This is a genomic window from Mesorhizobium wenxiniae, from assembly GCF_002284535.1.
In the GTDB taxonomy this organism is placed as follows: domain Bacteria; phylum Pseudomonadota; class Alphaproteobacteria; order Rhizobiales; family Rhizobiaceae; genus Mesorhizobium; species Mesorhizobium wenxiniae.
Genome location: NZ_NPKH01000014.1, coordinates 54,767 through 272,396, shown reverse-complemented (window position 1 = coordinate 272,396; position 217,630 = coordinate 54,767). Strand labels below are relative to the sequence as shown.

At 62.1% G+C, this 217,630-nt stretch carries 234 protein-coding genes, 2 tRNA genes, 4 pseudogenes and 1 riboswitch (2 of these 241 cut by a window edge); of the genes and pseudogenes, 121 read left to right on the top strand and 119 right to left on the bottom strand.

Annotated features, from left to right (window positions below):
• The 4 genes from ispG to CIT31_RS06610 all read left to right on the top strand — a co-directional run.
• Nucleotides 1-426, top strand: partial view of a flavodoxin-dependent (E)-4-hydroxy-3-methylbut-2-enyl-diphosphate synthase gene (gene ispG / locus CIT31_RS06625; protein WP_095518110.1) — the final stretch only. The gene continues 828 nt to the left of window position 1, outside the view; 426 of the gene's 1,254 nt are visible here — the last part of the coding sequence; its start codon lies off the left edge, out of view; it ends in the stop codon at nt 424-426.
• A 4-nt stretch (nt 427-430) separates the two neighbouring features.
• Nucleotides 431-1,303: a lytic transglycosylase domain-containing protein gene (locus CIT31_RS06620; protein ID WP_095517945.1), complete on the top strand. Its 873-nt coding sequence runs from the start codon at nt 431-433 to the stop codon at nt 1,301-1,303.
• An 84-nt stretch (nt 1,304-1,387) separates the two neighbouring features.
• Nucleotides 1,388-2,125 (top strand): class I SAM-dependent methyltransferase, encoded by a 738-nt coding sequence (locus tag CIT31_RS06615; RefSeq protein WP_095517944.1) that lies wholly within the window; start codon nt 1,388-1,390, stop codon nt 2,123-2,125.
• Nucleotides 2,126-2,404: 279 nt separating this feature from the next.
• Complete coding sequence (locus tag CIT31_RS06610) at nt 2,405-3,313, top strand: LysR family transcriptional regulator (RefSeq protein WP_095517943.1); 909 nt, start codon at nt 2,405-2,407, stop codon at nt 3,311-3,313.
• A gap of 25 nt (nt 3,314-3,338) precedes the next feature.
• On the opposite strand, the gene CIT31_RS06605 is transcribed toward CIT31_RS06610, so the two are convergent.
• Nucleotides 3,339-4,256 carry a polyprenyl synthetase family protein gene (locus CIT31_RS06605; protein WP_095517942.1) on the bottom strand — a complete coding sequence of 306 codons (918 nt, stop codon included), beginning with the start codon at nt 4,254-4,256 and terminating at the stop codon, nt 3,339-3,341.
• Between the two features lie 79 nt (nt 4,257-4,335).
• Between CIT31_RS06605 and CIT31_RS06600 the strand changes: the two genes are divergently transcribed.
• The 3 genes from CIT31_RS06600 (at nt 4,336) to CIT31_RS06590 (ending at nt 6,047) form a co-directional block, all read left to right on the top strand.
• Nucleotides 4,336-5,106, top strand: a complete 771-nt coding sequence (locus CIT31_RS06600) for a biosynthetic peptidoglycan transglycosylase (RefSeq protein WP_095517941.1) — start codon at nt 4,336-4,338, stop codon at nt 5,104-5,106.
• 138 nt (nt 5,107-5,244) lie between these two features.
• Nucleotides 5,245-5,427, top strand: a complete 183-nt coding sequence (gene rpmF / locus CIT31_RS06595) for a 50S ribosomal protein L32 (protein ID WP_029348751.1) — start codon at nt 5,245-5,247, stop codon at nt 5,425-5,427.
• Between the two features lie 218 nt (nt 5,428-5,645).
• Nucleotides 5,646-6,047: a hypothetical protein gene (locus CIT31_RS06590; protein WP_095517940.1), complete on the top strand. Its 402-nt coding sequence runs from the start codon at nt 5,646-5,648 to the stop codon at nt 6,045-6,047.
• Between the two features lie 233 nt (nt 6,048-6,280).
• Here CIT31_RS06590 and CIT31_RS06585 read toward each other — a convergent pair whose 3' ends face one another.
• Both CIT31_RS06585 and CIT31_RS06580 read right to left on the bottom strand, forming a co-directional pair.
• Nucleotides 6,281-6,514, bottom strand: a complete 234-nt coding sequence (locus CIT31_RS06585; RefSeq protein ID WP_029348749.1) for a hypothetical protein — start codon at nt 6,512-6,514, stop codon at nt 6,281-6,283.
• Nucleotides 6,515-6,591: 77 nt separating this feature from the next.
• Nucleotides 6,592-7,119, bottom strand: a complete 528-nt coding sequence (locus tag CIT31_RS06580) for a winged helix-turn-helix transcriptional regulator (protein ID WP_095517939.1) — start codon at nt 7,117-7,119, stop codon at nt 6,592-6,594.
• Nucleotides 7,120-7,215: 96 nt separating this feature from the next.
• Between CIT31_RS06580 and CIT31_RS06575 the strand changes: the two genes are divergently transcribed.
• The 5 genes from CIT31_RS06575 to CIT31_RS06555 all read left to right on the top strand — a co-directional run bounded on the left by CIT31_RS06575 (nt 7,216) and on the right by CIT31_RS06555 (nt 10,161).
• Nucleotides 7,216-8,097, top strand: coding sequence for an alpha/beta fold hydrolase (locus tag CIT31_RS06575; RefSeq protein WP_095517938.1), 882 nt, complete (start codon nt 7,216-7,218; stop codon nt 8,095-8,097).
• Nucleotides 8,098-8,257: 160 nt separating this feature from the next.
• On the top strand, nt 8,258-8,602 hold the full coding sequence (locus CIT31_RS06570; RefSeq protein WP_095517937.1) for an ArsR/SmtB family transcription factor: 345 nt from the start codon (nt 8,258-8,260) through the stop codon (nt 8,600-8,602).
• A gap of 10 nt (nt 8,603-8,612) precedes the next feature.
• On the top strand, nt 8,613-9,068 hold the full coding sequence (locus CIT31_RS06565; protein ID WP_095517936.1) for an SRPBCC family protein: 456 nt from the start codon (nt 8,613-8,615) through the stop codon (nt 9,066-9,068).
• 43 nt (nt 9,069-9,111) lie between these two features.
• Nucleotides 9,112-9,720 carry a glutathione S-transferase family protein gene (locus tag CIT31_RS06560; protein WP_095517935.1) on the top strand — a complete coding sequence of 203 codons (609 nt, stop codon included), beginning with the start codon at nt 9,112-9,114 and terminating at the stop codon, nt 9,718-9,720.
• Between the two features lie 72 nt (nt 9,721-9,792).
• Nucleotides 9,793-10,161, top strand: a complete 369-nt coding sequence (locus CIT31_RS06555; RefSeq protein ID WP_065011313.1) for a nuclear transport factor 2 family protein — start codon at nt 9,793-9,795, stop codon at nt 10,159-10,161.
• A 143-nt stretch (nt 10,162-10,304) separates the two neighbouring features.
• Here CIT31_RS06555 and CIT31_RS06550 read toward each other — a convergent pair whose 3' ends face one another.
• The 3 genes from CIT31_RS06550 to CIT31_RS06540 all read right to left on the bottom strand — a co-directional run bounded on the left by CIT31_RS06550 (nt 10,305) and on the right by CIT31_RS06540 (nt 12,142).
• Nucleotides 10,305-10,592 (bottom strand): ArsR/SmtB family transcription factor, encoded by a 288-nt coding sequence (locus CIT31_RS06550; RefSeq protein WP_065011314.1) that lies wholly within the window; start codon nt 10,590-10,592, stop codon nt 10,305-10,307.
• 31 nt (nt 10,593-10,623) lie between these two features.
• Nucleotides 10,624-11,871, bottom strand: a complete 1,248-nt coding sequence (locus tag CIT31_RS06545) for an MFS transporter (RefSeq protein WP_095517934.1) — start codon at nt 11,869-11,871, stop codon at nt 10,624-10,626.
• A gap of 76 nt (nt 11,872-11,947) precedes the next feature.
• Nucleotides 11,948-12,142, bottom strand: coding sequence for a DUF1192 domain-containing protein (locus tag CIT31_RS06540; RefSeq protein ID WP_095517933.1), 195 nt, complete (start codon nt 12,140-12,142; stop codon nt 11,948-11,950).
• A 188-nt stretch (nt 12,143-12,330) separates the two neighbouring features.
• Here CIT31_RS06540 and CIT31_RS06535 point away from each other — a divergent pair, with 188 nt between their 5' ends.
• The 3 genes from CIT31_RS06535 (at nt 12,331) to CIT31_RS06525 (ending at nt 14,737) form a co-directional block, all read left to right on the top strand.
• On the top strand, nt 12,331-13,344 hold the full coding sequence (locus CIT31_RS06535) for an NAD(P)H-quinone oxidoreductase (protein ID WP_095518109.1): 1,014 nt from the start codon (nt 12,331-12,333) through the stop codon (nt 13,342-13,344).
• A gap of 134 nt (nt 13,345-13,478) precedes the next feature.
• Nucleotides 13,479-13,619, top strand: a complete 141-nt coding sequence (locus tag CIT31_RS06530) for a DUF1127 domain-containing protein (RefSeq protein WP_095517932.1) — start codon at nt 13,479-13,481, stop codon at nt 13,617-13,619.
• Nucleotides 13,620-14,041: 422 nt separating this feature from the next.
• Nucleotides 14,042-14,737 (top strand): DUF1013 domain-containing protein, encoded by a 696-nt coding sequence (locus CIT31_RS06525; protein ID WP_095517931.1) that lies wholly within the window; start codon nt 14,042-14,044, stop codon nt 14,735-14,737.
• Nucleotides 14,738-14,913: 176 nt separating this feature from the next.
• On the opposite strand, the gene CIT31_RS06520 is transcribed toward CIT31_RS06525, so the two are convergent.
• The 5 genes from CIT31_RS06520 to CIT31_RS06500 all read right to left on the bottom strand — a co-directional run bounded on the left by CIT31_RS06520 (nt 14,914) and on the right by CIT31_RS06500 (nt 17,400).
• Entirely contained in the window at nt 14,914-15,633 is a 720-nt protein-coding gene (locus CIT31_RS06520) for a helix-turn-helix transcriptional regulator (protein ID WP_008873880.1), read from the bottom strand.
• 73 nt (nt 15,634-15,706) lie between these two features.
• Entirely contained in the window at nt 15,707-16,117 is a 411-nt protein-coding gene (locus tag CIT31_RS06515; protein WP_029348738.1) for a hypothetical protein, read from the bottom strand.
• Between the two features lie 7 nt (nt 16,118-16,124).
• A complete protein-coding gene (locus CIT31_RS06510) occupies nt 16,125-16,490 on the bottom strand; it encodes a VOC family protein (RefSeq protein ID WP_095517930.1) in 366 nt (121 codons plus the stop codon).
• Nucleotides 16,491-16,543: 53 nt separating this feature from the next.
• Nucleotides 16,544-17,146 (bottom strand): DJ-1/PfpI family protein, encoded by a 603-nt coding sequence (locus CIT31_RS06505; RefSeq protein WP_095517929.1) that lies wholly within the window; start codon nt 17,144-17,146, stop codon nt 16,544-16,546.
• An 86-nt stretch (nt 17,147-17,232) separates the two neighbouring features.
• Nucleotides 17,233-17,400 (bottom strand): hypothetical protein, encoded by a 168-nt coding sequence (locus tag CIT31_RS06500; protein ID WP_082982284.1) that lies wholly within the window; start codon nt 17,398-17,400, stop codon nt 17,233-17,235.
• A gap of 269 nt (nt 17,401-17,669) precedes the next feature.
• Between CIT31_RS06500 and CIT31_RS06495 the strand changes: the two genes are divergently transcribed.
• Together CIT31_RS06495 and CIT31_RS06490 are read left to right on the top strand one after the other, a co-directional pair.
• A complete protein-coding gene (locus tag CIT31_RS06495; RefSeq protein WP_095517928.1) occupies nt 17,670-18,623 on the top strand; it encodes a ring-cleaving dioxygenase in 954 nt (317 codons plus the stop codon).
• Between the two features lie 178 nt (nt 18,624-18,801).
• The gene (locus CIT31_RS06490; protein WP_095517927.1) at nt 18,802-18,963 is read left to right on the top strand and encodes a hypothetical protein; all 162 of its coding nucleotides are present in this window, start codon (nt 18,802-18,804) and stop codon (nt 18,961-18,963) included.
• Between the two features lie 14 nt (nt 18,964-18,977).
• Here the strand turns inward: CIT31_RS06490 and CIT31_RS06485 are convergent, their stop codons facing one another.
• From CIT31_RS06485 to tkt, 7 genes are all read right to left on the bottom strand, one after another.
• Nucleotides 18,978-19,709: an SGNH/GDSL hydrolase family protein gene (locus CIT31_RS06485; protein WP_095517926.1), complete on the bottom strand. Its 732-nt coding sequence runs from the start codon at nt 19,707-19,709 to the stop codon at nt 18,978-18,980.
• Between the two features lie 98 nt (nt 19,710-19,807).
• Nucleotides 19,808-20,548 carry a DUF899 domain-containing protein gene (locus CIT31_RS06480; protein ID WP_029348733.1) on the bottom strand — a complete coding sequence of 247 codons (741 nt, stop codon included), beginning with the start codon at nt 20,546-20,548 and terminating at the stop codon, nt 19,808-19,810.
• Nucleotides 20,549-20,677: 129 nt separating this feature from the next.
• Nucleotides 20,678-21,703 carry a class I fructose-bisphosphate aldolase gene (locus CIT31_RS06475; RefSeq protein WP_095517925.1) on the bottom strand — a complete coding sequence of 342 codons (1,026 nt, stop codon included), beginning with the start codon at nt 21,701-21,703 and terminating at the stop codon, nt 20,678-20,680.
• Nucleotides 21,704-21,841: 138 nt separating this feature from the next.
• Entirely contained in the window at nt 21,842-23,038 is a 1,197-nt protein-coding gene (locus CIT31_RS06470) for a phosphoglycerate kinase (protein ID WP_095517924.1), read from the bottom strand.
• A 109-nt stretch (nt 23,039-23,147) separates the two neighbouring features.
• The gene (locus CIT31_RS06465; RefSeq protein ID WP_095517923.1) at nt 23,148-25,037 is read right to left on the bottom strand and encodes a potassium/proton antiporter; all 1,890 of its coding nucleotides are present in this window, start codon (nt 25,035-25,037) and stop codon (nt 23,148-23,150) included.
• A 253-nt stretch (nt 25,038-25,290) separates the two neighbouring features.
• Entirely contained in the window at nt 25,291-26,301 is a 1,011-nt protein-coding gene (gene gap, locus CIT31_RS06460) for a type I glyceraldehyde-3-phosphate dehydrogenase (protein WP_095517922.1), read from the bottom strand.
• A 154-nt stretch (nt 26,302-26,455) separates the two neighbouring features.
• Nucleotides 26,456-28,447, bottom strand: coding sequence for a transketolase (tkt, locus tag CIT31_RS06455; RefSeq protein ID WP_095517921.1), 1,992 nt, complete (start codon nt 28,445-28,447; stop codon nt 26,456-26,458).
• A gap of 304 nt (nt 28,448-28,751) precedes the next feature.
• Here tkt and CIT31_RS06450 point away from each other — a divergent pair, with 304 nt between their 5' ends.
• The 4 genes from CIT31_RS06450 (at nt 28,752) to CIT31_RS06435 (ending at nt 31,259) form a co-directional block, all read left to right on the top strand.
• Nucleotides 28,752-29,024: a DUF4164 domain-containing protein gene (locus CIT31_RS06450; protein WP_023797069.1), complete on the top strand. Its 273-nt coding sequence runs from the start codon at nt 28,752-28,754 to the stop codon at nt 29,022-29,024.
• A 19-nt stretch (nt 29,025-29,043) separates the two neighbouring features.
• Nucleotides 29,044-29,409 carry a cell division protein ZapA gene (locus CIT31_RS06445; protein ID WP_023797070.1) on the top strand — a complete coding sequence of 122 codons (366 nt, stop codon included), beginning with the start codon at nt 29,044-29,046 and terminating at the stop codon, nt 29,407-29,409.
• 167 nt (nt 29,410-29,576) lie between these two features.
• On the top strand, nt 29,577-30,236 hold the full coding sequence (locus CIT31_RS06440; RefSeq protein WP_065007495.1) for a peroxiredoxin: 660 nt from the start codon (nt 29,577-29,579) through the stop codon (nt 30,234-30,236).
• Nucleotides 30,237-30,386: 150 nt separating this feature from the next.
• On the top strand, nt 30,387-31,259 hold the full coding sequence (locus CIT31_RS06435) for an MBL fold metallo-hydrolase (RefSeq protein WP_095517920.1): 873 nt from the start codon (nt 30,387-30,389) through the stop codon (nt 31,257-31,259).
• A 211-nt stretch (nt 31,260-31,470) separates the two neighbouring features.
• Here CIT31_RS06435 and CIT31_RS06430 read toward each other — a convergent pair whose 3' ends face one another.
• Nucleotides 31,471-31,995: a hypothetical protein gene (locus CIT31_RS06430; RefSeq protein ID WP_245316130.1), complete on the bottom strand. Its 525-nt coding sequence runs from the start codon at nt 31,993-31,995 to the stop codon at nt 31,471-31,473.
• Nucleotides 31,996-32,190: 195 nt separating this feature from the next.
• Here CIT31_RS06430 and CIT31_RS34970 point away from each other — a divergent pair.
• Nucleotides 32,191-32,268: pseudogene (locus tag CIT31_RS34970) on the top strand (DUF2274 domain-containing protein); the annotation flags it as partial.
• A gap of 119 nt (nt 32,269-32,387) precedes the next feature.
• On the opposite strand, the gene rpoH reads toward CIT31_RS34970, so the two are convergent.
• A complete protein-coding gene (gene rpoH / locus CIT31_RS06425; RefSeq protein ID WP_029348727.1) occupies nt 32,388-33,299 on the bottom strand; it encodes an RNA polymerase sigma factor RpoH in 912 nt (303 codons plus the stop codon).
• A 206-nt stretch (nt 33,300-33,505) separates the two neighbouring features.
• The gene (locus CIT31_RS06420; RefSeq protein WP_095518107.1) at nt 33,506-34,591 is read right to left on the bottom strand and encodes an RluA family pseudouridine synthase; all 1,086 of its coding nucleotides are present in this window, start codon (nt 34,589-34,591) and stop codon (nt 33,506-33,508) included.
• 25 nt (nt 34,592-34,616) lie between these two features.
• On the opposite strand from CIT31_RS06420, the gene CIT31_RS06415 reads away from it, so the two are divergent.
• From CIT31_RS06415 to CIT31_RS06400, 4 genes and pseudogenes are all read left to right on the top strand, one after another.
• The gene (locus CIT31_RS06415) at nt 34,617-34,994 is read left to right on the top strand and encodes a fimbrial protein (RefSeq protein ID WP_095517919.1); all 378 of its coding nucleotides are present in this window, start codon (nt 34,617-34,619) and stop codon (nt 34,992-34,994) included.
• Nucleotides 34,991-35,397: pseudogene (locus tag CIT31_RS06410) on the top strand (VOC family protein). The gene CIT31_RS06415 and the pseudogene CIT31_RS06410 overlap by 4 nt, the downstream one beginning before the upstream one ends.
• A gap of 90 nt (nt 35,398-35,487) precedes the next feature.
• Nucleotides 35,488-35,562 (top strand) — tRNA-Glu (locus CIT31_RS06405).
• Nucleotides 35,563-35,685: 123 nt separating this feature from the next.
• Nucleotides 35,686-36,177: a hypothetical protein gene (locus tag CIT31_RS06400; protein WP_095517918.1), complete on the top strand. Its 492-nt coding sequence runs from the start codon at nt 35,686-35,688 to the stop codon at nt 36,175-36,177.
• A 325-nt stretch (nt 36,178-36,502) separates the two neighbouring features.
• Here the strand turns inward: CIT31_RS06400 and CIT31_RS06395 are convergent, their stop codons facing one another.
• The gene (locus CIT31_RS06395; protein WP_095517917.1) at nt 36,503-36,991 is read right to left on the bottom strand and encodes a hypothetical protein; all 489 of its coding nucleotides are present in this window, start codon (nt 36,989-36,991) and stop codon (nt 36,503-36,505) included.
• Nucleotides 36,988-37,521, bottom strand: coding sequence for a hypothetical protein (locus CIT31_RS06390; protein ID WP_095517916.1), 534 nt, complete (start codon nt 37,519-37,521; stop codon nt 36,988-36,990). The genes CIT31_RS06395 and CIT31_RS06390 overlap by 4 nt, the downstream gene beginning before the upstream one ends.
• Nucleotides 37,522-37,603: 82 nt before the next feature.
• Between CIT31_RS06390 and CIT31_RS35690 the strand changes: the two genes are divergently transcribed.
• The 3 genes from CIT31_RS35690 (at nt 37,604) to CIT31_RS06370 (ending at nt 39,211) form a co-directional block, all read left to right on the top strand.
• On the top strand, nt 37,604-37,867 hold the full coding sequence (locus CIT31_RS35690) for a helix-turn-helix domain-containing protein (protein WP_095517915.1): 264 nt from the start codon (nt 37,604-37,606) through the stop codon (nt 37,865-37,867).
• Nucleotides 37,868-37,935: 68 nt separating this feature from the next.
• Entirely contained in the window at nt 37,936-38,133 is a 198-nt protein-coding gene (locus tag CIT31_RS06380) for a hypothetical protein (RefSeq protein ID WP_095517914.1), read from the top strand.
• A gap of 850 nt (nt 38,134-38,983) precedes the next feature.
• Complete coding sequence (locus tag CIT31_RS06370) at nt 38,984-39,211, top strand: hypothetical protein (protein WP_095517912.1); 228 nt, start codon at nt 38,984-38,986, stop codon at nt 39,209-39,211.
• 57 nt (nt 39,212-39,268) lie between these two features.
• Here the strand turns inward: CIT31_RS06370 and CIT31_RS06365 are convergent, their stop codons facing one another.
• Genes CIT31_RS06365 through CIT31_RS36270 form a run of 3 tightly spaced genes read right to left on the bottom strand, consistent with a single transcriptional unit; the run spans nt 39,269 to nt 40,351 of the window.
• The gene (locus tag CIT31_RS06365) at nt 39,269-39,484 is read right to left on the bottom strand and encodes a DUF768 domain-containing protein (RefSeq protein WP_095517911.1); all 216 of its coding nucleotides are present in this window, start codon (nt 39,482-39,484) and stop codon (nt 39,269-39,271) included.
• Nucleotides 39,485-39,509: 25 nt separating this feature from the next.
• Entirely contained in the window at nt 39,510-39,884 is a 375-nt protein-coding gene (locus CIT31_RS36275; protein WP_483425959.1) for a hypothetical protein, read from the bottom strand.
• Nucleotides 39,885-39,907: 23 nt separating this feature from the next.
• On the bottom strand, nt 39,908-40,351 hold the full coding sequence (locus tag CIT31_RS36270; RefSeq protein ID WP_483425958.1) for an ATP-dependent DNA ligase: 444 nt from the start codon (nt 40,349-40,351) through the stop codon (nt 39,908-39,910).
• A gap of 324 nt (nt 40,352-40,675) precedes the next feature.
• Here CIT31_RS36270 and CIT31_RS06355 point away from each other — a divergent pair, with 324 nt between their 5' ends.
• Both CIT31_RS06355 and CIT31_RS06345 read left to right on the top strand, forming a co-directional pair.
• On the top strand, nt 40,676-40,990 hold the full coding sequence (locus CIT31_RS06355; RefSeq protein ID WP_095517910.1) for a GYD domain-containing protein: 315 nt from the start codon (nt 40,676-40,678) through the stop codon (nt 40,988-40,990).
• A gap of 1,123 nt (nt 40,991-42,113) precedes the next feature.
• Complete coding sequence (locus CIT31_RS06345; RefSeq protein ID WP_095517908.1) at nt 42,114-43,022, top strand: PspA/IM30 family protein; 909 nt, start codon at nt 42,114-42,116, stop codon at nt 43,020-43,022.
• Nucleotides 43,023-43,106: 84 nt separating this feature from the next.
• Here CIT31_RS06345 and CIT31_RS06340 read toward each other — a convergent pair whose 3' ends face one another.
• The 4 genes from CIT31_RS06340 to CIT31_RS34955 all read right to left on the bottom strand — a co-directional run bounded on the left by CIT31_RS06340 (nt 43,107) and on the right by CIT31_RS34955 (nt 45,604).
• Nucleotides 43,107-44,018 (bottom strand): YihY/virulence factor BrkB family protein, encoded by a 912-nt coding sequence (locus CIT31_RS06340; protein ID WP_095517907.1) that lies wholly within the window; start codon nt 44,016-44,018, stop codon nt 43,107-43,109.
• Between the two features lie 760 nt (nt 44,019-44,778).
• On the bottom strand, nt 44,779-45,252 hold the full coding sequence (locus CIT31_RS06335) for a hypothetical protein (RefSeq protein WP_095517906.1): 474 nt from the start codon (nt 45,250-45,252) through the stop codon (nt 44,779-44,781).
• A gap of 11 nt (nt 45,253-45,263) precedes the next feature.
• The gene (locus CIT31_RS34115) at nt 45,264-45,434 is read right to left on the bottom strand and encodes a hypothetical protein (RefSeq protein WP_165778367.1); all 171 of its coding nucleotides are present in this window, start codon (nt 45,432-45,434) and stop codon (nt 45,264-45,266) included.
• On the bottom strand, nt 45,431-45,604 hold the full coding sequence (locus tag CIT31_RS34955) for a hypothetical protein (RefSeq protein WP_245316129.1): 174 nt from the start codon (nt 45,602-45,604) through the stop codon (nt 45,431-45,433). The genes CIT31_RS34115 and CIT31_RS34955 overlap by 4 nt, the downstream gene beginning before the upstream one ends.
• A gap of 718 nt (nt 45,605-46,322) precedes the next feature.
• Here CIT31_RS34955 and CIT31_RS06320 point away from each other — a divergent pair.
• Both CIT31_RS06320 and CIT31_RS06315 read left to right on the top strand, forming a co-directional pair.
• Complete coding sequence (locus tag CIT31_RS06320; protein ID WP_095517904.1) at nt 46,323-46,904, top strand: VOC family protein; 582 nt, start codon at nt 46,323-46,325, stop codon at nt 46,902-46,904.
• Between the two features lie 27 nt (nt 46,905-46,931).
• Nucleotides 46,932-47,822: a glutathione S-transferase family protein gene (locus tag CIT31_RS06315; protein WP_095517903.1), complete on the top strand. Its 891-nt coding sequence runs from the start codon at nt 46,932-46,934 to the stop codon at nt 47,820-47,822.
• A 149-nt stretch (nt 47,823-47,971) separates the two neighbouring features.
• Here the strand turns inward: CIT31_RS06315 and CIT31_RS06310 are convergent, their stop codons facing one another.
• From CIT31_RS06310 to CIT31_RS06300, 3 genes are all read right to left on the bottom strand, one after another.
• Nucleotides 47,972-48,856: a hypothetical protein gene (locus CIT31_RS06310; RefSeq protein ID WP_245316128.1), complete on the bottom strand. Its 885-nt coding sequence runs from the start codon at nt 48,854-48,856 to the stop codon at nt 47,972-47,974.
• Between the two features lie 403 nt (nt 48,857-49,259).
• Nucleotides 49,260-49,496 (bottom strand): hypothetical protein, encoded by a 237-nt coding sequence (locus CIT31_RS34950; protein ID WP_095517901.1) that lies wholly within the window; start codon nt 49,494-49,496, stop codon nt 49,260-49,262.
• A 336-nt stretch (nt 49,497-49,832) separates the two neighbouring features.
• Nucleotides 49,833-50,195, bottom strand: a complete 363-nt coding sequence (locus CIT31_RS06300) for a hypothetical protein (RefSeq protein WP_245316127.1) — start codon at nt 50,193-50,195, stop codon at nt 49,833-49,835.
• A gap of 748 nt (nt 50,196-50,943) precedes the next feature.
• Here CIT31_RS06300 and CIT31_RS06295 point away from each other — a divergent pair.
• From CIT31_RS06295 to phoB, 6 genes are all read left to right on the top strand, one after another.
• Nucleotides 50,944-51,948, top strand: a complete 1,005-nt coding sequence (locus CIT31_RS06295; protein ID WP_095517899.1) for a PstS family phosphate ABC transporter substrate-binding protein — start codon at nt 50,944-50,946, stop codon at nt 51,946-51,948.
• Nucleotides 51,949-52,068: 120 nt separating this feature from the next.
• Nucleotides 52,069-53,457, top strand: a complete 1,389-nt coding sequence (pstC, locus tag CIT31_RS06290; RefSeq protein ID WP_095517898.1) for a phosphate ABC transporter permease subunit PstC — start codon at nt 52,069-52,071, stop codon at nt 53,455-53,457.
• On the top strand, nt 53,450-55,063 hold the full coding sequence (pstA, locus tag CIT31_RS06285; protein WP_095517897.1) for a phosphate ABC transporter permease PstA: 1,614 nt from the start codon (nt 53,450-53,452) through the stop codon (nt 55,061-55,063). Before pstC ends, pstA begins: the two co-directional genes overlap by 8 nt.
• Nucleotides 55,064-55,075: 12 nt before the next feature.
• A complete protein-coding gene (gene pstB, locus CIT31_RS06280) occupies nt 55,076-55,891 on the top strand; it encodes a phosphate ABC transporter ATP-binding protein PstB (protein ID WP_029348716.1) in 816 nt (271 codons plus the stop codon).
• 38 nt (nt 55,892-55,929) lie between these two features.
• Nucleotides 55,930-56,637: a phosphate signaling complex protein PhoU gene (gene phoU, locus CIT31_RS06275; protein ID WP_029348715.1), complete on the top strand. Its 708-nt coding sequence runs from the start codon at nt 55,930-55,932 to the stop codon at nt 56,635-56,637.
• Nucleotides 56,638-56,653: 16 nt separating this feature from the next.
• Nucleotides 56,654-57,343: a phosphate regulon transcriptional regulator PhoB gene (gene phoB, locus CIT31_RS06270; protein ID WP_031254097.1), complete on the top strand. Its 690-nt coding sequence runs from the start codon at nt 56,654-56,656 to the stop codon at nt 57,341-57,343.
• A gap of 174 nt (nt 57,344-57,517) precedes the next feature.
• Here phoB and CIT31_RS06265 read toward each other — a convergent pair whose 3' ends face one another.
• Entirely contained in the window at nt 57,518-58,765 is a 1,248-nt protein-coding gene (locus CIT31_RS06265) for an ROK family protein (protein ID WP_095517896.1), read from the bottom strand.
• Between the two features lie 260 nt (nt 58,766-59,025).
• On the opposite strand from CIT31_RS06265, the gene xylF reads away from it, so the two are divergent.
• The 4 genes from xylF (at nt 59,026) to CIT31_RS06245 (ending at nt 64,158) form a co-directional block, all read left to right on the top strand.
• Nucleotides 59,026-60,066 (top strand): D-xylose ABC transporter substrate-binding protein, encoded by a 1,041-nt coding sequence (gene xylF, locus CIT31_RS06260; protein WP_095517895.1) that lies wholly within the window; start codon nt 59,026-59,028, stop codon nt 60,064-60,066.
• 142 nt (nt 60,067-60,208) lie between these two features.
• Nucleotides 60,209-61,540, top strand: coding sequence for a sugar ABC transporter permease (locus CIT31_RS06255; RefSeq protein ID WP_095517894.1), 1,332 nt, complete (start codon nt 60,209-60,211; stop codon nt 61,538-61,540).
• Nucleotides 61,541-61,613: 73 nt separating this feature from the next.
• Entirely contained in the window at nt 61,614-62,408 is a 795-nt protein-coding gene (locus CIT31_RS06250; protein WP_095517893.1) for an ATP-binding cassette domain-containing protein, read from the top strand.
• 124 nt (nt 62,409-62,532) lie between these two features.
• Entirely contained in the window at nt 62,533-64,158 is a 1,626-nt protein-coding gene (locus CIT31_RS06245) for a CHASE domain-containing protein (RefSeq protein ID WP_095518106.1), read from the top strand.
• A 96-nt stretch (nt 64,159-64,254) separates the two neighbouring features.
• Here the strand turns inward: CIT31_RS06245 and CIT31_RS06240 are convergent, their stop codons facing one another.
• From CIT31_RS06240 to CIT31_RS06215, 6 genes are all read right to left on the bottom strand, one after another.
• Nucleotides 64,255-64,497 carry a YMGG-like glycine zipper-containing protein gene (locus CIT31_RS06240; protein WP_065007456.1) on the bottom strand — a complete coding sequence of 81 codons (243 nt, stop codon included), beginning with the start codon at nt 64,495-64,497 and terminating at the stop codon, nt 64,255-64,257.
• A 79-nt stretch (nt 64,498-64,576) separates the two neighbouring features.
• Nucleotides 64,577-64,903, bottom strand: coding sequence for a hypothetical protein (locus tag CIT31_RS06235; RefSeq protein ID WP_095518105.1), 327 nt, complete (start codon nt 64,901-64,903; stop codon nt 64,577-64,579).
• Between the two features lie 131 nt (nt 64,904-65,034).
• Nucleotides 65,035-65,217: a hypothetical protein gene (locus tag CIT31_RS06230; RefSeq protein ID WP_095517892.1), complete on the bottom strand. Its 183-nt coding sequence runs from the start codon at nt 65,215-65,217 to the stop codon at nt 65,035-65,037.
• Nucleotides 65,218-65,370: 153 nt separating this feature from the next.
• Nucleotides 65,371-66,405, bottom strand: a complete 1,035-nt coding sequence (locus tag CIT31_RS06225; protein ID WP_095517891.1) for a sensor histidine kinase — start codon at nt 66,403-66,405, stop codon at nt 65,371-65,373.
• A 147-nt stretch (nt 66,406-66,552) separates the two neighbouring features.
• Complete coding sequence (locus CIT31_RS06220; RefSeq protein ID WP_023797107.1) at nt 66,553-66,720, bottom strand: DUF1328 domain-containing protein; 168 nt, start codon at nt 66,718-66,720, stop codon at nt 66,553-66,555.
• A gap of 233 nt (nt 66,721-66,953) precedes the next feature.
• A complete protein-coding gene (locus CIT31_RS06215) occupies nt 66,954-67,748 on the bottom strand; it encodes a response regulator (protein WP_065007451.1) in 795 nt (264 codons plus the stop codon).
• 235 nt (nt 67,749-67,983) lie between these two features.
• On the opposite strand from CIT31_RS06215, the gene CIT31_RS06210 reads away from it, so the two are divergent.
• Both CIT31_RS06210 and CIT31_RS06205 read left to right on the top strand, forming a co-directional pair.
• Complete coding sequence (locus CIT31_RS06210; RefSeq protein ID WP_029348708.1) at nt 67,984-68,178, top strand: NepR family anti-sigma factor; 195 nt, start codon at nt 67,984-67,986, stop codon at nt 68,176-68,178.
• A gap of 3 nt (nt 68,179-68,181) precedes the next feature.
• Nucleotides 68,182-68,733: an RNA polymerase sigma factor gene (locus tag CIT31_RS06205; protein WP_029348707.1), complete on the top strand. Its 552-nt coding sequence runs from the start codon at nt 68,182-68,184 to the stop codon at nt 68,731-68,733.
• Between the two features lie 53 nt (nt 68,734-68,786).
• Here CIT31_RS06205 and CIT31_RS06200 read toward each other — a convergent pair whose 3' ends face one another.
• Nucleotides 68,787-69,107 carry a response regulator gene (locus CIT31_RS06200; RefSeq protein ID WP_065007520.1) on the bottom strand — a complete coding sequence of 107 codons (321 nt, stop codon included), beginning with the start codon at nt 69,105-69,107 and terminating at the stop codon, nt 68,787-68,789.
• Between the two features lie 249 nt (nt 69,108-69,356).
• Between CIT31_RS06200 and CIT31_RS06195 the strand changes: the two genes are divergently transcribed.
• The 3 genes from CIT31_RS06195 to CIT31_RS06185 all read left to right on the top strand — a co-directional run bounded on the left by CIT31_RS06195 (nt 69,357) and on the right by CIT31_RS06185 (nt 71,047).
• Nucleotides 69,357-70,118, top strand: coding sequence for a Crp/Fnr family transcriptional regulator (locus CIT31_RS06195; protein WP_095517890.1), 762 nt, complete (start codon nt 69,357-69,359; stop codon nt 70,116-70,118).
• Between the two features lie 125 nt (nt 70,119-70,243).
• Nucleotides 70,244-70,570, top strand: a complete 327-nt coding sequence (locus tag CIT31_RS06190) for an ElaB/YgaM/YqjD family protein (protein WP_095517889.1) — start codon at nt 70,244-70,246, stop codon at nt 70,568-70,570.
• A 12-nt stretch (nt 70,571-70,582) separates the two neighbouring features.
• Nucleotides 70,583-71,047: a hypothetical protein gene (locus tag CIT31_RS06185; protein WP_095517888.1), complete on the top strand. Its 465-nt coding sequence runs from the start codon at nt 70,583-70,585 to the stop codon at nt 71,045-71,047.
• Between the two features lie 96 nt (nt 71,048-71,143).
• On the opposite strand, the gene CIT31_RS06180 is transcribed toward CIT31_RS06185, so the two are convergent.
• Nucleotides 71,144-72,664: a sensor histidine kinase gene (locus tag CIT31_RS06180; protein WP_245316126.1), complete on the bottom strand. Its 1,521-nt coding sequence runs from the start codon at nt 72,662-72,664 to the stop codon at nt 71,144-71,146.
• Between the two features lie 169 nt (nt 72,665-72,833).
• Between CIT31_RS06180 and CIT31_RS06175 the strand changes: the two genes are divergently transcribed.
• Complete coding sequence (locus tag CIT31_RS06175; RefSeq protein WP_095517886.1) at nt 72,834-73,034, top strand: hypothetical protein; 201 nt, start codon at nt 72,834-72,836, stop codon at nt 73,032-73,034.
• Nucleotides 73,035-73,063: 29 nt separating this feature from the next.
• On the opposite strand, the gene CIT31_RS06170 is transcribed toward CIT31_RS06175, so the two are convergent.
• Nucleotides 73,064-73,984, bottom strand: coding sequence for a diacylglycerol/lipid kinase family protein (locus CIT31_RS06170; protein ID WP_095518104.1), 921 nt, complete (start codon nt 73,982-73,984; stop codon nt 73,064-73,066).
• 283 nt (nt 73,985-74,267) lie between these two features.
• Here CIT31_RS06170 and CIT31_RS06165 point away from each other — a divergent pair, with 283 nt between their 5' ends.
• Complete coding sequence (locus tag CIT31_RS06165) at nt 74,268-75,845, top strand: PRC-barrel domain-containing protein (protein ID WP_095517885.1); 1,578 nt, start codon at nt 74,268-74,270, stop codon at nt 75,843-75,845.
• 51 nt (nt 75,846-75,896) lie between these two features.
• On the opposite strand, the gene CIT31_RS06160 is transcribed toward CIT31_RS06165, so the two are convergent.
• On the bottom strand, nt 75,897-77,474 hold the full coding sequence (locus tag CIT31_RS06160) for an alkaline phosphatase family protein (RefSeq protein ID WP_095518103.1): 1,578 nt from the start codon (nt 77,472-77,474) through the stop codon (nt 75,897-75,899).
• Nucleotides 77,475-77,691: 217 nt separating this feature from the next.
• On the opposite strand from CIT31_RS06160, the gene CIT31_RS06155 reads away from it, so the two are divergent.
• From CIT31_RS06155 to CIT31_RS06130, 6 genes are all read left to right on the top strand, one after another.
• Complete coding sequence (locus tag CIT31_RS06155) at nt 77,692-78,624, top strand: VOC family protein (protein ID WP_095517884.1); 933 nt, start codon at nt 77,692-77,694, stop codon at nt 78,622-78,624.
• A gap of 10 nt (nt 78,625-78,634) precedes the next feature.
• Nucleotides 78,635-79,258 carry an alpha/beta hydrolase gene (locus CIT31_RS06150; protein WP_095517883.1) on the top strand — a complete coding sequence of 208 codons (624 nt, stop codon included), beginning with the start codon at nt 78,635-78,637 and terminating at the stop codon, nt 79,256-79,258.
• Nucleotides 79,259-79,261: 3 nt separating this feature from the next.
• Nucleotides 79,262-79,561 (top strand): GNAT family N-acetyltransferase, encoded by a 300-nt coding sequence (locus tag CIT31_RS06145; protein ID WP_095517882.1) that lies wholly within the window; start codon nt 79,262-79,264, stop codon nt 79,559-79,561.
• A gap of 184 nt (nt 79,562-79,745) precedes the next feature.
• Nucleotides 79,746-80,804: a dipeptidase gene (locus CIT31_RS06140; protein WP_095517881.1), complete on the top strand. Its 1,059-nt coding sequence runs from the start codon at nt 79,746-79,748 to the stop codon at nt 80,802-80,804.
• Between the two features lie 140 nt (nt 80,805-80,944).
• A complete protein-coding gene (locus tag CIT31_RS06135) occupies nt 80,945-82,231 on the top strand; it encodes a flavin monoamine oxidase family protein (protein ID WP_095517880.1) in 1,287 nt (428 codons plus the stop codon).
• A 156-nt stretch (nt 82,232-82,387) separates the two neighbouring features.
• Nucleotides 82,388-82,795 (top strand): hypothetical protein, encoded by a 408-nt coding sequence (locus CIT31_RS06130; RefSeq protein WP_095517879.1) that lies wholly within the window; start codon nt 82,388-82,390, stop codon nt 82,793-82,795.
• A 133-nt stretch (nt 82,796-82,928) separates the two neighbouring features.
• Here CIT31_RS06130 and CIT31_RS06125 read toward each other — a convergent pair whose 3' ends face one another.
• Nucleotides 82,929-85,016: a PAS domain S-box protein gene (locus CIT31_RS06125; protein WP_165778365.1), complete on the bottom strand. Its 2,088-nt coding sequence runs from the start codon at nt 85,014-85,016 to the stop codon at nt 82,929-82,931.
• Between the two features lie 57 nt (nt 85,017-85,073).
• Nucleotides 85,074-85,853, bottom strand: coding sequence for a response regulator (locus CIT31_RS06120; RefSeq protein WP_189522455.1), 780 nt, complete (start codon nt 85,851-85,853; stop codon nt 85,074-85,076).
• A gap of 46 nt (nt 85,854-85,899) precedes the next feature.
• On the opposite strand from CIT31_RS06120, the gene CIT31_RS06115 reads away from it, so the two are divergent.
• Nucleotides 85,900-86,586: a response regulator transcription factor gene (locus CIT31_RS06115; RefSeq protein WP_065007437.1), complete on the top strand. Its 687-nt coding sequence runs from the start codon at nt 85,900-85,902 to the stop codon at nt 86,584-86,586.
• A 39-nt stretch (nt 86,587-86,625) separates the two neighbouring features.
• On the opposite strand, the gene CIT31_RS06110 is transcribed toward CIT31_RS06115, so the two are convergent.
• Nucleotides 86,626-86,793 carry a hypothetical protein gene (locus tag CIT31_RS06110; RefSeq protein ID WP_084831313.1) on the bottom strand — a complete coding sequence of 56 codons (168 nt, stop codon included), beginning with the start codon at nt 86,791-86,793 and terminating at the stop codon, nt 86,626-86,628.
• A gap of 107 nt (nt 86,794-86,900) precedes the next feature.
• Nucleotides 86,901-87,302 carry a hypothetical protein gene (locus CIT31_RS06105; RefSeq protein WP_245316125.1) on the bottom strand — a complete coding sequence of 134 codons (402 nt, stop codon included), beginning with the start codon at nt 87,300-87,302 and terminating at the stop codon, nt 86,901-86,903.
• 303 nt (nt 87,303-87,605) lie between these two features.
• On the opposite strand from CIT31_RS06105, the gene CIT31_RS06100 reads away from it, so the two are divergent.
• On the top strand, nt 87,606-88,079 hold the full coding sequence (locus CIT31_RS06100; protein ID WP_095517878.1) for a L,D-transpeptidase: 474 nt from the start codon (nt 87,606-87,608) through the stop codon (nt 88,077-88,079).
• Between the two features lie 87 nt (nt 88,080-88,166).
• Here CIT31_RS06100 and CIT31_RS06095 read toward each other — a convergent pair whose 3' ends face one another.
• Together CIT31_RS06095 and CIT31_RS06090 are read right to left on the bottom strand one after the other, a co-directional pair.
• Nucleotides 88,167-91,250, bottom strand: a complete 3,084-nt coding sequence (locus CIT31_RS06095; RefSeq protein WP_095517877.1) for an efflux RND transporter permease subunit — start codon at nt 91,248-91,250, stop codon at nt 88,167-88,169.
• Nucleotides 91,247-92,503 (bottom strand): efflux RND transporter periplasmic adaptor subunit, encoded by a 1,257-nt coding sequence (locus tag CIT31_RS06090; RefSeq protein WP_425350570.1) that lies wholly within the window; start codon nt 92,501-92,503, stop codon nt 91,247-91,249. The genes CIT31_RS06095 and CIT31_RS06090 overlap by 4 nt, the downstream gene beginning before the upstream one ends.
• A gap of 151 nt (nt 92,504-92,654) precedes the next feature.
• On the opposite strand from CIT31_RS06090, the gene CIT31_RS06085 reads away from it, so the two are divergent.
• Entirely contained in the window at nt 92,655-93,191 is a 537-nt protein-coding gene (locus tag CIT31_RS06085) for a TetR/AcrR family transcriptional regulator (protein ID WP_095517876.1), read from the top strand.
• A 233-nt stretch (nt 93,192-93,424) separates the two neighbouring features.
• Here the strand turns inward: CIT31_RS06085 and CIT31_RS06080 are convergent, their stop codons facing one another.
• Nucleotides 93,425-93,622, bottom strand: a complete 198-nt coding sequence (locus CIT31_RS06080) for a hypothetical protein (protein WP_095517875.1) — start codon at nt 93,620-93,622, stop codon at nt 93,425-93,427.
• Here CIT31_RS06080 and CIT31_RS06075 point away from each other — a divergent pair.
• Complete coding sequence (locus CIT31_RS06075) at nt 93,613-93,903, top strand: hypothetical protein (RefSeq protein ID WP_095517874.1); 291 nt, start codon at nt 93,613-93,615, stop codon at nt 93,901-93,903. The two genes, CIT31_RS06080 and CIT31_RS06075, sit on opposite strands and share 10 nt — an antisense overlap.
• 10 nt (nt 93,904-93,913) lie before the next feature.
• On the opposite strand, the gene CIT31_RS06070 is transcribed toward CIT31_RS06075, so the two are convergent.
• The 4 genes from CIT31_RS06070 to CIT31_RS06055 are packed head-to-tail and all read right to left on the bottom strand — an operon-like array spanning nt 93,914 to nt 97,795.
• Nucleotides 93,914-94,999: a Gfo/Idh/MocA family protein gene (locus CIT31_RS06070; protein ID WP_095517873.1), complete on the bottom strand. Its 1,086-nt coding sequence runs from the start codon at nt 94,997-94,999 to the stop codon at nt 93,914-93,916.
• Nucleotides 95,000-95,046: 47 nt separating this feature from the next.
• Nucleotides 95,047-95,811, bottom strand: coding sequence for an ATP-binding cassette domain-containing protein (locus tag CIT31_RS06065; RefSeq protein WP_095517872.1), 765 nt, complete (start codon nt 95,809-95,811; stop codon nt 95,047-95,049).
• Nucleotides 95,808-96,809 carry an ABC transporter permease gene (locus CIT31_RS06060; RefSeq protein ID WP_095517871.1) on the bottom strand — a complete coding sequence of 334 codons (1,002 nt, stop codon included), beginning with the start codon at nt 96,807-96,809 and terminating at the stop codon, nt 95,808-95,810. The genes CIT31_RS06065 and CIT31_RS06060 overlap by 4 nt, the downstream gene beginning before the upstream one ends.
• Nucleotides 96,806-97,795 carry a sugar ABC transporter substrate-binding protein gene (locus CIT31_RS06055; RefSeq protein ID WP_095517870.1) on the bottom strand — a complete coding sequence of 330 codons (990 nt, stop codon included), beginning with the start codon at nt 97,793-97,795 and terminating at the stop codon, nt 96,806-96,808. Before CIT31_RS06055 ends, CIT31_RS06060 begins: the two co-directional genes overlap by 4 nt.
• Nucleotides 97,796-97,852: 57 nt before the next feature.
• Here CIT31_RS06055 and CIT31_RS33760 point away from each other — a divergent pair, with 57 nt between their 5' ends.
• Nucleotides 97,853-98,164 carry a hypothetical protein gene (locus tag CIT31_RS33760; RefSeq protein WP_133116118.1) on the top strand — a complete coding sequence of 104 codons (312 nt, stop codon included), beginning with the start codon at nt 97,853-97,855 and terminating at the stop codon, nt 98,162-98,164.
• A 9-nt stretch (nt 98,165-98,173) separates the two neighbouring features.
• On the opposite strand, the pseudogene CIT31_RS06050 reads toward CIT31_RS33760, so the two are convergent.
• From CIT31_RS06050 to CIT31_RS06005, 10 genes and pseudogenes are all read right to left on the bottom strand, one after another.
• Nucleotides 98,174-99,264 (bottom strand): annotated as a pseudogene (locus tag CIT31_RS06050) (ABC transporter ATP-binding protein).
• Complete coding sequence (locus tag CIT31_RS06045) at nt 99,257-100,294, bottom strand: ROK family protein (protein ID WP_095517869.1); 1,038 nt, start codon at nt 100,292-100,294, stop codon at nt 99,257-99,259. The pseudogene CIT31_RS06050 and the gene CIT31_RS06045 overlap by 8 nt, the downstream one beginning before the upstream one ends.
• Nucleotides 100,291-101,016 carry a ribulose-phosphate 3-epimerase gene (locus CIT31_RS06040; protein WP_095517868.1) on the bottom strand — a complete coding sequence of 242 codons (726 nt, stop codon included), beginning with the start codon at nt 101,014-101,016 and terminating at the stop codon, nt 100,291-100,293. Before CIT31_RS06040 ends, CIT31_RS06045 begins: the two co-directional genes overlap by 4 nt.
• A complete protein-coding gene (locus tag CIT31_RS06035; protein ID WP_095517867.1) occupies nt 101,013-101,846 on the bottom strand; it encodes an alpha/beta fold hydrolase in 834 nt (277 codons plus the stop codon). Before CIT31_RS06035 ends, CIT31_RS06040 begins: the two co-directional genes overlap by 4 nt.
• The gene (locus CIT31_RS06030; protein ID WP_095517866.1) at nt 101,846-102,664 is read right to left on the bottom strand and encodes a sugar phosphate isomerase/epimerase family protein; all 819 of its coding nucleotides are present in this window, start codon (nt 102,662-102,664) and stop codon (nt 101,846-101,848) included. Before CIT31_RS06030 ends, CIT31_RS06035 begins: the two co-directional genes overlap by 1 nt.
• Nucleotides 102,664-103,740 (bottom strand): Gfo/Idh/MocA family protein, encoded by a 1,077-nt coding sequence (locus CIT31_RS06025; RefSeq protein WP_095517865.1) that lies wholly within the window; start codon nt 103,738-103,740, stop codon nt 102,664-102,666. The genes CIT31_RS06030 and CIT31_RS06025 overlap by 1 nt, the downstream gene beginning before the upstream one ends.
• Before the next feature lie 10 nt (nt 103,741-103,750).
• Nucleotides 103,751-104,572, bottom strand: coding sequence for a sugar phosphate isomerase/epimerase family protein (locus CIT31_RS06020; RefSeq protein WP_095517864.1), 822 nt, complete (start codon nt 104,570-104,572; stop codon nt 103,751-103,753).
• A 4-nt stretch (nt 104,573-104,576) separates the two neighbouring features.
• On the bottom strand, nt 104,577-105,413 hold the full coding sequence (locus CIT31_RS06015) for a carbohydrate ABC transporter permease (protein ID WP_095517863.1): 837 nt from the start codon (nt 105,411-105,413) through the stop codon (nt 104,577-104,579).
• The gene (locus CIT31_RS06010; protein ID WP_065007421.1) at nt 105,410-106,342 is read right to left on the bottom strand and encodes a carbohydrate ABC transporter permease; all 933 of its coding nucleotides are present in this window, start codon (nt 106,340-106,342) and stop codon (nt 105,410-105,412) included. The genes CIT31_RS06015 and CIT31_RS06010 overlap by 4 nt, the downstream gene beginning before the upstream one ends.
• 3 nt (nt 106,343-106,345) lie before the next feature.
• Complete coding sequence (locus CIT31_RS06005) at nt 106,346-107,692, bottom strand: ABC transporter substrate-binding protein (RefSeq protein ID WP_095518099.1); 1,347 nt, start codon at nt 107,690-107,692, stop codon at nt 106,346-106,348.
• A gap of 166 nt (nt 107,693-107,858) precedes the next feature.
• On the opposite strand from CIT31_RS06005, the gene CIT31_RS06000 reads away from it, so the two are divergent.
• Together CIT31_RS06000 and CIT31_RS05995 are read left to right on the top strand one after the other, a co-directional pair.
• Nucleotides 107,859-109,007 (top strand): Gfo/Idh/MocA family protein, encoded by a 1,149-nt coding sequence (locus tag CIT31_RS06000; RefSeq protein ID WP_095517862.1) that lies wholly within the window; start codon nt 107,859-107,861, stop codon nt 109,005-109,007.
• Nucleotides 109,008-109,023: 16 nt separating this feature from the next.
• Nucleotides 109,024-110,001 carry an alpha/beta hydrolase gene (locus tag CIT31_RS05995; protein ID WP_095517861.1) on the top strand — a complete coding sequence of 326 codons (978 nt, stop codon included), beginning with the start codon at nt 109,024-109,026 and terminating at the stop codon, nt 109,999-110,001.
• On the opposite strand, the gene CIT31_RS05990 is transcribed toward CIT31_RS05995, so the two are convergent.
• Entirely contained in the window at nt 109,989-111,011 is a 1,023-nt protein-coding gene (locus CIT31_RS05990; protein ID WP_095517860.1) for a LacI family DNA-binding transcriptional regulator, read from the bottom strand. The two genes, CIT31_RS05995 and CIT31_RS05990, sit on opposite strands and share 13 nt — an antisense overlap.
• Nucleotides 111,012-111,248: 237 nt before the next feature.
• Here CIT31_RS05990 and CIT31_RS05985 point away from each other — a divergent pair, with 237 nt between their 5' ends.
• The 8 genes from CIT31_RS05985 (at nt 111,249) to CIT31_RS05950 (ending at nt 119,499) form a co-directional block, all read left to right on the top strand.
• On the top strand, nt 111,249-112,196 hold the full coding sequence (locus CIT31_RS05985; RefSeq protein WP_095517859.1) for a sugar kinase: 948 nt from the start codon (nt 111,249-111,251) through the stop codon (nt 112,194-112,196).
• Nucleotides 112,193-113,479 carry a D-tagatose-bisphosphate aldolase, class II, non-catalytic subunit gene (locus tag CIT31_RS05980; RefSeq protein ID WP_095517858.1) on the top strand — a complete coding sequence of 429 codons (1,287 nt, stop codon included), beginning with the start codon at nt 112,193-112,195 and terminating at the stop codon, nt 113,477-113,479. Before CIT31_RS05985 ends, CIT31_RS05980 begins: the two co-directional genes overlap by 4 nt.
• Nucleotides 113,480-113,630: 151 nt before the next feature.
• Nucleotides 113,631-114,515 carry a dihydrodipicolinate synthase family protein gene (locus CIT31_RS05975; RefSeq protein ID WP_095517857.1) on the top strand — a complete coding sequence of 295 codons (885 nt, stop codon included), beginning with the start codon at nt 113,631-113,633 and terminating at the stop codon, nt 114,513-114,515.
• A 21-nt stretch (nt 114,516-114,536) separates the two neighbouring features.
• Nucleotides 114,537-115,196 carry a GntR family transcriptional regulator gene (locus tag CIT31_RS05970; RefSeq protein WP_095517856.1) on the top strand — a complete coding sequence of 220 codons (660 nt, stop codon included), beginning with the start codon at nt 114,537-114,539 and terminating at the stop codon, nt 115,194-115,196.
• 62 nt (nt 115,197-115,258) lie between these two features.
• Nucleotides 115,259-116,596: an ABC transporter substrate-binding protein gene (locus tag CIT31_RS05965; RefSeq protein ID WP_095517855.1), complete on the top strand. Its 1,338-nt coding sequence runs from the start codon at nt 115,259-115,261 to the stop codon at nt 116,594-116,596.
• Nucleotides 116,596-117,576, top strand: a complete 981-nt coding sequence (locus CIT31_RS05960; protein WP_095517854.1) for a carbohydrate ABC transporter permease — start codon at nt 116,596-116,598, stop codon at nt 117,574-117,576. The genes CIT31_RS05965 and CIT31_RS05960 overlap by 1 nt, the downstream gene beginning before the upstream one ends.
• Nucleotides 117,577-118,398 (top strand): carbohydrate ABC transporter permease, encoded by an 822-nt coding sequence (locus CIT31_RS05955; protein ID WP_029348668.1) that lies wholly within the window; start codon nt 117,577-117,579, stop codon nt 118,396-118,398.
• A gap of 42 nt (nt 118,399-118,440) precedes the next feature.
• Nucleotides 118,441-119,499 carry an ABC transporter ATP-binding protein gene (locus tag CIT31_RS05950; protein WP_095517853.1) on the top strand — a complete coding sequence of 353 codons (1,059 nt, stop codon included), beginning with the start codon at nt 118,441-118,443 and terminating at the stop codon, nt 119,497-119,499.
• A 308-nt stretch (nt 119,500-119,807) separates the two neighbouring features.
• Here the strand turns inward: CIT31_RS05950 and CIT31_RS05945 are convergent, their stop codons facing one another.
• Both CIT31_RS05945 and CIT31_RS05940 read right to left on the bottom strand, forming a co-directional pair.
• On the bottom strand, nt 119,808-120,446 hold the full coding sequence (locus CIT31_RS05945) for a ribbon-helix-helix domain-containing protein (protein WP_095517852.1): 639 nt from the start codon (nt 120,444-120,446) through the stop codon (nt 119,808-119,810).
• Nucleotides 120,436-120,644: pseudogene (locus tag CIT31_RS05940) on the bottom strand (beta-barrel domain-containing protein); the annotation flags it as partial. The pseudogene CIT31_RS05940 and the gene CIT31_RS05945, both read right to left, overlap by 11 nt.
• Nucleotides 120,645-120,986: 342 nt before the next feature.
• Between CIT31_RS05940 and CIT31_RS05935 the strand changes: the two are divergent.
• Nucleotides 120,987-121,526: a hypothetical protein gene (locus tag CIT31_RS05935; protein WP_065007414.1), complete on the top strand. Its 540-nt coding sequence runs from the start codon at nt 120,987-120,989 to the stop codon at nt 121,524-121,526.
• 102 nt (nt 121,527-121,628) lie between these two features.
• Here the strand turns inward: CIT31_RS05935 and CIT31_RS05930 are convergent, their stop codons facing one another.
• From CIT31_RS05930 to CIT31_RS05885, 10 genes are all read right to left on the bottom strand, one after another.
• Nucleotides 121,629-122,219: a hypothetical protein gene (locus CIT31_RS05930; RefSeq protein WP_095517851.1), complete on the bottom strand. Its 591-nt coding sequence runs from the start codon at nt 122,217-122,219 to the stop codon at nt 121,629-121,631.
• Complete coding sequence (locus tag CIT31_RS05925; protein ID WP_095517850.1) at nt 122,216-122,806, bottom strand: L,D-transpeptidase; 591 nt, start codon at nt 122,804-122,806, stop codon at nt 122,216-122,218. The genes CIT31_RS05930 and CIT31_RS05925 overlap by 4 nt, the downstream gene beginning before the upstream one ends.
• Nucleotides 122,790-123,953, bottom strand: coding sequence for a CpaE/TadZ family protein (locus CIT31_RS05920; protein WP_095517849.1), 1,164 nt, complete (start codon nt 123,951-123,953; stop codon nt 122,790-122,792). Before CIT31_RS05920 ends, CIT31_RS05925 begins: the two co-directional genes overlap by 17 nt.
• A complete protein-coding gene (locus CIT31_RS05915; RefSeq protein ID WP_095517848.1) occupies nt 123,950-124,585 on the bottom strand; it encodes a TadE/TadG family type IV pilus assembly protein in 636 nt (211 codons plus the stop codon). Before CIT31_RS05915 ends, CIT31_RS05920 begins: the two co-directional genes overlap by 4 nt.
• Before the next feature lie 2 nt (nt 124,586-124,587).
• Entirely contained in the window at nt 124,588-125,115 is a 528-nt protein-coding gene (locus CIT31_RS05910) for a TadE/TadG family type IV pilus assembly protein (protein WP_280950308.1), read from the bottom strand.
• Nucleotides 125,116-125,120: 5 nt separating this feature from the next.
• A complete protein-coding gene (locus CIT31_RS05905) occupies nt 125,121-126,653 on the bottom strand; it encodes a TadE/TadG family type IV pilus assembly protein (protein WP_095517846.1) in 1,533 nt (510 codons plus the stop codon).
• Between the two features lie 60 nt (nt 126,654-126,713).
• Nucleotides 126,714-126,998, bottom strand: coding sequence for a hypothetical protein (locus tag CIT31_RS05900; RefSeq protein ID WP_065007407.1), 285 nt, complete (start codon nt 126,996-126,998; stop codon nt 126,714-126,716).
• A complete protein-coding gene (locus CIT31_RS05895) occupies nt 126,985-128,424 on the bottom strand; it encodes a type II and III secretion system protein family protein (protein WP_095517845.1) in 1,440 nt (479 codons plus the stop codon). Before CIT31_RS05895 ends, CIT31_RS05900 begins: the two co-directional genes overlap by 14 nt.
• A 36-nt stretch (nt 128,425-128,460) precedes the next feature.
• Complete coding sequence (cpaB, locus tag CIT31_RS05890; RefSeq protein WP_095517844.1) at nt 128,461-129,507, bottom strand: Flp pilus assembly protein CpaB; 1,047 nt, start codon at nt 129,505-129,507, stop codon at nt 128,461-128,463.
• Nucleotides 129,508-129,610: 103 nt separating this feature from the next.
• The gene (locus CIT31_RS05885; protein WP_029348654.1) at nt 129,611-129,829 is read right to left on the bottom strand and encodes a Flp family type IVb pilin; all 219 of its coding nucleotides are present in this window, start codon (nt 129,827-129,829) and stop codon (nt 129,611-129,613) included.
• Between the two features lie 526 nt (nt 129,830-130,355).
• Between CIT31_RS05885 and CIT31_RS05880 the strand changes: the two genes are divergently transcribed.
• The 7 genes from CIT31_RS05880 to CIT31_RS34105 all read left to right on the top strand — a co-directional run bounded on the left by CIT31_RS05880 (nt 130,356) and on the right by CIT31_RS34105 (nt 135,606).
• Nucleotides 130,356-131,741 carry a TadA family conjugal transfer-associated ATPase gene (locus CIT31_RS05880; RefSeq protein ID WP_029348653.1) on the top strand — a complete coding sequence of 462 codons (1,386 nt, stop codon included), beginning with the start codon at nt 130,356-130,358 and terminating at the stop codon, nt 131,739-131,741.
• Nucleotides 131,741-132,712 (top strand): type II secretion system F family protein, encoded by a 972-nt coding sequence (locus tag CIT31_RS05875; protein WP_095517843.1) that lies wholly within the window; start codon nt 131,741-131,743, stop codon nt 132,710-132,712. The genes CIT31_RS05880 and CIT31_RS05875 overlap by 1 nt, the downstream gene beginning before the upstream one ends.
• Before the next feature lie 45 nt (nt 132,713-132,757).
• On the top strand, nt 132,758-133,681 hold the full coding sequence (locus CIT31_RS05870; protein ID WP_245316122.1) for a type II secretion system F family protein: 924 nt from the start codon (nt 132,758-132,760) through the stop codon (nt 133,679-133,681).
• Between the two features lie 55 nt (nt 133,682-133,736).
• Nucleotides 133,737-134,282 (top strand): tetratricopeptide repeat protein, encoded by a 546-nt coding sequence (locus CIT31_RS05865; protein WP_165778363.1) that lies wholly within the window; start codon nt 133,737-133,739, stop codon nt 134,280-134,282.
• Between the two features lie 9 nt (nt 134,283-134,291).
• The gene (locus CIT31_RS05860; RefSeq protein WP_095517840.1) at nt 134,292-134,789 is read left to right on the top strand and encodes a prepilin peptidase; all 498 of its coding nucleotides are present in this window, start codon (nt 134,292-134,294) and stop codon (nt 134,787-134,789) included.
• Nucleotides 134,790-134,898: 109 nt separating this feature from the next.
• Nucleotides 134,899-135,036, top strand: a complete 138-nt coding sequence (locus tag CIT31_RS34110; RefSeq protein ID WP_165778362.1) for a DUF6074 family protein — start codon at nt 134,899-134,901, stop codon at nt 135,034-135,036.
• Between the two features lie 153 nt (nt 135,037-135,189).
• On the top strand, nt 135,190-135,606 hold the full coding sequence (locus CIT31_RS34105; RefSeq protein ID WP_165778361.1) for a hypothetical protein: 417 nt from the start codon (nt 135,190-135,192) through the stop codon (nt 135,604-135,606).
• Between the two features lie 1,245 nt (nt 135,607-136,851).
• Here the strand turns inward: CIT31_RS34105 and CIT31_RS05845 are convergent.
• Nucleotides 136,852-136,928: transfer RNA gene (locus CIT31_RS05845), tRNA-Arg, on the bottom strand.
• Between the two features lie 150 nt (nt 136,929-137,078).
• On the opposite strand from CIT31_RS05845, the gene CIT31_RS05840 reads away from it, so the two are divergent.
• Complete coding sequence (locus CIT31_RS05840) at nt 137,079-137,375, top strand: DUF768 domain-containing protein (protein ID WP_095517837.1); 297 nt, start codon at nt 137,079-137,081, stop codon at nt 137,373-137,375.
• Nucleotides 137,376-137,532: 157 nt separating this feature from the next.
• Here the strand turns inward: CIT31_RS05840 and CIT31_RS05835 are convergent, their stop codons facing one another.
• The gene (locus CIT31_RS05835) at nt 137,533-138,696 is read right to left on the bottom strand and encodes a M20 aminoacylase family protein (RefSeq protein ID WP_095517836.1); all 1,164 of its coding nucleotides are present in this window, start codon (nt 138,694-138,696) and stop codon (nt 137,533-137,535) included.
• Nucleotides 138,697-138,926: 230 nt separating this feature from the next.
• Here CIT31_RS05835 and CIT31_RS05830 point away from each other — a divergent pair, with 230 nt between their 5' ends.
• Nucleotides 138,927-140,096 carry a D-alanyl-D-alanine carboxypeptidase family protein gene (locus CIT31_RS05830; protein ID WP_095517835.1) on the top strand — a complete coding sequence of 390 codons (1,170 nt, stop codon included), beginning with the start codon at nt 138,927-138,929 and terminating at the stop codon, nt 140,094-140,096.
• A 4-nt stretch (nt 140,097-140,100) separates the two neighbouring features.
• Complete coding sequence (locus tag CIT31_RS05825) at nt 140,101-141,201, top strand: CobW family GTP-binding protein (RefSeq protein WP_095517834.1); 1,101 nt, start codon at nt 140,101-140,103, stop codon at nt 141,199-141,201.
• 282 nt (nt 141,202-141,483) lie between these two features.
• On the opposite strand, the gene CIT31_RS05820 is transcribed toward CIT31_RS05825, so the two are convergent.
• The 5 genes from CIT31_RS05820 to CIT31_RS05800 all read right to left on the bottom strand — a co-directional run bounded on the left by CIT31_RS05820 (nt 141,484) and on the right by CIT31_RS05800 (nt 145,410).
• Nucleotides 141,484-141,759, bottom strand: coding sequence for a sulfurtransferase TusA family protein (locus CIT31_RS05820; RefSeq protein ID WP_095517833.1), 276 nt, complete (start codon nt 141,757-141,759; stop codon nt 141,484-141,486).
• Nucleotides 141,760-141,764: 5 nt separating this feature from the next.
• On the bottom strand, nt 141,765-143,060 hold the full coding sequence (locus tag CIT31_RS05815) for a L,D-transpeptidase family protein (RefSeq protein ID WP_095517832.1): 1,296 nt from the start codon (nt 143,058-143,060) through the stop codon (nt 141,765-141,767).
• Nucleotides 143,061-143,260: 200 nt separating this feature from the next.
• Nucleotides 143,261-144,211, bottom strand: coding sequence for an acetyl-CoA carboxylase carboxyltransferase subunit alpha (locus tag CIT31_RS05810; protein ID WP_029348641.1), 951 nt, complete (start codon nt 144,209-144,211; stop codon nt 143,261-143,263).
• Nucleotides 144,212-144,310: 99 nt separating this feature from the next.
• On the bottom strand, nt 144,311-145,228 hold the full coding sequence (locus CIT31_RS05805) for a site-specific tyrosine recombinase XerD (RefSeq protein WP_095517831.1): 918 nt from the start codon (nt 145,226-145,228) through the stop codon (nt 144,311-144,313).
• Nucleotides 145,229-145,257: 29 nt separating this feature from the next.
• Nucleotides 145,258-145,410, bottom strand: coding sequence for a histidine kinase (locus CIT31_RS05800; RefSeq protein ID WP_095517830.1), 153 nt, complete (start codon nt 145,408-145,410; stop codon nt 145,258-145,260).
• A gap of 273 nt (nt 145,411-145,683) precedes the next feature.
• Between CIT31_RS05800 and CIT31_RS05795 the strand changes: the two genes are divergently transcribed.
• The 4 genes from CIT31_RS05795 to CIT31_RS05780 all read left to right on the top strand — a co-directional run bounded on the left by CIT31_RS05795 (nt 145,684) and on the right by CIT31_RS05780 (nt 149,230).
• Entirely contained in the window at nt 145,684-146,289 is a 606-nt protein-coding gene (locus CIT31_RS05795; RefSeq protein ID WP_029348639.1) for a shikimate kinase, read from the top strand.
• Nucleotides 146,286-147,449: a 3-dehydroquinate synthase gene (gene aroB / locus CIT31_RS05790; protein ID WP_095517829.1), complete on the top strand. Its 1,164-nt coding sequence runs from the start codon at nt 146,286-146,288 to the stop codon at nt 147,447-147,449. Before CIT31_RS05795 ends, aroB begins: the two co-directional genes overlap by 4 nt.
• Nucleotides 147,446-148,339: an HlyC/CorC family transporter gene (locus CIT31_RS05785; RefSeq protein WP_095517828.1), complete on the top strand. Its 894-nt coding sequence runs from the start codon at nt 147,446-147,448 to the stop codon at nt 148,337-148,339. The genes aroB and CIT31_RS05785 overlap by 4 nt, the downstream gene beginning before the upstream one ends.
• Before the next feature lie 90 nt (nt 148,340-148,429).
• Nucleotides 148,430-149,230, top strand: coding sequence for an alpha/beta hydrolase (locus CIT31_RS05780; protein ID WP_065007511.1), 801 nt, complete (start codon nt 148,430-148,432; stop codon nt 149,228-149,230).
• A 3-nt stretch (nt 149,231-149,233) separates the two neighbouring features.
• Here CIT31_RS05780 and CIT31_RS05775 read toward each other — a convergent pair whose 3' ends face one another.
• Complete coding sequence (locus tag CIT31_RS05775; protein WP_095517827.1) at nt 149,234-149,536, bottom strand: BolA family protein; 303 nt, start codon at nt 149,534-149,536, stop codon at nt 149,234-149,236.
• Between the two features lie 192 nt (nt 149,537-149,728).
• Between CIT31_RS05775 and CIT31_RS05770 the strand changes: the two genes are divergently transcribed.
• From CIT31_RS05770 to CIT31_RS05750, 5 genes are all read left to right on the top strand, one after another.
• Nucleotides 149,729-150,358 carry a J domain-containing protein gene (locus CIT31_RS05770; protein ID WP_036262308.1) on the top strand — a complete coding sequence of 210 codons (630 nt, stop codon included), beginning with the start codon at nt 149,729-149,731 and terminating at the stop codon, nt 150,356-150,358.
• A 122-nt stretch (nt 150,359-150,480) separates the two neighbouring features.
• Nucleotides 150,481-151,467 (top strand): cobaltochelatase subunit CobS, encoded by a 987-nt coding sequence (gene cobS, locus CIT31_RS05765; protein WP_065007510.1) that lies wholly within the window; start codon nt 150,481-150,483, stop codon nt 151,465-151,467.
• Between the two features lie 10 nt (nt 151,468-151,477).
• Nucleotides 151,478-151,933: a hypothetical protein gene (locus CIT31_RS05760; RefSeq protein WP_095518098.1), complete on the top strand. Its 456-nt coding sequence runs from the start codon at nt 151,478-151,480 to the stop codon at nt 151,931-151,933.
• 9 nt (nt 151,934-151,942) lie between these two features.
• Complete coding sequence (gene cobT / locus CIT31_RS05755; protein ID WP_095518097.1) at nt 151,943-153,841, top strand: cobaltochelatase subunit CobT; 1,899 nt, start codon at nt 151,943-151,945, stop codon at nt 153,839-153,841.
• Nucleotides 153,838-154,866, top strand: a complete 1,029-nt coding sequence (locus CIT31_RS05750; protein WP_095517826.1) for an esterase-like activity of phytase family protein — start codon at nt 153,838-153,840, stop codon at nt 154,864-154,866. The genes cobT and CIT31_RS05750 overlap by 4 nt, the downstream gene beginning before the upstream one ends.
• 83 nt (nt 154,867-154,949) lie before the next feature.
• Here the strand turns inward: CIT31_RS05750 and CIT31_RS05745 are convergent, their stop codons facing one another.
• The 3 genes from CIT31_RS05745 to rpmB all read right to left on the bottom strand — a co-directional run bounded on the left by CIT31_RS05745 (nt 154,950) and on the right by rpmB (nt 156,746).
• Nucleotides 154,950-155,624, bottom strand: coding sequence for a spermidine synthase (locus CIT31_RS05745; RefSeq protein WP_095517825.1), 675 nt, complete (start codon nt 155,622-155,624; stop codon nt 154,950-154,952).
• Nucleotides 155,625-155,686: 62 nt separating this feature from the next.
• Complete coding sequence (locus CIT31_RS05740) at nt 155,687-156,367, bottom strand: queuosine precursor transporter (RefSeq protein WP_029348632.1); 681 nt, start codon at nt 156,365-156,367, stop codon at nt 155,687-155,689.
• Nucleotides 156,368-156,449: 82 nt separating this feature from the next.
• Complete coding sequence (rpmB, locus tag CIT31_RS05735; RefSeq protein WP_006328411.1) at nt 156,450-156,746, bottom strand: 50S ribosomal protein L28; 297 nt, start codon at nt 156,744-156,746, stop codon at nt 156,450-156,452.
• A gap of 257 nt (nt 156,747-157,003) precedes the next feature.
• Between rpmB and CIT31_RS05730 the strand changes: the two genes are divergently transcribed.
• From CIT31_RS05730 to CIT31_RS05720, 3 genes are read left to right on the top strand one after another with little or no spacing between them, the layout of a single operon-like run.
• Nucleotides 157,004-157,792, top strand: a complete 789-nt coding sequence (locus tag CIT31_RS05730; RefSeq protein ID WP_095517824.1) for a DUF3108 domain-containing protein — start codon at nt 157,004-157,006, stop codon at nt 157,790-157,792.
• 43 nt (nt 157,793-157,835) lie between these two features.
• The gene (yddG, locus tag CIT31_RS05725; RefSeq protein WP_029348630.1) at nt 157,836-158,723 is read left to right on the top strand and encodes an aromatic amino acid exporter YddG; all 888 of its coding nucleotides are present in this window, start codon (nt 157,836-157,838) and stop codon (nt 158,721-158,723) included.
• Nucleotides 158,723-159,427: a lysoplasmalogenase gene (locus tag CIT31_RS05720; protein WP_095517823.1), complete on the top strand. Its 705-nt coding sequence runs from the start codon at nt 158,723-158,725 to the stop codon at nt 159,425-159,427. Before yddG ends, CIT31_RS05720 begins: the two co-directional genes overlap by 1 nt.
• A 12-nt stretch (nt 159,428-159,439) precedes the next feature.
• Here the strand turns inward: CIT31_RS05720 and CIT31_RS05715 are convergent, their stop codons facing one another.
• Nucleotides 159,440-159,868, bottom strand: a complete 429-nt coding sequence (locus tag CIT31_RS05715; protein WP_029348628.1) for a cupin domain-containing protein — start codon at nt 159,866-159,868, stop codon at nt 159,440-159,442.
• 40 nt (nt 159,869-159,908) lie between these two features.
• Complete coding sequence (gloB, locus tag CIT31_RS05710; protein WP_095517822.1) at nt 159,909-160,676, bottom strand: hydroxyacylglutathione hydrolase; 768 nt, start codon at nt 160,674-160,676, stop codon at nt 159,909-159,911.
• Between the two features lie 300 nt (nt 160,677-160,976).
• Here gloB and CIT31_RS05705 point away from each other — a divergent pair, with 300 nt between their 5' ends.
• The 3 genes from CIT31_RS05705 to CIT31_RS05695 all read left to right on the top strand — a co-directional run bounded on the left by CIT31_RS05705 (nt 160,977) and on the right by CIT31_RS05695 (nt 164,700).
• Entirely contained in the window at nt 160,977-161,753 is a 777-nt protein-coding gene (locus CIT31_RS05705) for a class I SAM-dependent methyltransferase (protein ID WP_095518096.1), read from the top strand.
• A 119-nt stretch (nt 161,754-161,872) separates the two neighbouring features.
• Nucleotides 161,873-163,699: an ABC transporter ATP-binding protein/permease gene (locus CIT31_RS05700; RefSeq protein WP_095517821.1), complete on the top strand. Its 1,827-nt coding sequence runs from the start codon at nt 161,873-161,875 to the stop codon at nt 163,697-163,699.
• Nucleotides 163,700-163,899: 200 nt separating this feature from the next.
• Entirely contained in the window at nt 163,900-164,700 is an 801-nt protein-coding gene (locus tag CIT31_RS05695; RefSeq protein ID WP_280950317.1) for a DUF1194 domain-containing protein, read from the top strand.
• Nucleotides 164,701-164,767: 67 nt separating this feature from the next.
• Here the strand turns inward: CIT31_RS05695 and metW are convergent, their stop codons facing one another.
• The gene (metW, locus tag CIT31_RS05690) at nt 164,768-165,382 is read right to left on the bottom strand and encodes a methionine biosynthesis protein MetW (protein ID WP_095517819.1); all 615 of its coding nucleotides are present in this window, start codon (nt 165,380-165,382) and stop codon (nt 164,768-164,770) included.
• A gap of 115 nt (nt 165,383-165,497) precedes the next feature.
• A complete protein-coding gene (gene metX, locus CIT31_RS05685; RefSeq protein ID WP_095517818.1) occupies nt 165,498-166,667 on the bottom strand; it encodes a homoserine O-acetyltransferase MetX in 1,170 nt (389 codons plus the stop codon).
• Between the two features lie 116 nt (nt 166,668-166,783).
• A riboswitch (SAM riboswitch) is annotated at nt 166,784-166,861 on the bottom strand.
• Between the two features lie 293 nt (nt 166,862-167,154).
• Between metX and hisC the strand changes: the two genes are divergently transcribed.
• Nucleotides 167,155-168,264 (top strand): histidinol-phosphate transaminase, encoded by a 1,110-nt coding sequence (gene hisC / locus CIT31_RS05680; RefSeq protein ID WP_095517817.1) that lies wholly within the window; start codon nt 167,155-167,157, stop codon nt 168,262-168,264.
• 4 nt (nt 168,265-168,268) lie between these two features.
• On the top strand, nt 168,269-169,204 hold the full coding sequence (locus CIT31_RS05675; protein WP_029348620.1) for a prephenate/arogenate dehydrogenase family protein: 936 nt from the start codon (nt 168,269-168,271) through the stop codon (nt 169,202-169,204).
• 98 nt (nt 169,205-169,302) lie between these two features.
• Here the strand turns inward: CIT31_RS05675 and CIT31_RS05670 are convergent, their stop codons facing one another.
• Nucleotides 169,303-170,226 carry a PfkB family carbohydrate kinase gene (locus tag CIT31_RS05670; RefSeq protein ID WP_095517816.1) on the bottom strand — a complete coding sequence of 308 codons (924 nt, stop codon included), beginning with the start codon at nt 170,224-170,226 and terminating at the stop codon, nt 169,303-169,305.
• Nucleotides 170,227-170,280: 54 nt separating this feature from the next.
• The gene (locus CIT31_RS05665; protein ID WP_095517815.1) at nt 170,281-171,279 is read right to left on the bottom strand and encodes a DUF2125 domain-containing protein; all 999 of its coding nucleotides are present in this window, start codon (nt 171,277-171,279) and stop codon (nt 170,281-170,283) included.
• A gap of 119 nt (nt 171,280-171,398) precedes the next feature.
• Between CIT31_RS05665 and CIT31_RS05660 the strand changes: the two genes are divergently transcribed.
• Nucleotides 171,399-171,962, top strand: coding sequence for a gamma-glutamylcyclotransferase (locus tag CIT31_RS05660; RefSeq protein WP_095517814.1), 564 nt, complete (start codon nt 171,399-171,401; stop codon nt 171,960-171,962).
• Between the two features lie 75 nt (nt 171,963-172,037).
• Here CIT31_RS05660 and CIT31_RS05655 read toward each other — a convergent pair whose 3' ends face one another.
• Nucleotides 172,038-173,030, bottom strand: a complete 993-nt coding sequence (locus tag CIT31_RS05655; RefSeq protein WP_133116117.1) for a quinone oxidoreductase family protein — start codon at nt 173,028-173,030, stop codon at nt 172,038-172,040.
• A 170-nt stretch (nt 173,031-173,200) separates the two neighbouring features.
• Between CIT31_RS05655 and CIT31_RS05650 the strand changes: the two genes are divergently transcribed.
• From CIT31_RS05650 to CIT31_RS05640, 3 genes are all read left to right on the top strand, one after another.
• The gene (locus tag CIT31_RS05650; protein ID WP_095517812.1) at nt 173,201-174,169 is read left to right on the top strand and encodes a GlxA family transcriptional regulator; all 969 of its coding nucleotides are present in this window, start codon (nt 173,201-173,203) and stop codon (nt 174,167-174,169) included.
• A gap of 142 nt (nt 174,170-174,311) precedes the next feature.
• Entirely contained in the window at nt 174,312-175,259 is a 948-nt protein-coding gene (locus CIT31_RS05645) for an aldo/keto reductase (RefSeq protein ID WP_095517811.1), read from the top strand.
• Nucleotides 175,260-175,413: 154 nt separating this feature from the next.
• Nucleotides 175,414-176,001 carry a LysE family translocator gene (locus CIT31_RS05640; protein WP_095517810.1) on the top strand — a complete coding sequence of 196 codons (588 nt, stop codon included), beginning with the start codon at nt 175,414-175,416 and terminating at the stop codon, nt 175,999-176,001.
• A 49-nt stretch (nt 176,002-176,050) separates the two neighbouring features.
• Here CIT31_RS05640 and CIT31_RS05635 read toward each other — a convergent pair whose 3' ends face one another.
• Nucleotides 176,051-176,845, bottom strand: coding sequence for a lysophospholipid acyltransferase family protein (locus CIT31_RS05635; protein WP_029348612.1), 795 nt, complete (start codon nt 176,843-176,845; stop codon nt 176,051-176,053).
• 99 nt (nt 176,846-176,944) lie between these two features.
• Nucleotides 176,945-177,856, bottom strand: coding sequence for a LysR family transcriptional regulator (locus tag CIT31_RS05630; protein WP_095517809.1), 912 nt, complete (start codon nt 177,854-177,856; stop codon nt 176,945-176,947).
• Between the two features lie 114 nt (nt 177,857-177,970).
• On the opposite strand from CIT31_RS05630, the gene CIT31_RS05625 reads away from it, so the two are divergent.
• Nucleotides 177,971-178,603 carry a pyridoxamine 5'-phosphate oxidase family protein gene (locus CIT31_RS05625; protein WP_095517808.1) on the top strand — a complete coding sequence of 211 codons (633 nt, stop codon included), beginning with the start codon at nt 177,971-177,973 and terminating at the stop codon, nt 178,601-178,603.
• A gap of 6 nt (nt 178,604-178,609) precedes the next feature.
• On the opposite strand, the gene CIT31_RS05620 is transcribed toward CIT31_RS05625, so the two are convergent.
• The 3 genes from CIT31_RS05620 to ftsE form a co-directional block, all read right to left on the bottom strand.
• Nucleotides 178,610-179,329: a YdcF family protein gene (locus CIT31_RS05620; RefSeq protein ID WP_065008505.1), complete on the bottom strand. Its 720-nt coding sequence runs from the start codon at nt 179,327-179,329 to the stop codon at nt 178,610-178,612.
• 81 nt (nt 179,330-179,410) lie between these two features.
• Entirely contained in the window at nt 179,411-180,400 is a 990-nt protein-coding gene (locus tag CIT31_RS05615) for a cell division protein FtsX (protein ID WP_095517807.1), read from the bottom strand.
• Nucleotides 180,393-181,052 carry a cell division ATP-binding protein FtsE gene (ftsE, locus tag CIT31_RS05610; RefSeq protein ID WP_095517806.1) on the bottom strand — a complete coding sequence of 220 codons (660 nt, stop codon included), beginning with the start codon at nt 181,050-181,052 and terminating at the stop codon, nt 180,393-180,395. Before ftsE ends, CIT31_RS05615 begins: the two co-directional genes overlap by 8 nt.
• A 191-nt stretch (nt 181,053-181,243) precedes the next feature.
• Here ftsE and CIT31_RS05605 point away from each other — a divergent pair, with 191 nt between their 5' ends.
• The 3 genes from CIT31_RS05605 (at nt 181,244) to CIT31_RS05595 (ending at nt 182,899) form a co-directional block, all read left to right on the top strand.
• On the top strand, nt 181,244-181,894 hold the full coding sequence (locus tag CIT31_RS05605; RefSeq protein ID WP_095517805.1) for a hypothetical protein: 651 nt from the start codon (nt 181,244-181,246) through the stop codon (nt 181,892-181,894).
• 27 nt (nt 181,895-181,921) lie between these two features.
• Nucleotides 181,922-182,464: a hypoxanthine phosphoribosyltransferase gene (hpt, locus tag CIT31_RS05600; protein WP_029348604.1), complete on the top strand. Its 543-nt coding sequence runs from the start codon at nt 181,922-181,924 to the stop codon at nt 182,462-182,464.
• A gap of 63 nt (nt 182,465-182,527) precedes the next feature.
• Nucleotides 182,528-182,899, top strand: a complete 372-nt coding sequence (locus CIT31_RS05595; RefSeq protein ID WP_095517804.1) for a response regulator — start codon at nt 182,528-182,530, stop codon at nt 182,897-182,899.
• 20 nt (nt 182,900-182,919) lie between these two features.
• Here the strand turns inward: CIT31_RS05595 and CIT31_RS05590 are convergent, their stop codons facing one another.
• On the bottom strand, nt 182,920-183,870 hold the full coding sequence (locus CIT31_RS05590) for a DMT family transporter (RefSeq protein WP_095517803.1): 951 nt from the start codon (nt 183,868-183,870) through the stop codon (nt 182,920-182,922).
• A 225-nt stretch (nt 183,871-184,095) separates the two neighbouring features.
• Here CIT31_RS05590 and CIT31_RS05585 point away from each other — a divergent pair, with 225 nt between their 5' ends.
• Nucleotides 184,096-184,953: a LysR family transcriptional regulator gene (locus CIT31_RS05585; protein WP_095517802.1), complete on the top strand. Its 858-nt coding sequence runs from the start codon at nt 184,096-184,098 to the stop codon at nt 184,951-184,953.
• A 43-nt stretch (nt 184,954-184,996) separates the two neighbouring features.
• Here the strand turns inward: CIT31_RS05585 and CIT31_RS05580 are convergent, their stop codons facing one another.
• The 3 genes from CIT31_RS05580 to CIT31_RS05570 all read right to left on the bottom strand — a co-directional run bounded on the left by CIT31_RS05580 (nt 184,997) and on the right by CIT31_RS05570 (nt 189,163).
• On the bottom strand, nt 184,997-185,365 hold the full coding sequence (locus CIT31_RS05580; protein WP_095517801.1) for a glyoxalase superfamily protein: 369 nt from the start codon (nt 185,363-185,365) through the stop codon (nt 184,997-184,999).
• A 41-nt stretch (nt 185,366-185,406) separates the two neighbouring features.
• Nucleotides 185,407-188,049 carry a TIGR02302 family protein gene (locus tag CIT31_RS05575; protein ID WP_095517800.1) on the bottom strand — a complete coding sequence of 881 codons (2,643 nt, stop codon included), beginning with the start codon at nt 188,047-188,049 and terminating at the stop codon, nt 185,407-185,409.
• 172 nt (nt 188,050-188,221) lie between these two features.
• The gene (locus tag CIT31_RS05570; RefSeq protein ID WP_095517799.1) at nt 188,222-189,163 is read right to left on the bottom strand and encodes a threonine/serine dehydratase; all 942 of its coding nucleotides are present in this window, start codon (nt 189,161-189,163) and stop codon (nt 188,222-188,224) included.
• Nucleotides 189,164-189,211: 48 nt separating this feature from the next.
• On the opposite strand from CIT31_RS05570, the gene CIT31_RS05565 reads away from it, so the two are divergent.
• Nucleotides 189,212-189,514 (top strand): ArsR/SmtB family transcription factor, encoded by a 303-nt coding sequence (locus CIT31_RS05565; RefSeq protein ID WP_029348599.1) that lies wholly within the window; start codon nt 189,212-189,214, stop codon nt 189,512-189,514.
• 75 nt (nt 189,515-189,589) lie between these two features.
• Here the strand turns inward: CIT31_RS05565 and lysA are convergent, their stop codons facing one another.
• The 3 genes from lysA to argH form a co-directional block, all read right to left on the bottom strand.
• On the bottom strand, nt 189,590-190,858 hold the full coding sequence (gene lysA / locus CIT31_RS05560) for a diaminopimelate decarboxylase (protein ID WP_095517798.1): 1,269 nt from the start codon (nt 190,856-190,858) through the stop codon (nt 189,590-189,592).
• Between the two features lie 51 nt (nt 190,859-190,909).
• Nucleotides 190,910-191,116, bottom strand: a complete 207-nt coding sequence (locus CIT31_RS05555) for a hypothetical protein (protein WP_029348597.1) — start codon at nt 191,114-191,116, stop codon at nt 190,910-190,912.
• Between the two features lie 226 nt (nt 191,117-191,342).
• The gene (gene argH / locus CIT31_RS05550) at nt 191,343-192,743 is read right to left on the bottom strand and encodes an argininosuccinate lyase (RefSeq protein WP_095517797.1); all 1,401 of its coding nucleotides are present in this window, start codon (nt 192,741-192,743) and stop codon (nt 191,343-191,345) included.
• A gap of 35 nt (nt 192,744-192,778) precedes the next feature.
• On the opposite strand from argH, the gene tlpA reads away from it, so the two are divergent.
• The 5 genes from tlpA to ugpC all read left to right on the top strand — a co-directional run bounded on the left by tlpA (nt 192,779) and on the right by ugpC (nt 197,887).
• On the top strand, nt 192,779-193,465 hold the full coding sequence (gene tlpA / locus CIT31_RS05545; protein ID WP_095517796.1) for a thiol:disulfide interchange protein TlpA: 687 nt from the start codon (nt 192,779-192,781) through the stop codon (nt 193,463-193,465).
• 214 nt (nt 193,466-193,679) lie between these two features.
• Complete coding sequence (ugpB, locus tag CIT31_RS05540; protein ID WP_029348594.1) at nt 193,680-194,990, top strand: sn-glycerol-3-phosphate ABC transporter substrate-binding protein UgpB; 1,311 nt, start codon at nt 193,680-193,682, stop codon at nt 194,988-194,990.
• Between the two features lie 81 nt (nt 194,991-195,071).
• The gene (gene ugpA, locus CIT31_RS05535) at nt 195,072-195,956 is read left to right on the top strand and encodes a sn-glycerol-3-phosphate ABC transporter permease UgpA (RefSeq protein WP_095518095.1); all 885 of its coding nucleotides are present in this window, start codon (nt 195,072-195,074) and stop codon (nt 195,954-195,956) included.
• An 8-nt stretch (nt 195,957-195,964) separates the two neighbouring features.
• Nucleotides 195,965-196,813: a sn-glycerol-3-phosphate ABC transporter permease UgpE gene (gene ugpE, locus CIT31_RS05530; RefSeq protein WP_095517795.1), complete on the top strand. Its 849-nt coding sequence runs from the start codon at nt 195,965-195,967 to the stop codon at nt 196,811-196,813.
• A gap of 6 nt (nt 196,814-196,819) precedes the next feature.
• Nucleotides 196,820-197,887: a sn-glycerol-3-phosphate ABC transporter ATP-binding protein UgpC gene (gene ugpC, locus CIT31_RS05525; protein WP_095517794.1), complete on the top strand. Its 1,068-nt coding sequence runs from the start codon at nt 196,820-196,822 to the stop codon at nt 197,885-197,887.
• Between the two features lie 48 nt (nt 197,888-197,935).
• Here ugpC and CIT31_RS05520 read toward each other — a convergent pair whose 3' ends face one another.
• The 3 genes from CIT31_RS05520 to CIT31_RS05510 form a co-directional block, all read right to left on the bottom strand.
• Nucleotides 197,936-199,018: an ABC transporter ATP-binding protein gene (locus CIT31_RS05520; protein WP_095517793.1), complete on the bottom strand. Its 1,083-nt coding sequence runs from the start codon at nt 199,016-199,018 to the stop codon at nt 197,936-197,938.
• The gene (locus tag CIT31_RS05515; RefSeq protein ID WP_165778360.1) at nt 199,015-200,601 is read right to left on the bottom strand and encodes an ABC transporter permease; all 1,587 of its coding nucleotides are present in this window, start codon (nt 200,599-200,601) and stop codon (nt 199,015-199,017) included. The genes CIT31_RS05520 and CIT31_RS05515 overlap by 4 nt, the downstream gene beginning before the upstream one ends.
• Nucleotides 200,602-200,776: 175 nt before the next feature.
• Nucleotides 200,777-201,784, bottom strand: coding sequence for an iron ABC transporter substrate-binding protein (locus CIT31_RS05510; RefSeq protein WP_095517791.1), 1,008 nt, complete (start codon nt 201,782-201,784; stop codon nt 200,777-200,779).
• A 207-nt stretch (nt 201,785-201,991) separates the two neighbouring features.
• On the opposite strand from CIT31_RS05510, the gene CIT31_RS05505 reads away from it, so the two are divergent.
• From CIT31_RS05505 to CIT31_RS05480, 6 genes are all read left to right on the top strand, one after another.
• The gene (locus CIT31_RS05505; protein ID WP_095517790.1) at nt 201,992-202,561 is read left to right on the top strand and encodes a sigma-70 family RNA polymerase sigma factor; all 570 of its coding nucleotides are present in this window, start codon (nt 201,992-201,994) and stop codon (nt 202,559-202,561) included.
• A gap of 1 nt (nt 202,562) precedes the next feature.
• Nucleotides 202,563-203,201 (top strand): NrsF family protein, encoded by a 639-nt coding sequence (locus tag CIT31_RS05500; protein ID WP_095517789.1) that lies wholly within the window; start codon nt 202,563-202,565, stop codon nt 203,199-203,201.
• A gap of 1,145 nt (nt 203,202-204,346) precedes the next feature.
• Entirely contained in the window at nt 204,347-205,108 is a 762-nt protein-coding gene (locus CIT31_RS05495; protein ID WP_095518094.1) for a Tll0287-like domain-containing protein, read from the top strand.
• Nucleotides 205,105-207,837 carry a response regulator gene (locus CIT31_RS05490; RefSeq protein ID WP_095517788.1) on the top strand — a complete coding sequence of 911 codons (2,733 nt, stop codon included), beginning with the start codon at nt 205,105-205,107 and terminating at the stop codon, nt 207,835-207,837. Before CIT31_RS05495 ends, CIT31_RS05490 begins: the two co-directional genes overlap by 4 nt.
• 49 nt (nt 207,838-207,886) lie before the next feature.
• Nucleotides 207,887-208,258 (top strand): response regulator, encoded by a 372-nt coding sequence (locus CIT31_RS05485; RefSeq protein WP_031255744.1) that lies wholly within the window; start codon nt 207,887-207,889, stop codon nt 208,256-208,258.
• Between the two features lie 25 nt (nt 208,259-208,283).
• Nucleotides 208,284-209,846, top strand: a complete 1,563-nt coding sequence (locus tag CIT31_RS05480; RefSeq protein WP_095517787.1) for an adenylate/guanylate cyclase domain-containing protein — start codon at nt 208,284-208,286, stop codon at nt 209,844-209,846.
• A gap of 791 nt (nt 209,847-210,637) precedes the next feature.
• Here the strand turns inward: CIT31_RS05480 and CIT31_RS05475 are convergent.
• The 7 genes from CIT31_RS05475 to CIT31_RS05445 all read right to left on the bottom strand — a co-directional run bounded on the left by CIT31_RS05475 (nt 210,638) and on the right by CIT31_RS05445 (nt 216,168).
• Nucleotides 210,638-211,516: a 3-hydroxybutyryl-CoA dehydrogenase gene (locus CIT31_RS05475; RefSeq protein ID WP_065008482.1), complete on the bottom strand. Its 879-nt coding sequence runs from the start codon at nt 211,514-211,516 to the stop codon at nt 210,638-210,640.
• A gap of 116 nt (nt 211,517-211,632) precedes the next feature.
• On the bottom strand, nt 211,633-212,562 hold the full coding sequence (locus tag CIT31_RS05470) for an electron transfer flavoprotein subunit alpha/FixB family protein (RefSeq protein WP_095517786.1): 930 nt from the start codon (nt 212,560-212,562) through the stop codon (nt 211,633-211,635).
• A 20-nt stretch (nt 212,563-212,582) separates the two neighbouring features.
• Nucleotides 212,583-213,332: an electron transfer flavoprotein subunit beta/FixA family protein gene (locus tag CIT31_RS05465; RefSeq protein ID WP_095517785.1), complete on the bottom strand. Its 750-nt coding sequence runs from the start codon at nt 213,330-213,332 to the stop codon at nt 212,583-212,585.
• Nucleotides 213,333-213,646: 314 nt separating this feature from the next.
• The gene (locus CIT31_RS05460) at nt 213,647-214,450 is read right to left on the bottom strand and encodes a rhomboid family intramembrane serine protease (RefSeq protein ID WP_095518093.1); all 804 of its coding nucleotides are present in this window, start codon (nt 214,448-214,450) and stop codon (nt 213,647-213,649) included.
• A gap of 26 nt (nt 214,451-214,476) precedes the next feature.
• The gene (locus CIT31_RS05455; RefSeq protein WP_095517784.1) at nt 214,477-215,058 is read right to left on the bottom strand and encodes a cob(I)yrinic acid a,c-diamide adenosyltransferase; all 582 of its coding nucleotides are present in this window, start codon (nt 215,056-215,058) and stop codon (nt 214,477-214,479) included.
• A 28-nt stretch (nt 215,059-215,086) separates the two neighbouring features.
• Nucleotides 215,087-215,278, bottom strand: a complete 192-nt coding sequence (locus CIT31_RS05450) for a twin transmembrane helix small protein (protein ID WP_029348580.1) — start codon at nt 215,276-215,278, stop codon at nt 215,087-215,089.
• A gap of 23 nt (nt 215,279-215,301) precedes the next feature.
• Nucleotides 215,302-216,168, bottom strand: coding sequence for an SDR family oxidoreductase (locus tag CIT31_RS05445; RefSeq protein WP_095517783.1), 867 nt, complete (start codon nt 216,166-216,168; stop codon nt 215,302-215,304).
• A 57-nt stretch (nt 216,169-216,225) separates the two neighbouring features.
• Here CIT31_RS05445 and CIT31_RS05440 point away from each other — a divergent pair, with 57 nt between their 5' ends.
• The gene (locus CIT31_RS05440) at nt 216,226-217,077 is read left to right on the top strand and encodes a YihY/virulence factor BrkB family protein (protein WP_095517782.1); all 852 of its coding nucleotides are present in this window, start codon (nt 216,226-216,228) and stop codon (nt 217,075-217,077) included.
• 70 nt (nt 217,078-217,147) lie between these two features.
• On the opposite strand, the gene CIT31_RS05435 is transcribed toward CIT31_RS05440, so the two are convergent.
• Nucleotides 217,148-217,630 carry the 3' portion of a DMT family transporter gene (locus CIT31_RS05435; protein WP_095517781.1) on the bottom strand. It continues 393 nt past the right edge of the window, so the window shows 483 of its 876 coding nt (coding positions 394-876); the start codon falls outside the window, past its right edge; its stop codon occupies nt 217,148-217,150.

Below are 217,630 nucleotides of genomic sequence, written 5' to 3'. Positions count from 1 at the left end.
CGCACGCGCGAGGTGCAGGTGTCGCAAGAACTCCTGCAGACCATGGGTTTCCGGCAGTTCGTGCCGATCGTCGCCGCCTGCCCCGGCTGCGGTCGTACGACCTCTACCGTGTTCCAGGAACTCGCCCAGAATATTCAGGCGGATCTGCGCAAAAACATGCCGGTGTGGCGTGAAAAATATCCCGGCGTCGAAAACCTCAAGGTCGCGGTGATGGGCTGCATCGTCAACGGTCCAGGTGAATCCAAGCTTGCCGACATCGGCATTTCGCTGCCCGGTACCGGCGAGACGCCGACGGCGCCGGTGTTCGTCGACGGCAGGAAGGCGGCGACGCTGCGCGGCCCTTCGATTGCCGCCGACTTCGAAAAAATGGTCGCCGATTATATCGAGCAGCGGTTTGGGCAACCTGGCAAGGCCGCGGCGGAGTAGGTCGATGCGGCGCTTCCCCTGGGCGACGCCGGTTTTGCTTGGTGGATTGGTTTTGCTTGGCGGGCTCGGCTGGGCGACAGCCGCCCACGCCGATCCGCCGCGCCCTGCCAAGCAGCGGCTGCTCGACCGTGTTTGCAACCTGATCGAGGTCCATGCCGATCAAAACGGCCTGCCCAAGGACTTCTTTGCCCGGCTGATCTGGAAGGAAAGCCGCTTCGATCCCAATGCGGTCAGTCCGGTCGGCGCCGAAGGCATAGCCCAGTTCATGCCGGGCACCGCCAAGATACGCGGCCTTGCCAATTCCTTCGATATCGAGCAGGCTATCCCGGCCTCGGCAAAATATCTCGCCGAGATGAAAACCGGCTTCGGCAATCTAGGCCTGGCGGCCGCCGCGTACAATGCCGGTGAAAACCGGGTCTCGCGCTGGCTGAGTTCCGGTGGCTTCCTGCCAATGGAGACCGAAAACTACGTTCTGGACATCATGGGCGAGCCGGCCGACAGGTTCACCGACACCGCCTATGCCGGCACCATCCGGCCGCTCGACAAGAAAGCGAGCTTCGCGGTCGCCTGCCGCAGGCTGCCGGTCATCAAGTCCCAAACCGTGGCCATGGCGTCGATCAACATCAAGCCGTGGGGCGTGCAGGTGGCCGGCAATTTCCGCCGCGCCGCGGCGCTCAGTCAATGGAATGGTGTGAAGCGCCGGTTTCCGGACTTGCTTGGCGGGCATGATCCGGTGGTCAGCCGGGTGCGCACGCCGATCGGCAGGCGCGGCATCTATGCGGTCCGGATCGGCGCCGACTCCAAAGCCAAGGCCAACAACATCTGCCAGAAACTGCAAAGCGTCGGCGGTGCATGCATTGTGGTGCGCAATCGGTGATGGGTAGCGACCGATTTGCCAAGAAACCGCCGAAGCTGCGCATTCACGAATTCTGCCGCTCTCTGGCTCCAGCTATAGGCCCACATGACCGACCTTCTTTACAGCGATCCCGACCTCGTCCAGTTCTATGATATCGAGAACGAAGGTGGCGTGGACTTTGACTATTGCGTCGGCTTTGCCAAGGACGCGGGCTCGGTCCTCGATCTCGGCTGCGGTACCGGGCAATTGGCCGCCGCGCTCGCCGATCGGCGCAGCGTGACCGGCGTCGACCCCGCGCCGGCGATGCTCGACATCGCGCGCCGCAAAGCCGGCGGGCTGAGGGTCGACTGGGTCGAGGCCGATGCGCGCAATGTCCGGCTCGGACGACGCTTCGATCTGGTGATTTTGACCGGGCACGCCTTCCAGGTGTTTCTGACGCCAGAAGATCGAGAGGCGGTGCTTGCCACGATCGCTGCTCATCTGGCTGCCGATGGGCGCTTCATCTTCGACACGCGAAATCCAGCCACGGAGGAATGGCTCGAGTGGACGCCGGACCGGTCCGAACGGGAACTGAGTCATCCAAGATTGGGCACTGTAAGAGCGTGGAACGATTTTCGGCGCGATCCCGCTACCGGCGTCGTCACTTACTCGACCCACTGCGTAATCTCCGATAGCGGGCGGGTGCTCAGCGCCGAATCGAAAATAGCCTTCCCGGTAAAGGAAAGCTTTGCGCAGATGCTGGACGAGACCGGGCTGGTCGTCGAAGCATGGCTCGGCAACTGGCGTGGCGAGCCATACGGTCCGACATCGCCGGAAATCATTCCGATCGGCCGGTTGCGCTAGCCCGGACGTTGCTTCGCTTTGAGCGGTTCCCCATCCTTTGACGTGGCCGACTGAGCACGCGGATAATACGAAGACATAACCGGCCAATTGCGGCGCTGCGCTGGCGACGTGCCCACCGATGCAACTCGTGAGCATCGCGCAGATTTGGCTGTTCTGAACGCATCGCGCACCTCCTCGCCGGTATTTTTGGATGCTGGCGAGGAAAATCATATTATGTATCGCGCGTGCCGATAATCCATGATAATTTCCGTTCATCTGTGACGAATTGGAATAGATGACGTGGACCGGCCAGAAACGATGGGTGTGTTCCTGTCGGTTGTCGAGGAAGGCGATTTCTCGGCGGCGGCACGCCGGCTGCGGATGAGCCCATCGGCCGTCAGCAAGATCATCGGGCGGCTTGAGTCCCGCCTTGGCGTGCGATTGCTGCAACGCTCGACGCGGCGCATCAGCTTGACGGCGGAAGGCAGCACCTATGCCGATAGCGCTCGCCGTATCCTGAACGACATCAAAGAGGCTGAAATCGCGATTCAACCCGGCGCAGAACCGCGCGGCCGGCTGCGGGTCAGTCTTCCAAGCGCCTTCGGCCATCGTTTGATCGTGCCGATGTTACCGGCCTTCATCGATCGCTACCCTGCCATCGAGCTCGAGCTGATGTTCACAGATACGATTGTCGACCTGTTGGCTGAGGAAACGGACGTGGCCGTGCGCGTTGCCGCCCAGAGCGATTCCAGGCTGGTGATGCGGCGGCTGGCGCCCAATCACCGTGTCATTTGCGCGTCAGCTCGGTATCTCGAAAAACACGGTATCCCGATGACGCCAGGCGATCTTCAACATCATACATGTCTTGGCATCACATCACGCGGCGGCCTCAACATCTGGGAATTCGATGGCCCGGACGGTCCGCAAAGCATGCGTATCCGCAGCCCGATAGAGGCCAACAGCACGGAAGCGCTACGCCGGCTGGCGCTCGCCGGTGTCGGCATCGTCCGCATGTCGGAGATATTGGTTGGACCGGATATCAGAGTAGGCAGACTGACCGCATTGCTCACCGGATACAATCATCATGACGGACCACCAATCTGCGCCGTCTATCCGCCTGGCGGAATCCTGTCGCCGCGTGTGCGCGTGTTCGTGGATTTCCTGGCGGAACAATTCGCCAACCCTCCTTGGCTACACGGCGCGCCATAGGACGCGAGTACAACTTGGAACAGCGTCAGCTGTTGCGGGCCGCCACGAATTCGGCTGCCTGCTTCAGAAGCACGGCCTCGTCGCCATAGGGATGAAGCAAGGCGTGGGCCTGGTCGACGAGGCCCTGAAGCTGGCCCCGCGCCCAATTGGGGCCGTGCAGCGCCACCAGCGTCGCCTTGCCGGCGGCTGCATCCTTGCCGGTTGCCTTGCCCATCTGGTGCGCGTCCGCCGTCAGGTCGAGCAAATCGTCGGCAAGTTGAAAGGCAAGCCCGATCGCGGAGCCGAATTCCGCCAGTCTTGCACGGTCGGCCGCTGGCGCGCCGGCAAGGATTGCGCCCGCCTCGCAGGCGAAGCGGATCAGTGCGCCGGTCTTCATCGCCTGAAGCCGGATGATGCCGGCCTCGTCCGGCCTGATACGCTCGGCTTCGAGATCGAGCATCTGGCCGCCGACCATGCCGCCAGCTCCGGCAGCGCGGGCCAGCGCCAGCACCAGCGCCGCCCGTCGCTCGGCCGGCAGCATTGTTGCTTCGTCGGCAATGATGTCGAAGGCGAGCGCCAGCAAGGCGTCGCCGGCGAGGATAGCGGTCGCCTCGTCGAAGGCCTTGTGCACGGTCGGCTGGCCACGGCGCAGATCGTCGTCGTCCATGGCCGGCAGATCGTCATGGATCAGCGAATAGCAATGCACGCATTCGAGCGCCGCCGCCACGCGCAGCGCCGCCTCGCCGTCCGCGGAAAACAGCGCGGCGCTTTCCATGACTAGGAAGGGGCGCAGGCGCTTGCCGCCGTTCAGCACGCCGTGGCGCATCGCCTCCATCAGACGTTGCGGCCGCGCGATCTCGCCTGAAAGGGGGCGGTCGTCGAGCAGTCGCCTGAGCAGCGCCTCGACCGGACCTGTGCGCGCGACAAGCGCTGCCTCGAACGGCATTTGATCGTCTTTCGTCATGCCGGGGACGGGTAGCCGACACTCAGACGTTGCGCAAGAAGCCAAGCGCCATTATGCCGGGGGCAGGGAGCAGCATGGATTGAGCGGCTTGGCGGAACCGATCGTCGATTACGAAACCGAAGGGCTGGACATGGTGAGGCCGAAACGCGGCAACCGCATCGGTCTCAAACGTTGGCCCCGGCACTGGGTCCGGCGCGGTATCACCATCGCCGTCGTGCTGGCGCTGATGCCGGTGGTGCTGACCTTTCTGTATCTCCCGCCGTTCGTCCATCCGGTATCGACACTGATGCTGAAGGATCTGGCGACGTTTTCCGGCTATGACCGGCGCTGGGTCTCGATCGACGATGTGGCGCCGGCGCTGGCGAATTCGGTCATCATGTCGGAAGACGGGCAGTTCTGTTTCCACCGCGGCATCGACCTTGGCGAGTTGAGGGGCGTCGTCGACGATGCGCTGGCCGGCGAGATGACGCGCGGCGCCTCGACCATCACCATGCAGACCGTGAAGAACCTTTATCTCTGGTCGCGGCCGCTGGGCTCGGTCCGGAAAGTCGTCGAGCTGCCGCTGGCCGTCTATGTCGACATGGTGATGTCGAAACGGCGCATCATGGAAATCTATCTCAATATCGCCGAATGGGGGCCGGGCATCTATGGCATCGAGGCCGCCGCCCAGCACCATTTCGGGGTTTCGGCAAAACGATTGTCGCGTCGCCAGGCGGCGCTGCTTGCCGTCACCTTGCCGAACCCAATCGCGCGCAACCCGACAAAGCCCGGACCGGGGCTGAGACGGCTGGCCGCGCTGATCGAGCGGCGCGCGGGCCGGTCTGGCGCCTATGTCGGCTGTCTGCGTTAGCTTAAAAAAATTTGCGGCGACGCTGGCCAAAACGGCGCAGGGCGTGTATAGGCACCCGACTTTCTCAGATTCCGGCCCCTGACGCGGCCCTTTCACGAGGGCAGCCGGGGCATTTTGACCATGTAATGGAGCATATCCATGGCCGTACCGAAACGAAAAACCTCTCCGTCGAAGCGCGGCATGCGCCGTTCGGCCGATGCCTTGAAGGCCCCGACCTATGTCGAGGACAAGAATTCCGGCGAGATGCGCCGCCCGCACCATATCGACATGAAGACCGGCATGTATCGCGGTCGCCAGGTTCTGGAGCCGAAGGAAAGCTGAGAACGCTTTCGACGGTTTTGTGACTCCCGAAGACCGGCCATTGCGCCGGTCTTTTTGCATTTGGCGGAGATGATCGCCCACCGACCAATTTCAAAGAGCTCAGCAGCCGTACCGGACGGCAGCCGTGCCGGCTAACATTGTTATTTCGCACGGTCGAAAATTCTTGACGGCGAACGCCGAGCGCATACTAGAGAAGGTTGTCCAACCGGAGCCTTCTGATGTTCGGTGCCATCCCGCTGCTGATCGTGCCCTTCGTCCTTTATAATCTCGGGCTTCTGGGAATATTCGGCGGCGGCGACGATCCCTGGGCAAGCCAAATGTTCTCGATCCGCATGATGTCGGGCGGGGTGTTCTCGATGACGCTCGGCGATCTGATCGTGCTGATCGGGCTGATCCTCTTCTTCATCGAAATCGTGAAATCAACGCGCACGTCGAACGCCTCGATCATGGACCACCTGTTGTCGACCTTCGTCTTCGTGGCGTTCCTGGTCGAGTTCCTGCTGGTGAAGGGCGCGGCGCACTCGGTTTTCTTCACACTGATGGTCATCACACTGGTCGATGTCTTGGCCGGCTTCTCAGTATCGATGCGAGCGGCCACTCGTGACATAAACATGGGCTAGAGAGCCCGGCCTCAACAGCGCCGATGATGACGCCGGCCTCGTCGCGGATCAGCACCGCCGAAGATGGGCAGGACACGCCCGCGCCGGCACGTCGGAGACGCCGGCGATTTCAGATGGGTTATCGAAGATTAGAGCGCAGTTCGACGCGCAAAGGACGGTCTGCAATTTGAATCGCGCAAGCTTCTTTCCGGAAACCGATTCCGGCTTCCAGCATTATGCGCTGCGAACCAGCCCTATTTTTTCTTGGCGCGCGCCGGCTTCTTCACCGGAGCAGCCGGCGCATTGGCGAGGTCTTCCGCTTCCTTGGCGAGGCGGAGCGCCCTCAGTTTGTTGGTCTTTATCTGGCGGGCGTCGCTCTCGGCGACATATTCCGCCATCGCCTTCTGGCGAACCGTGGCTGCCTCTTCCTGCTTCTTGAAACGCAAATCGGCCCGCGCGCGGGCAGTATCCTTAGAGTTCTCAACCAAGGCTTTTCCAATCCCGTAAATTATAGTTTTCATTCCTTTAATAGCAGAGCCGACCTGCAATGGGGAAAATAAGTTGGTCAAGCGCGGGAATCGCACTTGGCGCCCGGCGCCTTTCGGGCGGCAACCGCCTCATATCCGGCCTGCAGGGTGGCACGCACGGTAGCCTCCGGGGGCGTGTCGGAAGGCGTGCCCAGATGTTCGTGGCGCAGTTCGTCCATGAATTTTTCCCACATCGGCGGGCCGCCCTTCTCCAGAAGCTCGGCGCGGATCGAGAGCTCCTCGCTGACAGGCAGCCAGACGCGACCCCAGGCGCCGAGATGCGCCAGGATCGGCACCAGCGTGATCGCCATTTCAGTCAGGCTGTAGATTGCCTTCTGCTTGTGGGTGGGATCGTTCGCCCTGGTCAGCATGCCGAGCTCCATCAGCCGCTTCAGCCGATCAGCGAGTATGTTGGAAGCGATTCCTTCCAGCGACCCGTTGAGCAGGTCGCGAAAGTGGCGTTTGCCGCCGAAAATCATGTCGCGAAGGATGATCAGGCTCCACCGGTCGCCAAACACTTCAAGCGACAGGTTGATCGGGCACCCAGACCGGCGATCAATGCTCATGCGATTCTCCGAGAGAAACCGGTTGCATTATCATATCAGTCTTATTATCGTGCAACTGATTGCAAATAGCAATCGGTTTAGGAGGAGACTGCGAAGATGACAAAGGAAGTGGAACCGGAAATCGCGTCCCAGACATTTGGCGATCCCGTGCACCCACCGATGCTGCTGATCATGGGTGCCATGGCTTCGATGCTCTGGTGGCCGGAGGCGTTCTGCCGGAAATTGGCCGGCAAGGGTCTGTTCGTGATCCGCTATGACAATCGCGATACCGGCCGTTCGACCAAATATGCGCCGGGCGAACCGCCTTACACTTTCGACGACATGGCGGACGACGCCATCCGCGTCCTGGACAGTTATGGCATCGCGAAAGCGCATGTGGCCGGCATGTCGATGGGCGGCATGATCGCGCAGCTTGTCGCGCTGAAACATCCGTCGCGGGTCATCTCGCTTACGGCGATCAGCACTTCGCCAATCGGGATCGACACGTCGCATCTGCCAGCCATGACCGACGCCTACATGAAGCATTCCGCCAAAGGCGCGAAAGTCGACTGGTCGAACCGTGACCAGGTGGTCGACTTCATGGTCAAGGACGCGCACGCAATCGCCGGCACCGCGCATCCTTTCGACGAGAAGCTGACGAGGGCGTTCGTCGAACAGGAATACGACCGATCCGGCGGCTTCTTGAGCGCGACCAATCACTTCCTGCTCACGAGCGGTGAAGATCGGGGCGGTGAAGATCGGGGCGGCGAAGATCGGGGCGGCGAAGACTGGAGGGGTCGCCTGCACGAGTTGAAGGTTCCGCTCCTCGTTATCCACGGCACAGCGGATCCGATTTTTCCGGTCGAGCATGGCGCCGCCCTTGCCGAAGCAGTTGCCGGCGCAAGCCTTGTCCGCATCGAGGGCGGCGGCCATGAACTGCATCCCGACGACTGGGCCGCGATCGTTGATGCCATCGTCACCCATAGCCAAGCCAAATAAGCGCGGAGCCGGACCTTGACACACTATCTCCGTGGCAATAGTTAAGTAATCGCTTCAGTGTTTCAGCCCTCTGTAAAACCACGCAGCGGCGAACCACCAAAGGAACGAGCGAAACAATGTCCTACTTCAAGCTCGTCCCCTGCAACAACGGTTAAGCCCGATGCTGCAAGATAGCGCCCAACTCGACCTGATGTTCCAGGCGCTCGCCGACCCGGCGCGGCGGCACATGGTGGAGCGGCTGTCGCGCGGCTCCGCCTCGGTCAGCCAGTTGGCCGAGCCGCTGGCGATGTCGCTGTCGGCGGTCGTCCAGCACCTGAACGTGCTGGAGGCGAGCGGCCTCGTCCACACCGAAAAGCTAGGCCGGGTGCGCACCTGCCGGATCGAGCCGAAGGCGCTGAGGACCGCCGAACACTGGATCAACGAACGGCGCCTGAACTGGGAACAGCGGCTCGACCGGCTCGGCGCCTTTCTTGCCGAAACCAAGGACGAAACGGAAGGAAACTGAGGAGGCCAACATGAGCGAACGCTCCGTCGTCCATTCGACCATAGTGCTCGAACGCAGCTACGCCGCTTCGCCGGCGCGGGTGTTCGCCGCCTGGTCCGATCCCGCCGCATTGCAGCGCTGGGCCTCGCCCGGCGAGGGGTGGGAAACCAGCATTGACTGCTTCGAGTTCCAGGTGGGCGGCATTGCGCTCAGCCGTTTCGGACCCAAGGGTGGCGAGAGTTATGTGAACGAGACGCGCTACCTCGACATCGTAAGCGACCAACGCATCGTCTCGGCTGGCGGCATGACCAGCAGCAGCCAGCGATTGTTTGTCGGCCTGCTGACGGTTGAATTCCGTCGAGAAGGCACAGGCTGCCGGCTGGTGATGACCGAGCAAGGCGCCTTTCTTGATGGCCATGATCAGCCCGAAAACCATCAGGCCGGCTGGAGCCAGATGCTCGACAACCTGCGGGTAGAATGCGCGTGAGCGCCGCAGCCCGAGCCAAGACCAGCAGAATTGGGAGGATAGTATGAAACTCTACTGCGGCATCGGTCCGAATTCCTACCGCGTTCGCATCTTCATGGCTGAGAAAGGCATCGACGTTCCGCGGGTTAATGTCGACCTCACAAAAGGCGAGCACAAGGCGCCGCAATTCCTTGAGCTCAACTCACTAGGCCAGATTCCCGTGCTCGTGCTCGACGACGGCACGGTGATCACCGAAAGTATCGCCATCTGCCGCTATCTGGAGGCGCTGCATCCGACGCCGGCACTGTTCGGCTCGGACGCGGTCAGCCAGGGCAAGGTCGAAATGTGGAACCGCCGCGCCGAGATCGAGATCTTCGGAACGATTGGCAGCATTGCCCAGCATTCCGATCCCATGTTTGCGGAGCGGCTCGTGCAGTTCCCGGCTTTCGCCGAAACGCAGCGAGAAGCCGTTCCGGCAAAGTGGGCGTGGCTCGACCGCGAGATCGCCGATGGCCGTCCGTTCATCGCCGGTGACCAGTACTCCGTCGCCGATATCACCGCCGCCGTCGCAGCGTGGCTTGGCGCTTTCTTCGGAACCGACATTCCGGACGCGCTCGTCAATATCCATCACTGGCTCGACCGTGTTCAGAAACGTCCAAGTTGGAACGCTTAGGCCGCCCGACACTGTTTCAATGGGACGATGTGCGGCTCAACGCCAGCACCTGAATCCAAAGGAGCTTTCGCCATGCCTGTCAAAAGCAGATCGGACTTGATCCGCAGTTACTTCGCCGCCTACCAAGCCAGCGACCGCAGCGTCATTGAGGCGGTGCTGACAGACGATTTCACCTTCACCAGCCCTTACGACGACGCCATCGACCGCGCGACTTACTTCGCGCGCTGCTGGCCAAACAGCACACTGTTCAAGTCGATCGCCGTCGAGAGGATTTGCGAGGACGGCAACGATGCTTTCGTTCTCTATCGCTGCGAAACGCTCGACGGCAAGGTCTTCCGCAACACCGAACTGCATTCGTTCCAGGACGGTAGGCTGCGCAGCGTCGAGGTTTATTTCGGCGCTACCTACAAGGACGGCGTTTTCGTCCCGCAACAACCTTGAGCTAGCTCATCGGCTTGCCAGGCGGTAGGACCGAGCAGGGATGCCTTCTCGACAGCCACGATGATCTCGGCACTCGCAAGCATGACACAGGCGAGCTGCTCGACGCGCTTGGTGCGCCACGGCCAAGACCGTCACGGCGCAACTCAGTTTCCTGGCGAGCCAAGCTGCTCTGCATCCCAGAACTGGTCGAGCCAGATGTTGAGCTTCAGGAAGCCGGCATTGCTGACCGTATAGACGCGCCTTGTCCCTTCCGGCTTGGCATTGACCAGTCCGGCGTCGAGCAGCACCTTTAGATGCTGCGAAACAGCCGGACGCGAGACCGGCAACCCGGCGGCCAGTTCGTTGACGGTCTTCGGGCCGCGCCGGAGCTCTTCCAAAAGATAGCGCCGGTTGGGATCGGCAATCGCCATGAAGGCGTCGGAAAACATCATGCCTTATTTGTGAGGCAAAGTTTTCTAAATCTCAACCGTTGGTTTCAGGCTTTCTGCGCGGATCGAGCCGCAATGCTTCCGGCGTGATCGAGCGCTCGGCCGGTTGCGTCTTGAAGGCGTCGCGGTCTTCGATCGGCACCGGCGCGCGCCGGCTGATGCGCAGCAGCGTATAGCCCGCCAGGCAAAGATGCGCGAAGGCCGTCGCAAGGAACAGGCCTTCCGGCCGCATCCAGCCCATCAGGCCGGCGGCCAGCAGCGGACCGATCATCGTGCCGAAACCATAGAGCAGCAGCAGGCCGCCCGACACTTTGACGAAATCCTCGGCCCGGGCGTGGTCGTTGGCATGGGCCACGGCGATCGAATATAGCGTATAGGCAAAAGCGCCGTAGGCGGCGGTGCAGACGATGACGAAGACGCCGGAGCGCGGTTCGAACAGGAAGACCGCGAGGGCGAACAGCGCCGCGCCGAAGGCCAGGCCCGCCAGCACAAAGCGGCGGTCGGTCTTGTCGGAAAGACGCCCGGCCGGAAGTTGCATGGCTGCGCCGGCGACGACCACCAAGCTCATCATCAGCGCGATCTCGGCCGTGGAAATGCCGATACGGGCGCCATAGACGGCACCAAGCGTGCCCCAGGCGCCGTTGGCGATGCCGATCAAAACGCAGGCGATCGCCGACACCGGCGAATTGACATAGAGCCCCTTGACGTCGAGCGAGACGTCCTGCAGCGGCTTGGGGTGCGAAGCCGTCGACACCGCGGTCGGAATGAGCGATAGGCAGAACAGGATACCGGTGATCATGAACAGCGAGGCCGACTTCACGTCGCCGCCGGCAACGATCATCTGGCCGCCCATGATCGAGGCGTAGGTGACCATCATGTAAAGACCGAAGACGGTGCCGCGGTTCTCGTTGGTGGACTTCTCGTTCAGCCAGCTTTCGATGACCATGAAGGCGCCGGCCATGGTGAAGCCGGTGAAGGCGCGCAGCAGGATCCAGACATATTCGTCGATGATCAGGCCGGTGAGCAGTGCGATGATGGCTCCCGATGCCGCAAAGGCGCCGAAAGCGCGTACGTGACCGGCTCGACGCACGAGGCGCGGCGCAAAGAAGCAGCCGGTGACGAAGCCGCCGGCCCAGGCCGTGCCCATCAGGCCGAGCGATGCGGTCGAGAAACCTTCCAACTGGCCGCGCAGCGGCAACAGCAGCCCGTGCAGTCCGGTCGCCGCCAGCAGGAAAGCGGTGCCGCGAAGCAGCGAGAGGATCGGTCGATAGCTTGCAAACATTTAGCTGATCCGGCTGGAATTTGGGGAGGGTCTGAAGATTCGAGCTTTTCGGCGGCGGGCGCTTCGGCTCTGGAAACTATCCGCGGCGGAACAGCGCCTCGGCCGCTGATTTGGTGGTGCTCTTGGTCTTGAGTTCGGCTTCGAGACGGGCGATCTCGTCGCGCAAGATGGCGATCCGCTCGGACAGTTCATCGACGGAAAGCAGCGACAGATCCTGCCCGATCTCATGCGGGCGAGCTTTCTTTTTGGGTTCGTCTTCGAAGATCGCCATCGTCGCTCCTCGCTCATGCGCAAAAAAATTAACTGCTACCTCTGCGCGTCCAATTCGAACGCCCGACGCTGCAGTGGCCATTTGCCTGATTTGGCAATCAGCATACATAGGGCAGGGGCATGGATGCAAACAGTCGGCAAGAAAACCGGCAGCTGGAAAGAAACTGGCGAAGCGAGACGGGAAAATTCATGGCGAGTGGACAGAACAAAATTCCGGCGAAGATGACGGCCATTGCGATTTCGGAACCCGGCGGACCGCGAGTGCTGAAACCGGAAACGCGCGACGTGCCCGTGCCCGGTCCCGGCGAAATCCTGATCCGGGTGCGCGCTGCCGGTATCAACCGGCCGGATGTGCAGCAGCGCAAGGGCGTCTATCCGCCGCCGCCCGGTGCGTCGGACCTGCCGGGCCTCGAAGCGTCGGGCGAAGTTGCAGCTCTTGGCGACGAGATATCACGGTGGCGTGTCGGCGACCGGGTCTGCGCGCTGACACCCGGCGGCGGCTATGCCGAATACGTCAAGGTCCATGCCGGCAGCGTGCTGCCGCTGCCCGCCGGCTTTACCCACACGGAAGCGGCGGCGGTACCGGAAAACTACTTCACCGTCTGGCATAATGTCTTCGAGCGCGGCGGCCTGAAGGGCGGCGAGACGCTGCTCGTCCATGGCGGTTCGTCCGGGATAGGCACCACGGCGATCCAGCTCGCCTCGGCCTTCGGCGCCTATGTCATCACCACCGCCGGCAGCCAGGAGAAATGCGACGCCTGTCTGAAGCTTGGCGGCGACCGCGCGATCAACTACCGTGAGGAGGATTTCGTCGCGGCGGTCAAGGACGCGACCGGCGGCAAGGGTGCCAACGTCATCCTCGACATGGTAGGAGGCGACTATGTGGCGCGAAACTACGAGGCCGCGGCGGTGGAAGGCCGCATCGTTCAGATCGCCACGCAGAGCGGGGCGGTGGCAAGCGCCGATTTCTCGAAGATGATGGTCAAGCGGCTCACCCACACCGGCTCGACGCTGCGGCCGCGCACCGCCGAATTCAAGGCGGCGATCGCCGCGGCGCTGGAGGCGCAGGTGTGGCCGCTGCTCGGCACCCGCAAGGTAGCACCCGTCATGGACATGATCTTCCCGCTCAAGGAAGCGTGGCGGGCGCATGAGCGAATGGAGGACGGCGACCACATCGGCAAGATCGTGCTCGATGTCGGCTGACGCGGTCGGCAAACAAGCTGAACAAAGGCTTAATTGTGCAATGCAACAAACGCATTGCGGCCATGCAAAAGCGTCTGTTCAACTTTTCATCAACGATGCCTATTTGAGCGGCATCGAAACGATGGAGGACTACCATGAACCCGATCCGTGCTTTCCGTAACTGGCGCATGTACAATGAAACCGTGCGCGAACTGAACCGCCTGAACGCCCGTCAGCTCAACGACCTTGGCATCAGCCGTGGTGACATCGAGAGGATCGCCCGCAAGGCGCTTTGATCTCAAGCGTGATCTCGCCTGAAAGCATCAAGCCGCTTTTTCGCGACGTGGTGCTTCGGTCCGAGATCATGCTTTAGAAGCCAGAGCCGCAGCAGACGGGTTTCCCGTCGCCGGTTCCGAGCCCGCTGGACCCTGTCCGGCGGGTTTTGTCGTTTTGAAGTCCGTGCAGCAGCAGCTGCGATGATCGATCGGTGCCACGAAGGCGCCGGCAAGATGCTGCAAAAAGCTCCACGCCCCCAGCGGCGCAACACTCCCACAAACTTCTGCATTCTCCGGTCCTGCAGCCATGCCTACGACAGTGCCTTCCAAAACCGTTGCGAAACGGCAACGGAGTGGTTATATACGCAGCGAATTTCCCATTTTGGTGGCTCTAAAACCACCGCCCGCGCGGGAACGCGGGCGAACGAGAAGGATATCTCATAATGGCCAATACGCTGCTAATGCCCAAGGCGACCGCCGTCTGGCTGGTCGACAATACCGCGCTCTCCTTCGAGCAGATCGCGCAGTTCTGCGGGCTGCATCCGCTCGAGGTCAAGGCGATCGCCGATGGCGAATCGGCGCAGGGCATCAAGGGCATGGACCCGATCATGACCGGCCAGCTGACCCGCGACGAGATTGCACGTGCCGAGAAGGACCCGAACCATCGGCTGAAGCTGTCCGACCCCAAAGTGCGGGTGCCGGAATCCAAGCGCAAGGGTCCGCGCTACACGCCGCTGTCGAAACGCCAGGACCGGCCCAACGCCATCCTCTGGCTGGTGCGTAACCATCCCGAGCTGAAGGACGCGCAGATCGCGCGCCTCGTCGGCACCACCAAGTCGACGATCGACCAGATCCGTGACAGGAAGCACTGGAACTCGGCCAATCTGCAGCCGATGGATCCGGTGACATTGGGTCTCGCCTCGCAGATCGACCTCGACATGGAAGTCAACCGCGCCTCGCGTGGCCGCGAGCAGGCACAGCCGGCCGGCGACACGCTGCTGCCGGCGGCATTGACCGAGCGCGTCGTGCCGGCAGCGGAGAAGCCAAAGGATGAGGATGCGGAACTCGACGCCAACGCGGTCTTCGCCAAGCTTTCGGCGCTGAAGTCGAAGGACGAGGATAAGGACGACGAGGAGTAGGTGAGGGCACCTGCCTTCTCCCCTTGTTGTGGGAGAAGGTGGATTGGCGCGCAGCGCCAGACGGAAGAGGCCGTTGGAAGAAACGCCAACGCCGCGATCCGTCCAGCACCCCTCAGCCAACCGAGCTTCGCTCGGCCACCTTCTCCCACAAGGGGAGGGGGAAGACGTCACCTAATTTAGGTTCGCGCGGCTCGGTCCGGTGCCATGCCGTAATCCTCGCTGCGCTCAACCGCACGATAGAAATCGGCGAGCTGCTTGCCGCGCTCCGGCTTGAAGACGCGGCCGGCTATGACCACCGAAGCGATGCGATCGATACGGAAAGCGCGGAAATCGTCGCGCATCTCGCACCAGGCGACCAGCGTCCACACCTTGCCCCAGAACCATAGGCCCAATGGCCTGATGTCGCGCGCGGTGCCGCGGCCTGCTTCGTCGGAGTAGTCGATAGTCAGCACCTGGCGTTTTTCCACTGCGCGCTCGATCAGGTCGATTGCTTCGCGGGCGGCGTCGCTCACCACCCACATCGGCGTGTGGATTTCGGTGCGGGCGATGCGGTCCTTTTCTGCATCGGGCAGCACGGCGCCGATCTTGACCAGCGCCTCGTCGGCGGCCCGCGCCATGGCAGCGCCGCCAAACGCGCGCACCATGCGGGCGCCGGCGACCAGCGCGACGATCTCGTCACGCGTGAACATCAGCGGCGGAAGGTCGAAACCCTCCCTCATCATGTAGCCGACGCCGGCCTCGCCGTCGATCGGCACGCCCGTCGACTGCAGGTCGGCGATGTCGCGGTAGATGGTTCGCTCGGAAACCTCGAGCCACGTGCCCAGCTTCTGGGCGGTGACCAGACGGCCACCGCGCAGATGCTGCACGATCTGGAAGAGCCTGTCGGCGCGACGCATCGTATGGTCCCTCGGTGTTGTTTCTATGCATGTCGTTTTGCCAAAACCGGTTCCCACTTTTGGGCGACATGCATTATGGTTCGAGCCCTTCGCGCTTGCGCTGCGCGGCGACGAAAGCCGCGCCGAAGGACAACTTCCCTGTTGTCGGCGTCTTTGCATCCAGCACCCGCCAGAACGGCGCGATGTCGCTAAGCGTCATGCCGCGTTCCAGATCCTCGTTGGCGGCCTCGGCAACAGTGCGCAGATGATAGCCGATAGTGACCGGACATGTCACTTCGGCACCGTGCTCGATGGCGAGCGCGGTGCGCAATGCGCGGACGTCCATGTCCACGCCCTCTGGGATTGAGCGGATGAAATCATCGACCTGCCGTGCCGTCGGCACCAGCATCGGCTGGCCTTCGACGACGTCGCCAACAGTGCGCGGCGTCGGCTTGATACCGTTGGTGCCCGGCGTGTTCAGCCTGTCGTTCCAGCTCTTTACCATGCGCCACCTAAACGAAGAGCCCAAAGCTGTTGCCGTCCGGGTCGAGGCAATAAGCGAATGTGCCGGCCGGAATGGAGATCGCCGGCGAGACGATCTGCCCGCCGTTCTGCCTCACCCGTTCCATGGCGTCCTCGATCGGTGCGGCAACCGACAGATGGATGGTCGGGCCATTTCCCGGTGCCGCGGGTTCCCCTGGGTAGATGTCCCCGGAGGCCGTTCGGTCCTCGGCGGCGAACATGGCCATCGGGTTCGGGCCGCTCTCCTCCAGAATGAGATCGTTCTGGAGCACCGACCCATAAAAGGCGCGCGCCCGATCCATGTCGGTGACAGGAATCTCGAACCATGCCGAAGCTTTTGCAGGGATGAAGGCCATGTCTGTCTCCTGATACTGCCGCACTATTGCACGCGGCTCCTGACACCATACTGTCAGGAGGCTTCAGCATATTCCCCTTCAGCGTACTCCTTGGCGAACAGCATACGCATCTCAGCAACGTCGCTGCTTCTCTGCGGATAGAGCGTCTTCAAATAGGCAAGAGCGAACGTGCCGGGAGCCGAACCCGGCGCGGACACGATGCGACCGTCGGCGACCGCATAGGGCACGTCCTGATAGTTCTGGGCGCCCGGGTAACCCGGTTCCTTTTCGTTGATCCAGTCACGACCATTGCTGGTGTGTTTGGCCTTGTCGAACAAGCCGGCACGTGCCAGTGCCAAGGTGCCGGCGCAAATGCCGCCGACCACGCCGCCACGCGCTGCGACTGCTGTCAGCAGCCGGGAGACATCAGGCGGGGCATCGACCCACTGGTCGGAGCCGATGACGGCCACAGCGTCGAGATCGGTGTTTTCATCAACCTCGGTGGAACGGTCGGGCGTCACCATAAATCCGCTGGCCGAAGTCACCGGCTTTCCGTTCGGCGTCAGCGACACCGCGCGTGCGCCGAACCATTCGACCGCCGAAGCCGCCAGCAGCCCGTATTCCCAGTCGGCGAAGCGATCGATGAAAAGAACGCCGATGGTTTTCTGTTCGGACATTTCCTGCTCCGTCTTTCCGTCCGCCGGATCTATTTATCTGGGCGCCGTGGCGTCCGCACCCAACTGCTGCTGCGAAAAAAATCGCCTTAATGGCCGCGGCCGTGGCGGCCTTCGTAATTATCTGGCCAACCGATGTCCTTGCGGATGCTTTGTGGCAACCCATTCATGAAACGCCGGGTGCGGATCTCGTTGCGCATCGTCCTGATCTTGCCGACATAGTGCTGCACGCTGCGCAGAATGGTAAAACCGTTCATAGCTGGTCTCCTCTCTTTCGATGGAGACACTATCGCACACCCCTCCTGACAGCAGTCTGTCAGTAGAATGATGGCCTTCGCCGATGCTGCCGGTTTTGCCTTCCCGAGCTCGCCGGTGCGCGGCACGCCGGCTTGTTCATCGCAGGTCGCTATCAGCGTCGAGATCGTTCAGCTTGCAGCGACGGACTGTCGGAATTCGCATCCTTCTGCGATAGGGTCGGCGTTCTGATATAAAGGAGAAAAATTTTCCGTAAATCAGGGAGACGACCATGGGCCTGCAACTGACGGGAATCCACCACCTGACCGCTATCACCGCGAATGCGCCCGGAAACCTTCGTTTCTACACGAGGACCTTGGGCCTGCGACTGGTCAAGAAGACGGTCAATCAGGACGACACGTCGGCCTATCACCTTTTCTATGCCGACGCAGAGGCGACGCCTGGCACCGATCTTACCTTCTTCGATTGGCCGGTCGGACGCGAACGGCGCGGCACCAACAGCATCGTCCGGACCAGCCTGAGGGTCGCCAGCTCCGAAAGCCTTGCCTGGTGGAAGCAGCACTTGTCCGGCGAGACCGTCGCGACGGGAGAGATCGGCGATGTCGGCGGCTACCCGTCGCTGGATTTCGAAGACCCAGAAGGCCAGCGCCTGCGTCTCGTCAGCGATGGCGGCAAGGGGGAGAGTCATCCCTGGGTTCAAAGCCCGGTCCCAATCGAGCACCAGATACGCGGGCTCGGGCCTATCGTGATCAGCGTTCCCGACATCACCAACACCGAAGCGGTGCTGACCAGGGTGATGAACATGCACAAGGCGCGGGATTATGCCTCGCCGGATGGTCAGGGCCAGGTTCATGTCTTCGAGATGGGAAAAGGCGGCCCGGCGGCGGAACTTCATGTCGCGGTGCAGCCGGGCCTGGCGCCGGCACGGCAAGGTGCCGGGGCGGTCCACCACGTCGCGTTCAGGGCGCCGGACCGGGAGACCTTGCATCAATGGACGGCACGGCTGGCCGAATTCCGCCTGCCGTCAAGCGGTGAAGTCGAACGATACTACTTCCGTTCGCTCTATTTCCGTGAGCCGAACGGCATATTGTTCGAGATCGCCACCGACGGCCCCGGGTTTACGGCCGACGAGCCGCTGGAAACGCTGGGCGAAAGGCTGGCCTTGCCGCCCTTCCTCGAGCCAAAGCGGGCCTCGATCGAGGCCGGCCTCAAGCCGCTGGCCTAGCACCCCTCAGCGTTATGGCGATCTGGCATGAGCGGAGCGCTGTGACAGCCGGCCGTGATACTAGAGCGCCGCGCGTCTTCTGGACGCGCAAAGGACGCTCCGGCACCTTTGAATCTACGCCTCGTGCTTTCCGAAAATCGATTTCGATTTTCGGGCCGATACGCTAGTCAAAAGCGGCATGTCGAAACTTCTCGCGCTCGTTATCATTGCCATGATGGTCATCCAGCTGATCAAGCCGCTCGGCTGGCCGGGGCTGAAGCGGCGCAGCGATTTCTGGAAGCTGGCGGTGCTGGCGATGGCGGCGATTTCGGTAACAGCGGCGCTGGGGCATTGGACGTAGAGCTGGCGGCCCCGCTACGCTACGCGTGGTTCGTTGGCCAGCACCAGGTCGACGAGATGTTCCGCCCAGGCCCGGTAGCCGGCTTCCGAGGCATGAAATCCGTCGGAGGCAAAACCGGCTTCGGCATCGGTGATCGGCAGGCGCGGCGCCGGCACTGCGCCGCGTTCGAGGCAGAGGCGCTCGCCCATCCGGTTCATCTCGGCGGCGCGGATCTCCAGGATCGTTCCAAGCAGCGGCGGCATTGCCGGCGCCCGGGTGAATTCCAGCACCGGCGACCACACCACGCGCGCCTCAGGCCATTTGGCTCGCAGCGCGTAGAGCAGGCCGCCAAAATCGCTTTTGAAGCGTGGCACCGAGTGAAAGTTCTTGGTGTCGTTGGTGCCGATGGCGAGCACGATATGCGTCCAAGGATCAGCCGACAGATTGGGCAGCACATGGTCGCGGATCTGGCCTGAGGTCGCCGAGTTGAAGCCGGCTGCCCGCCAGCGCACCGCACGGCCAGTGCGTTGCGAGATCAGCTCGGCCAGTTGCGCGGCCAACCCGTATTCGGAATTGCCGATGCCGACCGAAGCGGCGGAAGAATCGCCAAGCATCAGAAGCGAGATCGTTGGCGCCTGGCCTGATATCTCGTGCATGACCGGACCTTGCGCCGGCAGCATGCGGGTGGTGCGGCGGCGCACGCCGAGTCCCTGCCAGACATAGACTGGAAAGGCGAGCCAGGTGAGGAGGGCAAGAAAGCGCTGCATCGCAAACCGTTAATGGGGAAAGTCCGTTAAAGGCGTGGCGAGCAGCACTTAGCGCATATCGGGCCAAAGGCGAAAGATCTTGCGTCGGCTGCCCGTCGTCAATGGTAACAGGCGTCCTGCATCTCGTGCCTGTCTGCGTATTCATCGTGCAGCCGCACCCAGTCCATCAGGCTGTGGTAGGGACCTGTCTCGTTGCGGCCTTTCGGCGTCAGGTCGAGATAGTGATAAGCGCCGATCAGCGGATCGCCGCCCCTGGAGCGCGACATGAAGGTCAGGAAGATGTCGCCGTTCTCATCCCTGTAGAACACGCTGATGCCGGGAAGGTCCTTCGATTTCAGCGCGCGCTGCTCGAAATTGTAGGTCGTGTCGCCTGATTGGATCTGTTTGTCGGTGAAGGAAACTTGCATGTCGAAGTTGAAGTCCGACGCGTAGGACGACACCCAGTCGAATTTCCACCCCATGCGCTGTTTGTAGGGCAGAAATTCGGCCAACGGCGCCCGCGAGATCACGACCAGCGACACATCGTGGTGCTTGAGGTGCTGGTTGGCGCCGTCGATATGGTCGGCAAGGAAGGAACACCCTTCGCAACGATAATCGGCGCCCGGCCCGAACATAAAGTGGTAGACGATCAGCTGGCTTGCGCCTCCGAATAGGCCGGCCAGTTTCTTCGGGCCCTGTTCGGTCTCGAAGACATAGTCCTTCCGGATCTTCAGCCAGGGCAATTCCCGCCGTTCGGCAGCGATGCGGTCGCGAAATCGCGTCAATTCCTTCTCGCGGGCCAGATGCGCCTTGTGCGCCTGGAACCAGTCTTCCCGTGAAACGATCTTGTTGTTTGGCATGAGTCTGCTCCTCTTTGAGCCCCAAGGACGTTTGGGCTCAACGCAAGCCGACACGGCCCTCGGTTTCTTGGAGCATAATTGAACCCGGGCACATGGCCCGGGTTCGGACGAAGGCAGAAAAAAAACCGGTCAGGCGGCCTGTTCCAGTTCCGGCTGCCATTTTCCAAGTGCGGCCAAATGGTTCATGTGGGCGCGGTGGACGAAGGCGGCCTGGGCAGCGGCAATGTTGGCCGCCTTGCCGCTCCAGGCCTTCTGTGGCGCCGCCTGCAAGGCGCGGCCATAGGAAAAGGTCAGCTTCCATGGATGCGGGCCGATGGCATTGATGGCATTGAGGTTGGCGGTCGCCTCCTCGTCCGATTGCCCGCCCGAGAGAAAGGCGATGCCACCGATTGCGGCCGGCACCGTTTCGCGGAACAGTCTTATAGTCTTTTCGGCGACTTCCTCGGGGCTGCTGGTCTTGCCCGACTTCTTGCCGGCGAGAACCATGTTCGGCTTCAAGATGGTGCCTTCGAGGACGACGCGGGCCGCGTAGAGCTCGGTGTAGAGTTTCGTCAGCGTTGCCTTGCTGATCTCGTAGCAGGTGCCGATGTCATGGGCGCCATCCATCAGCACCTCCGGCTCGACGATCGGCACGATGCCGGCCTCCTGGCAAAGCGCTGCATAGCGGGCGAGCGCATGCGCATTCGAACCGATCGACGTGGCTGAAGGCACGCCCTTGGCGACGTCGATGTCGATCACCGCACGCCATTTGGCGAAACGGGCGCCGAGCTTGTAATAGTCGGTGAGCCGCTCGCGCAGGCCGTCGAGGCCTTCGGTGATCGTGTCGCCAGGGAAACCGGCGAGAGGCTTGGCGCCGGCATCGACCTTGATGCCTGGAATGGCGCCGGTCGCCTTGATGATGTCGACCAGCGGCGTGCCGTCGGCGGCCTTCTGGCGGATAGTCTCGTCGTAGAGAATGACGCCGGAGATGTATCTGGTCATCGCCTCCTTGGCGCGGAACATCATCTCGCGATAGTCGCGGCGGCTGTCGGCGGTCGATTCGATGCCGATCACGTCGAAGCGCTTCTTGATGGTGCCGGAGCTTTCGTCGGCGGCCAAAAGACCCTTGCCGTCGGCCACCATCGCGGCGGCAATGTCCTCGAGACGTTCGCTCATTGTGCATCCTCCTGAACCGTTTGTTCCAACCTAGCAGACCACTAGAGCAAGGCAGGTTCAAGTCGAACCATTCCAAGCGGAAAGCTCGAATCGATTGAAACGCGCAAACGCCCCTCGTTCGCCTGTCGTCCCAGGGCCTCAGCGCTTCAGCACATCGACTCCGGGCAGCGGCTTGCCTTCCATCCATTCCAGAAAGGCGCCGCCGGCGGTCGAGACATAGGTGAAGTCGTCGGCGACGCCGGCATGGTTGAGTGCTGCCACCGTGTCGCCGCCGCCAGCCACCGAGACCAGTTTGCCGGCCTTGGTGCGGGCCGCGGCGTGCTTGGCTGCCGCCACCGTCGCCTGGTCGAACGGTTCGATCTCGAAGGCGCCGAGCGGACCGTTCCAGACCAGCGTCGCAGCGCGGTCGATCCAGTCGGCAACGGTCTTCACGGTCTTTTCGCCGACGTCGAGGATCATCCGATCGGCCGGCACTTCTGATATGGCGACGGTTTCGCTGGCGGCGCCCGCCTTGAATTCCCCGGCGACGACACCGTCGACCGGCAGGATGACGGCGCAGCCGGCTTCGGCCGCCTCGATCATGATCTGCTTGGCGGTCCCAGCGAGATCATGCTCGCACAGCGATTTTCCGACATCGGTGCCGCGCGCGGCGAGAAAGGTGTTGGCCATGCCGCCGCCGATGACCAGCGCGTCGACCTTCTTCACCAGATTCATCAGGAGGTCGATCTTGCTCGACACCTTGGCGCCGCCGACGATGGCGACGACAGGGCGGACGGGATTGCCGAGGCCCTTTTCCAGCGCGTCGAGTTCGGCCTGCATGGTACGGCCGGCGAAGGCCGGCAGCAGGTGTGCAAGCCCCTCCGTCGACGAATGGGCGCGGTGGGCGGCGGAAAAGGCGTCGTTGACGAAGATGTCGCCATTGGCGGCGAGCTTTTCGGTGAAGGCCGCGTCGTTCTTCTCCTCGCCCTTGTAGAAGCGGGTGTTTTCGAGCAGCAGCACGTCGCCGTTGTTCATGGCGGCGACGGCGCTTGCCGCTGCGTCGCCGATGCAATCCGGCGCGAAGCCGACAGGGCAGCCAAGCACCTTCGCGCTCGCCTTGGCGATCGGCTCAAGCGAGAATTCGGGCGACGGTCCATCCTTGGGCCGGCCGAAATGGGCAAGCAGGATGACCTTGGCGCCCTTGCCGGAAAGCTCGATGATGGTCGGCGCGATGCGCTCGATGCGGGTGGCGTCGGTCACCTTACCGTCGGCGACGGGAACGTTGAGGTCGACGCGCACCAGCACACGCTTGCCGTCGATGTTGCCGATGTCGTCCAGTGTCTTGAAGTCGGCCATGCTGTTCCCTTTCGCGAGAAATCGCCGGGACCTTACCCCGCATCAACGACGATGCAAGACCTGCAATGGTGCTACGCGGAAAATATGACACGGCATGTGTCGGGAGCAGTTAGCCCTCGTCGGTTGCCCTTTCCACCACCGGCTGTGGAGACCGTTCTGCGTCGTCCGGCGCCTCGGCACTCTGCTTTTTGATCCGCTTGCGCCAATTGCGCACAAAGCCAGCGACGCGGTCGGCGATCTCGCCAGCACTCAGGAACACCGGCACCCGTGCCACCGGCGCGGTCGGCTCGAGGGAAAGACCGAGGCCAGTGATCTTGCCTTTGTCGTCGACATCGCGGACGATCAGCTCGATCGGACCAATCAGCACGCGGTCGGCATATTCGGCATGACCGCCGAGCCGCTCCGTCACCAGGTCGCCGACGGTCAGCTTGCGTTCCTCCTCGGTCAGGCCCGGGGCGTAAGCGGCTTCAAGTTCCGCAGCGGAGCGCGCCGGATCGACGGCGAAGGCGCCGAAGAAGTCCGCGTCCTCGGGATCGACCACGGCCCGGCTGGCGAACAGCTTGTCGAGCAGGGCTGGATAGCGATCCGGCACGAAAATGTAGACATGGTCGCCGGCGGCGAGCCTGCCCATGTCCTGGAAGCGCATCGAGCGCCCGTCGCGCAGCACCAGCGACGGCCGCGCCCAGCGCGGAATGCGCTCGCCGCGCGCCACCGGGCTGCCGGGTGCTACGCGATAGGCGAGAAGCTCGTGGTGGGCGGAGCCCGGCAATTCGAGTTCGACCTTGTCCAACGGGCCTAGGCGGGCCGGCACGATCAGGCCGAGGCGGCGTGCCAGCGGTCCGACGGTCCATCCCTGGATGACCAGCGACACCAGCACGACGATGAAGGCGGTGTTGAAGATGAGACGGCCGTTCTCAAGCCCGCCAAGCAGCGGCGTGATGGCGAGCAGGATCGACACGGCGCCACGCAGACCCACCCATGAGACGAAGGCGACTTCCGGGCGCGGCAGACGGAACGGCATCAGGCAGAGCCAGACGGCGATTGGCCGCGCCACGAATATCAGGAACAGGCCCAGCAGCACCGCCGGCAGCAGGATCGCCGGAAATTGCGAGGGCGTCGCGAACAGGCCGAGGACCAGGAACATGATGATCTGTGCCAGCCACGACATGCCGTCCTGGAAGCGCTTGAGGATGGTGACGGCGCGAATGTCGGAATTGCCGGCAATAAGGCCGGCAATATAGACCGCCAGAAAACCGGAGCCGCCAATGGCGCCGGCGGCGGCGAACACCATCAGCGACAGCGTCAGCACGAAGATCGGCAGCAGCCCGTGGTCGAGATTGAGCCGGTCGACAAGACGCACGATGGCGAGGCCGCCGAAAATGCCGACGATGGCGCCAAGCCCCATATTGAGAAGGAAGCCGAGGACGAGATCCGTAACCAGCACCCTGGCCTGGGGACTGGCGTTGGCGGCGATGATCTCGACCAGGCTAATGGTCAGGAAGATGGCGATTGGGTCATTGGTGCCGGATTCCACCTCGAGCGTGGAACGCACGCGTTCGCGCAAATTGATCTCGCCGGCGCGCAACAGGAAGAACACTGCTGCCGCGTCGGTCGACGCGACAGCAGCCCCGAGCAGGAAGGATTCCAGCCAGCTGAGATCGAGCAGATAATAGGCGACGACGCCGAACAGGCCAGTGGTCAAAAGGACGCCGATGGTCGCCAGCGACAGTGCCGGTCCGGCCGCCTGGCGCAAGGCGTTGAGCGGCGTGCCGAAACCGGAATCGAACAGGATGACGGCCAGCGCCAGTGAGCCGGCAAAATAAGCCAGCCGCGCATTGTCGAACTGGATGCCGAGGCCGTCGGTTCCCGTGGCCAGGCCGATGCAGAGAAACAGCAGCAAGAGAGGGGCGCCGAAGCGGAAGGCGATCAGGCTGGAAAACGCGGCGGCGACGACCAGTGCGGCGCCGACCAGCGTCACGAGATAGATCGCATGCTCCATCCGCCAATTGCCCCTCGAATTCGTGTTCCTCTCGCTTTACGGGAGAGTGAGGCGAAGACATGACCGGTGCAAGGCGTGAGGGTGGTTTTTTGCCCTATGCCGCTGATTATTGAGTGTTTTGGCGTTCTAGGCGCTGTCTTGCCAAACAAACCGATAGAGCGTCGTTTGCGCATCCAAAAGGGCGCTGGGCGCTCTCATGAAAACGCCCGGACAGAGCCGGGCGTTTCCAAGTCGCGAAAAGATGGTTCTGCGATCAGGCGATGGTCTTGCCGAAGGCGACTGCGGTGTCGGCCATGCGGTTGGAAAAACCCCATTCATTATCGTACCAGGACAGCACCGAAACGAAGTTGCCGTCCATGACCTTGGTCTGGTCGAGCGCCATGATCGAGGAATGCGGATCGTGGTTGAAGTCGATCGACACGTTCGGGTGATGGGTAACGGCGAGGATGCCCTTCAGCTTGCCGTTGGAGGCGGCGATCACCGCCTCGTTGATCTCCTGCACGGTCGTCGGCCGCTTGGCGATGAACTTGAAATCGACAACCGAGACGTTCGGGGTCGGCACGCGAATGGAGATGCCGTCGAGCTTGCCCTTGAGATCGGGCAGCACCAGGCCGATCGCCTTGGCCGCACCGGTCGAAGTCGGGATCTGCGACAGGGCCGCGGCGCGGGCGCGGTAGAGATCCTTATGCATGGTGTCCAGCGTTGGCTGGTCGCCGGTGTAGGAGTGGATCGTCGTCATCATACCCTTCTCGATGCCGACGGCCTCATGCAGCACGGCTGCCAGCGGTGCCAGGCAGTTGGTGGTGCAGGAGGCGTTCGAGATGACGATGTGGTCCTTGGTCAGCTTGTCATGGTTGATGCCATAGACGACGGTGAGGTCGGCGCCCTCCGCCGGCGCCGAGACGAGGACGCGCTTGGCGCCGGCGGTCAGATGCGCGGCGGCCTTGTCGCGGGCGGTGAAGATGCCGGTGCATTCGAGCGCAATATCGACGCCGAGCTCCTTCCACGGCAACTGCGTCGGGTCCTTGATCGCAGTGACCTTGAATTTTTCGGTGCCGACGGTGATCTGGTCACCGTCAACCGTCACTTCATGCGGGAAGCGGCCATGCACGCTGTCGAAGCGCAGCAGATGCGCGTTGGTTTCGACCGGGCCGAGGTCGTTGACGGCGACGACGTCGATGTCCTTGCGGCCGGATTCGTGGATGGCGCGCAGGATGTTGCGGCCGATGCGGCCGAATCCGTTGATGGCAACTCTGACGGTCATTTTTCTCTCCCTGGGAGTTGGAGGCCGAAGATCAAGTCCGCAGCTTCATAACGGCGGGCTGGCAAAGAATCCAGCCGTCGATGGGTTGGATTTAAGTCCACCAGACGGAGGCTGCCCGCAAAACCATTATGCGCGGTTTCGCGGGCGCCTGGCTTTACTCGCCGTGCAGGCGGGCTTCCGCCGCCTTCACCGTCGCTTCGGCGGTGATGCCGAAATGCGGATAGAGCTGTTCGATCGTGCCAGAGGCGCCGAAGCCGGTCATGCCGATGAAGATGCCGTCGGTGCCAATGAAATAATCCCAGCCTTGGCGGATGCCGGCTTCGATCGCGATCTTGATCGGCGCGTTGCCGATCGTCTTCCTGCGATAGTCGGCGCTCTGCTTGTCGAACAATTCGAAGCACGGCACCGAGACGACACGGGTCGGATGGCCGTGCTTTTCGAGCGCCTCGCGCGCCGCCAGCGCGATTTCGACCTCGGAGCCCGAAGCGAAGATCGTCACCGCCGCATCGCCATTGGCGCCAGCCAACTCATAGGCGCCCTGGCGGCTGAGGTTTTCCGCAACAAAGTCGTTGCGCACGGTCGGCAGGTTCTGCCGGGTCAGCGCCAGCGTCGAAGGCGTCTTTTCCTGCTCGATGGCCAGCTGCCAGCATTCGGCGGTCTCGACCGCGTCGGCCGGACGGAAGACATTGTGGTTCGGGATGGCGCGCAGTGCGGCCAGATGCTCCACCGGTTGATGGGTCGGGCCGTCTTCGCCGAGGCCGATGGAATCATGGGTCATGACGAAGATCGAGCGGATGCCCATCAGCGAGGCAAGCCGCATCGCCGGACGGGCGTAGTCGGAGAAGCACATGAACGTGCCGCCATAGGCGATGAGGCCGCCATGCAGCGTCAGCCCGTTGAGGGCGGCCGCCATGCCGTGCTCGCGGATGCCGTAGTGAACGTAGCGCTGGCCGTAATCGTCTGATGTGATGTTCTTGGTCTGGCTGGTCTTGGTGTTGTTCGAGCCAGTCAGGTCGGCCGAGCCGCCGATCGTTTCCGGCACCGCGCCGTTGATGATCTCGAGCGCCATTTCCGACGATTTGCGGGTGGCGACCTTCGGTTTGTCTGCGGCGAGCTTCTTCTTGTAGTCGGTGAGGACGGCGTCGAAATTCGCTGGCAACGCGCCACTGATGCGGCGCTCGAATTCGCTGCGCAATTGGGCGTCGGCCTCGGCAAGGCGGCCTTCCCAGTCGGTGCGTGCCTTGACACCCGTCTTGCCGGCGTCGCGCCAGGCATTGAGGATGTCGGCAGGAACCTCGAAGGGCGGATAGTCCCAGCCGAAGAACTTCCTGGCGCCGGCGATTTCCTCTGCGCCGAGCGGAGAACCGTGCGCCTTGTTGGTACCCGCCTTGGTCGGCGCGCCGAAGCCAATCGTGGTCTTGCAGGCGATCATCGTCGGTTTGTCGGAATGGCGCGCCGCCTCGATAGCATAGGCGATCGCTTCCGGGTCCTGGCCGTCGATGTGGCTGGCGTTCCAGCCGGACGCCTGGAAGCGGGCGACCTGATCGGTGTTGTCGGCCAGCGACACCGGGCCGTCGATCGAGATGTTATTGTTGTCCCAGAAGACGATCAGCTTGTTCAGCTTGAGATGCCCGGCAAGTGCGATGGCTTCCTGGGAGACGCCTTCCATCAGGCAGCCGTCGCCGGCCAGCACATAGGTGTAATGGTCGACGAGGTCGTTGCCGAAAGCGGCATTCATGATGCGCTCGCCGAGTGCGAAGCCGACCGAATTGGCAAGCCCCTGGCCAAGCGGGCCGGTCGTCGTCTCGATGCCGGCGGCATGGCCATATTCGGGATGACCCGCCGTCCTCGATCCCAACTGGCGGAAATGCTTGATCTGGTCGAGGGTGATGTCTTCATAGCCGGTCAGATAGAGCAGCGAATAGAGCAGCATCGAACCGTGGCCGGCCGACAGAATGAAACGGTCTCGATCGGGCCAGTGCGGGTTCTTCGGATCGTATTTCAGGAAACGCGTGAACAGCACCGTGGCAACGTCGGCGCAGCCCATTGGCAGGCCGGGGTGGCCGGACTGGGCCTTCTCGACGGCGTCCATGGAAAGAAAACGGATCGCATTGGCCATCCGGTCATGTTGTTCACGCGAAGTCATGCTTCCTCCAGTGTGGGGGGTGGGGCCTTGGGAGCGCCCTTGAAAAGCGTGCGCGACACATAGCAGGCGCGGCTTTTTAGTCAACAAACCGGCGCGCTTTCGCTGATCTTGTTAGTCAAGAAACCGGCGCTTTTGCCGGTCTTGTGATGGCGCCAGAAGGGCCTTGGGGGTTCTACATTAGCGTTAGCAGGGGACAGCCGCGAGAGCTTTATTGACGTTGGCTTCACACGGCGGGTAATGTTTCAGACATAACGCGTTCTGAACGTGGATGATTCGGTGATGGGCAGGGCGCAGGACGAAAGCCATGACCGGGGAAACGACACTCAAAGAAGTCATCGCGAGGCTGGGTAAGGCCATCGAGGGGCTGGAAAATGCCGTCGCGGCCAAGCTCGAGCACGAGCGCGACTATACGGAAGCCGAGGCGGAGGTGCAGCGCATGAACGCCGATCGCTCGCGGCTGGCGCAGGAACTCGACAATTCCGAAGCGCGCGCCGAACGGCTGGAAGACGCCAACAAGGAAGTGTCGCGTCGGCTGGTGACCGCCATGGAAACCATCCGCGCCGTGTTGGACAGATAGGGACTGGACAGGTAGGCCAATGGCACAAGTCACGGTTTCCATCGACGGCAAGCAGTATCGCATGGCTTGCGACGAGGGCCAGGAAGAGCATCTGATCGACCTTGCCGAGCGCTTCGACCGCTATGTCTCGCATCTGAAAGACTCATTCGGCGAGATCGGCGACCAGCGGCTGACCGTGATGGCCGGCATCATGGTCATGGACGAGCTTTCGGAACTGCAAAAACGCGTCAAGGGCATGGAAAGCGAAGTGCTGACGCTGCGCAAGACGCGTGACGACGCGCTGACCAAGGCCGACAAGAACGATTCGGTGCTGACCCAAGCGCTTGGCGCGCTCGCCCAGCGCATGGAAGATCTGGCGACGACGCTGGCGGTGAACAAGGCCTGAGCCAGCGCAGCGAAAATTCCTGCTGCATTTGCCGAGAAGCAATGAAAATTTTTCGCCACCGGCCTCGATGCCGGTGCAACAGGCGTTTGAAGGATGACGCGGGAGTGGTAGAAAGGCAAAAGCAACGCCGGTCAATGCCGGCTGCAATCACAGGGTAGGGACACGTCATGAGCCTTCGTATCAACGATATCGCGCCGGATTTCACGGCGGAAACCACGCAAGGGACGATCAACTTCCACGAATGGATCGGTGACGGCTGGGCGGTGCTTTTCAGCCATCCGAAGAATTTCACGCCGGTCTGCACGACCGAGCTCGGCACGATGGCCGGCCTGGAAGGCGAGTTCAAGAAGCGCGACGTCAAGATCATCGGCATTTCCGTCGATCCGGTCGAAAGCCATGGCAAATGGCAGGATGATATCAAGAAGGCGACCGGCCAATCGGTGAATTACCCGCTGATCGGCGACAAGGACCTCAAGGTCGCCAAGCTTTACGAGATGCTGCCGGCGGGTGCCGGCGAAACCTCGGAAGGGCGCACGCCAGCCGACAACGCGACGGTGCGTTCGGTCTACGTCATCGGCCCCGACAAGAAGATCAAGCTGGTTCTCACCTATCCGATGACGACCGGCCGCAACTTCGATGAGATCCTGCGTGCGATCGATTCCATGCAACTGACTGCGAAGCACCAGGTGGCGACGCCGGCGAACTGGAAGCAGGGCGAGGACGTCATCATCACCGCCGCCGTTTCCAATGAGGACGCGATCAAGCGTTTCGGCGCCTACGAGACGATCCTGCCGTATCTCCGGAAGACCAAGCAGCCCTCAGCCTGAGCGGCTAGGACGGCACGGAAGGATTTTCGGCCTTTTTGCCTCGGCGAAGCATGCGGTGCTTGACGGCGTGGCGCTGGCGAACGACCATGCTCTTCTTTTACCCCGGCAGGGAAAACCATTCCTGCCGGGTGGGCGTTGAGGGAGCCGAGATTGGACGCGACATCGGCCAAGCTGCAGGTGGCAGGCTTTTACGACAAGCCGAGCGGGTCCATCCAGTATGTCGTCGCCGACCCACAGACGCGACGATGCGCAATCATCGATCCCGTTCTTGATTTCGATGAGAAATCCGGCGCCACGGCGACGAAGAATGCCGACGCGATGCTCGAGTTCATTAGAGATCAACGGCTGGTCGTCGAATGGATTCTCGACACGCATCCCCACGCCGACCATTTCTCGGCCGCGCACTATCTCAACGAGAAGACAGGAGCGCCTACGGCGATCGGCGACAAGATTATCGACGTCCAGAAATTGTGGAAAGCGATCTACAACTGGCCGGATTTTCCTGCCGACGGATCGCAGTGGAACAGGCTGTTTGCCGATGGCGAGACCTTTTCGGTCGGCGGCATTCCGGCAAAGGTACTTTTTTCGCCGGGCCACACACTGGCCTCGATTACCTATGTGATCGGCGACGCCGCTTTCATCCATGATACGCTGTTCATGCCGGACAGCGGCACGGCAAGAGCGGATTTTCCCGGCGGCAGTGCCGCGCGACTCTGGCGCTCGATCCAGGATATCCTCGCGCTACCGGACGAGACACGTCTGTTCGTCGGTCATGACTACCAGGCGGAGGGGCGCGAACCCTTGTGGGAGAGCACTGTTGCGGAACAGAAATCCAAGAACACCCATGTTGCCGCCTGCAGGACAGAGGCCGATTTCGTGGCGTTGCGCGAGGCACGCGACAGGACGCTGCCGATGCCGAGGCTGATCCTGCACGCGCTGCAGGTCAACATGAACGGCGGGCGCTTGCCGGAACCGGAATCCAACGGCCGCCGGTATTTGAAATTTCCGCTCGATTGCTTGTGATGAGATGGGTCGCTGGCACTACAACTCTATTTTAAACTCGGCCCCGCCCCTCATCGCCCTGCCGGGCACTTCCCGTAGAAGGCTTTCGCTGACGATTTCGCCAATTTTCGACGTTGCAAAAAGAGTGCCGGCGGTGCGATCTGCCTCTTCTCCCCGTCGCTATACGGGGAGAAAGTGGCGGCAGCCGGAGGAGGAGCGGCGCAGACGCCAGCTACTCTAGCTTCAGGTTTGTTCGGCGGGCTAAATGTTCATACGTGATTTGCCAAGGATCGCTCTCGAAAGATCTTTCCTCGCCGATCCAACGGAAGCTGTTGGCAGTGATCTCAGTGAAACGCCATCGAGTTTTCAGACCGCGCGAGTCATTGCCGAGCTGGACAATGTCCTTTCCCTCGGCCCGTCCGATCTGGCGTGAGTGATCTCGGTTGAGCGGGTCGCTCCATATGATGTGCCATCCCTCGATCCCAGGATCGAAGATGCGCAAAGTCGTGCCATACATCGTGGACGGCGCAGGGCGCTTGGGCCTGATCCAAACGTCCTGAATCGCGCGGCCTTCGAGCACCCAGCCAAAATGGCATTCTCCATTGCATTTCTGGATTGTGCCGTCGTGGAGGTAGTGGACCGAGTCCATTTCCCAGCTTCCAATTAGCCATCCATACAGGTTCATGTCTTTCGCTCGGTCGGCTGGGGGACCTTCGGATCCGAGGGCGGTGAGAAACGGAGAAATCGTCATCGTCATACTGCCTTTGGTTTCCAAATAGACGAGTTCAACTGCCCAGCGCAGCCCCGGCGGCCCATTGTCGTGCCGGCCTGCCGCAAGCGCCGCCTTTTGGAATTTCGCGACAGAAGCCCGTGTCGGCGCCGGAACATTGCCGCCACAATTTGCAGCGTTGCGGTTTCCAGGTCTTGGGGAAAATTGCTATATTGCCGCTATGATCCGGCCAGGCTGATCGCGCCGATGATTGAGCGGTTTATCGCGACGGATCGTGCGTCCGCGAAGGTGCGGCGGAACCGGCAACCCTACCTAGAACATGACACCAAGGGACAATTCTCCCGGCAGTCGGAGGACCCCATAAAAAAGGCGGCGCCAGTTTACCTGACGCCGCCGTTATTTGTTTCCGTCGGAAGGCTTTACGCCGCCGGCTGCGCCTCGATGGTGCGCAGCGCCTGCATCTGGCGCTTGGCCGCGGCCTTGACCGCGTCCTGCACCTTCTCGAAGGCGCGCACCTCGATCTGGCGCACGCGCTCGCGACTGATGTCGAACTCGGCCGACAGCTCTTCCAGCGTTAGCGGCTCCTCGGCCAGGCGGCGCGCCTCGAAGATGCGCCGCTCGCGCTCGTTGAGCACGGCAAGAGCGCCCGACAGCATGCCGCGCCGGTTTTCCAGCTCATCCTGCTCGATCAGCGCCTCTTCCTGGCTTTCGTGGTCGTCGACCAGCCAGTCCTGCCATTCACCGGATTCGCCTTCGCTCGCCCTGATCGGTGCGTTCAGCGAGGCATCGCCCGACAGGCGGCGGTTCATCGACACCACCTCCGCTTCGGACACGTTGAGGCGGGTGGCGATCTCGGTGATCTGGTCAGGCTTCAAGTCGCCGTCGTCGAGCGCCTGGATCTTGCCCTTCACCTTGCGCAGGTTGAAGAACAGGCGCTTCTGATTGGCGGTCGTGCCCATCTTGACCAGGCTCCACGAGCGCAGGATGTATTCCTGGATCGAGGCCTTGATCCACCACATCGCATAGGTGGCGAGCCGGAAGCCGCGCTCCGGTTCGAATTTCTTGACGGCCTGCATCAGGCCGACATTGCCTTCCGAGATCACCTCGCCGATCGGCAGGCCGTAGCCGCGATAGCCCATGGCGATCTTAGCGACGAGCCGAAGGTGGCTGGTGACGAGCTTGTGCGCAGCCGTGGTGTCCTCATGCTCAGCGTAACGCTTGGCGAGCATGTACTCTTCCTGCGGCTGAAGCATCGGAAAGCGACGGATTTCTTCCAGGTAGCGGCTGAGGCCGCCTTCGCCGGAAACGATACTGGGTAGTGACTGGGCCATGACAGCGCCCCCTCTCTTGGAGTGGTGCCCCCGAAACGCGGCGGGCATATATCGCAAACGCCAAAAGGCTCGTTCGCGACAGCGGATGTATATAGGAACAAAACCAGAAAGGACAGCATTGGTTCAACACGAAACAGTGTGTCACGCCAAAGTGAACAACGCGGGTCAGGTTTTTTGCCGATCTGGTTTGAATGGATGAAGCCGGTTCAGAATCTGCGGAAGCCGTCCACGAGTTCCTCCATGTCCCTCGGTACCGGCGCCTCGAACCTCATCGGTAAGTGGGTAGTCGGATGCCGAAATTCAAGGAGGCGGGCATGCAAAGCCTGTCGCGGAAAGGCCTTCACCCGGCCTTTCAGCGGCTCGGGCAGCCGGTTCGCCTTGGTGCGAAAGGCCTGGCCGTAATCGGGATCGCCGACGACCGGATGGCCGATATGGGCCATGTGGACGCGGATCTGATGGGTGCGGCCGGTCTCGAGCCGGCATTCGACCAGGCTTGCCGTGGCAGATTCCTTTTGCTGCTCGCCAAAGCGCTCGACCACGGTGAAATGGGTGACGGCGTGGCGCGCATCGTCGCGGCTCTCCGGCACCACGGCACGGCGCACGCGGTCGGCGGCGCGGCCGAGCGGCTCGTCGACCGTGCCTGTCGGTCTCATCGGTATGCCCCAGACTAGCGCCAGATAGGCGCGTTTGAGATCGTCGGTCAGGCCGTGGTCGGCAAAGGCCTCCGACAATGATTTGTGGGCGCGGTCGGTCTTGGCGACGACCATGACGCCGCTGGTTTCCTTGTCCAGGCGGTGGACGATGCCCGGCCGCCGCACACCGCCGATGCCGGAAAGACTGTCGCCGCAATGGTGGATCAGCGCATTGACCAGCGTGCCGGTCCAGTTGCCGGCGCCGGGATGGACGACCAGCCCCGGCGGCTTGTTGATGACGATCAATTCATTGTCTTCATAGAGGACGTCGAGCGGGATGTTCTCGCCTTGCGGCTCCGCCGGCTCCGGCTCCGGCATGGCGACCGACACGTGGTCACCGACCGCTATCTTGCGTTTCGTCTCGTTGACCGGCTGGCCGCCGACCTTGACGGCGCCCTGTCTGATCAGCATCTGCACCCGGCTGCGCGACATATCCGGGCCGAGCTTGCCAGCCAGCCATTGGTCGAGGCGCTGGCCGGCCGCATCGGGACCTGCTTCCAGCATGATCGATCCCCCCTCTGGCGATCCATCGTTTGGCGATCCATTCCCTATCAATCCATCCTCTATCAATATGGGGGCCTCTTCGTTATGAGCGCTCATCGAAATCGCTCCGGAATGTTTTGCCATGGCTGCTGCCGACGAAGACGAGGAAAAGCCGCTCGACCCCGAGGTTGAAAAGGTGCGCAAGAAGCTCGTCCGCTTCGTCGCCATCAATCTTGGCCTGCTGTTTCTCGCCCTTATGGTGGTGATCGCGGCCCTTGTCTACAAAACGCGCACCGCGCCACCTGCAGCCCCATCACTTGCCGGCGACATCCAGGTGCCGGCCGGCTCGCCGCTGACCGGCGACATCGTGCTGCCTGTCGGCGCCAAGGTCATCAGCCAGTCGCTCTCCGGCAACCGCGTCTCCATCGATGCGGAGCTTGCCGACGGCAGCCGCGCCATCTTTGTCTACGACATCACTGAGCGCCGCATTGTCGGTCGCTTTTCGATCCGTAACAAATGACTGGATTCGCCGAACATCGCCGTGTGCCACCGTCGCGCTTGTCGTCGCAAATTACGACGAGGCGATCTCCTGGTACGTCGGCAAGCTGGGCTTCTTGCTCATCGAAGACGTCGATCTTGGCGGCCGCAAGCGCTGGGTCACGGTGGCGCCGGCCAATGGACAAGGCGCGCGGCTGCTGCTGGCCGAAGCGGCCGATGATCCGCAAAGGGATAGTATCGGCAACCAGACCGGCGGCCGCGTCTTTTTGTTTCTCGAAACCGACGATTTTGTCCGCGACCACACGGCAATGCTCGAAAAGGGTGTCGAATTCCGTGAGGCACCTCGCCACGAGGCCTACGGCACGGTGGCGGTTTTCGCCGATCTCCATGGAAATCTCTGGGACCTGATCGAGCCAAAACGATAGGATTGCAACGGATATTTTTCCAGCATCATCGACTGTCCGCAGCCCAGTTGCTTTTTCCCAGCCGTCAGCCTATATCGCCGGTTCTTGAACGCGCCCATCGTCTAGCGGTCAGGACACCGCCCTCTCACGGCGGGAACAGGGGTTCGATTCCCCTTGGGCGTACCAAGGATTTCAAGCACTTACCTGAAATCGGAAGCGATGCGTCGAATATGCATCGAATAAACGCCTGCGAGCGCGAGCGGATTTCCGGATGGGAGATAGGGAAGCGAGCGGGCGGATCGGAGCAAAATGGCAAAGCTGAAAATATCACGTGACCGGCTCATCGAATTGCGCGACGAACATCTGCAGTTCTTGGAATCGTCGGCCGCCGCCTTCGACGCCGGGTTCATGGGTGAGGCTAAGCGAATGGCTGTGTCGCTTCGTGTTCTCTTTCACGAGACTGCGCAGTCCCATTCCATATTGGCCCAGCTTGGCGAGCGGCAGCAGCCCCTGTTCGACAGCTCGCATCCGTACAACCCCAACAATCTTGCGTCGCACCACGGGCTCGTCGCGATGATGATTACCGGTGGATCTGAAGCGAAGTTCTTTGCTCCGATCGACGATCGAGAAATAGCTCCGCGTTTGACGCGATTCGGTGACTGGTGGGAGAAGGACATCGTCATCAAAGAGGGCCAGAAGGGTACACCCTACACCCGGCGCAGCTTGGTTCTCTTCGCAGCTAACAAGGATGGCGGAGCGCACGTCGATCCTCACTTGGACACAAGCTTTGAAGGCCTTTAGGACGGAAGCGGGATCGGATGGGTGGTCTCGGGCTTCAGCAAGCAGGCCGACGGCAGCTTCATCCCGGATGTGTAAGCTCATTCCATCCGGCAGATAGCCCACGAGGTAAAAGAGAGCTTCAAAGTAAGAAACGGCCCGCCACCGTGAGGCAGCGGGGCTTGAACGAGGAACATTCCGGCTTAACATATGTTATACGGAGTATGGCAAAGCTCCCTCCGCTCCCGCCACCCTCGTTTCGCATCGTGCTTCTCGCGCTCTGCCTCGATCTTGCTTTGCGCAAACAAGGCCATCAAGCAAACGAGCCCGCCGCGGTGAGGCAGCGGGCTTAGGCAGGGTTCAGTAATGGTCGCTCAAGCCACGTTTTTCTACGAGGTTGCTTGGTGATCGGATGCGCTGCAAGAAAGGCCTCGTCCGCCGCGACGAGCTTGGCGACTTCATCCGCAACGATCGGCAGATATCGGTCCTTTGCGGCTTCTCGCTTCCATTGAACGGCCAGGAGAGCGAGGGCTGGAACTCGGATTTGATCGGCGACAGCCTGCCGGTTCCTGTCGACGCTGGCCATCCGTTTGTCAGAATAGGCGCTAGATCGATCCTCGTCCTCTAGGACGTACATCGCGTGAATGCTTTTTGCGTGCCAGTAATCCGTTTCCGCTCTTGTCAGGCTGGTGACAGCATCAGCCTTGCACCAAGGAAGGCGCCGCGCCTGACGCATGAGCTTGTTGTGGTGCGTGTCGATGAGGACGGCATCGGGCAACGGATCAAGGCATTGCTGCACGAATGCAGCCAGCGCCTTCGTCTTGACGGTGGCGCTCATGACACGTCTCCCGCCATCCGCTCGACCTCGGCAAGGAACCTGATCAGGCACTCATCGTCCCAATCGGCATCCTCCAGCGGCATTGCTAGCGCGTCGACACTCAAGCAATCCAACCGTGTTGCCTTTGCCCAAACAGCCAAGCCCGCCAGCGTGGTCGGCTGTATTGTCCGAATGAGCTTGTTGATTTCATCGATGCGACGATAGGCGGCGTGTTCCGCATCAATGGCTTTGTGTGCCCCAGTCTCTCTGCTGATTTCCCAGTAGCGCTCAAGGCGTTCCTCAGACCCTGCCACCGGTTCGTCGTTATTCTGCGGCGACACGCCTTCCTTGTCTGCAATGGCGTGCCAGATTTCGCATTTGTGTTCGCAATCACCGTGGATATGTCGGCATTCGGCAGTGAGACGATCAAGTTCGTTGCCGAGTTCAATTAGGGCTGGCTCCCCAAGGCGTATCGTCTTGGCATCGCCGACCGCCGGAAGCAAAAAGGCTGCCGTCGCAGCGGTGCCAGCCCGAACAATGCGTGAAGGCATTGGATTTCCTCCGTCAATTGTGATATTTGCACTTGTGAAATTATCATAAGGATCGACAGTTGTGAAGCCTGCACAAGTGAGAATGGCAAGAGCCGCATTGAATTGGTCCTTGGCTGACCTCTCAAAGGCTGCGGGAGTTCACCGGAACACGATTTCAAATTTCGAGACAGGTCGATATGGCGGTTCGGAAGATGCATTGGCTGCGATCGAACGCGCCCTCGAATCTGCGGGTGTCGAGTTCATCCCTGAGAACGGCGGCGGCGCTGGCGTGAGGCTGCGGAAATCGGCGCCCGCGCCTCGCCTGACCGACGGCGAAGCCGGCATCATCGAAAACAACGAAATGTAGGCGCCCTAGTGCCTTCGGAACTGCCTCGCGCCATGCCGCGTTGTTCTCGGAACTGGGAGGTTGCAACGATGTCTGTGCAGAAAAAAGACTACCGAACGAACAGAGCCGACTACGCGATTGCCGCGAAGCATGGCCAAGCGGCCGCTAATGGAAATCGCGAGAAACTGCTGGCAAGAAAAAAGAAGTTGCTGGTGGTACGGGATCGGAGGTTGATTGCAAATCCATCGGAGAGCGCGCCGGAACCGAAAGCCAAGACGCGCGGTTAGCGGGGCCGGCGCGGGACGCTGTTATGCCGACTGGACCCCTTACTGCGAACGCTCGACCGCAAATGTTGGTGAGGCATATCCACTAGGTGATTTATGCTTGACTGACCAGACTAGCGTTTCTTGGGCAGAAACCGGGCCTCTCGCATAAGCGAAGGCCAATTGGTCCCCAAGAGAGCGATAAGCTCGCGAGCCTGCTCTTCGGTGATATTGGCGTCTTTGACCAAGCGCTGGACAAGGGAGAGACGATCCGGTGCCGAGGGTGGCTTGTCAGGTCCGTCCGCCATTGTAGCAACCCTTTTGATGTCGTAACGTCACCCGATCGTGCTTGTTCCGTGAAATAGGAATGACTCTCGTAATTTTTGTGCGAAAGCGTACAGTTCAGGCGTCAGCGATCATATAAAGGGCTTCGCTGATTGAGAGACGCGCCTATCGCACTCTCGCCCCCTACGGAGGCGTTGAGATGCTAAGTCGATTCCCCCACAATCAATTTCTAGGACCGGAAGATTTGGCCTTGTGCCAGCGAGTATTCGACCAGATATGCGCCGGCGCCAGTTTGGAGCGCCAGTCGATTGAGGCGGAAGACCTGGCGGCGGCGGTCCTGACTGCTTTCCATTGCTCCCCGAACAGGACCGAAGCTGATTTACTGGCCGCCATCCGCTCGCGGCGCAATGATTTCGAGAAGCGGGCTGGCTGACCAGCCCGTAGAGTGGCGGCGACGAATACGCCGACCGCGAGAGCGATTCGCTATTTGTCGGGAATAGGCGCATAGTCCCCACGTCGTCCGATCTGCATGGCTACGGACGCTTGAAAGAGTCGATCACGCTTTCGCCCGAACACAGGGAGATGCGCGATGACCTACCGCCGCGACATATTAGATTCCGAGCAGCTTGCGACGCTCACCAGAATTCTAGACGATTATTGCGAACAAGTTGGTGTCGAAGGCTCGCACCCGGCGCGAGAGCACCTGGCGCGTCGCCTCTTTGCCCTTTTCAGTGGTGGCATCGACAGTCCCGATGACATCAAGATGGCACTGGATAGGGTCTCACTAGATTTTAAGACCGATCTGAGGGTCATGTAGATCGGCCAGCCATTCCGCTTTTTGTAAGAGGCCGCGCTTTCCCGGCTTCGACGCACATTACCCACCCGCGTCATGATGAACTATGGCGTCGAAGATCGCTTCGTAGACGCTGCCGGTTTCTTCCTCTATCTCAGTGCTGCTGATTCCGAGAGCCTTGGCGTCGGCGAATAGTTTTTGGGTCAATTCGGCCACCGAGATCACATCAGTCCCGACCGCGTCGGGCACGGTGTTCGCAAGCCATTTGTGCAAGAAGTCCGTACCGCGGGTGCTCATTCCGTCCCCAAGCCGGAGGAACGCATTAAGTTCCTTCGTCCCAAAAATCCTGCAGCGAGGTGTGCCTCAGGTCTTCCTCGCCCCTGAGGTGCTTCACGCGGGCTTTGATGCCCGGTTTTACCCATTGCGTTGCCGGGCGCTTTGGCATGTCCTTGGGCGGTGGCCCGGCATGTTCCTGGACGCGCTTCCATAATCGCTCCCGCATCTCGCGATTGACGCTCACGAACGCACTGCCGACATATTTGCGGGTCTCCGGCTCGGCCATCAGAGCGAAGGCCGGCTTGCCCCGCTCGCGTTCAACTCCGAGAAGTTCAAACTCGCTTTCGGTGAAGGATTTGGTTTTCAGCCAATTGGTAGTCGGGCCGCTGCGGTATTTAGAGTCCGCGCGCTTCGACACCATTCCCTCCAACCCGGCCTTGTCTATCAGTGGAACAGCGCATCGGCCCTGCCCGGCAGCGCCTCGCTGAATTGGATACGAGTATCAGGAGGGATCATGCCGTGCAGTATCTCCCGCCGGTCCTCCAGCGCCATGTCGCGCAGGTCGTGACCATTGAGGTGCAGCAGATCGAAGGCAACGAAATAGAGGTCGTGCTGGCGACGGGTGATTGCCTTCCGCAGCTCGGCAAAGTCCGAATGGCCTTCCTTGTTGAGAACGATCACCTCGCCATCGATGATGACGTTCTGGACGTTCAGCCCCTTGGCTGCCTCGGTCAGGTCGCGGTACTTGGCCGTCCAATCAAGGCCGCGCCTGGTGAACATGCGGACCTCGCCGCTGTCTATGATGATTTGAGAGCGGTAGCCGTCGAATTTTACCTCGTGAGTCCATCCGTCACCTTGGGGCGGCTTGGCTACCAAGGTCGGCATCATCGGAGGAATGAACTCTAGCCGTCCAGCGGCGCCGGCACACACTCGTTTACGCACCGATTCGAGTCTAGGTCCGTGCAATCTGCGGCTAGGGGAACGGATCATGATCATTTTACTAAATTAGCAATGATGCATGAAATCGCCTATAATTCGCTCCAGCCGGCGAGTGCGAGACCTCATGAGCCGGTTAGGCCCGGCGGCCGGTTGGCTCACCCCGAAGGCTGTCGGGCCATTCACAGACCACTGTAAATTGGTAGCGAAAAGATAAATAACTCCGTGTTGGTCAAATATTGATACGACACGAGTATAAGCTTTGGAGGAATCCCCATGAAAGTGACTATATTGGCAAACTATGCGCCCAATGCCTATAAAGGATTGATACAGGGCTCAGACCGAGAAGCGGCAATCAAGACGCTTTTTGAAAGCGTTGGCGGCAAGGTTTCCGGTGTGATGTTTACTCGCGGCATCTATGATATCGTGGTCAATGCTGAGGTGCCGGACCAGGCCGCTGGGATGGGCCTAGCACTGGCGGTGCGGGCAAGCGGCTCGGTGACCGACCTCGTTGTCCTCGAAGAGCTCGACATGAAGGCGGTGCTCGCAGTGGCCAACAAAGCTGCCAAAGTTTACAAGCCCGCCGGCTGATTGGACTAACTGTGCATTGATGGCAGCACGGTTTCGATTGAACCAGCCCTGCTGCCGAGCGAGGAAGCTGTGTTGGCTGCTCTACGGCCCAGAGCCTATCCATGAGGGCGAAGCACTTGCGAAGGCAATCATCGAGACCGTCGAAAGGCTAAACCGGTAACGACCTATGGAAAGAAAGCCCGCGCCTCTGGCGGAGAGCGCGGGCCGATCGGGTTAAGGGCCCCAATCTGCAGCGGGCAACGGAGGGCGTGCCCGCCGCTCACAGAAAATCATTAGAATGCACTAATGTTCCGCTTGAGGAACACACCCGCTAGAAATCTTCATCTGGCCTACCTCGGCTAAGGCTCCCCGTCGAAAATCGGCGTGGCCCCTCTGATCGTGCAGGGCGTGGAGTTCATAGGGCGCAGCCTGCACCGCCAGTGCAACGGCTGGTCGGCAAGCCATAGTACTTCGGGAACGATTGCAGAAGCATGGAGACGAGCTTGGTACCTGTGCTTGTGAAGCTGACGCTGCGATTACTTTGCGCCACCGTTGGATGATCCCATCCCAAACTTCGCCTGTGGCTGCCCCGCATCTATGGGGCGCACGCCGGAGGAAGCGCGCGACACCATGGAACTTGCACAACAGGTCATGTCTCTACCGCAGGCACCAAGCGCGATCCTGCTGGCGCTGGTTAAGAAAATGGTAGCCCTTGAGCGTGCCGCGGACGGAGCGGCGGCGGAACCGCAAAAGGGAGACGCCTCAGGGATCCATGGAACAGCAGACCGTATTGCGGACCGCCTGCTCGGGACGCATGCTTGCACGCCTGCGAACGCCGGGTCATGGACTTTTCCGGGGTCGAATCGCCCGTCAGCATGAGGCCGGCGCCGAGCATAGAGACATAGAGCGAAACATCCGCCGAAGTGTTGGACCCATATTCAGCATCAGCCATCGGTTTAGTCCGCCTGCCGCAGCCGCGCGATCATATCAATTCCCTCTGGCCCCGCGCGCCAAGGAACATTTCCTTTCCGCCGCCGTTAAAGCGACGCAAGGCCGTCAATACGGGTTGGCTCTGCATCGATGCGGGCAATCATTGCAGCGTTCGTTGAAAACGAACGCTGCTGCGAACTCAAGGACAACGCAGATGAGCGACGCAATTCCCAACGCCATGCAAGAGGAATTTCCAGCTCACTCGACCGCCACCGACGACGCTCACACAATCTTACTGAACAAAGTTAGCTGGGGCGCCATTTTCGCGGGAGTGGTCGTCGCGCTTGTGACCCATGTCCTGCTGACCATGCTGGGCGCGGGTATCGGCATCGCCACACTCGATCCCAGAACCGGTGACAATCCCGAGGCATCGACCTTTTCGATTGTAGTCGGGATCTGGTACGTCTTGTCCGGCATTGTTGCTGCGTTTGTCGGCGGCTACATCGCTGCTCGGATGTCCGGCAAGACGCTCCCGACCACGGGCGCGTTCCATGGCCTGACAACGTGGGCACTCACAACCTTGCTGGTCTTATATTTCCTCACCAGCACCGTCGGCATGATTGTTGGCGGGGCTTTCAGTGGCATCGCAAGTGCCGTGGGAGGCTTGAGCGAGACCGTAGCGCAGACCGCAGCCCCGGTTATAGCAGAGGCTAATCCTTTCGAAGCAATTGAAGCTCAGGTGCGCTCGACCGGCACAGACCCGGAAGCCCTTAACAATGCGGCCATTAACGGGATGCGCGCTCTCGTCATGGGCAACGAGGCGGATGCGAACGCAGCACGTCAAAGCGCGGCACAAGCACTGGCGACGGCCCGGGGCATCCCCCTCGAACAAGCCACGCAACAGGTGAGCCAGATGGAACAACAATATCGCCAAGCCGTCGAGCAGGCGAAGCAACAAGCGGCGGAAGCTGCAGATACCGCTGCCTCGGTCGTATCGACCGGCGCACTCCTGGCATTCGTTTCCCTTGTGCTTGGCGCGATTGCGGGTTGGTTTGGCGGCCGTTCCGGGGTGGTTCACCCAGTGTTTGCAGACCGCATTTTACCGTCGAGGCGACCTTTGTAATGACCGACAGATCATCAACTCGCAGTTGGCTCAACTCGGCGGACGGGCCAGGCTGACGTTTGTCTACCCGACGTTCCCGACCGCTTATGAATCTCGCCGCAACGCCCGTCCAAGACGCCTTATTCGCAGGGCCCGGTTTATTTCGCCACCGAAGATGAGGACGAGTGCGGCGAGATAGAGAAAATACAATGCTGCGATCACGCCTGCGAGACCGGCATAGTAGCTCGCATAGTTGGCGAAACTGGCAAGATACAGCGAAAACGCCCCAGCCAGCGCTAGCCACGCAATGACTGTGAAGACCACCCCTGGCCACATGTTTGAAAATCGGATCCAGCGTGCTGGGAGAAAGATATGCGCCGCAAACAACGCCGCCATCGTGATCGCCGCCGCCGACGGATACCGCACCACATCAAGTGTGACCAGCGTCGGTTCGAATCCCGGAAGGAGGCGATGGGCAAGCGAACCGGCAATAGGCACCAGCACCAAAAGATAGGCGACAACGACGAACACCAGCGCGCCGCCGATCACCACCAGGACCTGAAGCACAAAAATCGTCCAGACCGAGCGCTCCTCTTTGATGTCGTAGGCGCGGTTCAATCCCACCCGGACGCTGTCAACGCCTCCGGCAGCAAACCATATGGTCAACAACACGCCGATGCTGGCGACGCCGCCGCGCTTTTCCGTCAGTACGGCCCGGACCTCGGTGACCAAGGTGTCCACCAAAGGTGCCGGAATAATCGCGATGAGAAAAGCGACGAGACGATCGGCCATGCCAGGATCACCGAAGAAAGCAGTGAGCGAACTGGCAAAAATCAGGAAGGGAAACAGCGCCAGAACTGCGCGAAACGCAATGTTCCCGGCGAGCGACATCGCCTCGTCGTTCCAGAGCCTCAGCACGGCCTCGCGCAGAACCGCCCACACGGCACGCCAGCCGTGACCACCCAGTAAATCAGCCGGCTGCTCACTTAGAATGCCCGAGCGCTTGCGTTCTTCCATATCTTGTCCGTTCGTCCTGGTTTTCGAAGCCCGCCCATGAGACGAGGCGCGCTCCAACCTTTCCCTAGCGATCAGATGCAACTCCGCCCGGTTCCGGCAAGGTTCTACCCGGGCTCGAAGGTCAGTATTTCGAAAAACAAGGTGCTCGGCGATCAGAGGTCCATACACCTGCTGTCAGGCCGAAAAGCGAATGCGCCCTTAACGAGCGAGCGAGAGATGTCGCCTTTGCCGGCTTCATCAACAGCATCGGCGCCGACGGCTTCCTTGGCGTCTGTAAAATCTACCTCGGCTCTCACCAGTCGCGGCACGGCGAGACGGTGCATCTGGTCGCGCAGCTGAACCCGCCGTGATTTCACCAATCCCGGCAAGCGCCATCCAGGCGATGCACCGCTGCGCAGAGGCGGGCATCCTTGCCGAGCATGGCGCTCCCCCGGCATTCGGATCGAGCAGGACCGCCACCACGTCAAGCGGCCTGATCTCAAGCGAGGGATCGACCTGGACGTCACTGCCGTTCGGCACGATGTCGCGAGGCAGTGTCCGCAGAATTGGAATGCATAGGCCTGCATCGATCACGCCTCCTGATGACGGTAATCAGCATTTGACGACACGGCATTGGCTGCGCGCTGGCCCGTGCGGTTGTCGAGCGGGCCGCCAAGGCTCAAGAACGAAAGCAGTAGCGTGTCGGCCTGGATTGCCGGCCGGCTCAACCGGGCCGGAATGGATGCCCGTGGGCCGGCCATTGCTTCGCGGCGAACGGTCGTCAGTTGATGCGCAGATCGGGCCGCTTGGCCTTCTCGAATTCGCCGTCGGTCGCGATCAAGGAACGCCTGAGCGCATCGCACTCGAACAATTCGGCCCTGATCGCTTCGATATGGCCACGGACATTTTTCCAGCGCGTTGAGAGGTCGGCCGCCTTGGCCTTCGCATCCTTGCCGAGTGCTTCGATATCGATTGCGGCCTCGTCTTGAGCAGCCTTGGCGCGGCGCTCTGCGGCGCCCTCAATGGCCTTCTCGATGAGTTCGATCTCAGCATTGCAGTCCGCGATCGATGCGCGAACCTCGGCAAGGTTGCCATCGCCGAAAATCGCCCGATCCTCGGCTTTCACAAGATCGGCCTTGCGAACGATTGCCGCGTTGAGGTCGGTATCCAGAGCGGAAATCACCGCGGCGAACTCGCCGGACGTGCGGGCAGCGTGAAGCGCCTCGGTATGGGCGGATAGAAGCAGGGTTGCCATCGGTCTTTTCCTCATTTTGGGTTGTTGGGGAACCAGGCGTCCAGATTTTCGCCGGCGGCCTTGCAGAGCAGGATCGCCTTGCGCGGATCCGCACGGCACAGATTGGCAATCGCCGTCAGGTTCGGGATTTTCCCGTCCGCATCGCGCTTGAACGGATTGGCGTCGGTGATGGGGGTGTTCATCGGTAAAGCTCCAATGGGTCGGAAAATACGGGCTTCGGCTTCGGGCCGTAGTAGTAGCTGCGCGTTGCCTCCTCGGCCGGCGGCGCATTGACGATGGCCCCGAGCGCCGCGTTTGCGAGGTCGTCGGACATGCCGCGCATATGGTCGACCGCATCACGTCCTGACCGCATCGTGCGGCGCTCAAGCTGGGAAATCTGACCGACCAGACGCGGGTTATCGAGAAGGACAACGGACCGCGCCATTAGCGCAGGCAAAGCGTCCAGATAGAGTTCGGACCGGTTGCGCTCGTCGAATGGTGTAATATTTCTCCAAGTGACCGGTTCCCGTATGCGGCTTCCACATGCAAACTATTTGATATGGCTGACGATCAAAACAGAGCGATATCACAGACGGTAGTTGAATTGTTGCGCTCTGCTCCCAACAAGCAAGCCGTTGTGAGTGAGGTTGTCACTCGCCTTGTGCCTAGTTCTTGGAGCGGCTCGCGTGCCAGCATTATAGAGGAGCGCCTACCGTTGCTGCGATCACTTAATCCAGCTGATGATCAAGAGATTGAAAGGGCCATGGACGCAGCTGACGCTAGGCTTCGCGAGTTGATAGATGCAGAGCGACGGCGCGAAATGGTAGAAGAGCGGACCGATTCTGAGAGCTTCGAATAAGCACTTTTCCAGAAGCCAAGTCCTATCGGGAACGCATCCCGGGTTCGGCGGTTCATGGCTTCTGGCGCTACATCGCCGATTGAATTAGCATCTGTTCAAGAAGCCTTGGGCCGCCCTTACCCGGTGGGGAGCATGGGGCGGGGAAAGCCGGGCGATGTGAGGCGCTGACAAATCGCGACCTGGCCTCCGAAACGCATCCAGCAGCGAGGCTAGGCATCCTCGGGAGGAACCGATGCAGAAACTGCAATCGCAGGGCGTCCATCATATCACGCTGGTCGGGGCTGGGCGCCAGGCCTCCATCGATTTCTGGGAAGGCGTGCTTGGCATGCCTTTCATCTTCGAGCAGCCCAACCTCGACAAGGCCAGGGAAAGCCACCTCTATTTCGATCCTGGCGACGGCCGGCTGATCACCATCTTCACCGACGAGAGCCGCACGCCAGTCGCGCGGCGCACGCCAACCGATACGGGCTGCGTTCATCACATCGCCTTTTCGGTGTCGCGCGTCACCTTTCTGCAGGCGGTCGCCCGGCTCGACGAGCGCGGTATCAAGCACAGCGGCGTCAAAGATCGCGGTTTTATGGATTCGATCTATTTCGAGGATCCGCTCGGCCTGCTGATCGAGCTCGCCTCCTACCGTTTCGAGCCGCCGGCGGGCTTCACCCATGCCGACGTGTTGATGCAGGCACACAAGATTCGCGTCGCGCGCGGCGACTACAACATCGCCGAAGTGCATCTCGCCGACGCGATCCAGGCGCTCCTCGAGCGCTCCCGCGCGACTTTGTCGGGCGACCGGGCGCCGAAAAATCCATACTGACGACAGCAACCCCGAGGGAGGACCATAATGGCAAAGACGACAACGAAGAGTGCGAAGAAGCCGGCCGCCAAGGCTGCTACGAAACCAGCTGCCAAGGCCGCGACAAAGCCTGCGGCCAAGTCGTCGAAAGCTTCTGCCGGGTCGGCAGCGAAAGCCGCCGTAAAACCCGCAGCCAAGGCATCCGCGAAGTCCGCGCGGAAGGCCAAAGCGAAATCCCCGAAAAAAACCGCGCTGATGCTCAGCATGCTGAAGCCGAGCGTCAACAATATGAGCGTCCGGGTGTTTGCACGCGCGGCCGGGCTCGATCATTCCGAGACCGACGTATGGGGCCACACGCGCTCGCCTGAATACATGGCGCGAAACCCAGCCCATCTTACGCCGATGATCGAGGACAAGGGCTTGCCGAGAGGCGTTTTGTGGGAAAGCTGCGCCATCATGCAGTATCTCGCCAACAAGCATGGGCTGGAGAAATTATATCCCAAGGCGCCGGCCAAGCGGGCAATGATCGACAGCGCCATGTTCTACCTGATCGGCACGCTCTACCCCTATGTGGCGCGCGCCACCTATCCTGCGCTGAACTTCCCACAATATGCCGGCGAGGTCGGCCACAGCGACGCTCATCCCGACAAGAAGTCGGAAGCCCAGAAGGCCGCTATAGCCGCGATAGCCGAGCCGCTGGAGGTCTTTCACAGCTTCTTCAGGAACGGCAAGCCGTTCATCGGCGGCAAGAATCCGTCGATCGCCGACATTCGCCTGGCCGCGACGCTCGAATTCCTGGCCGTCATCGACTATGCGCTGCCGCAATGGGCGAAGGAGTACATGGCGGCGATCGAGAAGAAGCTCGGCAAAGCCTATGCCGAGCCGGCCGCCGACGTGCGCGGCTATATCGCCTATGTGAAGTCGCAGGCCGAGGCGTGAGGCGTCTTGGCTGACTGCGTTGAGCGCATCGAGCTTGCCCCTCAGGCGACAGGGCTGCAGTCATAGGCCGAGACACCGCCCGGCCGCCGGATAGATAGGCCAGAGGCATCGGCATTGCTGCAAATCGGGGGCGGCGTTGCGCTTGGCGTTCAGGGACCGAACATCACAAGCTCGGTGAACGTCAGATCTCCGAGCGAGGGTGGTCTGGGACCCTTGAAGTACTTCAGCCCCCTGTTGGGGCGGTACCACCCGAACAGGCCTGCAATCGGCTCCTTGGCGTCGACGACGCACAGCAGGAAGCCGCTTCGCAAGAGAAAGCGTCCCACAGCACCGGCGCACCGGCTCAAATCCGCGAGGGAGCGGCAATAGATGACCTGATAGGATGGGATAAGACCGCGCAATATCCGGCGCGGCATTAATACGAAAGGAAACGCTGCTCCGTCGCAGATGCAAATCAATGACAGGCAGCCCAGCGCGGCGTGTTCCGAGAGTATGTATCTCTCACTGTCCGGCAGCATCGCCATTTCGGCAAGATCGGGACGAGCTTCAAGCACGCGACATGACCGCTGCGCCGAACTAAAAGCCGGCAAGAAGGCAAATTGTCCGGTGGAGAAGGGGCGAAAGCCGAGCGCCCAGTTGGCTTTTAACGTTGCGGGCGCCGGCGAAATATTCGTGTAGGTCACGTCCCTGCGCTTGAGAAGCGTCGTAACCAATTTGGCGCCATAGGGACGGAATTCCGCATCGACGGACCAGCTTGAAAGGTTACAGCGGACTTCGTCGCCTTCCTGCCCCGGATAAACGGTATACAGGGTCAGCACAACGCCGACGATCCGATCAGCCTTCTCCAAAGCCAGGCCGTATTGTGGGAAGTCGGCGACGGCAGGCCGTTGCGACAAACGTGTCAGCGCCTGTATCCAGTAACTCCGGTCACGCTCCGGAAAGCCCCGGCACAGGCAGTCGACCACTCCTTCCCAATCAGCTTGGCGAATTGGTCGACAGAGAACGTCGGGAGGGAGGGCGCCAAGTACGGCCATAAATTGACTTCCAGAATACGATAGTTACTTAGGCATGCTTCACACGCTAACACATTGGTTCACAACGATTAATAATATGTGCCGCATTTAAGGACGACTTTCCGCACTCATCACGAAAACGCAGATCAGATTGGCCATGACGCGTCGATGAGCAGCTTCCGTCGGTTAAGGATCCGTTAACCAAATCCCTATCTACTGATCGGCAATTCACCTCCAACTCGCGACCACGGATGTACTGGCGCAGTCGAGGTGGAAGGAAAGGTCGGCTATGTGCCGGCCTTTTTGTTTCAACGGCTATTGTCCCCGGGAAACTGCGGCCTGACTTGTCGTCGGGTGTCAAGCCTTCAAACATGGGGGTGGCGGCATCTCAAGCGATCGGACCCGAATCCGGGTCCACGAGATATCAGTGTTGCCCGCGTCTCGCATTGACATGGCGCGCCAACTCCGGCGTCTCGAAGACGTAGTCGCTCCAGGCCGATTCCGGAATCTGGCCGGCCAGGTAGCATTCCAGCAAAAGACTTTGCTCAGGGCTGAGAGGTCTCGGCGCTCGCTCATGGTCCAGTCTCAGCGAGTGAAACAGATTTCTGGGCGAGTGAAACAGATTTCTGGTCAGGTCCGAGACAGTGAAGTGAATCGACATGTGTGCCGTCTCCTTTGACCATCCAGCGCATCACCCGAAAGATCGGGATCAATCTCTGCTCCGCTGCCCTTCGGTTCCGGACCATGCGCCAAATCAAAACGCCACAACGTGCTTTATGCGTCCAAAGGTACGCGCGGCGCTGCAATAGCCGTTTAACGTCGAGGGCGGGATAAGGTTTCAACGTGGCGGCGGAAACGCCGATCGCGCGGCCCGAAACCCACCGGTCAGCACATGCTTTCGGCGATTGCGTGCGCGTGTGACCGAACCGCTGCGTCAGGTGCGCAGCACGTGGTTAGGGCGCATCTTTTTAGCTGCCACCGTCTGAATGCCGGCTGGCTATTCGCAAACCATGCGGACCCGTTTTCCGGGTTGACTGACGTTCCTGCAGGTGAGCGGTTTTGCCGGCTCGGATGATGGCGTCGGCGGATCTTTGGAAATCCTGGTGATTTGCCTTCTCGGCGCCACGGGGGTGCTGGTTCTGCGGGCCGCCGCTCTTTCCGGCGTTTCGGGCGCCACTGGAAAGACATCGGTCTGCAGCAACTGCGGCTGTTCGGCTTGCGCCTGCTGCGGCGGCCTGTCCCAGAACCGCCGGACGTCGAGCGGCCTTGGAATGACGACGGTGCCGTCGTAGCTGCGCGAGCAGCCGCTCCCCAGCAGCAGCATCGGGCACAGGAAAAAAGCCAGGATCCGTCCCAACATCGGCAACATCCTTGCGGGATTTATAACGCGGCTTCGGTTCTACGGACAACCGTCGGAATACACTACGGGCAAGGCTAGCGTATGACCCGGAGAATCGGAATCGATTTCGCTGGGGATCATGCGCAAAATCAAAGTGTCGCAGCGTCCCTGGCGCGACTGGGGGGCGGGCATGGACGATGACCTGCCCAAGCCCATCAGCCCCAGGGCGTCTTGCTCGAAAGGTCGGCGCGGACTGAGAAATCCAGTGCAACGCGGATAGCCACGTCAGTCTGTAGAGTTCAGCCGATTCGGCGAGGCATTGCGGACCAGACTATGGTGCGATCGCACCATATCAAAGCGTGCGTCCGGTTGGGACAATAAGCGCATTCGAGTTCCGCTCCTCCAGTTACGGGCGGGAGCAGCGACCGCCGGCAAGAAACAGGGTCAGATTTACCCCAACGGACCTGTTTCGGCGATGGCGCGGCCATGACCTCCTTGGCCGCATGCAACGCGCTCCCGCCCGGATTTTCTTTTTCGGCGCCAATTGTCCCGCCTGTCGAGAGCCGCAAATCGTGCAAGCTGCTGATTCCAGCGGCAAACCACGGCCGTGCCGGCGAGACCCGCAGCCCTTCCTTTTCGACATGGCTGTGCGGCGGTTACCGGGCTGACATCAAACTGTCATGTGACTGTAATAATCGGGGGCTATTGGCCTCAGCGGGCGCCGAAGGAATGGCGCCGAGAGACCATTTTCCGAACAGGAGCAGGCCACATGAAAAAATTCCTCCTTACGACGTCGGCCGCGGCGCTTGCGCTCGCCGCGTCGGCTGGTTATGCCGCCGCGCGCGACCAGATTCAAATCGTCGGTTCGTCCACAGTGTTCCCCTTCACGACGGCTGTCGCTGAAAAGCTCGGCCAGAGCGGAAAGATCAAGACCCCGGTCGTCGAGTCGACTGGCACCGGCGGCGGCATGAAGCTGTTTTGCCAGGGCGTCGGCGAAAATACCGCCGATTTCACCAATGCCTCGCGCGCCATCAAGGACAGCGAGCTTAAAACCTGCAAGGCAAACGGCGTGACGCCGGTCGAGATCAAGGTCGGCTTCGACGGCATCGTACTGGCCAACTCGAAGGCAGGGACCGTCGTTGATCTGACCAAGGAACAGGTTTTCAAGGCGCTCGCCAAGAATGTCGCTGTTGACGGCAAGGTCGTCCCCAACCCCTACAAGAACTGGTCGGATGTCGACGCGTCGCTTCCCGCGACGAAGATCGAGGTGCTTGGCCCGCCGCCGACATCCGGCACGCGCGATGCGTTCGTCGAGCTCGTCATGGACGCGGCCTGCCAGGAAGAAGTGAAGGCGGCTAATGAAAAGGGCTGCGGCGAGATCCGCGAAGACGGCGCTTTTGTCGAGGCCGGCGAAAACGACAATCTGATCGTCCAGAAGCTGGAAGCTAACCCCAATGCCTTCGGTATCTTTGGCTTCTCGTTCCTTGATCAGAACGCCGACAAGCTGCAGGGCCACAAGGTGGACGGCGTCGAGCCGACCTTCGAGAACATCGCATCCGGCGATTACGGCGTTTCCCGCTCGCTCTATGTCTATGCCAAGAAAGAGCATGTCGGCGTCATCCCCGGCATGCAGGAGTTCATCGCCGAGTACACCTCGGAAGGCGCATGGGGTCCTGATGGTTATCTGGCCGACAAGGGCCTGATCCCGCTGCCGGACGCCGAGCGCGCCAAGTGGGCCGAAGACGCCAAGGCCCTGAAGGGCATGGGTTCCTGATGTTTCGGGGTCCGGGCGTATATCCGCTCTGACCCGCATGCTCTAAAGCCCAAAGCGCGGGACCAAGGTCCCGTGCTTTGAGCCGGTGAATGACCGGCGGTCGAGGGGACGTCCTAAATCATGGTCGGTTATCTCGTTGTTCTTCTGTTGGTTCTGGCCGCTGCGGCCTATTGGATCGGCCGGACACGCGCCATTGCCAGTGTCAATGGCGACGTCGCGCGACTGCATTCGCTGCCTGGCCAACATGGCATGTTTCTGGCGCTTTTTGCTGCCGGTCCCGCGCTGCTTGCGATCTTGTTGTGGTCGCTGGTGACGCCGGGAATTGAATCGTCGATCATTGCCGACCGCTTCTCCTCCGAATTGTCGGGAATGGGCATTCCGCAGGTCGAAGCTTTCATCCGCGACGCTCGCGCGATGGCCTTTGGCGGGCTTGTCGGCTTCGCCGATCCCACGAAAGAGGCGGCCGCGGCCGTCTACAAATCGGTCCATACGACCAGCACCTGGATCATCTGGGCCGTCGCACTCGTGCTTTCCGCGTCCGGATTTTACTGGGCCTATTCGCGCATCGCACAGGCCTACCGGGCGCGCCACGTGGTCGAACGCGTTCTTCGCGCATTCTTGATCGCCTGTTCGGTGGTCGCGATCCTGACGACGATCGGCATCGTCCTGTCGCTTATCTTCGAATCCTTGCGGTTCTTCCAACAGGTGCCGTTCTATAAGTTCCTGTTCGGCACGCATTGGTCGCCGCAGAGCGCCTTCACCGGCGCCGGAGCGGAGGCCGGGGCGGTCAACCAGGACATTTTTGGCATGGTGCCGCTCTTTGCCGGCACGTTGCTCATCACCTTGATCGCCATGCTGGTGGCTGCGCCTATCGGGCTGATGGCTGCGATCTACCTTTCGGATTACGCCTCTAAAAGCGTCCGCGCAGTCGCAAAGCCGGTACTGGAAATCCTCGCCGGCATTCCGACCGTCGTCTACGGCTTCTTCGCCGCGCTGACGGTTGCGCCTTACTTCCGCGGTATCGGCGAAAGCCTGGGCCTCAACGTCGCGTCCGAATCCGCGCTCGCCGCAGGCGTGGTCATGGGTATCATGATCATTCCCTTCGTCTCCTCGCTTTCCGATGATGTGATCAACGCCGTTCCGCAATCCCTGAGAGACGGTTCCGCCGGCCTCGGCGCGACCAAGTCGGAAACCATCCGCAAGGTGGTCCTTCCTGCTGCCCTTCCGGGCATCGTTTCAGCGATGCTGCTTGCCGTCAGCCGCGCAATCGGCGAAACAATGATCGTGGTCATGGCGGCGGGGCTGGCGGCAAACCTCACGGCCAACCCGCTCGAAGCGGTCACCACCGTGACCGTGCAGATCGTGACGCTGCTGGTGGGCGATCAGGAGTTCGACAGCGCCAAGACGCTGGCAGCCTTCGCACTCGGCCTGGTGCTGTTCTGCATCACGCTTACCCTCAACATCGTCGCTTTGCGCGTCGTCCAGAAATACCGAGAGCAATATGACTGATGCGATCTCGTCATTCGGCGCCGTCGGACGGCCGGTCAGCATTCATACCGACGGTGCCGCGAAGGCGCGGCTGAAGGGTCGTTACCGCACGGAAACGTGGTTCAAATGGCTTGGCGCCGGAGCCGTCGCGTTGGCCGGCCTATTCCTTGTGCTGCTCCTGTCGACGATCGTCACGCAGGCGATCCCGGCGCTGCGGCAGAACTATCTGACGCTGCCGATCGATCTTTCGGCGGCCAAGGTCGACCCGGCAAAACTCGATGAAGTGAACTACGACGCCATCGCTCAGGAAGCGCTTGCGGCGAGATTTCCGGATGTTACGAGCCGTCAGGACAGGCGTCTGCTGCGCGGGCTGATTTCCACCGGCACAGGCGTCTTCCTGCGCAAGGATATTGCGGCTGATCCGGGGATGCTCGGAGGAACGGTGGACTATGCGGTTCCAGTTGACGATTTTGCCGACCTCTATCTTAAGGGTTTGCTGGCCGACGTCGGTTCGGACGAAGCGATTTCGACAAGCGTCACGCCTTCGAAAACCAGCGGCGACATCGATCTGACCTTCGGCGACGATGCCATGCTGGCGCTGGCGCGCGGCCGTGGTGCGACCGAAGGCGAAAACGGCATGCTCACGCTGACGAGCGGTGCATCATCGCTGCTGGTCGTGTTCAACGGCGGCACGGTCAAGCTCACCGCGCTGTGGCCGGGGCCTAGTGGGACGGCGGTCGCAAAGGGCACGGTGATCGAGGCGCTGGACAGCACGGCGCCCGCTGCGAGCGGCCAGGCATTCCTGCGCGTCATCGATACGCCGGAAGCATCGCGAAAGATTTCCGACAAGGAGATCGTCTGGCTCGACACGCTGAAGAGCGCCGGCCAGATCGAAAGCCGGTTCAACTCGATCTTCTTCTTCACCGGCGCAAGCCGCGAGCCGGAACTGGCCGGTGTTTGGGGCGCGGTCGTCGGATCGTTCCTGACAATGATCGTTACGCTCGCCATCGCCTTTCCGATCGGCGTTTCGGCGGCGATCTATCTTGAGGAATTTGCGCCCAAGAACCGGCTGACGACGATCATCGAAGTGAATATCAACAATCTGGCGGCTGTGCCTTCGATCGTCTTCGGCCTGCTTGGACTTGCCGTATTCCTGAATTTCTTCGGCATGCCGCGCTCGGCCCCGGTGGTCGGCGGCATGGTGCTGGCGCTGATGACCCTGCCGATCATCATTATCGCCTCGCGCGCTTCGCTGCGCGCCGTGCCGCCGTCGATCCGCGAGGCGGCGCTTGGAATCGGAGCGTCCAAGGCCCAGACCGTATTCCATCACGTCCTGCCGCTGGCGATGCCGGGCATCATGACCGGCACCATTCTCGGAATGGCGCATGCGCTGGGCGAAACCGCGCCGTTGCTGATGATCGGCATGGTCGCCTTCATCGTCGACATTCCCGGCGGCTTTACCGATCCCGCGACGATCCTGCCGGTGCAGATATTCATGTGGGCGGATTTCCCGGAAGCTGGATTCCAGCAGAAGACTTCGGCGGCGATTTTGATTTTGCTGCTGTTTTTGGTCATCATGAACGCCATTGCGGTGATACTGCGCAGGCGCTTCGAGCGGCGCTGGTAAGGGGTAGAGGATATGAACATCATGACGGAAGCCGGCGTCGAACAGAAACTGAGCAGCGGAACCAATGCCCCTTCGATCAAGATGAAGGGCGAAAAGGTCTCTGTTCATTACGGCGAGAAGCGAGCTCTGTTCGACGTGGACCTCGATGTCCGCGAGAACCAGGTGACGGCGTTGATCGGCCCATCGGGCTGTGGCAAGTCGACCTTCCTGCGTTGCCTGAACCGAATGAACGACACGATCGATATCGCGCGGGTGAGCGGCAAGATAACGCTCGACGGCGAGGATGTTTACGACCCGAAAATCGATGTCGTCGAACTGCGAGCTCGCGTCGGCATGGTTTTCCAGAAGCCGAACCCGTTTCCGAAGTCGATCTATGAAAACGTCGCCTACGGTCCGCGCATTCACGGCCTGGCCAGGAGCAAGTCCGAGTTGGACGGCATCGTTGAATCGAGCCTGAAGAAGGCCGGTCTGTTCAACGAGGTCAAGGATCGCCTGCTCGAGTCGGGCACCGGTCTCTCCGGCGGACAGCAGCAGCGCCTGTGCATCGCGCGCGCCATCGCCGTGTCGCCGGAAGTGATTCTGATGGACGAGCCCTGTTCGGCGCTGGATCCGATCGCCACCGCCCGCGTCGAGGAACTGATCGACGAACTGCGCCAGAACTACACGATCGTCATCGTCACCCACTCGATGCAACAGGCAGCGCGCGTGTCGCAACGCACGGCGATGTTCCATCTCGGCTACCTGGTCGAGGAGGGCGCAACCGACAAGATGTTCACCAATCCCGACGACAAGCGCACCCAGGACTACATCACCGGCCGGTTCGGCTGAGCGGTCCGGCGGCGAATTTCGAACACGAGGACAGGATCATGGGTGAACACACCGTCGCATCTTTCGACGAGGAACTGGAGCACATCGACAGGCTGATCCGCGACATGGACGAGCTCGCCGCCGCGATGGTCGCAGCCTCGATCCGCGCGTTGCTTGCTTCAGACAATGCGATGGCCCAGCGTGTCGTCTCGGACGACGCGATCATGGATGCGCGGCAGCGCGAACTCGACGACAGCGCGATCACGCTGATCGCCAAGCGGCAGCCGATGGCGCAAGATCTGCGCGCCGTGGTTGGCGCAATCCGCATGGCCGGTGATCTCGAGCGCATCGGCGATTTGGCCAAAAACATAGCCAAGCGGGTCAGCGCAGTCGGGCAGAGCGCCACGCCGCGTAATCTGTCGCACGGTATCGACGCGATGGCGGATCTCGTTCTTGTGCAGCTCCGCGGGGTGGTTGAGCACTATGTGTCGCGCAATGCCGGCGCTTTGAAAGAACTGCGCGCCGACGATCAGAAGATCGACGTGAAATACACGGCGGTTTTCCGCGAACTCCTGACCTACATGATGGAGGATCCGCGCAACATCACCGCTTGCACCCATCTTCTGTTTTGCGCCAAGAATCTCGAACGCATCGGCGATCATGTCACCAACATCGCCGAAAACGCCTACTTTGTCGTGACCGGGCAGCAATTGCCGGCGGATCGCCCGAAGCTCGACGAAACGACGATGTCGGCGCCGGCGACATGACAGGAGTGACCGGCCGATGATCGCGCCGCGCATCATGGTGGTGGAGGATGAAGAGCCGCTGGGCGTCCTCCTCCGCTACAATCTGGAATCCGAAGGCTATCAGGTCGAGGTGGTGACGCGCGGCGACGAGGCCGAAATCCGGCTGCAGGAAAACGTCCCCGATCTTCTGGTGCTCGACTGGATGGTGCCGGCGGTTTCGGGCATCGAGCTTTGCCGGCGCCTTCGGGTGCGTCCCGAAACCGAGCGGCTGCCGATCATCATGCTGACCGCGCGCGGCGAGGAGAGTGACCGGGTGCGCGGCCTTTCCACCGGAGCCGACGACTATCTGGTCAAGCCGTTCTCGACACCGGAATTCATGGCCAGGGTCAAGGCGCTGCTGCGCCGCGCCAAGCCGGAAGTACTGTCCAGCGTGCTGAAGGTCGGCGACATCATGCTCGATCGCGAATCGCACAGGGTCTATCGCAAGAAGAGCGAGATCCGGCTCGGGCCGACCGAATTCCGGCTGCTCGAATTCATGATGCGGCACCCGGGTCGGGTCTTCTCGCGTAGCCAGTTGCTCGACAATGTCTGGGGCGAGACGATCTACATCGACGAGCGCACGGTGGACGTCCATGTCGGCCGGTTGCGCAAGGCAGTCAACAACGGCCGCATGCCCGATGTCATCCGCACCATCCGCGGCGCGGGCTATGCGATCAGGGAAGACTAGGGATGTGCTGATATTCAGGTGATGCCGGCCTGCGAACGCCGGCTTCCTGCGCATCCGGTGCTCACGTACCAAAAAGTACGCTCCGCTCCGGCTCTCGGAACCCACTCTCGACTCGGCCTGACCTGAATCTCAACACCACCCCAAGTCCCGATCCGGGGATCCCTGCGTTCGAGTTCAAGCCACGTTCTTTCCGACCGAGCCGGCTCGTGCCTGGATGCTCGGCGCGAAGATCTCCTGGTCGACGAAGCTCAGCGCCCGCATGGCGCAGCCTTCTCGGATCAGCGGCAGTTCGTTCGGCTCGGTGTCGAAGGAAATCGAACCCGAATGCTGGCCGCCGGCGGTCTGGGCGATGGCCTCGCGCAGGGCCGGCTCGATCAGGTCGAAGGCGGCAGCGCTGGCACCGACCATGGCGACCGGCGCCGGATCGATCAGCGCGAACAGGCTGCCGAGCCCGAAGCCGAGCGCCTCGCCGGCCTTGCGGTAGGCTTCGCGCTCCGGTCCGTCCGTCTCGCGCGCCCGGGCCGCCAATGCCCGCATCTCGGCGTCGCTGACATCGGCGACCGGCTCGGCGTTCTCGCTCAATTGCCTTGCGTTGCGCCAGATAGCGTAGTTGCCGGCATAAGCCTCGACGCAACCGCGCCGCCCGCAGCGGCAAAGCGCGCCGCCCGGCCGATGAATCATGTGGCCGAATTCGCCGCCTGAGGAATGGGTGCCGGTGAACAGCTCGCCCTTCAGCACCAGCCCCATACCGATGCCATGCGAGAGCAGGATGGCGATGAAATCGTCGCGGTAGCGATCCGGGTCGCGCCAGCGCAGCGCCACGGCCATCATGTTGCAGTCGTTCTCCATGATGGCCGGGATGGCGAACTCGCGTTCCAGAATGTCGGCGAAGGCGATGTTCGTCTGCGGCGTGATCGGCGACCACAACATGGCGCGCGCATGGGAATCCGTAATACCCTGGATCGCCAGCGCGATGCGGGCGACGCTTTGGACGTCGAGGTCGGGGTCTTCGAGCCGGCGCCGGACTATGGCGACACATTCGTCGATCAGCTCGTCGCGCGACATGGTCAGCGTGTCCAGCCGGCGCTGTTCCTCGGCGACCACTTGTCCGGCATAGTCGATGACAGCGACCGACAGCGAATTCAGCGACAACACGACGGCCAATACCGCAGCGGCTTCCGGATTGAGGCTGAGGCCAACCTGCGGCCGGCCACGTTTCAGCGAAACGGTCTCACTCCCCTTGCTCTCGGCCAGGATGCCTTCCTGGATCAGGTCGGAAGAGATCGCCGATATGGTCGAATGGCTGAGGCCGGTGGTTGCGGCGATCTCGGTCCGTGACGGCTGGCCTGCGCGCCGTACGGCCGAAATAACCATTGCCCGGTTGCGCCGGCGCAAATCGTCATGGCGGATCCCAACCGACATTGTTTTGCTTCCTCCCTATTGCCGCGGCCGCTCATGAATCGGAAGCCGTCAGGCCGACAAATACTGGCAGAAGCAGAAGGACCTGTCATTGTTTATTCCGAGCCTCGAAAAAAAGCCAACAGGACACCAAAATCCATCAGAATTCATGTTGACAGTGCTTCGGCGTTGGATCAGTATTTTTTCGAGGCTCGAAAAAAAGAGCTTTTGTGCAGGTCTTCGGGCCAGTTGATCGCGCCGTACGCGGCGCAGGGAGGAATATCATGAATAGATTCACAGCCGCCATTCTGGCGGGGGTCGCCATGTCGCTGACGCTCGCGTCGGTCGCACAGGCGAAGGACAAGGTCATCGGTGTTTCGTGGTCGAACTTCCAGGAAGAGCGCTGGAAGACTGACGAAGCCGCCATGAAGTCGGCGATCGAGGCCGCCGGCGACAAGTATATTTCAGCCGATGCACAGTCCAATCCCGGCAAGCAGCTGACCGACGTCGAGAGCCTGATCTCGCAGGGCGCCAACGCGCTGATCATCCTTGCGCAGGATGCCTCGGCCATCGGGCCGGCGGTGCAGAAGGCGCTGGACGAAGGCATTCCAGTCGTCGGCTATGACCGGCTGATCGAGAACAAGGACGTCTTCTATTTGACTTTCGACAACCAGGAAGTCGGCCGCATGCAGGCCCGCGAAGTGTTCAAGGTGGCGCCGGAAGGCAACTACGTCTTCATCAAGGGCTCGGGCGCCGATCCGAATGCCGATTTCCTGTTCGCCGGCTCCATGGAAGTGCTCAAGGATGCCATCGACAGCGGCAAGATCAAGAATGTCGGCGAGGCCTATACGGACGGCTGGCTTCCCGCCAACGCCCAGAAGAACATGGAACAGTTCCTGACCGCCAACGACAACAAGATCGATGCGGTGGTTGCCGCCAATGACGGCACCGCTGGTGGCGTCGTCGCGGCGCTGACGGCGCAAGGCTTGGCCGGATCCGTTCCGGTGTCGGGCCAGGACGGCGACCATGCCGCGCTGAACCGCATCGCGCTCGGCACACAGACCGTATCGGTGTGGAAGGACGCGCGCGAGCTCGGCAAGAACGCCGCCGAGATCGCCTCGCAACTGGCCGACGGCAAGCAGATGACAGACATTGCCGGCGTCAAGGACTTTCTCACGCCGGGCGGCAATGTCGTCAAGTCGCTGTTCCTGACACCGATTGCCGTCACCAAGGACAATCTCAACGTCGTTGTCGACGCGGGCTGGATCAAGAAGGAAGAGGTCTGCGCCGGCGTGGCGGCGGGCACGGTCCCGGTCTGCAACTGATCCGGCCTTCGCAAGCAGCCTGAAACGCCGCGGCTTCACGCCGCGGCGTTTTTTCAAAAAGAATTGTTTTTCCGCTTCTCGCGGATAACTTCCAAACTGCTTCCGGCATCCGCGGCAGACGGCAACCCGGTGGGAGGACATCATGACCGACACAACTTCCAACACGCCGGCCGCCGATACAGGCGCCGATCGGGCGCGTGAATCCGAGCTCAGCCCGGTCGGCCGCTTTCTCAAGGCAACCGAGCTCGACATACGCATGCTCGGCATGGTCGGCGCGCTGCTGGTCATCTGGGTTGGAATCCACCTCCTGTCGGGCGGGCTTTTCCTCACGCCGCGCAACCTCTGGAACCTGTCGGTGCAGACCTCCTCGGTCGCGATCATGGCGACCGGCATGGTGCTGGTAATCGTGATGCGCAACATCGATCTTTCGGTCGGCTCCGTCGAAGGCGTGATCGGCATGGTGATGGGCGTCGCGCAGGCCGAATTCCTCATCCGGGTCATGGGGTTCCAGCTTGGAAATCCCTGGATATGGATCATCGCACTGGCTGCCGGCGTGGTGCTCGGCCTCATGATCGGCGCGCTCCAGGGCTTCATTATCGCCTATCTCGAGGTTCCGGCCTTCATCGTGACGCTGGGCGGCCTGCTGATCTGGCGCGGCATGGCGTGGCTGATGACGAGCGGGCGCACCGTCGCGCCGCTCGACGCCACCTTTCAGCTCATGGGTGGCGGGCCGCGTGGCTCCATCGGGGCAACCGCAAGTTGGATAGTCGGCATTCTCGCCTGTGTGGCCGTCGCCTTGATGCTGCTCAACGGCCGGTCGCAGCGCAAGCGGTTCAAGTTCCCGCTGCGTCCCGTCTGGGCGGAGACCTTGCTTGGTGTTGTCGCTTGCGCCGCCATCCTCGGCGCCGTCTGGATCGCCAATTCCTATCCCTGGCCGATCGGCATCGTTCGCCAGTACGCCCAGCGGACCGGCATCACCGTCCCGGAAGGCGGGCTGTTTATCGCCCATGGCATCGCCATACCAGTGCTGATCGCGGTCACTGTGGGCATCGTCATGACCTTCATCACCAGCCGCACCCGTTTCGGCCGCTATGTCTTTGCCATCGGCGGCAATCCGGAAGCGGCGGAACTCGCCGGCATCAACACGCGCTGGGTGACTATGAAGGTGTTCATGATCATGGGCGTTCTGGCCGCGATCAGCGCGGCGATCGCTTCGGCCCGTCTCAATGCGTCGACTAATGCGCTGGGTACGCTGGACGAGTTGCTGGTCATCGCGGCCGCGGTCATTGGAGGCACGTCGTTGGCCGGCGGCTCCGGCACGGTGCTCGGCGCCATGCTTGGCGCACTTCTGATGCAGTCGTTGCAGTCCGGCATGGTGTTGCTCGGCATCGATTCACCGCTTCAGAGCGTCGTCGTCGGCGCCGTCCTGGTCGTCGCCGTCTGGCTCGACACCGTCTATCGCAAGCGGGTCTGAGCATGATCCCGAAAAAGTGGATACCGGTTTCGACAAGATCATGCTCAAGCAAAAACCATAGGGAGGAACGATCATGGCTGACACAACTGCTCCCACGCCACTGATCGACATGCGCAAAATCTCGATTGCCTTCGGCGGCATTCGCGCCGTCGACGATGCGTCGATCGACCTTTTCCCGGGCGAAGTCGTGGCGCTGCTTGGCCACAACGGTGCCGGCAAGTCGACGCTGATCAAGATCCTGTCCGGCGCCTACAAGCGCGACTCGGGCCAGATCTTCGTCAATGGCGAGGAGGCTTCGATCTCCAATCCGCGCGATGCCAAGAAATATGGCATCGAGACGATCTACCAGACGCTGGCGCTCGCCGACAATGTCGACGCCGCCGCCAACCTCTTCCTCGGCCGCGAGCTGATGACCGGCTGGGGCACGCTCGACGATGGCGCCATGGAGGCCGAGGCGCGCAAGGTGATGGGCAGGCTCAATCCCCGCTTCCAGCGCTTCAAGGAGCCGGTTGTCAAGCTTTCGGGCGGCCAGCGGCAGTCAGTGGCTATCGCGCGCGCCATCCTGTTCAACGCCCGCATCCTGATCATGGATGAGCCAACGGCGGCACTGGGCCCGCAGGAAACGGCACAGGTCGGCGAATTGGTCATGCAGCTCAAGGCCGACGGCATCGGCATTTTCCTGATCAGTCACGACATCCACGATGTGTTCGAGCTTGCCGACCGCGTCTGCGTGATGAAGAATGGTCGGGTCGTCGGCACGGCGCGCACCAGCGACGTGACCCAGGACGAGGTGCTCGGCATGATCATCCTGGGCAAGTGCCCGCCCGGTGCCATTCCTGGGCCAGGTGCGCTGAAGATCGCCGCCTGAAGCTTCAACAAGCCGGCTAATACCCGTCATGTGATGTGCCAGCGGTCATGATGGTTTGGCCGCGCCATTGTGTTGACGCGAGGACTTGCCCATAAGATGGGGAACCATGGGCCGCAGCAGCAATTTGAAGAAGTTCTTTCCGATCGTCGCTTTCATCGCCGTCGCGCTGATCAGCCTCACGATGGCGGGATTCGCCTATTTCGCCACGCAGGAAGCGGCGCGCATCAAGTTCGAGGCGACGGCGGACGATGCGCTCAACCGGATCGATAGCCGCATCGACCTGCATCTGTCGCTGCTGCGATCGACCCATGCGCTGTTCGAGGCGCGCAATGGTGGGATTTCGCGCGGCGAGTTCAAGGCGTTCTTCAACGCGCTCGATATTGACGACAATTTCGCCGGCCTGCGCGGCATCGGCTTTCTCCGGCTGACGAGACCCGGCGACGAGGCAGCGGTCGAGCGTGCCATCCTGCACGACTATGGCGCCAGCCATCCGATCTATCCGGCTACGACGACGCTGCCCTGGCGGACGCCCATCACGCTGTTCGAGCCGCTGGACCCTTCCAATCAATCCAGCATCGGCTACGACATGTTCACAGAACCGGTGCGGCGTGAGGCGATCGAAAAGGCGATGGCCGATAACCAGCAGCACGCGAGCGGGCGCGCGCAGTTAGGCAAGGAAACAGGTGCTGCGCAGACCTTCACCGGCTTCCTGGTCTTCGTGCGGCTCAATGTCGAAACCGCGCCGGACGGCGTCGATGCGACCAGATCCACGACATCAGGCTTTCTTTACGCGGCCTTTCGCGCTCGCGATCTGTTCCAGACCGCGCTCAGCCGGACGCCGCTGCTGCCGGTCAACATCGAAATCTATGACGGCAAGGTTGATGCCGACCATCTTTTGTTCCAGTCGGAAACGCCGCCGGCGTCGATCTTCGGTGACAGGCTGGTGGTTTCTCGCGAGATCACCATCGCCGGACGTCCATGGACCGTCCTGTTCAGGCCGACAAGCGCCTTTTCGCAACCCTCCTCGCGCGCCATTCCGGTGATGCTCGGCCTGTTCGGGCTGCTGCTCGCGGGAACCATCGCGCTGGTGGCACGCTATCAGGAGCGGGCCTATGACGCGGTCTCGCTGCTTCATGAGACGACGGAAAAAAGCCTGCTCGAAAAAGATCTGATGCTGCAGGAGATGAAGCACCGCATCAAGAACTCGATCACGCGGGTGCTGGCGATCGCGCGACAGACGGCATCGCACGCCACCGACGTCCACGAGTTCTCGTCCTCTTTTTCGGCCCGGCTGCAAGCGATGGCGGCATCCCAGGACATGCTGACGCGCTCGCGCTGGCAGAAGGCAGACCTCGGCGATCTCTTGCGGATCGAGCTTGGTCAGGTATTCGGCAAGGAGCTTCCTGAGGGGATATTGTCGGGGCCAGAGGTGCTGCTCGACGAGACAACGACGCAAGCGCTCGGCCTGACCTTTCACGAACTGGCGACGAATGCGCTGAAATATGGCGAAGCCGGCAACTCGGTCGGTGCGCTCAAGGTCGCCTGGTCGGTCGAGGGCCGCTGGCGCGACCGGACGCTGGTTCTCAACTGGCGCGAAGTCGGCCAGAAGAAGCTTGAAGCACCTGCCAAAACCGGTTTTGGCACCAAGCTGATCGATTTGAACGTGACGCGCGAATTGCGCGGTACGATCAATCGCGATTTTCACGATGGCGGATTGAGAGTGGAAATCAGGATCCCACTGTCGGACTGAAAACGCTGCCGCAAACCGACCGTTTTCGAAGGCGAAAGTAAACAGAGACCGGCTCGTCCGGTCTCCGCTTCTATTGCCTCATGCGTTTGAAACGGATCAGCAGCGAGCCGTAAACAGACGGCCACGGTTGTCGCGGTACTGGCAATAGCCATTGCGCAGGTTGCGCACCAGCAGGCCGGTACCGGCACCGATGGCTGCGCCGACCAGCGCACCCTTGCCGCCGTCAATCAGGCCGCCGGCCAGAGCGCCGACACCGGCGCCGACGCCGACATCCCGCTCGGTGGTGCTGCAGCCGCTGACTGCGACCACGGCAACCATGGCAATAATCATCTTCCGCATAGGGTCACTCCTCGCTTTTGTCCTCACTTGAGCTCCACCCGTCACTTACCATGCGAAAAAGGGTTTTGCCCGATCGATTTCATTGTTGGCTAAGAGAATCTTTTTCGGGGCGCGCGCCGGTCGAAGCAACCTCAAGATTGGAAATCTCCACGGAAGCGTCGAGCGTGCCGTCCGGACGCACATTCCAGACGATCTGATCGTAATCATCCTCAAGTGCCGGATCGACGGAAAGGCATTTGGCAATTATGCGCGGAGCCTGACCCTGCACATTGCTCAAGACAAACGCACGCTCGGCGGCGCATTCCTGAGCGGTTTCAAAAACACCCACCGATACGGGCAGTTCACGACATTCCGTCATCGCGTTAGAACAGCCAATGACAAGCAACACGGCAGCGATGTGTTCCATGGCGAGTATCCTCTCGCCATAAGAACGGGCCATATTCGTCAAAGTTCCTGCGATGCCGGCTGGCGCGACTGATTGGAGAACAGGTCGACATGAAGCAAGCACAAGCCGCCGGCCACTTTGGGTCCGACGCTCTAGATCAACTGGAATGCGGCGGCCAGGACGACCACCGCAGCCACCCCGATTGCGGCGAGGCCGGGGGTCGGGTGGGTAGCACGGGGCGACGGCATCGCGGATGCTTCGAGATCCTGAAACCCGCCCATCGAAACGCGTGCGGCCTGTTCCAGCCTGTTGATGTCGGCAACCGTCAAAGCCATTCCTCCGTACTGCGCAGCAGACTGCGATCGAAAACGTCATGCGGATCGGTGTCTGAACAGCTTCGGACTTTATGGTGAACAGGTGGTTAAGGCCGGCGCGGCCGGTATTCAGGCCTCTTGGCCCCAGCCCTCTTTGGCTCGGCTGTTGTCCGGTCAATCCGTCTCGAAATTGCCGCGAGGAACGACAAGGCGATACTCGAGGCGGTCCCCGGTGATTTTAAGCGTCGCCGTTCCGTTCAACGACGCAGGCACGACGCGCTCGAGCGCGACGCTGCCAAAACGCTTCTCGCTGGGCTGATTGTCATTGGCCCCGATGGCTTCGGCCCACGTCAGCGATAGTGCGGTCTCGCCAGCGGAAGCAGCCGTCAGATCGGCCGTCACCTCGACGAATCCGTCGGCTCGCGACAGAGCGCCATAGCTGACTGAATTGACGGCAAGTTCGTGCATGGCCAAGCCTATATGCAGGGCGGCATTGGGGTTGAGGTATGGATTTGCACCCTGGAAGCGCAGGCTGCGCAAGGGGTCGGCTCCGTAGCGGCCGACCTGGCCGGACACCAGTTCGCGCAGTGCCGCTCCCCGCCAGTTGGACGAGGTCACCAAATCCTGGGATGAGGCAAGCGACTGCAGCCGGCCGCGAAAGCGTGTCAGGAAATCACTGAGCGTGTCCGAATAACGGCTGGTCTGGGTGGCGATGCTCTGGATGATGGCCAAAAGGTTCTTCGAGCGGTGGCTGACCTCGCGCAGCAGCGTTTTCAGGGTCTGCTCGCGACGTTTCTGCTCGGTCGTTTCGACCATCGTGGTGACGACGCCCTGCACGGCGCCGCCGTCGTCGTGATCAGCGTCTACCCATATTTGGAACCAGCGAACGCCATCGTCGGCGGGAATGCTGAGCTCAAGATGTTCCGGATTGCCGGATGCGACTACGTTGCGTTTGGCGGCACCGATGCGTTCCGCATGCACCAAGGGCAGCATGCCGTTGCTATCGGCAGTATCGGAAGCCCATGGCGGGCGCATGTTGCGGGCCCAGACGGTTCTCATCTCGCGATCCTGATAGAGAACCGAAATGCCGGCATTGTGCAGCGCATGGAGAAGGGCCCGACCAAGCTGCATTTCGCTGTCATCGGAATGCAGAGCGATGATCTCATCGCTCCGTCCGCTGTCTTTCATGTCTCCGGCTCTGGATTGCATCGGTAACTTCACCCACCCGATCCAAGCTGAACGGCTGACGGAAAAATGGGTTCCCAAAAGAAGTCCGCCGAGCGGCGGTTGAAGGACACTGCCCGGCGGTAGCTGGAAACCACTTGAGGGGTGCGGTTCCCAGTGTTGGATCGCAGTTCACGACGCGCGTTTGAACAAGCCCGCAATAAGCGAGATGATCAGGAAAGCGAGAAAGATGAAAAACAATATCTGCGCTATACCTGCCGAGGTGCCGGCTATACCACCGAAACCAAGAGCGCCTGCAATGATCGCGACGACGAGAAACACGAGCGCCCAGTAAAGCATGATCCTTCTCCTTCAAATGGTACAGCAAAAACGTCTTTCGCTGCCGTTTGTTCCACCTTTTCCCGAAAAAGACGATCCCTGGAGATCTTTCCGGCCCGAAATGAATCGTCATGCGCAGGGGAAGTTCTGGGCGCAAGTGACGTTTGCCAGCCGCAAGGGGCCGGCGTCATTCGATCAGTGGCAAACGGGCGACCCGTGGAAACGGGGCAGCGCGAGGCCGGGCCTGCCCGGTCCTATGCAGCGGCTTTCGCGTGCCGGTCGAAGAACAAGGCCTGGCTGATCAGGGCCTTGACCATATCCGGATTGAACGGCTTGGTGACGAGGAAGGCCGGCTCCGGCCGCTCGCCGGTCAGGAGGCGCTCGGGAAAGGCGGTGATGAAGATCACCGGCACCGGCGTGGACGACAGGATCTCGTTCACCGCTTCGATGCCCGAACTGCCGTCTGCAAGCTGGATGTCGGCCAGCACCATCTTCGGCCGCGTCTTTGTGAACATCGCCACCGCCTCGGCGTGGGTACGCGCAGTTCCGACGACGCGATGGCCCAGGCTTTCGACCATTTGCTCGATGTCCATGGCGATCAGCGGCTCGTCCTCGATGATCAGCACATCGGTTGCCACCTGGCGGGAAATCTCGTTGCTGGCCTCGGCGAGGAGTTCGGAGAATTCCTGATCGTCGACGTCGAGAATCTCCGCCGCCTCGTCTTCGCTGAAACCTTCCACGGCGACCAGCAGGAAGGCCTGCCGGGGACGGGGTGAGATCGCGTTCAGATTGGCGGCGGCGCGCTGTTCCCACGCCGACTGCGGGTGTTCTTGCGGAACGCGGATGGCGACCGAGGTGAACAGCCTGGCGAATACCTTGTAGAGCGCGATGCGGTCGTTCGAAGCGTCCGGAAAGATGTCGACGTCGGCGATGATGGCTTCGAGCATCGCGGCGACCAGCGCGTCGCCACTCTCCTGCGATCCGGAAACAGCCCGCGAGAAGCGGCGCAGGAACGGCAGGTGCGGAGCGATGGTTGCGGACAGGCTCATGATGGACGTCTCCCTCTGACGTAATTGGATAGATTGCAGGCCAAGGTGATTACAAGCCCCGAAATTAGCCCTGAAAACATAAACGCCGGCTTTCCGAAAAAGTTCCGACGGTTTGGAACTTATATAAGAGGACGGCGTTTGAGGTCGGGACGGGCAACCAGACGAGGGGACCGCCTGCTTTGCGTCGTGTATTGAAGGGCGGCAGGGTACTGGGAACGAAGGGCGAAATGAAGAGATGACGAAAGATACCACGGCTGGCGCTGCAAACAGGCGCCGGGCAGCTTCCGGCGACCCGCTCGGGCCAAACTCGGAAATCGGCCGCAAACTCAAACAATATTACGACGAACTGGTCTCCGACAACGTGCCGGATCGCTTCGCCCAATTGCTCAGCCAATTGGAACAGGCCCAACCTGCACGGAAAAAGGACTGAGGCATGGCGGCCGTCTCCCAGAGCTTCAAGACGGATCTGCTCGGCTCGATTCCGAGCCTGCGGGCCTTTGCCGTGTCATTGACGCAAAACGCCGACAAGGCCGACGATCTGGTGCAGGAAACACTGGTGAAGGCCTGGGACAAGCATGAAAGCTTCGAGCCGGGCACCAATCTCAAGGCCTGGCTGTTCACCATCCTGCGCAACGAATTCTATTCGCAGATGCGCAAGCGCGGCCGCGAGGTGCAGGACAGCGACGGCATCATGACGGCCAGGCTAGCCGTCCATCCGGCCCAGCACGGCCAGCTCGACCTCAAGGACTTTCGTAGCGCGCTCGAGCAATTGCCCGAGGACCAGCGCGAAGCCATCATCCTCATCGGCGCGTCGGGCTTTTCCTACGAGGAAGCCGCCGAGATTTGCGGCTGCGCGGTCGGAACGATCAAGAGCCGCGTCAGCCGCGCCCGCACGCGGCTGCAGGAAATCCTGAAGATTTCCGGTGATGACGAGTTTGGCCCGGATGCGATATCGGCTCAGGTGACGGGGTCGAACGCCGCCTGAACTGTCCCTCGACAATAAGGGCCCCGGTAATATCGGTCCCGGTTTTCCGGACATCAAACAAGAGGGCCGCGCCCGCACGCCGCCGCCACTGCCTCCACGAGATCGTCTCCCGAATAAGGCTTGGTGACCAATCTGACATCCGGAAAGGACACCTTGATTTCGTCCATGTCGGAATAGCCCGAGGCGAAGACGAAAGGCACGCCCGATTCGCGCAGCCGCGAAGCGAAATCGAGCGTCGAAGCGCCGCCAAGCATGAGATCGACGATGGCGGCGTCGAATTGCGAGGCAACGCTCTTCCGATCGATCTCGCCCAGATTGCGGGCGATGATCACGTCGCCGGCGCCGTAGTCGCGGCAAAGCTGCTCGACATCCATGGCGATCAGGAATTCATCCTCCAGAACAAGAATCCGCAATCCGTCCAGCAAGGGGGGCACGTGGCAATGTCTCCATTGGGCGCAGGGAACAGAGGAATCATGATCCCTATTTGGCTTCCTGTCATTTAAAGTTATTTGGCATGCTGTCATTTAAAAAAGACATGCCCGTCGCGGATGGCGGAACCTCTACGCCTGCAGGGCGTTCGCTATCGCCTTCCGGAAGAGGGCCGCTTTCGAAGAGGGATAGAAATGCCTGGCCAGAACGGCCGTTCTTTTTCCACCCGCCGATATTCATGTGAGAACTGCCCACTGCGGCCGTTGCCGGCGTTTCGGGCATTCGAGAAGCAGGAACTTGTCTTCGTCGACGCGGTCAAGAAGGGCGAACTGGCCGTCGACAAGGGAGCTACGGTTCTGGTGGAGGGAAGCCACAGCGCCCATCTCTATACGGTGCTGTCGGGTTGGGCTTTCCGCTACAAATTGCTGTCGGATGGCCGCCGCCAGATTTTGAACTATTCCATGCCAGGCGATCTCATCGGCTTGCAAGGCAGTCTGATGGGAGAAATGCAGCATTCCGTGGAAGCGCTGTCGCCGATGCTGCTCTGCGTTTTCGAGCGGGAAGCTCTTCCCGAACTCTACCGCAGCCATCCGGGCCTCGCCTACGACATCACCTGGATCGCCTCGCGAGAGGAGCGCATGCTGGACGAGAACCTGCTCAGTATTGGCAGACGCACCGCGCTCGAGCGTGCAGCCTATCTCATTGCGTTCATCTCCAGCCGCGCCAGGGTGGTCGGGCTGAACGGCAGGACGCCCGTGCAGATTCCGATCACGCAGCAGCATCTCGCCGATACCCTCGGCCTGTCGCTGGTCCACACCAACAAGACGATCCGCAAGCTGATGGACCGCAAGCTTATCTTCTGGCGCGACGGCGGCTGCGAGGTGGTCGACAACGAAAGGCTCAAGGAACTCGCCCGCTGGCAAGGGTTGAGCGAAGCTCGCCGACCGCTGATCTGAGGGGTTACCGAGACGTGCCGGGCTGGACTCGCTTGCGGAAACACCCTTTCATGGGAGTTGTTCCGATTCCGGAACCTTGGGGTGGGTCGAACGTTTCGACCCGAGCAAACGCAAGGAGTTAAGTGATGGCGACTGCCGCAGGAAAGTCCCCGAACGAAAGCCGGACGAATTCGGACCTTGAAGCCGATATCAGGCAGTTGAAAGTCGACATTCAAAAACTCACCGAACAGCTGGCCGAGACCGGCCAACATGGTTACGGGGCTGCTCGTCGCGTTGCCGCGGAAGGAGTCGAGCAATTGCGCGCCCAAGGCGAAGCAGCGTTTGAAAATATGCGCAGCAACGCAAGGGACCTCGAAGCCCAAGTGGTGGCGAGCGTGCGCGAAAAGCCGGTGACGTCGCTGGCGATCGCGGCAGGCGTCGGCTTTCTGTTCGCGCTTCTCGCGCGCCGCTAAGCCTCAGCCCAGATGGGAATGCTGGCATCGTTGATCTCGGGGCTCGCCTCGGGTGAAGCCGTGGCAGCCGTGCGCCGCGCGCGCACGGCTGCAATCGTCTATGCGCTCGCAGCACTTGCCGCACTGTGCGGCGTCGGTTTCCTGGTCGGAGCGGCCTATGTCTGGGTGGCGGGGCGCTACGGGCCGATGGCAGCCTGCCTCGGTTTTGGGGTCGGCTTCCTGGTGATCACAGGGCTTCTCCTGCTCTTCCATCAGCTGTCGGCCGGCGCGCGCGCCCGACGCCGGGCGCGGAGGCGCCAAGCCGATATGAAGGCGGTCGGCATCACGGCCGCGCTCGCCGTGCTGCCGGCGCTACTCAAGGGAAAAGGCGGCCTGGGCACCATACTCGGCCCAGCGATCGCACTCGCCGCCTACGCCATCTACCGCGAGAACGTGAAGCCCGATGCCGACGATCCGGATGCCGGCGAAGCGAAATAGCTCGAAGCGATTCTTCTTGTGACCACAATCTAATCCCAAAACCGGGCTGCACTTTTCGCTGACGCGGACCTTCGGTTCGGGATCATGGCCGGGCCGTCACTTCGGCAGATCCTCCAGCGGCATCGATATTTCGGCGAATACGCCTTCCGGCCGGAATTCGTGGGCCACTTCGCTGGAGATGACCTTGGCCAGGCTGCGGCGGATCAGGATCGAGCCGAAGCCGTGGCGTTCGGGCGAGGCAACTTCAGGCCCGCCGCTTTCGCGCCAGGTCAGCACCAGGCGCCGTGCGCCTTTCCGGCCCTGTGCCTGCCAGTCGAGATCGACCTTGCCCGAAGCCGCCGATAGCGCTCCGTACTGCAGCGCATTGCTGGCCAGTTCATGCAGAATCAGGCCAAGCCCGACTGCCTGGTCGGGCGAAAGCAGCAGATCGGCGCCTGAGATCGTCATGCGCGGCTGCTCGGCGGTGTCGAACGGCTTGACCTCGATCTGCACGAGTTCGCGGATGCCAATGCCGCGCCACTCGCGGTCGGACAGCAGGCTGTGGGCGGCGCCCAGCGCCTGGAGCCTGGCGCTGAAGGCTTCAAGGAATTCGCTGGGCTGGCGCGCATGGCGAACGGTCTGCGTCGCCAGCGCCTGCACCGTCGCCAGCGTGTTCTTGACGCGATGGTTCAGCTCGCGCAGCAAGAGCCGTTGCCGCTCGTCGCCGAGCTTGCGTTCGGTGATGTCGTAATTGACGCCGAAGATCAGCGTCGGCTTGCCGTCGCCGTCGCGCTCGATGACACGGCCGCGCGTCGCGAGCCAGCGCGGCGGAGTGAAGCCCTTGACGCGGTATTCGCCAAAATAGTCGTCGCTGCCGGTCAGCGCGTCACGAAAGCGCGTCTCGGTCTGGTAGACATCACGCGGGTCGATGGCCGCAAGGATATCGCGCGCCCTCAGCCGATTCGAGCGCGGCAGGCCGAACAGCTCGGACAACCGGACATCGCATTCGATCATATCGGTGTGGATATCCCATGCCCAGCTTGCGAGCGAGGCGGCATCGAGCGCGATGCCGCGCCGTTTTTCCTCGCGCGCCAGCGCCGCAGCGATGCTGGCGCCGTTGCGGGTGGCGTCCTTCAATGCGAACAGGCTGGCGGCGAGGCTGGCGAGCGCCGTCAATTGTTCGAGCTGGGCGGCAGGCGGCGACGCGCGCGGCTTCCGGTCGAGCACGCAGAGCGTGCCGATCCGGGCGCCGGCCACCACGATCGCCACACCCGCATAGAAACGGACATGGTGCTGGCCAGTGACCAGCGGGCTGGCGTTGAAGCGTGAATCCGTGGTCGCATCGGTTACCACCATCGGCTGGTCGCCGGCGGCGGCAATGGTATGGGCGCAGAAAGATGCATCTGTCGAGGCCTCGGTCTCATCCAGGCCGACACAGGACTTGAACCGTTGCCGCTCGACATCGACCAGCGTCACCAGCGCGATGGGCGCTAGCATCACCGCGGCGGCAAGACCGCTGATATGGTCGAAGTCACGATCGGCCGCCGTGTCGAGGGCGTCGAGACCGTGCAGTACTGCAAGCCGGTCCTGCGCCCTTACCACACTAAGGACGTCGACCGGCAGATTCGGCTTTTTCACTACCCTGCTATCCACAAGGCCCCCAAGTGCATCGGCTTGCAGCCATTCTCGCCAGTTGCCTGCGTCTGAACTGGAACCTTCGCCTTGAGGAACCGTTACCCAACCACGTTTTGCCAGCCGCGCCCTGCCGGCGCCAACATACCAGCGCCAAACGAAATGGAGGCGGATCATGCCCAGGATCGTTCCTGAAGACAAAGCCCGCCAGGGACGCGGGGGTTGGCACACTTTCCGTATCTTGATCGCCGCGCTGCTTTTGGCGTTTATCGCCTGGGGCATCGCAGAGATCTACGGCAACATGATAGACAAGACGTCGACAACCGAACAGGGCGAGCTTCCCAGGGGCGAACAGGGCGAGATTCCCAAAGGCTGAAGCTATCCGATCGACTGTGCCGGACTGCATCACGCTGCCTTCGCTTGGACAGCGCGCGCCGGGACCAGAACGTTCAGCGCGCCAGGATGGATTTCGATCGTCGTTTCGGGGTCAAGCCTGACCAGTTCGCCGTCCATGACGGCGCGGAACTTCTTGGCAGCCGAGTGCACTTTCAAAACGGCCCGGTCAGCCTGGTGGATTTCCACATGCTCACTGTCGCGCCATTTGCCGCGCGCCATGTCGAAAAGGACCCTGAGCAGTTCGCCACGCCGCCGCGCCACCGTGACATAGATGCCGAGCACGCCGCCGGCGGGATTGTCGGCATAGGGCAGGTGACCCTCACCGAACAGATTGTTGGTGATGCCGATGCCGGTGGTTCGCGTCACGATCTCGGATTCGCCGATGGTCAGCGTCACCTTCATTGCCGACGGGTTGTTGATCGCCGCCCACGCAGCCTTGACTGAAGCCCGCATCTTTCCCAACCGCGAGCCAAACTCCATGGTCTGGCGAAGCTGAACCATCCTGGCATGCATGCCGATCGAGAACTGATGCACGAATGGCTTATTGTTGGCTGTTGCCATATCGACTGCGATCACCTCGCCGTCGGCAAGAGATTTCACGGCCGCGTCAAGGGTCTGTGGGATGCCAAGTCCGCGCGCGAACAGGTTCATCGTGCCAGCCGGTAAAATGGCAAGTGCTTTCTTCCTGCCCATCAACCGGGCAGCCGCGGCCGAAATGGTGCCGTCGCCGCCACCGGCCAGCACAATGTCGACGCTGTGCTTCGAAGCGATGCGGTCCAGCGTAGCGACGATGTCCTTGCCGGCAACGATGTCGATATCGATGGAGTGACCTGCTGCCTCCAAAGTCTGGCGCATCCGGTCCGTGAAGGCGGAAAGATCAATCGTGCGCAGGGTGCCGCCCTCCTGGTTCAGCACCGCCGCAAATCGCATCCCCCCGCTCCGTTTTTTCTTGGCAACCATCGGATAATCATCGGCGAGGACAGACCCAGCCATAGGCTGGAACGGGGCGGCTGAAAAAAAGTTCCGCAGCTCTAACGAAAATACAGGAGTGAATCTCACCGGCCGAGGGCATGAGCGAGCGCGTTTCGGGTGGTTTTTTCACGACGCTCACCATGGTGTCGGAACAACCGCGCGGTCACGACGTTGTGAATATGTAACGCCGCGACCGATCTCCCATGCTCGCGGCGCAAACGAGATAACGCAGGAGGATTAAATGATCCGTACCCTTTTGACCACCACCGCACTCGCAGCACTGCTTGCGACCGGTGCATATGCGCAGACGGCCACAACCCCGGCGCCGACGCAGGACCCGGCAATCCAGGATACCGCTCCTGCGGCTCCCGTTGCGCGCGCCGAAGGCAGCCTGGTGACCAACATCATCGGGGAATCGGTCTATAATGGCACAGGCGACGATGCCGAGAACATTGGCAATGTCGACGACGTCGTCTTCGATGAAAACGGTCAGGCAAAATCTGTCATCATCGGCGTCGGCGGCTTTCTTGGCGTTGGCGCCAAGAACGTGGCTTTCGACTACAATAAGCTGCAATGGGCCGAACGGAACGGCGACCGTTGGCTGATTGCGCAAACCACAAAGGATGAGTTGACGGCTCAGCCGGACTTCGACCGCAGCGCTTTCGATCCGGCTCCTGCGGCCAATGACACTACGGCTACGGCTCCTGCCGCTCCTTCCGGCACGACGGAAACCACCGCACAGAACGCTCCGGCTGCTCCAGCCGATAGCACCGCAGCTCCGGCCGAACCTGTGAAGCGTGCCGACGGTAATCTTGCCACCAATATCATCGGCGAAACCGTCTACAACGGCACTGGCGACGACGCTCAAAACATTGGCGACGTGAACGACATCGTTCTGGCCAAGGATGGCAAGGCCGAGTCGCTGATCATTGGCGTCGGCGGCTTCCTCGAGGTTGGTGAAAAGAATGTCGCCTACGAGTTCGATAAGGCCAAGTGGGCGGAAAGGAACGGCGATCGCTGGCTGGTGGCCGAGACCACCAAGGAAGACCTGGAGGCGTTGCCGGAGTTCAATCGCGAGGCCTATGATCCCGCCCCGGCGACTACAGCATCGAATGACGCGGCGGCGCCGGCGCCAGTTACAACCACCCCTGCTGTCGATGCGGCCCCAGCCCCGGACAAGACAGCGCAGGCCCCGGCAACAACGCCTGACACCACTGCCCCGGCACCGGCGGACAAGACAGCGCAGGCCCCGGCGGCAACGCCTGACCCGGCTGCTCCGGCACCGGCAGACAAGACGGCGCAGGCCCCGGCAACAACGCCTGACCCCGCTGCTCCAGCACCGGCGGACAAGACAGCCGAGGCTCCGGCAACAACGCCTGACCCCGCTGCTCCAGCGCCGGCGGACAAGACAGCCGAGGCTCCGGCTGCAGCAACCCCTGACGCAACCCCCGACCAGACGCAGACCGCAGCGATCGACAAGTCGGCGCTGACCGAAATGCCGATCAACGAAATCCGGTCCGAAGATTTGGTTGGAACCACCGTCTACGGCGCCAATGATGTCAACGTCGGCGAGATTGGTGACGTCGTGCTGACGGGTGACAAGAAGGTCGACGCCGTCATCATCGACGTCGGCGGTTTCCTCGGCGTTGGCGAGAAGGAAGTGGCTGTCGGCATGGAAAATCTTAAATTCATGACCGACAAGGATGGCAACCGCTATCTCTACACGAACTTCACCAAGGAGCAGCTTGAGGCGCAGGTCGCGTACGACAAGGGCACCTATGCAGAGAAGCGCGACCAGCAGCGCATGATGATGCGTTAATTCGCTCTAACGACGAAAAAAGCCCGCGCCGGCAACGGCGCGGGCCTTTTTTCATGACTGGAAAGGTGGCAGGCCTGCGACATGGCCGGCAACGCCATCGTCGGTCAGTTCGGCGAGCGCCAGCGACTGATCGAGATGTTCGGCCCGCCAGGCAAGCAGCCTCTCGGCAAGCTCCAACCGGACCGGCAGATAGGCCGGATCGGCAGCGACATTGGTTAGTTCGTCTCGATCCTGCTCCAGGTCGAACAGCAGCGGCGGCAGGCCGCCGCCGAAATGTACATATTTGAATTGTTTCGTGCGGATGACGGCCAGATTGCACTGGCGCGGACCGATGCAAAAATGGCGCTCGGCGTCACCTTCGGCAACCGAGCGGAAATCGAATTCCCAATGCGCGGCCTCGCGCCAGTCCCCCGGCTCCACGGCGTCCAGGAACGGCTTCAGCGATCGTCCGTCGAGATGCGGCGGGGTTTCCTCGCCAAGCAGGGCGAGCAATGTCGGCGCTATGTCCACCGCCTCAGTGAAGCGATCGACCTTGGCGCCGGCCGCTTTGCGGCGACGCGGGTCGCGGATGATCAGCGGAATATGATAACTGCCGTCGAAGAAGCCCCCCTTGCCCAGCATGTAATGGTCGCCCATCATCTCGGCATGATCGGAGGTCAGCACGACGATGGTGTCATCCCATGCACCCGCCCCCTTGACCGCCTGCCAGATGCGGCCAAGCTGTGCGTCGACCTCCGAGATCATACCGTAATAGAGCGCGCGGATGCGGCCAAAATTGTCGTCGCCCCAGTCGCGCACCTTGCCCTCGGCGCCGGGGCGGAAATTCGAACGCTCCTGCAGGTCAAGGTTATAGGCAAGGTAGGGATGGCTTTCTGCCTCGGCCTGCCAGCTCACGGCGCGGTGGAAAGCCGGTCCCTCGGCAGGATCATACATGCTGTTGTAGGGTTCGGGCACGATGAAGGGCGGATGCGGGCTGAGGAAGGAAAGATGCGCGAACCACGGTGTATCGCGCTCCTGTTCGCCAAGCCAGCGGAGGAATTCGCCGGTCAGGAAAGCGGCTGGGGTTTCGTCCTTGGAGTAGACGGGCGGCGCGCTTGTCACCGCGCTGTCGGTCGTGGCTCCAAGCTCGTCCGCTGGGCGATGGATGTCGGGAAAGCCTGCGCCGCTATCGATGCCGCGCGCCTTGAGCCACGACAGCCACGGTTTCTGGTGCTCCGGCAGGAGTTGGCGCACGGTGAAGCCGGGCAGCACGCCTTCGTAGCTTTTTAGCCGCGGGTCGCCCGGCGCCAGCGTGCGCGGATCGGGCGATACGTCGGTATAGCCGAACAGCGTCGGATCATAGCCGAGACTGCGCGCCGAGAGCGCGATGTTGCCGTGACGGGCGTCGAGCGGGGTGCCGTTGCGGCAAACTCGGTTGTTCATCTGGTAGAGGCCGGTGTATAGGCAGGCGCGTGCCGGCGAGCAGGGCGCCGCGCCGCCATAATGCTGTCGAAACAGCACACCCTCGGCGGCGAGCGCGTCGGCATTCGGCGTCCGCACCACCTTGTGGCCTGCCGCCGACAGGCAGTCGCTGCGCCACTGGTCGCAGGTGATCAGGAGAACATTCGGGCGCCTGTCTTTTCTGACCAATGCTGTATCCTTCATTGAAACGTGCCGCTCATGGAGCCGAATTTTTGTGGCGACGCAAGCCTCAGGTATTCGCCAAATCGTGAACAAAAGCTGCCTTATTGTTCACTTATAGAGCACAGTCCATCTGTGTTTGCGGCCTTTGCCGCCGGCTGGCCGGTTCTCATATAGGCGTGGACCGCGGCATGGGCCGCACAGGACAAGGAAAGGAGCAGGAAAAATGCTCGACCAGATCAAAGGCCTGCATCACGTCACCTCGATGGCCAGGGATGCGCGTCAGAACAATGAGTTCTTCACCAAAAAGCTCGGCCTGCGCCGGGTCAAGAAAACCGTCAATTTCGACGCGCCGGATGTCTACCATCTCTATTATGCCGACGAGCTCGGCACGCCCGGTTCCGTGATGACCTATTTTCCCTTCCCCAATATCGGCAAGGGTCGCCACGGCGTTGGCGAAGTAGGCACCACGGTCTATTCGGTGCCCGAAGGCACGCTCGCCTATTGGGAAAAGCGTTTTGCCGATGAGGGCGTCGCCGGGCTGTCACGCCAAGAGAGCTTCGGTGAGAAGCGCCTTGGCTTCGCTGGTCCCGATGGTGACGGGTTTGCGCTGGTCGAGAACAAGGCAGACACCCGTACGCCGTGGGCGAAGGGCGATGTTCCCTCCGACGAGGCGATCCGCGGCTTCCACTCGGTGTCGCTTAGGCTGAAGGATGGCGGCGCCACCGAAGAGCTGCTGAAATTCATGGGCTATGAAGAAGTCGACACGTCCGGCACTGTAAAAAGGCTGGCGGTGAAGAACGGCAACGGCGCCAATATCGTCGATATCGAATCGTTGCCGGGCGCCGCTTTTGCCGATCTTGGCGCCGGCTCCGTCCACCACGTCGCCTTCGCTGTCGAAAACCGCGCCAAGCAACTCGAAGTGCGCAAGGCGCTGATGGACACCGGCTATCAGGTGACGCCGGTGATCGATCGTGACTATTTCTGGGCGATCTATTTCCGCACGCCGGGCGGCGTGCTGTTCGAAGTCGCCACCAACGAGCCCGGCTTCGACCGCGACGAGGACACCGCCCATCTCGGCGAGGCGCTGAAGCTGCCGTCGCAGCACCGGCATCTGAGGCCCTATCTCGAGCAACATTTGCAGAAGCTGGAAGACTGAGGACAAGGCCATGAGTAAGGACGCTTACATCTACAAAGCACTGCCCGGTTCGCCTGATGGATCGCTGCTCTTCGTCTTCCACGGGACCGGGGCCGACGAGAGTCAGCTTCTGTCGCTCGGGCGCGATCTCGCGCCGCAGGCGACTATCGTCTCGCCGCGCGGCGATGTCTCGGAACACGGTGCCGCGCGCTTTTTCCGCCGCACCGGCGAGGGCGTCTACGACATGGGCGACCTGGCGCGGGCGACGGACAAGATGGTTGGTTTCGTCAAGGCGCATGTCGAGGCGGCAAAACCCTCGTCGGTGCTTGGGCTCGGCTATTCCAACGGCGCCAACATCCTGGCGTCGGTGGTGTTCGCGGCGCCCTCTCTGTTCGACGCGGCGGTGCTGATGCATCCGCTGATCCCGTTCGAACCGGAGATCGAGGGAAGTCTCGCCGGCCGTCGCATCTTGGTCACGGCAGGCAGGCGCGATCCGATATGTCCGCCCAACCTGACGTCGCGGCTGGAGGCCTATTTGCGCGCCGATGGCGCCGATGTCACAGTGGAGTGGCACGACGGCGGCCATGAGGTGCAGTCGAACGAGATCGAGGCGGCGCGGCGGTTCCTGTCCGCTACGCCGATAGAAGGAGCGTAAGCAATGCTTGACCAATTGCCGGAGATCGAACTGGAGGATCGCGGTTCCAAGGGCCGTTATCTCTTGCGCGGGCCTGATGGCGCCGAGGCGGAGATGACCTTTTCCAAGATCGGCGAGCACCAGATCATCATCGACCACACCGAGGTGCCGGATGCGTTTCGCGGCCAGGGCGCCGGGCTTCGCCTCGTTGCCCGAGCCGTCGAGGACGCGCGCGCGGCGGGCAAGAAGATCATCCCGCTTTGTCCGTTCGCCAACGCCCAGTTCCGTCGTCACAAGGAATGGGCCGACGTGCTGAAGCAATAGCGCTGGTCCTACCCATAGGCCTCCGCACGCGATGACGGTTGAGGGCGGGCAGCCACAAGGCGTCCATCGCTGTGGCATTTGCGCAGATCGCCTGTCTTGCCTAGTGGGTTGTCTTGCCTAGTGGGTATTGCCTTGCCTAAGTAGGTATATTGCCGCCCGACCAATCGAACCGAATGATCCCTTGATGACCGAGACCGACCTCGTTCCCGTCTTCGACGGCCACAACGATACGCTGCTCAGGCTCTATCAGTCGAAGGACGCGGATGTTGAGAAGCTGTTCATCGAGGGAACGCAGGGTGGCCACATCGACCTGCCGCGCGCGAAAAAGGGCGGCTTTGCTGGCGGCATGTTCGCGATCTTTCCGCCGCCGATCGAGAAATCCAAGCGCAGTGCGGTTCCACCTGCGCCGAGCGATACCGAGCCCTTGCCGCCCGAAATTCCGCGCGCCGACGCGCTCGCTTCCACCATCGCCATGGCCTCGATCCTGTACAGGCTGGAACGAGCGTCGGCGCTCTCCGTCTGCCGCAGCGCCGGCGACGTGCGAAATGCGATGGCGCAAGGGTCGATCGCCGCGGTGTTCCATATTGAAGGCGTCGAGGCGATCGACCCCGAACTGACGATGCTCGACGTGTTGCATGCGGCCGGCCTGCGCTCGCTCGGCGTCGTCTGGAGCCGCCCGAACGCTTTCGGCCACGGCGTGCCGTTCCGTTTCCCGTCGACGCCCGACACCGGACCTGGCCTGACCGATGCCGGCAAGGGACTGGTCAAGGCCTGCAACCAGCTCGGCATCATGGTCGATCTTTCGCATCTCAACGAAAAGGGGTTTCGCGACGTCGCCGAGATCAGTGACGCCCCGCTGGTCGCGACCCACTCGAACGTCCATGCGATCTGCGGCCATTCCCGCAACCTCACGGACTGGCAGCTAGGCGCGATCCGCGAGTCGGGTGGCTTGGTCGGGCTGAATTTCGCCACCGGGTTTTTGCGCGAGGACGGCAGGATGAATGCCGATACCAGTCTCGACATCATGGTGCGCCATGTCGATTCACTGCTGCAGGCGCTGGGCGAAGACGGCGTCGGCCTCGGGTCCGATTTCGACGGCGCCATGATCCCGGCTGTGATCGGCGACGTCACCGGCCTGCCGAAGCTGCTCGATGCGTTCGCCGAGCGCGGCTTCGGTCGCGCGCTGATCGAGAAGATCGCCTATCGCAACTGGATCAGTATGCTGGAAAAGACAATCGGGTAAAGCGTGTCGCCCGGCAGAGTAGCCAGCGACCTGCAATATATATATCGATCGAGCGGGGTTTTGATGATCTCGACAAGACCGTTGTCTCCGGAGCTCAAGCCGCGGATGATTGCGGACTTCGAGAACTTCAGGGCCGGCTCTTGAAGCGCCAGGCCGTACGAACCGATGTCGCCATCGTCGGCGCCGGCTTTACCGGCCTGTCAGCCGCGCATGAATTGAACAAGGCCGGCATTGATTTTGTGCTGCTCGAGGCGCGCGGCCGCGTCGGCGGGCGGGTCGAGTCCAAGTGGAATGGGCTTGGCGAGCGGATCGACAGCGGCGGTCAGTTCCTGTGCGAGGACATGCCGGAACTGATGGCCTTGGTGCGAACGCACGGTAAGACGTTGGTCGAGACCTATGTTAAGGGCGAAGTCATTGCCCAGCCGCTGACGGGCGAACAGGATGCCGAGCGAATCTACTACGCCTCGATGGCGATCCGCGACCGCATGAACGCGATTGCACCGGGCGATCCGACTATTGCCGGCTTGACCGTCGCCGCATGGCTCGATCGCCAGAACGATCCCGGTGAGGCCAAGGCGGCTTTTCGCTCGATGATCGAAGGCCTGTGGTGCCAGGCGCTCGAAAAACTGCCGCTTTGGCACCTCATCGACAATGACCGCCGTATCACCAATGAGATGTCGGAGCTGCAGTATTTCGTGCACGAAACCATGCAGTCTCTGGCGGATGATCTGGCTGAGGATCTCGGCGACCGCCTGCGATTGAACACGCCGGTCAGAACGATCGAGCGCAGACTGGGAGGAGTTCGTCTCGCGTCGACGACGGGCTCGATCACGGCGCGAACGGCGCTGATCGCCATGCCGCCGATGGTGGCCTCGAAGCTGGATTTCGCGCCGCCGCTGCCGGTTGCCTTGGAAAAGGCCCTCGGTGTCTGGCAAAGCGGCGCGGTGATCAAAATGCAGGTGCGCTACCCCACAGCCTTTTGGCGCGCCAAGGGCTTGAGCGGCATGGTGATGTGGCGCGATCCGCCGGCACTTTTTGCCTGTGACGTCAGCAAGGATGGCGGCCACCCGGCGTTAGTCGTCTTCGTCGGCGGGCCGCTTGCCCTACGCTGGCGGGAATTGGGAGATGCCGCGTTGCGCGCGGAGGTTACCGCGCGGCTCAAGGAGGCGCTCGGCACGGACGCAGGCAGCTTCACCGATTTCAGCTGTCGCGACTGGACCGATGATCGCTGGAGCGGCGGCGGCTACAGCGATCTCATCATCGATACGAGTGCCACCGACGCCGAACAAACCATCCTGGCCGGCGCGCCGCCAGTGTATTTCGCATCCTCGGAATTGTCTCCGTCATTTCCGGGCTATGTCGAAGGCGCAATCGTGGCTGGGCGCATTGCTGCACAGAAAATCCTCTCGGAATTTAATCCGCAATAGTCAAAAGCGCCTCATGGTCGCAGGCGAAGCGCCCGGTACTGCCCGAATTCCGGTTTCAAATCTGTTACACGGTCAGTTTGCGTGCGTCGTTCGTCCGTTACAAGGTGCGACTAAGTTCGTTTACATAAAAAAAGAAGATAAACGAAGGGAATGGCGATGCATACGAAAATCCAGACTGCCTACAATGACCGCCTGCAGGCACCGGAGCGCAATGATCGGCGGCCGAAGCTGGCGCTGCGCCGGCGCGCCAACGACCATCCGATGGCGCTGTTCGTGGTGCTGGGCGCCGCCGCATTCGTCGGCATGGCGTTCGCGCCGACGGTTGGTCCGGCCTTTGCTTCACTGAACCCGCCGGCAAATATCGTCGACGGCGCGCCGACCACGACAAAGACCGCGCGCCTGCCGATGCCGGAGATCGATTTTGTCTGCAAGGGGCAAGCCTGGGGCGCCGAAAGTGCGGACTGCCTGCGCGTCATCGCCGAGCAGTCCGGCATTCACAAGGCCCGCGCGGTCCGCGTGATCGCCAATGCCCCGCCGCTGACCGATACGCCGAACGTTTTTTGATGCCCCCGGGCGACCCTCCAGCGCTCCAGGCAGGCTCCCGCCGCATCGTCGGCCGGGAGTTTTTTCTCTGGCCTCTAATCCTTCGTTTGAGCATCGGATTTTTTTAAAAGCCGATTTCCACCAGTCCGAAGTTCTAGCTGCCCAATGCCGCCTGCTCGGCGATGGCCGACAGCACGCCGCGCACGTCCAGCGTGCTGAACGGCTTTTCCAGGATCTGCGGACGCTGCGGCGCCGGCAATGCTTCAATTTCGGCCTTTGCGCCGATCAGGTCGCCGGTGACCAGAACGAAGCGCCGCGCCAGATCAGGCTTTTCGGCGAGCAGTTCGCGATAGATTGATATGCCGCTGGTGCCGGGCATGCGCAGATCGGAAAAGACGATGTCCGGCGGCATGTGGCCGGTCAAGGTCGCGGCGGCCGATGCCCAGGCCGGTACGATCCGCGACTTGATGCCCATCAACTCCAGAATGTCGGACAGCGAGGCGGCGACATCCGGTTCGTCGTCGATGATCAGCGCGTGACGCAATCCGCTCGAGCGCGACGGGGTTTCGCCGGCGGCGGCCGCGCCGGCGGAGATCGCCGGCAACTGGACGACGAAACGGGCGCCCCTCGGCAGAACTTCCTCGAACCAGACATTGCCATTGTGCCGTTCGATGATCGATTTCGAGATTGACAGGCCGATGCCGGTGCCGACGCCGACCGGCTTGGTGGTGAAGTAAGATTCGAAGATGCGAGAGCGAATCGCTTCCGGCACGCCCAGCCCGTTGTCCTCAACCGAGAAACAGGGATTGCCGCGATCGCTGCGAAACGTGCGAACCTTGATCAGCCGGTCGCCGCCGATGCCGGCCAGAGCGTGTTGGCTGTTGATGAGGAAGTTGGCGGCCACTTGCGTCACATGGTCGGCGTCGGCCATGGCCAGCAGCGGACCGCTGGCGAAATCGGTATCGATAATGATGCCGGTCGACCTGGCGCCGTACGCAGTCACTTCGAGTGCCGCGCGGACCACCTGGTTGAGGTCCGTCTCGGCCTGCGCCGCTGGGTGCAGGCGGACCATTGAGAGGAAGCTCTTGACGATGCGGCCGCAACGCTCGGCGGCGGCGCGCACCTTTTCGGCGCGCACCTTGGTCTGCGGGTCTGAAGCGAACTCGTGCAACAGCGTCGATTGTGCGACGACCACGGCAAGCGGGTTGTTGAGCTCGTGTGACACGCCGGCAAGCAGCGAGCCCATCGCCGCCATCTTCTCGTTCTGGTGCAGCTTTTCGCGCTGGCGGCCGATCTCCTCCTCGGCGCGCAATTTGTCGCGAAGGTCGCGGATCGAGCCGAAGATCAGGCGGCGGTCGGCGACTCGCATCTCGGTCGCCGTCAGTTCGATCGGAAAGACCTCGCCGGCCGCATTCTGGGTGACGGTCTCGATCCGCTGGCCGACCATCGGCGCGCCGCGGCCCGACATGTATTCGGCGCCCGACACATAGCCCTTGCGATAATATTCCGGAACGACGGTGTCGAGCAGGTCCTTGCCGAGGATGTCGCTGCGCTGATAGCCGAACATCTTTTCGGCGGCGGGATTGAACTCGATGATCGAACCCGTCTCGTCGATGACTATGATGGCGTCGAGCGAGGCCTGCAACATGGTGCGTCGGATGACTTCGCTGGCATGGGCATCGGAAAGCGATCGTTCGATGGCGTCGCCGATGGCCAATGCCACGATGTGCAGCGTTGCCTCTTCCTCGTCGGTCCATTCGCGCTCGTTCACGCAGTCGTTGACCGCCAGCGTGCCCCACAGATGGCCATGCGCAAAGACCGACACCGACAGGAACGACTTGATGTGCTGCTTTTCGAAGTCGGTTCTCAGAAAGCCTTCGAGGTCGCGCGTGTGTCCCGCGAAGATCTTGCCTTGCCGCTCGTCCTCCGCCAACCGTTCCAGCAGTGGGTCCGAATTGACAACCGACTGCATGATTACCGTTGGCGACGCCAGTTCGCCACCAAATCGGGGGTTGATCCAGTAAGCCGCGACCGACTGGGCAAAGCCCTGGCCGGGCAGCTCGCGCAGCCGAAACAGGATGCCGCGCTGGCAATCCATGGCCCCGCAGAGCGTTTCAAGGATGCTGTCCATCTCGCGCTGCCAGTCGCCGGCTTCGCGAAGCCGGCGAACGACATGGACAGCCGCCATCGCCGCGCCCTGCCTGACGCCGTGCATATCGCTGCGTGCTGCTTCAGCCGTCATGGTCAGCCGTCATTTCACAGTCGTGCCACCGAGAGTGGTTACCAGTGGTCGCGCCGCTCAGTTGCTTTCGCCGGTCGGCAGCGAGAAGATATAGCCTTCGCCGCGGACTGTGCGCAGGAATTTCGGATTGGCCGGGTCCGCCTCGATCTTCTTTCTCAGCCGCATGATGCGGATATCGACCGCGCGTGACGATTCAGGATCTTCCACGAAGCCGATCGCCTCGGAGATCGCCGCACGCGTCAGCAAACGGTTGGCACGCGTCAGGAAGACCTCCAGCACGTCAAACTCGCTCTTGGCCATGTCGATGACCGTCCCATTGGTGCCGGTGACGAACCGGCCGTCGAGATCGGCATGGAAAGGGCCGAAGCTCATAAAACGGCGGTTGGCAGTTGTTTCGGCCTTGGCGCCCTGTGGTTCGGCCGGCTGCGGCACGCGGCGCAGCACGCTGCGGACCCTCGCCAGCACCTCGCGCAATTCGTAAGGCTTGACGATGTAGTCGTCGGCGCCGAGTTCCAGCCCGACGATGCGGTCGAGCGCGGTGCCGGCGGCAGTGGCGTAGATAATGCCGATAGGCATTTTCGAGCGCAGCCAGCGGCCAAGCGACAGGCCGTCCTCGCCTGGCATGGCGATGTCGAGGATGGCCAGATGAAACGACTGCGTTTCCAGCAAAGTTCGCGCGGCGCTGGCACTCTCGGCCGTCGCGACATCGTAGCCGCTGGCGCCGAGATACTCGGCGACCGCGTCCCTCAGATCCGGCTCGTCCTCGACGATGACAATTCGTGCCCGCACTATGCTCTCGCTCCCGCTTTCAGCGGAAAGTAGATTGGGTATAAACATCATGTCCAGCACTCATCTTGGGTTGCCGGTTGCAGGGTGGAAAAAAATGGCTGCACGATCCGTCATTGCGCTTGTTTCCGTCGCCGAAGTGGTCGCGACCGATCTCGCCGACCATCTCGAACGGCGTGGTCATGACGTGCGCGCGGTGCGGCAGCCGTGGGAGGCCGAATCCTTGCTTTCCGGAAAGGGCATCGATGTCGTCGTCGTCGGCGACAGCCTCAGCCAGGCGGAAGGGCGTGATCTGCTCAGGCGCCATGGCGGCGAGGGCGGGCCGGATTTCATCCTGATCTGCCGGCCGGCCGATCTCGTCGACAAGGTGCTGGCGCTCGAACTCGGCGCCGCCGACGTCGTCGAAAGCCCGCTCAATGTCAGGGAACTCGCCGCCCGTATCGGCGGCTTGCTGGCACGGCGCGGCAGAAACGCCGGGGAATTGGTCGTGCTGGAGAACGCGACGGTCGACCTCCGGTCGGCCATGGTCATGCATCGCTCCGGCACGGAAGAACAATTGTCGCCGGGTCAGGTGGCGCTGCTCAGATTGTTCCTGGCCAGTCCGCGCAAGGTCTTGACGCGCGACGACATCATTGCCGCCGCGCCCGCCGAAAATGCCGATGCCTTCGATCGCTCGATCGATTCGCGCATCGTGCGGCTGCGCCGCAAGCTCGACACCGAAACCATCACCACTATAAGGGGTGCAGGCTACCGGTTCGATCCGCCGACGCAGTTCGCCGACTGAGGCCGGGGCCCTCACCGTATTGCCCACAGGCCCAGGCGCTCAGCGGACCACAAGAACCGACGGACCTGACGGCATTTCGCTGGCCGCGACGAATTCGCTCGCATGCGCACGATCCCTAAGAAGCACGGTGGCGAGGCCGGCAAAGCCGAGCAGGCCCTGAGCGTAGAGCAGTGCGGAAAGCACCGAAGCTGCAAATTTCGTGTTCATCGTATCCGTTCCCCAAATTCAGATCTGCTGCATATGGCCTGTTCTCGGGCACAATCTTTTCCCGAAAACCAGCACCACTTGGCGCGATGCGGTCTTTCGGTTCGGGATCATGTCTTCAGGGAAACCCCCGAAGCGCCCGCGCCGCCAGCGGAGCCCCCCGTCGCGGCGCGGGCCTTCGGTCCTCTCGGCTGCAAGTTGCCGGAGGGGCCGCGCATCGTCTTCAGCCCAAAACCGACCCGCCAGAGGGCCTTGAGCCGGTTGATGCGCAGACTGGACACGATCCAGACCGTGGCGAAAAACAGTGCGGCATGCAGTGTCGAAACTTCACTTGAAGTCATCTCCGCAAGCTTCGTCGTTGGGCTGCCGGCGAAGGTGCGACGACGCCGATCATCGCTGCGGCTATGCTTATCCTGAAGAGCCAGGAGATCGCGTTCGATTGCATGTTCATCTTCGTTTGTGCCGGCTGTTTTTGTTGGGTCAACTCTGCGGGTGGCCTGTATCCAGATCATGCCGCTAGAGTCCGCGCTTTGTTGCAGATTGGTTTCGAGCCAAGGCAAATTTCTTTCATGTGAGGGAAGACCGCACTTTCACTTGGAGATGGTGTTCCCTTTTCGCGGGTCCGGGCTCGAGCTGCCGAGGCTTCATGTCATTGGGTTCACCCTACAAATCCCTCGGATGGGCTTTGCGCTGTTAACCATAGGAAACACATTCGAAACAGAAACGTCTGCCGTACGAAATCCATCTGAAACGTGACCCAACGATAAGCCGGTCATCGAATTGGAGCCGGCCATATCCGGCAGACGGGGGATATCATGTACACTGCCATTTCTGCCAAGCTCATCAACATCGCTGCCGCCGCCCTTACGGGTGCGGTTCTTCTGTTCGGCGCCGGTAACGGCATTGCCCATGCTGCCAATCAGGCCGCCAATCAGATAGTGGCGCGGATTTCGCTTTCGCAGCAGACGATGCAAGTCCTGGTCGACGGGCGGCCGACCTTCGCGTGGAAAGTCTCGACCGGCGCCAAGGGGCATGTCACCCCGACCGGCTCGTTCAAGCCGACCCGCATGCACCAAATGTGGTATTCGAGGAAATATGATAACGCGCCGATGCCGCATTCGGTCTTCTTCAAGGGTGGCTACGCCGTGCATGCGACCAATTTCGTCAAGCGCCTCGGCCAGCCGGCCTCGCATGGCTGCGTGCGGCTGCATCCGGTCGACGCCGCCGATTTCTACCAGCTTGTCGAGATTTTCGGTCCGGCCAACACCAGGATCGTCATCGTCAAATAGGTAAGCAAAGACGATCCGCTTGTTAAATACGTTGCGGTCGGACATCACTGCCCAAGAAAAAGGCCGGAAATCCCGGCCTTTTGTCAATCAATCAACCGGGACCGGCATCAGCTTCGGGTCCGGCTTCTCGGCGTGATGCGGCAGGTCCTTGCTGGCAATGAAGGTGTAGAACATCGGCACCACGAACAGGGTGAACATGGTCCCCACCAGAATGCCGGTGAAGATCACCAGGCCCATCGAATAGCGCGCCGCCGCACCCGCGCCGCTGGAGATGATCAGCGGCACCACGCCGAGCGCCATCGCAGCCGTCGTCATCAGGATCGGCCTTAGCCGCACCCTGGCCGAGGCGACGATCGCATCGCGCCGCCGCATCCCGTGGAGCTCGCGCTGCTGGTTGGCAAACTCGACCAGAAGAATGCCGTGCTTGGTGATCAGACCGATCAGCGTGATCAGGCCGACCTGCGTGTAGATATTGAGCGTTCCCAGCCCCAGATTGAGCGGCACGATCGCGCCGAAGATCGACAGCGGCACCGACATCATGATGATCAACGGATCGCGGAAGCTTTCGAACTGCGCCGCCAGCACCAGATAGATGACCAGAACGGCTGCCGCGAAGGCGATGATGATCGTGTAGCCCTGTTCCTTCTCCTGGCGCGACTGGCCGGTATAGTCGATGAAGAACGTATCGGGCAGGCTTTTCCTGGCGATATCCTCGATGGTCCTCAGCCCGTCGCCGGTGGTGACGGTGGGCAATGGCAGAGCCGAAATCGTGGCGGAGTTCAATTGGTTGAACTGCTCGATCGCGGCCGGCGATGCATTGGTCGAGATCTTCACCACGGCCGAGAGCGGCACCATCTCGCCCGACGCGCTGCGCACGAAATACTCGGCCAGCTTTTCAGGGTTGTCGCGGAAGTTCTGCGGTACCTGCGGGATGATGTCGTAGCTGTTGGATTCGCGGTCGAATTGCGCCACCTCAGCGCCACCGACCAAGAGGGTCAGCGTCCGGCCGATGTCGGCGATCGGCAGGTTGAGCGCCGCGGCGCGGTCGCGGTCGATCGTCACCGTCACTTGCGGCGCGTCGTAGGACATCGAATTCTGCACGGCGAGGAAGCGACCGGAGGCCTGCGCCTTGTTCTTGATGTCCTCGGCCGCCTCATACACCTGGGAGGCCTCGCCGGTCGAGCGCACCACTATCGTGATCGGCAGGCCGCCGCCGGAGCCGGGTAGCGTCGGCGGTGCGAAGACGAAAGCTTCGACGCCCGCAACCTTGCTGAGGCGACCCGTGATGTCTTCCTGAAGTTCCTTCGAGCTGCGCGTGCGGTCGGCCCAGTCCTTGAATGCGAAGCCGACGAAGGCGTTGTTCGTCGGGCCTTGGAACGCGACGGCGGAGAACCGCGCCCTGGTTTCGGGGATATTATTCACCAGCCCGAGAATCTGGTTCACATAGGTCTCGGTGTAGTCCGACGTCGCATAGCGCGGCGCGTTCACAATAGACAGCAAGAAGCCCTGGTCTTCTTCCGGCGCCAGTTCGCTCGCGGTCTTGGTGAACATGAAGCCGGTCGTGGCCACCAGTGCGATGACGATCATCAGGGTCACCGGGCGATATTTCAACGAGCCGCTGACCAGCCGCTCATAGATGTTTTCGACGCGCCCGAACGTGCTGTCGACAATACGCTGGAAGCGGCTGTGCGAGCCGGCCCTCAGGATGCGTGCCGACATCATCGGCGTGACGGTGAGGGCAACGACACCCGAAAGCACCACCGAGCCGGCAAGCGTCACCGCGAATTCGCGAAACAGTGCGCCGGTCAGGCCGCCGGTGAAGGCCAGCGGCGCGAATACGGCGGCCAGCGTTATCGTCATGGCGATGACGGCGGACGAGATCTCCCGCATGCCATTGAAGGCCGCCTGCATCGGCGACAAACCGTCTTCCTCCATATGGCGGTGAATGTTTTCCACCACCACGATGGCATCGTCAACGACGAGGCCGATCGCCAGCACCATGGCCAGCAAAGACAAAAGATTGATCGAATAGCCTAACGAAAACAGCAGGAAACAGACGCCGATCAGCGACAGCGGAATGGTCACAATCGGCATCAGCACCGAGCGGAACGAGCCGAGGAAGAGCAGGATGACGACGATGACGATGATGACCGCCTCGCCGATGGTCTTGAACACCTCCTCGATCGAGGCGCTAATCTGCTCGGTCGAATCGTAGACGATCTCGATCGTCATGCCTTGCGGCAGCGTCTCCTGAATCGACGGCACGATGTCGTGGATCGCCTCCGCTGTCGTCAGCGGATTGGCGGCCGGCGTCGGGAAGATGGCGAGAAAGATGCCGGGCTTGCCGTTGAAAGTGACCCTGGTGTCGGTGCTCGCCGCGGCGAGTTCGACGCGCGCCACGTCCCGCAGCCTCACGACATTGCTGTCCTTCGAACGGAGCGGAAGGGCGGCGAAAGCTTCCGGCGTCTGCAGCGTCGAGCGAACGGTGATCGAGGAGGCGACGTATTCGTTTTCAGTGTTGCCGGGTGCTGACAGGAAATTCGATTCATTGATGGCGGTCAGCACGTCCGACGCCGTCACGCCGCGCGCCGCCAGTTTGATCGGGTCGATCCAGACGCGCATCGAATATTCGGCGGCCCCGAAGATCTGCACGTCGGCGACACCCTCGACCGTCGACATGCGCGGCCGCACGACCCGCTCGATATATTCGGTGAGCTGTTCCGGCGTCATGTTCGGATTCTGCATCGAGATATACATCATCGCGAACTGCTCGCCGGTGCCCTTGACGATCACCGGGTCTTCGGACTCGTCCGGCAGGTCGCCGCGCACGCTTTGTACCTTCGACAAGACTTCGTTCAGCGCGACGTCGGGGTTGGAGCCGAGTTTCATCTGCACCGTCACGGTGCTTGAGGACGGCCGGCTCGCCGACGTGACGTAATCGATGTTTTCGGTCGAAGCGACGGCACGGGCGATCGGCGCGGAAATGAACCCCTGGATCAGATCGGCACTGGCGCCGGGATAGGCCGTGGTGATCGTGATGGCCGTTTCTTCGACCTCCGGATACTGCCGGATCGAAAGGTTGAAGATGCCTTGGAAACCCAGAAGCAGGATCATCAAGGCGAGCACGGTCGAAAGGACCGGACGGCGAATGAAGAGGTCGGAGAAGCTCATTTCTGGGCTGCCTGCTGGTTTGCCGGCTTGGTCGGGTCGATGGTATTGTCGACGGCAACGGACATGCCGTTGGTGAGCCGGTTCTGGCCGGCGGTAACGACTTCGTCGCCGGAGGCGATGCCTTCCAGGATCTCAACCAGGCCGGCGTTGCGGCGGCCTGGCTTGACGAACACCTGGGCGAGCACGAGTTGCGGCTTCTGTTCTTCCGCCGTCGGTCCGGCCGGGGCAGCAGCTGGTTTTTCCTCGGGTTTTGCCGCGGGCGCTTTGGCTGCGGGGTCGGTGGCCGGCTTTTCTTCCGCCTCCGCCGCAGCAGCGGGGGCGGCGCCGTTGGCCGCGGCAGGCTTGGCCGGACGCACCACGAAGACGAAGTCGCCGTAGAGGCTGGAGGTCAGCGCGGTCTGCGGCACCGTCAGCACGTTGTTTTCCTCGGGCAATTCGACGCGCACCTGCACGAACTGGCCAGGGGTCAGCTTGCCTTCGGGATTGGCGACCTCGGCCCTGACCGTCACCAGCCGGCTGGCCGGGTCGATCTTCGGGTCGATACCGCGAATAGTGCCGGTGAACGGCAACTCGCCGTCACCAACGCCCAGCCGCACCGTCTGGCCGATCTTCAGCAGCGGAAGCTGCTGTTCGGGAACCGAGAAATCGGCCCGCATCGTCTCCAGATCCTGCAGGGTCGCTACGGAAGTACCGGGTGACAGATACTGGCCGAGGTCGATCCTGGGGATACCCACGGTGCCGCTGAACGGCGCGGTCAGCAGCTTCTGCTCGAGCACCGCCTGCAGCCTGTTGACCTGCGAAGTGGAAGCCGACGCGGCTGCCCGCGCCGAGTCGAGCGTCGACTCCGAGCCGACACCGCGTTTCTGCAATTCAAGGGCGCGTGTCAACGCCGTCTGGTCGAGCGCTGCTTGCGCCTTCGTCGCATCGAGATCGGCGCGCTCGGCGGCATCGTCAAGTTGAAGGAGACCCGCGTTGGCTTCAACCTTCTGATTGGCGTGAAACAGGATATCCTTGACGATGCCGGCGGTTTCGACGGTCAGGTCGACGCCGCGGACCGCACTGACAGTGCCGATCGCCTCGACGCCCGGCGTCCACTCCGTCGGTTTGACGATCATCGTCGACACGGTTGCGGCCGGCGGCTTCATCGTGGCGAAGAATTGCTGCATTGCATTGTCGCGGAACAAGTTGAAGCCGACGATGCTGCCGCAGACCAGCACGAGCAGAATGAAGGCAATGATGAAACGCTTGATCACGAACAGTCCCCTTGGCCATGGCCCGGCACAACAGTCGGATGACCCAAACACATACCTGTGACTGGTCCCGATATCAAATGACGGCGACCTTACTGTACCGTCTGGACGGTCTTGTCAATTCCGCGTAAGCTAATGTATAGGGGAACGATTGATGAAGGCCCGCAGAGCAAATTCGCGTGATAAAATTCTCGCCGCCGCCGCTGATGTGGCACGCGAGACGGGGCCGGGCAGCCTGTCGCTGGACGCCGTCGCCAGCCGTGCCGGGGTGTCGAAAGGCGGCTTGCTGTACAATTTCCCGACCAAGGCGAAACTGATGCAGGCGCTGGTGGAGGAATACCTGCGCGCCTTCGAGCAGGCGCTGGAGTCCGCCCGCACGGCCGGCGTCAGCGGCGAAAGCCCGCTTGCGACCTACATCAAGCTTTCGGCCGAACATGCCGAGGAATCGAAACCGTCGGCTTCCTGGATATTTTCGGCGATCGCCGAGGATCCCGATTTCCTGACACCGATAAAATTGTTCAGGCGGCAGGTTTTCGAGCGGCTCAAGGGAGAGACGCCGGACCTCAAGGCGCTGCTGGTCTGCTACCTCGCCATCGAAGGACTTCGCAGCATGAACCTCTTCGACTCGGACGTCCTTTCACAGGACGAACGCCGGTTGCTGGTATCGTCCTTGCTTGAGATCGCGGGATAGATTGCCGCGTAGGCCAGCGAAGCACCTGCGGCAAGGCAGATCACCGTGAACGACCCTGCTGATGATCGCCTGGATTATCCCGAGCACCTGAGCCGGTTTACCGCCAGGGCAACACACCGGCCGGAAGCCGCCGCCCGAACCGGTCGAGCACAAGCAGCGGGCCCGCGCCATACCGGCACGGACTGCCCGGGTAGGATTTCCGGCGCGCACGACACCACTGGCTACCGGGCCGGCTACTGGCTCATCACGGCGCCGAACTTTTCCTTGTTGGCGGCGTCGTTGGCGAGTGCGGCGGCCGCATCGTAGCCCAGCACCTTATTGATGGATTCGCGCTGGCCTAAGGCGCCGTTCAGGGAACTTTTGTTCGGCTGGCGATTTTGGATATATGGTACAAAGCCGAACTGCCAGAAGGGTATTGCCGATGACGACAAAACGCTTTGCGATCCGCGCGCTCGCCTTCGCGATAGGCTGCAGCATGTCCGCCTCGGCTTTCGCGGGGGACAAATACCGCGACCATCGGCACCGCGACTACCAGGTTCAATCCGAACGCTACGTTCCCGCCGAAGGCGACATCATCGACATTCTGTTCGGCGGCCCGCGCTACTATGACCAGCAGTTGGTCACGACAGCCGCCGGAGCCTGCTCCTACCACAGGGTCGGACCCGACGCGAATGCGTTGAACAAGATCAACGATCACCATTGCGGGAAATAGGCGGCAGGCTTCAGCGCCCGCCAGTCTCCTTCATCCGCGCGATGATGTGGGCCATCAGCGCCAGGTCGCGACGGGAGTCCGCGAGGTCGGTCAGCGGCTTTGTCCCGTCAGTGATGTGGCGATGGAAGGTCTCCAGTTCATTCGAGAAAGCGTCGCCATAGAGCGGCCCGAAGGTCCTGGTCACCGGGCCTAGTGGACCGGCTTCCGTCACTTCGAGCCGCGTCGGCAGGCTGCGGATATAGGGCGTGTCGTAGATGATGCGGACCCGTTTGGTGTTCGAGCGCACCTCGATCATGGCATCAAACAGGCCGAGATCGTCGACCACTGCGTCGTAGCAGCAGGCGAAATGCCCATAGTCGAAGGTCACGCTGGTGTTGGCGCCGCCATTGGTGCGATGCGCGGCGAGCACACGAACCGGCTCGCCGAGCAGCCCGCGCATCGCCGAAATGTGGTGCGAGCTCAGCGCCGTCAGGCCGCGATAGGCGCGTACGAGATCGGCGGGCGCATCGCTGCCCACCACTTCGCGGATCAGCGCCTCGCGCTCCCCGGCGCCGCGTGCCAAAAGGGCCGGATCGATGTCGGTGGGATAGAGAATATTCTGGCTCTTTTTCAGGAAATGCCGGCCCTCGGAGATCAGGTCGAAGATGCGGACATGGGTGATATCGGCGAAGTCAGGCAGTTCCTCCATCGCCGCCAGGTAGGCCGGAGCGTAGCGGCGCATGTAACCGACGAAGATCGTCTTGGCGTAGTTTGTCGTCAGAGCCAGCAATTCGTCGATTTCGCGCACCGTCAGGCAGGCGGGCTTTTCCAACAAGACATGCTTGTTCGCCTGGACGGCGGCACGGACGAAACGGCTGTGGGTCTCGTCGGACGAGAGGATGAAAACCGCGTCGATATCCGGCGAACTGATCAGCGCCTCGGCCGAATCGAAGATTGCGGCGGTCGGGTATTCGGAGCGGCACAGCGTCACGAGGCTCGGCGAAACATCATAGACGCCCGATATCAGCCAGCGGTCGCGCTGGTCGCTCAGCACCGGCAGATGGATCGACTGAGCGACCTCTCCAAGCCCCACAAGTCCGACACGGATCACCGCCACTGCAACCCCCTTTCCAATCGTTCAATTCGTAACGAGCCGGATCGTTTCTATGCCGCGCCGGTGACGAGCGCGACAAGTTCGTTGCCGGTGGTCTCGGACGATCGGACTGTCGCCACCATCCGCCCCGCCCGCATCACCCAGATCTGGTCGGACAGCCGCCGCACCTGATCGAAATTATGGCTGACCAGGATGACGCTGACGGCCTGTTCGCGCAGGCGCCGGATCAGGGCTTCGACATTGGCCGTCTCCTGCACACCGAGCGCCGCGGTTGGTTCGTCCATCACCACCAGCTTGGCGCCGGAACCTGCGGCGCGGCAGATCGAGATCGCCTGTCGCTGCCCGCCCGAAAGGCGCCGCACGCGCTGGCTGACCGAAGGCATGTTGATCGACAGGCGCGACAGCATGGCACGCGCCTGCTGCTTCATGGCCTTGCGGTCGAGCAGGGCGAAGGGGCCGATCCGGCGCACGATCTCACGGTTGAGGAACAGGTTCTGGGCGACGGTCAATTCGTCGATCAGCGCGAGGTTCTGATGCACCGTCTCGATACCGGCCTTGCGCGCCTCGTCGGGATTGGCGAACGGCTGCTGCCGGCCGTCGAAGAAGATCTGGCCACCGTCCGGCACGTGCACGCCGACCAGGCAGCGTATCAGCGTCGATTTGCCGGCGCCATTGTCGCCGATCACCGCGGTGACCTCGCCGCGGCGGGCCTGGAAGGCGACATCGGTGAAGGCGCGGATGCCGCCGAAATGCTTGCTTAGCCCTTCGCAGGCTAGGATCGCGTCGGCCGACGGCGAGTGATTGACGGCGCTCATTTCTGATACCGCATGATCAGTGCCGCCAGCACCACGATGGCGCCCACGGCGAGCGGTTGGTAGAAGGCCGAAACGCTGAGCAGCGTCAGCCCGTTGACGAGAGCGGTGAGCATCAGCGCCCCGATCGCCGGGCCGAGAATGCTGGCGCGTCCGCCGAACAGGCTGACGCCTCCCAAGACGACTGCCGCCACCGAATTGAGCAGAAGGCTGGTGTTGATCTGCGGTTCGGCCGAGCCGATGCGCGCCACCAGAAGCAGCGCGGCGGTGCCGGCGCAGAATCCTGATATCGTATAGGCGGCGATCTTGACCCGGTCGGTCCGGATGCCAAGCGAGCGGGCGCTTTCGGTCTGGCCGCCGGTCGCCAGCAGATGCACCCCGAAGCGGGTGTGGAAGAGCGCGATATGCGCCACGAGAACGGCCGATATTGCCACCCAGACGGGATAGCCGAACGGCCCGAAGGAACCGGAGGCCAGCCGCAGCAGGAAGGTCGAGCCAACCATTATCGGCTCGCCGCCCGACAGGATCAGGCCGAGGCCGGTGACGCCCGAAAGCGTGCCGAGCGTCACCACGAAGTCGGGTATTTTCCCGGCTGTGATGAGCACGCCATTGAGGAAACCGACCGCGCTGGTGGCGGCGACGGCCAGTACACAGGCGAAGAAGATGCCATAGCCCGCGGCATCGACGAGGCCGAGGATGATGGCGCCCAGCATGACTGCGGCAGCCAGCGAGAGATCGATGCCGGCGGTGGCCACGACGAAGGTCTGGCCGATCGACAGCACGACCAGGATCGCCGCGGCTAGCAGCAGGGCCTGCAAATTGGCGACGCTGAGAAAGACCGGCTGACTAATGCCGAACACGACGACGAGGCCGACCAGGCCAACGACCGATGCCCAGTCGGCCCAGAAGGAAGGATCCAGGAGGAGAGCCGACAGGGAGGGACGGCTCTCCTCCGCCGCGCCCGCTGTATGCGCGGACGCGTTTTGTTCAGGCGTGCTCACTTCAACATCTCGCGGAAGGGATCGGGATAGTCGCCGCCGGGGCGCGGGAAGTTCTTCAGCGAGGCTTCCGCATTGCCCTTGTTGATCAACAGAACCGGCGCTGGCACGTTGGCCGGAAGTGTCTTGCCCTTGGCCGCCGCGGCGCAAGCTTCCACGCCCATGGCGCCGACGACATAGGGATATTGGGCGACGGTCGCAGCGAGTTCGCCGGCGGCAACGGATTTCAGGGCGTCGACGATGCCGTCAAGCCCGATCACCTTGACGTCCTTACCCGAGGTCTGGACGGCGCGCTGGACGCCGAGCGCCATGATGTCGTTGGCGGCAAAGAAGCCGGCGAGATCTGGATGCGCGGCCAGGATGTCGGTCGCGGCGGTCAAGGCCTTCTCACGGTCCCAGTCGGCGCTCACCATCACCACGACGTCGAGCTTGCCTTCGACAGCCTGCTTGAAACCCTTGATGCGGGCATTGCTGCCGACATCGCCGACGATGCCGGCCACCAGTGCAACCTTGGAGCCTGCAGGAACCAGCTTCAGCATCTCCTCGCCTGCCAGCACGCCGGCGGCAACGTTGTCTGTGCCGATATAGGTCGAGATGGTGAAGCCGGCGGCCTTGGCCTGCTCGGCGTCGATGGTGCTGTCGATGTTGACGATCGGCTTGTTCTTCTGGGCGACAGGCACAAGTGCCTGGACGAGGTTGCTGACGCTGATGGGATTGACCAGATAGCAATCGAAATCCTGCATGGCCATGGCGGTCAACCGATCGGCCTGCCCGGTGGCGTCGCCCATATTGGCGGCCGCCTGCACGGTAACGCCGACGCCATCGGCCTTGGCTTGCTCCTCAATGCCCTTCTGCATGTACTGGAAGAAGGGGTTGTCGAGACCCTTGACGATGGCCGCGACTTTCGCCGCGTCTTGGGCCTGGGTCGGCATGGAGACGATGGTTGCAAACAGACCTGCGCCAAGCGCCAGGCCATTGAACATACGCATGCTTCTTCCTCCTCCTAAATGTTGGTTGTGTCGCGATTAACCCGTTCGGGGAACGGAATGGCTGTGCAGGGCGCGACGAAGGCCGGCCCGGCGCTTGCGATGGCAGACAGCCGACCGATCGGCGATTGCCGTGCAGCTCGCTGCTTCAAGACCCGTTCCGGGCCATTTTCCGTGTCAGGCATTTCTCCTCCCAGAGCGCTGGCCAAGGCCTCGCCAGCATTATCGCATGTTTTAGAAAAATTTGACATGCGTCAAGTTTTAAAATGGTGTGCAGCGGTTTTGATGTGCTGCGATGCAGCAGAAATCGACACTGTAGGGGTCGAAGCAGGCTCGATGCGCGGCGTCGTCAGTTCTGGTTTCAAACTATGAGCCCACGGCTCACGCCGATTGCAGAGACGCCAGCGCCGGACCATCGGTGCGAAACAGGTGGCAAGCCGATGGCAAAATGTCGAGCGCGATCGGGCTGTGCAATGGCGTCCTGTCGCCACCTTCCGCCTGCACCACCAGCGTGACCTCGGGCGCGACCTCGACATGCAGGATGGTCAGGCTGCCAAGCCGCTCCGCCAGCACGGCTCGCCCCTTGAATTGTCCGTTGGCCGAGATGCGGAGATGTTCCGGCCGCATGCCGAGCAGCAGCTCGTCGCCAGATTTGCTTGCACCGGCGGCAACCGGGACGGTCAGCGCCTGGCCGTCCGGCAAGGTAACGGAGACGCCTTTGGGCCGAGTCGCGACCACTTTCAGCTTCAACAGATTCATCTTCGGCGAACCGATGAAGCCGGCGACAAAAATGTTGGCCGGCCTGATATAGAGATCGAGCGGCGAGCCGACCTGTTCGATGCTGCCACCGTTCAGCACGACGATCTTGTCGGCCATGGTCATGGCCTCGGTCTGGTCGTGGGTGACATAGATCATGGTCGCGGCCAGGTGCTCATGCAGGCGCATCAGCTCGAGCCGCATGCTCACCCGCAAGGCGGCGTCGAGATTGGACAGCGGCTCGTCGAACAGGAACACTTTGGGATTTCGCACGATGGCGCGGCCGATGGCGACACGCTGCCGCTGGCCGCCCGAAAGCCCCTTCGGCCGCCGGTGGAGAAGATGCGAAAGCTGCAGCACCTCGGCGGCCTCCCGCACCTTGCGTTCCTTTTCCGCGGCGGAGACGCCGGCGATCTTCAGCGCAAAGCCCATGTTCTCGGCCACCGTCATGTGCGGATAGAGCGCGTAGGACTGGAACACCATGGCGAGCCCACGCTCGGACGGATCGATGTCGTTGGCGCGCACGCCATCGATCAGCAAGTCGCCGGCGGTGATCTTTTCCAGGCCGGCGATCATGCGCAGCAGCGTGGACTTGCCGCAGCCGGACGGGCCAACGAAGACGACGAATTCGCGGTCCTCGACGTCCAGTCAAGGCCCTTGATGATCTCGACGGATCCGTAGGACTTGCGCGCACCACGCAGCTTGAGCTCAGCCATGGCTTGTCTCCCTGGCGCCGGCACGCTCGGTCGCATTGTCCTTGTTGTCCTCATCCTGCGCCATCGCCAACGGCGCGCCCAGTTCGCCTTCCCACAGGATCAGGCTGGCCGCGCCGATCAGTCCGGCGCGGTCGCCAAGCTGCGCCGGCACGATCGGCACGTCCCGGTAGGCCAGCATGGCCCGCTGCTCGACGGTTGCCCTGATGGTTGGAGCCAACAGGTCGAAACCGTTCGCAAGACCGCCGCCCATGACGATCAGGTCCGGCGAATAGAGGTGAAGCAGGTTCGTGAAGCCGATGCCGAGCCACCTGGCTTCCGCCTCGATCAGCTCGAGCGCACTGATATCGCCGGCACGTGCGGCCTCGACGACGTGCCTGGCCGAAACGTCGCCATCGGCCGAAAGGCGCCTGAGCAGGGAGCCGTCGCCTGGCGCTGTCAGCGCCGTGGCACGCCGCCCGAGCGCGGTTCCGGAGGCGACCGCCTCGAAACAGCCGACAGCGCCGCAGAAGCAGCGGTCGCCCTCGCCGGTGATGGTCATGTGGCCGATCTCGGCGGCAAGCCCGCGCCGGCCGTGATAGATGTGGCCGTCGGCAACGACCCCGCCGCCGATGCCGGTCGATACGGTGACGAACACCAGCGACCCGGTGCCCAGGCCGGCGCCGAAGCGCCATTCGCCCAGCGCGGCCGCATTGGCGTCGTTTTCCAGCCGCACCGGCAGGCCGAAATGCTTGCCGAGAATGTCGATCAACGGCACGTCGTGCCAGCCGGCCAGCGTCGGCGGTGCGATCACGATCCCAGCCTTGGGATCGAGCGGTCCCGGCGCGCCGATGCCGATGCCGACGACATCCGCTTGTGGGCGCTGTGTCAGAAGAGCCCCGGCCAGTGCGATGATCTGCCCGATCACCGCATCCGATCCCGCGATCGCCATCGTCGGCGCCGAAACCTGCGCGACAACGCGGCCGCCGCTCTCGACCAGCGCGCCGCGCAGCTCCGTTCCGCCGAGATCGAAAGCGAGGGCCCGTCTTGTCATAAGGCGGCGACCTTCAGCCCATGCAGCCAGGCCATGCGCTGCGCGAGGTCGGGGTCGCCGAATGCCAGCGATCCGAGCACCACCGTCTCGGCCCCGGCGGCGCGCAGGCGCGGCACCGTCTCGTGGCGGATGCCGCCGTCGGCAGCCAGGATGATGTCCGCTTCCCGGCCGGCTTGCCGCATCAGTGTACGCGCCTCTATCAGGCGTGGGCAGGCCTGGTCGGAAAGGCTCTGGCCCTTGACGCCAATGGATGTGCCAAGAAGCGTCACAAACGCGACTTCCGGCAGGTATGGGGTGACCGCAGCGACCGGCGTTTCCAGCCTGAGCACCACGCCGGCCTCGGCGCCGAGCTCATGCGCCAGCCGCACGGCGCGCAGGCCGGCCTCGCCGTTTTCGGCGTGCACACTGATCAGGTCGGCGCCGGTCTCGATGAACTGACGCGTCTGCTCTTCGACGATCTCGGCTTCGACCATCAGGTGCACATGGATCGGCCTTGCCGTCAACCTGGCGATCCGCTTCACCAGATCCGGGAAGAACAGGAAGCCGGGGGTGAAGCGGGCGTCTGCGACGTCGATGTGATGCAGGTCGACATGAGGTTCTATGCGCTTCAGGTCGCGCTCCATATTGGCAAGGTCCGCCGACCACAGTGAAAACTCGCCGAGCAGCCGGTTGCGCGGCAAGGCGGCGATGGCAGCGGGGCCGGACAGGGTTTTCATCGTCATGACGGAATGAGGCTCCGGATGTTGAAGTGGGCGTGAAGGAAGGTCGTGATCTCGGCCTGCAGCTCGGCGAAATGCCTGACACTGTCGAGCGCCTTGGGAGAGATTTCGGCAAAGGTCGCGCCGGAGATGGCCGCCGCGAGCGTATGGGCCGCCGACAGCGGATGCACTGCATCCATGGCATTGCCGATGACCAGCGTGGGAATGCCAAGCACCGCGGCGTCACTCGCGGAAACGCCTGGGCCGTCGGCGGCAATGTCGGCGAGGACCTGCGCGAATGGCGCGGCGTCGAGCCGGTCGAAATAGCCGAACAGCGAGGCAAGGTTGTCGGGCGCGTCGCGCTGCAGGCGCGCGGAGGTTTCCGATTGCGCGAAGATCGTCCTGGCCTTGTCGGGGCCGTGACTGAGAATGAGGCCGGCAGCCTCGGCGATCGGCCGCATGTTGTCAGGCGCACTGTCGAACGTCCAGGCCGGCCGCACTAGCAGCAGGCCCGCGACACGGTCCGGATGACGGCAGGCGAGGCGGGTTGCAATTGCGGCGCCCATGGAAATGCCGCCGGCGACGAACCGATCGAGGTCGACCTGATCGGCGGCGGCTAGAACATCATCCGCGAACATGCTCAGGGAGAACGGGCGACTGCTGCCGAGCCCAGAGGCACCGTGCCCGCGGCATTCCAGCGTGAGGCGCCGCAACCTCGGCCCGGAAGGGAAAGCCTGGGCGACCTGCGCCTCGCCACCGCCCAGCCCGTGCTGAAAGATGACCGCAAGCCCGTCGCCATGGTCGGAGACTTGAAGCGCGGCGTCATCGCGAAGCAGAGTTGCAAGACGCGCCATCAGATCAGCCCCTTGAGGAAGTGGGCAACCTCAGGCGCTTCGTCGGCTGAAAGGCCGTGCGTGACCAGCGCCCCGTCGAAGCCTGATACCTTTAGGCGGGCAACAAAATCCGCAAAGTCGACAACGCCCCGGCCGGCCGTAGTGAAGCGGCCATCGGCTAAACGGTCCTTGGCATGGGCCATGGCGACATGGCCGGCTGTGTGCTCGACCGCAGCGGCCACGATGGCGCGTGCTTCGGCGGGGCTCGCCTGCTCGAACAGGTTCGCCGGATCAAGCACGATGCGCAGCCGTTTCGAGCCCATGCTGGCGATGAGGCGCATCGCGTCCGACGCCGAGGTGACAATGTTGGCCTGTTCGGGCTCGATGCCGAGATCGACGCCGTGGCGCTCAGCGAATTGCAGCGCCTTTTCGACCTCGCTCGCCATGTCGTCCCATGCCTCAGGGGCAGCATTCTCGGGGTGATACGCCCACTGATCGTCCGCGTTGCGTGTTCCCGTGCACAGCGTGACCAGGGGAACGGAAAGGTCTGCCGCAGCCTTGATCACCACGCCAAGCCGGCGCAGGCCGTCGTCGCGCACCGTCCTGTCGGGATGGGCCATGTTGTAGGTGCCCGAGAGCGCCACCAGGGTGACGCCGGAAGCATGCGACGCGGCCGCGATGGCGCTGATGCCATCGTCAGGGACCGCATCCGGCATCGACGGCAGGCCGACGCAGGCCAGGTTGAACTGGGTGACGGCAAATCCCGCGTCGCGGACCGCTGCCAGCACGCCGGCCGGCTCGCTCCCAGGGAAGGTCTTGGCGAACACCCCGATCTGCATCAGACCGCTCCCGTGACGGAAGCGATCTCGACGCGATCACCGGTTTCGACCGAGCGGGCGATCGCCACCATGGCGCGGATCGAGGCGAGGCCGTCCTCGACGTTGGCGCCGCGCATCGGCTTGCCGTCAAGGACGGTCTCGGCGAGGCTTTCGAGCTGGCGCCTGAAGAAATGCCCGTCGGCGCCCAGCGGCTTTCGCGACGTCGCATCCTTCTCGTGAAAGATATCGACCTCGCTCGCCCGGAAATACCACGGATTGAAGGTCTTCGCGATTACCGAGCCGTTCTCGCCATAGAGCTGGAAGCCCTCGTGCCAGTCCATGCGGACAGCCACGGTGAGATCGAGATGGCCAAGCGCGCCGTTGGCGAACTCGGTTTCGACGAACCAGCAATAGGCGCCGAAACGCTCGTTGAGGCGGGCGCGCACCGCGACGATCTCACCGCACAGGAAGCGCGCCGTGTCGACGAGGTGGGAGCCGTGCGCGAGCATGAAATACTGCCTGAGATCGGCTTTCGGATTGCCGCCAGGTTTCCTTGCCAGCTTGCTGGTGACGGGCAGCGGCTGGACCGCGTCGGTGTTGGTGTAGCGATGGGTGGAATCGCAATACCAGGCTTTTAGCGCCAGGATCTCGCCGATCTCGTCGCGGACGAAATCGCGCGCCGCTTCCAGCGCCGGGTCGAAGCGCTTCATGTGACCGACCTGGAGCACCCTGCCGGAGCGTTTAACCGCATCGGCGAGCGTTTCGCCTTCCTCGACCGAGACGCCGATCGGCTTTTCGCACAGCACGTGCTTACCGGCCTCGAGCGCCTTGATCGACATCGGAACGTGGTAGGCGTCGGAGGTTGCGACGATCACCGCCTCCAGCTGCGGGTCGGCGAGCATCTCATCGTAGTCGGCGTACATCTTCTCGGGTTCATAGGTCGCGCCCATGCGCGCCAGAAGGTCGGGGGCGGCATCGCAAATCGCATAGAGATCAGCGTTCCTGGCCTTCACGCAGGATTCGAGATGGGCGAACTGCGCGATCGGCCCGCAGCCGAGCACGCCGACACGAAGGCGACGGTCTTGCTTCCGGATCATGATCTCTTCCTCACGCGCCGTAGTCGCGCATGGTCTGGCGGTTGGTCTTGACCGCGGCGGCCGGATCGGCGGCGGCGGTCTCGGATTCCTCTTCCAGCACCAGCCAACCGTTGAAATGTGGCGCGGCACCGGCGACATCCATCACAGATTGGGTGTCGCAGACGCCCTTGCCGAGCATCGCCCATTTGCCGCCGGCATCGACGTCCTTCAGGTGGATGTAGCGGATGCGGTCCCGGTATGTGGTGAGCGTGTCGATCATGTCTTCATGGCCGCGCAAGATGTGGCCGGTGTCGGGCACCCATCCGACGAGCGACGGATCGATCAGTGCGAAAATCCGGTCGTAGTCGGCACGGTCGAATAGCAGCGTGTTGTGGTGGGAACTGGGATGGACGGCGATATCGACGCCGGCCTTGCGCCCGAGTTGGCCGGCCCTGTTGTAGACCTCGGCCGCGATGGCAAACTTGTCGTCACGAGGTCCTTCGGAAACGGAGGTAGCCGAGCCCATCGAGACGAGCGCGCCAGGAAATGCGGCGGCAAAATCGATCCAGCGCTGCGCCGTTTCGAGGTCGGCGCCGATATTATCCTTCAGCGTAAAGCCGCTATTCGAGCCGAAAGCGAAGGAGACGAGCGTCAAGCCAGCCGACTCCAGCGCCATGGCGAATTCCGCCGGCCTGTCGGCATAGCGGCCGATCATCGTGTCGGTGATCTCTATGCCGGCATAACCACCGTCAGCGATCGCTTTAAGCAGATCGTCCGGACCGCCGGCAAAACCGCCTCCGAGCATTTCCCACGTAAAAGTCTGGCAGCCGACTTTCAGGTCTTTCACGTTCATCCTTTCATTCCTTGATGCCGCCCTGCGTCAGCCCTTCGATAATGTGCCGCTGGAAGAACAGCACCAGCACGATCAAAGGGACGGTGACGACGGCCGAAGCTGCGGCGATGTCGCCCCAGGGCACATAATAGAGGTTGGTGAAGTTGGCGATGCCGACGGGGATCGTCTGGCGATCGATGTTGGAGGTGAAGGCGAGGGCGAACAGGAATTCGTTCCATGCGGTGATGAAGGCGAGCAGGCCTGTGGTCACCAGGCTCGGCAGCGACATCGGCAGGATGATGTGCCAGAGCAGGCCGGGAACGCTGACGCCGTCCATGCGCGCCGCCTCATCGATCTCGCGCGGCAGCGTCTCGAAATAGCCGAACAGCACCCACGTGACGAGCGGCAGCCCGAGCGCCAGATAGGTGATGATCAGCGCCGTGTAGGTGTCGAGCAGGCCGAGACTGGTCGCCACCAGGTAGAGCGGCCCGACCAGCGCGATCTGCGGGAACATCGACACCGAAAGGATGACCATCAGGATGCCGAAGCGGCCCTTGACGTTGAGCCGCGACAGCGCGAAGGCGGCCAGCGATCCGACGAAGAGGCACAGGAATGTCGTGGCCAGCGAGACCACCAGCGAATTCCAGACATAGCGGTGCAGCTGCTTCTCGATGAAGGCGTTGTAGTAGTGCTCGAGCGTAAAAGGCGCCGGGATTAACGATGGCGAACCTGATGTCAGCGCCTTGTCGAGCTGGAACGATGTCGAGAACTGCCAGAGGAATGGGCCACCCGACCAGACAAGGATGAGCAAGGCGCCAAGATAGATGGCGATCGTCTGCAGCGGTGAACGCGCGTCGTTCATTGCGCCCTCCTGATCTGCCTGATGAGATAGAGGCAGAATACCAGTGCGATGATGCCTTCGGTGACGAACATCGCCGTCGAAACGGCGGAGCCATAGCCGAATTGAAGCGTCGAGAAGAGCACCTTGTAGGACAGCGTCGACAGCGTTTCGGTCGAATCGGCCGGGCCGCCGCCGGTCAGCACGTAAACGAGGTCGAAGACGCGAAAGGCGTCGAGCGCGCGGAACAGGCCGGCAATCAGCAATGTCGGCATCAGCAGCGGCAGACGGATGTACCAGAAGGTGGTCCAGCCTTTTGCGCCATCCATGCGCGCCGCCTCGATCAGCGAATTGGGCACTGTCTGCAGCCCGGTCAAAAGCAATAGCGCCATAAACGGGGTGGTCTTCCAGACATCGGCGATGATGATGGTCATCATTGCCGTGTCGGGCGAGCCGTACCAGTTGATGTTCTGATCGATCAGCCCGGCATGCAGCAGGATATAGTTGATAATGCCGTTCTGGCCGTCGAACAGCCAGCCGAACATCTTGGAGGTGACGACGGTGGGCATCGCCCAGGGCACCAGCATGGCGGCGCGAACCAGGCCGCGGCCCTTGAAGGCCTCGCACAGGATGAGCGCCATGCCGAGCCCGATGACGGTCTCAAGTATCGTGGATGCCGTAGTGAACCACATCGTGTGCCACCAGGCATTCCAGAATTGGGCGTCACCCCATAGCTGCACATAGTTGGAGAAGCCCGAGAACTCGTTCTCCTGGGTGATCAGCGAGGTGTTGGTGAGCGAGAGATAAAGTCCGCTGATGATCGGGTAGAAGGAAACGGACGCCAGCGACACGAAAGCCGGTGTCAGCAGGAGCAAAGCCCACAATGAGACTGGAAGCGCCTTGCCAAACCGACGCGGCCGGCCAATGCCAGAAACAGTGGCCGCCGCGGTCATGGTTCAGCCGACGATCTGGTCGATTTGCGTCGCCAGCGCGTCCATCTCGGCCTGGACGTTGCCTGAGACCAGCGCCTTGGAGATGCCCGACTGCAAGGCCAGCGTCACCTTCGCATATTCGGGCGTGATCGGCCGGGCGGTGGCGCCGGTGAACACTTTCTCGAGGCTCGCCATGAACGGCTGTTCGGTCTTGATCTTCTCGTCCTGGAACAGTGCCGGGCGCGTCGGCGCGAGCCCGAAGTTTAGGGCGATGCGATGCTGGGTTTCGGTCGACGACAGCCAGGTCAGCAACTCGATCGCGGCTTCGCGCTGCTTCGAGTTGGCGTTGACGCCTAGTTGGTAGCCGCCGAGACAGGCCGAGCTCTTGCCGCCGGGGAAGGACGGCAGCGGTGCTACGCCGATTTTGTCCACCACCTGGGAGGCCTTGGCGTCCTGGGCGATCGGATAGACATAGGACCAATTGCGCATGAACATCGCCTTGCCCGAGGTGAACGGCTGGCGCGATGGCTCCTCGTCCCAGGACAGGACGTCCTGCGGGCTGATCTTGCTCGTGGCGATGGTGCCGTGCAGGAACTGGATCGCGTCGACTGCGGCCTTCTGGTTGATCAGCGATGACTTGCCGTCAGGCGCCAGGATCGCGCCATTGTTGGAGGTGATGATCTCGACCGCGTCGCAGACCAGAACCTCGGCCTGCTTGCCCTGCCAGAGATAGCCGAAATCGATGTCGCCGGCCTTCTGCGCGGCGGCGGCGATGGTCGCCATGTCGGCCCAGTTTTCCGGCACTTTGCCGCCATGCTTTTCCAGCACGTCCGTGCGGTAATAGAACATGCCCGAATCCATGAACCAGGGCAGGGCAGTCAGCTTGCCGTCATAGGTGCAGGCATTGAGGGTCCCGGAGAAGTAGGCGCTGCGCTTGTCCGCCGGAAAGTACTCATCGAGCGGCAGCGCCCAGCCGGCGGCGGTAAAGCCGGCGATCCAGATCACGTCCTGGCTGAAGACGTCGGGCGTGCCGGTACGCCGGGCGAGCTGCTGGACGAGGCCCTGATAGACTTCCGTCGATGAGCTCGGCCGCGGCAGCTCGATGTTCTTGACCAGAACGCGGTCCTGCGATTCGTTGAAGGCCTTGATCAGGTCGCCGAAGGTCTCCTTGCCGAAGAAGGCGGCGCTGGCAAAACTGATTTCGGCCCGCGACTGCGCGCGAGCCCGGCGAACGCCCAGCCCGGTGCCGAGGCCAAGTGTCGCCGCCCCGAGCAACCCGGCGCTGCCGATGAGAAACTGCCGGCGGTCGGCGATCGTCACATGCGCCACAGGCTTCGAGCCGGAGACCGGCCCTTTTTTGATGTCAGTCATTTTCTCCTCCTTGCGCTGGCAGCCTCCCAGCCAGCATTTCCGCATGTTCCATAAAAATTTTACGCGCGTCAACATTTAAAATGCTGTAAAGCGGCTTTCGAATCTGATCCGTTGCTTGTGCATTGGTTCAGCCAGAGCGTTGCGACCTCGGGAGGTGGAGTGGAAAATGCCAGGAAAATCAGCAGCTAAGCTCGGCATTGGCGTTGTCGGGTGCGGCAACATCTCGATGACTTATTTACGCAATGCGGCTCTGTTCGGTGAGGTGGAGCTGCGCGCCTGTGCCGACATATCGCCCGACATGGCGGCGCTGCGTGCGAGCGAATACGACCTCCGGGCTCTCAGCGTCGATGCGCTCCTGGCCGATCCCGAGATCGACCTCGTCCTCAACCTGACCATCCCGGCGGCGCACTTTGACATTTCGTTTTCGGCGCTTTCGGCGGGAAAGCACGTCTTCACCGAAAAACCGCTGGCGACCTCGGCCAGCGACGGCCGGCGCCTTGTCGCCGAGGCGGCGGAGCGCGGGCTGCTGCTGGGTTCGGCTCCGGATACTTTCCTCGGCGCCGCCGGACGGCAGGCACGCCGCCTCATGGATGAGGGCGCAATCGGCCGCGCGGTGACCGGCACCGCCTTCATGATGGGGCGCGGCATGGAGCACTGGCATCCCAATCCGCAATTCTATTATCAGCCGGGCGGCGGACCGGTCTTCGACATGGGGCCCTATTACCTGACGATGCTTGTTAATTTGCTCGGACCGGTGGCCCGCGTGATGGCGATGGCGACGCGAGGCCAGGAGGAGCGGCTGATCACTGCCGAAGGCCCCTATCGGAACACCAGCTTCAAGGTCGGCACACCGACCAACATCCTGTCGCTGCTGGAGTTCCGCTCGGGCGCCACCGTCACCTTCGGTGCCTCCTGGGATGTCTTCAGGCACTCTAACCGTCCGATCGAGCTGCATGGGACCGAAGGCTCGCTCAGGCTGCCCGATCCGGACACGTTCGGCGGCACCGTCTCGCTGTCGGAACGTGGGGCCGACTGGGCCGACTTCCACAGTGAGAGCGAACTCTATGGCGCGCGCAACTGGCCCTATGCCGCGCCGGACCGAGCCAACTACCGAATGCTCGGCGTCGCCGACCTTTCGCGCGCACTGGCAACCGGAAGAAAGCCGCATGCGTCCGGCGATCTTGCGCTGCATGTACTGGAGATTATGGAAGCGATTCTTGCTTCGGGAGCGAGCCGCCAGTCCGTCGCCGTCAACGCAACCGTCGATCAGCCGCAGCTCCTCCAGGAGGACGAAGCGGTTAGCCTGCTTGCCTGATATCGGAGCGCTTACGATGACGACATCGCTTTTGCCCTTGCTCGATCCGGAGGCCCGGCACGTGCTCGACCTCGACCGGCAGGCGGCTGCCCCGCCATTCGAAGCCGGCACGCCCGAAGAAGCGCGCCGCGCCTATAAGCAGGGCTTTCCGGCACTCCAGGGCGAGCGCGAGCCGGTCGGCTCACTAACCGAGCGCACCATCACCGGACCCGGCGGCCCGTTGACGCTCAGGATCTATCGCGGACACGGCGTGAGCGGGGCCGCTGCCCCGGCGCTGCTCTATCTGCATGGCGGCGGCTGGGTGATCGGCAATCTCGACTCCCATGACGAGATTTGCCGGTGGTTTGCCAATATGGCGGCCTGCGTAGTCGTCTCTCCCGATTACCGGCTGGCGCCGGAACACAAATTTCCGGCGGCCATCGAAGATTGCCGCGCCGCACTTTCCTTCATGCAGGATGGCGCGGGCGATCTCGGCATCGACGCGAGAAGGATCGCTGTCGCCGGCGACAGCGCCGGCGGCAATCTCGCTACCGTGCTTTGCCTGCTTGCACGCGGCGACAAGAATCCGCCGACTGCGCAACTGCTGTTCTATCCGAACACTGACGCCTCGCAGGCGGCGGACAGCTATCGCCGCTTTGCCGACCGTTATGGCCTGACATCGGCGACCATGGCCTGGTTCCGTGACCACTATATCAACCATGCCGGCGATATCGACGACTGGCGCGTGTCGCCGCTCAAGGCCGCAAGCCTTGCCGGCGCAGCGCCGGCTTTTGTCGCAATCGCTGGTCATGACATTCTCGCCGACGAAGGCGAGGCTTATGCCAAGCGTCTGGCGGATGACGGCGTGCCGGTCGTCCTGCGGCGCTGGCCCGGCCAGATCCATGGCTTCGTCTCGATGGGCCGCCATGGTCCGGCGGCGCGGCAGGCAGTCGGCGCAGCGGTTGCCACATGGCGCGGCTTCGATCCTGTCTTTGGAAACGCTCAGGCCGACTGACGCATGACCAGCGTCGCGTCGAGACTGACCTTGGGGGAAACTGTCGCGTCGTCCTCGTCCAGCAAGGCCAGCAGCGTCTCCACGCTGCGTCCTGCCATCGAAGCGAAGTCCTGCGCCATGGTGGTGAGGGCAGGGCATGTGTAGCGGCTCAGCGGATGGTCGTCATGGGCTGCGACCCGCAGGTCGCAATCGCCCCTGCGGCCGACCTTGCGGCCTTGCGAGTAGGCGGCGGCCATCACGCCGAAGGCGAGACGGTCGTTGGCGCACAGAATGGTCCTGCCCGGCAGGCCGCCACGGGCGAGCATCGCCTCCATCTGCTCGTAGCCGATCCGTTCGAAATCCCAGGTGTAGTCATCGGTATTGCCGATGATGGCAGGCTCATGTCCGAGCCGCTGCATGGCGCCGACATAGCTGTCCAGGCGTTCGCGAGAATTGTGGTTGACGTGCGGGATGTCGAAATAGACCGGGGCATCACCGGAACGACAGAGATAATCGACGATGGTCGAGACGCTCTGGCTGTTGTTGTTGCCGACGAATGGCGTGTCGCCCTCCAGATAGGTGTCGAAATAGACGATCGGTATGGTCTGCGTCAGCTTCTCCAGTGTGCGATGGTCGGAGCGCAGGCCGAGCGGCGCGATCAGCGCGCCGGAAACTTTTAGCGAAAGAATGGTTCGCGTCGCTTCCACTTCGAGCTCGCGCGAGCCGTGCGAGGAGATCACGATCGGCCAGTAGCCTTCGTCGCGCAGCCTGAGTTCGATTCGGCTGACCATCTCGGAATAGAAGGGATCGGCGACCGTCGGCACCACAATGCCGATGCTGCGGGTCCGCTTGCGGTTCAGGTTGCGCGCAAAGAGATTGGGCTGGTAGTCGGACGAGCGCAGCGCCACCTCGATCCGCTGACGTGTCGCCGGCTTGACGCTGGTCGGATCGTCGAAATATTTCGACAATGTCGGCCTGGAGACGCCGCAAGAGCGAGCAAAATCCTCCATCGTCTTGTGCGTCATCGGCATTGATCCCTCGCGCTGTTACTAGCTGCCCGGTTGCTACATACGGTGCGCCCAACTGCAAGGCGAAACTTTACAGACAAATTGGATAGTTTCCATGCGTCAATTTATTAATTGACGCGAAAAAGCACAAGCCGTATTCACTTGCAGTGGGCGAATTCGAAATTCGTATCACCCGGAAAATGCTCGCGCGGTTCATCCGAAGCGAGGTCGGGGCGAAACACCGGGAGGGGATTCCGCGAGATGAAGAAGCTGGTCAGTGCCGGCGAGATTCTGGTCGAGATCATGGCCGAGCGGATTGGCCAGAGCTTTCTCGAGCCTGGTCCGCTGCTTGGGCCCTACCCGTCGGGCGCGCCAGCCATCTTCATCGGCCAGGCGGCGGCGCTCGGCCAGCCGGCCGGCCTCATCGGCGCCGTCGGCGACGACGATTTCGGCAGGCTGAACATCGAGCGGCTGCGGACGCTGGGCGCCGACGTGTCGGCGATCGCGGTTCACACGGGCCATGCGACGGGCACCGCCTTTGTCACCTACCGGGCCGACGCCAGCCGGCATTTCGTCTTCAACATCCGCAACAGCGCCGCCGGCCTGATCGAGACAAACGCGGCGGCGACAAAGCTGCTCGCCGGTGCCGATCATGTCCATGTCATGGGCTCGTCGCTGTTTTCCGACCGCGCCATCGCGGTGGCGCTGTCGGCGATCGAGACTGTCAAGGCCAAAGGTGGAACCGTGTCCTTCGATCCGAACATCCGCCGCGAGATCATGCAAGCATCGGGCATGCGCGCAGCACTCGACCAAGTGCTGGCGCGAGCCGACATCTTCCTGCCGAGCGGCGAGGAGCTCTTCCTGTTTTCATCCGCGAAGGACGAGAAGGGCGCGGTTGACGAATTGCTGGCCCGTGGCGTGTCCTGCATCGTCCTTAAGAAAGGCGCCGCAGGCGCCGCCTATCATGATCGCCATGGTGTGATCGCCTCGTCCGGCTTTGCCGTCGACGAGGTCGATCCGACCGGCGCGGGTGATTGTTTCGGTGCTGCTTTCGTCTCGTTCTGGCTGCGCGGGACGGCTCCCGCAGAGGCTCTGCGAATCGCCAATGCCTGCGGTGCGCTCGCCGTTACCCGCAAGGGGCCGATGGAGGGCATTTTCCCGCTTGAAACGGTCGAGGCCTTCATCGCCACTGGGAAAAGCGCGCAGTGAGTGCCGCGACGCGAAGGTTTGCGAATATTGCGGCCAGGCGCGCTGCAGGCGAGCGAAGCGGCATCGCCTCGGTCTGCTCGGCGCACCCGCTGGTCATCGAGGCTGCCCTGCGCCACGGCGCGGCGCGGCACGCGGATGTGCTGATCGAGGCCACCTGCAACCAGGTCAACCACGAGGGCGGCTACACCGGGATGACGCCCGCCGGCTTCCGCAGCTTCGTCGAGGCGCATGCGCTGAAAGCGGGTTTCCCAGTCGATCGCCTGATCCTTGGCGGCGATCATCTCGGACCCAATCCGTGGAAGCACATGGCTGCGGCCGCCGCAATGAAGAAGGCGGGGGCGATGATCGACGCCTATGCGAGCGCCGGCTTCACCAAGATGCATCTGGATACGAGCATGGCCTGCGCCGACGATCCAGCCGTGCTTGCCGACGAAACGATCGCCGCGCGCGCGGCCGAACTTGCTGAAATCGCCGAGGCGGCGGTCGAGCGGGCAGGCGGCGAAAAACCGGTCTACGTCATCGGCACCGAAGTGCCGGTGCCGGGCGGTGCATTGGAGGCGCTCGACCGTCTGCATGTGACAGCGCCCGACGATGCCCTGCGAACGGTGGAGGTACACGCCCGAGCGTTTTCCCGCGCCGGCCTCGAGGCCGCTTTTGGCCGAGCGATAGGCGTCGTCGTCCAGCCGGGAGTCGAGTTCGGCAACACCGAAATCGTGCCTTATGCGCCGGCCAAGGCGACCGAACTCGTGGCCGTGCTCGACCGCATGCCGCAATTTGTTTTTGAGGCGCATTCGACCGACTACCAGCCGGCCGGAGCGCTTAACGCTCTCGTTCGCGACGGTTTTGCCATCCTCAAGGTCGGCCCCTGGCTGACCTTCGCGCTTCGCGAAGCGCTGTATGGGCTCAGCCACATCGCCGATATGCTCGCGCCGGACCCTTCGCGCGAAAGCCTGCCTGCCGCGATGGAACGCATCATGTTGGCGTCGCCGGACAATTGGCAGAAATACTATCCGGGCACGCCGGAAGAGCAGCGCGTGCAGCGGCATTTCTCGTTCAGCGACCGCATCCGCTATTACTGGCCGACGCCGGCGGCGCAGCGCGCGACACAGACGCTGCTGGACGTGCTGAGTGAGAAGGACATTCCCCGGCCTCTGATCAGCCAATATCTGGGGCAGCTCGACGCCGAGGTTGCGACAGGCCGGATCAAGCCCATTGCGCACGACCTTCTGATCGGCAGCATCACCAGAGTTCTCGATCTCTACGCGGACGCGACCGGACAGTAGGGATCGCGCTGACGGAACGTCGGCATCCCGCCCAAATTCGCTTCCTTCACGCCGATTTCGATGTCGTTTCGAAAAGGGCGCCGCCGCAATTTACAACTAACATGTTAGCGTGCTAAGACTGCTTGAACATCGAAATCTGGAGAGAATAGAAGTGGCCTCGCGCTTTGGTCTTTCGGTTGCCCTCACCACGCCTTTCGAGGCATCCGGCCAAATCGCCATCTCTCCGATGGTCGCGCAAGCCCGGGCTTGCCTTGGGGCCGGCTGCAGCAGCGCAACGCTGTTCGGCACCACTGGGGAAGGCGCCTCGGTGGGAAGGGGGGAGCGGCGGACTGTCACCGAGGCCATGCTGGCCGCCGGCATTCCGGCGCATCAACTGGTCGCCGGCGTGCTGGTCGATGCGGCCGAAGACGCCGCCGAACAGGCGCGACATGCCTTGCAGTGCGGTGTCCGCTACATCCTGCTGGCTCCGCCAAGCTACTTCAAGAATGTAGGCGAGGACGGGTTGTTCGGATGGTTTTCCGCCGTCTTCGCCGCGCTCGGCCCGCTGGCTCGCGGGGTCCTGCTTTACAACATCCCCTCTGTCACCATGGTGCCGCTCCCGCTCAGCCTGATCGGTCGGCTGCGCGCCGCCTTTCCCGGCGTGGTCGCCGGTGTCAAGGATTCGGGTGGCGACTGGAGCTACAGCGAGGCGCTGCTAAGAGCCCATGGCGACCTGGTGATCCTGATCGGCGACGAGCGGCACCTGGCCAGAAGCGTGCGCCAGGGCGGGCAGGGCGCCATCTCCGGCATGGCCAATTTCGTCACCGGCGAAATCCGCGCCATGGCAGAGGACGGGCGCGACGATGCTCGTGTCGAGAGGTTCGTGCTCGAACTGCTCAAATATCCGGTCATCCCGGCGGTGAAGGTCATGGTGGCGCGCAAAACCGGCGACGAGCGCTGGCTGGTGGTCCGTCCGCCGCTGGAGCCGATCGATTCGCAAGGGCGGCAACAGCTTGCTGCCGCCTACGACAGGCTGTTTGCGACAGAGCCGGCCTGATCGGCAAAGGGAAGCGCTGAAATGGACGACAGCAGCGAACCGGCCACCCTCAGGGAAAAAGCTTATGCCAGCTTCACGCGGCATTTGCTGGCCCGCGATCTGCGGCCGGGACAGTTCGTGTCGCAGCGTGAGCTGGTTGCCTTTACCGGCCTGCCGCTTGGTGCCATCCGCGAGATCGTGCCGCGTCTCGAGGCCGAGGGACTTCTCATGACCATCCCGCAGCGCGGCATGCAGATCGCCCATATCGACATCAGCCTGATCCGCGAGGCCTTCCAGTTTCGCCTGTTCATGGAGCGCGAAGCGGTGGCGCTGTTCACCGTCAACGCCTCCGACGCCGAGCTCGCCCGCCTGCGGCACGAGCATGAGGACATGCTGGCTCAAGCGCTGTCGCAGGCGCCGACGCCGGAAATGGAAACCAGGGCCCAGAACATCGATTGGGCCATGCACGACACCTTCATCGATGCGCTGGGCAACGAGATCATCGCCAAGGCGTATCTGATCAATTCGGTAAAGATCAGGCTAATCCACCAGGAACGTTTCCGTATCGACGGGCGCGTCGTGCCGGTGATGCAGGAGCACCTGACGGTGATCGAAGCGCTCGAGAGCCGCGACCCGCAAAAGGCGGTCGAGGCGATCAGCCGGCATATCGACAACGCGCGCCGGTTGGCGCTCCAGATCTGAGGACGTATGGTTCGCGGCTGCCGCGACACTACCCACAACGACAGCAACCCAGGGAGGAAGAAATGTCGTCCAATCCGTTTAAGCCAACAAGAAGGCAAGTCCTTGCAGGAACCACGGCGCTCGCCGCAGCGGGCCTGGCGGGCCTTCGCCCGACCTTTTCCGCCAGCGTCGACTGGAAGCGCTTTGCCGGCACGACGCTCGACGTCAATCTGGTGAAAAGCCCGCGCAGCGACACCATCCTGAAATATATCGCCGAATTCGAGGAGCTGACCGGCATCAAGGTCAATGCCGAGGCGACGCCAGAACAACAGCAGCGGCAGAAGACGGTCATCGAACTGAGCTCCGGCAAGCCGAGCTTCGACGTCGTTCATCTGAGCTATCACGTGCAGAAGCGCCAGTTCGAAAAGGGTGGCTGGCTGGCCGACATATCAGGCTATCTGGCCGATCCGACCCTGACCGATCCTGGGCTTGTCGAAAGCGATTTCGCCGAGGCCGGCATGCTTTTCGCCAAGGACAGCCAGGGCGTGCTGCGTTCGCTGCCCTTCTCGGTGGATTACTGGATCGTCTACTGGAACAAGGAGCTGTTCGAGGCCAAGGGCCTCAAATACCCTGAATCGTTCGACCAGCTGGTGGCCGCCGCCGAAGCGCTGACCGATCCATCCACCAACACTTTCGGTTTCGTCGCCCGCGGCCTCAAGAATGCCAACACGCCGGTGTGGACGTCGCTGATGCTCGGCTACGACATGACGCCGCTCGACGACAAGGGCAAGCTGCGCACCGAAACGCCCGAGGCGATCGAGGCCGCTGCCCTCTACCAGAGGCTGATGACCAAGTCCGCCCCTCCGGGCGTCACCGGCTTCAATTGGGCTGAAGCGCAGTCCGCCTTCCTGCAAGGCAAGATTGGCATGTGGTTCGATGGAGTGGGTTTTGCCCCGCCGATGGAAAATCCCGAAAAGTCGCGCGTGGTCGGCAAGGTCGGCTATGGGGTCATGCCCAAGGGGCCCAAGGCGCATGCCTCCGGGACGTTTGGCGACGGCCTCGGCGTGACCGCCTCCAGCGAAAAGAAGGAAGCTGCCTATCTCTTCTGTCAGTGGGCGGTTTCCCCGGCCATGGGCGCACGCCTGCTCCAGGCCGGCGCCGGCGTGCCGTTCCGCAAGTCGGTGCTGGAAGATCCCAAGGTGCGCGAAGGCGTCACCATGCCGGCAAGCTGGCTCGATGCGGTGGTCCAGTCCGGCAATATCAGCAGGCTGGCGCTGCCGGTGATCATCCCGGTCACCGAGTTCCGCGACATCTACGGCGTGGCGTTGACCAACATGATTGCTGGGGCCGATCCTGCCGAGGAGCTGAAGAAGGCCACCGCACAGTTCCAGCCGGTTCTCGACAGGAGCGAGCAGGGCTGATGTCGACCATCGCCCCAGGTCGCACCGAGGTGACGACGGGTCGCACCGAGGTGACGACGGATCGCACCGGGGTAGCGACGCAGGCCATCGAGGAGAGCCAGTCGGTCCGGCTGGCTCCCAACTACTGGCCCTTTGTCGTCCCGGCGCTCGTCGTCGTTAGCGCCGTGATCGTGTTTCCCTGGGCGTTCACGCTCTGGATGAGCGTCAACAGCTGGACGCTCGGCCAGTCGCGGAGCTTTGCCGCGATGGAAAACTATCTCCGTCTGGCCAGCGACCCGCGATTCTGGGAATCCCTTGTTCATACGTTGACCTACACCTCGCTGTCGGTGGCAGCGCCGATGTTCTTGGGCACTGTCGCCGCCCTGATCTTCGACGCCAGGTTTCCGCTGCGCGGCCTGCTGCGCGGCGTCTTCGTCATGCCGATGATGGCAACGCCCGTTGCCGTGGCGCTGGTCTGGACCATGATGTTCCATCCCCAGCTCGGGGTGCTCAACTACCTTCTATCGCTGGTCGGCATCCCGGCGCAGGAATGGATATTCAACGCCAACACGGTCATCCCTTCGCTGGTCGCGGTCGAGACCTGGCAGTGGACGCCGCTGGTGATGCTGATCGTGCTGGGCGGGCTGGCGTCGGTGCCGCGCGAGCCGTTCGAGAGCGCCGAGATCGACGGTGCCAATGCCTGGCAGCAATTCCGCTACCTCACTTTGCCGATGATCGCGCCGTTCCTGATGATTGCGTTAATCATCCGCACCATCGATGCGCTGAAGAGCTTCGACATCATCTATGCGATGACCCAGGGCGGACCGGGCACGGCGTCGGAAACCATCAACATCTATCTCTACAACACCGCCTTCTCATACTACGACATCGGCTATGGCTCGGCCATGGCCGTGGTGTTCTTCATCGTCATCGTGGCGCTGTCCTTCATCCTCCTGATGCTGCGCCAACGCTCGCAGTGGAACGATACGGAGGGCAAATAGATGAGCTCACGTCTGGTCAACCAGATCGGCCTGTTTTTCGCGGCTCTGGTCATCGTTTCGCCGGCGATCCTGTTCTTCCTCTGGATGATCTCGCTTTCGCTGAAATTCGAGATCGATAACGGCGCTTATCCGCCGATCCTGATCCCCGAACGTTTCGCCTGGTCGAACTATGTAAAGGTGTTCGAGGAGAACAATTTCCTGCTCTATCTCTGGAATTCGGTTCTGGTGACCGGCACGGCGACATTGCTGGCGCTGCTGATCGGCGTGCCGGCCGGCTATGGCATAGCGCGGCTCAAGGCTGAAAGATCGGCGGTCGTCATCATGATCGCCCGCATGACGCCGGGGCTGTCCTATCTCATCCCGCTGTTTTTGCTGTTCCAATGGATCGGGATCCTCGGCACGCTCTGGCCGCAGATCATCATCCACCTGGTGGTGACGGTGCCGATCGTGGTCTGGGTGATGATCGGCTATTTCGAGACCACGCCGATGGAGCTGGAAGAGGCGGCCAACATCGACGGCGCCAGCTCCTGGCAGGTTTTCCGGCTGGTCGCCCTGCCCATCGCCAAGCCGGGCATCGTTGTCGCCTTCATCCTGTCCGTCATCTTTTCGTGGAACAATTTCGTCTTCGGCGTGGTGCTCGCCAGCCGCGAGACGCGCACGCTGCCGGTCGCCGTCTACAACATGCTCTCCTATGAGCAGGTGAGCTGGGGGCCGCTCGCCGCCGCGGCGCTGGTGGTGACGCTGCCGGTGCTGGTTCTGACCATGTTCGCGCAAAAGCAGATCGTCGCGGGGCTGACCGCCGGCGCGGTCAAGGGCGGCTGAAGCCGCAGTAGCTGGACATCACTCTTTTCCCGGAGAAATCCAATGGCATCGGTAACAATCAACAACGTGCAGAAGGCTTTCGGAGCCACCAAGATCATTCACGACGTCAGCGTCGATATCGCCGACGGCGAGTTCGTCATCCTGGTCGGCCCGTCGGGATGCGGAAAGTCGACGCTGCTGCGCATGATCGCCGGACTTGAAACGATCTCCGGCGGGAAGATCGCCATTGGGGAGCGCATGGTCAACAATCTGCGGGCGCGGGACCGGAACATCGCGATGGTGTTCCAGAACTATGCGCTCTATCCGCATATGACGGTGGCCGACAATATGGGCTTTGCCCTCAAGATCAAAAAAGCCGATCCAGCCGATACCGCCGGCCGCGTCAGGAATGCGGCCAGCATCCTTGGCCTGGAAAAGCTGCTTGAGCGCTACCCGCGTCAGCTCTCCGGCGGCCAGCGCCAGCGCGTCGCCATGGGCCGTGCCATCGTGCGCGACCCGCAGGTCTTCCTGTTCGACGAACCGCTTTCCAATCTCGATGCCAAGCTGCGCGTCCAGATGCGCGGCGAGATCAAGGCGCTGCACCAGCGGCTGGGCACGACAACCATCTATGTCACGCATGACCAGATCGAGGCGATGACCATGGCCGACAAGATCGTCGTGCTGCATGACGGCCTGGTCGAGCAGATCGGCGCGCCACTCGACCTCTACGATCAGCCGGCCAATCTCTTCGTTGCCGGCTTTATCGGCTCGCCCGCCATGAACTTCATTGCCGGCCGCATCGAGGAAGGCGTGTTCCGCAGCGCCGGTGGGCTGATCCTGCCGCTGCCGGAAGGTGCCCGCCCGGCTGACGCTGCAGGACGCGAGCTTGTCTACGGCATCCGCCCCGAACATATCCGCGCAACCGCCCAGGGCATGCCAGGAACGGTGACGCTCCTGGAAGCCACGGGTTCGGAAATCTTCGCCAAGGTCGACTGCGCCGGCGAGGAAATTTCCTGCCTGTTCCGCGAGCGGCTGCCGCTCAAGCAAGGCGCGCAGGTGCGGATCGAAGTCGATCGCGCATGCGCCCACCTGTTCGACGCGAAAACCGGCCGGCGTGTGTGAGTGGCGCAGGCGCCCGGGTAATCAGCGTGAGCGAACCAACCCATTCGCGAGCAAGAAACATGTGATCGCTGGTTGCGGACATTGGTCCCGCCAGGAGAAGCCTGAGGAGGTCACCGCCCTCATGCTCGACTGGCTGAAGCGGCGGTTCCCCGCGTAGCGATCGAGCGGCTGGCTGGCGACCGTGAGGATTTTGGCCGACATCAAGGGCGGCGTCGTTGCTCCTGGCGAAGATTCGGAGCAGGCTATGATCCCCGTAAAATTACACAACGAGTCTTGCAGGATTGCCGCTCAGTACTGCCGGAACCGGTTTAGCCAAAGACGAACGCTATCAGCAGCTCCGGCTCGATCACCGGCGCCCGCACGGCGCTCAACTGACCACGGTACTGGCGTTCGCCGGCGCCGATGGCAAATCCGCTGGTGACCGGAGTGTCGCCGTCGAGGTCGAGGCGCGCAAAAATGTCGGCAACGTTGAGGTCCAGCGCCAGCTTGAGGTCGTGCCGCGCATCGTCGTTTGGTCCGGAAGGCAGTTGGCGCTTCACCAGTTGCTGGAACGGAACATTGAAAGTCAGGATCTTCTTCGATGACGTCAAGGCAAATGCGGGCGAGGGGCAGGCAGCCAGTATGGCGTTGATCGTCCTTATTGACGCGAGCTTACTCAACGTCACGTTTTGCTCCGCCTGACCGCGTATGCAGGCTACCCGGATTGCCGATGTCAGGTTGCCGTTCTGTGCCTGATTTCCGGCTATCTCATCGATCAGCATGCCGATCGTGCATTTCCGGCTCTCAGCCATCCGCTTCAGCGATATCCAAAAAGCCCGCTCCAGGCGGATCCCGCGGCGCATTCCGCCACGCGCCACAACTCGAAATTCCAGTGCAAAATCCTCGTTGGCGAGCGGCAGGAGTAGTGGATCAGGATTGGTGGGGGGAGAGGTGGCGCTAGCGCTCACTCATAGCCTCCTGACGCGCCTTGTTGATCGGCTTCAAAAGGTAACTCAGGATCGTCTTGCGTCCCGTCTTGATGTCGACTGAGCAGATCATGCCGGGATGATGGAACAAGCCTTGCCATCCCGTTCGAGCGTCGATTTGTCTGTCGTGACACGTACCTGGTAAAAGGGCCCACCGGTTTTTTGATCGACCAGGCTGTCGTATCCATTTCTACCCCGCCCACGCTTCTGCTCTGTACGTTTTTATATGGCCAAGCCTTCTCACCGAGCTTTGACAGATTATCCGCCAAATTCTTGGAATATGTGAGGGTTTATTGATTCAGCGCCGGCTTAAAACAGGTAAGTTTCGGGAATGTAGCGAAAATGGCACATAGCGGGCTGCTCGCTACGTTGTGGCAGGACGCCTGCGCCTATGATCAATGTTGCTTGCCGCGACTCACCGGGGCCGTGGCTCAGAAGCGCCTCTATTCGGGAAGAGCCCGCCGTCCATTAAGCCTCGCGCAATCTTTGCAGCCTATTCTGCTTATCGATTGTCGAGGGAACATGACGCGCAAGCCGCTACTGCTCTTTGCCTTTCCAGCTCTCATCCTTCTGATTCTGGCAGGGGAGCGAGCAGCGACGTTCCTGCTGGGAACCTATCCGGCCAGCCCCGTCATGTGGCGGATCTGGCTTGAACTACGCCCTTTGTCGACGATGTTCTGGCAGCAGGTCGACCTCTATCTAGGCGGTTCAATGGTCCTTGATGCCGCCATCGTGACCGCCGCGTCGATCGTCTGCTGGATGGCTTGCCGGACGAGAAAATCGGCCGCGTTCTTCTTCCTTACCAACCACGTCGCTCTGCTTTTCGTCGGGTTGATGATCGCTTCCAGCAGCCATTCTGAGACAGCGAGCACGATTGCGGCATTCACCGCGCCCAGCGGCCATCCATTCTCGCTGATCCTCGATTTCACATGGCAGAACAGCCTGGTGCTGCTTCTGGGCACTGCAGCCTGCGCCTACTGTCATGTTGCGTTTCTTGTCGAAGCGCGACAGCGTTCCCAAGCGCTCGCCATACGGCTTTGTGCTCTGCAGCGGGATCTCTAGCTCGGGGCACAGCCATCGCGCTCCCGATCGGCATTGCCAACAAGGCGACGGCAGCTCGGAATCCAGCTGAGCGCACAACCGATCTCTCGATGTCTTTCGCTTCTAATTGATTTTCTTGTAATGGACCTTGCCGTCAGGCTGCACTATGCGCTGGTAGGACGAGTTTGGGGCAGGGGGCAGCGCCGCCGCGATCCTCTTTTTGGGCGGGCGCGGCGCTTCGACGATACTGGGTTCGGTCGCTTCTTCGAGATCGGTGGCTTCATCGGCCATGGTGCTGGTCGTGACCACGGAAGGCTCCGCGATGCTCGACATGTCGTCGTCACTGGCCAGGGGCAGCTCCTGTTCAAGCCGGGCAATACTGCCTTTGACTTCGTTGAAGCTGCCCTGCAGTTGACCGTCCAGTTTTTCAAACCGGCTTTGAAAGCCGTTGTTGACCGTCTCAAGCCGGGCTGCGATCCGTTGCTCGAACGATCCGAGTTGTTCCAGCCGCCGTTCGACAAAGCGCAGATCGTTGATGCCGCGGTAGAAATAGACCGCGGCCGTTATGTTCACCGCCGTGATCAGCAAGGCGCCGACGGCGACAACGCCGATCATCTTTCCATTGCTTGGTTTCCCCACGACAGCCTGCCCTCCAGTGTGGGTTGCCGGCCCAATGTCGATCGCTGGCATATCCGGGTCGCTGATCATCGTCATTGGACCACCACCCTTGCGCCGACCGAGACGCGCTTGAAAAGATCGATCACATCGGTGTTGGTTAGACGGAAACATCCCGATGTTCCGTCGAAGCCGATGCCCGAAGGATCGTTAGTGCCGTGGATGCGGTAGAGCGTGTCGCGCCCGTCCCGCAGCAGATAGAGTGCCCTGGCACCGAGCGGATTATAGGGACCGGCGGGCACCATTTCCGGCAGCTCCGGCTGGCGGGCGCGCATTTCCTTAGGCGGGCGCCATTCCGGCCATTCCGTTTTCGCTCCGACCTTGACGATGCCGGTCCAGCCAAAGCCGTCGCGCCCGACACTGATCTGGTAGCGCAGCGCCTCGCCCTGCCGGGTCACCAGATAGAGTGCCTTCTCGTCCTTGCGGATGATGATCGTGCCGGGCCGTTCCGCGGTTTGGAGAACAACCGCCTTGCGCAGGCTGGGCCCCATTGCCGGCAGCGGCGGCCGGTCCGACAGCGCGGACCGGGCATGGGCGAATTCCCAGGCCGGCATCCCCAACGCCAGGCCTATGATGCAGGCGCCGGCAAGCCTCGGGACGATGCGGTATCTACCGGGCTGCGTCATCGAGCCGCTCTTTGAACATCCGCTTCAGGTCCTTGTTGAAACGCGCCCGCCCAGCCACTTCGGAAGGCAGGATGGCTCGGTTCAGCGCGTCGGTCAGCAGCGCATTGTCCAGGCTGACCGACTTGATGTGCGGCGCCTTGAAGATCTTCTCGAGTTCGCTGCGCGAAAAGTGGTTGCCGAACCATTTGCGCTTATGTTTGTTGGCGACCAGCGTGATGCTCGCCGCATTGCCGCGCAGCTCGCGGATCTTCGTGTAAAGCCGCTTGCCTTGCCGCAGCGAGGCGACGTTGAGCTCGAAGACGATGAAGATCTCGTCGCTCGTCGAAAGCACGGAATTCTGCCAGGGGGTTTCGATATTCGGCAGGTCGATGACGATGTCGTCGAACCGGTAGGCGACGAGGTCCAGCAGCCGGAACACGAAATTGGCGCCCTGCGGCTCAAACGGCAGTTGTGGCCTCTCGAATGAATAGAGGGTCAAGCCGGACGGACGCGAAAGCCTGATGACGTCCATCAGTTCGACATCGAGCCTTTCCGGCTGGCCGATAATGCCGGCCAGGTCGAACTGGTTGAACAGGTTGAGGTAGGCGCCGCAATTGGCGCTCTGGAAATCGAGGTCGACGAGGCAGGTCGAAGCCGCGCGTTCGGTCGATTTCGACGCCAGGAATTCCGCCGCCGACAAAGCGAGCGTCGTGGCGCCGGCGCCGCCGCTGGCGCTGATGAAAGTGATGATGCGGCTCTTGGTGCCTTGGTTGCCGGTGTCGTGGAAAGTGACCGCGTTCAGCAGCTCCTTGGCGTCGAGCGGCTTGTGCAGCCAGTCCGAGGCGTTCATGCGGACCAGGATGCGCGTCTGTTCGGAAGTCAATTCGTCGGAGACCGCGATCAGCGGCACGGATGCCCACAAGGCGCGGGCCGCGACGATGCCGGGCATGCCGAGCAGCTCGCCATTGGCCAGGTCGAGGATGACGATGCCCGGCCGCGTCTCGGGCGGCGGACCATTGAGGAAGTCAACCGTCTCGGAAATCCGGACGTCGTAGATGGCCAGCGCGTCCAGCCGCGTCGCCACCTCGCGCTTGAACTGCGGATCCGACGAAAATAGCGCCACCTGCTTTCGTTTGGTCGGGAGGACCTTGGGGTTGATGGCGTTCATGGCGATGTACTCCTCAGGTCTTCGCCCGTGACCGTGCTGAGCATCGAGGGCAGGGTGAGGTTTCCGTATCCGAGCAGGCCGCCGAGGAAGAAGAACTGGAAGGTCAGGTTCTGAAGCCTGACGGTGATTGTCGGCACCGGCCCGCCCAGCCGGGTCTGATAGCCCAAGCCGGTGGCGGAATAGGTGATGACGACATTGTCGCGCCGCAGGCCTGAAAAGAAATGGCACATACCCGGCCGCTGGTCTGTCGCCAGCGGGACACAGGCGTCGTCATTGGTGACTGCCGTATCGCCGCGGAAGATACGGCTGAAATTGGCGGCATTGAATGTGCCGCCATTGCTGCAAGCGCCCGTGCCGGCGGTATATGTGCAGGCGAAGGGTCCATAAGCGGCAGCAACCACCGGGGCGCCAGGTGTCGTCGTCGGTGCGGCTGTAGCTAGCGCGGTGGCAACCGGATCGGAAATCGAGGCCAGACGTGCGCCGAGCTGCACGGCCTTGTTGGCAGCGTTCCACTGATAGAGGGCGTAACCGAAATCGACGAAGCCGAGAACAAGGGCAAACAGCAGTGTCGATACGATGGCCATCTCCACCGTCGTCGCGCCGCCTTCCGATTTTGCGAAACCCCTGATCATGATCAGAACCGGATCAACCGCTCCTCGTGAGAGCTATTTAGCGTCATGGGGCCAATGCGGACCAGAGACAGCATTCCGATGCCACTATAGGCCAACGTCCCCGCCGCCCTGACGATGCAGACCTGTGCGGTGGTAGCGCGATATTGGGTGACACCTGCGACCACGGCGTCATGGCACGAGCCTGAAGCGGCAATGGTCACCGTCACATTGGCCTTCTGCCAGCCGACGATGCGCGCATTCCCTGTCCCCGCAGCATTGCCGAACACCGCGATGTTTGTGGCGATATCGGCGCAATTGATCGCCGCCAGCCCGGCCTTGGTATACAACTGGCTGTTGCAGCGCGCGGCAAAGCGTGCCGCGTCAGACAGGCCGGCCTCCATCAGCAGCTTTTGGTGGATCATATTGCCGAACTCGAACACGCCCGCCGACAGGATCAGCATCAGCGGCGCGATCAGCGCCATTTCGACGAGAGCCGTGCCGCGCTGCTCGCGTCGAAATCTGTGGAGACGATGGTACAGCGCTGCGATCATCGCCATCACCGGTAGAGCTGGGCTTCGTCGCGAAGGAAATTGTCAAGCGTGCCCTGGCCGGCACCGCCGGTTACGTCGACCAGTTCGACCATCACCGACGCGTCCTCTGATGCTGACGGCACGGGTTCAGTGAGGAAGAAACTGCCGAAGGCTTCGACCGGCAGGTTGGTGCTATGGCCGGACAGGCCGTTGCCAGCAGCTTCGAGTGCAGTGCAGTTCAGGATCGCGCCATAAAGCAACCGACGATCAACTGTCGTGACAGGCGGTTGGCAAGCTGCGGCCGGCGTTCCGATCTCTCCACCGGTCGATGCGGTCCCTACTAACCCGTTCGATATCTCGTATCGATAAACCTCATAGCGCGTTGGCTTGGTCGTGTCCCATGCGGTTGGATAGGCAGCGGAACCGAAGTTGGTGCTCCAATAGCCGGAGAAGTTCCAATTTCCGTCGCCCATCCTGCCGCCCAGATACGGCGTTGTCGCATCGCGCGGAAGGCCCATCGTTCCAGCTTCGGTGAATGAAAGTTGGTTCATGGAAGGGCATTGATTGGCGCTGCCTGTGGTCCGTATCGCGCCTTTTCGGACATTGGCGGCCGGACCGTATTCGGGGCTGTCGAAGTGGTTGCCGTTAGCTCCAATCCCGAAACGAACGTTGAAGGCGTCTTGCACCGGCCCGGCATTCTGACCGGTCTTCGTCGTTACGTTCGCGGAATTGTAGCAGCCGATCGGCGTCGACGTTGCGATGGTCTGCGCTAGCGCCTGCGCCCCGTTGCCAACACCTTCCGGCGGCTCGAGGAAGCCGAAGTTGCCAGGACCGGCAGCAGCCCCGTTTCCGACCTTCCTCAGTTCGATCAGCCGGCGACGGACAGCCGGATTGGAAACGGCCTGCTCAAGCGTATAACCCCCGGCATTGTTTGTCCCGTTCACCATCTCATAGGGATTGCACATAAAGACCGGCGTAAAATCGCAGACGCCGGAGGTGAAGCCCGCTACCGCGACCGCCCCGACATTGAAGCTGTCGCTGGCGCCGGATGTCACAAATGAGGCGGGAAAGATCGCGGCAAAGCCTTGGGGAGCGACTGTCACCTGGATGAACCGTGTTTCCGCCTGTCCGACAGCCAGATTGGCATCTGCAAGATAGTTGGCCTGATTGGCGGTTGTGATCTTGGTTCCGTCGTTGGCAGGGATCGCTTTGAGGAAGCACCAGGAAATGTTGCCAGCACTGTTGCAGCGCTGCGTGCCTCCCGGCTGACCGGAGGTGAGAGTGAACCTGCCTGCCGTGGAGAAGTTGCTTTGATTGTCCACGAGCGTCGCCATGGCGCGTTCGGCTCGCGCCCAGGAACCGCTGCTTCCGTCCAGTTCCGCTGCCGCCGCGAGCGCAAACGCGTCAGCGCCCTTCTGAAGATCGTTGTGGAGGTTGTTTACCCGGCTCATATCGATTGCGAGCAGCGAAAAGCCGATGATCGCCGGCAGCGTGACGCTGACCAGAATCAGCGCTATTCCCCTCTGATCGTGCCAGAACGCGCGAACAATCCGCAACATGGCCTTACTCTTAGCTCCCCTGACGCCAGTCGCCTTGCCTGACGCTGAACCCGCATCCTTCTATTCAACCCCGGTGTTGCCGACATTGACCGTAATGGCTGGCGGCGGCGGTGGTGGCGGTGGAATTCTGTAGCTCTCAGCGACAGCGGCGGCGCGCACGCCGTCGCCTTTGATCGTCGTGTTCCTAGAGGCCGGATTGAGCGGGTCGACCGTCTGCAGAAGCGAATTGTATTTCTGCGTGTCGCCTGCCGCCAGCGTCACCGTCTCGTAGCGATTCAGATAGTCGGCGCAGCCCGTCAGCACGCCGGCGCACAAAAGCAGGATCAAGGCGCTATTTTTTGACATAGATCATCTTGTCCTTGGATTTGAGGTCGAGCATGTGGCCATAGGGGCCGACGACACCTTCGCCGAGCTCATATTTGCGAACCATGTCCTTGGTCACTTCGAGCTGACCGAGGATGAAGAGTTCCGGGTCGTTGGCCGGCCGTGTCTTGTCGAACGGCGTCGCCAACTGCTCGCCAGGCTTTACCGGCCGCACGATACGTGGCGTCACGATCACGACCAGTTCGGTCTCTTCCTTCTGGTTGCTCGAATTCCGGAACAGCGTCCCGACGATCGGCACCTGGCCGAGCCAAGGCACCTGCCTCTGGAGCTTGGTGTTCTTGCTGGACAAAAGCCCGCCGACCGCGAAGCTCTGGCCGTCGCGCAGTTCGACGACGGTAGACAGCTTGCGGTTGGTGAAGATCGGGTCTCCGGCGGTGGTGAAACCGGTGAGGTCGCTGACTTCCGGCGCCAGCCTGATATTGATCTTGTCGTCGTTGAGCACGACCGGCGTGAACAGCAGATTGACGCCGAACTGCTTGTACTCGATGCTGATCTCGCCGTCATCGTTCAGGGTGCGGATAGGCACTTCGCCGCCGGCATTGAAGCTGGCCAGCTCACCGGACAGCGTGGTGAGGTTGGGTTCGGCAAGGGTGCGCACCACGCCCTTGGCCTCGAGCGCCTCGATGATCAGGTCGACCTTGATGTTGCTGTCGATGACGCGGGTGATCAGCGCCGCGAACGGGTTGGTGTTCGAAAGAAGGCCGGTAAGCAGATTGCCCGGCCCCAGCACGACACCATCCTCGTCGACGGCGGCAATTCCGGTTGCGGTTCGGGTCGAGCCGCTGTTGCTTCTGATCGAGACGCCAAGATCGCGGCCGGCATTGCGCTTGGCCTCCAGCACGCGTACCTCGAGGTTTACTTGCTGGCTGTCGTCGACGGTCACGGCGTTTATGATGGCGTCGGGGCCATATTGCTGGGCAACCTGCATGATCGCCGCCAGTGTGGCGCCGTCCTTGACATGGCCGCCAAGCCTGATCTTGCCGTTGATCGAGCCGATATCGATACGCGCCCTGGGAGCGACCTGCCGGATCGCTTGCGCCATGTCGCTCACGTCGACGCCGACCTCGATCTGGATCACGCCAAGCGAGCGCTTGTCCTCGGAAAAGAGGTTGACGGTGGTGGTGCCGGCACTCTTGCCGATGACATAGAGCGTCCGGTCGGTCATTGGCTGGGCGTCGGCGATCTTCTCGTCGCCGACGACGATGTCGCCCAGCGTGGCATTCACCTGGATCGTCACCGACTGCGACATGGGCAGGAAAATACGGTGGACGCTGGGGTTCGATACATCGATCCTGCGGTCGGCTGCATGGGCAGCAAGATCGATCGGCAATAGCATCACCGAACAGGCCAGCGCAGCAGCCGCCAGTGGTCCCCGAAACATTCGCATCTAGACTACCCCCCTACCGACTCGTTCGGTAATACCCTAGCGTAATTTTTGTCGCGGCACGTCGTAGGATTCGAGCTTCACACCCCTGAAAACGCCTATCGTCGCACGCGCCGGCGGCTCCGGCTGCACATATTTGATCACTTCCTTAACTACTTCTTGCACCTGGGGTGCTGAGGCCACTGCCGGAGCAGGTTTTGCGCTGCTCAACAGGTCGAGCCTGCTTCCCACACGTTCCACGGCCTGGGTCAGCCCATTGATCTTGTCGTCCGCGCGCTTGCGCTCGGCCGCGGCCTCAGCTTCGGCTATTGCCTGCTTGGCGAGCTCGGCCTCCCTGGCGGCGACGTCGGCCGGCGTGTCGCCGGTCAGGTCGGAAAGCGTGATGCGTTCGGTCGTCTCGCCTTCGCTGGCGGCTGCCTGGCGAAGCGCCAGCGACAGCTGGCCGGCACCGGCGGCCAAGGTAAGCTTCTGTGCATCCCTGGTGCTGGCCTCGAGCGTGACCGATTTCACCACCGTCGGGCTGTCGGTGCTTTCGTCGGCAACCTGGTCGACGGCGAGCACCTTCATGCTCTGCAGCAGCACGTCGACAAAGCTCTTATCCGCGCCGCCTTCGCCACGCGCCGTGCGCGTTAAAAGTACGTCGACACGATCGCCGGGAAAGACAAATCCGGCGACGCCGAGCACGTCGTTGACCCTGATAGAGACGGCTTTCATGCCTTCGCCGAGCACCGCGGAGAGCGTGGCACGCTGGCCGGGACCGGTGATCTTGGTGGCGAGAACAGGCTCGTTGGCGCTGATCGCCTGCAGCGCCTGCTTGGTGCCTTCGCCAGCCAGCGCCTCTTTCGTCGTCTTGAAAGCTCCGGCCGGAATGGCACCTGCAGGCCAGGCGATTTCACGCAGCTTGTCGGCCGACAGTGTGTCGCCGAATTTCAGCGCCACCGCTGCCACCACAACCGTATCGCGCTGGATTCCGTTTGCTTCCGCCATGGCACTACGCTGGCTGGCGAGCCAGACATTGGCGAGCACCACCGCCAGGACGCCGAACACGCCCGCAAGAACGATCATGATAAGTGTGTTAGCACGCATAGCCCAAGCCCCACGCCCCAAGCCTAAAGTGCGGGAATTCGCCCGTCGCGATTGGATTCAGGCCCGGATCGGATGGGACCCGGGCCTGAGCGTGATCTGGCGATCAGGTTCCGACGCCCGTTCCCACGTTGCAGGTGCCGAGTGGCGATGCTTCCAGCGCGGCGCATAGGCCGGTAAAGCGACCGGTCACCCAACCGCCGATCGCCAGGATAGCAAGTATCGCTGCTGCGGCGATGATGCCGACAAGGATGGAATATTCGACCATGGCAGCGCCGTTTTCGTCGTCGCGGAACTGCCGGGTCATCGTCATGAGCTTCTTCATGCCAATCTCTCCCTTTGGAGTTTGAACCCGACGAGACGAGCCAAGGATGAAATCCATACCTGAGCATCCCCCGTCATCTCGAATCTAAGTCCCGGCGAAAACCAGAGTCAAACGGGATTAACAAATCCTTAACTATCATGTACATGGGCGCGCAATAATATCGCCACTCTACCACTGATCAAAACATTGATTTGGCTGAATTTTTCATCCGCCTTAACCATTCGTTCACAATTTGGCCGTGGATATGGCGGAAGCGGGGCAGCATTAGTGATGGTGCATATTCCTTTATATCTAAGGCCTTAGGTGCGTTCCATGACGCCTTTGCGGCAAAAAAGGCACTTTGCATTGAAAGGCGAGCCCCCGTGTTGCATTAGGACAGCGTCGCTGACCAAATAAACGTCGCGTTTTCTGAAGCTTGATCTTAACTATGTGTGAAGTATTAATTTGCATGGTATGCGGCCGGCGCTTGTGCCATCCGTGGTTAACGCTTAGTTTCAGCGTGGGGATTAAACGGGGAAGAAGCGTCATGTTGGGCCGATTCACCAAGGGGCCAAGCGAACCGCGGGTCGAGCCAAGGGTTGAGCCGATCGTGACGTTGCCGGTCGCGGCGCTTCCCCCGGCAGCCGACGTCGAACCGGCAGGTGACGATTTCCTGACGCTCAAGGTGGAGCTCCACCGCCACCTGATCGACCGGTTCAATCTTGCCGCGCTTGAAACGGCATCGAAGGACGAGATCCTGAACGAAATCCGGCCAATCGTTCGCGAGTTCGTTCGTGCTCGCGCTGTACCGCTGAACGCGCGTGAGCTCGACAGGCTGACCAGTGAGACAGCCGACGAGATGCTGGGCCTTGGGCCGATCGAGCCGCTGCTCAAGGACGACTCGATCACCGACATATTGATCAATACCCACAAGCGCGTCTTCATCGAGCGGCGCGGCGTGATCGAGGAGACGGCGATCCGCTTCCGCGACGAGGCGCACCTTCTGCGCGTCATCAACAAGATCGTCTCGGCCATCGGCAGGCGCGTCGATGAATCGGCGCCGATGGCGGATGCGCGCCTGGAAGACGGCTCGCGCGTCAACATCGCGGTGCGGCCGGTCTCGGTGGATGGCCCACTGGTGTCGATCCGCAAATTCTCCAAGAATCCCTATTCGCTCGAGCGCCTGATGGCGCTCAACTCCATTCGCCAGCCGATGATCGACCTCCTGCGGATCGCGGTGCAGTCGCGTAAGTCGATCCTGGTCTCGGGCGGCACCGGCAGCGGCAAGACGACATTGCTCAATGCGCTGTCTAGCTACATCCCGGCCAAGGAGCGCCTGATCACCATCGAGGATGCCGCGGAACTGCAATTGCAGCAGCCGCATGTCGGCCGCCTGGAGACGCGCCCCCCGAATGTCGAGGGCAAAGGCGAGGTTCGTCAGCGCGAACTGCTGAAGAACGCGCTGCGCATGCGCCCCGACCGCATCATCGTCGGCGAGGTTCGCGGCGAGGAAGCCTTCGACATGCTGCAGGCGATGAACACCGGCCACGAAGGCTCGATGACCACCATCCATGCCAATACGCCACGCGACGCGATCTCCCGCCTCGAGCAGATGGTCGGCATGGCCGGCATGCCGATGACCCACGAGTCCATCCGAGCGCAGATCGCGTCGGCCATCGACATCATCGTGCAGACGCAGCGTCTTTCGGATGGTGGAAGGCGGGTCGTTTCAATCTCCGAACTGACCGGCATGGAGGGCAATGTCGTCCAGCTTCAGGAGATTTACCATTTTGTCCGCCGGGAGGTGACGCCGGAGGGCAAAATCATTGGCGATTTCCGCGCTACCGGCGTCCGTCCACGCTTTGCCCCGGAAGCGGCGACCCTGGGCCATCATTTTGCCAAGGACGCCTTCAATCCGCAGGTTGCGCTCTGATGCCCACCGGCCAGACTTTGCTCTACTTCATTTATGTGCTCGCGGCCGCCTCGACGATTCTTGCTGGCGAGGCCCTGTATTTTTCCTTTGCCAAGCGCCGCTCGCGAGTCAGGACGATTAACCGCCGGATGAAGCGTCTGGTTGATGAGGTTCCGGCCGAACTGACCTTGCAAGGATTGCTGCGCGAACGCGGGCTGACGGATTCGGGCGACTTTCTCTTTGGCCTGATCGGGCTGAACAGGCTCTATACCCAGTCCGGTATCACCGGAAATCCGCTGTCTTTCGCCGCGACCTTCCTGCTCGCTGGCCTGGCATTGGCGTCGCTGTTGTCGATCTTTTTGGGTTTCTCGACCTTGGTATCGCTCATCGTTTTTCTGGTGGTCGGATTTGTGCTGCCGCTTCTTGTTCTTCGGCGCGCCCGCAACAAGCGAATCCAGAAATTCGCGAAACAGCTCCCTGATGCACTGGACATGATCGTTCGTTCACTGCGCGCCGGACATCCGGCTTCGGTGGCGATTGGTCTCGTCGCCCGCGAAATGCCTGATCCGCTCGGCACCGAATTCGGCATCGTTTCCGACGAAATCACCTTCGGACTCAGCATTGAACAAGCCGTTCGCAAACTTTCCCAACGCGTCGGCTTCGAAGGTCTTCATCTGCTTTCGGTGTCGCTGTCAATTCAAGCCAAGACCGGCGGCAACCTCACCGAGATTCTACACAATTTGTCGTCAGTGTTGCGCGAGAGGCAGAAATTGCGAATGAAAATCAGGGCGCTTTCGTCCGAGGGCCGAGTGTCGGCATGGATCATCTCACTATTCCCGGTCGCGATGTTCCTGATCCTTCAGATACTTGCCCCAGCCTACTACGGAACGGTCTGGAACAATCCGGTCATCCTGCCGGTGTTCCTGATTTTCGGGTCGTGGGCGCTGTTGGGCGATTTTATTATGTATCGAATGGTCAATTTCGATTTCTGAACAGGGGCGAAGCGTAACTTGTTTTCGAACGTCCAGAACCTGAGTATGTTGGTTTCCATTGCCGTCTTCGTGGCGGCGGTGGCACTTTTTCTGTTCGGCGCGCTCGTCTTCTTGCCGGCGCTGCAGACGCGCAAGCTGGTCGCAAAAAGCCTGATGGCCGAAGGTATTGCCGATCGCCGTTCGCTCGTCGGACAGGAGCAGCTGGCCAAGATCGCAGCGCAGCGGCCAGTGGATGCATATTTTCGATCGATCGAAAAGGAGCGGGACGAGCCCAGCGCCTTGGACGCGAAGCTCTTTCGCGCCGGCTTTTACCAGTCGAGCGCTCCACTCATTTACACCTTGTCGCGGCTTGGCGCGGTCTGTGTCGGCTTTCTGGCGGCCTATGCGCTGCTGTCACGCGTCCTGCCGCCTGAATTGCCCGCTTTCGTAGCTTTTGCCGGCTCTGCTTTGTTTGGGCTCGCCTGCATCGTGGTTCCAAGCGTCCTGCTCGATCGCTTCGAGAAGGCACAAAAGCGGATCTATCGTCGTGGCTTTCCCGATTTCATGGACATGATGATAACCTGCGCCGACGCAGGAATGAGCCTCGAGGCGGCCGTCGAGCGTGTCAGCGGTGAACTAGCCGGCACTCACAGGTGGCTCGGCATCCAGCTTTCGATCATGACTTTGCAGTTGCGCGCCGGCAAGCCATTACGCGAGGCCTTGCGCGAACTCGCCGACCGCATTGGTCTTGACGAGGCGCGGGCGCTCGCTGTGCTTTTCAGGCAGTCGGAAGAACTTGGCACTAGTCTCACGGAAGCCTTGCGCGTCTACAGCGACGAAATGCGCAGCCAGAGAATCCTGAGTGCCGAAGAGCGCGCCAATGCTTTGCCGGTCAAGATGATGATCCCATTGGGGCTCTGCATCTTCCCGGTCGTCTTGATGGTCATCATGTTGCCGGTGATCATCCGAATGAGGGGCATTTTCTTCTAGACGATCATGTGCTTTGGTCGAACTACAGAGTCGGAGAACTCTTTTGGGGGACGAAATGATAGGGCCAATGCGCCTCGCAGCCCTAGCCGGTTTGCTGCTTATCGTGCTTTCCGGCTGTCAGACGGCTGATACCAGCGGCGTCGTCCGCACCAACGAGCCCTCAAAAGGTGACGTAACGGCATTTGGCGATGCCTTCGACGGGCTGAAGACGGTCAGCGACGTCGAGTACTACGCCTCGGACCAGGCCGTTGCCGAAGCCAAGAACCAGTTCCGCGCGGAAAACTACGGCAATGCCGGCGCCTTATTCTACAAGGCGACACAACTGGCGCCCAATGATGGTGGTGCCTGGATGGGCCTGGCCGCCTGCAGCGATCGCATCCGCCGCTTCGACCTCTCCGACTACGCCTATCGCCAAGCTTTCCGGCTGGTCGGCGGGACGCCCGAATATTACAACAATGTCGGCTATTCCTATCTGCTGCGCGGCAAGCTGCAGGACGCCCGCAGCAATTTCCTCAAGGCTTATGAGCTGGCGCCCAACGATCCGACCGTGGCCAACAATCTGCAGCTGCTGTCGTCGAGCGTGAAGAATCTCGAGCGGTAAGGCGACAGCATGTTGCTCGCCGCATCGCTGCTGCTGAAGGGACTAGCCATTCCTTTGCTGGCAAGGATCGCCTGGCTCGACTTCACCACCCAGAAGATATCCAACCAGAACGTGCTGCTGCTGCTTTGCCTCGGTTTGGGCTCGCTGCAGCTCCTATCGGTGCAATCCGGGTCGTGGTGGGACATGGGCCTGAGCGCGCTTGCCGGTCTTTTGCTGTTTGTTGCGCTCTTTCCGTTCTGGGCCATGCGCAAGATCGGGGCCGGCGATGTCAAGCTGATGACGGTGGTGCCGTTGCTGATAGGCGGCAGCGGCCTCGTCGTATTTTCAGTGCTGCTGCTGGTGTCCGCTCTCGCCACGGCGATGGTCGTCAAAAATCCGCTCATACTGCCGCAAGGCGCTTTCCGGCTCTACGTTCAGCACCTGGACCGCAAAGGCGTCGTGCCGTTTGGCGTGCCGATCTCGCTCGCAGCGATCTGCACGATAGTGTTTCAGATTTATACAACATGATTGTTCTAGCCGGGCTATCGGTTTGACGGAGGCCGGCTTTGGACCCTTGCGGGGGCAGGCGACGAAGGTGAAGAACCAGGCGCTTACGCGCAGCCAAGAGGAGGGTTGCATGAAGCAGCTCGAACTTCTGGATTGGAACCCGCCCTGTCTGGTGATCGCCTTCCCGATGGCAAAGCGTGTCGGCAAAGTCCGACGTGTTGCCGAGGTGCGTTCGGTCAAGCGCGGCGCCGCTGCGACGAACTACTGAAAGCAGGTGGTTGCGACCTTGGGCGGACAGACGCAACGTGCCGGGTCGATCGGGATACCATCAAACGCGAACCGCGAGCGTTTTCATGACGCTGGTTCAGCGCGAACTTTGCTTGCGAAGTGGGCACGGGCAGCGGCCAAGAGGTAATGCCGCATGACCCCGATGTATCTCGGCGTCGACGGGCGGGACGGTTCAACCCGTGCGAAAACCGTCAGCGCTGGTTGGATCGATCTTCATCAACCGCAATCTGGCCTCGGCCACGCGACGTTGCGCAGCCCGTATCCTGCTGCACAACGCAATATTGATGCCGACACCGCAGTCTTCATCCAACATTTCATTCGCACGCCTAAGGGAGAGCTCCGCTCGGCTGAGCCGCTGTCGGGCTCTCGCCAATTCCAAATCCAGAAATTCCATTATCTTGCATCCATTGCAGTCCCTTCGATTGGTAAACCATTTGTCGTCGCCGTTGGTTCCGGCTGTTCGCGAACGTGCAGCCTAGGCGTCGATTTGGTTGGCACAGTCTGGAACGCCAGCGGTGGCGCTGCTGGCCGGAAGAGCGGGAACCAATGAGCCGTATCCCTGCCAACAGAGAAGATCGTCCGCTGCTGCTGCTCACTCGACCTGCTCAATCTCCGGACCCGGTTCAGTCGGCGGAGCTGGCATGCAATCTTGTCCGGTGCATTCCTGCACAGGGTTATCCGCCGGCGGGAGACAGTTTTGCCCCTCGCAATGAACTGGCGGCTGCTCTGTTGCTGCTTCGCTGTTCGGCGAAGCCGGCTGATCCTCAGCTCGAACGGGCGGCATTCCAAGGCCGATCATGGCCGTGCACAGGAGCGCAATTCGAAGCAACTTCATTTCCGCCTCCGCGGCTGACAGCTAAAATGCAGACTACACTTTCGAACTGCGGCCTACATCCTGTCACCCGCGAACGGCGTTAACAGCGCGTTTCGTTGCTGGTTCAGAAGGTCGCGAGGAATGAGAGCGAGAGTTGTTCGTCTTCCTGCCAAAACAGCGCCAAAAACAGGCGAGCGTCTTCGACCGCTCCATATACCCGGCACGAGGCCCTTACGGTCAAGCAGGCGCTGGAGGTGCTCAAAGGCTATCGGTTGTCAGAGGACACGTTGCGACGCTTGGTGAAGCAATTCAATTCCACCTCGCCAATCAGACGGCGCACCGCTTCGCATGTTCACGTGGCGTTTCAGCAGCTGCCCGCTGTTTTTCGTTGCTGTCGGGAAATTCGTCAGGATGTTCAATCCGTACCGATCTAGTCATCATCATGATTGATGCTATACCGGCGGAGGATTGCATCGTAATGTCGGCTAGTCGCTCGGTCTTATGGATGATGCCTTGGTCGCGCTCTGTGCAGCACGTCCTACAACTGAGGACGAGCAGAAACTTCGCTGGAGATACCCCTCTTCGATCGACATTGCTGCCAGTTTTAATGGATGCGAGGTCCCGACCAAGCGCGCCATCAAGGCACTGATCGAGGGCGTAGCGTGATGAGGCTTATCGCCGGCCTCCGCTGCCACCTTCACCTCCGCCTTGCGTCATGGCACGAGGTACCGCGCCAGCGCCTTGCTCGACGTCATTCGGGCAAGGCGCGATAGGCGGAGGTCAACCGGCCCGCTGATGCCTCGCCGGCGTCAGCTGTAACATCCCGCTGCCTCAAACCAGTCCCATAGCCTCCCCCATGTCGCGTCCATGTCGCGTGGATCCGCCGATAGTCGCAGGAAACCTTTGGAAATCAACGGTAGCCAATTGCAAGATGGCGCGACATGGCCGCCGCCCAAATGATCACCAAGCTTTTGGTTTTGTTGGTGATCCCGACAGGAATCGAACCTGTGACCTACAGATTAGGAATCTGCCGCTCTATCCTACTGAGCTACGGGACCACGCGGCCCGACACATAACCGCTTCGGACCGTTTCGCCAAGAGGCAGGCTCGATGCAATCGGCCGGTTGCGAGGTGGATCGCAAAGATGAGCTGGGGATGGCGGAACTTCGGACCACCGCCGCGCTTTAGTGTGCCGAGGGAGATGCCGCATGAGTGCTACGAGAGAGTTCTTTGAAACCTGGCTCCAGGAGAACGTCGGTAACCTCCCCGCTGAAAGCGAGGTGAGCGTGGCGGTCCTGGCTCAGCAGTTCGAACAAGATGCCAACGCCGCCGGCTATGGTCACGAGGTGCGCGAAGACGAGATCGGCGACATTGAAGAGGCGATTGAGAAAGCTCTGGACAAGGCCCGGACCGGCGAACAGCAGCAGGCCGATCCGGTCGAAGAGAGTGATCTGGCGCCCGTCATGGAGGCGCTGGAGGTCGAGGACCCGAAGAGCGGACCGTAGCGGTCCAGGCGCCATCCACTGATTCCGAAAAGAGTCCCAGCGATTGCGGCTCCCCTCCACCCTACATGACCGCCCATGATAGATGCGTCGGTATCTCGTCGCGTTGGCTGCCTACCCTTGGGGGGCAAGCCCGAGGGTAGGCTTTGGGGGCGATGCATTAGGCGGCCAGCGCCGTCTCCGCGAGCTTCACCCAATAGCTCATGCCATGCGGGATGACTTCGTCGTTGAAGTCGTAGGCAGGATTGTGGAGACCGGCCGTGTCGCCATTGCCGATGAAGATGAAGGCGCCCGGCCGCGCTTCCAGCATGTAGGAGAAATCCTCGCCGCCCATCACCGGCTGGATGGCGCGATGCACATGCGCCTCGCCGGCGACATCAGCCGCGACGTCGCTGGCAAAGGCCGTCTCTTCCGGATGGTTGAAGGTGACGGGATAATTGGCATTGTAATCCACCTCGATCGTTGCGCCGAAGGCCGCGCCCACGCCCTCGCAGATGGCGCGCACGCGCTCCTCAGCCTTCCTGGCGACCTCCTTCTTCAGCGTGCGCACGGTGCCGGCGATCTCGGCGCTCTCGGGAATGACGTTGTAGGCGTCGCCGGCGTGGAATTTCGTCACCGACACCACGACAGCCTCGACCGGATCGGTGCTGCGCGAGGCGATCGTCTGCAGAGCGCCGACGAGCTGGCTGGTGATGACGATCGGGTCGATCGTGCCGTGCGGCATCGCCGCATGCCCGCCTCGGCCCTTGACGGTAATGGTGAATTCGGCGGTCGCCGCCATGATCGGGCCCGGCTTGATGGCGAACTGGCCGACCGGCAGGCCCGGCATGTTGTGCATGCCGAACACCTTGGAGATGCCGAAGCGCTCCATCATGCCCTCCTTGACCATCTCGTTGCCGCCACCGCCGCCTTCTTCGGCCGGCTGGAAGATCACCGCGAGGGAGCCGGCGAAATTGCGCGTCTCGGCAAGATATTTGGCAGCACCGAGCAGCATTGCGGTGTGGCCGTCGTGGCCGCAGGCGTGCATCTTGCCCGGAATGGTCGAGGTGTAGGATTTTCCGGAGATCTCGTTGAGCGGCAGCGCGTCCATGTCGGCGCGCAGGCCGATGGTCGTGCCTTCGCCCAGGCGGCCGCGGATGATGCCGACGACGCCGGTCTTGCCGAGCCCGGTCACCACGTCGTCGCAACCGAAGGCCTTCAGCTTTTCGGTGACGAAGGCGGCGGTCTTGAAGACGTCGAAATTCAGCTCTGGCGTCTGGTGCAGATGGCGGCGCCAGCCGGCGACCTCGTCTTGCATTTCGGCGGCGCGGTTCAGGATCGGCATGATGGTTGCATCTCGCTGTTGGAGCAGACGGGCTCTGCCTGCTGCTTTGCAAATTGTGCCTGCTGTTTTACAATTGTCATTCAGGCACTTTGCCATCTTGACGTCACATAGGCTAAATAGCACCGCAAGATTGCGATCCGGATAGGGGCCGGATCACCATGCTGGCGATCGCGTAACAAATCTTACGGAGCCAGAGGCGACTGCGGCAAGAGGCGATTTCGGATTCCATCATGCGGTACAGGCATTTCCTCAAACTATTGCTGGCGGGCGCCGTGGCGCTTGCGGTGCTGGCCGGACCGGCTCTCGCCAATCCGACGATCGTGTTCGATCTGGGGAATGGCAAGATCCTCCAGCACCAGGAGGCTTTCAAGCGCTGGTATCCTGCCTCGCTGACCAAGCTGATGACCGCCTATGTGACGTTCCGCGCGATTGCGGCCGGCGAGGTCCAGCTCGATTCGCCGATCAAGGTCTCGAAACGTTCCGCCGGCGAGCCGCCGAGCAAGATGGGCTTCAAGCCGGGTTCGGTCATGCGGCTCGACAACGCGCTGAAGATGATGCTGGTCAAATCGGCCAACGACGTCGCCATGGCCGTCGGCGAGAACATCGGCGGTTCGCAGGCCGCTTTCGCCGAACGCATGAACACCGAGGCGCGCCGGCTCGGCATGACCGGAACGCATTTCGTCAACCCGAACGGGCTGTTTTCGCCGGACCAGTATACGACGGCGCGCGACCTCGGCTTGCTGGTGATGGCGATCCGCACGGAATTTCCGCAATATGCCCCATGGTTCTCGATCGAGGGCCTGGCCGTCGGCAAGAAGCAGATCCCGAACTACAATCTCCTGATCGGCCGCTATCCCGGCGCCGACGGCATGAAGACCGGTTTCGTCTGTCCTTCGGGCTTCAACATGATCGGCTCGGCAACACGCGACGGGCGCACGCTGGTGGCGGTGGTGCTTGGCGAGAAGTCGGCCGTCACCCGCGCCGAGACCGTCGCCAGGCTGCTCGACCACGGCTTTGCCACGCCGACACCGGGCTGGTTGACGGTGGCGGCGCTGCCTTCCTATGGCGACACCACATCGGTCAGCAACCTGAATGACGAGATTTGCAGGAAGAAGCCGGCTAAGGAGCAGTCGGAAGCGGTCACTGTCGGCGATAAGAATGCGCCAAAATCTCCCTATCGGAAAAAGCTCGACCATGTGCCGACATTGGTCGCCGTCGGCCTTGGCGGCGCCACCGGGCCGAAGCCGAAGGCGATGCTCGATGCCTCGGGCCGGGAATATGCCGACGTGCCGCTGCCGAACTGGCGGCCCGACCTGCCGCCGCCGCCCGGCGCCGAGCCGGCAGTGATCGGTTCCGCCACCGCGGCCCAGGACGACCAGCCCGCCAAGGCCTTGAACTAGCCTGATGAGCAGCGGCTTTCCCATCGCCGTCTCGGTGCTGACCGGCTTTCTCGGCGCCGGCAAGACGACGCTGCTCAACCGGCTGCTCAGGGATCCCGCACTTGCCGACACCGCGGTCATCATCAACGAGTTCGGCGAGGTGGCGATCGACCATCTCCTGGTCGAACAGGCCTCAGACGGCATCATCCAGCTTTCCGACGGCTGTCTCTGCTGCACGGTGCGCGGCGAACTGGTCGATACGCTGGCCGATCTCGTCGACCGGCTGCAGACCGGCCGTATCGCCCGGCTCGCCCGTGTCGTCATCGAAACCACGGGCCTCGCCGATCCGGCGCCGGTGCTGCAGTCGATCATGGCGCATCCGGCGCTGGTCCACGCCTTCCGGCTCGACGGCGTCATCACGTTGGTCGACGCGGTCAACGGCAATGCGACGCTCGACGCCCATGTCGAGGCGGTGAAGCAGGTGGCCGTCGCCGACCGCATCGTGCTGACGAAAGCCGATCTGGCCACCGATCCGCGCGACGTCGAGGCCTTGCGCGCCCGGCTGCGGCAGATCAATCCGGGTGCCGAGCTGCTCGATGCGGGTGACAGAAGGACCGATGTGGCGGCGCTGTTCGATTGCGGCCTTTACAACCCGGCCACCAAGTCCGCCGACGTGCGGCGCTGGCTGGGCGAGGAAGCCGCCCATGATCACCATGGCGATCATGACCACGGCGACCATGATCACGACCATCGGCACGATTCCCGCGTGCGCTCCTACTCGTTGGTTCATGAAGGGCCGGTGCCGTTTTCGGCGATCGAGATGTTCTTTGACCTGTTGCGATCGGCGCATGGCGAGCGCCTGTTGCGCATGAAGGGCGTCATCGAATTGCTGGAAGACCCGTCGCGGCCGCTGGTCGTCCACGGCGTACAGAAGATCCTTCATCCGCCGGCGCGGCTGCCGTCCTGGCCGGACGGTCAACGCGGCACAAGGCTGGTGCTGATCACGCTCGACATGCCGGAAGACTACGTCCGCCGGCTGTTTGCCGCCGTCACCAGCCGGCCGTCGATCGACACACCGGACCGCGCAGCGCTGGAAAACAACCCGCTGGCCATCGCCGGGCGGTAGCTTCAATTTCCGAACGCCGCACTGTCCTCTAACGGAATTGCAAACGGTCCGGAGCTGGCGGCGTCCGTGCAGCAACCAATCTCCCTCCTTGAGGGGAGATGTCGCCGAAGGCGACAGAGGGGGTCGCCTCGGCTGGTGCGACGCCCCGCAGGACGAAAGAAAAGGTTGGCGCTTCACGCGCGGCAACCTCTCTGGCCTGCCCTCTTTGCCAAAACTTGGCATCTCCCCCTCAAGGGAGATTGTCGGCTCAGCCGCTTTCTCCAGAACGAGCTAAGTTGAGACTCAGCCACCGCCGCGCTCGACGAGGAAGCGATGGCCGCCTGATATCGCTGCCGTTTCGATCAATCGATGGCCGCTCTCGGTGCAGAAGGCGGGAATGTCGATGACGGCGAGGGGATCAGTGGTTTCAAGCCACAGGCGGCTGCCCGGCTGCATTGTTGCCAACCGCTTTTTTGCCTTGAGCACCGGCAACGGGCAGTTCAGGCCTTTGAGATCGTAGACGGCGGCGTGGCTGGTTGAGGGCCTGTCTTCTTGGCCCCCATCTTCTTGTTCAAGCATGAACCTCAGCCGCCGAACATGCCGAGCAGCTTCTTCTTCAGCCTTGTCGTCGTGCTTTCGTCGGCACTCGCCGCGTGCGTTTCGATTGCCGCGGCGGCCTCGGAGGGCACGACGTTTGCAGTGGCGACAGGCGCTTCGGCTGCGGCCCGGACCGCTTCCTCTTCAGCCAGAGCCTGAGCCTTAGCTGCCTCTTTCTCGGCCTTGGCTGCTTCTATCGCGGCAAGCCTTTGCTCCTCGGCCTTCTGCTTGGCGGCCTTCTCCGCGTCGAGCGCGGCCATCTTGCGGCCGGCCGGCGAATCGATGCGGCCCATGCGCGCCGTCGCCGTCAACGAGCCGTCGGCGTTAAGCGAGGGCGGCTCGATCGGCACGCGTTCGCCACGGGCGCGCTTCTTCGACCACTCGGAGACGATGCTGGCTTCCTTGATCCCGGCGATGGTCGGCTTGGGCGCCGGCACGCTAGCCTTGACCGCGCCGTTAAAAGCCGCTTCGTAGGTGCTCTGATAGGCATTGAAGGCGCTCTTCAGCGAATCCGGCTGCGTGGTCGCGGGGCAGGCGCCGGCCGGATCGAAGGTCGCGCCGTCAGCCGCGACCTGGTTGAAGACATAGCGCTTCTCGCAGACATCGACCTTCGGCGGCACTTTGGTGATCTCGAAATTGTCGTAGCCGACCTTGAGCATCTTCCAGAATTCGTAGTTCGGATCTTTGCGATAGCGCGCCATGTTGGCGGCGGTCATGCGGAACGGAAAGGCCTGGATCTGGAACTCGGTCTGGCCGCCCTGGAAAGCGTCGCGGCCGAAGGCGTAGATTTGCTCGATCTGTGCGTCGGTCATCGAATAGCAGCCCGACGACGAGCAGGCGCCATGGACCATCAGATGGGAACCGGTGCGGCCATTGGCGCGGTCGTAGGCGTTGGGATAACCGATGTTGAACGCAAGGTGGTAGCTCGACCGCGGATTCATCTGCGCCGGACGGACCGTATAGAAGCCTTCCGGCGCCTGGCGGTCGCCTTCGGTGAATTTGGGGCCCAGCTTGCCCGACCATTTGCAGATGTCGTAGCTGGCGACCAAGTCGTAGCGGCCGTTGGTCTTGGCCTTCCAGATTTCGAGCTTGCCCTCTTCCTTGAAGATGCGGGCCATCACCGGCGAGGTGCGGGTCATGCCCTTGGCGTTCATGCTGGCCAGGATCTTGTCGGGCAGCGGCTTATTGGCGTGGGGGGCAAAATCCTTCATCGAAGAATCATTGCAGCCGGCGACGCCTATCGCGGCAATCAGAAGTCCGGTGCGGGCAAGCTTGGCAAACATGGATATGGCTATGTCTTTTCTTTCGGACCGCAGGCATCAGCGCCGTCAGGCCCAACCCTAAGCCCGTTAACCTTGAAAATTCCTTACCGCAAGCGCCGGACGCATCCCCTTACAGCAATTTGATTGAACCGAATGCCGCGGCATTTTTGTGGCGGAAGCGCTCAATCTCGCCACATTACGGCGCGGACACCCATCTTGCGCTAAAGGTTTCGCCCCATAGCCAGGTATTTTTCGCGGCGCTGCTCGCGAAAATCGGTGTTGGCGCCGGAGAACTCCTTCATCGTCTTGGCGATGAGGTCGCCGGTGGCGGCAATCACCGTTTCCGGGCCACGATGGGCGCCGCCGAGCGGTTCGGGAATGATGGCGTCGATGATCTTCAGCTCCAGCAGATCCTGGGCGGTGATCTTCATGTTGGTCGCCGCATCCTTCGAGCGGGTGGTGTCGCGCCACAGGATCGAGGCGGCGCCCTCCGGCGAGATCACCGAATAGATGGCATGTTCGAGCATGTAGACGCGGTTGGCGGTGGCGATGGCGATGGCACCGCCCGAGCCGCCTTCGCCGATGACCACCGAGATCGACGGCACCTTCAGGCCGAGACAGGCCGAGGTCGAGCGGGCGATGGCTTCGGCCTGGCCGCGCTCCTCGGCATTGACGCCGGGATAGGCGCCGGCCGTGTCGACCAGCGTCAGCAACGGGATGTTGAAGCGATCGGCGAGTTCCATCAGCCGCACCGCCTTGCGATAGCCCTCCGGCCGTACCGAGCCGAAATTATGCTTCAGCCGGCTGGCCGTGTCGGAACCCTTTTCCTGGCCGATGATCGCCACCGGCTCGCCGCGGAAGCGGGCGAAGCCGCCGACGATCGCCTGGTCCTCGCCGAAATTGCGGTCGCCAGCAAGCGGCGTGAAATCGTTGAACAGGCCCTTTATGTAGTCGACGCAATGCGGTCTGTCCGGATGGCGCGCCACCTGCACCTTCTGCCACGGGGTCAGCGCCCTATAAGTGTCGCGCAATGCGTCACGCACGCGTTTCTCGAGACGGCTGATCTCATCGCCGACATCGACCGCCTCGCCATTCTCTGCGAGCTTCTTCAGCTCGACAATCTTGCCTTCGAGATCGGCAACCGGCTTTTCGAAATCGAGGTAATTGTACATTCTTGAGCGGACCGATAAGCCGGGAGGCAATGACTGACGGAACCTGGGAAATAGAGTCGCCGGGCGGTGGAACGTCGTCCTCACATAGCGATATGACGTCTAGTCGGCAAGCGGGTGATGATCGTTGACCAGCCGCACCAGCCGCTCCTCCAGAACATGCGTGTAAATCTGCGTCGTTGAAATATCGGCATGGCCAAGCAACTGCTGCACGGCCCTGAGATCGGCGCCGTTCTGCAGGAGATGGCTGGCGAAAGCATGGCGCAGCACATGCGGCGATATTTTCGCAGAGGCGATGCCGGCGCGCGCGGCAAGGCCCTTCAGGTCGCGGGCGAAAACCTGCCTGGAGAGATAGCCGCTGTCGCTTGCTGCTGGAAAAAGGAACGGGCTATCTGCGAAAGCCGGCACCGTTGCCCGGGCAGCCAGCCAGGCCCGCATTGCCATGCGCGCCTTTGCCGACAGCGGCACCATGCGTTCCTTGTCACCCTTGCCGCGCACCATGAAGAAACGATCGTCGCGCAGCGCCACCGTGACCGGCAGGCCGACCAGTTCGGAAACGCGCAGGCCGGTGGCGTAGAGCACCTCGACTAGGGCATGCAGGCGCAGCGCCGCCAGGTTGTCGCCATCGTTCAGCGAGGCGTCAGCTGCCTCCTGCGCTGCACGGTCGATCAGCCGGCCGGTGTCGGCCTCGCTCATCGTCTTCGGCAGCGGCCGGCCCTTCTTCGGACTGTCCAAGGTTCCGGTCGGGTCGTCGCCGCGCAGGCCTTCTGCATAGAGGAACTTGAAGAACTGGCGGATCGCCGACAGTTTGCGTGCCTGCGAGGTGGCAGCAAAACCGCGCGCCGCGATCTCGTCGAGATAGCCGCGGATATCGGCGGCGGCGGCACCCGCGAGCCCGCCGTCGATCTCGGCCGAAGCGTCTTCTAGGTCGCGGCGATAGCTGGAAAGCGTGTTTTCGGCAGCGCCGCGCTCGGCACTCATCATTTCCAAAAAGGCTTCGATGCGGGCCGCGCTATTCATTTCTTTTGGGTCAGTTTTTCTCTTTTGGGTCAGTTTTTCTTGGGGTTCAGCTTTTCGGGAGGAATGCGTACGCTCATTTCGGTCTTTCTCGGCTCGACGAATATCGCCAGAGCGAACATCGTGCCATAGACAATGCCGGCCAGAATCGTGAGCGTCACGACAAAGCGGAACAGTGTCGGCATCAATTTTCGCCCGTCTTCTTGTTCTGCGTTTCCAAACCCTGTGCCCTTATGAGACGCCAATCCGGCCAATTCAAGGGCGAAGCTCGGACGACGCTCGGCGCCGCCACGCTTGACGCAATCAGGCTTTTGATGTCGATACGCCGACAAGGAGGGCCTAAGCAGGCATTCGTGGGCTGGCCCACGAATGCCTGCTTAGATTCTTTGGCTTGTCGCAGTTCTTGTCGCCAAACCGTAGGACACTTGGCGGAACCTGCTTAGAAACATCATGGTGTCATGAACGCACTACCAGCAAATCCTCCCGATGAGAGCCATGCCGCGCTGCTCGGCCGGCTGGGCAACCGTTCCATCGTCTTTGTCGGCCTTATGGGCGCCGGCAAGACGGCGATCGGCCGCAAGGTGGCGGGCATCCTGGGACTGCCTTTCATCGACAGCGATCAGGAGATCGAAAGCGTGTCGCGCATGAGCGTCCCTGAATTGTTCGAACGCTATGGCGAGACCGAGTTCCGGGCGCTGGAGCAGCGGGTCATCCTGCGCGTGCTGGAACATGGTCCGCAGGTGCTGTCGACGGGCGGCGGCGCCTTCATGAGTGCGCAGACGCGGGAGGCCATTGCCGGCCATGGCGTGTCGGTATGGCTGAAGGCCGAGATCGACCTCTTGATGGACCGCGTTTCCAAGAAGCAGAACCGGCCGCTCCTGAAAAGCGCCGACCCCCGCGCCGTGATCGAGCGGTTGATGGCTGAGCGCTATCCGGTCTACGCAGCCGCCGATGTCACCGTGCCGACCCGCGACGATCGCAAGGAGGTCATCGCGGCCGAGGTGGTGAATGCGCTTTGCGGGTATTTCGGCGTTGCGGCCGCGACAGGCGAGGTGCGGTCGTGAGCACCAATACGAACGTCACCGTCGAAGTCGGGCTCGGCGATCGTGCCTATGACATATTGATCGGCTCCGGCCTGCTTTTGCGCGCCGGCAGCGAAATTTCGCGCCGCCTGCCCGGCACGCGCGCCGCAGTGGTCACCGACGTCAACGTCGCCGCAGCACACCTCGAGACGTTGAAGGCCGGCCTTGAAAAGGGCGGCATCCAGCCCGCCGAAATCACGTTGCCGGCTGGGGAAAAGACCAAGAGTTTCGCGCATCTCGAAGAGGTGGTGGACGGCGTGCTCGCCGCAAGACTGGAACGCGGCGATGTCGTCATCGCGCTCGGTGGCGGTGTCATCGGCGATCTGGCCGGATTTGCCGCCGGCATCGTGCGCCGCGGCATGAATTTCGTGCAGGTCCCGACTTCGCTGCTGGCGCAGGTCGACTCTTCAGTCGGCGGCAAGACCGGCATCAACAGTGCGCGCGGCAAGAACCTCGTCGGCGTCTTCCATCAGCCGAAACTGGTGCTTGCCGACACCGAAGTGCTCGATACGCTGCCGATCCGGGATTTCCGGGCGGGTTACGCCGAACTCGCCAAATACGGGCTCATCGATCGCCCCGACTTCTTCGCCTGGCTGGAGGAAAACTGGGCCCAAGTGTTCGCCGGCGGCCCGGAGCGGGCCGAGGCCATCGCCGAAGCCTGCCGCGCCAAGGCCGATGTCGTCGCCCGCGACGAGTTCGAGACCGGCGACCGCGCGCTGCTCAATCTCGGCCACACGTTCGGCCATGCGCTCGAGGCCGCCACCCACTATGACAGCGCCCGTCTCGTCCACGGCGAAGGAGTCGCCATCGGCATGGCGCTGGCTTATCGCTTTTCGTCACGCCTCAACCTGGCAAGTCCCGACGATGCGGCGCGCGTCGAGGCGCATCTTCGCGCTGTTGGCCTGCCCTGGCGCATGGCCGATATTCCGGGTGAATTGCCTGATGCCGAAGCGCTGCTTGCCTTCATCACCCAGGACAAGAAGGTTTCGCGCGGCGCGCTAACCTTCATCCTGACGCGCGGCATCGGCCAGGCCTTCATCGCCAAGGATGTGCCGGGGTCAGAAGTGCTGTCGTTTCTGAGGGAGAACCGCCCGGGTCAGCCGAAAGGCAGCCCGGGTCAGCAGAAGAGCCGCCCGGGATGAACGAGGCCGGCTGGATTGCCGCTGGTGTCTTGGCCGGGCTCGGGCTGCTCGCTTTCGCCTTTCGCGCGCGCCTGCTCGCTGCCTTCGGCTATGAACTGCAGCGCATCGAGCCGCAGCATTCGAACCATGATGAAGCGCGAGGCGCCGTCGACGATTTTCGGCGCGACGGCCAGGTGGTGCGCGTGGATCGCGCCCGCATCGGCCGCCTGTCCGATCTCGACGAGCTCGAAGTGTCCGATGTCATGGTCCACCGCACCAACATGCGCTCGGTCAATGCCGACAATCCGCCGGAAGCGGTGGTGCGCGAGATCCTGCAGAGCCCGCATACCCGCATGCCCTTGTGGAAGGGCTCGCTCGACAACATCGTCGGCGTTCTGCATGCCAAGGACCTGCTGCGCGCGCTGAACGATGTCGGCAACGACTTTTCCAAGATCGACGTGATGAAGATCGCTTCAAAACCGTGGTTCGTGCCCGATACCACGACACTGCAGGAACAGCTCAACGCCTTCCTGCGTCGCAAGGCGCATTTCGCAGTCGTCGTCGACGAGTATGGCGAGGTCGAGGGGCTGGTGACGCTGGAGGACATCATCGAGGAAATCGTCGGCGAGATCGCCGACGAGCACGACATCGACGTGCAGGGCGTCAAGCAGGAAGCCGACGGCTCCGTCGTCGTCGACGGCACTGTGTCGATCCGAGACCTGAATCGGGCGCTCGCCTGGGACCTGCCGGACGAAGAAGCCACCACCATTGCCGGTCTCGTCATCCACGAGACGCAATTGATCCCGGACGAGAAGCAGGCGTTCACCTTTCACGGCAAGCGCTTCGTCGTCATGAAGCGCGACAAGAACCGGATTGCAAGGCTGAGGATCAGGCCGGCCGGTGACATCTAGTTCTGGTAGGTTCTGTCGCGGCTCACCAATCCTTGACTGCACGCTCGAGCGCTGGCGTGCACTTTTCGGCTGGGCTGTCTGGAGATGACGGTGATCGATCGGCGAATCCTGCTTTTGATGTCGATGGCTTTGTTGCCGGCCAGCGCTTCGGCGGCGCCGCGCCGGCTTTTGCCATCTCCGCAAACTTTCGACTACGGACCGGCCAGGCTCGACATCTACGCGCGCGCTGGCGCTAGCTCCCTGCCTGTGGTCCTTTTCATCCATGGCGGTGCCTGGCGAGCCGGCAATCGCACCAACGTCGACGTCAAGCCGCGCTTCCTGCTCGACAATGGCTTCTGCTTCGTCTCGATCGACTACCGGATGCTGCCTAAGGCTGATGTCGCCACCCAGGCCAACGATGTCGAGCAGGCATATCGTTACGTGCGCGCCAACATCGCCAGATACGGCGGCGATCCGAACCGGATAGCGGTGATGGGCCATTCGGCCGGCAGCCATCTCGCCGCACTGACCGGGCTGCGCGGCGGTCTGCCCGGCGTCGCGGCGCTGGTTCTGAACGATACCAGGGCCTATGATCTGGAGGCGCTTGCGAGGAGCGGCGGCATGACACCGGCCTATGCCCGGGCCTTTCCCGACCCGTCGCAGTGGCGCGTGCTGTCGCCTGCGACCCATGTCGGGAGCCGCAAACATCCGCCGACCTTTATCGCCTATTCGCGCGCATCGGGTCGTGCGGCGGCCTCACGGGCCTTCGCCGAGCGCCTGCGGGCGACCGGAACGGAGGTGACACTGTTCGACGGCAGCGCTTATTCGCACATGTCGATCAACCGCGACTTCGGCGAAGGAGACACCTTGACCCGTGCAGTGATGACTTTCCTGAAGGCGGCGCTCGGCTGAAGCCTACCACCTGGTCTTTTCGTCCGGCGCGGCCGGCTCGATCGCCAGCGCGTGGACACCAGCATTCAGCTCGTCGGCCAGCAATGCGTTGACCGCGCGATGGCGCTCGATTCGGCTCATGCCGGCAAAGGCTGAGGAGACGATGCGGACGCGGAAATGCGTCTCGCCGGTGCCGTCATAAGTGCCGTGATGGTCGGAATCCTGATGGTGATGGCCGGCATGCAGATGGCTTTCGTTGATGATCACCAGCCGCTCCGGCGAGAACGCCTTCTTCAACTTGCCTTCCATCGTTGACTGTATGGACATTCGTACTTCCCTTCACCACATATACGGGCGCATGACCCTCGAAAATCGGCGCCCTTTGCGCGTCCGGAAGGAAGCGCGGTACCGTCGCCGCGACAAAATTCGCCGATCGCCCGCTTTATGCCCCGATTCAGCGGTTAGGGCGATCATTGCAAAAATGTCAATTCTTGTTTCGCACCAGCGAACAGCCCATAAATGGGTGAGATGAAACCGTACCCCAAATATTTCGAAAAAATTCGCATCCGCCCGGAGAAGGATGCGGAGCTGAAGTCGCGCTCGCCGATCTGCCAATGGGACGGTTGCAAGGAGGCCGGCACCCATCGCGCGCCGGTCGGGCGCATGAAGGAGGGCGAATATTTCCAGTTCTGCTTCGATCATGTGCGCGAGTACAATAAGGGCTTCAATTATTTCTCCGGTGTCCCCGATACCGAGATCGCCCGCTTCCAGAAGGAAGCGATGACCGGCCACAGGCCAACCTGGAAGATGGGCGTCAACGGCGCCTCGACGCGCTCCTCGCCCGATTTCGCCCAGCAGCGTTCCGGCCGCGCCGGCTACTACAACCGCATGCGCGATCCGTTCGACCTGTTCAAAGGCCCGAAGGATCCGCGCGAAGCGCGGGAGCGCAAGGCCAAGCCGCTTGAGGCCAAGGCGCTGGAAACGCTTGGCCTTGATACAAAGGCGACTGGCAAGGATATCAAGGCGCGTTATAAGGAACTGGTGAAACGCCACCATCCGGATGCGAATGGCGGCGACAGAGGTTCGGAAGACCGGTTCCGCGATGTGCTCCAGGCCTATCGTGTGCTCAAGCAGGCAGGATTGTGCTGAGCGACCATTCGGTTCGTGTCGTTTTCCAACTTTCATAAGGTTGGAAAAGGCTCTAAGACCGCCCCCGAACAAAATCGATTGCCGGCGAAACGCGGCGTTCGCCCGTGGAGACGTTGATAAAGATGAACAAGGTCGATCGCGACATCGCCAACCTGCCCGACAGCACCGTGTCGGTGAAGGAGAAATTTGGCTTCGAGTCCAAGATGGTGGTGCCGGCCTATTCGGTGACGAGCGAGCATGTGCCCGACATCGATCCCGACTATCTGTTCGACAAGAACACGACGATGGCGATCCTCGCCGGCTTTGCCTACAACCGCCGCGTCATGGTGTCGGGCTATCACGGCACCGGCAAGTCGACGCATATCGAGCAGGTCGCCGCCCGTCTCAACTGGCCTATGGTGCGCGTCAATCTCGACAGCCATGTCAGCCGTATCGACCTCGTCGGCAAGGACGCCATCGTCGTCAAGGAAGGGCTGCAGATCACCGAATTCCGCGACGGCATCCTGCCCTGGGCCTACCAGCACAATGTCGCACTCTGCTTCGACGAGTACGATGCCGGCCGTCCGGACGTGATGTTCGTCATCCAGCGCGTGCTGGAGTCGTCCGGCCGGCTGACGCTGCTCGACCAGAGCCGGGTCATCCGCCCGCATCCGGCGTTCCGGCTGTTCTCCACCGCCAACACCGTCGGTCTCGGCGACACCACCGGCCTCTATCACGGCACCCAGCAGATCAACCAGGCGCAGATGGATCGCTGGTCGATCGTCACCACGCTGAACTATCTGCCGCACGACAATGAGGTGAACATCGTGCTGGCCAAGGCCAAGCACTATCGCGACAGCAAGGGCAAGGAGATCGTCAACAAGATGGTGCGTGTCGCCGACATGACGCGTTCGGCCTTCATCAACGGCGACCTGTCGACTGTCATGAGCCCGCGCACGGTCATCACCTGGGCCGAGAATGCCGAGATCTTCGGCGATATCGGCATGGCGTTCAGGCTGACCTTCCTCAACAAGTGCGACGAGCTGGAACGCTCGCTCGTTGCCGAGTTCTACCAGCGCGCTTTCGGCCAGGATCTGCCCGAATCGGCCGCCAATGTGGTGCTGGGGTAACACCGATCCCATGGGAACGATCCTCCGGATATTCCTATGGAGTTTTTCAATCTTCTGCTTTGGTATCTGTCAGGCGGCTATGGCCCAGGATGAACCATTCAAAGCCGGGCAAATTTGGACTTATCGCGGCGCGACACCGGTATCATCGCGGTTAATCGTTGGCGCAGTCGATAACTTCGATGGCGAAAGCCAGCCGATCGTATCGGTCTCAGTTACCGACGCTCCAATTCCGAATGGCGGCAAGCAGCTACCAACTGTCCCCCACCTTCCTGTAGCCGCCGACGCGCTGAGAAAAAGTGTAATTGAACTTGAACGGATCGGTTCGATTCCTAATGGTTTTGACAACGGATACAGTCTGTGGAGACATGCATATGACAGCGGGAAAGGAGGCTACTTTACGATCTCGGTGGAAGAGGTTGTCGGCCACCTTCGCGCTCAATTTGGCCAGCAGCCGGCAGCAAAATAGAGATGTATGATGGCGGGTCCGGGCGACAACACGCGCAACAAGTCGAAGACGGGTTCTGAAGCTGACAGCTTCAAGCGCGCCGTCACCGTCTGCATGCGCGCGATTGCCGGCGACAAGGACCTCGAAGTCGGTTTCGCCAAGGATCGGCCGGCGCTGGCCGGCAGCCGCGCCCGGCTGCCTGAACTTCCGAAAAAGGCGTCGAAGGCCGATATCGCCATCACCCGCGGGCTCGGCGATTCCATGGCGTTGAAGCGCGCCTGTCACGACACGCGCATCCACACTCGGCTGGCGCCGGAAGGCAAGCAGGCCCGCGCCATCTACGATGCGGTCGAGCAGGCCCGCGTCGAGGCGATCGGCTCCCGCGCCATGCAAGGTGTGGCCGACAATATCGGCTCGATGCTCGAGGACAAATACGCCAGAGCCAACCTTATCGACGTCAAGGACAAGGCCGACGCGCCGATCGAGGAAGCGCTAGCCTTGATGGTGCGTGAAAAGCTGACCGGCCGCACCGTGCCAAAGAGCGGCGAGCGGCTGGTCGATCTCTGGCGTCCGTGGGTCGAGGAGAAGGCCAGCGCCGATCTCAACGGGCTGTCGGCCAAGCTCGACGACCAGCAGGCTTTCGCCCGTGTCGTGCGCGAGATGCTGGCTTCCATGGAAATGGCCGAGGAACTCGGCGACGACCAGGAGACGGAAGACTCAGAGGACAACGACGACAACCAGCCGCAGGGCGAGGAGCAGAGTGAGGAGGGCGGCGAGGACGATTCCGGCTCCGAGCAATCGCAGTCCGACGACACCGAAGCGTCGTCCGACGACGAGCAATCGGCCGAGACTGAGGCATCCGATGCCACCGCCGACGACCTGTCCGACGATGACGACGCCGATGCCGAGACGCCCGGCGAGGCGCGCCGCAACGACAATCCCTTCACCAATCTGTCGAAGGAGATCGACTACAAGGTCTTCACCACCGCCTTCGACGAGACGGTGGGTGCGGAGGACCTGTGCGAAGAGGAAGAGCTGGATCGGCTGCGGGCCTTTCTCGACAAGCAACTTGCCAACCTTTCCGGCGTCGTCGGCCGGCTGGCAAACCGGCTGCAGCGCCGCCTGATGGCGCAGCAGAACCGGTCCTGGGATTTCGATCTCGAAGAGGGTTATCTCGATCCGGCGCGGCTGGTGCGCGTCGTCATCGATCCGATGCAGCCGCTGTCCTTCAAGCAGGAACGTGACACCAAATTCCGCGACACGGTGGTGACGCTGGTGCTCGACAATTCGGGCTCGATGCGCGGCCGGCCGATCACGGTCGCCGCCACCTGCGCCGACATTCTGGCGCGCACGCTGGAACGCTGCGGCGTCTCGGTCGAGATCCTCGGCTTCACCACCCGCGCCTGGAAGGGCGGGCAAGCACGCGAGAAATGGCTGAAGGAAGGCAAGCCGCCGAATCCCGGCCGGCTCAACGACCTGCGCCACATCATCTACAAATCCGCCGACCATCCGTGGCGACGGGCGCGCCGCAATCTCGGGCTGATGATGCGCGAGGGCCTGCTCAAGGAAAATATCGACGGCGAGGCGCTGCTGTGGGCGCACAACCGCCTGATCGCCCGGCCGGAGCAACGCAAGATCCTGATGATGATCTCGGACGGCGCGCCGGTCGACGATTCGACGCTGTCGGTTAATCCGGGCAACTATCTCGAACGGCATCTGCGCGCGGTGATCGAACTGATCGAGACGCGCTCGCCGGTCGAGCTTTTGGCCATCGGCATCGGCCACGATGTTACCCGCTACTATCGCCGCGCCGTCACCATCGTCGATGCCGAGGAACTGGCCGGCGCCATGACCGAGCAACTGGCCTCACTGTTTGGCGAGGAAAGTACGCGGGACACGCGACACGGCGGCATGCGGCGCGCCGGATGATTTTTTCGCGGGGCGGCTTTCGGCAGACGCTTTTCGCCGTCACAGCGCTGTTCGTTGCCGGCATCGCCCTGTCGCCTTGCATCGCCGCGGGCAGCGTTTCGGTCGAGCCGATCGAAATCTCGGCACGGCTGATAGACCGGTTTCATATCGGCCGTGACGAAAAGCGGTTCGGCCCGCTCGAATTCGTCGGCGGGCTGGAAATGACCTCGCCGTCACGCGATTTCGGCGCTTTGTCGGCGTTTCGCTTCCTCAAGCCCGGCAGTGATTTCATCGGCGTCGCCGACACCGGTTTCTGGTTCTTCGGCACGGTTACCCATGATGCGGACAAGCGCCCATCGGGCATGCGGAATTTCCGCATGCAGCAGATGGTCGACGAGGCGGGCCTGATCGAAAAGAAATGGAAGGTCGACGCCGAAGGCCTTGCGGTCAAGGGTGGCATTGCCACGGTCGGCTTCGAGCGCAACCACCGTGTTTCCCAGTTCAAGATCGACCCGCACGATATGGAGCCGCCGTTCAAGCAATTGGATTCCCTGATTCCAGCCTGGGAACTCCGCCTGAATCGCGGCTTTGAGGCCGTCACCCACGCCCATCCTAACGGCCAGCACCAAGGCGGGCTGGTCGTGGTGTCGGAGAAGAGCCTCGACACGGCCGGCAACATCTATGCGGCTGTTATCGGAGGGCCGCACAAGGGTGTCTTCACCGTCAAGCGCAACGGCAATTTCGACATTACCGACGGCGCATTCCTGCCGGACGGCGACCTCTTGCTTTTGGAGCGCAGCTTTTCGATGGCTGGCGGGGTCAAGATGCGGCTGAGGCGCATCTATGGCGAAAGCGTCGAGAAGGGCGCCGTTGCCGACGGGCCGGTGCTGATGGAAGCCGACATGGCCTACCAGATCGACAATATGGAAGGGCTCGACGTCTGGACCCGCGACGACGGCGCACTGATGGTGTCGCTGATCTCGGACGACAACCACTCGATGCTACAGCGTAATCTCTATCTGGAATTTGTGCTGCACGAGGATTGAGAACGTGCGGCCGGCGATTGGCTGATGGCGAGGCTGCCGTCTCGAGCTCTTCGATGTTCGCAGCTTCGCAAAGAGAATTCGGCCTATTGCTCGTTGGTCGCGATCCAGATGACGTGGCGGGCGCCGCGCTTGCCATTGGCGCGGACCCTAACTTCCTCGACCGAGAAGCCCGTCTGCTCGAGTCTGCGGGTAAAGCCGCTGTCGGGCCCCTGCGACCAGACCGCCAGCACGCCGCCGGGCTTGAGCGCTGCTCTCGCTCTGTTCAACCCGGCTATACTGTAAAGAGCGTCATTGGCCCCGTGGACAATCCCTTCCGGCCCATTGTCGACGTCGAGCAGGATGGCGTCATAGGTTGCCACGTCCAACTTGATGAGCCGTCCGACATCCGCCTCGCGAACGGTCACGCGCGGATCGTCGAGACAGCCACCGAACACCGAGGCCATCGGGCCGCGCGCCCACGCCACGACGGCGGGTACCAACTCGGCGACAACAATGCCGGCATCGGCGCCAAGCTCGGCAAGGGCGGCGCGCAGCGTGAAGCCCATGCCCAGCCCGCCGATCAGGATTTTCGGCTGCCGCCGGCCGGCAATCCTTTGGCAGGACAGCCTGGCCAGCGCTTCCTCGGAGCCGCTGAGGCGGCTGTTCATCAACTCGTTCGAGCCGAGCATGATCGAGAATTCGGCGCCGCGTTGTTTCAGGCGAAGCTCGTGGTCGCCGTCAGGCGTATTCGCGCTATCGAGCTGGACCCATGGGATCATGCTCGAGACCCTGTGAGCATGATCTTTTCCGAAAACCGGCACCCACTCTCAGGGATCATGGTCTATGCCGCCAGTGCCGGCTGGCTCCAGCGGGCGGCAAGCAGCCGGTAGGGGATCAGCGCCACCACGGCGATGATCAGCTTCACGCCGAGGTCGCCGAGCGCCCATGACACCCAGCGCATGGTCTCGACCGGCAGCACGCCCATCAGCGGCGCGGTTTCAAGCGCGAAGCCATCGTTCGGGCCGGCAAAGGCGAAGGCCGCTGAAAAGGCGACGGTGAAGAACACGGCGGTGTCGAACACCGAGCCGACCAGCGTGCCGACGATCGGCGCCCGCCACCAGCTCTGCCGGCGCAGCCGATTGAACACGGTCACGTCGAGCAGTTGCGCGATCAGGAACGCGGTGCCGGAAGCCGCCGCAATGCGCACCAGCCGGTCGGCGGCCGTTTCGAACTCGATCAGACCGTAGCGGAACAGCAAGGGCGGGATCACGACCGAGCAGATCACCGCCGCCGTGAAGCCGACAAACACGATCCGGCGCGCCACGGCCGGGCCGTAGCGGCGGTTGGCAAGGTCGGTGACCAGGAAGGAGAAGGGATAGGTGAAGGCGCCCCAGGTCAGAATGTCGGCCAGCGACAAGCCGCCGATCGCACCTTGCAGCGGGAACTGCACAAGGATGTTCGACGCCACCACGACAAGCGCCATGGCCGCAACAAAGGGCAGGTATCGGGAGAAAAAACTCATTTTTTTATCCTGGGTAATGGAACCAGCGGGGTGTCATGCCGAGCTCGGACGACACTCCTTGGAAGGCGGTTGCCTGAAAAAATTAAGCGGCCGGCTGTTCGGCAAGTTTCTTGGCGATCTGCTTCTTCAGCAGGCGCGCGCGCTGCGACAGCTCCTTGGCGTCGGCCTTGGCCAGGAAAGCATCAAGGCCGCCGCGATGCTCGACCGAACGCAGCGCGTTGGCCGAAATGCGCAGGCGCACATTCTGGTTCAGCGCTTCCGAGATCAGCGTCACATTGACGAGATTGGGCAGGAAGCGACGCTTGGTCTTGTTGTTGGCGTGGCTCACATTGTTGCCGGACATGACTGCCTTGGCAGTGAGTTCGCAGGTGCGGGACATGGTTCTAAACCTTCAGTTCTCGGTCTGGCCAAACATTCGACCCGCGCCGGTTGGCGCGCGGTTTCGGTCAGGCGGCCTTATGGAAAAAGTTGGCGTTCCATAGTTGCATTTCGCCGATGCGTCAAGCTCCGGCTTGCGCACGGGTGTGACGACGCCTTTCACATAAAGGCCGGAATTCAGCCTATAAGCGGTCGCACAACGAGATGCCAGGCCGGAGTTGTCCGCTTCCGCTGAAAAATCGAGGATCGATCCCCGCCATGCTTCGTTCGTCTCTTGCTCTTTTTGCCTCGCTTGCCGTTGCACTGCCAACGGCAGCGTTTGCCGCCACGCCACAATCCTTCAAGGGCGAGTATACGGTATCGATCCTCGGCCTCTCGGTGGCGAAAGCAACCTTTTCCAGCAGTTACGAAGGCGATACCTATTCGATCGACGGCAGCGTCTCCAGCGCCGGCCTCGCCACAATCTTCGACGACACACGCGGCACGGTCTCGTCAAAAGGCAAGATTTCGGGCAAGCAATTGCAGCCGCAAGCGTTCCGCGCCGACTACAAGTCGGGCGAGAAGGCGTCGATGATCGATATCCAGTTCGCCAATGGCACTGTTATCGCGACGAAGGTCGTGCCTGCGCCGAAGAAGCGCAATCCCAAAAATTGGATACCGCTGGGCGCCAGCCATCTCGCGTCGGTGCTCGATCCGATGGCCGCCACCGTCATCCATGCCGATAGCCTCGACAAGGTCTGCGGGCGCACGGTGAAACTCTATGATGGCGAGATGCGCGCCAATCTGACGCTGACATACTATTCGAAAGGTTCGATCTCGGTGCGCGGCTACAAGGGCGAGACCGTCACCTGCAGGCTGGGCTTTGAGCCGGTGGCGGGGTACCGCAAGAACCGCAAAGCTTTGAAGTACCTGAAGGATCGCAGCCGCATCATGGTGACATTTGCGCCGGTCGGTCAAACTGGCGTATATGCGCCGATCCACGCCACCGTCAGCACGAAAATCGGCACTCTCACCGTCAGCGCGGAGCGGTTCGAAGCAACAGAATAGGCGCGATTGCGCGCCGCCAGAAACAGGCATGAGGCCGACGGACATGGGGCGCGCAACACTGATCGGCTTCTCGGCGATCGCCATGTGGGCGCTGCTGGCGCTGCTTACGGACGCTTCCGGTGCGGTGCCGCCATTCCTGCTTTCGGCGATCACCTTCACGATCGGCACCGGCGTCGGGCTCGTCGCGCGGCTGTTCATGCCGCCCGCCGCCAACCGGCAGAAGATACCGCCGCAAGTGTGGGTGATCGGCATTGCCGGCCTGTTCGGCTATCACTTCTTCTACTTCACTGCGCTGCGCAACGCGCCGGCGGTGGAGGCGAGTCTCATCGCCTATCTGTGGCCGCTGCTGATCGTGCTCGGATCGGCGCTGATGCCGGGCGAGCGGCTGGCCTGGAACCATGTCGTCGGCGCGCTGCTCGGGCTTGCCGGCACTTTCCTGATCGTCACCAAGGGCGGCGGGCTTGCCTTCGACGCGCGCTATGCATTTGGCTATGCGATGGCTGGCGTCTGCGCCGTGCTGTGGTCGGCCTATTCGCTGCTGTCGCGGCGCTTCCCGTCGGTGCCGACCAGCGTCGTCACCTGGTTCTGTGCGGCCACGGCAGCGCTTTCCCTTGTCTGCCATCTGATGCTGGAAGAGACGGTGCTGCCTGTCGGCGCCGGGCAGTGGCTGGCCGTGCTCGGCCTCGGCCTGATGCCGGTGGGCGCGGCCTTCTACGCCTGGGACATAGGCGTCAAGCGCGGCAACATCCAGGTGCTGGGCGCGGCGAGCTATGCCGCGCCGCTGCTGTCGACGCTGGTGCTGATATCAGCCGGTTTCGCCGAGCCGTCCCTGCGCATTCTCGCCGCCTGCGTGCTGATCACCGGCGGGGCAGCACTTGCGGCGAAATCGCTGTTCTTGCGCAAGCAGGCAACTGGCGAGGCTGGGGCGTGATGCCGTTTCCCGGCGGCATTGACGCCAACGCCAATGCGACGCTGCTGTTTTCGCTGGTGGCGGCGGTGATCTACGCCTTCATCATCGACATGCCGCCGACGCTTGCGCGTTCTGCGGTCAAGACGCTGGCCGTGGCAATGCTTGCCGTGCTGGCCTCGCTGCAGGGCGGTCCGTGGCTGCTCGTAGCGGCACTGGCGCTCAGCGCCGTCGGCGACGCGTTCCTGTCGCGCGACGATGAAAAGGCTTTTCTCGGCGGGCTGGCCAGTTTTCTCGTCGCGCATGGGCTTTACATCGCGCTGTTCCTGCGTTCCGGCGGTGGGATCGGGCTGCTCTCGGCCGAGCCGTGGCGCGGGTCGATTGCCCTGGCAATGGCCGTGTTCGCGCTCGCCATGCTTTTTTCGCTCTGGCGCCGTGTCGGCCCCGCCTTGCACCTTCCGATCAGCGTCTATATCGCGGCAATCCTTGCCATGGGAATTTCAGCACTCACCCTGAGCAATGTCTGGGTCTTTGGCGGCGCCGTGCTGTTCATGGCGTCCGACGGGCTGCTCGCCTCGGAAAAGTTCCTGCTGACCGCCATCTCGCCGCACCGTGTCTGGATGCGCTACGCGGTCTGGATGCTGTATTACGCCGCCCAGCTGGGGATCACGATGGGTTTCCTGTTGGGTTATGTATGTCGATATCAGGGTGATGCCGGCCTGACCTGAATCTCAACATACCTACGTCGTTCCCGGCTGCCAGCCCGGTTCGGCCAGCTCGAAGGCGGCGAAATCGAAGCCCGGAGCCACGGTGCAGCCGACCAGCGTCCACTCGCCCAGGCTGCGTGCCGACTGCCACCAACCTGCCGGCACGACGATCTGCGGCCGCTCGCCCGCCGCCAGTGCCGTGCCGAGCACCTGCTCGATCACCGGCCCGTTTTCCCCATGTATCGACAGCGCCAGCGGCGCGCCGGCATAGAAGTGCCAGACCTCGGCCGCGTCCTTGACGCGGTGCCAGGCCGACACTTGTTCCTGCTCCAAAAGAAAATAGATCGCGGTCGAATGGCCGCGCGCGTCTTCCGTGCCATCGCGGAAGGTTTCGGCATACCAGCCGCCTTCCGGATGCGGTTTCAGGCCGAGCGTTGCGATGATTTCGGCGGAACTGGTCATTGGCCCCAGAACGTCACGGTTTCCAGACCATCAATGGTGCTCAGAAATTGTCCTTGCGCTTGCGAATTTCGGCGAACACTTCGGCGTCGGAGGCGTTCTCCAAGCCGACATGCTTGCGGATTGCCGGATCGTGCCAGCGCAGGAACGGATTGGTCGACAGTTCCTCGCCGATCGTGGTCGGCAGCGTCGGCTTGCCGTCGGCGCGCAGCGCCTCGATTTTCGCAGCGCGCTCCTTTAACGCCGAATTGGTCGGGTCGACGGTCAGCGCGAAGCGGGCGTTGGAAAGCGTGTATTCATGGCCGCAATAAACGACCGTCTCGGCCGGAAGTGCCGCGAGCTTTTTCAGCGAATCGTACATCACCGGCGGCTTGCATTCGAACAGCCGCCCGCAGCCGAGCGCGAACAGCGTATCGGCGGTGAACGCCACTTTCGATCCCGGCAGATGATAGGAGACATGGCCTGCCGTGTGGCCGGGCGTGGCGATCACGTCGATCCTCTCCTCGCCGAGGTGGATGACCGAACCCTGCTCGACGGTTTCGTCGATTCCGGGGATCTTGGCCTTTTCCGCTTCCGGTCCGACGATGCGCAGCTTGAAGCGCTCCTTCAGCGCCAGATTGGCCTCGACATGGTCGACATGGTGATGGGTGGTCAGGATCATCGTCGGCGTCCAGCCGGTACGCTCGATCGCAGCCAGGATCGGCGCCTCCTCGGGCGCGTCGATGATCGCGGTCTGGCCGCTTTTGGGGTCATGCACCAGCACGCCGAAATTGTCGCTACGGCACATGAACTGTTCGATTTCAACCGGCATAGCATCTCTCCACTAGAGCGGTTCGGCGTTTCACGGAAACGCCGAACCGCTCTATCTCGTTGTTTTTGCGCAATTCCGGACGGAAAACCATTTCACACTTTCCTGGAATTGCTCTAGAGCGCCGTACGTCCAGTTGGACGCACAAAGAACGCTCTAACACCTTTATCTGCTGCATCGTGCTTTCCGAAATCGAAATCGATTTCGGGCCGATGCAGTAGTCGCCGCAGACATAGGGCGCTTGCCCGCGGATGTCATCCGCCTTTGTTGAACTTGGACAGCATCGAAGATAGCGTGCCGCGCATGCATTCCGATATCGTCGACCTTCGCTCCTTCTATTCGACCACGCTCGGGCGATTGGCCGAACGCTCGATCACCATGGCGTTGTCCTCGATATGGGCTGTTGTGCCCAATGAGCGGCTGGTCGGCCTCGGTTACACCTTGCCGTGGCTGGAGCGGTTCGGAACCGACGCGGAGCGTGTCTTTGCCTTCATGCCGGCGACGCAAGGCGCGGTGGTCTGGCCGGCCACGGGGCCGACCGCAACCGCGTTGGTCTTCGATGAGGAATTGCCGCTGGTCGACGCCTCCATCGACCGCATGCTGCTCGTCCATTCACTCGAACATGCCGAGAACCCGCGCGAGTCGCTGAACGAAATCTGGCGGGTGCTGTCGCCCGCCGGCCGCGTCGTCATCGTCGTCCCCAACCGGCGCGGTGTCTGGGCCCGTTTCGAGCATACGCCGTTCGGCAGCGGCCGGCCCTTTTCGCGCGGCCAGCTCACCGAATTGCTGCGCGAAGCAAACTTCACGCCCGCCGCCTGGTCCGACGCCCTGTTCTTCCCGCCATCGCGGCGACGCTTCATGATGCAGTTCCACAATGTACTGGAGCGCGCCGGCCGCAGGTTCTGGCCGATCTTTTCCGGCGTCATCGTGGTCGAGGCGCAGAAGCGGCTCTATCAGGGCGTGCCGGTCGTCCAGCGCGCATCTCGCCGCGTCTTCGTGCCGGTTTTCTCGCCGCATGGTGCCACAAGGCTCGGCCGGATATCGCCGACCGGGAAGGCGACATTGCCGCGCCGTCGATGACATTTTCGTGATCGGGATCGAGCTTATTCTCACCTATCTGTCGAGGGCGGGTTTGCTACCCGAATGTGTCGACATGTTCACCGGTTTCAGCACCGCTTGCGAATTCAAGGACTTCACCAATGGCTGATCATCCGGATGTAGAGGCCAGCGCCAAGCCGGTTGCCGCGTCGATCGAGGCCAGCAGCTTGCGCGACCAATTGGCGACGATCAAGCTGGCGCTGGGGACATCACCGATCCGCAAACACCTGCTCTGGGCGTGCGTCGGCATTGTCGCCGTCATTGTGGCAACGTCGATCGGGCAGGTTCTGCTCAATCGCTGGAACGAGCCCTTCTACGACGCGCTGGCTCGGCGCGACATGCAGGGCTTCCTGCACCAGCTTCTGGTCTTTGCCGCCATCGCCGGCGGACTTGTGGTGCTCAATGTCGGCCAGACCTGGCTCGACCAGAGGATCCGGCTGAAGCTGCGTGAGGCGTTGACCCTCGATCTGATCGGTGAATGGATGCGGCCGGCGCGCGCCTTCCGGCTCGCCAACGCCGGCGCCATCGGCGTCAACCCTGACCAGCGCCTGCAGCAAGATGCCGGACATCTCTCCGATCTTTCCACAGGCCTCGGCATAGGGCTGTTGCAGTCGTTGATTTTGCTTGTTTCGTTCGTCGGCGTCTTATGGTCGCTGTCTTCTGGCTTCGTCTTCCATATCGGCGGCTATTCGCTGGCCATTCCGGGCTACATGGTGTGGGCCGCGATCCTCTATGCCGGTACCGCCTCCTGGCTGAGCTGGCTCGTCGGACGGCCGCTCATCCGCTTCAACAGCGACCGCTATACGCGTGAAGCGGAGTTGCGCTCCTCGGTGGTCCGCGTCAACGAGAATGTCGATGCCATCGCGCTTGCGCACGGCGAAGCCGACGCGAGACGACGGCTCGAGCTCGACCTCGGCACGGTGCTGGGCGCGATGCGGCGCATCTACAGCGCCCAGATCAATCTTTCCTGGGTGACCGATACCTATGGCTGGATCACTGTCGTCGCGCCGATCCTCGTCGCCTCCCCGGTCTATTTCGCCGGCGATATCAGCTTCGGCGGGCTCATGATGGCTGTCGGCGCCTTCAACCAGGTGCATGCCTCGTTGCGCTGGTTCATCAACAATATCGGCGGCATCGCCGATTGGCGCGCCACGCTGATGCGCGTCGCCGATTTCCGCATCGCGCTCGTTGAAACGGACGTGCTGCACGACACCGAAGAACGCATCACGATCGGCGAAAACCCGAATGGCAACCTGACATTCGAGAACCTCGAGGTTGCGTCGCGGGATGGATGTACGAAGCTCGCCAAGCCCCATGTCGAAATCCGCGCGGGCGAGCGAGTCATGATCACTGGAGATCCGCGCGCCGGCAAGACGCTGTTCTTTCGCGCCATTGCCGGTCTGTGGCCGTGGGGAAGCGGGCGGATCGGCATGCCGGCCGGAGAGGTGCCCGCCTTCGTTCCCCGCAAGCCGTATTTCCCGCTCGGCACGCTGCGCGAGGTGCTCAACCACGCCGATGCCGCGGTCAGCGACGCCGAGATCTCGGCGGTGCTTGCTGAGGTCGGTCTTGGGCGTCTGTCGTCCTCGCTCGACCGCTCGGCGCGCTGGGAGCGCGAATTGAGCGATGACGAGCAGCGCCTGCTTGCCTTTGCCCGGCTGGTTTTGCGGCAGCCGAAATGGGTGATCATCGACGAGGCTTTGGACACGTTCGACGGCGCGACGCTGAGTCGGGTGCTGTCGATGCTGGAGGCGCGTCTTGCCGACGCCGCGATCCTCAACATTGGCCGGAGCCAGCAGAACATTGAATTCTTTCCGCGCTCGTTGGCAATCGTGAAAGACGTCGACCGACCGGCTCTCAAGCCAGTCCGTGTCAGGGCCGGCGCGATCGAACCACCCCCGGCCGTCGCCGCAGCCTACCAAGAGACGTAGCCGGCGATACGCAGCCAAGCTTTATTTCGCCGTGATCGCGGCGAAATATTGCCGGCATCGTGCGGAAGTTCGCGGCGTTGGACCCATGCTTGACGCGCTTAAAACGCGTCCCGTTGAAGAGATTCATGCGACACGTTTTAAGCCTTTGTTTCTATGCATGTCGTTACCCCGAAACCGCTTCGCACTTTTGGGCGACATGCATTAGCCTGCTTGCCTGCCTTGCCTGCGCTCAGGCAGCACCACTGGCCGCGCCGGCCAATACCATTGCAGTGGACGTCGAACTGGTGCTGGCGGTCGACATTTCACACTCGATGGACGAAAGGGAATTTGCCCTGCAGCGCGCCGGCTATGTCGAGGCGCTGCGCCACCCCGACTTCATCGATGCGGTGCGTTCGGGTGTGACCGGCCGCATCGCGCTGGCCTATTTCGAATGGGCAGGCACCGTCCGCGACGATGCGGTCATTGCCTGGCAGGTCATCGATAACGCTGAGAGCGCCGACGCATTCGCCGACAAGATCGAGGCGCGCCCATTCAGGAGCTTTCGCGGCACCTCCATTTCCGGTGCGCTCGGCTTCGGCGCCAAGCTTTTGGATGGAGGCGCTTTCGAGGCGACGCGCAGCGTCATCGACATTTCAGGCGATGGTCCCAACAATACCGGGATGCCCGTCACCACGACACGCGACGCCGCGGTGGCAAAGGGTATCGTCATCAACGGCCTGCCGATCCTGATCAGCCCGTCGCCCAGCTTCAGCCATCTCGACCAATACTATGCCGAGTGCGTTACGGGCGGGCCAGGCTCCTTCGTGCTGCCGGTCTATGCCGCTTCCGAATTCGTGACCGCCATACGCCGCAAGCTGGTCCTGGAGGTCAGCGGTGTTGCCGGTCCCGGGGCCGATCCAGGACGGATCCGGGTCGATGCGGCAGCACCGGTCGACTGTTTGCAAGGCGAGCGCGACCGGCGGTTTTTCTCCGATCCGTATTTTCCGGAACTTAATCGCTAGGACGTGATGGATGGCGATCAGTCCTGGATGGTCTCCGGACTGAGGCAGGCCGAAGAAGCGACGGCCATTATCGCCTCAACAAGAACACTGCTTGCTGGCCAAAGAAATTCCAGAACCACCATGGCATCGAGAGGCCGATTTTCTGGCCATTGGCGTCGAGCGCGGTTGCCTTTTCCACCGTTGCGCCGAGCTCCTCGCAGAGATTGACGAAGTCGCGGATGGTGCAGAAATGGATGTTGGGCGTGTCGTACCAGGAATAGGGCAGGTCCTTGGTCACTGGCATCCGCCCTTCGAGGAACAGCGAAAGGCGCACCCGCCAGTGGCCGAAATTGGGGAAGGAGACGATGGCGTGCTTGCCGATCCTGAGCAATTCGTCGAGCACCAGCTTCGGGTTGCGGGTCGCCTGCAAGGTCTGCGACAGGACGACGAAATCAAAACCCTTGTCGGGATAGAATTTGAGGTCCTTGTCGGCGTCGCCCTGGATGACGGACAGGCCGCGCGCCACGCATTCGTTGACGCCGCGCTGCGACAATTCCATCCCACGGCCGTCGACCTGCTTCGTCGCCTGCAGCAATTCGAGCAGCAGGCCATCACCGGAGCCGACGTCCAGCACCCGCGACTGTGGTGGGATGAGATCGGCGACGACTTCGAGGTCGACGCGCTGGGCGTGGTTGACACTCATGATCTCGCCTTTTGCCTAGCGCATGGTCCCGGTCCGAAAAGTCTGCAACTTTTCGGGGTCATGCGCTGATGCCTGGCGCATGATGCTGGTCCCGAAAGCCTGCAATCTTCACGGGTCATGCGCTGAGCTCCCTGGCGCGAGCCGCCGAGGCGATGAAGCCGTTGATGGCGGCGAACAGCTCCGGCTCGTCGAGCAGGAAGGCGTCGTGGCCACGATCGGTCTCGATCTCGACGAAGGACACCGAGGCGCCGGCGGCGTTCAGCGCATGAACGACCGAGCGGCTCTCCTCGGTCGGGAACAGCCAGTCGCTGGTGAAGGAGACCAGGCAGAAACGGGTCTTGGTGCCGGCGAATGCGTCGGCCAGCCGGCCGCCATGATCGGCGGCAAGGTCGAAATAGTCCATCGCCCGGGTCATGTAGAGATAGGAGTTGGCGTCGAAGCGGTCGACGAAGGTCATGCCCTGATGGCGCAGATAGCTCTCGATCTGGAAGTCGGCGTCGAAACCGAAGGTGAGCGCTTCACGGTCCTGCAAATTGCGGCCAAACTTCCGGTGCAGGGCCGCTTCAGACAGGTAGGTGATGTGAGCGGCCATGCGCGCCACGGCCAGTCCCTTTTCCGGGCGCTTGCCCTGCTCGAAATATTTGCCGCCATGCCAGTCCGGATCGGCCATCACCGCTTGCCGGCCGACCTCATGGAAGGCGATGTTCTGCGAGGAATGGCGCGCGCCGGTGGCGATCGGCAGCGCTGAGAAAACGCGCTCCGGATAGCTCGACGCCCATTGCAGCACCTGCATGCCGCCCATCGAGCCGCCGAGCACTGAGAACAGTTTTTCGATGCCGAAATGGTCGACCAGCATCAACTGCGCCCGCACCATGTCGCGGATGGTGATGATCGGCAGGTCGAGCCCGTAGGGCTTGCCGGTGGCTGGATTGGTCGAGGCGGGGCCGGTCGAGCCGAGACAGCCGCCGATGACGTTTGAGCAGATTACGAAGAAGCGGCTGGTGTCGATGATCTTGCCGGGGCCGATCAGCACTTCCCACCAGCCCGGCTTGCCGGTCACCGGATTGGTGCTGGCGACATGCTGGTCGCCGGTCAGCGCATGGCAGACGAGGATGGCGTTGGAGCGGGCGTCGTTGAGCGTGCCGTAGGTCTTGTAGGCGATCTGGAACGGTGACAGCAGCGTGCCGGCGTCGAGCTTGAGCGGCTTGTCGGCACCGAAACGCAACACCCGGCTCGACGGTTGGTCGGCCTCGTTGTTGGTTCTTTTAGTGCGCAGCGCGACCATCGCATCCTCTTATATTACCCATCGCGCTTTCCGAAAATCGATTCCGATTTTCGGGCGATGCGGTTGTCCGGCCGGCAACGGACAACAAAAACCGGCATTGCCTTCGCAAAGCCGGTTACAGAATGCAAACGGCCCTTTAGCGAGTTGTTTAACGTGGCTGCAAGCCGACCGGCCAAATCACCACGGGATTTCGCCTTTCTTCTAGGACCGGCGCGCCTCGGCGTCAACGGCCAGTCGCTCACCCATAATTGACGGTCTCGACATTCCGGGCCACGGCTTGTATTTCCGCTGCGGCTTTTAGTGTGGCGAATCCGAAATTCGCATCGCGTTGGAGCAGCGCAGTGGGCGAATTTCGGATTCGCCACACTAGCAACCAATGAATTCTAGTGTGCTGGATTTGAAGTTCCTGAGCGCTGATGCCACCAAAATGGCAGGAACTCCAAATCCATCACACTAGGCGGAAACGTTCTCGACGGATTTTTGCAATATGAACCAGCCATCGGATCAGGCACGTCCAACGCCCCGCGCGGGGATCATGGACATAGAAGCCTATGTGCCGGGCAGGAGCACGGCGCCGGCCGGCGTTGCCACTATCCATAAATTGTCGTCGAACGAGAACCCGCTCGGCCCCTCTCCGAAGGCGATAGAGGCCGCGCGCGACGTCGCAGCCAAACTCGACATATATCCCGACGGCACCGCCAGGCGCCTGCGGGAGGCGATCGCCGAGGTGCATGGCCTCAACCCGGCGAACATCGTCTGTTCCAATGGTTCCGACGAGATTCTGGGCCTGCTTGCGCAGACCTATCTCGCGCCCGGCGATGAAGCCGTTATCACCGAACACGGCTTCATGGTCTACAAGATCTACATCCAGTCGGCTGGCGCTGTCCCGGTGTCTGTCAAGGAAACCAATGAGCGCGCCGACGTCGATGCGATCCTCGCCGCCGTAACGCCGCGGACCAGAATCATCTTCCTCGCCAATCCGAACAACCCGACCGGCACCTATTTGCCGTTCCAGGAGGTGCGCCGCTTGCATGCCGGCCTGCCTCGAAATGTGCTTCTGGTGCTGGATGGCGCCTATGCCGAATATGTCCGCCGCAACGACTATGAAGCCGGCGTCGAACTGGTGGCTGGCGCGGAAAACGTGGTCATGACCCGCACCTTCTCCAAGCTCGGCCTCGGCGGCGCGCGGATCGGCTGGATGTACGCGCCGATGCATATCATCGACGCGATTAACCGCGTGCGAGGTCCCTTCAACGTCAACGCGACGGCGATCGAGGCCGGCATTGCCGCGATCCGCGACCGCGCCCATGTCGAGCGCAGCGTGGCGCATAACGAGACCTGGCTGCGATGGGTGAGCGAGGAGTTGACCAAGCTCGGACTGCGGCTGACGCCGAGCGTCGGCAATTTCGTGCTCATCCACTTTCCCGAAGACCAAAAGCATTCGGCGGCGGCTGCGGACGACTACCTCTCAGCGCGCGGCTACATATTGCGGCGCGTTTCCGGCTACGGGTTCCCGAATGCACTGCGCATGAGCATTGGCACCGAAGAGGCCAATCGCGGCGTTGTCGCCGCGCTCACGACATTTCTGAAAAGCTGAGACAATGACATCACCGATGTTCGAAAAGATCGCGCTGGTCGGCATCGGCCTGATCGGCTCGTCGCTGGCCCGCATCATCCGCCGCGAAGGTCTTGCCCGCCACGTCGCTATCTCGACACGCAGCGAAACGACGCTGGCACGGGCAAGCGAACTCGGTCTCGGCTCCTCCTACACTGTGGACGCCAAAGAGGCGGTCCGCGATGCAGACCTGGTCATCGTTTCGGTGCCGGTCGGCGCTTCGGGCGAGGTCGCCGAGGAAATCGCACCGGCGCTGAAGCAGGGCGCCATCCTCACCGATGTCGGCTCGACCAAGGCGTCGGTCATCGCGCAGATGCAGCCGCATGTGCCTGATGGTGTGCATTTCATTCCCGGCCATCCGTTGGCGGGCACCGAAAAATCGGGTCCGGATGCAGGCTTTGCCGAACTGTTCGAGAATCGCTGGTGCATTTTCACGCCGTTGCCCGGCACCGATCCCGAGGCGCTGGAAAGACTCTCGGAATTCTGGCGCCGCTGCGGCTCCAACATCGATACGATGGATTCCCAGCATCACGACATGACACTGGCCATCGTCTCGCATCTGCCGCACATCATTGCCTACAACATCGTCGGCACCGCCGACGATCTGCAGTCGGTCACCAAGTCCGAGGTCATCAAATATTCGGCCTCCGGCTTTCGTGACTTCACGCGCCTTGCCGCTTCCGACCCGACCATGTGGCGGGATGTCTGCCTGCACAACAAGGATGCCATTCTCGAAATGCTGGCGCGGTTCTCGGAAGATCTGGCCTCGCTGCAGCGGGCGATCCGCTGGGGCGACGGCGAAAAGCTGTTCGACCTGTTCACCCGCACCCGCGCCGTCCGCCGCTCGATCATCGAGGCCGGCCAGGACATCGACGTACCGGACTTTGGCCGGCAGGCGGTCGAGCACCCATCCAAGGGATAGAGCATCGGACCCAAATGTGGGTACCGATTTTGGGAAATCCGATGCTCAAACAAAAGGCAGAGCGGCGGTACGATTCGATTTGAAAGCCCGCCGCTGTCTCAGGCCGGCCAGTGGGCGGCCATCATCGCCAGCGTCTCGGCCCTGTCCGGCGCGCCCAGCCTGCCGCCGAAACGCAGGCATTTGAGCGCGGCGGCGGCGCTGGCAAAGCGCAGGGCCTGTTCGATCGGCATGGCTTCCGCCAAACCAACGGCAAAGGCGCCGTGAAACACGTCGCCGGCGGCAAGCGTGTCCACTGCCTTGATCCTTGGCGCCGCGACATGGCGCACGGACGCGACCGAGCGGTCGAACCACCAGCTTCCTGCCGAGCCGCCCGTCACCGCTACGAATGCGTCGGTGCGTCCGGCCAACGCTTCACAGGCCTCTTGCGGGCCTTGCTCCTCGCGGCAGAGGATGAATGCCGCTGGTTCCGACGCGACGATGTGCGAGGCGAGCGGAAACAGACGTTCCAGCACGTCCCGTGGCGCGGTGTCGGCGTCCAGTATGGCTGGACGGCCGATTGCGCGCGCCGCCGTCATGGCCAGAGCTGCTGCGCCCGGCCAGCGTACGTCGACCAGGACGGCGTCGAATGCGGTGAGGTCTTGAGAGGGGAGCGCCTCGGGGGCGGCCTGGGCGAGCTTGTCATAAAAAGGAACGATGATGCGCTCGCCATGCGTATCGACCAAGATGGCCGACAGTGCCGAACGCGCGCCGGTGACGCGCCGGACAAAGCTGCAATCGACGCCTTCGGCCTCGATCCCGGCGACCAGCTGATCGCCGACGGGGTCGTCTCCCGCGCTTGCCCACAGCGATACGTCCGCGCCGAGGCGGCGTGCGGCGCAGGCCGCGCTCGAAGCCATGCCCGAGGCGATCTGGACGCCGTCGGCCGCGATGAACTTGCCCTGACGTGTCGGAAGCGTGTCGACGCGTAGGATCGTGTCGAGCGTCAGCGCGCCAACACTCAGGAGCTTCACTGGGCGGTCCATCTATCTTCCTGTTTGACCATGATCTTTTCCGAACTGGAGGTTCGCAATCTTGGTCTAATCGACCGGCTTGATCCTGCCCAGCGGGATAAAACCGAGCGAGGCCTTGCCCTTGACGACCTTGAGCGGCATCGACGGTTCGTTGCCTAGCAGCGCCAGCCCGGCAAAGCCTGTTTTGATCTGGCTCTTCTGCTCGGGAATGGCCTTGCCGAGGATTGCCGCCACGGCCTTCGGGTCGCTGAGTTTGATCATCAGATCGGCGTCGATCAGCCCGTCGGCATCGATCGAAACCGGTCCTGAAACGGTGACGCGCGCGGTCCCCGACGACAGATCGAGCTTGCCGATATCGACTGCCTGGCCGCGCAGGCTCTTTGTTTGTGTCTTGATCAGCGCCGCGCCGTTCTTCAGCGTCACGTCGCCACTGCCGTCGAGCGGCGGCAGCACGCGACCATCGATGGCATCGGGGTCGATTTCGAGATCGGTAAAACTCCCGGCATAGTCGATGTCCTGTCCGTTCGGACGCAATTGTCCGGCCGCTGTCCCGGCGCTGAACAGCTCGACCGGGTCTGTGCCATCCGCCGGATCGGTCTGGGCAGACAGGCTCTCCGCCTCCAGTGAAACGCGCCGGGGCAGCGGCCAGGACAGTTTCACGTTCGCTCGCAGAGTATCCCAGTCGATCCATAGCGGCGCCATCCCCGGCACGGAGGTCCTGAGCGGTCCCCGCAGGTCGACGCCAGGCGACAGGATCTGGGTGATATGCGTAGCCGCGTGGAGGCTGCCGAGCGAGGCGGCGACGTTCCTTGTGTCGTCCTGGTAAGCCAGACTGTCGCAGGAAACTGCGAAGCTCGAGGGATAGCCGCTGACCGTCAGATTGGCGCAGTCCGCCTCGATGCCATTGCCGTTGAGCTCGGTCACCGCTTTGCCGGCTTCGCTCTTGACCTTGCCTGCCAGGTAGAACCAGCCGGCGCTGTAGAGGCCGAACAGCACGACGATGAAAGCGCCGAGCCAGAGCAGCCGGCGGAGAAAATTCGGCGGGCGTTCGTCATTTGACGTCATGCTGCGGCTCTTCGTTGGCGCGTGTTGCAGAGGGGACTGTCGTTTCCGGCAACATCAGATAGACGGAGGAGGATCGAAAAACACCGATTCCAGTGCGGTGCTGCAACAGGCTTGGTGATATGGGCGATTTTTGGGTTTTTGGCTACGGTTCGCTGATCTGGCGGCCGGGATTTGCGCATATCGAGACGCGGCGCGCCCGCCTCCATGGCTACCGCCGCTCGCTGTGCGTCTACTCCTTCGTGCATCGCGGCACGCGCGAACGGCCCGGCCTGGTGCTCGGCCTCGACCGTGGCGGCTCCTGCATCGGGCTGGCCTTCCGCGTCCCCGGCGATCTGCGCAACGAGGTCATCACCTATCTGCGTGAGCGCGAGCTGGTCACCAATGTCTATCTCGAGCGCATGCTTAGCATTCGCCTCGACAATGGCGATAAGGGTGGCGGCGATAAGGGTGGCGGCGAGACGGACGGGGGCGAGACGGTCTCGGCTGTCGCCTATGTCGTCGACCGTACCCACGAGCAATATGCCGGTGCGCTCGATGCGGCCGATGCGGCGACCGTCGTTCGCGGCGCCGTCGGCCAGTCGGGAAAGAACGAGGACTACGTGCTCAGCACGCTGGAGCACCTCGAAGCGCTGGGGATCCGCGACCACTGGCTGGAAGAAGTGGCGAAACGGATCGGGTCGTGATCTTCTTTCGTTGTTTGACCATGATCTTTCCGAAAACCGGTTCCACTTTTTGCTTCGCTGACCTTCGGTTCGGGATCATGGTCCGGGCTGCATCCTGAAAATCTGCTTTCCGAGATCGGCGCGATCCAGGCTGTTTGCCACGGCGAGCTCGAACTGCGCCAGCGGATGGATGCCGCCGACAGAGATATGGAAATCGGGTTGGCCGAAGATGTCAACAATCTCGCGCAACACCGGACGGTCGGCTTCGACAGGCGGCGAAAAGAAGTAGCGGTAGATATTTGCCCTGATCTCGACGCCGCTCAGCAGCACGTCGAAATTGTGCAGTTCGAAACGCTCGCTGCTCATGCCGCCATTGATGACCATCTGCCCGCCCATCGCGAGGGTACGGATCAATTCGCCACTGGCGGGTCCGCCGACATTGTCGATGATCCCGTTCAACCCGGCGCCGCCGGTCATGTCCATGACCGCTTCCCTGATGCCGACCTTCAAATCCGACAGATCGAGGGTGGCGGTGGCACCAAGCCGCTTCAGGTCCAGCCTGTCGTGAGAGCGTCGCATGAGCGCGATCACGTTGATGCCGCGCCGTTTGGCGAACTGCATCACCATCGTCGAAACCGATGAATAGCCGGCCGTGACGGCCAGCCACTGTCCAGGCTGCACACGGGAATCCGCCAGCAGGTCCCAGGCGGTGATGGGGTTCACCATCTGTCCGGCGCGTTCGAGCGGATAGTCCGCCGGTAGCGGGATCAGCCATTCGGCCGGAACGGCCGCATATTCGGCCCAGCTATTGTAGTGGCTGAACGCGACAAGCGTGCCCGGTTTCAAAGCGACGTTCGCGCCCACGGCATCGATAATGCCGGCGCCATGATTTCCGGCGATCTGGTGGGGAAAATGCGGCTTCTTCGGTTCGGGATAGAGGTTCTGGATGAACAGGAAGTCGCCAGGGTTGACCGAGGCGGAAACCATCCTGACCAGAACCTCGCCGTCGCCAATTCGCGGCATGGGTACGTCGTGCAGATAGAGCACGTCCCGCGGCGAGCCGATTGCGTCAAACACGATTGCTTTCATCTCGGCCTCCAATAGCGGGCGATCTGGTCATGCAATCTGGACGCGGCCAGATCGCAGGCACCGATGTTTGCATCGGTGTCGCGGAACCTAAGCTCGCTGGCAAAAATCGGAATTGGCAGATTTGACAATCTATGTGCTAATCTTGCCATAACTGTTCAAAAGGAGGCATCTTGGACAATCGTTCCGTCCACGCCGTAATCTGGCTGCCGTCGACCTTCTATTCGGCCGTCGCCGCGACACTTGTCGAAATGTTCGAGCTGGTGAACACCATTCGCGGCGCGCCGGCGATTTCCTTCGAATTCGTGGCGCGGCAGGCCGACGCCGCGACGACGCCCGGAATTTCCTTTCACACCAGACGCGAACCCTCGCATCGCATGGACCTGCTGGTCCTGCTGGCCATGCCCGGCATGCAAATCCCGGAGCTTGTTGCCGCGCTGGAGGAAGAGAGCCGCCACGCCGCGCCGCTTATCGCAAGCGCGCAACGCGACGGCGCCATCATCGCCGCGCATTGCGGGGCCGGTTACTTCCTGGCAGACGCCGGTCTTCTCGACAGAAAGCGCGCGACGATCTCCTGGTGGCTGAAGACCGATGCTCAGCGCCGCTTTCCGAAGGTGCGTTGGGACGCGTCACGTGTGCTGATCGGGAACGGACGGATCTACACTTGCGGCGGCGGTTTTTCAGGCTTGGAGCTCGGCAAGGCGCTTCTGCGGGATCTTGGTTTCGCCAGGGAGGAGCGCCTGGTCCACAAATTGCTGGTGCTGCCGCCGTCGCGGCAGATCCAGACGCCCTACGAGTTCCCGCTCACCGATCTGCTGCCCACGCAAGAGCCGTTCCGCGACCAGCTCGAAGCCTTATCCAGAAAACAGCTCGGAGCGCTCGACCTTGCCTTCCTTGGAGCGCAACTCGGCCTGTCGCCGCGAACGCTGGCGCGCCGGTTTTCCGATGAATTGCACACCACTCCTGGCCGATGGATTCAAGACCGGCGCCTTGAGGCCGCGAAAAGACTTCTTGAAAGCACCAAACTCGGCATTTCGGAAATATGTTACCAGGTCGGATACCGGGATACGGCCTCATTCAGCCGGCTTTTCAACCGCGTGGTCGGACTGCCGCCTGGTGAATACCGGCGCCAAAGCCAGTAGACATTTGGAGCGCGGCGAGTCGCGCCTTTGTGAAGCGCTGGTCCATCGGAAAAGACAGCCGGGCCTTTGACCTCGGCGCGGTGAGACCTAGTTAAGCCCGGGCTTTTCGCCCGCTCCTTTCCATTCCCTACGGAGATCAGTCTTGCAGAAACGTCGTCTCGGTCAAACCGACCTGTCCATCGCGCCGCTGGTCCTGGGCGGGAACGTCTTCGGCTGGACCGCCGACGAGAAAACCTCTTTCGACCTGCTCGACCGCTTCGTCGGCGCCGGTCTCAACGCCATCGACACGGCGGATGCCTATTCGCGCTGGGTTCCCGGCAACAAAGGCGGCGAATCCGAAACCATCATCGGGAAATGGATGAAGAGCCGCGGCAACCGCGACAAGGTCGTGGTGATCACCAAGGTCGGGTCGGATATGGGACAGGGCAGGAAAGACCTCTCCGCCGCCTATGTCGAAAAGGCCATCGATGCGTCGCTAAAGCGGCTGCAGATCGATGTCGTCGATCTCTATCTGTCGCACTGGCCGGATCCGACGACCCCCTACGAGGAAACGCTCGGCGCCTACCAAAAACTGCTCGCCAAGGGCAAGATCCGCCACGTTGGCGCCTCCAATCTCGATGCCGGCCAGTTGCGCGCCGCGCTCGACGTGGCAAGCCTGCGGGGCCTGCCGCGCTACGCGGTGCTGCAGCCGGAATACAATCTCTATGATCGCGCCTCCTTCGATGGGCCGCTCCGCGATCTGTGCATGGCCGAGGATCTCGGCGTCATCAGCTATTTCGGCCTCGCCAAGGGTTTTTTGAGCGGCAAGTACCGCAGCGAAGCTGATCTCGGCAAAAGCGCGCGTGGCGACGGCGTGAAGCGCTATCTCAACGTGCACGGCATGCGCATCCTGACGGCACTCGACGCTGTGTCGGCGCGTCACTCGGCCAAGCAGGCGGAAGTGGCGCTCGCCTGGGTGATCGCGCGGCCCGGCGTCACCGCGCCAATCGCCAGCGCCACGACGCTGGACCAGGTCGACAGCCTCGTTCACGCCGCATCGTTGAAGCTCAGCCCAGACGATATCGCCGAGCTCGACAGCGCGAGTGCGTAGCCGCGTGTGAATTGACTGCTTGCGTGTCCCAGGACATTCAGCAGTGGATGCGTCAAGGACACCCGGCCGCGGACGAGTTTGCACGATCGTTCAAGACGCTCGGCGCTGCCTGCCGTACCGTCCCTGCATCGACGCACGATGCGGGGGATGACGCATGGCCGGACAAGTTCTATCCCACCCGTATCTATGGCCGCAATTGCTCGTGCTTGTGCTGGTATCGGCGGTTGTGATGGGCAGTCCGGGGCCGGCGACGATCAGCGTCACCGCCGTTGGGGCCGCCTTCGGTCTGCGCGATTCGCTCCGCTACGCCTCGGGCATCGTTCTTGGCACGGTCGCCGTGCTTTTGGTCGTGACGACGGGCATCACGGCCATGCTTGCCTCTGTGCCGAAGCTCACATCGCTCTTGGCGCTGGCATCCGCAGCCTACATCCTCTACCTCGCCTTCAAGATAGCAACGGCTCCGCCTCTGGCTGCGCGTACCGGCGGGGCACTTCCCACTTTTTTGGGTGGGCTTCTTCTGGCCGTCGCGAACCCTAAAGCCTATGTGGCGATTGCCGCTGTGTTCGCCGGCACGTCGTCCGCCGGTGAGCTTGATGCAAGCCTCAAGCTGGCGGTCCTCGCCCCGATGATCGTCGCCATCCATGCCCTTTGGCTTCTCGCCGGGGCAGCGTTTGCGCGCTTCCTGCGCAAACCGCTGGTCTCGCGGATCATCAATCTGACGTTCGCGGCGACGCTGGTTTGACGACGGCACTGGCTGTGATTCCCTAGGATATTATCGGTCAGGCTGCAGTTCAGGCCGAGGTATCGGAGGCCAGCTCGCTCAGCCGCTTCACCGCCGTCGGCGGCATAGGCGGCGGGTTCGGCGCATTGGAGGCCTCGACGAGCAGCTGGTCGCAGGCGGCTTCCGTCTCACCGATCAGCCTTTCCATGAATTCCTGCTTGTCCAACCCGGGTGGGATCGGCGGCAGGAAGCGGGCCTTGATCGTGCCGGGATAGCGCAGGAATTTCCGGCGCGGCCAGTAGAGGCCGGCGACATGGGCGACCGGCACCACCGGAATGCCAAGCTGCGCATAGATCTCGACGATGCCGTATTTATAGGCCGGCTCGTCGCCCGGCGCTCGGCGCGTACCCTCGGGATAGATGATCAGCTGGCGGGGATTGCGGGCCAGCTCCTGTTTGGTCGCGGCGACGACTGCCTTCAATGCTTTTGAGCGGCTGCCGCGGTCGACCGGGATCATCCGCATTTTCAAGATGTACCAGCCGAAGAACGGGATCCAGGTCAGTTCCCGCTTCAGGATGTAGATCGGATCCTGCAGGAGGGGGAAAAAGGCAATCGCATCCCAGAAGGATTGATGCTTGGGCGCCAGGATGAAGGAGCCTTCGGGCAGGTTTTCCTGGCCGGTGATCTCGCTTTTGGTGCCGGCGATCTTGTCGTAAAGCCACATGCTTGTGCGCGACCAGAATTTCGGCACGAACCAGGCGCGGTGGCGCGGCGACAGGAAATAGTACGGGGTCCAGAGGATCATCTGGACGATCAGATTGACATAGAAGACGAAGTTGAACGCCAGCGAGCGGATAAGGAGCATGGGGGAAGTGCCCGGTGAGGAGGTGTGCGTTGGTTACACCAAGCGCGGGCAAAAAGGAAACGATGCGAAATCGATCCGACTTGACCCGCTATCCGTTCGTCAGGCCTGCCACGTCGCTTGCATCAGCCGCTTCTTCAGGCGAGGGGCGGCGAAATCGACGAACGCACGCAGTTTCACCGGCAGCAGACCCTGGCCGGCATGCACGAGACTGACCGGCCATGGCTGCGGCTCGAATGCCTCCAGCACGGTGCAGAGTGTGCCTGCCCGCACCGCAGCTGTGATCTGGTAGGAAAGCACCCTCGTCAACCCGACGCCGGCAATCGCGGCGTCGACCGCCGCTTCCGCGGTGTTGACCCGAAGCCGTGAGCGGATCGGAACAGCGAGCTCGGTCTTGCCGGTGGCAAAAGTCCATGCGGCGGGAGCGGTGAGCCCCTCAAAGGTGATGCAGTTATGTGCCGCGAGGTCTCTCGGGGTCTCCGGCATACCGTGCTCGGCCAGATAGGCCGGGCTCGCGCAAACGACGCGCCGGATCGAGCCGATGCGGGTGGCCACCAGGCTCGAGTCGGGAAGCTCGCCTATGCGGACGGCGAGATCGATATGCTCCTCGGTCAACTGGGTTATCCGGTCCGCGAGCATCAGGCGGATAGCCACGTCGGGGTAGGCGGCGAGGAAGCCGGTGACTACCGGCAGCACATGCAGGCGGCCAAAGACGATCGGTGCGGTGATGATCAGTTCGCCCGTCGGGGCGCTGTATTCGCCGGCGGCGGCCCGCTCGGCCTCGCCGACCTCGTCGAGAATGCGACGGCAGGCCGCCAGGTAGGTGTGACCCGCGTCGGTCAGCGTCAGCTGCCGCGTCGAGCGGTTCAGGAGACGCGTCTTCAGATGCCGCTCCAGGTCGGAGACCTTGCGGCTGACCGTTGCAAGTGGGATGCCGAAACGGCGTCCGGCGGCCGAAAGGCTGCCGGCCTCCACCGCGGCGACGAAAAGCGACATGGCCTCGAGGCGATCCATGGTTCTCCCGAAAAATGGAAGGATTGGTTGCATCTATGCCATCTGCATCCGGAGGATGGAAGGCCTTATTTTTTGCTGACTACGGCTCGCAGCTCTGCCTGCAAAGGAGGTTCCATGAATGCTCACGCCTTCACCAGCGATGTTGCCTTTACGCCAACCGTCAAGGCGATCCAGGCCCGCAAAGGCTCACGCGTGGCCTATGCCCGCGTCGAGGAGCGCGGCGGCTGGCAAGCTGATATCACGGCCGATCTCGCCGCCTTCATCGAGGCGCAGACCAGCGTCTTTCTGTCAACGGCCAATGGTGACGGCCAGCCCTACATCCAGCATCGCGGCGGGCCGGCCGGCTTCCTCAAGGTGCTCGACGAGCGGACGATCGGCTTCACGGATTTCTCCGGCAACAGGCAATTCATCACCCAGGGCAATCTGGACGACAACCCCCGCGCATTCCTGTTCCTGATCGACTATGCGCACCGACAGCGCATCAAGATCTGGGGCAGCGCGCGTGTCGTCGAGGACGACGCAGAACTGATGGCGAAGCTGATGCCGGAAGGCTACAAGGCCCGCCCCGAACAAATCATCCTGTTCACGGTTTCGGCTTGGGATTCCAATTGCCCGCAGCATATTCCGCAACGGTTCGAAGCTGCCGACGTCGCGGCGGCGTTGGCCGAGCGGGACAAGCGTATCGAACGTCTCGAACAGGAGATCGCGCGCCTGCGCAGCGCCTCATGCGCCACGGTCAAGGAATGATATAGGTCAGTTCGGCGCAGCAGCCTCGGCCAGCGCGATGCCGGTTGGCGTTGGTTTCACCGGCACGATGCCGCGCGCCAGCGCCAGCAGATATTTGTTATATTCGGTGAACAGCACGCGCAGCGCCCTGGGCTTGGTCAGCCAGCCGCCATTGCCAAGGTTGCTGTTGACAACCGGATAGGGCTCGAGCTTGGCCTTGTGGAGCAGCCGGCCCATTTCCAGCAGGCTGCGCGGCATGTGATAGTTGTTGGTGACGAGGATCACGGTGCCATAGGCGTGATCTTCCACCCACTTGGCACTTTCCTCGGCATTTCCGATCGTGTCGAGCGCGGCGCGGTCGATATCGACGCAGCAGGAAAACAATTTCTTGTCGCCGCGGGTCGCGACCTGAAGCTGGCGGCGGCTGGCGGAAGGATGCACGCCGCTGATCAGCAGCCGCTCGCCCTTGCCGGACGCCAGCAGACCCATAGCGGCGTCGAGACGCGAATGGCCGCCGGTCAGCACGATGATGGCATCGGCTTTTGCCGGATTGATAGGCGTCGCGAGACGGCTGACAGTGTTGGCGAACCAACCGAAGCCGCCGGCAAACAGCGTTGCGAGCACGAGCAGAAAGAAAGCGGAGATGCGCAATGCGCCCGCCAATCGGCCGGGCGTGACGCGCTCGCTGGATGGCGCAATCACCAAGGGTAACTGTCCAGCCGTTCCGGTCGACTCGCGCGCGTCCATCGTCTCTATCGTTAACCCCGAAATGCGGCGTTTAGTAGGTGGAAGAGCACACATTACGTTACGCTAATTCTCTATTCGTGATCACCCCGCGTCCGGCTGGCGGACATCGATGTCGCTGAGATAGGTGACGACGGTGACATGGGAGGTTGCCGCAGTTAGCGCACCGATGACCAGCACCATGAGGACGACCCCGAGATAGCCCGCCGAACCGATAGCGAAATTACCGAACAAGGCGGTCGCCTGATCGGCCTCCGGCGTTGCCATGTTGCGCGACGACCACCATGAGAAGACGATGAAGACGAGCACCGCCGCCGCACCCCCGGCGGCTGCGCCCTTCATGCCGGTGACCAGGAAGTGGTGGCGGAATTCGCGCGCGATGAAGCGCGCTTCGGCGCCGACGAAATGCAGCACTTCGATGATGTGGCCGTTGCCGGCCATGGCGCCGCGCGTTGCGAACACCACGGTCAGCACGGTTGCCGACAGCATCAGCGCCAGCACGGCAATGCCGATTGTCACCGTGGTACGGGCCATGGCCACCAGCCGGTCGACCCAGGTGCGATGGTCGTCAAGTGCTGCACTGGGCAGCTTCGGTGTGATCGCGGCGCGCATTGCGGCGAAGTCGGGCGGGTTGTTCTCGTCTATGGTGACGATGATCAGACGCGGCACCGGCAGCTCGTCGATGTTGAGACCCGAACCCAGCCACGGCTCCAGTAGCCGCGCCGTGGCATCGCGGTCGACGATCCTGGCGCTCTTCACGCCAGGAAATTCACCGGCGATCTGGGAGGCCTGGGCAAGTGCTGCCTCCATGTCGAGGCCATCTACCGGCTTGATCTGGATGGTCGCCTCGCGTGATATCTGGTTCTCCCAGACCGAGGCGGTGTCTCGCACCAGCGTCACCGCGCCGAAGGTCAGGCAGGAGAGGAAAGTCATGATGGCAATGACCAGGACCAGTGCCCGGCCGGCGATGTTCTGCGCCGGCACGATCGGCGCCATCTTGCGCTGAGCGCGCTGCGTCGTCGCAGCCTTACCGGCGTGCTGGTCTTCGGCATGGTGAACGGAAAGGTCAGTCATAGATATCCAGCCTTCCGCCGGCCAGGATCATGCGCCGTGCGTCGACCTGTTCCATCAGGCCGAGGTCGTGCGTTGCAATCACCACAGCAGTGCCCAGCCGGTTGAGTTCGATGAACAGCCGCAACAGGCGTCGCGCCAGCGGCGGATCGACATTGCCGGTCGGCTCGTCGGCAAGCAGGATCTCGGGCTGCTCGATCAGCGCCCTGGCAATTGCGGCGCGCTGCTTCTCGCCACCCGACAGCACCGGCGGCAGCACATGCATGCGCTCGCCAAGGCCGACCCATTTCAGTAATTCGGTCACGTCGGTGCGGTAGCTCGCCTCCTCTCGCCCGCGCACGCGCAGCGGCAAGGCCACATTCTCATAGGTCGTCATGTGCTCGAGCAGGCGAAAGTCCTGGAACACCACGCCGATGCGCCGCCGCAGATGCGGCAGCTCGGTGCGCGAGATGCGCGAGCGGTCCTTGCCAAAGATGGTGATCAGCCCGCGCGTCGGCTTGAGTGACATGAACAAAAGCCGCAGCAGCGTCGTCTTGCCGGCGCCCGAAGGGCCGCTCAGGAACTGGAAGGAGCGCTCCGGTATTTGCAGGGAAATGTCGCGGAGGATTTCCGGACCCATGCCATAGCGGAGGCCGACATTTTCGAAGCGGATCACGTTCGACGACCTGAAACTTGCGGCGGCGACGAGCCAGCCTTCTCTGAGAAGAGACCATCGGCCGGCATGGTTAACCCGCGGTTAATTCGGAGGTTTTTTAGGCGCGTCACAAGGGTTCCTGTGGGGAAGCGTTAACCATTTCCGTTTACACAAAAGAAACGAAGACGAACAAGTGCCGTAGTGCTGGGGCCGTGATGGCTGACGATCGAACCGCGCGCCCGGTTTCCGGCGAATTCATGACCGATTCGGCCGCAAATCCTGCGCCGGAACGCATCTTGCGTGATCCAGCCGCCGACGTCGTCGATGCCGACTTCGAGGTGCTGCCGCGCCTCACCACCAGCATGGACCTTTCACCGCCGCTTTCGCGGGTGATCGCCACGCCATCGCTCGAAGGCATGGACATGTTGCGCAAGCCGAAAGCCGCGATGGAACGGCTGCGGGCGTCGCGCGGCGGTCCGATCTTCTGGATCGCCGGCCTCAGCGTGGCGTTTGCAGCCTTCTGGATCTCGGGCGGGCACGCGCTGGTGCGCCAGGCGCCGCTTCTTCTCGCGGCACAGGAGACGGGCGCTGCACTCACCATTTCAGGCGTTACGTCGCGTATCGATGCGTCCGGGCCGGAATCTGTCCTGTTCGTCGGTGGCGAGGCCGCGAATGACGGTGCCAGCCCGTTGCCATTGCCGCCGCTGGAAATCCGGGTCACCGGCAATGACAGGCGCACAACCCGCTATACGCTGGAGACATTCAACCGTTCGCTGGCGCCCGGCGAAAGATTTGGCTTTTCCAGCCGGCTCGACATGCCTAGAAACGGGGTCAAGACCGTCTCGGTCACCTTCGCCAATTAGGGGCGATCATTTCTGGAAAGGCGGCCAATGCCAATCGTGCGTGGCAAGAATATCGAGGTCTTGTTTTCGGCGTCGGCGATTGCCCGCCGCAATCTGGAGCTCGCCAAGGAGATCGCCGGGCACGATTATCAGGACCTTCTGGTGATTTCGGTGCTGAAAGGATCGTTCATCTTCGCCGCCGATCTTATCCGCGCCATGCACGATGTCGGCCTGTCGCCCGAGGTCGAGTTCATCTTCATTTCCAGCTACGGCGCCGGTACCACCAGCGGCGAGGTGAGGGTGCTGCGTGACATCGACAATGAAGTCGCCGGGCGCGACGTGCTGTTGATCGACGACATTCTCGAATCCGGCAAGACGCTGTCCTTCACCCGCGACCTGATGCTGTCGCGCGGCGCCAAAAGCTGCGCCATCGCCGTGCTGCTCGACAAGCGCATGCGCCGCCAGACTGCGCTCAACGCCAACTATGTCGGCTTCGACTGCCCCGACTATTTCGTCGTCGGCTACGGCATGGATGTCGCCCACGCGTTTCGCGAATTGCCGTTTGTCGGCGTCGTCAAGGGCGACGCATAGATTTATCTTCGATGCAGTTTGCGGTTCAGGAAAAGTCAACTTTTCCCCGCCAAACATTCCGCTATGGCAAAGCTCCTGATCGTCGAGGACGATGAGTCCGTCCGCACCCTCGCCGCCCGCGCGCTCGAACGCGCCGGGCATATGATCGACATCGCCGCCGACGGCGCGCAAGGGCTTGCCCTGATCCACGCAGCACGTGGCGGCTATGACCTTGTCGTTTCCGATATCCGGATGCCGGAAATGGACGGCATCCAAATGGCCAAATCGGCGGCGTCGCTTTTTCCGGCGATGAAGATCTTGCTGATGACCGGCTATGCCGACCAGCGCGAGCGCGCCGAGGAATTGAACGGTGTCATTGTGGACGTCCTGCAAAAGCCGTTCACGCTGGCCGAAATCCGCGCGCGTGTCGAACAGGCGCTCGCCTGTTTTGCCTAGCGGCCAAAGCCTGATTGCAGTCAGGCCGGATCGCAGGTTGCCGCGATTGCCGGCGCGCTGCTCCGGCGCCGATTGGCGTTTAGCGCGAACAGACCGGCGCCGATGATGAGGGCCGCGCCGACGACGGTGGTCGATCGCGGCACTTCGGCAAAGAACAGGAAGCCCCACAGCGGCGACCAGATGATGCCGGTGTACTCGAAAGTGGCGACGCTGTTGGCGGGCGCCAGCCGGTATGCCTGCGACAACAGGACCATCCCAGCCGAAGCGACGTAGCCGCAGGCCGCCATCTTCAAGAAATCGATTGGCGTCGGCCAGATCCATGGCCTGACCAGGAATTCGAGGCTCGGATGCGTGGCGTGAGCTATTCCCGCCAGCCAGAACAGCCCGGCAACCACTGCAGCGCCCAAGAGGTAGACGCCGTTCTGATAGAACGCCATGACCGTGGCTGATTCGGTGTCGCCGATCTTGCGGGCTATCAACTGCGATAAGCCGTACAGCACCGCCGAGGCCAGCGACAGCAGCGCCGCCCAGTCGAACAGCCCGGCACCGGGTCGCAGCATCACTAGCACGCCCAGCATCCCGACCATGACGGTGACCAGCGTCTGCCACGCCACCCGTTCGCCGAGATAAGGGCCGGCAAGCGCCATGATGAACAGCGGTGCCATGAAGTAGAGCGCCACCGCGTCGGCAAGCGGCAGGGCGGCGATCGCCAGATAGTAGACCGTGTAGGAGGTGAACAGGATGAAGGCGCGCGTCGTCAGCATGCGAAATCGCTTTGAAAAGATCGCTCTGAGCCCGACATCGGCATGAACGAGCACGAGAAGAATGGGCAGGGCGACGATGGAGCGGATCGCCATCACCTCGGTCACCGGATAGGTGCCCGACACGGCCTTGATCAGCGGATCCTGGAGCGAGAACACCAGAACGCCGAGGCAAAGGCTTGCCATGCCGAGAACGATCCGGTTGTGCATGTCGTTCGACGGCTCCTTGCAGTGCGGCCCGGAACCGGGCCTGCGTTCGGGGTAAAAAGAACCCGCCGCCGTTTCGGGCAGCGGGTACGAGTGAGGACTCTATATTGGTCCGCGGCCGATTTCGCAGCCGCATGTCCAATGGGTGAGGCGACTATTATCCGCCGTTTGACATGTTGCAAACGAATTGGAATGATGCCAGCAATCAGAATTTCTTATGGCGGACAAATGAAGCTCACGCTCGACAGCGATCTGCTGCGCACCTTCGTAGCGGTTGCCGATACCGGCAATTTCACCAAGGCAGCGGAGCAGGCCGGCCGTACCCAATCGGCGGTTTCGATGCAGATGAAGAAGCTCGAAGATGTGGTCGGCGACAGCCTGTTCGAGCGCGGCTCGCGCGGTGTGGCGCTGACGCGCCGCGGCGGCGAACTCATCGTCAACGCCCGCCGGATCGTGTCGCTGCTGGACGAGACGGCGGCATCGATGGTCGCGGCGCCGCTTGGCGGGCCGGTTCGCATCGGCATTCCGGAGGAATATGGCCACGCGATCCTTTCGCGCGCGCTCGGCGCCTTTGCCAAGCGCCATCCTCAGGTCGACATCACCGTCCGCTACGCGCATTCCGGTGCGCAGATCGCGGCGCTCGCCGCCGGCGAGCTCGACCTGGCGGTGGTGTTCGAATGGCAGGATCTCTCCGGCGGCGAGGTGCTGATGCATGACCCGACCGTATGGGTGACGTCGGAGCTGCATCACATGCATGAGGAGCGGCCGGTGCCGATCGCGCTCTACAACCGTGCCGGCTGGTGCAAGGATTTCGCGATCAAATCGCTGGAGCAGCGCGGTCTCGCCTATCGTGTCGCTTATACTAGCGACACCAATGGCGGCCTGCGGCTCGCCGTCACCTCCGGGCTGGCAATCGCGCCGATCTCGCGCAGCAACATCCCGGCCGGCTGCCGCGAACTTACGGCCGCCGATGGGTTCGGCGACATCGATTCCTCGAACGTGGTGCTGCGCCGCAATCCGAACGCTTCCGGCGAGGCCATCGACGGCATGGAAGAGGCGATCCGCGAGGCGTTCACCAATCGCTAAGCATGTACCGTCCTCGATCGGATGGGATCGGGAAGGGCAGCCGCTATGCGACGTCTTCGTAGAAGGTCAGCCGATTGCCGAACGGATCGCCGACGGTGACCTCCGTTGTCTGCCAAGGTGTCTCTTCCAGTCCCGGCCTGGCAAAACGGTACTTTTTCGCTATCAGTTCGCGGTGCAGCGCCGCGGTGTCACCCGCTTCGACGCGGATGTGAGAGCCCGGCGCGCCGTCGCCGTGATGTTCGCTCAGATGCAGCACGCAGCCATCGCGCGAAATTCCCATATAGAGGGGTGCGTTGTCGTCGAAGCGATGCTCGAACTGCACTTCGAAACCGAGGAAGCCGACATAGAATTCATGCGCCTTGGCGATGTCGAAGATGCGCAGGATCGGGGTAACGGCGCCGAGTTTCACCATGGCGGTCTCAATGGTTCGATGCTTGAGGCGATAGGAGAGGTTTACTTCAGCTCCAGCAGCCGCTCCAGATAGCTGCGCTCGATGTCGGGGCTGAGCGCGTTGCCGAGCCGCTTGCGGATCGCTTCGAGAATCTGGCGGGCGCGCTGCACGTCGATCTCGTCCGGCACCTTCACCGAATCGCCGAAATCGGGACCCTCGGTGGCGCGCGGCCGGCCGAGCGGATCGCGGTCGGCGTTCTGCTGGCGGCCGCCTCGCTCGCCGTCGCCCTCGTCGCCCTGCATGGCCTGCAATTGCTTCATCATGTCCTTGGCGCCCTTGCGCAGCGCTTCCAGCGCGCGGCCCTGGTGACCGACGGCCTGATCGCCATCGCTGTCGCCAAGCGCCTGTTCGGCGTTGCCCATGGATTTGCCGGCCTCGCCAAACCCTTCATTGGGCTCGAGACCCATGCCTTCGAGACCTTTTCTCAGCTGGTCGAGGTCGCCTTGCAGCTTGCCCTGGCCTTCCTGCAACCGCTTCAGCGCGTCGGCGAACTCCTGCGGCGTCATTGGCCGGCCGAGCGGATCGCGGTCTTCACCTGGGCCGGGCTGCTCGCCCTGTTCGCCCATTTGGCCCTGCTCACCGTTCTCGCCGAGCTGCTCGTCGCGATTCTGCCCGCGCTGTTGCTGGCCGCGCTGCATCTGGTCCATGCGGAACGTCTCGTTCATCATCTCCTGCTGGCGCCGCATGATCTCGCCGAGTTTGTCCATCTGCTGGCGCATTTCACTGTTCTGCTGGCCGCCCTGCTGCTGACGTCCGGCCTGCAGATTGTTCATCATGTCCTGCAGTTGCGAAAGCAATTGTTGCGCGCTGTCGCGATCGCCTGATTTCGCCAGGTTTTCGATCTGGTCCATCATGCGTTCGATGTCGCTCTGGCGCAGTTCCTGGCCGTTCTGCTGCATCTGCGGCGCGTTCGGATTCTGCTGCGCACGCTGGGCGAATTCCTGCAGGAACTGGTTCATCGCCTCGCGCAGTTCCTTCATCGCCTTGTCGATTTCCTCGTCGCTGGCGCCGTTCTTGATGGCGTCCTGCAGCGCCTGCTGCGCCTGGCGCAGCCGCCGCTCGGCCTCCGAAAGATTGCCTTCCTCGATGCCGAGCGCGATCTCCCACAGATAGGCGACCTCGTCGCGCAGCTTGTCGTCGCTGTCAGCCATCTTCAACCGGGTGCGGGCGCTCATGATGGCGAGGTAGTGCGCCATGTTGTCGAACGTATCTTCGGGCCTGAGCGTGATCGCGTCCATCAGGTCGAGCACGCGGCTCTTGGAGTTGGCGTCGAGCGCCAGAACGCGGCGCTGCTCGATCACGGCCCTCGCCAGCGGGTTGGAGAAAGGCCGCTCCGGCATCACCAGCGTCTTAGTCTCGCTGGTTGCCGTATGTCCGGCGTCGTCGGTGGCGACAAGCGTGAGCTTGATGTTGCCGCCGGCCCAGACATGCTCGGTCAGGTCCTTCGTGGTCTTGGCGGCGTTCCCCTTGGCGCCGCGGCGCGGCAGCGTCAGCGGCATTTCAGGCGGGCCATAGAGCGGATGCGCATTCGGCGCCGGTGGATCGGCCAATGCGAAATCCGCCTTGGCGGAGGCCGCGCCATAGTCGTCGTCGATCTGGTAGTTGAGTTCGAAGGAGCCGTTGACGGCGCGTTTCGGCTCGCCGACGAAGCGGATCTGTGGCGGCTTGTCCGGGATCACCGCGAAGGTCCAGTTGCCGAGTTCGTCATTGCCCGATTGCAGCGTCAGCGTGCCGTTGGTCGTCAGCTTTCCTGAGAACTGGCGCACCGTGGAGGGCGTTGCCGTCGAGGGCGTTGCCGCCGCCGGTTTGGCCGCGTCGGCCTTCTGCCCGGTCGGTTCGATGGTGCTGGCGTTGCCGTTGGCGTCGGCGTAGCTCAGCGTTTCCTCGCCCGAACCGCCGGTGACGCGCAGGGACACATCGCTGCCTTCCGGAACGGTGAAGGTGGACGCAGCCTGCTTGCCATTGTCGGCGAGGGCTGGGTTGGCGAGGGCGGGGGAAGTGAGGAAGACCGGCGGCCTGCCGGTGTAGGCCGGCGGCGTCACCCAGGCGTCGATGCGCGGCGGCACCGCGTCGCGCGCCGCGTGGGCACTGAACCCGTCTGCGATGCGGCCGCCCGACGGTCCAAAGGAGAAGGCAAAGGCGGTGACCAACAAAAGCGCCGCCACGGCGCGCAGCCCCCACGGGTCGCGCTCCGGAACCCGGGTGCGTGGCATGTCGCCACCAAGGTTACCGAGTTTTTCGGCCATGCGTTTCTGGTGCTCACGCCACAGCGCTTGCGAAAAAATGCTCTCCCTGCCGCTCGGCCGGTCGGCCTGCACCAGCACCGGGCTGTGCAGCAATTGGTTGGCAGCCTCGATGCGCCGGTCGATCTCGGCGCTGGTCGGCACCCGGAAGAAACGCAGGGGATAGAGCGCGGCAAGGGCTGCGATGCCGAACACTGCCATGAGGCTCATGCGCGCGGTGTCGGGCAACAGAAGGAAGAGGCCGAGCCACGAGACGCTGAGGAACAGGCTGGCGACAATGACCAGCGGAAGAAGCAACGGCCAGGCACGCTCGACCGTCATCGAGACCCGTGTCGCCAGCCGGCTCAGAGCAAGGCGCCCGGCCAGGCTGCGATCACTGGTGAAGGTGGGTCGTTGCGTCATCGGCCCTTCCTATTCGGGCGGATAACCCGAACCTCACAAATCTATCGCACCGGCCCGAGAATCGGATGCGAAGGACTCAAACTCTTAGATGCATGTCGCTCCAAACATACCAAGAAACACGGCGAAGGCGAGGCAGTTCCCTAAAACGTGAACAGGACTGCCCCCGTTATCGTCAGAATTTAGCCGGATTGGCGTTTGCACCGCAGACCAGTACCGCGACACGCTCGCCCGCAGCCGGCGCGTACCGGCCGGACAGGATCGCCGCGAAAGCCGCAGCGCCGCCCGGCTCGGCGATGATTCGCACTCGGTCCCAAAGCGCCGCCTGCGCGGCGATAATCTCGTCGTCGCTGACCAATATGGAACGCTCGACGAAGGCCTCGGCGATTGGAAACATCATTTCGCCGACGCGCTTCGGCGCCAGCGAATCGGCGGCGATGCCCTCGGCTGGCGCATCGACGGGTTGACCGGCCTCGAAGGCGCGATAAAGCGTCGGCGCTCCTTCGGGCTCGACGGCGACGATCCTGATTCGGCCGGCGAACCAGGCGGCGATGCCGCCGATCAGGCCGCCGCCACCGACGGCGACCAGCAGTGTGTCGAGTTCAGGCAGGTCGGCCTCGATCTCGAGGCCAAGCGTACCTTGCCCGACAAGCGTTTCCTCCTGGTTGAAGGCGTGGATCTGCAGGGCACCGGACTTTTCGGCAAAGTCTTCGCTGGCGACCAGCGCCTCGGCATAGCGCGCGCCACCGACGACCAGCTCGGCGCCGTAGGCGCGGATGCGTTCCAGCTTGGCCGGCGGGCTCACTTCGGGAACGAAGATGGTCGCCTTGTGACCGAGCCGCATGGCGGCATAGGCGACCGCAGCGCCATGATTGCCGCCCGATGCCGCGACAACGCCAGCCTTGGGAACCGGCCGCTCGAGAAGATTGGTGAAGGCGCCACGTGCCTTGAACGAGCCAGAATGCTGCAGGCATTCGAGCTTCAGGTCGACCGCAAGAGGCGGACGGCCGAAATCGGCCATGTCGACGCGCAGCACCGGCGTGTGGCGCACGAATGGCCGGATGCGGGGTTCCATTGCGGCGATGCGTTCGCGTGTGATGCTATTGCGGTTAAGCATGGCCTGCTCCCAAGGATTGACATCACTTAGCAACTTAGCAATGGCTAAATGCAAGAGGTTGATGTCTTCAAGGCGATCGCCAACGAGCGCAGGCTGCAAATCCTCGAGTGGCTGAAGGACCCGCGCGCGCATTTTCCACGCCAAGCGGATGGCGATCTTGTCGAGGACGGCGTCTGCGCGCTGCTGATCGCCGAAAAGCTGGGGATCACCCAAGCGACGCTCAGCGAGCATATGCGGGTGCTCACCCAAGCCGGCCTTCTCAGCAGCAAGCGTATCAAACAGTGGACGTTCTATCGCCGCGACGAGGACAGGATCGCCGAGACGAGGGCGCTCATTCAGCACCGGTTGTAACGCTGCAGGTGCTCTATTCTTGTTTGACCATGATCTTTTCCGAAAACCGGTTCTCACTTTTTCGGGATCATGGGTCTATTCCAGCCAGTCGGGCAGCGAATCCAGTCCGATCAGCGCGTCGTAGGTCTGGCGCGGGCGCACGACGTGGAAACGGTCGCCGTCGACCAGCACTTCGGGCACCAACAGGCGGGTGTTGTAGGTGCCGGCCTGCACCGCGCCATAGGCGCCGGCGGTGGCGATTGCGATCAGGTCGCCGGCCTTCAGCCGGGGCAGGTCACGGTCGAGACCGAGATAATCGCCGGTCTCGCAGACTGGGCCGACCACGTCGACCGTCATGCGCGGCGCTGCTGCCGGCTGCTGCACCACTGGCTTGACGTCATGGAAGGCGTCGTAAAGCGTCGGCCGGATCAGATCGTTCATCGCGGCGTCGACCACCAGGAAGTTCTTGGCGTCGCCCTCCTTCGCGAAGATCACTTGCGAGACAAGAATGCCGGCATTGCCGACGATCAGCCGGCCCGGCTCGAACATCACCTTCAATCCCAGCTTGGTGACGTGCTTTCTGACGATCTGGGCATAAGCGTCCGGCAAGGGGGGTGGGCTGTTGTCGACGCGGTAGGGAATGCCGAGGCCACCGCCGAGATCGATGTGTTTGATGGCGTGCCCGTCGGCACGCAGCACGCCGACCAGCTCCACCAGCAGCGCGAAGGCGTCGTCGAAGGGCTGCAATTCGGTGATCTGGCTGCCGATATGGGTGTCGATGCCGGTGACCTTTATGCCAGGCAGTTCAGCTGCGCGGGCATAGACCTGGCGTGCCTTCTGCCAGGGAATGCCGAACTTGTTCTCGGCCTTGCCGGTGGAGATCTTCTTGTGGGTCTTGGCGTCGACATCGGGATTGATGCGCAGCGAGATCGCAGCGACCTTTCCCAGTGCCGTGGCGCGGGCCGACAGCAATTCAAGTTCCGCTTCGGATTCGACGTTGAAGCAGAGAATGCCGACCGAGAGCGCAAAATCCATTTCGCGCGCGGTCTTGCCGACGCCCGAAAACAGGATCTTGTTGGCCGGAATGCCAGCGGCCAGGGCGCGGCGCAATTCGCCTTCCGAGACCACGTCGGCGCCGGCGCCGAGCTTGGCCAGGATCTTTAGCACCGCCTGGTTGGAATTCGCCTTCATGGCGTAGCAGACCAGCGCGTCGAGCCCGGCAAAGGCCTGCGCAAACACGCGGAAATGCCTGGTCAGCGTCGCCGTCGAATAGCAATAGAACGGCGTGCCGACGCTTGCGGCGATATCTGATATCGCCACGTCCTCGGCATGCAGCACGCCGTCGCGGTAGTCGAAATGGTTCACAGCAGTGGTTCCGGATGTTGGAGCCGAAAAGATCGGCCGATCTCATCGACTCTAGATCAGCGGGTCGAGAATGAACTTCTTGTCCTTGACCGGTTTTTCCGGCTCCGGCGGCACGGGCTGCTCGGCCTTTTGTGCGTCCTTGCGCGCCTGCACGGCCGCCTCATAGGGCGTGTCGAGGCCGGCTTTCCTGCCGCAGGCCGTTACGGTTGCCAGCGCCACCAGCAGCGTCAACGTCACCAAAATCCTGCTTGCGGTCATCGATCCATCCGTCTGAAACTTTTGCCCGCCGCTTTTAGCCGGGTTTTGCTGGCATTGCACCTAGTGTGGTGGATTAGAAGTTCCTGTCATTGATGGCATTCGCGTCAAGGAACTTCAAATCCAAAACCACACTAGATTCATCAATTACTCGTGCGGCTTTTGAATCCCAAATTCGCTCGCCGCGCTGCTCCAGCGTGATGCGAATTTCGGATTCGCCGCACGAGCATCACGCCTTGGCGATGTGCTTTTTCCAATACCGGATCTGCTTCCTCACCTCCGACGGCGCGGTGCCGCCGAAGCTCGTGCGGCTCTTCACCGAATTCTGTACGGCAAGCACCGAAAACACGTCCGCCGTGATGCCGGGGTGAATGGACTGCAAGTTTTCCAGCGGCAGCCTGTCGAGCCCGATTTTCTTCTCCTCGGCCAGCGCCACCGCGCGGCCGGTGACGTGGTGCGCCTCGCGGAACGGCAGGCCGAGCGTGCGCACCAGCCAGTCGGCAAGGTCGGTCGCGGTCGAATAGCCTGACCCGGCGGCCTTCTTCATGGCGGCCGCGTTCACCGTCATGTCGCGCACCATGCCGGTCATCGCCGCCAGCATCAGATCGAGCGTCTCGGCGGCGTCGAACACGGATTCCTTGTCCTCCTGCATGTCCTTGCCGTAGGTCAGCGGCATGCCCTTCATCACCGTCAGCAGGCCGACCAGATGGCCGGTGACGCGGCCGGTCTTGCCGCGCACCAGCTCGGCGGCGTCGGGGTTCTTCTTCTGCGGCATGATCGAGGAGCCGGTGGAGAATGAGTCCGACAGCCTGACGAAGCCGAATTGCGGCGTCGACCAGATGATGATCTCTTCGGCCAGCCGCGACAGATGCGTCGCGCAGATCGCCGCCAGCCCCAAGAATTCCAGTGCGAAATCGCGGTCCGAAACGCTGTCCAGCGAGTTGCGCATCGGTTCGCGGAAGCCGAGCGCCTTGGCCGTCTGGTGCCGGTCGATCGGAAAGCTTGTGCCGGCAAGAGCGGCCGCACCGAGCGGGCTTTCGTCCATCCGTTCGATGGCGTCGCGGACACGCGACAGGTCGCGCGAAAACATCTCGACATAGGCCATGCAGTGGTGGCCGAAGGTCACCGGCTGCGCCGCCTGCATGTGGGTGAAGCCCGGCATCACCGTCGCCGCATGCTCCTCGGCCCGTTCCAGGAACGCCGTGATCAGGCCCTTCAGCGCCTCGGCGACGCGAAAGCATTCGTCCTTGACCCATAGCCTGAGATCGACCGCTACCTGGTCGTTGCGGGAGCGGGCGGTATGCAGGCGGCCGGCGGCCGGGCCGATCAGCTCGGCAAGGCGGGCCTCAACATTCATGTGGATGTCTTCCAGCCTGGGCGAGAACTCGAACGTGCCGGCTTCGATCTCCGCCAGGATCGTGTTCAGCCCGTGAGCGATTTTTTCTTGATCGGCCGTCGAAATAATGCCCGTTTGCGCCAGCATCTCGCTATGGGCCATCGAGCCTCTGATATCCTGCGCATAGAGTTTGCGGTCGAACGAGATCGACGCGTTGATCGCTTCCATGATCGCGGCCGGACCCGAGGCAAAACGTCCGCCCCACATCTGGTTGCTGGCCTTCTTGTCGCTCATCGCTATAACCCGTGCTCCGGAGCAGTTTTTAGAAAATGGCAGACGGCAATCGATTTTTCCCGGCCCCGCGCCTCATCCTCGCCGCTTTGGTGGCGGGCGTGCTTGCGGGCGCGGTCGCGGTATATGTCAGCGAGAGCGGTTCTGGCAACAACGCGCCCGCGCCAGTCGCCATTGGCGACAGCAAGGACGATGTCGCCTGCGCCGCCAAGGCCGACCGCGCCAAGACGGTCGCGGCGGCTGCCACCGGCCAGGTCGCAGCACTTTTGCCGGCTGATCCGCCGCAATCGCTGAAGGGCCTTGCCTTCAACGACCCTGGCGGCAAGCCGACGACGCTTGCCGACCATGCCGGCAAGACGTTGCTGCTCAATCTGTGGGCGACATGGTGCGCACCCTGCCGCGCCGAAATGCCGGCGCTCGACGCGCTGCAAAGAGAAATGGGCAGCGACGCCTTCGAGGTCGTCGCGGTCAACGTCGATGTCGGCGACGACGCCAAGCCGAAGAAGTTCCTCGAGGAAACCGGCGTCAAGGCGCTCGGCTACTACCGCGATTCGACGATGGCGCTGTTCAACGATCTCAAGACGCGCGGCCTGGCGCTCGGCCTGCCGGTCACCATGTTGATCGACGGTGAAGGCTGCCTGATCGCTCACATGAACGGCCCGGCCGAATGGTCGGGACCGGACGCCAAGCGGCTGGTCGTGACAGCGCTCGGAAAGTCGGACTAGGCGCCAGCGATTGTTGCCGATCTTCGTCGCCTTGTTCGAGCCGTAAGCCGGCTTGGCAATCCCTTTCCATCAGCTCTCATTCGCAAGCGTGCACCACTTTACGTGGAGATCGAGTTCATCGATCCGCAACAAAACCGTTGTCCAATTGTCACGAGCGGCACATATTGCCTTTGCGAGAGTGCCCTTTCGCCAATGACAAAACGGGAGATGAAACATGAAGTTCTTCGGCTTCGCGGCCGGTGTCGCCGCCACCTTGACGCTGCTTTCCACCACTTCCGCTTTCGCCGTCACGCAGATCAGCTGGTGGCACGCCATGACCGGCGCCAACGCCGAAGTCGTCGACAAGATCTCCAAGGATTTCAACGCCAGCCAGAGCGACTATGAGCTGGTTCCGGTGTTCAAGGGCACCTATCCCGAGACGCTGAATGCCGGCATCGCTGCCTTCCGCGCCGGACAGGCGCCCGATATTCTCCAGGTGTTCGATGTCGGCACCGGCGTGATGATGGCGGCCGAGGGTGCGATCAAGCCGGTGGCCGAGGTGATGACCGGTGCCGGGATGACCTTCGACAAGAGCCAGTATCTGCCCGGCATAGTCGGCTATTATTCGAAGCCGGACGGCACCATGCTGTCCTTCCCCTACAACTCCTCCTCGCCGATCCTCTATTACAACAAGGACATCTTCCAGAAGGCGGGTCTCGATGTGAACAACCCGCCCAAGACCTGGAATGAGGTGTGGGAAGCTGCCAAGAAGATCAAGGCGAGCGGCGCCGCCTCATGCGGCTACACCTCGACCTGGCTGACCTGGATCCATCTCGAGAACTTTGCGGCGTGGAATGACGTGCCCTGGGCCACCCAGCAAAACGGCCTGGCCGGCGGTGATGTCGAGCTCAAGATCAATGCGCCGATTTTCGTCAACCACTTCCAGGCGCTCACAGACCTCGCCAAGGACGGCACCTTCAAATATGGCGGGCGCACCTCCGAAGCCAAGCAGATCTTCCTGGCCGGCGAATGCGGCATCTTCACCGAATCGTCGGGCGGCCTCGGCGACATCGTCAAGTCCGGCATGAACTATGGCATCGGCCAGCTTCCCTACGACACCGACGCCAAGGGCGCACCGCAGAACACCACGCCGGGCGGCGCCAGCCTGTGGGTCTTCGGCAACAAGTCGGACGAGCAATACAAGGGCGTCGCGACCTTCTTCGCCTATCTGTCCAAGACCGATGTGCAGGAATATCTGCACCAGAAGTCGGGATACCTGCCGGTGACGCTCGCCGCCTACGAGGCGACCAAGAAATCAGGCTTCTATGACAAAAACCCCGGCCGCGAGACACCCATCCTGCAGATGACGGGCAAGGCGCCGACCGATAACTCGAAGGGCGTGCGGCTGCCGAATCTGCCGCAGGTGCGCGATATCCAGAACGAGGAGTTCGAGAAGATGCTGGCCGGCCAGCAAACCGCTCAGCAGGCGCTCGACAATGCGGTCACGCGCGGCAACGCCGCGATCGAGGAAGCGCTCGAGAACTGACGAGATTATCTCGGTCAATCGATTGGAATATCGCCCACGCGAGCTCGCGTGGGCGATTCCTGGATAGCGAGGGAAATCAGCCTGTCTCCACGCATCGTCTTTCCCAACAAGATCCTGCCCTACCTGCTGGTGGCGCCGCAACTCGCCATAACACTGGTTTTCTTCTACTGGCCGGCCGGTCAGGCGCTTTACCAGTCGATGCTCAGGCAAGACCCGTTCGGGCTGAGGACCAGGTTCGTCTGGTTCGCCAATTTCCGCAAGGTGCTGGCCGATCCGGCCTACCTCAACTCGATCCACGTCACCGTAGTGTTTTCGCTTGCGACCGCGATCGTTGCGATGGGCGTGGCGCTTTTGCTTGCGGTCATGGTCGAGAAGGCCGTGCGCGGCAAAGGCCTGTACCGCACATTGTTGATATGGCCCTATGCCGTGGCGCCGGCGATTGCCGGCATGCTGTGGCTGTTTCTGTTCAATCCTTCGATCGGCTCGTTGGCGTATTTGCTGAGAAGCCTCGGCATCGCATGGGACCCGCTGCTCAACGGCACCCACGCCATGATCCTGCTGGTGTCGGCGGCTGCCTGGAAGCAGATCAGCTACAATTTCCTGTTCTTCGTCGCCGGCCTGCAGGCGGTGCCGAAAACGCTGATCGAGGCGGCGGCGATGGATGGCGCCGGCGAGACCAAGCGCTTCTGGACTATCGTCTTCCCGCTGCTTGCGCCGACGACCTTTTTCCTGCTGGTCGTCAACACTGTCTATGCGCTGTTCGACACGTTCGGCATCGTTCATGCCGTCACCGGCGGCGGGCCGGGCAAGACGACCGAGACGCTGGTCTACAAGGTCTACAATGACGGCTTCGTCAATCTGATCCTGGGTGACTCGGCGGCGCAGTCGGTCATCCTGATGGCCATCGTCATCGCGCTCACCGCCATCCAGTTCCGCTACGTGGAACGCAAAGTTCATTACGGTTGAGGGCAGCGATGATCGGCCAATCCCCGCTCCGCACCTTCATCGCCCATGCCGTGCTCATCCTTGGCATATTGATCGTGGCTTTTCCGATCTACTACACCTTCGTTGCCTCGACCCACACGCTGCAAACCATCCTCAGGCCGCCGCTGCCGCTCTTGCCCGGCGGCCAGCTCTGGAACAATTACAGCGAGGCGCTGTTCGGCGGCATTGGCCGCATCGGCGGTGTCAGCGTCGGCCAACTGCTCCTTAACACCACGGTCATGGCGCTCGGCCTTGCGGTGGGAAAGATCTTCATCTCGATCCTGTCGGCCTATGCGATCGTGTTCTTCCGCTTTCCCTTGCGCATGACCTTCTTCTGGCTGATCTTCATCACCTTGATGCTTCCCGTTGAGGTGCGCATCCTGCCGACCTACAAGGTTATGGTCGACCTCGGCATGATCGACACCTACGCCGGCCTGATCATCCCGCTGATTGCCTCCGCCACCGCGACGCTGCTGTTCCGCCAGTTCTTCATGACCATACCGGGCGAATTGGTAGAGGCGGCGCGTGTCGATGGTGCCGGGCCATGGCGCTTTTTCTTCGATATCCTCTTGCCGTTGTCGCGCACCAACATCGCGGCGCTTTTCGTGATCCTCTTCATCTACGGCTGGACGCAGTACCTTTGGCCGCTGCTCGTCACCAACAGCAACGATATGAACACCATCGTCATCGCGCTGAGAAAGATGGTTTCCTTCGCCGATGCCGATACCGAATGGCACCTGGTCATGGTCACGGCGATGCTGGCAATCGTGCCGCCGATCCTGGTGGTCGTGCTGATGCAACGCTGGTTCGTGCGCGGCCTGGTCGAATCCGAAAAGTGAAAGCCGATGGCGACCGTCGATCTGAAGGACGTGAAGAAGGTCTATCCCGGCGGCGTCGAAGCCGTGAAGGGGGTCTCCATCGCCATTCCCGACAGGGAGCTTTGTGTTCTGGTCGGCCCCTCCGGCTGCGGCAAGTCCACGCTGCTGAGGATGATCGCTGGGTTGGAGGCCATTTCTGCCGGTATAGTCGCCATCGACGGCAAGGTGGTCAACGCCATTGGCCCGACCGAGCGCGACATCGCCATGGTGTTCCAGAACTACGCGCTTTACCCGCATATGAAGGTCTACGACAACATGGCCTATGGCCTGCGCAATCGCGGCACGCCGAAGGACGAGATCGACAGCAGGGTGCGCTCGACCGCCAAGGTGCTGGAGCTTTCGGCGCTGCTCGACCGGCGCCCGCGCGAGCTTTCCGGCGGCCAGCGCCAGCGTGTCGCCATGGGCCGCGCCATCGTGCGCAACCCGAAAGTCTTCCTGTTCGATGAGCCGCTCAGCAATCTCGATGCCAAACTGCGCGGCCAGATGCGGGTCGAGATAAAGAATTTGCAGCGCACGCTCGGCGTCACCTCGGTCTATGTCACCCACGACCAGCTGGAGGCGATGACGCTGGCCGACATCCTTGTTGTCATGAACGCCGGACTGGTCGAGCAAACGGGCGCGCCGCTCGACGTCTACGAGAAGCCAGCCTCGATCTTCGTCGCTTCCTTCATCGGCGCGCCGCCGATGAATCTTCTGGCGCTAACCGGAAGTTTCTCAGGCCCGGTATTGGCTGACGGGACGGCGATCGGCTTTGCGGCTCGCGAAACACCAGCCGTGACACTGGGTTTTCGTCCGGAAGATGCCGACGTGACCTTCAATGCGGAGGCGCTGGCCGGTGCGCTCGTCCTGCCGGCGACAGTCGAGGCAGTCGAACCGGTCGGTGCCGAAAGCTTTCTTCACTGCGCCGCAGGCGGTAGCCGTATCGTCGTGCGCGTCTCAGGCCGCGCCGCCGCAAAGCCTGGTGACCAGTTGCGCGTCGTGGCCAAAGCCGAAAAGCTGCATTGGTTCGATCAGGCCGGAAAACGGGTCGATTGAAGCCAGCCTGTCGCCCTGGCCAGCGAACCGCGCGAGGCGCAAGGCCGTTCAGGCAAACACATGCGCCTTGCCCGACACCGTCAGCCGGACGATCTCGCCAACCCCCGGTGTGTCCATGCCCGGCTTGCGCAGGATCAATGGCGTGTTGCCGATCGCGGCTGCGTCCGGCGGATCGGGACTGTTCAAGAGCCGCACCGCGATGGTGCACATCGAACCGGCGAATTCGGACTCCGTCACTTCGCCGAACAGCATGTCCGGCGTGCCCGACATGCCTTCGCGCGATGTCCGTTTCAACAGCACCTGTTCCGGCCGCAGCATGATGCGGACGATATCGCGCCGCTCGGTGCTGTCGACGGCGATGCGGCCGAGCGGCGAGCTGGCGAAGCCGTCCGCGATCTTGGCCGGCAGGATGATGGCATCGCCGAGGAATTCGGCGACCATCCTGTCCTTCGGTTTGAGATAGAGTTCGTGCGGCGTGCCGATTTGCGAGAATTTTCCATCGCGCATCACCGCGACCTGGCTGGCAAAGGACAGCGCCTCGGCCTGGTCGTGCGTGACCAGGATCGTGGTGATACCGGCGGTCTCCAGAAGTTCGGCCACCGCCTTGCGCATCGAGGCGCGCAGCCCGGTGTCAAGCGCCGAGAACGGCTCGTCGAGCAGCATCAGCCGCGGCTTCATGGCCATGGCGCGGGCCAGCGCCACACGCTGCTGTTGGCCGCCGGAGAGCTCGTGCGGCCGCCGTTTCAGGATCGCCTTGTCGAGCCCGACGATATAGGCGAGCTCGACGATGCGCTCAGTGCGCTTGTCCTCGTGATGTCGCAAGCCGAAGCCGATATTGGCGGCGATGCTCAGATGCGGGAACAGGGCGCCGTCCTGCGCCACCACGCCGATGCCGCGCCGATAGGCGGGCACGGCGGCGCCGCCATTGGCCAGCACCTCGCCGTCAAGCACGATGCGGCCCTGGTCCGGCGCCTCAAAGCCGGCGATCAGCCGCAGCAAGGTCGTCTTGCCGCAGCCGGACGGCCCGACGATCGCGGTGCGGCTGCCGCCGGCCACGCTGAGATCGACACCGGCCAGTGCGGCCACCGGGCCGTAGTGCTTGTGCACATCGGTGAGTTCGAGGAAGCTCATCGTCCGGCCATCCGCTTAGACTGGACATAAAGCAGCCAGGTCAGCGGCAGCGAGATCGTCACCATGATGAGGGCGTAAGGTGCGGCGGACGCATAGTCGATCTCGCCGCTGTGCGCCCAGAACGCCATCGCCAGCGTGCGGGTGCCGTTGGGCGCCAGCATCTGCGTTGCGGTCAATTCGTTCATGATGCCCAGCGCCACCAGCGCCATGCCTGCCGCTGCGCCCGGCGCCGACAGGCGGATCGTCGTCGACCACAGCGCCTTGAGCGGTGACCGGCCGAGACTGGCGGCGGCGAGTTCGAGCTCGACCGGCGCCTGCGCGATCGACGCCCGCAGGCTGATCAGGGCGCGCGGCAGGAACATCAGCGCATAGGCAACGAGGATTGTGAACAGGGTCTGGTAGAGCGGCAGAGCGATGCGCACGGTGATGGTGACCAGCGCCAGCGCTACGACGACGCCGGGCAACGATCCGACGATGTAGTTGCAAGCCTCCAGAAGACGCTGCAGCGGTCCCGGCGCGCGGATTGAGATCCAGGCCATCGGCATGGCGGCGATGGTGGCGAGCAGGGCGCCGGCGAGCGCCAGGAACAGGGTCTGGCCGAGCGCAAGGCCGATCTCATCGAGGCGCCAGACATCGGCGCCGCCGGCTACGAGCCAGCGGCCGATGGTGACGAACGGCACGCCCAGCGCCAGCAGAGTGGTGATAACCGGCAGCAGCAGGCACGGGAGCGTGGCGCGGCCGAGCCTTGTGCGTTGCTGCTGGCGCGCGGCGCCCGAGCCGACGCGGGCATAACGCTCCTCGCCGCGCACGAGCACTTCGATCCCGAGCAGCACGAAACAGCATGTCACCAGCACCGCAGCCAGCATGTTGGCGGCGGGGCCATTGAAGGTCGACTGGAACTGGTCGACGATCGCCGTGGTGAAGGTGTCGAAGCGGATGAACACGTAAAGGCCGTATTCGGCCAGGAGATGCAGGCCGACCAGTAGAGAGCCACCGCAGATGGCGAGCCTGAGCTGCGGCAGCACCACCCGCCGGAACACGCGCCACGGCCCGAGGCCGACAGCTGCCGCGGCATCTTCGAGAGCAGGATCGAGCCGGCGCAAAGCTGCCGCCACCGGCAGATAGAGGAACGGGAAATAGGCGACGACGGAAACCAGAACGCCGGCCCACAGGCCATGCAGTCCCGGCACCAGGGTGATCCAGGCATAGCTGTGGACGAAGGCGGGGATGGCGAGCGGCGCCACCGACAGCCAGGCCCACAGGCGGGCACCGGCAAGATCGCTGCGTTCGGTCAGCCAGGCCAGCGCCACCGAGAGCACGATACAGATCGGTACCGCGAGCATCACCAAAAGCAGGGTGTTGACCAGCAGTTCGCCGACGCGCGGCCGGAAGACCAGTGCCGATACGGTCTCCCAGCCGGTCTGCACGGCAATCCAGATGATGAAGGCGAGCGGCAGCAGGGAGAAAAGTGAGATCAGGATGGCGGCAAGCGAAATCCAGGATATCGGCCGCCGGCGCGTCCATTGCCCAGCAACCATGCCGATCGGCAGGACCGAGCGTGCAAGGTCGGCCGCAGACTGCATCAGCTCAGGCGCCGTGCCGCTGCCGCCCGATGGCGGAAACGGTCGAAGGGCCGCAAACGCGGCCAGAAACGCAGCTTGTCGTCATGGACGAATGCCACCTCGAAAAACAGAGCGCTCCTGCGGAAGCGAATTCCCGCAGGAGCGCAGTCGGTTGCTTTTTTAGGACGAACGCCGACTAAAGCAAGCCGGCTGCCGTCATCAAATCGGTCACCTTCTTGGAGTTCAGCGTCGTCGCGTCGACCTTCGGCGCCTGCAGTTCGGCCAGCGGCACCAGCGCCGGATTGGAATCCGCGCCCTTGCCGACCGCGTATTCGAAGGAATTGCCGGTCTTCAGCACGTCCTGACCACCCTTGCCGGTCACCCATTTCAGGAAGGCCTGGGCTTCCTTCGGGTGCTTGCTGGAGGCCAGCACGCCACCACCGGAAACCGAGACGAACGCGCCCGGATCCTGGTTCTTGAAATAGTGAAGCCCGATGTTCTTGCTGTTCTCACCGGTCTTGGCCTGGTCGCCGTAGTAGTAATAGTGATAGATCACGCCGCCTTCGACCTCGCCGGCATTGACCGCCTTCATCACCGTGCTGTTGCCTTTGTAGGCGGTGAAGTTCTCTTTCATTGCCTTCAGCCAGCCGGCCGTTGCGGCCTCACCCTTGAGCTGCAAAACCGCGCTGACGATCGCCTGGAAATCGGCGCCGGACGGCGAAGCGGCCCAGCGTCCCTTCCAGTTCGGATCGGCGAGATCAAGCAGCGACTTGGGCAGCTGTTCGGCGGTCAGCTTGGTTTTGTTGTAAACAAAGACGGTGCTGCGCGCGGCGATGCCCACCCATTTTCCGCTGGACGGCTGGTACTCCTGCGGAACCTGGGCCAGCGTCTCGGCATCGACCGGCGCAAACAGGCCGGCGGATTCGACCAGCACCATGGCGGGGGAGTTTTCCGTCAGGAACACGTCGGCCGGCGACGCGGCGCCTTCGGCGACGATCTGGTTGGAGAAATCGCTGTCACCGCCGTGGCGAACGGTGACTTTGATGCCGGTTTCCTTGGTGAAACCTTCAACCCAAGCGTCGGTCAGGCTTTCATGCTGGGCATTGTAGACGACGATGCCGCCGTCCTGAGCCATTGCCGGGCCGACGATCAGGCTGATTGCAAGTGCCGCGGCACCGGCAAGGGCGGAAAGAGCATATTTCATGGACGTTATCCCTCTCGATCTCAATGGTCTTTGATTTAGCAGGACTGCACCTATCAATTCCTGATCGGTGTAGTCAACATTGATGAACGGCGCAATCGGGCGCTGGAGGTGAAACCTTCGTGATATTCCCATATTTTGGCTTGGACATTATTCGCCGGCCACGTAACAAATCAGCGCCGAGGCGCGAATATCGGGGAGTGAACTCTTGTGACCGGCAACGACGAGGCCGAGCTTTCCCGGCTGATGCGGGCCGCGATCGCGGGAGATGAAAAGGCTTACGCCGACTTTCTGCGCCGGACGGCTGCTCTCGTTCGCGGCTTTATCAGGCGCAAGATCGTTCAGGGCGAGGTCGATCCCGAGGACGTTGTGCAGGAAACCTTGCTGGCCATTCATGTGAAACGGCATACCTGGCGGCAGGATCTGGCCGTGCTGCCCTGGGTCTACGCCATTGCGCGCTTCAAGCTGATCGATGCCTTTCGGCGGCGCGGGCGGCGCATCGAGATAGAAATCGACGAGATCGCCGAGACCTTCGCCGAGCCGGAGGCCGAGACGGTCAGCGAGCGCGACATCAATCGGGCATTGGACGGCCTGCCGCCGTCGCAGCGTTCCGTGGTCTCGTCGGTATCGGTCGAAGGCCGTTCCATCGGCGAGACGGCAGCGAAGTTCGGCATCAGCGAAACGGCGGTGCGCGTGTCGCTGCATCGTGGGCTCGCAACCATTGCCAAACGGTTCGGGGTCAAACAATTCGGGCGGGCCAAACAGTTCAAGCGGGAATGACATGAGGACCGACGATCTCATAAGGGCGCTCGACGCCGATGCCCACAGCAGGGCGATGCCGCTTGGCTCGGCCTGGTGGGTGGCCGCCGGTGCGGCTACGGGGATCGCGGCGGTGGTTTTCTGGCTGGCGATCGGCCCACGCACCGACATCGCGACCGCCATGCATACGATGCGCTTCCTCGCCAAGTTCGTCTTCACGACTGCTCTGGCCATTAGCGCGTTCGCCTTGATCCGCGCCCTGTCGACACCCGGCGCATCGACGAGCAGAGCGGCGGCCTGGATGACTGCGGCGCCACTGCTGGTGGTCTTTGCGGTGGTTCTGGAACTCCTTTCCGTGCCTGCGGCCGACTGGGGCAGGCGGCTGGTCGGCAGCAACATGGTTGTCTGCCTGACGTTCATTCCGCTGATCGGCGTCGGTCCGCTTGCCGTCTTCCTGGCGGTGCTGCGCTATGGCGCGCCGACGCGGCCGGTGCTTGCCGGAACGGTGGCGGGCCTGCTCGCCGGTGGGCTGGCGGCAACTTTCTATGCCGCACACTGCTTCGACGACTCGCCGCTTTTCGTCGCCACCTGGTACACGATCGCGATTGCCATCCTCGCCGCGCTCGGTGCGATCGGCGGGAGGCTTTTCGTGCGCTGGTAGCGACGGCCCGCGATGGGAGACCGTGATGTTCTAAGGTCAAAACTCATTCATTTCTGAACGACCTAGTTCGACCCGTTGCGGAAGTTCGTTCGCCCGTGCCGAATTCACGCCCTTGACCCGATAACGACCTTCCTGACATCGCGCTTCAACGTCCGCACAGGGGGTGAATGCTGTCATTGTTGCGCAGTCGTGGAGCGACGAGCCACTGAATCACGATCTGCGAGCAGGTAACGATCGGCCAGCGCCGTGATCACTCGGGATCAGTTCGACTCGCCGCCGCGGGGACAATGAGGCCTTGGCATGGGACAAATCATGGGCCGCCGCATTCCGCCCCGACCCGGAACTCGGATTGGGACGCTTTGACAAAGCGCACGTGATTTCGTCGCGTGAGATACCAATGTCGTTAAGAATGTCATCCGGTGACCGGCTCAACCCGTCCGTTATCATCCACATAGCTTTTCGCTCGGCGCGAAGGCGGAACCATCCGCGAATGTAGCCAATGGTGCCATTATGAAAACTTGTCCACATCGAAGTCATTCCTTAATCATCTGCTCGAACACACGGAACGGAACGGCACTGGCGGTATTCACCGCGAGAAGGACCGGTTACGTCGCATCTGACTCGTCTCAATTCCGAACGATCGGTCTCGTCCGGCTGGGCGCCTCGCGGCGGCAGCGACTGCAACCGCGCCGGCGAGGGTTAAAAACTGATTGTTTTTCGTAACATAGTTTTTCCTTTCAGCGATGATGGCTCATCAAGCGATCAAGATGACATGCATAAGTTGTGCCGGCCGACAACATAAGGCCAGAACCATCATCTTCTTCTACAAACAATTGCTATGCTAAGTTTACGGTGCGTGAGGTCGCGCTCGAACACAACGAACATATATTCCAAAGCTAATTTTCTAGCTTTAGCAAGCTATATTTTAACGGCAAGCTTGACAAATCCACCGCTAACCTCTCGGTGCTCCACCCAGGGTGATCGAGAGACGTTCGGCAAAAACGGGTTTGCGGGCCAGGGCCGCTTCGGAGCGGGCGGCGGATGCTTCGTTCCTTCTCTCACCGCTTGAGCATGGGCGTTTGTCGCTACGCTATCGGCCTGCGTTGTGCTATACTTTTTCTTTGGCTTCTTTCGACGGGATGGAGATGTTCGCCCTGTCAACCTTGACGCGGAGAAGCATTGGCGTTGCTCTTGTCGGTTGCGCGTTCCTCGCGCCGGCTGCCATGGGAGCGGGAGATTCTGAAGATGTCGCGATGGGAATCCGCCTTGCGGAATTGCTTCGCGCTGGGCGAAGTGTTGTCTCCAACTATCAGACACTAATCAACGATCCCGCACTTGGTGACAAGCACCTCGACAGCGAGCGGTTTGCGAGCGAGGCCATCGCCGTTTACTCAAAAAACACCGGCCAGGACCCGTTTTCCGGCGAATTGACCAATCGCGACCGGCGTCTGCTTGAGGCCCAGATTGGGGCTATGCGGGAGGTGGTGGACGAGCAGCAAGATGACATCAACCGCGCTGGGATCGGGTTCAAGGGCTTCGTGCCGGCCGTTTTCGCGCGTCTGTTGAATGAGAAATTCGCCGCCAAGGTTGGCAACGAGGCTCTGGTACGCGTGACTGCGCCCGAGCAACTCGTGCGCAACCGCAAATCTCTTCCGGACGCTTGGGAAGCCAGCATCATCGTAAGCGTCTTTTCAGATCCGAAGAGAGCAAAAGGCGAAGCCTACACGGATGTGACCGAGGTGGAGGGACGCCCGGCATTTCGAATGCTCCTGCCCGAATACTATACGGAGTCGTGCCTTTCCTGCCACGGCGAGCCGAAGGGCGAGATCGACATAACCGGATATCCCAAGGAGGGCGGAAAAGCCGGCGATCTGGGGGGCGCAATCAGCATCGTCTTGTTCAAATGAGCGTCCTGGAACAGACACCCCACGAGGTGGAAGCCCTACCGGCGCCGTCGAAATCCCTGGGACGTCGCCTTGCCAGTCTGCCGATCGCGGCCCGCGTAGCTGCACTGACAGCGGCCGGCCTCATCAGTCTCATCGTATCTTCCATCCTTCTCACGCAGGCGCTTTATCGCAGTGCCGACCGCACCGCAGACACAAAGGCATTGTTCGATCTCGCGGCGACTGCGGCTGCGGCGCACGTGACCTTTGGCGAATTGCGATACTGGCTCACCGATTTGTCGGTCAGCTTGCTAATGAACTCCCAGCGGAATGCCGAGCAGGCGCGTGAGCGACTGCTGGACCAACTGGACGGCCTTTCGAAATCATCCCCCGATGCAGTGAGGGAAATCCGTGTCGAGATCGATGACTACGTCAAAAGGGCACTAGAGGCGGCGGACAGCTATACTCAGGATAACCGCATCATTGGAAACGCTCTCCTGGCCGAGGCGCGAACCCACAGCACGAATGTCGATGCCGCCCTTAACAAACTTGTCGAGCAAGTGAGCGCCGAGGCAGAAGCTGCTCGTAACGAGGCTGTAAGGCAAGCCCAGAAAACCGCGACTACCGCTGCCATTCTGGTGGTCATCGTGCTGTTGATTGGGTCGCTTCTTACGATCCTTGTTCTTCGCTCGATCATTGGCCCGTTACGGCGGCTGAACCGGGTCATCGGCGAACTGACGCAAGGACGCTACGATATTGAAATACCGATTGAGGGAGGCGACGAACTCGGCGCAATGTCGCGGACGCTTCGACTTTTTCGCGCGGGCGCGATTGAAAAGAAACGACTGGAAGACGAGGCGGAGCAGCAAAGACGGACGATCGCAGCGGCGCTTGAGGCAATTTCTGACGGATTTGTCCTATTCGATCCGCAGGACAGGGTCATCCTGGCCAACAGCAAATTTTGCGAATTCTTCCCTGACCATGCGCGAGCTTCTCTTCCTGGGCAAAGCTTCCAAGAAATCTTGGAGCAACGCCTGGCGGGCGGGCAAGTCGACCTTGCGGGCGCGTCGCCGGAGGAGTGGATTGCCCAGCGGTTACACATCCACAAGGACCCGGCGGGTTTCGTCGGTGAGGATCGCTTCGGCGACAGATGGGTTCGCGTAAGCAGGCGAAAAACGCCTGACGGCGGCGCGGTCGCCGTTTACACCGACATCACGGAATTGAAACAGAGACAAGACGAACTCGAGCGCGCCAAGAGCCGTGCTGAATCGACGAATGAAGCGAAGAGCCGCTTCGTCGCATCCGTCAGCCACGAACTGCGTACGCCGCTGAACGCGATTATTGGCTACAGCGAGATGCTGATCGAAGATGCGAGCGACCAGCACATGGTGGAATTCGTTCCGGAACTGGAGAAGATCGCCGCGGCTGGTCGCCATCTCCTGGCGCTCATCAACGACATCCTCGACTTGTCGAAGATCGAGGCGAACAAGATGGAAATTTTCTTAGAAACGTTCGACGTCGCCGATTTGATGCGCGACGTCCGGGCCACAGTCGCGCCTTTGATGGCGAAAAACCGAAACGGTTTCGTACTGGACCTCGAGGACGACCTCGGGAAAATGCATTCGGACCAGACGAAGTTGCGTCAGAACCTTTTTAACCTGCTCAGCAACGCCGCCAAGTTTACCGAAGGGGGTCGAGTAGCACTCGCGGTGCGTCGCGACAGGCGACCAAACGGCGATTGGCTGATATTCAAAGTGTCCGACACCGGGATTGGGATGACGTCGGAGCAGCAGGAACGGCTCTTCGACGCTTTTACGCAGGCGGACGCATCCACCACTCGCAACTATGGCGGAACGGGGCTTGGCCTCAGCATAACCCGGAGTTTTAGCCGAATGATCGGAGGCGTTGTAAAGGTCGAGAGCGAACTCGGAAAAGGCTCGACCTTCACAATGGAGATTCCAGCCGAGTTCAAAAAAGAATCTAGCGAGCAACACCCCTCCGAAGCTGTGCCGTTGCCGCCACGAGACAAGGCGGTTCTGATCATAGATGATGAACCAGCCGCCCGAACCGTCATCGCCAGCGCTTTGGCGGAGGCGGGACTGGCATCGTTCGAAGCAGCAAGCGGCGAGGAAGGAATAGCCGCTGCTCGAGCGCATCGCCCCGCGGCGATCATTCTCGACATCATCATGCCGCATCAGGACGGCTGGTCAGTGCTGCGATCTCTGAAGAACGATAGGGAGCTTTGCGAGATTCCTGTGATCCTTGCGACTATACTTGCAGATCGCGAACTCGGCCTCTCACTCGGGGCGGTTGAATACCTGACGAAGCCGATCGACACCGAGAAGCTGATTCAAACAATTGAGGCTTGCGGCGGTGGCAACCGCGATGTGCTTGTAATTGATGACGACCAAGCCTCCCGCGATTTCCTTCGGCGTATCCTGATCAAGAAGGATTGGCGGGTTCACGAGGCAAGCGACGGCGTGCGCGGCCTTGGCCTGATGAAACGGTTGTTGCCGCGCCTGGTGGTGCTTGATCTGCTGATGCCCGAAATGGACGGGTTTCAGACATTGAGTGAAATGCAGCAGACGCCCGAACTGCAGAACATTCCGGTGGTCGTAGTTACCTCGAAAGATCTGTCGATGAACGAGCTCGAATGGCTCCGCGATAGGGCAGTTGCCGTTGTGACCAAGGGCGCGAACAGCAGGTCTCAATTGGTCAAGGCGCTCGAACGCCAGATTTCCGCGGCCGAGTAGGTTGGCCCGGCATCTCAGTTCGTTGACCCATCGTTAGAAGAGGCCGAAGATGACGAGAATCCTTCTGGTGGAAGACAACGAAATGAATCGCGACATGCTCTCGCGGCGGTTGTCGCGGCGTGGGTTCGAAGTGCTTATTGCGGAAAACGGACAATCCGGCGTGGAACTAACCATTTCGGAAAGACCGGATCTGATCCTTATGGATATGAGCCTGCCCGTGATGGACGGATGGGAGGCGACACGGCGGATCAAGGCTGATCCGGCCACCTCGGGGATCCCTATAATCGCGCTTTCTGCGCATGCTATGACCAGCGATCGGGAATTGGCGCTTGAGGCCGGCTGCGATGACTACGACAGCAAGCCGGTGGACCTGCCGAGGCTTGTCCAGAAAATCGAACAATTGCTTGCCGCAAATCCGTGAGCCGCCGAGTCGGCGGATTGGAGACATGACTGCCAACGAGTTCCAACGCCACGCAATAGCCGCCCATCTGGCGCAGACGCTTGCTGGACCAGCACGGGCAATCTCGGGATTTCAGGAACTGCTGCTAGAACAGGTGCAGAACCACAGTCTGGTGCACATCACTCCAGATCTTGAGAGGGTCGGCGCCGCTGCCCGGCAATTGAACAGCCTCATCGACAGCTTGATCCATGGCAAAGCCGACTATCCGGACCATGCAGGGCGCGAGATCGAGGCGAAACTGCGCCACGATTTGCGAACACCACTCAACGCGATTATCGGCTACTCCGAAATGATCCTTGAAGAAGCCGAAGAATTGCACGAACACGCATTGGACGAAGATGTCAGGGTGATGCTCGCGGCTGCGGCCGAGCTGTTGGCGCATGTCGATGCAATTGCCGGCCTATCGCGCGCCAGCGACAACGAAGGGCTGTGGACGACGGATCAGGCAGAGATCGATGCAGCAGGGCTCGAAAGGGCGCTGGGCAAGACGGAGCGCGATGCATTCTCAGGACGCAACGGTAGAATACTTGTCGTCGACGACATCGGCAGTAACCGCGATCTTCTCTCGCGCCGCTTGCTGCACGACGGTCATCAGGTAGTCACTGCCGAGTCAGGCCTGTCCGCGCTGACTCGCCTTGCGGAATATGAATTCGACCTTGTTCTGTTGGACATACTGATGCCGGACATGAACGGCATCGAGGTGCTCTCGCGATTGAAAGCTGAGCGCCGGTGGCGGCACATCCCGGTCATTATGATATCGGGGCTGAACGAAGTCGACGCCGTGGTCCGCTGCATCGAGGCGGGAGCCGACGACTACTTGCTTAAACCGTTCAATCCGGTCCTGCTGCGCGCCCGGATCAACTCCAGTCTGGAGAAGAAGCGTTGGCGCGACCGCGAGCACCAGTATCTTCAGCGGATCGAGGCGGAAAAGCGGCGGGCCGACTCGCTTCTACATGCCGTCCTGCCCGGTCAAATCGTTGCGCGGCTGCAAGGGGGCGAGGAGATCATTGCGGACCGGTTCGAGGAAGTGACCATCCTTTTTGCCGATATTGTCGGATTCTCGCCTATCGCAGCGAAATTGCCGGCATCCGACCTTATCAAGCGCCTCGACCGGATGTTCAGCATGTTCGATGCGCTGGCGGAGAAGCATTCCGTGGAGAAGATCAAGACAATCGGAGACGCGTATATGGCCGCTTGTGGTCTTCCGGACCCGGCGGCCGATCACGCCGACAGGACCGTGGCGCTGGGAAAATCCATGCTGGACTCGTTGAGGCTCTTCGCGTCGGGCAGCGATAGTTTTCGCGTCCGAATCGGCGTACACACCGGACCGGTGATCGCCGGTCTGATCGGCCGACATCGGTTCGTCTATGATGTCTGGGGCGAAACCGTGAACATTGCAAGCCGGCTCGAGTCCCAGGGCGTAGCCGACCGCATGCAAATCTCGGAGGCAACCAGACGCGCTCTGCACGCCTCTTGGGAGTTAGAACCGCGCTGCACTGTGGAACTGAGAGGCGTCGGCACGATGGAAACCTATCTCGTTCGACACTGATGTCTGATTCCCTCAGGATATTCCGCAAGGCGACGCGTAAGCGAGTAGCTTACGGCACCGGCGTTGAGAGGCTATTACTACCATAGCAATCGCGAATCGAAGAGCAGATTAACCAGCGTCCGTGTCATCATCAGCATGACTGGGTTAGGCTCGGCGGACTTGGCTACGACCACCCGTCCCATCCATATCGAATTTAGTTATGGGTTGCTGGCGAGTCTGGAGGCCTATGTCGAGACGGGTATTCTATGCTTGCGCTGCATCTCCGGGCGGAAGTTCATCCATCTGTGATGGTCGAGAATAACGCCAGAGCTATCGCGACACAGTTCATCTCTGGGGTGCTGACCTACCGTGGCACCATAAGTCCGGAACGTGTCCGAGACGCGACCTCCATAGCGATGGCCGCGTAAGTCCGATTATGGCGCTCGTTGCGCGTTCCAATGAACGAGACGTACGACAGGAAACCACCCATCTCGGCCATTGGCGGCAGCCCGCTGATTGAGTTTTGACCCTAAAGCGGAATGCGTTTGGATTGGAACCGGGCTCTATCTCTTTGTTTTAGCCGCATTTGTGCGGCGCCAAAGTGATTCCACTTGGCTGCAAAATGCTCTACGTGAAACGCTCTGCCGGGCTGGTTTAAGCCAAATCCATCGGGCTTCCGCGGTCGGCGAGCAAACGGGCAAGGATCGGCCTGATGCGGTCTTCGATCAGCGGCCACGAAGCTGTCGACAAAACAGCCGCATGGTCGTCACTCAGCGCGACCGCGCGCGATGTCCGTGAGCTCGTATCGCCGGTCAGCGCGTCGGAACGGGATGCTCGCCGCGATAGTCGTAGAAGCCGCGTCCGGTCTTGCGGCCGAGCCAGCCGGCCTCGACATATTTCACCAGCAGCGGGCAGGGGCGGTATTTCGAATCCGACAGGCCGTCATGCAGCACCTGCATGATCGACAGGCAGGTGTCGAGGCCGATGAAATCGGCAAGCTGCAGCGGTCCCATCGGATGGTTGGCGCCGAGCCTCATGGCGGTGTCGATCGCATCGACCGAGCCGACCCCTTCATAGAGCGTGTAGATCGCCTCGTTGATCATCGGCAGCAGGATGCGGTTGACGATGAAGGCCGGAAAATCCTCCGAGACGGTGATCGTCTTGTCGAGATGGTTCACATAGGCCTTTGCCGCTTCGAAGGTCTGGTCCTCGGTGGCGATGCCGCGCACCAGTTCGACCAGCTTCATCAGCGGAACCGGATTCATGAAATGGATGCCAATGAACCGCTCCGGCCTGTCGGTCTGCGCGGCGAGACGTGTGATCGAAATCGACGAGGTGTTCGTCGCCAGGATGGCTTCCGGATTGAGCTGCGGGCAGAGCTGGGCGTAGATCTTGCGCTTGACCGTCTCGTCCTCGGTCGCCGCTTCGATCACCAGATCGGCAGCCGCAAGGTCGGCCATGGTGGGCGCTGCCGAAATGCGCGCCATCGCTTCGTTGCGCAGCTTTTCCTCGAGTTTGCCGGAGCCGACCTGGCGGGCCATGTTGCCGCTGATCGTGGCGATGCCCTTTTCGATGCGGTCGGGTGAGATGTCGTAGACCAGCACCTTGTACCCCGCAAGCGCGGACACATGGGCGATGCCGCCGCCCATCTGGCCCGCGCCGATGATGCCGATCGTCTCGATCTTGTTCATTACACCGATCCCGTCAAAAGGCTTTGCGGCCTGCTTTTTGTGCGGTGCAAACTAAAAGGGCGGGGCGACTTCGTCTACCCCGCCCTTCACAATTTAATACGCTTTGGCAGAAGGCGTCAAAGCGCCTTTTGCAGTTCCGGCAGAATGACGAAGAGATCGCCGACGAGGCCGTAATCGGCGACCTGGAAGATCGGGGCTTCCTCGTCCTTGTTGATGGCGACGATGACCTTCGAATCCTTCATGCCGGCAAGATGCTGGATGGCACCGGAGATGCCGACCGCGATGTAGAGATCGGGTGCGACCACCTTGCCGGTCTGGCCGACCTGCCAGTCGTTCGGCGCGTAGCCGGCGTCGACGGCGGCACGCGAGGCGCCGACGGCCGCACCGAGCTTGTCGGCGATCGGCAGGATGACTTCTTGGAATTTCTCCGAAGAGCCCAGCGCGCGGCCGCCCGAGATGATGATCTTGGCCGAAGTCAGCTCAGGACGATCGGTCTCGGAGAGCTTGTTCTCGACGAAGCTCGACAGGCCGGGATTGGCCGCCGCCTGAACCGTCTCGACCGGGGCGGAACCGCCCTCGGGTGCGGCCTGGAAGGAGGCGGTGCGCACGGTGATGACCTTTTTGGCGTCGCTCGACTGCACCGTCTGGATGGCGTTGCCGGCATAAATCGGCCGCTTGAAGGTGTCGGGCGATACAACTTCGATGATCTCCGATACCTGCGCGACATCGAGCAGGGCTGCCACGCGCGGCGCGACATTCTTGCCCGACGAGGTCGCCGGCGCGATGATCGTGTCATAGGCACCGGCTATGCCGACGACGAGTGCGGCCAGCGGCTCGGCGAGGCGCTCGGTGAGTTCGTCGGCTTCGGCGAGCAGCACCTTGCTCACGCCCTTGAGCTTGGCGGCAGCATCGGCAGCGCCGTTTGCGCCCTTGCCGGCGACCAGCACATGCACGTCCGAGCCGATCTGCAGTGCCGCCGAAAGCGCCTTGGCGGTCTGGTCGGAAAGCGTCGCATTGTCGTGTTCGGCAATCAGAAGAATTGTCATTTTCTTGTCCCTTCGCAGCCTTACAGCACGCCGGCTTCGTTCTTGAGCTTGTCGATCAATTCGGCGACGCTCTTGACCTTGACGCCCGCCTTGCGGCCGCCCGGCTCCTCGGTTTTGATCACCTTCAGCCGCGGCTTGACGTCGGCGCCGTAGTCGGCCGGGATCTTCTCGTCGAGCGGCTTCTTCTTGGCTTTCATGATGTTGGGCAGCGAGGCATAGCGCGGCTGGTTGAGGCGAAGATCCGCGGTGACAATCGCCGGCATCTTCAGCTCCACCGTCTGCAGGCCGCCGTCGACCTCGCGCGTCACCTTGGCCTTGTCGCCATCGATAACGACCTTGGAAGCGAAAGTGCCTTGCGCCCAGCCGAGAAGTGCCGCCAGCATCTGGCCGGTCTGGTTCGAATCGTCGTCGATTGCCTGCTTGCCGAGAATGACAAGACCGGGCTTTTCCGCCTCGACCACGCCCTTCAGCACCTTGGCGACACCCAGCGGCTCCGTCTGCTCGTCGGTCTTGACCAGGATGGCGCGGTCGGCGCCCATCGCGAGGGCGGTGCGCAAGGTCTCCTGCGCCTGCTGCGGCCCGATCGAGACGACGATGATCTCTTCCGCCTTGCCGGCCTCCTTCAGCCGGATCGCCTCTTCGACCGCGATCTCGTCGAACGGGTTCATCGCCATCTTGACGTTGGCGAGTTCCACCGCCGAACCGTCAGCTTTCACACGAACCTTCACATTCGCATCCACAACCCGCTTCACGGGCACAAGGATCTTCATTTGCCTGTCACCTCTTTCACGATAGCCACCTCTTTCAAGATAGTCGGGGGCGCTATAGCAGTGTGCGTCTCTTCAGAGTTGTCGAAAGCCGACATTCCGGACGGAATTCTAGTCTCCGACCGCCTAAAACGCGTCGCGTTTGACCGGCCTCGCGCGACGCGCTTTAGGTTGTTGTTTTATGCATGTCGTTATCGCAAAACCGCTGCACACTTTTGCGCGACATGCATTGTGGGAAAGCTTCCGTAGTTGCGGCAACCCCGCACGTCAATATCCGAGGCGCGCCCAAATTATCCGTGACGCGCACTCAAGTCGGTTCAGTCCGGACTGGACGCGCTTCCCCGTCCCCAGCGCGGCGCCGCCTGCGCCGGCTGCGGGTCGCTTGACGCCGGCTCTGCGGCAACAGGCACCTGGCCGGCGACCACCATTGCTTCTTCCTCAGCACCGGCAAGCAGTGGTACGGCGCGATTGCGCAAAATCAGCACCAGCACGGCCCCGGCGATGATGCCGCCGACATGGCAGGCCCAGGAGATCTGATCCTCGCCATCGGCGGCGAACATCACGATCTGGAACAGGATCCACAGGATGAGCGGGATGAAGGCCGGGATCCGCAGCGGGATGCGGGCGAAGGCCAGCACCCATACCTTCACCCTGGGGTAGAGGATCAGATAGGCGGCGACCACGCCGGCGATGGCGCCTGAGGCGCCAATCAGCGGAACCTGCGAGTCCCACGCGATCAGGCCCTGGAAGAAGGCGCCGGCGATGGCGCACAGCAGGTAGAAGATGAGAAAGCGTACATGACCGAGCGCGTCCTCGACATTGTCGCCGAACACCCAGAGGAACAGCATGTTGCCGCCGAGGTGAAAAATATCGGCATGCAGGAAGGAATAGGTGACGTAGCTCAGGCTCTCCGGGATCACGACAAACTGCGGAGCCAGTTCGACGCTGTCGTGGACGACCGACGGGATGAAGCCGAGGCCCAGCACAGCAGCATTGGTGAACTGCTCGCCGCCAAGCGCGGTGGCGAAGTAGATCAGCGTGTTGAACGCGATCAGGCCGATCGTCACATATTGCTGCTTGATGTGGCGCAGCCGGTTGGTGTCATAAAGCGGGATGAACATCGGACCCCCCTCCAGCCTCGGCAGATTCAGCGGTTCTTGCCGGGAACCCATAGCACGTCGGCGTTTCCATTGTCATTGACCGCGCGTGCGGCGACGAACAGAAAGTCCGACACGCGGTTGATGTATCTTATCGCCTCGCGGTTGACATGCTCGCTTGGGTCCTGCGTCAAAGCCACCATGATGCGCTCGGCCCGCCGTGCCACCGTGCGGGCAAGGTGAAGGGCCGCCGCCGCCGCCGTGCCGCCGTTGAGCACGAAAGATTTGAGCGGCTGCAGGTCCTTGTTGAGCAGGTCGATGTCCTTTTCGACACGGTCGGTCTGCACAGCGGTGATGCGCAGCGGCTCATAGCCGAGCGGCTTGCCGTCGTCCGGCATCGCCAGATCGGCGCCGAGGTCGAAAAGGTCGTTCTGGATGCGGCCGAGCATCGCGTCGATCCCCTGATGGGTTGCCGCGGTGTGGATGCGGGCCATGCCGATGCAGGCATTGGCTTCGTCGATCGTGCCATAGGCGTCGATGCGCAGATCGGATTTCAGCCGCCGTTCACCGGTGCCAAGGCCGGTGGTGCCGTCATCGCCGGTGCGGGTGTAGATCTTGTTGAGCTTGACCACGCTCTGCCTCCCGAAATCGCCACCCTCGTCACTTGCGGGTGAAATACACCGCCAGCATGATCAGCACCAACGCCACGAACTGCAGCAGCACGCGCGTCTGCATCAGCTTGTTGGAGGTCATGGCGGAGCCGCCGCGCATCATGTTGATGAGGCCGCGGATCAGCACGATCACCACGGCGACCATGACGAGGACAGCGAGGATGTTGAAGACGGTTGCCATAGTGTGTTTCCAGTCGATTGCGTTCAGGCGCGTTTGGCAAGCAGGCGGTAGAGCATTGATGCCGGCAGGACGCGTTTGAGGATAACGCCGATCCTGGCCGGCACCGTTACCACATAATGCGGACGCGGGCGCCGCGACAGAAGCGCATGGCGCAAGGCCGCATGAACCACCTCCGGCCCAGGCTTCAGCCGTGACGTGCTGCCGCCGGCCTGCAGCCGTTGCAGCTGCGCCTCGTAGGCGAGACGGTGGACGGAATTCTCACGGTCGATATTCCTGAGAAACCACCCAAGGCCGTTGCTGGCGATCTTCGATATTACCGGCCCCGGCTCGATCAGCGAGACATGGATGCCGCTGCCCTGGAGTTCCTGATGCATGCACAGCATCAGCCCTTCGATCGCGTGCTTGGACGCCGAATAGGCGCCGCGAAAGGGCAGCGGCGCCAGGCCGAGGATCGAGGAGCAATGGACGAGACGGCCATGGCCCTGGCGGCGCATCACCGGCACGACACGGCGGGTGAGGTCATGCCAGCCGAAGACATTCGCCTCGAATTGCTCCCTGAGTGCTGCGACAGGCAGGTCCTCGACGGCGCCGGGCTGGGCGTAGGCGCCATTGTTGAAGAGGGCATCGAGCCGTCCGTCCGTCCGTTCCAGCACCGACGCCACCAGCGTCTCGATGGATCCAGGTTCGCGGTAGTCCAGATAGAAAGCCTCGATGCCATCGGCCTCGAGGGCAGCGATGTCCTCTGGCTTGCGCGCCGTCGCGAAGACCTGCCAGCCTTCCGCCTTCAGCGCTCGCGCGCAATAGGCGCCTATCCCGGAAGAAGCACCGGTGACGATGATGGTGCGCAACTCTTCTCCGGGAGGAAGCGTGGTTTGACCTAGGCTTGCCATTTGCAGCAATCCCTTCCCATATTCGCGGCGTCGAGACAATCGAAGGGAACGCGGTTCTTGTTGCGGAAGATCGTAGCCCTCAAACGCGTGCTTTATGACGCGTTCGGCCATTTCGATGCGGACGATGGCTGGGCGATGGCCAGTCATCTGGCGATCACGGCGCTGATGGCGCTTTTCCCCTTTCTGATTTTCGCCACGACACTGGCCAGCTTCCTCGGCGCACAGGCTTTTGCCGACACCGCCGTGCATCTCGTCTTCGACACCTGGCCCGAGCAGATCGCCAAGCCGATCGCGCGCGAAGTGCTCAACGTGCTCACCGTGCAGCGCAGCGACCTGTTGACCTATGGCGTGCTGCTTGCCGCCTTCTTCGCCTCGAACGGGATCGAGGCGCTGCGTACCTCGCTCAACCGCGCCTACCGCGTTTCCGAAACGCGCGGCATCATCTATCGCCGGGTGCAGAGCATCGCCTTCGTTCTGATCGCCACGGCAGGTTTTCTGGTGATCAGCGTGCTCGTGGTTTTCGCGCCCTTACTGGGGCGGCTGGCCGAGGCCAATTTCGAATGGATAAAGCCCTATATGGGCACGATCACGCTGTGGCGTTACATCATCGCCTCCGCCGTTATCGTCGGCGGGCTGTTCGCGGTGCATTACTGGCTGCCTGCCGGCAAGCGCCGCTTCGTCTCGATCATACCGGGCATCATCTTCACGCTGATTGCCTGGCTCATCGGGTCGACCATCTTCGCCGCCTATCTCGACCGTTTCTCGTCCTATGTGACGACCTATGCCGGCCTTGCCTCGATCATGGTCGCGGTCGTCTTCCTCTACATCGTCTCGGCGATCTTCATCCTTGGCGGCGAGCTCAATGCCGCGATCAGCCGCTATCTGGAGGCACGCGCGAGAGTCGGCTGAGTCTTAGTTGAGCATGATCTTTTCCGAAAACCGGTTCCCACTTTTTGCTACGCTGACCTTCGGTTCGGGATCATGCTTTGGTCGGCTGAGCGGTTGCCAGCCCGACGCCGAGCGTCGCGATCGCCATGCCGACGATCTGGACCAGGTTCAACTGTTCGCCGAACAATACCCAAGCGATGACCGCGGTGACCGCCGGGACCAGATAGAACAGCGAAGCGACTTTCGACATCTCGCCGTCGCGGATCATCACCATCAACAGGAAGATGGCGCCGATCGACAGCACCAGCACCAACCATGCCATGGCGAAGATCAACTCGCCGTTGACGACGACCGTTCGCGTCTCGGAGGCGAGCGAGGCCAGGACCATCACCGATGCGCCGCCGACATATTGCCATTTGGTGGCCGCCACGAGATCGCCGCCGGAGGCGAAGCGCTTCTGCCAGATCGTGCCGGCGCTCATGCCGAGCACCGAGACGAGCGAGGCGGCCAGCGTCTCGGCCGTCACGCCGCCGCCGAGCGCACCGAGCTTCGGCCAGAGCACAATGACCACACC

Excerpts from the sequence above, each read along its gene's own strand:
- ugpB (WP_029348594.1), top strand. The coding sequence starts at position 193,680 with ATGAAGTTCTTCGGCTTCGCGGCCGGTGTCGCCGCCACCTTGACGCTG.
- cobS (WP_065007510.1), top strand. The coding sequence starts at position 150,481 with ATGAACAAGGTCGATCGCGACATCGCCAACCTGCCCGACAGCACCGTG.
- CIT31_RS06495 (WP_095517928.1), top strand. The coding sequence starts at position 17,670 with ATGGGCCTGCAACTGACGGGAATCCACCACCTGACCGCTATCACCGCG.
- CIT31_RS05450 (WP_029348580.1), bottom strand. The coding sequence starts at position 215,278 with ATGGCAACCGTCTTCAACATCCTCGCTGTCCTCGTCATGGTCGCCGTG.
- ugpE (WP_095517795.1), top strand. The coding sequence starts at position 195,965 with ATGATCGGCCAATCCCCGCTCCGCACCTTCATCGCCCATGCCGTGCTC.
- CIT31_RS06190 (WP_095517889.1), top strand. The coding sequence starts at position 70,244 with ATGGCGACTGCCGCAGGAAAGTCCCCGAACGAAAGCCGGACGAATTCG.
- CIT31_RS05960 (WP_095517854.1), top strand. The coding sequence starts at position 116,596 with ATGTCGACCATCGCCCCAGGTCGCACCGAGGTGACGACGGGTCGCACC.
- CIT31_RS05490 (WP_095517788.1), top strand. The coding sequence starts at position 205,105 with ATGAGCGTCCTGGAACAGACACCCCACGAGGTGGAAGCCCTACCGGCG.
- CIT31_RS06140 (WP_095517881.1), top strand. The coding sequence starts at position 79,746 with ATGACCGAGACCGACCTCGTTCCCGTCTTCGACGGCCACAACGATACG.
- CIT31_RS06175 (WP_095517886.1), top strand. The coding sequence starts at position 72,834 with ATGCCCAGGATCGTTCCTGAAGACAAAGCCCGCCAGGGACGCGGGGGT.
- CIT31_RS06110 (WP_084831313.1), bottom strand. The coding sequence starts at position 86,793 with ATGAACACGAAATTTGCAGCTTCGGTGCTTTCCGCACTGCTCTACGCT.
- CIT31_RS36275 (WP_483425959.1), bottom strand. The coding sequence starts at position 39,884 with ATGGTGTCGAAGCGCGCGGACTCTAAATACCGCAGCGGCCCGACTACC.
- CIT31_RS05895 (WP_095517845.1), bottom strand. The coding sequence starts at position 128,424 with ATGCGAATGTTTCGGGGACCACTGGCGGCTGCTGCGCTGGCCTGTTCG.
- CIT31_RS06620 (WP_095517945.1), top strand. The coding sequence starts at position 431 with ATGCGGCGCTTCCCCTGGGCGACGCCGGTTTTGCTTGGTGGATTGGTT.
- CIT31_RS05825 (WP_095517834.1), top strand. The coding sequence starts at position 140,101 with ATGAGCAGCGGCTTTCCCATCGCCGTCTCGGTGCTGACCGGCTTTCTC.
- CIT31_RS05655 (WP_133116117.1), bottom strand. The coding sequence starts at position 173,030 with ATGAAAGCAATCGTGTTTGACGCAATCGGCTCGCCGCGGGACGTGCTC.
- CIT31_RS06265 (WP_095517896.1), bottom strand. The coding sequence starts at position 58,765 with ATGTCGGTTGGGATCCGCCATGACGATTTGCGCCGGCGCAACCGGGCA.
- CIT31_RS06485 (WP_095517926.1), bottom strand. The coding sequence starts at position 19,709 with ATGCAGCGCTTTCTTGCCCTCCTCACCTGGCTCGCCTTTCCAGTCTAT.
- CIT31_RS05470 (WP_095517786.1), bottom strand. The coding sequence starts at position 212,562 with ATGACAATTCTTCTGATTGCCGAACACGACAATGCGACGCTTTCCGAC.
- rpoH (WP_029348727.1), bottom strand. The coding sequence starts at position 33,299 with ATGGCCCAGTCACTACCCAGTATCGTTTCCGGCGAAGGCGGCCTCAGC.
- CIT31_RS05510 (WP_095517791.1), bottom strand. The coding sequence starts at position 201,784 with ATGAAATATGCTCTTTCCGCCCTTGCCGGTGCCGCGGCACTTGCAATC.
- CIT31_RS06565 (WP_095517936.1), top strand. The coding sequence starts at position 8,613 with ATGAGCGAACGCTCCGTCGTCCATTCGACCATAGTGCTCGAACGCAGC.
- CIT31_RS06440 (WP_065007495.1), top strand. The coding sequence starts at position 29,577 with ATGAGCCTTCGTATCAACGATATCGCGCCGGATTTCACGGCGGAAACC.
- CIT31_RS05595 (WP_095517804.1), top strand. The coding sequence starts at position 182,528 with ATGGCAAAGCTCCTGATCGTCGAGGACGATGAGTCCGTCCGCACCCTC.
- CIT31_RS05590 (WP_095517803.1), bottom strand. The coding sequence starts at position 183,870 with ATGCACAACCGGATCGTTCTCGGCATGGCAAGCCTTTGCCTCGGCGTT.
- CIT31_RS06225 (WP_095517891.1), bottom strand. The coding sequence starts at position 66,405 with ATGCAATCCAGAGCCGGAGACATGAAAGACAGCGGACGGAGCGATGAG.
- CIT31_RS05920 (WP_095517849.1), bottom strand. The coding sequence starts at position 123,953 with ATGAACGCCATCAACCCCAAGGTCCTCCCGACCAAACGAAAGCAGGTG.
- CIT31_RS06340 (WP_095517907.1), bottom strand. The coding sequence starts at position 44,018 with ATGGAAGAACGCAAGCGCTCGGGCATTCTAAGTGAGCAGCCGGCTGAT.
- CIT31_RS35690 (WP_095517915.1), top strand. The coding sequence starts at position 37,604 with ATGGCAAGAGCCGCATTGAATTGGTCCTTGGCTGACCTCTCAAAGGCT.
- CIT31_RS06465 (WP_095517923.1), bottom strand. The coding sequence starts at position 25,037 with ATGGAGCATGCGATCTATCTCGTGACGCTGGTCGGCGCCGCACTGGTC.
- CIT31_RS06295 (WP_095517899.1), top strand. The coding sequence starts at position 50,944 with ATGAAAAAATTCCTCCTTACGACGTCGGCCGCGGCGCTTGCGCTCGCC.
- pstB (WP_029348716.1), top strand. The coding sequence starts at position 55,076 with ATGAACATCATGACGGAAGCCGGCGTCGAACAGAAACTGAGCAGCGGA.
- CIT31_RS05965 (WP_095517855.1), top strand. The coding sequence starts at position 115,259 with ATGTCGTCCAATCCGTTTAAGCCAACAAGAAGGCAAGTCCTTGCAGGA.
- CIT31_RS05820 (WP_095517833.1), bottom strand. The coding sequence starts at position 141,759 with ATGCTTGAACAAGAAGATGGGGGCCAAGAAGACAGGCCCTCAACCAGC.
- CIT31_RS05770 (WP_036262308.1), top strand. The coding sequence starts at position 149,729 with ATGGGTGAGATGAAACCGTACCCCAAATATTTCGAAAAAATTCGCATC.
- CIT31_RS05630 (WP_095517809.1), bottom strand. The coding sequence starts at position 177,856 with ATGGATCGCCTCGAGGCCATGTCGCTTTTCGTCGCCGCGGTGGAGGCC.
- CIT31_RS06365 (WP_095517911.1), bottom strand. The coding sequence starts at position 39,484 with ATGAGCACCCGCGGTACGGACTTCTTGCACAAATGGCTTGCGAACACC.
- CIT31_RS05870 (WP_245316122.1), top strand. The coding sequence starts at position 132,758 with ATGTTGGTTTCCATTGCCGTCTTCGTGGCGGCGGTGGCACTTTTTCTG.
- CIT31_RS06075 (WP_095517874.1), top strand. The coding sequence starts at position 93,613 with ATGACGACAAAACGCTTTGCGATCCGCGCGCTCGCCTTCGCGATAGGC.
- rpmF (WP_029348751.1), top strand. The coding sequence starts at position 5,245 with ATGGCCGTACCGAAACGAAAAACCTCTCCGTCGAAGCGCGGCATGCGC.
- CIT31_RS05760 (WP_095518098.1), top strand. The coding sequence starts at position 151,478 with ATGGGAACGATCCTCCGGATATTCCTATGGAGTTTTTCAATCTTCTGC.
- CIT31_RS06560 (WP_095517935.1), top strand. The coding sequence starts at position 9,112 with ATGAAACTCTACTGCGGCATCGGTCCGAATTCCTACCGCGTTCGCATC.
- CIT31_RS05575 (WP_095517800.1), bottom strand. The coding sequence starts at position 188,049 with ATGACGCAACGACCCACCTTCACCAGTGATCGCAGCCTGGCCGGGCGC.
- CIT31_RS34110 (WP_165778362.1), top strand. The coding sequence starts at position 134,899 with ATGAAGCAGCTCGAACTTCTGGATTGGAACCCGCCCTGTCTGGTGATC.
- rpmB (WP_006328411.1), bottom strand. The coding sequence starts at position 156,746 with ATGTCCCGCACCTGCGAACTCACTGCCAAGGCAGTCATGTCCGGCAAC.
- CIT31_RS05485 (WP_031255744.1), top strand. The coding sequence starts at position 207,887 with ATGACGAGAATCCTTCTGGTGGAAGACAACGAAATGAATCGCGACATG.
- CIT31_RS06540 (WP_095517933.1), bottom strand. The coding sequence starts at position 12,142 with ATGGCGATCTTCGAAGACGAACCCAAAAAGAAAGCTCGCCCGCATGAG.
- ugpC (WP_095517794.1), top strand. The coding sequence starts at position 196,820 with ATGGCGACCGTCGATCTGAAGGACGTGAAGAAGGTCTATCCCGGCGGC.
- CIT31_RS05835 (WP_095517836.1), bottom strand. The coding sequence starts at position 138,696 with ATGCCGATCCTGAACCGCGCCGCCGAAATGCAAGACGAGGTCGCCGGC.
- CIT31_RS06085 (WP_095517876.1), top strand. The coding sequence starts at position 92,655 with ATGAAGGCCCGCAGAGCAAATTCGCGTGATAAAATTCTCGCCGCCGCC.
- CIT31_RS06510 (WP_095517930.1), bottom strand. The coding sequence starts at position 16,490 with ATGGCCTTCATCCCTGCAAAAGCTTCGGCATGGTTCGAGATTCCTGTC.
- CIT31_RS05800 (WP_095517830.1), bottom strand. The coding sequence starts at position 145,410 with ATGCCGACACTGTTCCGCTTTGTCGTGACGCTCACGATTCTGGCCGGC.
- CIT31_RS05985 (WP_095517859.1), top strand. The coding sequence starts at position 111,249 with ATGAAGAAGCTGGTCAGTGCCGGCGAGATTCTGGTCGAGATCATGGCC.
- CIT31_RS34105 (WP_165778361.1), top strand. The coding sequence starts at position 135,190 with ATGACCCCGATGTATCTCGGCGTCGACGGGCGGGACGGTTCAACCCGT.
- CIT31_RS05445 (WP_095517783.1), bottom strand. The coding sequence starts at position 216,168 with ATGGCAAGCCTAGGTCAAACCACGCTTCCTCCCGGAGAAGAGTTGCGC.
- CIT31_RS06530 (WP_095517932.1), top strand. The coding sequence starts at position 13,479 with ATGAACCCGATCCGTGCTTTCCGTAACTGGCGCATGTACAATGAAACC.
- CIT31_RS05625 (WP_095517808.1), top strand. The coding sequence starts at position 177,971 with ATGAATGCTCACGCCTTCACCAGCGATGTTGCCTTTACGCCAACCGTC.
- phoB (WP_031254097.1), top strand. The coding sequence starts at position 56,654 with ATGATCGCGCCGCGCATCATGGTGGTGGAGGATGAAGAGCCGCTGGGC.
- CIT31_RS05620 (WP_065008505.1), bottom strand. The coding sequence starts at position 179,329 with ATGGACGCGCGCGAGTCGACCGGAACGGCTGGACAGTTACCCTTGGTG.
- CIT31_RS34955 (WP_245316129.1), bottom strand. The coding sequence starts at position 45,604 with ATGCGGTCAGGACGTGATGCGGTCGACCATATGCGCGGCATGTCCGAC.
- CIT31_RS05955 (WP_029348668.1), top strand. The coding sequence starts at position 117,577 with ATGAGCTCACGTCTGGTCAACCAGATCGGCCTGTTTTTCGCGGCTCTG.
- CIT31_RS06230 (WP_095517892.1), bottom strand. The coding sequence starts at position 65,217 with ATGGCTTTGACGGTTGCCGACATCAACAGGCTGGAACAGGCCGCACGC.
- CIT31_RS06040 (WP_095517868.1), bottom strand. The coding sequence starts at position 101,016 with ATGACGATGAAAACCCTGTCCGGCCCCGCTGCCATCGCCGCCTTGCCG.
- CIT31_RS06470 (WP_095517924.1), bottom strand. The coding sequence starts at position 23,038 with ATGGCCGACTTCAAGACACTGGACGACATCGGCAACATCGACGGCAAG.
- CIT31_RS05715 (WP_029348628.1), bottom strand. The coding sequence starts at position 159,868 with ATGACCAGTTCCGCCGAAATCATCGCAACGCTCGGCCTGAAACCGCAT.
- CIT31_RS06505 (WP_095517929.1), bottom strand. The coding sequence starts at position 17,146 with ATGTCCGAACAGAAAACCATCGGCGTTCTTTTCATCGATCGCTTCGCC.
- CIT31_RS06240 (WP_065007456.1), bottom strand. The coding sequence starts at position 64,497 with ATGCGGAAGATGATTATTGCCATGGTTGCCGTGGTCGCAGTCAGCGGC.
- CIT31_RS06055 (WP_095517870.1), bottom strand. The coding sequence starts at position 97,795 with ATGCGTATGTTCAATGGCCTGGCGCTTGGCGCAGGTCTGTTTGCAACC.
- CIT31_RS06185 (WP_095517888.1), top strand. The coding sequence starts at position 70,583 with ATGGGAATGCTGGCATCGTTGATCTCGGGGCTCGCCTCGGGTGAAGCC.
- CIT31_RS06590 (WP_095517940.1), top strand. The coding sequence starts at position 5,646 with ATGTTCGGTGCCATCCCGCTGCTGATCGTGCCCTTCGTCCTTTATAAT.
- CIT31_RS05885 (WP_029348654.1), bottom strand. The coding sequence starts at position 129,829 with ATGAAGAAGCTCATGACGATGACCCGGCAGTTCCGCGACGACGAAAAC.
- CIT31_RS06500 (WP_082982284.1), bottom strand. The coding sequence starts at position 17,400 with ATGAACGGTTTTACCATTCTGCGCAGCGTGCAGCACTATGTCGGCAAG.
- CIT31_RS34115 (WP_165778367.1), bottom strand. The coding sequence starts at position 45,434 with ATGAACACCCCCATCACCGACGCCAATCCGTTCAAGCGCGATGCGGAC.
- argH (WP_095517797.1), bottom strand. The coding sequence starts at position 192,743 with ATGAGCGACAAGAAGGCCAGCAACCAGATGTGGGGCGGACGTTTTGCC.
- CIT31_RS05580 (WP_095517801.1), bottom strand. The coding sequence starts at position 185,365 with ATGGTGAAACTCGGCGCCGTTACCCCGATCCTGCGCATCTTCGACATC.
- CIT31_RS06355 (WP_095517910.1), top strand. The coding sequence starts at position 40,676 with ATGAAAGTGACTATATTGGCAAACTATGCGCCCAATGCCTATAAAGGA.
- CIT31_RS05515 (WP_165778360.1), bottom strand. The coding sequence starts at position 200,601 with ATGCAGTCTGCGGCCGACCTTGCACGCTCGGTCCTGCCGATCGGCATG.
- CIT31_RS06210 (WP_029348708.1), top strand. The coding sequence starts at position 67,984 with ATGACGAAAGATACCACGGCTGGCGCTGCAAACAGGCGCCGGGCAGCT.
- CIT31_RS05705 (WP_095518096.1), top strand. The coding sequence starts at position 160,977 with ATGCATTCCGATATCGTCGACCTTCGCTCCTTCTATTCGACCACGCTC.
- CIT31_RS05865 (WP_165778363.1), top strand. The coding sequence starts at position 133,737 with ATGATAGGGCCAATGCGCCTCGCAGCCCTAGCCGGTTTGCTGCTTATC.
- CIT31_RS06390 (WP_095517916.1), bottom strand. The coding sequence starts at position 37,521 with ATGCCTTCACGCATTGTTCGGGCTGGCACCGCTGCGACGGCAGCCTTT.
- CIT31_RS06310 (WP_245316128.1), bottom strand. The coding sequence starts at position 48,856 with ATGGCCGTACTTGGCGCCCTCCCTCCCGACGTTCTCTGTCGACCAATT.
- CIT31_RS06025 (WP_095517865.1), bottom strand. The coding sequence starts at position 103,740 with ATGATCCGGAAGCAAGACCGTCGCCTTCGTGTCGGCGTGCTCGGCTGC.
- cpaB (WP_095517844.1), bottom strand. The coding sequence starts at position 129,507 with ATGCGTGCTAACACACTTATCATGATCGTTCTTGCGGGCGTGTTCGGC.
- CIT31_RS06570 (WP_095517937.1), top strand. The coding sequence starts at position 8,258 with ATGCTGCAAGATAGCGCCCAACTCGACCTGATGTTCCAGGCGCTCGCC.
- CIT31_RS06615 (WP_095517944.1), top strand. The coding sequence starts at position 1,388 with ATGACCGACCTTCTTTACAGCGATCCCGACCTCGTCCAGTTCTATGAT.
- tkt (WP_095517921.1), bottom strand. The coding sequence starts at position 28,447 with ATGACTTCGCGTGAACAACATGACCGGATGGCCAATGCGATCCGTTTT.
- CIT31_RS05795 (WP_029348639.1), top strand. The coding sequence starts at position 145,684 with ATGAACGCACTACCAGCAAATCCTCCCGATGAGAGCCATGCCGCGCTG.
- CIT31_RS06445 (WP_023797070.1), top strand. The coding sequence starts at position 29,044 with ATGGCACAAGTCACGGTTTCCATCGACGGCAAGCAGTATCGCATGGCT.
- CIT31_RS05585 (WP_095517802.1), top strand. The coding sequence starts at position 184,096 with ATGAAGCTCACGCTCGACAGCGATCTGCTGCGCACCTTCGTAGCGGTT.
- CIT31_RS06450 (WP_023797069.1), top strand. The coding sequence starts at position 28,752 with ATGACCGGGGAAACGACACTCAAAGAAGTCATCGCGAGGCTGGGTAAG.
- CIT31_RS05930 (WP_095517851.1), bottom strand. The coding sequence starts at position 122,219 with ATGACGATGATCAGCGACCCGGATATGCCAGCGATCGACATTGGGCCG.
- hisC (WP_095517817.1), top strand. The coding sequence starts at position 167,155 with ATGAACCAGCCATCGGATCAGGCACGTCCAACGCCCCGCGCGGGGATC.
- CIT31_RS06095 (WP_095517877.1), bottom strand. The coding sequence starts at position 91,250 with ATGAGCTTCTCCGACCTCTTCATTCGCCGTCCGGTCCTTTCGACCGTG.
- CIT31_RS06255 (WP_095517894.1), top strand. The coding sequence starts at position 60,209 with ATGACCGACACAACTTCCAACACGCCGGCCGCCGATACAGGCGCCGAT.
- CIT31_RS05805 (WP_095517831.1), bottom strand. The coding sequence starts at position 145,228 with ATGAATAGCGCGGCCCGCATCGAAGCCTTTTTGGAAATGATGAGTGCC.
- CIT31_RS05740 (WP_029348632.1), bottom strand. The coding sequence starts at position 156,367 with ATGAGTTTTTTCTCCCGATACCTGCCCTTTGTTGCGGCCATGGCGCTT.
- CIT31_RS05660 (WP_095517814.1), top strand. The coding sequence starts at position 171,399 with ATGGGCGATTTTTGGGTTTTTGGCTACGGTTCGCTGATCTGGCGGCCG.
- CIT31_RS06555 (WP_065011313.1), top strand. The coding sequence starts at position 9,793 with ATGCCTGTCAAAAGCAGATCGGACTTGATCCGCAGTTACTTCGCCGCC.
- CIT31_RS05910 (WP_280950308.1), bottom strand. The coding sequence starts at position 125,115 with ATGATCGCAGCGCTGTACCATCGTCTCCACAGATTTCGACGCGAGCAG.
- CIT31_RS05970 (WP_095517856.1), top strand. The coding sequence starts at position 114,537 with ATGGACGACAGCAGCGAACCGGCCACCCTCAGGGAAAAAGCTTATGCC.
- CIT31_RS06605 (WP_095517942.1), bottom strand. The coding sequence starts at position 4,256 with ATGACGAAAGACGATCAAATGCCGTTCGAGGCAGCGCTTGTCGCGCGC.
- CIT31_RS06145 (WP_095517882.1), top strand. The coding sequence starts at position 79,262 with ATGCTTGACCAATTGCCGGAGATCGAACTGGAGGATCGCGGTTCCAAG.
- CIT31_RS06000 (WP_095517862.1), top strand. The coding sequence starts at position 107,859 with ATGCCAGGAAAATCAGCAGCTAAGCTCGGCATTGGCGTTGTCGGGTGC.
- metW (WP_095517819.1), bottom strand. The coding sequence starts at position 165,382 with ATGAGTGTCAACCACGCCCAGCGCGTCGACCTCGAAGTCGTCGCCGAT.
- CIT31_RS06005 (WP_095518099.1), bottom strand. The coding sequence starts at position 107,692 with ATGACTGACATCAAAAAAGGGCCGGTCTCCGGCTCGAAGCCTGTGGCG.
- CIT31_RS34950 (WP_095517901.1), bottom strand. The coding sequence starts at position 49,496 with ATGTCGATTCACTTCACTGTCTCGGACCTGACCAGAAATCTGTTTCAC.
- CIT31_RS05900 (WP_065007407.1), bottom strand. The coding sequence starts at position 126,998 with ATGTCAAAAAATAGCGCCTTGATCCTGCTTTTGTGCGCCGGCGTGCTG.
- CIT31_RS05915 (WP_095517848.1), bottom strand. The coding sequence starts at position 124,585 with ATGATCAGGGGTTTCGCAAAATCGGAAGGCGGCGCGACGACGGTGGAG.
- CIT31_RS06480 (WP_029348733.1), bottom strand. The coding sequence starts at position 20,548 with ATGCCAAACAACAAGATCGTTTCACGGGAAGACTGGTTCCAGGCGCAC.
- CIT31_RS06250 (WP_095517893.1), top strand. The coding sequence starts at position 61,614 with ATGGCTGACACAACTGCTCCCACGCCACTGATCGACATGCGCAAAATC.
- CIT31_RS06205 (WP_029348707.1), top strand. The coding sequence starts at position 68,182 with ATGGCGGCCGTCTCCCAGAGCTTCAAGACGGATCTGCTCGGCTCGATT.
- CIT31_RS05880 (WP_029348653.1), top strand. The coding sequence starts at position 130,356 with ATGTTGGGCCGATTCACCAAGGGGCCAAGCGAACCGCGGGTCGAGCCA.
- CIT31_RS06475 (WP_095517925.1), bottom strand. The coding sequence starts at position 21,703 with ATGAGCGAACGTCTCGAGGACATTGCCGCCGCGATGGTGGCCGACGGC.
- CIT31_RS06155 (WP_095517884.1), top strand. The coding sequence starts at position 77,692 with ATGCTCGACCAGATCAAAGGCCTGCATCACGTCACCTCGATGGCCAGG.
- CIT31_RS06045 (WP_095517869.1), bottom strand. The coding sequence starts at position 100,294 with ATGACAAGACGGGCCCTCGCTTTCGATCTCGGCGGAACGGAGCTGCGC.
- xylF (WP_095517895.1), top strand. The coding sequence starts at position 59,026 with ATGAATAGATTCACAGCCGCCATTCTGGCGGGGGTCGCCATGTCGCTG.
- CIT31_RS05925 (WP_095517850.1), bottom strand. The coding sequence starts at position 122,806 with ATGACGCAGCCCGGTAGATACCGCATCGTCCCGAGGCTTGCCGGCGCC.
- CIT31_RS06515 (WP_029348738.1), bottom strand. The coding sequence starts at position 16,117 with ATGGTAAAGAGCTGGAACGACAGGCTGAACACGCCGGGCACCAACGGT.
- CIT31_RS05615 (WP_095517807.1), bottom strand. The coding sequence starts at position 180,400 with ATGACTGACCTTTCCGTTCACCATGCCGAAGACCAGCACGCCGGTAAG.
- CIT31_RS06220 (WP_023797107.1), bottom strand. The coding sequence starts at position 66,720 with ATGCTTTACTGGGCGCTCGTGTTTCTCGTCGTCGCGATCATTGCAGGC.
- CIT31_RS05700 (WP_095517821.1), top strand. The coding sequence starts at position 161,873 with ATGGCTGATCATCCGGATGTAGAGGCCAGCGCCAAGCCGGTTGCCGCG.
- CIT31_RS06100 (WP_095517878.1), top strand. The coding sequence starts at position 87,606 with ATGTACACTGCCATTTCTGCCAAGCTCATCAACATCGCTGCCGCCGCC.
- CIT31_RS06020 (WP_095517864.1), bottom strand. The coding sequence starts at position 104,572 with ATGAACGTGAAAGACCTGAAAGTCGGCTGCCAGACTTTTACGTGGGAA.
- CIT31_RS06370 (WP_095517912.1), top strand. The coding sequence starts at position 38,984 with ATGACCTACCGCCGCGACATATTAGATTCCGAGCAGCTTGCGACGCTC.
- CIT31_RS05775 (WP_095517827.1), bottom strand. The coding sequence starts at position 149,536 with ATGTCCATACAGTCAACGATGGAAGGCAAGTTGAAGAAGGCGTTCTCG.
- CIT31_RS06380 (WP_095517914.1), top strand. The coding sequence starts at position 37,936 with ATGTCTGTGCAGAAAAAAGACTACCGAACGAACAGAGCCGACTACGCG.
- CIT31_RS05500 (WP_095517789.1), top strand. The coding sequence starts at position 202,563 with ATGAGGACCGACGATCTCATAAGGGCGCTCGACGCCGATGCCCACAGC.
- pstA (WP_095517897.1), top strand. The coding sequence starts at position 53,450 with ATGACTGATGCGATCTCGTCATTCGGCGCCGTCGGACGGCCGGTCAGC.
- CIT31_RS06235 (WP_095518105.1), bottom strand. The coding sequence starts at position 64,903 with ATGGAACACATCGCTGCCGTGTTGCTTGTCATTGGCTGTTCTAACGCG.
- CIT31_RS06130 (WP_095517879.1), top strand. The coding sequence starts at position 82,388 with ATGCATACGAAAATCCAGACTGCCTACAATGACCGCCTGCAGGCACCG.
- CIT31_RS06165 (WP_095517885.1), top strand. The coding sequence starts at position 74,268 with ATGATCCGTACCCTTTTGACCACCACCGCACTCGCAGCACTGCTTGCG.
- pstC (WP_095517898.1), top strand. The coding sequence starts at position 52,069 with ATGGTCGGTTATCTCGTTGTTCTTCTGTTGGTTCTGGCCGCTGCGGCC.
- CIT31_RS05785 (WP_095517828.1), top strand. The coding sequence starts at position 147,446 with ATGAACGAGGCCGGCTGGATTGCCGCTGGTGTCTTGGCCGGGCTCGGG.
- CIT31_RS06105 (WP_245316125.1), bottom strand. The coding sequence starts at position 87,302 with ATGATCTGGATACAGGCCACCCGCAGAGTTGACCCAACAAAAACAGCC.
- CIT31_RS05875 (WP_095517843.1), top strand. The coding sequence starts at position 131,741 with ATGCCCACCGGCCAGACTTTGCTCTACTTCATTTATGTGCTCGCGGCC.
- CIT31_RS06545 (WP_095517934.1), bottom strand. The coding sequence starts at position 11,871 with ATGTTTGCAAGCTATCGACCGATCCTCTCGCTGCTTCGCGGCACCGCT.
- CIT31_RS05815 (WP_095517832.1), bottom strand. The coding sequence starts at position 143,060 with ATGTTTGCCAAGCTTGCCCGCACCGGACTTCTGATTGCCGCGATAGGC.
- phoU (WP_029348715.1), top strand. The coding sequence starts at position 55,930 with ATGGGTGAACACACCGTCGCATCTTTCGACGAGGAACTGGAGCACATC.
- CIT31_RS06525 (WP_095517931.1), top strand. The coding sequence starts at position 14,042 with ATGGCCAATACGCTGCTAATGCCCAAGGCGACCGCCGTCTGGCTGGTC.
- CIT31_RS06415 (WP_095517919.1), top strand. The coding sequence starts at position 34,617 with ATGGCTGCTGCCGACGAAGACGAGGAAAAGCCGCTCGACCCCGAGGTT.
- CIT31_RS06335 (WP_095517906.1), bottom strand. The coding sequence starts at position 45,252 with ATGGCAACCCTGCTTCTATCCGCCCATACCGAGGCGCTTCACGCTGCC.
- CIT31_RS05995 (WP_095517861.1), top strand. The coding sequence starts at position 109,024 with ATGACGACATCGCTTTTGCCCTTGCTCGATCCGGAGGCCCGGCACGTG.
- CIT31_RS06580 (WP_095517939.1), bottom strand. The coding sequence starts at position 7,119 with ATGAGCATTGATCGCCGGTCTGGGTGCCCGATCAACCTGTCGCTTGAA.
- CIT31_RS05720 (WP_095517823.1), top strand. The coding sequence starts at position 158,723 with ATGCCGTTTCCCGGCGGCATTGACGCCAACGCCAATGCGACGCTGCTG.
- CIT31_RS06215 (WP_065007451.1), bottom strand. The coding sequence starts at position 67,748 with ATGAGCCTGTCCGCAACCATCGCTCCGCACCTGCCGTTCCTGCGCCGC.
- CIT31_RS06395 (WP_095517917.1), bottom strand. The coding sequence starts at position 36,991 with ATGAGCGCCACCGTCAAGACGAAGGCGCTGGCTGCATTCGTGCAGCAA.
- CIT31_RS06035 (WP_095517867.1), bottom strand. The coding sequence starts at position 101,846 with ATGGCGCGTCTTGCAACTCTGCTTCGCGATGACGCCGCGCTTCAAGTC.
- CIT31_RS06150 (WP_095517883.1), top strand. The coding sequence starts at position 78,635 with ATGAGTAAGGACGCTTACATCTACAAAGCACTGCCCGGTTCGCCTGAT.
- CIT31_RS05475 (WP_065008482.1), bottom strand. The coding sequence starts at position 211,516 with ATGAACAAGATCGAGACGATCGGCATCATCGGCGCGGGCCAGATGGGC.
- CIT31_RS05640 (WP_095517810.1), top strand. The coding sequence starts at position 175,414 with ATGGCCGGACAAGTTCTATCCCACCCGTATCTATGGCCGCAATTGCTC.
- CIT31_RS06125 (WP_165778365.1), bottom strand. The coding sequence starts at position 85,016 with ATGACGGCTGAAGCAGCACGCAGCGATATGCACGGCGTCAGGCAGGGC.
- CIT31_RS06120 (WP_189522455.1), bottom strand. The coding sequence starts at position 85,853 with ATGTTTATACCCAATCTACTTTCCGCTGAAAGCGGGAGCGAGAGCATA.
- CIT31_RS05905 (WP_095517846.1), bottom strand. The coding sequence starts at position 126,653 with ATGTTGCGGATTGTTCGCGCGTTCTGGCACGATCAGAGGGGAATAGCG.
- yddG (WP_029348630.1), top strand. The coding sequence starts at position 157,836 with ATGGGGCGCGCAACACTGATCGGCTTCTCGGCGATCGCCATGTGGGCG.
- CIT31_RS05950 (WP_095517853.1), top strand. The coding sequence starts at position 118,441 with ATGGCATCGGTAACAATCAACAACGTGCAGAAGGCTTTCGGAGCCACC.
- hpt (WP_029348604.1), top strand. The coding sequence starts at position 181,922 with ATGCCAATCGTGCGTGGCAAGAATATCGAGGTCTTGTTTTCGGCGTCG.
- tlpA (WP_095517796.1), top strand. The coding sequence starts at position 192,779 with ATGGCAGACGGCAATCGATTTTTCCCGGCCCCGCGCCTCATCCTCGCC.
- CIT31_RS06010 (WP_065007421.1), bottom strand. The coding sequence starts at position 106,342 with ATGACCGCGGCGGCCACTGTTTCTGGCATTGGCCGGCCGCGTCGGTTT.
- CIT31_RS06550 (WP_065011314.1), bottom strand. The coding sequence starts at position 10,592 with ATGATGTTTTCCGACGCCTTCATGGCGATTGCCGATCCCAACCGGCGC.
- CIT31_RS06065 (WP_095517872.1), bottom strand. The coding sequence starts at position 95,811 with ATGAGCGCCGTCAATCACTCGCCGTCGGCCGACGCGATCCTAGCCTGC.
- CIT31_RS06030 (WP_095517866.1), bottom strand. The coding sequence starts at position 102,664 with ATGCAGATCGGGGTGTTCGCCAAGACCTTCCCTGGGAGCGAGCCGGCC.
- CIT31_RS05675 (WP_029348620.1), top strand. The coding sequence starts at position 168,269 with ATGACATCACCGATGTTCGAAAAGATCGCGCTGGTCGGCATCGGCCTG.
- CIT31_RS06535 (WP_095518109.1), top strand. The coding sequence starts at position 12,331 with ATGGCGAGTGGACAGAACAAAATTCCGGCGAAGATGACGGCCATTGCG.
- CIT31_RS05665 (WP_095517815.1), bottom strand. The coding sequence starts at position 171,279 with ATGACGTCAAATGACGAACGCCCGCCGAATTTTCTCCGCCGGCTGCTC.
- gap (WP_095517922.1), bottom strand. The coding sequence starts at position 26,301 with ATGACCGTCAGAGTTGCCATCAACGGATTCGGCCGCATCGGCCGCAAC.
- CIT31_RS05810 (WP_029348641.1), bottom strand. The coding sequence starts at position 144,211 with ATGTACAATTACCTCGATTTCGAAAAGCCGGTTGCCGATCTCGAAGGC.
- CIT31_RS05840 (WP_095517837.1), top strand. The coding sequence starts at position 137,079 with ATGAGTGCTACGAGAGAGTTCTTTGAAACCTGGCTCCAGGAGAACGTC.
- cobT (WP_095518097.1), top strand. The coding sequence starts at position 151,943 with ATGGCGGGTCCGGGCGACAACACGCGCAACAAGTCGAAGACGGGTTCT.
- CIT31_RS06300 (WP_245316127.1), bottom strand. The coding sequence starts at position 50,195 with ATGTTGGGACGGATCCTGGCTTTTTTCCTGTGCCCGATGCTGCTGCTG.
- CIT31_RS05745 (WP_095517825.1), bottom strand. The coding sequence starts at position 155,624 with ATGATCCCATGGGTCCAGCTCGATAGCGCGAATACGCCTGACGGCGAC.
- CIT31_RS05730 (WP_095517824.1), top strand. The coding sequence starts at position 157,004 with ATGCTTCGTTCGTCTCTTGCTCTTTTTGCCTCGCTTGCCGTTGCACTG.
- CIT31_RS05465 (WP_095517785.1), bottom strand. The coding sequence starts at position 213,332 with ATGAAGATCCTTGTGCCCGTGAAGCGGGTTGTGGATGCGAATGTGAAG.
- CIT31_RS06575 (WP_095517938.1), top strand. The coding sequence starts at position 7,216 with ATGACAAAGGAAGTGGAACCGGAAATCGCGTCCCAGACATTTGGCGAT.
- CIT31_RS06400 (WP_095517918.1), top strand. The coding sequence starts at position 35,686 with ATGGCAAAGCTGAAAATATCACGTGACCGGCTCATCGAATTGCGCGAC.
- CIT31_RS05670 (WP_095517816.1), bottom strand. The coding sequence starts at position 170,226 with ATGGACCGCCCAGTGAAGCTCCTGAGTGTTGGCGCGCTGACGCTCGAC.
- CIT31_RS05750 (WP_095517826.1), top strand. The coding sequence starts at position 153,838 with ATGATTTTTTCGCGGGGCGGCTTTCGGCAGACGCTTTTCGCCGTCACA.
- CIT31_RS05570 (WP_095517799.1), bottom strand. The coding sequence starts at position 189,163 with ATGCTTAACCGCAATAGCATCACACGCGAACGCATCGCCGCAATGGAA.
- CIT31_RS06320 (WP_095517904.1), top strand. The coding sequence starts at position 46,323 with ATGCAGAAACTGCAATCGCAGGGCGTCCATCATATCACGCTGGTCGGG.
- CIT31_RS06200 (WP_065007520.1), bottom strand. The coding sequence starts at position 69,107 with ATGGATGTCGAGCAGCTTTGCCGCGACTACGGCGCCGGCGACGTGATC.
- CIT31_RS05860 (WP_095517840.1), top strand. The coding sequence starts at position 134,292 with ATGTTGCTCGCCGCATCGCTGCTGCTGAAGGGACTAGCCATTCCTTTG.
- CIT31_RS05830 (WP_095517835.1), top strand. The coding sequence starts at position 138,927 with ATGCGGTACAGGCATTTCCTCAAACTATTGCTGGCGGGCGCCGTGGCG.
- CIT31_RS36270 (WP_483425958.1), bottom strand. The coding sequence starts at position 40,351 with ATGATGCCGACCTTGGTAGCCAAGCCGCCCCAAGGTGACGGATGGACT.
- CIT31_RS06315 (WP_095517903.1), top strand. The coding sequence starts at position 46,932 with ATGGCAAAGACGACAACGAAGAGTGCGAAGAAGCCGGCCGCCAAGGCT.
- CIT31_RS06430 (WP_245316130.1), bottom strand. The coding sequence starts at position 31,995 with ATGACGATGACGATTTCTCCGTTTCTCACCGCCCTCGGATCCGAAGGT.
- metX (WP_095517818.1), bottom strand. The coding sequence starts at position 166,667 with ATGGTCGCGCTGCGCACTAAAAGAACCAACAACGAGGCCGACCAACCG.
- CIT31_RS06170 (WP_095518104.1), bottom strand. The coding sequence starts at position 73,984 with ATGCGATTTGCGGCGGTGCTGAACCAGGAGGGCGGCACCCTGCGCACG.
- CIT31_RS06115 (WP_065007437.1), top strand. The coding sequence starts at position 85,900 with ATGGCTGCACGATCCGTCATTGCGCTTGTTTCCGTCGCCGAAGTGGTC.
- CIT31_RS06195 (WP_095517890.1), top strand. The coding sequence starts at position 69,357 with ATGCCTGGCCAGAACGGCCGTTCTTTTTCCACCCGCCGATATTCATGT.
- CIT31_RS05990 (WP_095517860.1), bottom strand. The coding sequence starts at position 111,011 with ATGCCGATGACGCACAAGACGATGGAGGATTTTGCTCGCTCTTGCGGC.
- CIT31_RS33760 (WP_133116118.1), top strand. The coding sequence starts at position 97,853 with ATGGCTGTGCAGGGCGCGACGAAGGCCGGCCCGGCGCTTGCGATGGCA.
- CIT31_RS05495 (WP_095518094.1), top strand. The coding sequence starts at position 204,347 with ATGTTCGCCCTGTCAACCTTGACGCGGAGAAGCATTGGCGTTGCTCTT.
- CIT31_RS05520 (WP_095517793.1), bottom strand. The coding sequence starts at position 199,018 with ATGAGCTTCCTCGAACTCACCGATGTGCACAAGCACTACGGCCCGGTG.
- CIT31_RS05480 (WP_095517787.1), top strand. The coding sequence starts at position 208,284 with ATGACTGCCAACGAGTTCCAACGCCACGCAATAGCCGCCCATCTGGCG.
- CIT31_RS05635 (WP_029348612.1), bottom strand. The coding sequence starts at position 176,845 with ATGCTCCTTATCCGCTCGCTGGCGTTCAACTTCGTCTTCTATGTCAAT.
- CIT31_RS05555 (WP_029348597.1), bottom strand. The coding sequence starts at position 191,116 with ATGACCGCAAGCAGGATTTTGGTGACGTTGACGCTGCTGGTGGCGCTG.
- gloB (WP_095517822.1), bottom strand. The coding sequence starts at position 160,676 with ATGCCGGTTGAAATCGAACAGTTCATGTGCCGTAGCGACAATTTCGGC.
- CIT31_RS06015 (WP_095517863.1), bottom strand. The coding sequence starts at position 105,413 with ATGAACGACGCGCGTTCACCGCTGCAGACGATCGCCATCTATCTTGGC.
- CIT31_RS06520 (WP_008873880.1), bottom strand. The coding sequence starts at position 15,633 with ATGCGTCGCGCCGACAGGCTCTTCCAGATCGTGCAGCATCTGCGCGGT.
- CIT31_RS06420 (WP_095518107.1), bottom strand. The coding sequence starts at position 34,591 with ATGAGCGCTCATAACGAAGAGGCCCCCATATTGATAGAGGATGGATTG.
- CIT31_RS06345 (WP_095517908.1), top strand. The coding sequence starts at position 42,114 with ATGAGCGACGCAATTCCCAACGCCATGCAAGAGGAATTTCCAGCTCAC.
- CIT31_RS06490 (WP_095517927.1), top strand. The coding sequence starts at position 18,802 with ATGTCGAAACTTCTCGCGCTCGTTATCATTGCCATGATGGTCATCCAG.
- CIT31_RS05565 (WP_029348599.1), top strand. The coding sequence starts at position 189,212 with ATGCAAGAGGTTGATGTCTTCAAGGCGATCGCCAACGAGCGCAGGCTG.
- CIT31_RS05460 (WP_095518093.1), bottom strand. The coding sequence starts at position 214,450 with ATGTTCATCCCGCTTTATGACACCAACCGGCTGCGCCACATCAAGCAG.
- CIT31_RS05935 (WP_065007414.1), top strand. The coding sequence starts at position 120,987 with ATGACGCGCAAGCCGCTACTGCTCTTTGCCTTTCCAGCTCTCATCCTT.